The sequence below is a fragment of the Streptomyces sp. NPDC050439 genome, assembly GCF_040655335.1.
Taxonomy (GTDB): Bacteria; Actinomycetota; Actinomycetes; order Streptomycetales; family Streptomycetaceae; genus Streptomyces.
In genome coordinates this window covers 222,857-399,506 of record NZ_JBFAJT010000010.1, presented here as the reverse complement: position 1 = coordinate 399,506, position 176,650 = coordinate 222,857, and the positions used below count along the sequence as shown (strand labels likewise).

At 69.4% G+C, this 176,650-nt stretch carries 180 protein-coding genes and 3 pseudogenes (1 of these 183 only partly in view); 106 read left to right on the top strand and 77 right to left on the bottom strand.

Features of this window, described 5'->3' with window-relative positions:
* The 4 genes and pseudogenes from AB0I66_RS36585 to AB0I66_RS36570 form a co-directional block, all read right to left on the bottom strand.
* Positions 1 to 120, bottom strand: a pseudogene (locus tag AB0I66_RS36585) (DNA-directed RNA polymerase subunit alpha); the annotation flags it as partial.
* Between the two features lie 526 nt (positions 121 to 646).
* Positions 647 to 1,150: a metallophosphoesterase gene (locus AB0I66_RS36580; RefSeq protein WP_363212382.1), complete on the bottom strand. Its 504-nt coding sequence runs from the start codon at positions 1,148 to 1,150 to the stop codon at positions 647 to 649.
* 23 nt (positions 1,151 to 1,173) lie between these two features.
* Positions 1,174 to 1,998 (bottom strand): alpha/beta hydrolase, encoded by an 825-nt coding sequence (locus AB0I66_RS36575; RefSeq protein ID WP_363212356.1) that lies wholly within the window; start codon positions 1,996 to 1,998, stop codon positions 1,174 to 1,176.
* A gap of 36 nt (positions 1,999 to 2,034) precedes the next feature.
* On the bottom strand, positions 2,035 to 2,670 hold the full coding sequence (locus AB0I66_RS36570; RefSeq protein WP_363212355.1) for a DUF1360 domain-containing protein: 636 nt from the start codon (positions 2,668 to 2,670) through the stop codon (positions 2,035 to 2,037).
* A gap of 734 nt (positions 2,671 to 3,404) precedes the next feature.
* On the opposite strand from AB0I66_RS36570, the gene AB0I66_RS36565 reads away from it, so the two are divergent.
* The 4 genes from AB0I66_RS36565 to AB0I66_RS36550 all read left to right on the top strand — a co-directional run bounded on the left by AB0I66_RS36565 (position 3,405) and on the right by AB0I66_RS36550 (position 7,905).
* Positions 3,405 to 4,151: a VCBS repeat-containing protein gene (locus AB0I66_RS36565; protein WP_363212354.1), complete on the top strand. Its 747-nt coding sequence runs from the start codon at positions 3,405 to 3,407 to the stop codon at positions 4,149 to 4,151.
* A 158-nt stretch (positions 4,152 to 4,309) separates the two neighbouring features.
* Complete coding sequence (locus tag AB0I66_RS36560; RefSeq protein ID WP_363212353.1) at positions 4,310 to 4,915, top strand: response regulator transcription factor; 606 nt, start codon at positions 4,310 to 4,312, stop codon at positions 4,913 to 4,915.
* 234 nt (positions 4,916 to 5,149) lie between these two features.
* Positions 5,150 to 5,827, top strand: coding sequence for a DUF4255 domain-containing protein (locus tag AB0I66_RS36555; RefSeq protein WP_363212352.1), 678 nt, complete (start codon positions 5,150 to 5,152; stop codon positions 5,825 to 5,827).
* Positions 5,824 to 7,905: an AAA family ATPase gene (locus AB0I66_RS36550; RefSeq protein ID WP_363212351.1), complete on the top strand. Its 2,082-nt coding sequence runs from the start codon at positions 5,824 to 5,826 to the stop codon at positions 7,903 to 7,905. Before AB0I66_RS36555 ends, AB0I66_RS36550 begins: the two co-directional genes overlap by 4 nt.
* Positions 7,906 to 7,908: 3 nt before the next feature.
* Here the strand turns inward: AB0I66_RS36550 and AB0I66_RS36545 are convergent, their stop codons facing one another.
* Positions 7,909 to 9,306 (bottom strand): hydrolase, encoded by a 1,398-nt coding sequence (locus AB0I66_RS36545; RefSeq protein ID WP_363212350.1) that lies wholly within the window; start codon positions 9,304 to 9,306, stop codon positions 7,909 to 7,911.
* A 386-nt stretch (positions 9,307 to 9,692) separates the two neighbouring features.
* Here AB0I66_RS36545 and AB0I66_RS36540 point away from each other — a divergent pair, with 386 nt between their 5' ends.
* On the top strand, positions 9,693 to 12,062 hold the full coding sequence (locus tag AB0I66_RS36540) for a hypothetical protein (RefSeq protein ID WP_363212349.1): 2,370 nt from the start codon (positions 9,693 to 9,695) through the stop codon (positions 12,060 to 12,062).
* Between the two features lie 70 nt (positions 12,063 to 12,132).
* On the opposite strand, the gene AB0I66_RS36535 is transcribed toward AB0I66_RS36540, so the two are convergent.
* Positions 12,133 to 12,762, bottom strand: coding sequence for a DUF4157 domain-containing protein (locus tag AB0I66_RS36535; RefSeq protein ID WP_363212348.1), 630 nt, complete (start codon positions 12,760 to 12,762; stop codon positions 12,133 to 12,135).
* A 217-nt stretch (positions 12,763 to 12,979) separates the two neighbouring features.
* Here AB0I66_RS36535 and AB0I66_RS36530 point away from each other — a divergent pair, with 217 nt between their 5' ends.
* The 4 genes from AB0I66_RS36530 to AB0I66_RS36515 all read left to right on the top strand — a co-directional run bounded on the left by AB0I66_RS36530 (position 12,980) and on the right by AB0I66_RS36515 (position 15,782).
* Entirely contained in the window at positions 12,980 to 14,575 is a 1,596-nt protein-coding gene (locus AB0I66_RS36530; RefSeq protein ID WP_363212347.1) for a phage tail sheath subtilisin-like domain-containing protein, read from the top strand.
* A 102-nt stretch (positions 14,576 to 14,677) separates the two neighbouring features.
* Entirely contained in the window at positions 14,678 to 15,121 is a 444-nt protein-coding gene (locus AB0I66_RS36525) for a phage tail protein (RefSeq protein ID WP_361195981.1), read from the top strand.
* Entirely contained in the window at positions 15,121 to 15,627 is a 507-nt protein-coding gene (locus tag AB0I66_RS36520; protein ID WP_363212346.1) for a hypothetical protein, read from the top strand. Before AB0I66_RS36525 ends, AB0I66_RS36520 begins: the two co-directional genes overlap by 1 nt.
* Complete coding sequence (locus tag AB0I66_RS36515; protein WP_361195977.1) at positions 15,624 to 15,782, top strand: DUF6760 family protein; 159 nt, start codon at positions 15,624 to 15,626, stop codon at positions 15,780 to 15,782. The genes AB0I66_RS36520 and AB0I66_RS36515 overlap by 4 nt, the downstream gene beginning before the upstream one ends.
* Positions 15,783 to 17,089: 1,307 nt before the next feature.
* Here AB0I66_RS36515 and AB0I66_RS36510 read toward each other — a convergent pair.
* Positions 17,090 to 17,464, bottom strand: coding sequence for a hypothetical protein (locus AB0I66_RS36510; RefSeq protein ID WP_363212345.1), 375 nt, complete (start codon positions 17,462 to 17,464; stop codon positions 17,090 to 17,092).
* 1,861 nt (positions 17,465 to 19,325) lie between these two features.
* Between AB0I66_RS36510 and AB0I66_RS36505 the strand changes: the two genes are divergently transcribed.
* From AB0I66_RS36505 to AB0I66_RS36470, 8 genes are all read left to right on the top strand, one after another.
* Positions 19,326 to 19,523: a hypothetical protein gene (locus tag AB0I66_RS36505; RefSeq protein ID WP_363212344.1), complete on the top strand. Its 198-nt coding sequence runs from the start codon at positions 19,326 to 19,328 to the stop codon at positions 19,521 to 19,523.
* A 69-nt stretch (positions 19,524 to 19,592) separates the two neighbouring features.
* On the top strand, positions 19,593 to 20,015 hold the full coding sequence (locus AB0I66_RS36500; RefSeq protein WP_363212343.1) for a phage tail protein: 423 nt from the start codon (positions 19,593 to 19,595) through the stop codon (positions 20,013 to 20,015).
* Between the two features lie 73 nt (positions 20,016 to 20,088).
* On the top strand, positions 20,089 to 20,808 hold the full coding sequence (locus tag AB0I66_RS36495; RefSeq protein ID WP_363212342.1) for a LysM peptidoglycan-binding domain-containing protein: 720 nt from the start codon (positions 20,089 to 20,091) through the stop codon (positions 20,806 to 20,808).
* Complete coding sequence (locus AB0I66_RS36490; protein ID WP_363212341.1) at positions 20,808 to 22,724, top strand: VgrG-related protein; 1,917 nt, start codon at positions 20,808 to 20,810, stop codon at positions 22,722 to 22,724. The genes AB0I66_RS36495 and AB0I66_RS36490 overlap by 1 nt, the downstream gene beginning before the upstream one ends.
* Positions 22,725 to 22,794: 70 nt before the next feature.
* On the top strand, positions 22,795 to 23,247 hold the full coding sequence (locus AB0I66_RS36485; protein ID WP_363212340.1) for a GPW/gp25 family protein: 453 nt from the start codon (positions 22,795 to 22,797) through the stop codon (positions 23,245 to 23,247).
* The gene (locus AB0I66_RS36480; protein WP_363212339.1) at positions 23,247 to 25,205 is read left to right on the top strand and encodes a putative baseplate assembly protein; all 1,959 of its coding nucleotides are present in this window, start codon (positions 23,247 to 23,249) and stop codon (positions 25,203 to 25,205) included. The genes AB0I66_RS36485 and AB0I66_RS36480 overlap by 1 nt, the downstream gene beginning before the upstream one ends.
* 43 nt (positions 25,206 to 25,248) lie before the next feature.
* On the top strand, positions 25,249 to 25,830 hold the full coding sequence (locus AB0I66_RS36475) for a phage tail protein (protein ID WP_363212338.1): 582 nt from the start codon (positions 25,249 to 25,251) through the stop codon (positions 25,828 to 25,830).
* Positions 25,827 to 27,092: a zinc ribbon domain-containing protein gene (locus tag AB0I66_RS36470; protein WP_363212337.1), complete on the top strand. Its 1,266-nt coding sequence runs from the start codon at positions 25,827 to 25,829 to the stop codon at positions 27,090 to 27,092. Before AB0I66_RS36475 ends, AB0I66_RS36470 begins: the two co-directional genes overlap by 4 nt.
* 127 nt (positions 27,093 to 27,219) lie before the next feature.
* Here the strand turns inward: AB0I66_RS36470 and AB0I66_RS36465 are convergent, their stop codons facing one another.
* Positions 27,220 to 27,513 carry a DUF1330 domain-containing protein gene (locus AB0I66_RS36465; RefSeq protein WP_363212336.1) on the bottom strand — a complete coding sequence of 98 codons (294 nt, stop codon included), beginning with the start codon at positions 27,511 to 27,513 and terminating at the stop codon, positions 27,220 to 27,222.
* Positions 27,514 to 27,801: 288 nt separating this feature from the next.
* Between AB0I66_RS36465 and AB0I66_RS36460 the strand changes: the two genes are divergently transcribed.
* Positions 27,802 to 28,410 carry an NAD(P)-binding oxidoreductase gene (locus AB0I66_RS36460; RefSeq protein ID WP_363212335.1) on the top strand — a complete coding sequence of 203 codons (609 nt, stop codon included), beginning with the start codon at positions 27,802 to 27,804 and terminating at the stop codon, positions 28,408 to 28,410.
* A gap of 42 nt (positions 28,411 to 28,452) precedes the next feature.
* Here the strand turns inward: AB0I66_RS36460 and AB0I66_RS36455 are convergent, their stop codons facing one another.
* Positions 28,453 to 29,343: a LysR substrate-binding domain-containing protein gene (locus AB0I66_RS36455; protein WP_363212334.1), complete on the bottom strand. Its 891-nt coding sequence runs from the start codon at positions 29,341 to 29,343 to the stop codon at positions 28,453 to 28,455.
* Between the two features lie 53 nt (positions 29,344 to 29,396).
* On the opposite strand from AB0I66_RS36455, the gene AB0I66_RS36450 reads away from it, so the two are divergent.
* The gene (locus AB0I66_RS36450; RefSeq protein WP_363212333.1) at positions 29,397 to 30,176 is read left to right on the top strand and encodes an inositol monophosphatase; all 780 of its coding nucleotides are present in this window, start codon (positions 29,397 to 29,399) and stop codon (positions 30,174 to 30,176) included.
* Between the two features lie 27 nt (positions 30,177 to 30,203).
* Here AB0I66_RS36450 and AB0I66_RS36445 read toward each other — a convergent pair whose 3' ends face one another.
* Positions 30,204 to 30,746, bottom strand: a complete 543-nt coding sequence (locus tag AB0I66_RS36445) for a hypothetical protein (RefSeq protein ID WP_363212332.1) — start codon at positions 30,744 to 30,746, stop codon at positions 30,204 to 30,206.
* Positions 30,747 to 30,882: 136 nt separating this feature from the next.
* Here AB0I66_RS36445 and AB0I66_RS36440 point away from each other — a divergent pair, with 136 nt between their 5' ends.
* Positions 30,883 to 31,128 (top strand): hypothetical protein, encoded by a 246-nt coding sequence (locus AB0I66_RS36440; RefSeq protein WP_363212331.1) that lies wholly within the window; start codon positions 30,883 to 30,885, stop codon positions 31,126 to 31,128.
* Between the two features lie 63 nt (positions 31,129 to 31,191).
* Here AB0I66_RS36440 and AB0I66_RS36435 read toward each other — a convergent pair whose 3' ends face one another.
* Together AB0I66_RS36435 and AB0I66_RS36430 are read right to left on the bottom strand one after the other, a co-directional pair.
* On the bottom strand, positions 31,192 to 31,911 hold the full coding sequence (locus AB0I66_RS36435) for an alpha/beta hydrolase (protein ID WP_363212330.1): 720 nt from the start codon (positions 31,909 to 31,911) through the stop codon (positions 31,192 to 31,194).
* Between the two features lie 169 nt (positions 31,912 to 32,080).
* Complete coding sequence (locus AB0I66_RS36430; RefSeq protein WP_363212329.1) at positions 32,081 to 32,551, bottom strand: NUDIX domain-containing protein; 471 nt, start codon at positions 32,549 to 32,551, stop codon at positions 32,081 to 32,083.
* A gap of 238 nt (positions 32,552 to 32,789) precedes the next feature.
* Between AB0I66_RS36430 and AB0I66_RS36425 the strand changes: the two genes are divergently transcribed.
* Positions 32,790 to 32,945, top strand: coding sequence for a hypothetical protein (locus tag AB0I66_RS36425; RefSeq protein ID WP_363212328.1), 156 nt, complete (start codon positions 32,790 to 32,792; stop codon positions 32,943 to 32,945).
* 17 nt (positions 32,946 to 32,962) lie between these two features.
* Here the strand turns inward: AB0I66_RS36425 and AB0I66_RS36420 are convergent, their stop codons facing one another.
* Positions 32,963 to 33,667, bottom strand: coding sequence for a TetR/AcrR family transcriptional regulator (locus tag AB0I66_RS36420; RefSeq protein WP_363212327.1), 705 nt, complete (start codon positions 33,665 to 33,667; stop codon positions 32,963 to 32,965).
* 145 nt (positions 33,668 to 33,812) lie between these two features.
* Between AB0I66_RS36420 and AB0I66_RS36415 the strand changes: the two genes are divergently transcribed.
* From AB0I66_RS36415 to AB0I66_RS36390, 6 genes are all read left to right on the top strand, one after another.
* A complete protein-coding gene (locus tag AB0I66_RS36415; protein ID WP_363212326.1) occupies positions 33,813 to 35,048 on the top strand; it encodes an oxygenase MpaB family protein in 1,236 nt (411 codons plus the stop codon).
* Positions 35,049 to 35,065: 17 nt separating this feature from the next.
* Positions 35,066 to 36,292, top strand: a complete 1,227-nt coding sequence (locus AB0I66_RS36410) for an oxygenase MpaB family protein (RefSeq protein WP_363212325.1) — start codon at positions 35,066 to 35,068, stop codon at positions 36,290 to 36,292.
* Positions 36,293 to 36,528: 236 nt separating this feature from the next.
* Positions 36,529 to 38,853: a molybdopterin cofactor-binding domain-containing protein gene (locus AB0I66_RS36405; protein ID WP_363212324.1), complete on the top strand. Its 2,325-nt coding sequence runs from the start codon at positions 36,529 to 36,531 to the stop codon at positions 38,851 to 38,853.
* A gap of 45 nt (positions 38,854 to 38,898) precedes the next feature.
* Complete coding sequence (locus AB0I66_RS36400) at positions 38,899 to 39,375, top strand: (2Fe-2S)-binding protein (RefSeq protein WP_363212323.1); 477 nt, start codon at positions 38,899 to 38,901, stop codon at positions 39,373 to 39,375.
* A gap of 175 nt (positions 39,376 to 39,550) precedes the next feature.
* Positions 39,551 to 40,618, top strand: a complete 1,068-nt coding sequence (locus AB0I66_RS36395; protein WP_363212322.1) for a class I SAM-dependent methyltransferase — start codon at positions 39,551 to 39,553, stop codon at positions 40,616 to 40,618.
* A 202-nt stretch (positions 40,619 to 40,820) separates the two neighbouring features.
* Positions 40,821 to 41,513, top strand: coding sequence for a hypothetical protein (locus AB0I66_RS36390; RefSeq protein WP_363212321.1), 693 nt, complete (start codon positions 40,821 to 40,823; stop codon positions 41,511 to 41,513).
* A 36-nt stretch (positions 41,514 to 41,549) separates the two neighbouring features.
* Here AB0I66_RS36390 and AB0I66_RS36385 read toward each other — a convergent pair whose 3' ends face one another.
* The 5 genes from AB0I66_RS36385 to AB0I66_RS36365 all read right to left on the bottom strand — a co-directional run bounded on the left by AB0I66_RS36385 (position 41,550) and on the right by AB0I66_RS36365 (position 46,279).
* Entirely contained in the window at positions 41,550 to 42,146 is a 597-nt protein-coding gene (locus AB0I66_RS36385) for an ATP/GTP-binding protein (RefSeq protein WP_363212320.1), read from the bottom strand.
* Positions 42,127 to 42,579, bottom strand: coding sequence for a DUF742 domain-containing protein (locus tag AB0I66_RS36380; RefSeq protein WP_363212319.1), 453 nt, complete (start codon positions 42,577 to 42,579; stop codon positions 42,127 to 42,129). The genes AB0I66_RS36385 and AB0I66_RS36380 overlap by 20 nt, the downstream gene beginning before the upstream one ends.
* Positions 42,576 to 43,040 (bottom strand): roadblock/LC7 domain-containing protein, encoded by a 465-nt coding sequence (locus AB0I66_RS36375; RefSeq protein ID WP_363212318.1) that lies wholly within the window; start codon positions 43,038 to 43,040, stop codon positions 42,576 to 42,578. Before AB0I66_RS36375 ends, AB0I66_RS36380 begins: the two co-directional genes overlap by 4 nt.
* Entirely contained in the window at positions 43,037 to 45,271 is a 2,235-nt protein-coding gene (locus AB0I66_RS36370) for a nitrate- and nitrite sensing domain-containing protein (RefSeq protein ID WP_363212317.1), read from the bottom strand. Before AB0I66_RS36370 ends, AB0I66_RS36375 begins: the two co-directional genes overlap by 4 nt.
* A gap of 225 nt (positions 45,272 to 45,496) precedes the next feature.
* The gene (locus AB0I66_RS36365; RefSeq protein WP_363212316.1) at positions 45,497 to 46,279 is read right to left on the bottom strand and encodes an MHYT domain-containing protein; all 783 of its coding nucleotides are present in this window, start codon (positions 46,277 to 46,279) and stop codon (positions 45,497 to 45,499) included.
* Positions 46,280 to 46,665: 386 nt separating this feature from the next.
* Here AB0I66_RS36365 and AB0I66_RS36360 point away from each other — a divergent pair, with 386 nt between their 5' ends.
* The 3 genes from AB0I66_RS36360 to AB0I66_RS36350 all read left to right on the top strand — a co-directional run bounded on the left by AB0I66_RS36360 (position 46,666) and on the right by AB0I66_RS36350 (position 47,942).
* A complete protein-coding gene (locus AB0I66_RS36360) occupies positions 46,666 to 46,974 on the top strand; it encodes a hypothetical protein (RefSeq protein WP_363212315.1) in 309 nt (102 codons plus the stop codon).
* Between the two features lie 79 nt (positions 46,975 to 47,053).
* Positions 47,054 to 47,344 carry a peptidoglycan-binding domain-containing protein gene (locus tag AB0I66_RS36355; protein WP_363212314.1) on the top strand — a complete coding sequence of 97 codons (291 nt, stop codon included), beginning with the start codon at positions 47,054 to 47,056 and terminating at the stop codon, positions 47,342 to 47,344.
* A 139-nt stretch (positions 47,345 to 47,483) separates the two neighbouring features.
* Positions 47,484 to 47,942 carry a GNAT family N-acetyltransferase gene (locus AB0I66_RS36350; RefSeq protein ID WP_363212381.1) on the top strand — a complete coding sequence of 153 codons (459 nt, stop codon included), beginning with the start codon at positions 47,484 to 47,486 and terminating at the stop codon, positions 47,940 to 47,942.
* 3 nt (positions 47,943 to 47,945) lie between these two features.
* Here the strand turns inward: AB0I66_RS36350 and AB0I66_RS36345 are convergent, their stop codons facing one another.
* Entirely contained in the window at positions 47,946 to 48,653 is a 708-nt protein-coding gene (locus AB0I66_RS36345) for an SMI1/KNR4 family protein (RefSeq protein ID WP_363212313.1), read from the bottom strand.
* Positions 48,654 to 48,773: 120 nt separating this feature from the next.
* Between AB0I66_RS36345 and AB0I66_RS36340 the strand changes: the two genes are divergently transcribed.
* Positions 48,774 to 49,061 (top strand): cupin domain-containing protein, encoded by a 288-nt coding sequence (locus AB0I66_RS36340; protein WP_363212312.1) that lies wholly within the window; start codon positions 48,774 to 48,776, stop codon positions 49,059 to 49,061.
* 55 nt (positions 49,062 to 49,116) lie between these two features.
* Here the strand turns inward: AB0I66_RS36340 and AB0I66_RS36335 are convergent, their stop codons facing one another.
* The 3 genes from AB0I66_RS36335 to AB0I66_RS36325 form a co-directional block, all read right to left on the bottom strand.
* Positions 49,117 to 49,506: a hypothetical protein gene (locus AB0I66_RS36335; protein WP_363212311.1), complete on the bottom strand. Its 390-nt coding sequence runs from the start codon at positions 49,504 to 49,506 to the stop codon at positions 49,117 to 49,119.
* A gap of 17 nt (positions 49,507 to 49,523) precedes the next feature.
* On the bottom strand, positions 49,524 to 49,952 hold the full coding sequence (locus tag AB0I66_RS36330; RefSeq protein ID WP_363212310.1) for a DUF4267 domain-containing protein: 429 nt from the start codon (positions 49,950 to 49,952) through the stop codon (positions 49,524 to 49,526).
* Positions 49,953 to 50,186: 234 nt separating this feature from the next.
* Positions 50,187 to 51,104 (bottom strand): NADP-dependent oxidoreductase, encoded by a 918-nt coding sequence (locus AB0I66_RS36325; protein ID WP_363212309.1) that lies wholly within the window; start codon positions 51,102 to 51,104, stop codon positions 50,187 to 50,189.
* 120 nt (positions 51,105 to 51,224) lie between these two features.
* Here AB0I66_RS36325 and AB0I66_RS36320 point away from each other — a divergent pair, with 120 nt between their 5' ends.
* Entirely contained in the window at positions 51,225 to 51,695 is a 471-nt protein-coding gene (locus AB0I66_RS36320; protein ID WP_363212308.1) for a helix-turn-helix domain-containing protein, read from the top strand.
* 17 nt (positions 51,696 to 51,712) lie between these two features.
* Here AB0I66_RS36320 and AB0I66_RS36315 read toward each other — a convergent pair whose 3' ends face one another.
* Positions 51,713 to 53,104 (bottom strand): MFS transporter, encoded by a 1,392-nt coding sequence (locus AB0I66_RS36315; RefSeq protein ID WP_363212307.1) that lies wholly within the window; start codon positions 53,102 to 53,104, stop codon positions 51,713 to 51,715.
* 595 nt (positions 53,105 to 53,699) lie between these two features.
* On the bottom strand, positions 53,700 to 54,302 hold the full coding sequence (locus AB0I66_RS36310; RefSeq protein ID WP_363212306.1) for a TetR/AcrR family transcriptional regulator: 603 nt from the start codon (positions 54,300 to 54,302) through the stop codon (positions 53,700 to 53,702).
* 84 nt (positions 54,303 to 54,386) lie between these two features.
* On the opposite strand from AB0I66_RS36310, the gene AB0I66_RS36305 reads away from it, so the two are divergent.
* Positions 54,387 to 55,232: an NAD(P)H-binding protein gene (locus tag AB0I66_RS36305; RefSeq protein ID WP_363212305.1), complete on the top strand. Its 846-nt coding sequence runs from the start codon at positions 54,387 to 54,389 to the stop codon at positions 55,230 to 55,232.
* Between the two features lie 80 nt (positions 55,233 to 55,312).
* Here AB0I66_RS36305 and AB0I66_RS36300 read toward each other — a convergent pair whose 3' ends face one another.
* From AB0I66_RS36300 to AB0I66_RS36285, 4 genes are all read right to left on the bottom strand, one after another.
* Positions 55,313 to 56,266, bottom strand: a complete 954-nt coding sequence (locus tag AB0I66_RS36300) for a peptidoglycan DD-metalloendopeptidase family protein (RefSeq protein ID WP_363212304.1) — start codon at positions 56,264 to 56,266, stop codon at positions 55,313 to 55,315.
* 109 nt (positions 56,267 to 56,375) lie between these two features.
* On the bottom strand, positions 56,376 to 57,821 hold the full coding sequence (locus AB0I66_RS36295) for a protein kinase (protein ID WP_363212303.1): 1,446 nt from the start codon (positions 57,819 to 57,821) through the stop codon (positions 56,376 to 56,378).
* A complete protein-coding gene (locus AB0I66_RS36290) occupies positions 57,818 to 58,555 on the bottom strand; it encodes an FHA domain-containing protein (RefSeq protein WP_363212302.1) in 738 nt (245 codons plus the stop codon). Before AB0I66_RS36290 ends, AB0I66_RS36295 begins: the two co-directional genes overlap by 4 nt.
* A 115-nt stretch (positions 58,556 to 58,670) precedes the next feature.
* Positions 58,671 to 59,045, bottom strand: a complete 375-nt coding sequence (locus AB0I66_RS36285) for an STAS domain-containing protein (protein ID WP_363212301.1) — start codon at positions 59,043 to 59,045, stop codon at positions 58,671 to 58,673.
* 214 nt (positions 59,046 to 59,259) lie between these two features.
* Between AB0I66_RS36285 and AB0I66_RS36280 the strand changes: the two genes are divergently transcribed.
* Both AB0I66_RS36280 and AB0I66_RS36275 read left to right on the top strand, forming a co-directional pair.
* Positions 59,260 to 59,676 (top strand): ATP-binding protein, encoded by a 417-nt coding sequence (locus AB0I66_RS36280; protein WP_363212300.1) that lies wholly within the window; start codon positions 59,260 to 59,262, stop codon positions 59,674 to 59,676.
* 95 nt (positions 59,677 to 59,771) lie between these two features.
* Positions 59,772 to 60,500 carry a hypothetical protein gene (locus AB0I66_RS36275; protein WP_363212299.1) on the top strand — a complete coding sequence of 243 codons (729 nt, stop codon included), beginning with the start codon at positions 59,772 to 59,774 and terminating at the stop codon, positions 60,498 to 60,500.
* Positions 60,501 to 60,637: 137 nt separating this feature from the next.
* Here the strand turns inward: AB0I66_RS36275 and AB0I66_RS36270 are convergent, their stop codons facing one another.
* Together AB0I66_RS36270 and thrS are read right to left on the bottom strand one after the other, a co-directional pair.
* On the bottom strand, positions 60,638 to 60,913 hold the full coding sequence (locus AB0I66_RS36270) for a hypothetical protein (RefSeq protein ID WP_363212298.1): 276 nt from the start codon (positions 60,911 to 60,913) through the stop codon (positions 60,638 to 60,640).
* A 10-nt stretch (positions 60,914 to 60,923) separates the two neighbouring features.
* Positions 60,924 to 62,180: pseudogene (gene thrS / locus AB0I66_RS36265) on the bottom strand (threonine--tRNA ligase); the annotation flags it as partial.
* Between the two features lie 222 nt (positions 62,181 to 62,402).
* Here thrS and AB0I66_RS36260 point away from each other — a divergent pair.
* Entirely contained in the window at positions 62,403 to 63,023 is a 621-nt protein-coding gene (locus tag AB0I66_RS36260) for a hypothetical protein (protein WP_363212380.1), read from the top strand.
* 89 nt (positions 63,024 to 63,112) lie between these two features.
* Here the strand turns inward: AB0I66_RS36260 and AB0I66_RS36255 are convergent, their stop codons facing one another.
* Positions 63,113 to 63,757, bottom strand: a complete 645-nt coding sequence (locus AB0I66_RS36255) for a hypothetical protein (RefSeq protein WP_363212297.1) — start codon at positions 63,755 to 63,757, stop codon at positions 63,113 to 63,115.
* Positions 63,758 to 63,841: 84 nt separating this feature from the next.
* Here AB0I66_RS36255 and AB0I66_RS36250 point away from each other — a divergent pair, with 84 nt between their 5' ends.
* Positions 63,842 to 64,672: a hypothetical protein gene (locus AB0I66_RS36250; protein ID WP_363212379.1), complete on the top strand. Its 831-nt coding sequence runs from the start codon at positions 63,842 to 63,844 to the stop codon at positions 64,670 to 64,672.
* Positions 64,673 to 64,708: 36 nt separating this feature from the next.
* Here AB0I66_RS36250 and AB0I66_RS36245 read toward each other — a convergent pair whose 3' ends face one another.
* The 4 genes from AB0I66_RS36245 to AB0I66_RS36230 form a co-directional block, all read right to left on the bottom strand.
* Positions 64,709 to 65,311 carry a sugar O-acetyltransferase gene (locus tag AB0I66_RS36245; RefSeq protein ID WP_363212296.1) on the bottom strand — a complete coding sequence of 201 codons (603 nt, stop codon included), beginning with the start codon at positions 65,309 to 65,311 and terminating at the stop codon, positions 64,709 to 64,711.
* Positions 65,311 to 66,546 carry a sigma-70 family RNA polymerase sigma factor gene (locus AB0I66_RS36240; RefSeq protein WP_363212295.1) on the bottom strand — a complete coding sequence of 412 codons (1,236 nt, stop codon included), beginning with the start codon at positions 66,544 to 66,546 and terminating at the stop codon, positions 65,311 to 65,313. Before AB0I66_RS36240 ends, AB0I66_RS36245 begins: the two co-directional genes overlap by 1 nt.
* Positions 66,543 to 67,244 (bottom strand): YciI family protein, encoded by a 702-nt coding sequence (locus AB0I66_RS36235; RefSeq protein ID WP_363212294.1) that lies wholly within the window; start codon positions 67,242 to 67,244, stop codon positions 66,543 to 66,545. The genes AB0I66_RS36240 and AB0I66_RS36235 overlap by 4 nt, the downstream gene beginning before the upstream one ends.
* Before the next feature lie 192 nt (positions 67,245 to 67,436).
* A complete protein-coding gene (locus AB0I66_RS36230; RefSeq protein ID WP_363212293.1) occupies positions 67,437 to 68,381 on the bottom strand; it encodes a threonine/serine dehydratase in 945 nt (314 codons plus the stop codon).
* Between the two features lie 170 nt (positions 68,382 to 68,551).
* Between AB0I66_RS36230 and AB0I66_RS36225 the strand changes: the two genes are divergently transcribed.
* The 4 genes from AB0I66_RS36225 (at position 68,552) to AB0I66_RS36210 (ending at position 71,470) form a co-directional block, all read left to right on the top strand.
* Positions 68,552 to 68,746 (top strand): hypothetical protein, encoded by a 195-nt coding sequence (locus AB0I66_RS36225; RefSeq protein WP_363212292.1) that lies wholly within the window; start codon positions 68,552 to 68,554, stop codon positions 68,744 to 68,746.
* A gap of 183 nt (positions 68,747 to 68,929) precedes the next feature.
* Positions 68,930 to 69,208 (top strand): polyprenyl synthetase, encoded by a 279-nt coding sequence (locus tag AB0I66_RS36220; RefSeq protein ID WP_363212291.1) that lies wholly within the window; start codon positions 68,930 to 68,932, stop codon positions 69,206 to 69,208.
* Complete coding sequence (locus AB0I66_RS36215; protein ID WP_363212290.1) at positions 69,198 to 70,253, top strand: polyprenyl synthetase family protein; 1,056 nt, start codon at positions 69,198 to 69,200, stop codon at positions 70,251 to 70,253. Before AB0I66_RS36220 ends, AB0I66_RS36215 begins: the two co-directional genes overlap by 11 nt.
* A 56-nt stretch (positions 70,254 to 70,309) precedes the next feature.
* Entirely contained in the window at positions 70,310 to 71,470 is a 1,161-nt protein-coding gene (locus AB0I66_RS36210; protein ID WP_363212289.1) for an oxygenase MpaB family protein, read from the top strand.
* A gap of 59 nt (positions 71,471 to 71,529) precedes the next feature.
* Here the strand turns inward: AB0I66_RS36210 and AB0I66_RS36205 are convergent, their stop codons facing one another.
* A complete protein-coding gene (locus AB0I66_RS36205) occupies positions 71,530 to 72,438 on the bottom strand; it encodes an SDR family NAD(P)-dependent oxidoreductase (protein ID WP_363212288.1) in 909 nt (302 codons plus the stop codon).
* A 73-nt stretch (positions 72,439 to 72,511) separates the two neighbouring features.
* On the opposite strand from AB0I66_RS36205, the gene AB0I66_RS36200 reads away from it, so the two are divergent.
* A complete protein-coding gene (locus AB0I66_RS36200; RefSeq protein WP_363212287.1) occupies positions 72,512 to 73,174 on the top strand; it encodes a TetR family transcriptional regulator in 663 nt (220 codons plus the stop codon).
* A gap of 124 nt (positions 73,175 to 73,298) precedes the next feature.
* Positions 73,299 to 74,216: an LLM class F420-dependent oxidoreductase gene (locus AB0I66_RS36195; protein WP_363212286.1), complete on the top strand. Its 918-nt coding sequence runs from the start codon at positions 73,299 to 73,301 to the stop codon at positions 74,214 to 74,216.
* A gap of 111 nt (positions 74,217 to 74,327) precedes the next feature.
* Here the strand turns inward: AB0I66_RS36195 and AB0I66_RS36190 are convergent, their stop codons facing one another.
* Genes AB0I66_RS36190 through AB0I66_RS36165 form a run of 6 tightly spaced genes read right to left on the bottom strand, consistent with a single transcriptional unit; the run spans position 74,328 to position 81,158 of the window.
* A complete protein-coding gene (locus AB0I66_RS36190) occupies positions 74,328 to 77,057 on the bottom strand; it encodes a fumarate reductase/succinate dehydrogenase flavoprotein subunit (RefSeq protein ID WP_363212378.1) in 2,730 nt (909 codons plus the stop codon).
* 40 nt (positions 77,058 to 77,097) lie between these two features.
* Positions 77,098 to 77,886 (bottom strand): ABC transporter ATP-binding protein, encoded by a 789-nt coding sequence (locus AB0I66_RS36185; RefSeq protein WP_363212285.1) that lies wholly within the window; start codon positions 77,884 to 77,886, stop codon positions 77,098 to 77,100.
* Positions 77,870 to 78,745, bottom strand: coding sequence for an ABC transporter permease (locus tag AB0I66_RS36180; RefSeq protein WP_363212284.1), 876 nt, complete (start codon positions 78,743 to 78,745; stop codon positions 77,870 to 77,872). The genes AB0I66_RS36185 and AB0I66_RS36180 overlap by 17 nt, the downstream gene beginning before the upstream one ends.
* Entirely contained in the window at positions 78,742 to 80,085 is a 1,344-nt protein-coding gene (locus AB0I66_RS36175) for an ABC transporter substrate-binding protein (protein WP_363212283.1), read from the bottom strand. Before AB0I66_RS36175 ends, AB0I66_RS36180 begins: the two co-directional genes overlap by 4 nt.
* Positions 80,086 to 80,100: 15 nt before the next feature.
* The gene (locus AB0I66_RS36170) at positions 80,101 to 80,328 is read right to left on the bottom strand and encodes a ferredoxin family protein (protein WP_351904079.1); all 228 of its coding nucleotides are present in this window, start codon (positions 80,326 to 80,328) and stop codon (positions 80,101 to 80,103) included.
* Positions 80,329 to 80,369: 41 nt separating this feature from the next.
* A complete protein-coding gene (locus AB0I66_RS36165; protein ID WP_363212282.1) occupies positions 80,370 to 81,158 on the bottom strand; it encodes a GntR family transcriptional regulator in 789 nt (262 codons plus the stop codon).
* Positions 81,159 to 81,582: 424 nt separating this feature from the next.
* Here AB0I66_RS36165 and AB0I66_RS36160 point away from each other — a divergent pair, with 424 nt between their 5' ends.
* Positions 81,583 to 81,738, top strand: a complete 156-nt coding sequence (locus AB0I66_RS36160) for a hypothetical protein (protein ID WP_363212281.1) — start codon at positions 81,583 to 81,585, stop codon at positions 81,736 to 81,738.
* A gap of 146 nt (positions 81,739 to 81,884) precedes the next feature.
* On the opposite strand, the gene AB0I66_RS36155 is transcribed toward AB0I66_RS36160, so the two are convergent.
* Together AB0I66_RS36155 and AB0I66_RS36150 are read right to left on the bottom strand one after the other, a co-directional pair.
* Positions 81,885 to 82,697, bottom strand: a complete 813-nt coding sequence (locus tag AB0I66_RS36155) for an SAM-dependent methyltransferase (RefSeq protein ID WP_363212280.1) — start codon at positions 82,695 to 82,697, stop codon at positions 81,885 to 81,887.
* A 125-nt stretch (positions 82,698 to 82,822) separates the two neighbouring features.
* Positions 82,823 to 84,148, bottom strand: coding sequence for an MFS transporter (locus AB0I66_RS36150; RefSeq protein WP_363212279.1), 1,326 nt, complete (start codon positions 84,146 to 84,148; stop codon positions 82,823 to 82,825).
* Positions 84,149 to 84,302: 154 nt separating this feature from the next.
* On the opposite strand from AB0I66_RS36150, the gene AB0I66_RS36145 reads away from it, so the two are divergent.
* From AB0I66_RS36145 to AB0I66_RS36135, 3 genes are all read left to right on the top strand, one after another.
* The gene (locus tag AB0I66_RS36145) at positions 84,303 to 84,914 is read left to right on the top strand and encodes a TetR/AcrR family transcriptional regulator (protein WP_363212278.1); all 612 of its coding nucleotides are present in this window, start codon (positions 84,303 to 84,305) and stop codon (positions 84,912 to 84,914) included.
* Positions 84,911 to 85,360: a DUF6069 family protein gene (locus AB0I66_RS36140; RefSeq protein WP_363212277.1), complete on the top strand. Its 450-nt coding sequence runs from the start codon at positions 84,911 to 84,913 to the stop codon at positions 85,358 to 85,360. The genes AB0I66_RS36145 and AB0I66_RS36140 overlap by 4 nt, the downstream gene beginning before the upstream one ends.
* A 242-nt stretch (positions 85,361 to 85,602) precedes the next feature.
* Positions 85,603 to 86,184: an SUKH-4 family immunity protein gene (locus tag AB0I66_RS36135; RefSeq protein WP_363212276.1), complete on the top strand. Its 582-nt coding sequence runs from the start codon at positions 85,603 to 85,605 to the stop codon at positions 86,182 to 86,184.
* A gap of 194 nt (positions 86,185 to 86,378) precedes the next feature.
* Here AB0I66_RS36135 and AB0I66_RS36130 read toward each other — a convergent pair whose 3' ends face one another.
* Positions 86,379 to 86,789 (bottom strand): helix-turn-helix domain-containing protein, encoded by a 411-nt coding sequence (locus tag AB0I66_RS36130; RefSeq protein WP_363212275.1) that lies wholly within the window; start codon positions 86,787 to 86,789, stop codon positions 86,379 to 86,381.
* A gap of 112 nt (positions 86,790 to 86,901) precedes the next feature.
* Here AB0I66_RS36130 and AB0I66_RS36125 point away from each other — a divergent pair, with 112 nt between their 5' ends.
* Complete coding sequence (locus AB0I66_RS36125; RefSeq protein WP_363212274.1) at positions 86,902 to 87,753, top strand: alpha/beta fold hydrolase; 852 nt, start codon at positions 86,902 to 86,904, stop codon at positions 87,751 to 87,753.
* Positions 87,754 to 87,808: 55 nt separating this feature from the next.
* Here AB0I66_RS36125 and AB0I66_RS36120 read toward each other — a convergent pair whose 3' ends face one another.
* Together AB0I66_RS36120 and AB0I66_RS36115 are read right to left on the bottom strand one after the other, a co-directional pair.
* Positions 87,809 to 88,807 carry an RNA polymerase subunit sigma-70 gene (locus AB0I66_RS36120; protein WP_363212273.1) on the bottom strand — a complete coding sequence of 333 codons (999 nt, stop codon included), beginning with the start codon at positions 88,805 to 88,807 and terminating at the stop codon, positions 87,809 to 87,811.
* Between the two features lie 87 nt (positions 88,808 to 88,894).
* On the bottom strand, positions 88,895 to 89,359 hold the full coding sequence (locus AB0I66_RS36115; RefSeq protein ID WP_363212272.1) for a helix-turn-helix domain-containing protein: 465 nt from the start codon (positions 89,357 to 89,359) through the stop codon (positions 88,895 to 88,897).
* 98 nt (positions 89,360 to 89,457) lie between these two features.
* Between AB0I66_RS36115 and AB0I66_RS36110 the strand changes: the two genes are divergently transcribed.
* A complete protein-coding gene (locus AB0I66_RS36110; RefSeq protein WP_363212271.1) occupies positions 89,458 to 89,958 on the top strand; it encodes a PaaI family thioesterase in 501 nt (166 codons plus the stop codon).
* Positions 89,959 to 90,130: 172 nt separating this feature from the next.
* Here AB0I66_RS36110 and AB0I66_RS36105 read toward each other — a convergent pair whose 3' ends face one another.
* A complete protein-coding gene (locus AB0I66_RS36105) occupies positions 90,131 to 90,706 on the bottom strand; it encodes a TetR family transcriptional regulator (protein ID WP_363212270.1) in 576 nt (191 codons plus the stop codon).
* A gap of 166 nt (positions 90,707 to 90,872) precedes the next feature.
* Here AB0I66_RS36105 and AB0I66_RS36100 point away from each other — a divergent pair, with 166 nt between their 5' ends.
* A complete protein-coding gene (locus AB0I66_RS36100; protein ID WP_363212269.1) occupies positions 90,873 to 91,550 on the top strand; it encodes an SDR family oxidoreductase in 678 nt (225 codons plus the stop codon).
* A gap of 190 nt (positions 91,551 to 91,740) precedes the next feature.
* Here the strand turns inward: AB0I66_RS36100 and AB0I66_RS36095 are convergent, their stop codons facing one another.
* Positions 91,741 to 92,130, bottom strand: coding sequence for a DUF393 domain-containing protein (locus AB0I66_RS36095; RefSeq protein ID WP_363212268.1), 390 nt, complete (start codon positions 92,128 to 92,130; stop codon positions 91,741 to 91,743).
* Positions 92,131 to 92,227: 97 nt separating this feature from the next.
* Positions 92,228 to 93,406 carry a bifunctional class I SAM-dependent methyltransferase/NUDIX hydrolase gene (locus AB0I66_RS36090; protein ID WP_363212267.1) on the bottom strand — a complete coding sequence of 393 codons (1,179 nt, stop codon included), beginning with the start codon at positions 93,404 to 93,406 and terminating at the stop codon, positions 92,228 to 92,230.
* A gap of 355 nt (positions 93,407 to 93,761) precedes the next feature.
* On the opposite strand from AB0I66_RS36090, the gene AB0I66_RS36085 reads away from it, so the two are divergent.
* Together AB0I66_RS36085 and AB0I66_RS36080 are read left to right on the top strand one after the other, a co-directional pair.
* Positions 93,762 to 94,910: a hypothetical protein gene (locus tag AB0I66_RS36085; RefSeq protein ID WP_363212266.1), complete on the top strand. Its 1,149-nt coding sequence runs from the start codon at positions 93,762 to 93,764 to the stop codon at positions 94,908 to 94,910.
* Positions 94,911 to 94,987: 77 nt separating this feature from the next.
* Positions 94,988 to 97,126 carry a hypothetical protein gene (locus tag AB0I66_RS36080; RefSeq protein ID WP_363212265.1) on the top strand — a complete coding sequence of 713 codons (2,139 nt, stop codon included), beginning with the start codon at positions 94,988 to 94,990 and terminating at the stop codon, positions 97,124 to 97,126.
* Between the two features lie 81 nt (positions 97,127 to 97,207).
* Here AB0I66_RS36080 and AB0I66_RS36075 read toward each other — a convergent pair whose 3' ends face one another.
* Both AB0I66_RS36075 and AB0I66_RS36070 read right to left on the bottom strand, forming a co-directional pair.
* A complete protein-coding gene (locus tag AB0I66_RS36075; RefSeq protein ID WP_363212264.1) occupies positions 97,208 to 98,050 on the bottom strand; it encodes an alpha/beta hydrolase in 843 nt (280 codons plus the stop codon).
* A 4-nt stretch (positions 98,051 to 98,054) separates the two neighbouring features.
* Positions 98,055 to 98,672: a dihydrofolate reductase family protein gene (locus tag AB0I66_RS36070; RefSeq protein WP_363212263.1), complete on the bottom strand. Its 618-nt coding sequence runs from the start codon at positions 98,670 to 98,672 to the stop codon at positions 98,055 to 98,057.
* 230 nt (positions 98,673 to 98,902) lie between these two features.
* Here AB0I66_RS36070 and AB0I66_RS36065 point away from each other — a divergent pair, with 230 nt between their 5' ends.
* Together AB0I66_RS36065 and AB0I66_RS36060 are read left to right on the top strand one after the other, a co-directional pair.
* The gene (locus AB0I66_RS36065; protein WP_363212262.1) at positions 98,903 to 99,337 is read left to right on the top strand and encodes a hypothetical protein; all 435 of its coding nucleotides are present in this window, start codon (positions 98,903 to 98,905) and stop codon (positions 99,335 to 99,337) included.
* Positions 99,338 to 99,622: 285 nt separating this feature from the next.
* Positions 99,623 to 100,171, top strand: a complete 549-nt coding sequence (locus AB0I66_RS36060) for a YciI family protein (protein ID WP_363212377.1) — start codon at positions 99,623 to 99,625, stop codon at positions 100,169 to 100,171.
* Between the two features lie 427 nt (positions 100,172 to 100,598).
* Here AB0I66_RS36060 and AB0I66_RS36055 read toward each other — a convergent pair whose 3' ends face one another.
* The gene (locus AB0I66_RS36055) at positions 100,599 to 101,813 is read right to left on the bottom strand and encodes an amidohydrolase family protein (RefSeq protein WP_363212261.1); all 1,215 of its coding nucleotides are present in this window, start codon (positions 101,811 to 101,813) and stop codon (positions 100,599 to 100,601) included.
* A gap of 103 nt (positions 101,814 to 101,916) precedes the next feature.
* Here AB0I66_RS36055 and AB0I66_RS36050 point away from each other — a divergent pair, with 103 nt between their 5' ends.
* Positions 101,917 to 102,384 (top strand): MarR family winged helix-turn-helix transcriptional regulator, encoded by a 468-nt coding sequence (locus tag AB0I66_RS36050; protein WP_363212260.1) that lies wholly within the window; start codon positions 101,917 to 101,919, stop codon positions 102,382 to 102,384.
* Between the two features lie 349 nt (positions 102,385 to 102,733).
* Here the strand turns inward: AB0I66_RS36050 and AB0I66_RS36045 are convergent, their stop codons facing one another.
* Together AB0I66_RS36045 and dnaE are read right to left on the bottom strand one after the other, a co-directional pair.
* The gene (locus AB0I66_RS36045; protein ID WP_363212259.1) at positions 102,734 to 103,084 is read right to left on the bottom strand and encodes an ANTAR domain-containing protein; all 351 of its coding nucleotides are present in this window, start codon (positions 103,082 to 103,084) and stop codon (positions 102,734 to 102,736) included.
* Between the two features lie 211 nt (positions 103,085 to 103,295).
* Positions 103,296 to 106,763 (bottom strand): DNA polymerase III subunit alpha, encoded by a 3,468-nt coding sequence (dnaE, locus tag AB0I66_RS36040; protein WP_363212258.1) that lies wholly within the window; start codon positions 106,761 to 106,763, stop codon positions 103,296 to 103,298.
* A gap of 405 nt (positions 106,764 to 107,168) precedes the next feature.
* On the opposite strand from dnaE, the gene AB0I66_RS36035 reads away from it, so the two are divergent.
* Entirely contained in the window at positions 107,169 to 107,864 is a 696-nt protein-coding gene (locus AB0I66_RS36035) for an amino acid racemase (protein WP_363212376.1), read from the top strand.
* Between the two features lie 85 nt (positions 107,865 to 107,949).
* Positions 107,950 to 109,620: a helix-turn-helix domain-containing protein gene (locus tag AB0I66_RS36030; RefSeq protein WP_363212257.1), complete on the top strand. Its 1,671-nt coding sequence runs from the start codon at positions 107,950 to 107,952 to the stop codon at positions 109,618 to 109,620.
* Between the two features lie 14 nt (positions 109,621 to 109,634).
* Here the strand turns inward: AB0I66_RS36030 and AB0I66_RS36025 are convergent, their stop codons facing one another.
* Complete coding sequence (locus AB0I66_RS36025; RefSeq protein WP_363212256.1) at positions 109,635 to 110,222, bottom strand: isochorismatase family protein; 588 nt, start codon at positions 110,220 to 110,222, stop codon at positions 109,635 to 109,637.
* Positions 110,223 to 110,398: 176 nt separating this feature from the next.
* Here AB0I66_RS36025 and AB0I66_RS36020 point away from each other — a divergent pair, with 176 nt between their 5' ends.
* The 9 genes from AB0I66_RS36020 to AB0I66_RS35980 all read left to right on the top strand — a co-directional run bounded on the left by AB0I66_RS36020 (position 110,399) and on the right by AB0I66_RS35980 (position 120,950).
* Positions 110,399 to 111,712 (top strand): serine hydrolase, encoded by a 1,314-nt coding sequence (locus tag AB0I66_RS36020; RefSeq protein WP_363212255.1) that lies wholly within the window; start codon positions 110,399 to 110,401, stop codon positions 111,710 to 111,712.
* Positions 111,713 to 111,739: 27 nt separating this feature from the next.
* Positions 111,740 to 112,666: a serine hydrolase gene (locus AB0I66_RS36015; RefSeq protein ID WP_363212254.1), complete on the top strand. Its 927-nt coding sequence runs from the start codon at positions 111,740 to 111,742 to the stop codon at positions 112,664 to 112,666.
* Positions 112,657 to 113,550 (top strand): serine hydrolase, encoded by an 894-nt coding sequence (locus AB0I66_RS36010; RefSeq protein ID WP_363212253.1) that lies wholly within the window; start codon positions 112,657 to 112,659, stop codon positions 113,548 to 113,550. The genes AB0I66_RS36015 and AB0I66_RS36010 overlap by 10 nt, the downstream gene beginning before the upstream one ends.
* 178 nt (positions 113,551 to 113,728) lie before the next feature.
* A complete protein-coding gene (locus AB0I66_RS36005; protein ID WP_363212252.1) occupies positions 113,729 to 115,312 on the top strand; it encodes an ABC transporter substrate-binding protein in 1,584 nt (527 codons plus the stop codon).
* On the top strand, positions 115,309 to 116,304 hold the full coding sequence (locus tag AB0I66_RS36000; protein ID WP_363212250.1) for an ABC transporter permease: 996 nt from the start codon (positions 115,309 to 115,311) through the stop codon (positions 116,302 to 116,304). The genes AB0I66_RS36005 and AB0I66_RS36000 overlap by 4 nt, the downstream gene beginning before the upstream one ends.
* Positions 116,304 to 118,124 (top strand): dipeptide/oligopeptide/nickel ABC transporter permease/ATP-binding protein, encoded by a 1,821-nt coding sequence (locus AB0I66_RS35995; protein WP_363212249.1) that lies wholly within the window; start codon positions 116,304 to 116,306, stop codon positions 118,122 to 118,124. Before AB0I66_RS36000 ends, AB0I66_RS35995 begins: the two co-directional genes overlap by 1 nt.
* The gene (locus tag AB0I66_RS35990) at positions 118,121 to 118,813 is read left to right on the top strand and encodes an ATP-binding cassette domain-containing protein (RefSeq protein ID WP_363212247.1); all 693 of its coding nucleotides are present in this window, start codon (positions 118,121 to 118,123) and stop codon (positions 118,811 to 118,813) included. The genes AB0I66_RS35995 and AB0I66_RS35990 overlap by 4 nt, the downstream gene beginning before the upstream one ends.
* A 42-nt stretch (positions 118,814 to 118,855) precedes the next feature.
* Entirely contained in the window at positions 118,856 to 119,878 is a 1,023-nt protein-coding gene (locus AB0I66_RS35985; RefSeq protein WP_363212246.1) for a membrane dipeptidase, read from the top strand.
* Positions 119,879 to 120,284: 406 nt separating this feature from the next.
* The gene (locus AB0I66_RS35980) at positions 120,285 to 120,950 is read left to right on the top strand and encodes a hypothetical protein (RefSeq protein WP_363212244.1); all 666 of its coding nucleotides are present in this window, start codon (positions 120,285 to 120,287) and stop codon (positions 120,948 to 120,950) included.
* 490 nt (positions 120,951 to 121,440) lie between these two features.
* Here AB0I66_RS35980 and AB0I66_RS35975 read toward each other — a convergent pair whose 3' ends face one another.
* The gene (locus AB0I66_RS35975; protein WP_363212243.1) at positions 121,441 to 122,088 is read right to left on the bottom strand and encodes a TetR/AcrR family transcriptional regulator; all 648 of its coding nucleotides are present in this window, start codon (positions 122,086 to 122,088) and stop codon (positions 121,441 to 121,443) included.
* A gap of 201 nt (positions 122,089 to 122,289) precedes the next feature.
* Between AB0I66_RS35975 and AB0I66_RS35970 the strand changes: the two genes are divergently transcribed.
* From AB0I66_RS35970 to AB0I66_RS35950, 5 genes are all read left to right on the top strand, one after another.
* The gene (locus AB0I66_RS35970) at positions 122,290 to 122,796 is read left to right on the top strand and encodes a flavin reductase family protein (protein WP_363212242.1); all 507 of its coding nucleotides are present in this window, start codon (positions 122,290 to 122,292) and stop codon (positions 122,794 to 122,796) included.
* 34 nt (positions 122,797 to 122,830) lie between these two features.
* A complete protein-coding gene (locus AB0I66_RS35965) occupies positions 122,831 to 124,042 on the top strand; it encodes an acyl-CoA dehydrogenase family protein (protein ID WP_363212241.1) in 1,212 nt (403 codons plus the stop codon).
* A 29-nt stretch (positions 124,043 to 124,071) separates the two neighbouring features.
* The gene (locus AB0I66_RS35960) at positions 124,072 to 125,280 is read left to right on the top strand and encodes a VOC family protein (RefSeq protein ID WP_363212240.1); all 1,209 of its coding nucleotides are present in this window, start codon (positions 124,072 to 124,074) and stop codon (positions 125,278 to 125,280) included.
* Positions 125,277 to 126,215, top strand: a complete 939-nt coding sequence (locus AB0I66_RS35955; protein WP_363212239.1) for a fumarylacetoacetate hydrolase family protein — start codon at positions 125,277 to 125,279, stop codon at positions 126,213 to 126,215. The genes AB0I66_RS35960 and AB0I66_RS35955 overlap by 4 nt, the downstream gene beginning before the upstream one ends.
* 397 nt (positions 126,216 to 126,612) lie before the next feature.
* Positions 126,613 to 128,616, top strand: coding sequence for an acetoacetate--CoA ligase (locus tag AB0I66_RS35950; protein WP_363212238.1), 2,004 nt, complete (start codon positions 126,613 to 126,615; stop codon positions 128,614 to 128,616).
* Between the two features lie 30 nt (positions 128,617 to 128,646).
* On the opposite strand, the gene AB0I66_RS35945 is transcribed toward AB0I66_RS35950, so the two are convergent.
* Complete coding sequence (locus tag AB0I66_RS35945; protein WP_363212237.1) at positions 128,647 to 128,790, bottom strand: hypothetical protein; 144 nt, start codon at positions 128,788 to 128,790, stop codon at positions 128,647 to 128,649.
* Between the two features lie 81 nt (positions 128,791 to 128,871).
* On the opposite strand from AB0I66_RS35945, the gene AB0I66_RS35940 reads away from it, so the two are divergent.
* Positions 128,872 to 129,228 carry a hypothetical protein gene (locus tag AB0I66_RS35940; protein ID WP_363212236.1) on the top strand — a complete coding sequence of 119 codons (357 nt, stop codon included), beginning with the start codon at positions 128,872 to 128,874 and terminating at the stop codon, positions 129,226 to 129,228.
* A gap of 86 nt (positions 129,229 to 129,314) precedes the next feature.
* Here AB0I66_RS35940 and AB0I66_RS35935 read toward each other — a convergent pair whose 3' ends face one another.
* Positions 129,315 to 130,145 (bottom strand): TIGR03619 family F420-dependent LLM class oxidoreductase, encoded by an 831-nt coding sequence (locus AB0I66_RS35935; protein WP_363212235.1) that lies wholly within the window; start codon positions 130,143 to 130,145, stop codon positions 129,315 to 129,317.
* Between the two features lie 143 nt (positions 130,146 to 130,288).
* Positions 130,289 to 130,708, bottom strand: coding sequence for an arsenate reductase ArsC (locus tag AB0I66_RS35930; RefSeq protein WP_363212234.1), 420 nt, complete (start codon positions 130,706 to 130,708; stop codon positions 130,289 to 130,291).
* 114 nt (positions 130,709 to 130,822) lie between these two features.
* Between AB0I66_RS35930 and AB0I66_RS35925 the strand changes: the two genes are divergently transcribed.
* The 3 genes from AB0I66_RS35925 to AB0I66_RS35915 are packed head-to-tail and all read left to right on the top strand — an operon-like array spanning position 130,823 to position 133,292.
* Entirely contained in the window at positions 130,823 to 131,128 is a 306-nt protein-coding gene (locus AB0I66_RS35925) for a metalloregulator ArsR/SmtB family transcription factor (protein ID WP_363212233.1), read from the top strand.
* The gene (gene arsB / locus AB0I66_RS35920; RefSeq protein WP_363212232.1) at positions 131,128 to 132,240 is read left to right on the top strand and encodes an ACR3 family arsenite efflux transporter; all 1,113 of its coding nucleotides are present in this window, start codon (positions 131,128 to 131,130) and stop codon (positions 132,238 to 132,240) included. The genes AB0I66_RS35925 and arsB overlap by 1 nt, the downstream gene beginning before the upstream one ends.
* On the top strand, positions 132,237 to 133,292 hold the full coding sequence (locus AB0I66_RS35915; RefSeq protein WP_363212231.1) for an ArsO family NAD(P)H-dependent flavin-containing monooxygenase: 1,056 nt from the start codon (positions 132,237 to 132,239) through the stop codon (positions 133,290 to 133,292). Before arsB ends, AB0I66_RS35915 begins: the two co-directional genes overlap by 4 nt.
* A gap of 57 nt (positions 133,293 to 133,349) precedes the next feature.
* On the opposite strand, the gene AB0I66_RS35910 is transcribed toward AB0I66_RS35915, so the two are convergent.
* Positions 133,350 to 134,135: a hypothetical protein gene (locus AB0I66_RS35910; RefSeq protein ID WP_363212230.1), complete on the bottom strand. Its 786-nt coding sequence runs from the start codon at positions 134,133 to 134,135 to the stop codon at positions 133,350 to 133,352.
* Between the two features lie 150 nt (positions 134,136 to 134,285).
* Positions 134,286 to 134,654, bottom strand: a complete 369-nt coding sequence (locus tag AB0I66_RS35905) for a metalloregulator ArsR/SmtB family transcription factor (RefSeq protein ID WP_363212229.1) — start codon at positions 134,652 to 134,654, stop codon at positions 134,286 to 134,288.
* A gap of 381 nt (positions 134,655 to 135,035) precedes the next feature.
* On the opposite strand from AB0I66_RS35905, the gene AB0I66_RS35900 reads away from it, so the two are divergent.
* The 3 genes from AB0I66_RS35900 to AB0I66_RS35890 all read left to right on the top strand — a co-directional run bounded on the left by AB0I66_RS35900 (position 135,036) and on the right by AB0I66_RS35890 (position 138,532).
* The gene (locus AB0I66_RS35900; RefSeq protein WP_363212228.1) at positions 135,036 to 136,466 is read left to right on the top strand and encodes an NAD(P)-binding domain-containing protein; all 1,431 of its coding nucleotides are present in this window, start codon (positions 135,036 to 135,038) and stop codon (positions 136,464 to 136,466) included.
* Between the two features lie 157 nt (positions 136,467 to 136,623).
* Positions 136,624 to 137,514, top strand: coding sequence for an aminoglycoside phosphotransferase family protein (locus AB0I66_RS35895; protein ID WP_363212227.1), 891 nt, complete (start codon positions 136,624 to 136,626; stop codon positions 137,512 to 137,514).
* A 256-nt stretch (positions 137,515 to 137,770) separates the two neighbouring features.
* Positions 137,771 to 138,532 carry a GNAT family N-acetyltransferase gene (locus AB0I66_RS35890; protein WP_363212226.1) on the top strand — a complete coding sequence of 254 codons (762 nt, stop codon included), beginning with the start codon at positions 137,771 to 137,773 and terminating at the stop codon, positions 138,530 to 138,532.
* A gap of 294 nt (positions 138,533 to 138,826) precedes the next feature.
* On the opposite strand, the gene AB0I66_RS35885 is transcribed toward AB0I66_RS35890, so the two are convergent.
* Positions 138,827 to 140,248 carry an MFS transporter gene (locus AB0I66_RS35885; RefSeq protein ID WP_363212225.1) on the bottom strand — a complete coding sequence of 474 codons (1,422 nt, stop codon included), beginning with the start codon at positions 140,246 to 140,248 and terminating at the stop codon, positions 138,827 to 138,829.
* Positions 140,249 to 140,357: 109 nt separating this feature from the next.
* Between AB0I66_RS35885 and AB0I66_RS35880 the strand changes: the two genes are divergently transcribed.
* The 4 genes from AB0I66_RS35880 (at position 140,358) to AB0I66_RS35865 (ending at position 143,797) form a co-directional block, all read left to right on the top strand.
* Positions 140,358 to 141,047 carry a TetR/AcrR family transcriptional regulator gene (locus AB0I66_RS35880; RefSeq protein ID WP_363212224.1) on the top strand — a complete coding sequence of 230 codons (690 nt, stop codon included), beginning with the start codon at positions 140,358 to 140,360 and terminating at the stop codon, positions 141,045 to 141,047.
* A 144-nt stretch (positions 141,048 to 141,191) separates the two neighbouring features.
* Positions 141,192 to 141,593: a hypothetical protein gene (locus tag AB0I66_RS35875; protein ID WP_363212223.1), complete on the top strand. Its 402-nt coding sequence runs from the start codon at positions 141,192 to 141,194 to the stop codon at positions 141,591 to 141,593.
* 216 nt (positions 141,594 to 141,809) lie between these two features.
* Positions 141,810 to 142,940, top strand: coding sequence for a DUF475 domain-containing protein (locus tag AB0I66_RS35870; protein WP_363212222.1), 1,131 nt, complete (start codon positions 141,810 to 141,812; stop codon positions 142,938 to 142,940).
* Between the two features lie 104 nt (positions 142,941 to 143,044).
* Positions 143,045 to 143,797, top strand: a complete 753-nt coding sequence (locus AB0I66_RS35865) for a GNAT family protein (RefSeq protein WP_363212221.1) — start codon at positions 143,045 to 143,047, stop codon at positions 143,795 to 143,797.
* 104 nt (positions 143,798 to 143,901) lie between these two features.
* On the opposite strand, the gene AB0I66_RS35860 is transcribed toward AB0I66_RS35865, so the two are convergent.
* Positions 143,902 to 144,309, bottom strand: coding sequence for a VOC family protein (locus AB0I66_RS35860; RefSeq protein ID WP_363212220.1), 408 nt, complete (start codon positions 144,307 to 144,309; stop codon positions 143,902 to 143,904).
* Positions 144,310 to 144,530: 221 nt separating this feature from the next.
* On the opposite strand from AB0I66_RS35860, the gene AB0I66_RS35855 reads away from it, so the two are divergent.
* From AB0I66_RS35855 to AB0I66_RS35800, 12 genes and pseudogenes are all read left to right on the top strand, one after another.
* Entirely contained in the window at positions 144,531 to 145,541 is a 1,011-nt protein-coding gene (locus AB0I66_RS35855) for a helix-turn-helix domain-containing protein (RefSeq protein WP_363212219.1), read from the top strand.
* A 287-nt stretch (positions 145,542 to 145,828) separates the two neighbouring features.
* Positions 145,829 to 146,407, top strand: coding sequence for a DUF6328 family protein (locus tag AB0I66_RS35850; protein WP_363212218.1), 579 nt, complete (start codon positions 145,829 to 145,831; stop codon positions 146,405 to 146,407).
* A gap of 126 nt (positions 146,408 to 146,533) precedes the next feature.
* Entirely contained in the window at positions 146,534 to 147,241 is a 708-nt protein-coding gene (locus AB0I66_RS35845; RefSeq protein ID WP_363212217.1) for a TetR family transcriptional regulator, read from the top strand.
* A 112-nt stretch (positions 147,242 to 147,353) separates the two neighbouring features.
* On the top strand, positions 147,354 to 148,913 hold the full coding sequence (locus AB0I66_RS35840) for an MDR family MFS transporter (protein ID WP_363212215.1): 1,560 nt from the start codon (positions 147,354 to 147,356) through the stop codon (positions 148,911 to 148,913).
* Between the two features lie 329 nt (positions 148,914 to 149,242).
* Positions 149,243 to 150,667, top strand: coding sequence for an FG-GAP-like repeat-containing protein (locus tag AB0I66_RS35835; RefSeq protein ID WP_363212214.1), 1,425 nt, complete (start codon positions 149,243 to 149,245; stop codon positions 150,665 to 150,667).
* A gap of 67 nt (positions 150,668 to 150,734) precedes the next feature.
* The gene (locus AB0I66_RS35830; protein ID WP_363212213.1) at positions 150,735 to 151,256 is read left to right on the top strand and encodes a hypothetical protein; all 522 of its coding nucleotides are present in this window, start codon (positions 150,735 to 150,737) and stop codon (positions 151,254 to 151,256) included.
* A 1,297-nt stretch (positions 151,257 to 152,553) separates the two neighbouring features.
* A pseudogene (locus tag AB0I66_RS35825) lies at positions 152,554 to 152,781 on the top strand (hypothetical protein); the annotation flags it as partial.
* Between the two features lie 978 nt (positions 152,782 to 153,759).
* Positions 153,760 to 154,077: a hypothetical protein gene (locus tag AB0I66_RS35820; RefSeq protein WP_363212212.1), complete on the top strand. Its 318-nt coding sequence runs from the start codon at positions 153,760 to 153,762 to the stop codon at positions 154,075 to 154,077.
* Positions 154,068 to 154,394, top strand: a complete 327-nt coding sequence (locus AB0I66_RS35815; protein WP_363212211.1) for a hypothetical protein — start codon at positions 154,068 to 154,070, stop codon at positions 154,392 to 154,394. Before AB0I66_RS35820 ends, AB0I66_RS35815 begins: the two co-directional genes overlap by 10 nt.
* Positions 154,395 to 154,492: 98 nt before the next feature.
* Positions 154,493 to 155,395, top strand: a complete 903-nt coding sequence (locus tag AB0I66_RS35810) for an amidohydrolase family protein (RefSeq protein WP_363212210.1) — start codon at positions 154,493 to 154,495, stop codon at positions 155,393 to 155,395.
* Between the two features lie 212 nt (positions 155,396 to 155,607).
* Positions 155,608 to 157,344, top strand: coding sequence for a glycoside hydrolase family 18 protein (locus tag AB0I66_RS35805; protein WP_363212209.1), 1,737 nt, complete (start codon positions 155,608 to 155,610; stop codon positions 157,342 to 157,344).
* 128 nt (positions 157,345 to 157,472) lie between these two features.
* On the top strand, positions 157,473 to 158,033 hold the full coding sequence (locus tag AB0I66_RS35800; RefSeq protein ID WP_363212208.1) for a cytochrome b/b6 domain-containing protein: 561 nt from the start codon (positions 157,473 to 157,475) through the stop codon (positions 158,031 to 158,033).
* Positions 158,034 to 158,058: 25 nt separating this feature from the next.
* On the opposite strand, the gene AB0I66_RS35795 is transcribed toward AB0I66_RS35800, so the two are convergent.
* The 3 genes from AB0I66_RS35795 to AB0I66_RS35785 form a co-directional block, all read right to left on the bottom strand.
* Positions 158,059 to 158,778 carry a DUF899 family protein gene (locus tag AB0I66_RS35795; protein WP_363212375.1) on the bottom strand — a complete coding sequence of 240 codons (720 nt, stop codon included), beginning with the start codon at positions 158,776 to 158,778 and terminating at the stop codon, positions 158,059 to 158,061.
* Between the two features lie 124 nt (positions 158,779 to 158,902).
* Positions 158,903 to 159,253: a metalloregulator ArsR/SmtB family transcription factor gene (locus AB0I66_RS35790; RefSeq protein ID WP_363212207.1), complete on the bottom strand. Its 351-nt coding sequence runs from the start codon at positions 159,251 to 159,253 to the stop codon at positions 158,903 to 158,905.
* On the bottom strand, positions 159,250 to 159,747 hold the full coding sequence (locus tag AB0I66_RS35785; RefSeq protein ID WP_363212205.1) for an SRPBCC domain-containing protein: 498 nt from the start codon (positions 159,745 to 159,747) through the stop codon (positions 159,250 to 159,252). Before AB0I66_RS35785 ends, AB0I66_RS35790 begins: the two co-directional genes overlap by 4 nt.
* A 295-nt stretch (positions 159,748 to 160,042) precedes the next feature.
* Between AB0I66_RS35785 and AB0I66_RS35780 the strand changes: the two genes are divergently transcribed.
* Positions 160,043 to 161,383 carry a bifunctional GNAT family N-acetyltransferase/ATP-binding protein gene (locus AB0I66_RS35780; protein ID WP_363212204.1) on the top strand — a complete coding sequence of 447 codons (1,341 nt, stop codon included), beginning with the start codon at positions 160,043 to 160,045 and terminating at the stop codon, positions 161,381 to 161,383.
* Positions 161,384 to 162,029: 646 nt separating this feature from the next.
* A complete protein-coding gene (locus tag AB0I66_RS35775; RefSeq protein WP_363212203.1) occupies positions 162,030 to 162,731 on the top strand; it encodes a hypothetical protein in 702 nt (233 codons plus the stop codon).
* 58 nt (positions 162,732 to 162,789) lie between these two features.
* On the opposite strand, the gene AB0I66_RS35770 is transcribed toward AB0I66_RS35775, so the two are convergent.
* Positions 162,790 to 163,137: an STAS domain-containing protein gene (locus tag AB0I66_RS35770; protein ID WP_363212202.1), complete on the bottom strand. Its 348-nt coding sequence runs from the start codon at positions 163,135 to 163,137 to the stop codon at positions 162,790 to 162,792.
* A 317-nt stretch (positions 163,138 to 163,454) separates the two neighbouring features.
* Here AB0I66_RS35770 and AB0I66_RS35765 point away from each other — a divergent pair, with 317 nt between their 5' ends.
* The gene (locus AB0I66_RS35765) at positions 163,455 to 163,943 is read left to right on the top strand and encodes a hypothetical protein (protein ID WP_363212201.1); all 489 of its coding nucleotides are present in this window, start codon (positions 163,455 to 163,457) and stop codon (positions 163,941 to 163,943) included.
* Between the two features lie 65 nt (positions 163,944 to 164,008).
* On the opposite strand, the gene AB0I66_RS35760 is transcribed toward AB0I66_RS35765, so the two are convergent.
* On the bottom strand, positions 164,009 to 164,839 hold the full coding sequence (locus AB0I66_RS35760) for a serine protease (protein ID WP_363212200.1): 831 nt from the start codon (positions 164,837 to 164,839) through the stop codon (positions 164,009 to 164,011).
* A gap of 441 nt (positions 164,840 to 165,280) precedes the next feature.
* Here AB0I66_RS35760 and AB0I66_RS35755 point away from each other — a divergent pair, with 441 nt between their 5' ends.
* Entirely contained in the window at positions 165,281 to 165,979 is a 699-nt protein-coding gene (locus AB0I66_RS35755; RefSeq protein ID WP_363212199.1) for a VOC family protein, read from the top strand.
* 71 nt (positions 165,980 to 166,050) lie between these two features.
* Here the strand turns inward: AB0I66_RS35755 and AB0I66_RS35750 are convergent, their stop codons facing one another.
* From AB0I66_RS35750 to AB0I66_RS35730, 5 genes are all read right to left on the bottom strand, one after another.
* Positions 166,051 to 166,827: a class I SAM-dependent methyltransferase gene (locus AB0I66_RS35750; RefSeq protein WP_363212374.1), complete on the bottom strand. Its 777-nt coding sequence runs from the start codon at positions 166,825 to 166,827 to the stop codon at positions 166,051 to 166,053.
* Positions 166,828 to 166,923: 96 nt separating this feature from the next.
* Positions 166,924 to 167,409, bottom strand: a complete 486-nt coding sequence (locus AB0I66_RS35745; RefSeq protein ID WP_363212198.1) for a nuclear transport factor 2 family protein — start codon at positions 167,407 to 167,409, stop codon at positions 166,924 to 166,926.
* Positions 167,410 to 167,501: 92 nt separating this feature from the next.
* A complete protein-coding gene (locus AB0I66_RS35740) occupies positions 167,502 to 168,281 on the bottom strand; it encodes a DUF899 family protein (RefSeq protein ID WP_363212197.1) in 780 nt (259 codons plus the stop codon).
* Positions 168,282 to 168,356: 75 nt separating this feature from the next.
* Positions 168,357 to 168,893, bottom strand: coding sequence for a DinB family protein (locus AB0I66_RS35735; RefSeq protein ID WP_363212196.1), 537 nt, complete (start codon positions 168,891 to 168,893; stop codon positions 168,357 to 168,359).
* Positions 168,894 to 169,158: 265 nt separating this feature from the next.
* A complete protein-coding gene (locus AB0I66_RS35730) occupies positions 169,159 to 169,347 on the bottom strand; it encodes a hypothetical protein (RefSeq protein ID WP_363212195.1) in 189 nt (62 codons plus the stop codon).
* Between the two features lie 415 nt (positions 169,348 to 169,762).
* On the opposite strand from AB0I66_RS35730, the gene AB0I66_RS35725 reads away from it, so the two are divergent.
* Genes AB0I66_RS35725 through AB0I66_RS35710 form a run of 4 tightly spaced genes read left to right on the top strand, consistent with a single transcriptional unit; the run spans position 169,763 to position 170,988 of the window.
* On the top strand, positions 169,763 to 169,963 hold the full coding sequence (locus AB0I66_RS35725; RefSeq protein WP_363212194.1) for a hypothetical protein: 201 nt from the start codon (positions 169,763 to 169,765) through the stop codon (positions 169,961 to 169,963).
* 9 nt (positions 169,964 to 169,972) lie between these two features.
* Positions 169,973 to 170,242, top strand: a complete 270-nt coding sequence (locus AB0I66_RS35720; RefSeq protein ID WP_363212193.1) for a hypothetical protein — start codon at positions 169,973 to 169,975, stop codon at positions 170,240 to 170,242.
* A 7-nt stretch (positions 170,243 to 170,249) separates the two neighbouring features.
* Positions 170,250 to 170,498 (top strand): hypothetical protein, encoded by a 249-nt coding sequence (locus tag AB0I66_RS35715; RefSeq protein WP_363212192.1) that lies wholly within the window; start codon positions 170,250 to 170,252, stop codon positions 170,496 to 170,498.
* Positions 170,499 to 170,538: 40 nt separating this feature from the next.
* Positions 170,539 to 170,988, top strand: coding sequence for an NUDIX domain-containing protein (locus AB0I66_RS35710; protein ID WP_363212191.1), 450 nt, complete (start codon positions 170,539 to 170,541; stop codon positions 170,986 to 170,988).
* A gap of 10 nt (positions 170,989 to 170,998) precedes the next feature.
* Here the strand turns inward: AB0I66_RS35710 and AB0I66_RS35705 are convergent, their stop codons facing one another.
* Complete coding sequence (locus tag AB0I66_RS35705) at positions 170,999 to 171,517, bottom strand: 2'-5' RNA ligase family protein (RefSeq protein ID WP_363212190.1); 519 nt, start codon at positions 171,515 to 171,517, stop codon at positions 170,999 to 171,001.
* Between the two features lie 523 nt (positions 171,518 to 172,040).
* Between AB0I66_RS35705 and snpA the strand changes: the two genes are divergently transcribed.
* On the top strand, positions 172,041 to 172,730 hold the full coding sequence (snpA, locus tag AB0I66_RS35700) for a snapalysin (RefSeq protein WP_363212189.1): 690 nt from the start codon (positions 172,041 to 172,043) through the stop codon (positions 172,728 to 172,730).
* A 547-nt stretch (positions 172,731 to 173,277) separates the two neighbouring features.
* On the opposite strand, the gene AB0I66_RS35695 is transcribed toward snpA, so the two are convergent.
* Positions 173,278 to 174,147: an AraC family transcriptional regulator gene (locus tag AB0I66_RS35695; RefSeq protein ID WP_363212188.1), complete on the bottom strand. Its 870-nt coding sequence runs from the start codon at positions 174,145 to 174,147 to the stop codon at positions 173,278 to 173,280.
* 104 nt (positions 174,148 to 174,251) lie between these two features.
* Here AB0I66_RS35695 and AB0I66_RS35690 point away from each other — a divergent pair, with 104 nt between their 5' ends.
* From AB0I66_RS35690 to AB0I66_RS35680, 3 genes are all read left to right on the top strand, one after another.
* Positions 174,252 to 174,629, top strand: a complete 378-nt coding sequence (locus tag AB0I66_RS35690) for a cupin domain-containing protein (protein ID WP_363212187.1) — start codon at positions 174,252 to 174,254, stop codon at positions 174,627 to 174,629.
* A gap of 107 nt (positions 174,630 to 174,736) precedes the next feature.
* Positions 174,737 to 175,264, top strand: a complete 528-nt coding sequence (locus AB0I66_RS35685; RefSeq protein WP_363212186.1) for a DinB family protein — start codon at positions 174,737 to 174,739, stop codon at positions 175,262 to 175,264.
* A 39-nt stretch (positions 175,265 to 175,303) separates the two neighbouring features.
* On the top strand, positions 175,304 to 175,840 hold the full coding sequence (locus AB0I66_RS35680) for a hypothetical protein (RefSeq protein ID WP_363212185.1): 537 nt from the start codon (positions 175,304 to 175,306) through the stop codon (positions 175,838 to 175,840).
* Positions 175,841 to 175,918: 78 nt separating this feature from the next.
* On the opposite strand, the gene AB0I66_RS35675 is transcribed toward AB0I66_RS35680, so the two are convergent.
* On the bottom strand, positions 175,919 to 176,650 hold the 3' end of the coding sequence (locus AB0I66_RS35675; protein ID WP_363212184.1) for an alkaline phosphatase D family protein. 834 nt of this gene lie beyond the right edge of the window; only the last 732 of its 1,566 coding nucleotides appear in the window; its start codon lies beyond the right edge, outside the window; it ends in the stop codon at positions 175,919 to 175,921.

Here is a 176,650-nt window from a genome sequence, read left to right as displayed (position 1 = left end):
CCGACGCAGCGAGTTGCCGAGGGTGTAACCGAAGCCCGGCTCCAGCGGCTCGATCACGAACCGGGAGCGGAATTCGTCGACGACCTCTTCGGTCAGCGAGGGGCGTTGTGCGATGAGCATGAAGTGTTTCCTCCAGAGTGCGGCGCCCGCTATTTGACGCCGTGGGCAATGCAAAGGGTAATGGGTCGCACACCCTCACCTGGTGGCCTGGGTCCAGGAGTCGCCGGGCGGGAGTACGGAAAACGTGAGTGAAGCCTGCCACGAGGGCTGGAGAGCCCCGCCAGAAGGGCTGGGGAGCCCCGCCCGGGGCCCGTCCGAAAACCCTCTGGGGCCGTCCCCCGTCCGGCGCAGGTCTCTCACCCCCAGGTCAGACCGGTGACCGGAGCCGGGCCGAAATGTCGGGCAGCGACCGTTTCGACGGCCGGGCAGGAAGCGTCATCGCCGGACCTGGAGGTGTTGACGTTGCACGTCTGCACCGGGTGTGTCGCACCACCCGATCGGCCTCCGGTGTTCGCCTCCAGCGGCCGGGGCTGCGGTGTGGCCAAGGAGAAGCACGCGAAGCGGGCCCGGCGAAGGTGTCCGTCCAGAAGCCCATACGTGTGTTCTAACAGTGGCCCGCAGTCGGCGTCTTTTATTTGAGTTCCGCTCAACGTCTCGGTGGCAGCCGATGCAGCGTCACGTCGTGCAAGGCGCCGTCGGAGACGGTCAGGGTGAGGAACGTGCAGTGCGGCTGACGTCTGCGGTCGGTGGGTGAACCCGGGTTGAGCAGGCGCAGGCCGCCGGGGGCCGTGGAGTCCCAGGGGATGTGGCTGTGGCCGAAGACGAGTACGTCCAGGTCCGGGAAGCGTTCGGCGCACCGGCGCTCACGTCCGGTGGCCGCACCGGTCTCGTGCACGACACCGAACCGCACGCCGCCCAGCTCCGCACGGGCCACCTCGGGGATGCGCCGACGGAGCGGGGGACCGTCGTTGTTGCCGAACACGCCGATCAGCCGACGCGATCTGGATTCGAACAGATCGAGTGTGGCCTCATCGATCCAGTCCCCGGCGTGGATCACGACGTCCGCCTCGTCGATGCCTGCCAAGAGAGCGTCGGGCAGCACTTTCGCCCGCTTCGGCACATGCGTGTCAGAGGTCAGCAGCAGCCGCATGTGGTGGCCCGCCCCTTCCCCGCTCACCTGTTCGAGGTGAAGTCGGCGGTGAGGTGGGCCATGAGCTGTCCCGGGGCGTCCTCCTGGAGAAGGTGGCCCGCCCCGTCGATCCAATGCAGCTCGGCGTGGGGAATGCGCTCGTGCAGCCAGGTGGCGTACTCCGGCGGGAGGATGCGGTCCTCACGGCCCCAGATGAGGCGTACCGGCAGCGACACCTCGCCCAATAGCTTCTCGTAGGCGGCGGTGTCCGCCTGTCTGATCTGGCGGTACTGGCGGTAGAACGCGGCCTGTCCTTCGGCTCCTCGCCATGGCGCGAGAAACGCGTCGAGGACTTCCGGCCGCAGGCCGAGGTGTGTCGCGTGCCGCATGTGGCTGGCGACCAGTGCTTCGTGGGCGTAGTCCGGAAGCTGCCCGAGCACGTCCGCGTGCTCCAGGATGAGTTGGAACAGCCCGCGTTCCCACTCTCCGCCGCTCACCGCGTCGAAGAGCGTCAGGTCCCGGTAGCTTCTCTCCTCCAGCAGCAGGGTCCGCAAAGCCACGGCTCCGCCGATGTCGTGGGCGACGACGCTGGGGCAGGACAGCTCCCAGTGGTCGAGGAGCCGGGCGAAGGTCCTCGCGTGCGCCGCAAGGCTGAGGTCCTGCCCCTCGCGCTGGTCCGACTGCCCGAAGCCGAGGTGGTCGAAGACGAAGACCGTGCGGGTGCGGGCGAGCGCCGGAGCGATGTCCCGCCACAGGAAGGAGGAGTACGGGGTGCCGTGCACCAGCACGAGCGGGTCTCCGCTGCCGAGGGCCCTCCAACGCACCACCCCCTCGGGCGTCTCGAACTCCTCGTCAAGTGTCCAGTTCACCCTCGGCTCCCCTTTCCGCTCTGCGGTGTTCTCGCGCTACTGCCCGGACTCGGGGTGGCCGCCCTCGATCTGGTCCTGCACGCCCTGATCCTCGTCCTTCGCCCCGTCTCCGGCGGTGTGCGCGGTGTCCTCATGCGCCTCTTCGTTCGAGGTGTCACCGTCGGCCCTGTCCTCCTGCAGCCAGCCGTCGTACGCCAGCTGCATGCAGTCGGCGATGGCCAGGGACGTGAGACCGCCCGTCACGGTCCGCGTGGCCTGCGGCCACACCGAGCGGGCCCCGGTGAAGGTGGCCGTCAGCCAGACGCTCAGGCAGAACGGACACGTGATCAGCTCGCCCACGGTCGACTTGACGGCCCCTCCGCGGGGGCTCTCGCTGAGTTCGGCGGGGCCCGTCGCCGACTCGAAACGGGTGAAGGGTGCTCGGAGCGGGCTGGTGACGGTTCCCTTGCTCAGCAGTCGGCTCAGCCGGAACACGGCGGTTGCCGTCAGCAGGACATCCCAGGGTTCCCGGCCGTCCGGAGCCTTCGTCCTGCGCCGGGCGGCCACCGTGCCCCAGGCGGCGGTGTACGCGCCGAACGCCACGACGGCCGCGAGGTGCCCCCCGAGCCGGTGCTCCTTCGGCGGGGCATAGGCTGCGCCGACCCGCCGGGCGACCCCTCTGACCCGGTCCATGCGGCTCTCGTTCTTGGGTAGACCGTGGTTCACAAAAAACCTCCGCCGGATGCTCCTGATGGTCTGCTCCCTCATGTACGACATTGCCACGTCTCGTCGGGACATCGCGCGACCCGCGCCCCTTAAGGAAACGCCGCCACACCGTGCACACAGGCGACAAACCGTCTTCCCTGCCGAAAGCAGGCCATGTCATTTGGCCGAGTGGCCAGGGGCCAGAAGCTCACCTGTCTTTGTGCATGGCCTTGCGGACCGCGTCCTTGGCGGTCCATCAGTGCCGCGTCCGTGCTGCGGCGGCTGCAGTCGTCCAGCGCGGTCAGCATCTCCTTGGCTGCCCGCAGGCCCGTACGCCTCGATCGCCGTGCGTTAGGCGGAAGTTAGTGGGCCGGGAGTCCTGCGTTAGCGGGCCCGACCAGAGTGGGTGTTGTTCCTAGGAGAGATCCACATCCACCACCTGCCGGGGGCCGCCCAGTGTCGAGGAGTCAGGCGCGTCCCACCCCAGCGTTCCAGGTAGCATGCGTTCTGGCTGGTCAGGGGGTCATTTTTTGTTCCAGCGTCCCTAACGGCCCGGATTTCGTGGCGGTTTGGATGGATCATCCAGCAAGCTCGAGACGCGCTCACCCGGGAGATTTCCTCGCGCCCCACATCGCGGTCTTCTCGCGATCACCCGCATGAGGTGCGGGCGCCGAGCACGGTCCTCGAGCACTTCCAGCAGCAACCACATGAGGAGTTCGCAGATGCGTAGCAAGCGCTTACACCTGATAGCCGTTCCGGCCGCGGCGGTGGCCCTGACCCTGACCGCCGCCGGATACCAGGCGAGCGCGGCCGGTTCGCCGCAAGGGGGCAGCGCGGCACGGTCCGGGCAGGCCGCCCAGGCTTCCCTCCCGTGCCTGTCCGGCACCACGACGCTCCTCGGGGACCTCGACGGCGACGGCCGCCCCGACAAGATCGTCAATCCCGGGCACACCGGCACCAAGATGACGGTCCAGTGGGGAGCCGCGGACGGCACCTTCGGCAGCAAGCAGAACGTAAACAAGCTTCTCGGCGCGAAGACGGGCGAGGTCGCCACCGCCGCGGTCGCCGACTTCCAGAACGACGGCACCCTGGACATGGTCGTCAACCTCGTCACGCCCGCCGGTGGGGACGACCCCAACACGGCACGCGTCGCCGAATTCCGCCCCGGCCCGCTCAAGCGGTCGAACCTGGGCTCCGCCGCCCCCAAGCGCTCCGACATCGGCACGCAGGGCGAGGCCAAGCAGCTCCGCATCGCCGACTACGGCGGCGACGCGTACCCGGACCTCGCGGTCCTCAACAACGCGGGCGACGGCGTGTGGGAGCGCTCCATCCGCCTGACGAAGCCGGGCGGCGGCCCCGGTGCCTACGACTACGAACTGCAGCAGCAGTACGGCGAGACCGGGACGCCGGCCGAGCCCCCGGCCATGCCCACCGACGGTTGGAAGCACTTCTACAAGTCCTGCTCCTGACCCCCACCGGGCGCCGCCGACCCACCCCTCGGGTACCGGCGGCGCCCGGGCCTCAGCCCCGCCGCCGTAGTCCCACAAGTAAGGAAGTCCGCGTGTCCAGCTCGTCGCCGCCCTCCCCGGCCTCTTCCTCTCCCTCCGCCTTACCGACGAACAACCGAGTGCGCGTCACCGTCAGCACCCCCGACCCGATCAGCCGAGAGGGGGTCCTCAGCCAGCTGCGCCGCCACCCAGAGGTCGAACTGGAAGCCGACTCCGGCTCCGCCGCAGTGGCGTTACTCATAGAAGACACCCTCGACGAGGCCGCATTGACCCGGCTGAGGCGGGCCGTGCGCGCCGAGGGGGCACGTGCCGTGCTCGTCGCGGGCACGGTCCGGGAGCAGGAGCTACTGGAAGTCATCGAGTGCGGTGTGGGCGCCATCGTCTGGCGCCACGAAGCAACCGCCGAACGCCTGGTCCAAGCGGTGCTGACCACCGCCAGGGGCGGCGGCGACCTGCCCGCGGACCTGTTGGGCCAACTCATGGGCCGGGTCGGGCGCCTGCGCCGGGGCGGGACCGATCTGCCGGGGTCCTTCCTGAGCTTCACCAAGCGCGAGGTGGACGTGGTGGCGCTGGTGGCGGAGGGGTTCGACACCTCGGAGATCGCCTTGAAGCTGTCGTACTCCGAACGGACCGTCAAGAACGTCATGCACGGCCTGACCACACGCCTGAACCTGCGCAACCGGGCACACGTGGTGGCCTACGCCCTGCGGGAGGGCTACATCTGATCCACGGGACCCGACTGAGTCCTTCGAATCATCTGAGTCGTCTGAGCCGTCTGAGCCGTCTGAGTCTTCCGACTCGGCTGACCGCACGGGCTGTCCTTGCGGCCCTTTGAGGCAGCAAGCCCTGCCCCGCCGTCATCCCTGATGTACCTGCCGCCAGGGCGGGCCCGGGGAGCACGATCGGTGGCAGGGCTGTCAGCGGCCGGTGGGGAGCGAACGGCAGGTGGGAGCGCAAGGGTGATCCATGAGGTGGACGAGGTGCTCAAGGGCCTCATCGGCGGCGGGGCACTGTCCGGGTCCGACATCGACGTGTCCTTCGAGGTGCCCACGCGCGACTGGGCGGCCCGGCGCAACGCCCCGGTGGTCAACGCCTACCTGTACGACATCCGGGAGGACGTGTCCCTGCGCCAGCGTGGCCACGCAGGGCTGCGCGACGAACGTGACGTCGTCGTCCGGCGCCGCCGTCCCCCGCGCTGGTTCCGGCTCTCCTATCTGGTGACGGCCTGGACGAAGACGCCCCAGGACGAACACCGGCTGCTGTCGGCCGTGTTGGCGACCCTGCTGCCGCACGAACTACTGGCCGCCGAGGCGCTGCCGGAGGCGCTCGGGCGCCTTGGCCTGTCGATTCCGGTGACGGTCTCCGGCAGTCAGTCCGAGGCCAGGTCCCTCGCCGACATCTGGTCCGCCCTGGGCGGCGAACTCAAGCCCTCCCTGGATCTCACGGTGACCGTGCCGTTCCCGGCGTACCCCGACTACGACGCGGGGCCGCCGGTCACCGAGGGCGCGACGGTCCGGCTGCGTGCCGCCGACGGTGGCCCGCCCCGGTCGGCGGAACGTTCCCACCGGCCCCGCCAGGTGGCGGCCGCCCGCGCCACCCACGAGGAGGCGGCGGCCCGCCGCAGGGAGCAGTCATGAGCACCGCCTCGTCGCTGGAAGAAGAGAGCTTTCCCGCTGCCGCCCGTGCGTGGGAAGCCGACACCACGGGGCCTGCCCCCTTCCTGCTCGAACGGCTCGCCGGTCTGCGGCAGATGGTGAGCGCCCTCGTCGAGGCCCGCTCCGACGGCGACCCCACCGCGAGCGACCCCCTGCGCGGCCTGTACCTCCCCGAGGGGGCCGTACGTCATCTGCTGCACGACTGGCCGCGCGCGGTGCCGGAGACAGACCTCCGGGCGCCGGGTTCGCCCGCCCCCTGGCCGCAAGGAGCCGACGACCCCGGAGAGCTCGCCGACCCCGACGACCGGCTGGCACGGACCGCCGCCCGGCTGCGCCTGACCGAACTGGACGCGGCCGTCCTGCTCATCGCCCTGGCCCCCGACCTCGACCGCACGTTCGAGCCGCTGTACGGGTACCTGAACGACGACGTGAGCCGCCGCCGCGCCACCGTGGGACTCGCCCTGGAGCTCTGCGGGATACCCGCGCACCTGCCGGACGCCCGCTCCCGCTTCCACCTCTCGGCGCCGCTGCGGGCCCTGGGCCTGCTGACGGTCGAGGACGCCGAACGGCCGCTGCTCACCCGCTCCTTGCGCGTGCCCGACCGGCTCACCGCCCACCTGCTGGGTGACGCCACCCCCGATGCCACGCTGTCGAGCCTGCTGCGTCCGATGCCTGCCCCGCAGCCCGGCGTCACGCATGACGAGGACTTCGTGCGGCAGCTCGCCGCCCGGCTCGGGGCGGGGCCCTGCACCGCCTATCTGCAGGAACGCCGCGAGGGCGACGCCCTGCCCGCCCTCGCCTTCGCCCTGCACGCGGCAGGCCTCGACGCACTGCGCTTCAGTGGCCCCGCGGACCACCTGCCCGAACTGCTGCGCGAGGCACGCCTCAGCGGCCGCGCCGTCGTCGTGAGCGGCCTGCCCGACCAACCGGGCCCGATGGTGGCCGCGTTGGCCTCCGCCACGGACGTGACCGTACTCCTGGCCGGCCCCCGCCCGTACGACCCGCAGTGGTCCGCGCACGATCCGCTGGTGCTCCACGCACCCCGGCTTCCGGCAGGGGGCGCGACGGCATGGCGGACCGCGCTGGGCCCGGCCGCCGACACCTTCGACCTGGCGGCCACCGTGGCCCCGTACCGCCTCGGTGGTGAGCGCATCGAGCGGGCCGCGCTGGCCGCCGCCGCGCTCGCCGACTTCGACGGGACCCCGCTCACCGCCGCCCATGTCCGGCTCGCCGCGCGGCAGCAGTCGGCCTCCGGCCTCGAACAGCACGCCCGCCGGATCCGGCCCGACGTGACGTGGCAGGACCTGGTCCTGCCACGCGCGCCCCTCACCCAGCTCCAGGAACTGGCCCTGCGCGCCCGCCACCGCGACCGTGTGCTGGGCGACTGGCGGCTCAGCGCGGGCGGCGGCCGAGGACGAGGGGTCCTCGGACTGTTCGCGGGGGAGTCCGGCACCGGCAAGACACTGTCCGCCGAAGTCGTCGCCGCCGATCTGGGGGTGGACCTCTACGTGGTCCAGCTCTCCTCGATCGTCGACAAGTACGTCGGTGAGACCGAGAAGAACCTGGAGCGGATCTTCACGGAGGCCGACCGCACGGACGCCGTGCTCCTCTTCGACGAGGCCGACGCCGTCTTCGGCAAGCGCTCCGAGGTCAAGGACTCCCACGACCGGTACGCCAACATGGAGAGCGCCTACCTGCTGCAGCGCCTGGAGTCCTTCGACGGCATCGCGCTGCTTACCACCAACCTGCGCGCCAACATCGACGACGCGTTCACCCGCCGCCTCGACCTGGTCGTCGACTTTCCCTTCCCGGACGCGGGGCAGCGCCTGGCGCTGTGGCGCCACGGCCTGAAGCACGTCCCCCACGCCGAGGGCATCGAACTCGACGCACTGGCACGGGACTTCGAGCTGGCCGGCGGCTCCATCCGCAGTGCGGTGGTCACCGCCGCCTACCTCGCGGCCGGCCGGGACGAACCGGTCGGTGCGGGCGACCTCCTGGAGGGCGCCCGCCGCGAGTACCGCAAGGCGGGCCGGCTCGTCCCGGGCGAAGCGAACTGGTGACCGTCACACGGTGAAGCGCACCGCCTCGAGCTGCTTGTACTGCTCGATCGGGCTCCCGTGGTACTTCCAGCCGCCGGGGTCGGTGCACACCTCGCCCATCCACTGCTCGTCCTTCACCCGGGCGTCACTGCACACGGAGCCGTCGACGACCATGAAGGTGTAGCCCTCCAGTGCGGGGTCGGCGCTCTTCGAACTGCCGAAGTACAGGTTCTTCCCGTCATCTTCCTCCGACCACGGGATTTCCTTGCGCCATCCTTCGCCCACCCAGGCGCCGGTGCCGCGGACGCCGTTGGTGTTGACCACCGCGATGTTCAGGGCCTTGATGGGCGTGCCCTTGCCGACCGTGCCGGCCTCGGCCCCGTCGCACACAGGGTCCTGCCAGCCCTCGCCCGCGACGAAGGCGCGGTAGCAGATGTGGCGGCCTTCGCTGCGCTCGGAGAGCTTGCGCACCGCGTCGGCCGCGGTCGCCTTCTTGGGCTTCGGGGGCTTCTCGCCCCCGCCTCCGCCGCCCCCTCCGCCGCCGTCCGAGCCACCGCCGCCGGGCTTTTCCTCCGGTTCCTTCGGCTTGTCCTCGGGCTCGGGCGGTGCGCTGCTGATGGGAGGGGGCGGGCTGGTCGGCGCGATCTTGCCGGCCTCCACCGGCTTCTCCCGCGCGACGCTCTTGACCTGGGGCTTGTACGTCAGCCAGATCACCACGAAGGCGATCGCCACCGCGAGGAGCAGGCCGAAGGTGGTGGCGAGCCAGCCCGGCAGGATCCCGCGCTGCACGAAGGTGCCGTCCACGTCCATCGGCTCGGTCCCGGAGCGCCGTACGGCCAGCGTGTAGGGCTGCTCCTGCTTGGACCCGAACCACGTGATCTGCCGGGGCCGCAGCGTCGTCTTCACGAACGAGGCCCGGCCCGGCTCGATCTGGATGTTGCTTGGCTGCAGGTCGTAGGAGAGCCGGTCGCCGGTGTCGCTGCCGCTGAGCGAGGCGGTGACCTTGGTGTTGCCGAGGTTGTCCACCGCCAGGCGCGGCCGTCCCCGGAACCGCCCCTTCACCGTCGGCGGCACCAGTTCGGCGCGTACCTCGGTGAAGGGCGTGATGGTGAGGTTGCCCTCGGGGACGGTGACGGCGTCCGGGTGTTCGGTCGGCGTGATCCGTACCGCGTACGGATTGGGTCCTGCGGTCGCGTCCGGTGTGCGCGGTGGCGCGAACGTCAGCTCCACCGTCCCGGTCGTGCCCGGATAGAGGCGCAGCGACGGCGGCTCCACCGTGGTCCAGGGCGCGAGGGCACCGACGGGTTCGAAGCGGTACTCGTCGACTATGTCACCGGTGTTGCGCACCTTCAGGCGCACCGTGGTGCTGCTGCCGGGATCGACGGTCGCGGAGGCGGGTTCCAGGGAAGTCCATAGGCTCACGCCACGACGCTAGGAGAGCGCGCGAGGAACGTCAGGAGGCCGCCGGGCAGACCTGGTTGCCTGGAAGGGCAGCGTCAAGGTCGCCCCCATGACACCGACCGGCCGCCCGGCTCCCGGCGTCCCCCGCCGCACCGAACGGGCGTGGCCTTTGGGGCACTTGGGTCTGCCCGCGAAGCAGCCCATCCGGCCATGCGCCGTGTGCGGCGGCCAGGGGATCATGGCGGCGACTCCGGCCGACGTAGGAGGCGTTCATGCGGCAGCGGCAGGTCGGCTCACGTGGGCACGACGGAAACGACTCAGGGGCAGCCCACGGGGAGCGACAGCATCGGCCGGGCCGGTCTCCGTCGCCTGTGCCCGGGGGATTCACTCCCGCCTCGCTGCAGGCCATGCCGGCAACCGTGCAGTCCATGCAGGACTCGGTGGGCAACGCGGCCGTCAGCCTGGCGCTCGGCGCGAACCCCGCCCCCGCCGCGTACTCCGTACAGCGCATGGAGGCGGGCGGCCAGGGCGGCGGAGGCGCGGATGCGCTGCCTTCCCTTACGCCGCAACAGACCAAGGACGGCATCGCGGAGCTGGTGGACGCGCCGCCGATGGTGAACTACGGCGCCCGGCGCCAGGGCCGCGCGCACGATGAGTTCTGGATGCGTTTTCCCCGCTTCAAGCCGGGTGAGGAAGCCGAGGAAACCCTGTCGGAGACCAGCGCCCTGCTCTTCGACAGCATGAAGGGCGCCCAGGAGCTGTCGAAGGCCGAGGAACCGGAGGCCGCCGCCGAGGACGCCAACAACCGCGAGGTCCAAGGCATGCTGATCAACGATCGGCTGGTGTTCGCCTCGAACTTCAACTCGTCGATCGACACGCTCGTACGCCGGGGGAAGCGGGACTTCAAACAGGACCCCACGCTGCAGCAACTGCTGACGTACAAACAGAGCGACGAAGGACGCAGACGGGGCTTGCACGGCTACGAGGCCGAGAACCTCCAGGAGAAACTGGCGAGCTTCCAGCGCAAGAACGACGCGGTCTTCAGCGGGCAGCGCGGCGCGGGGGAGCAGGGGCGAGGACCGGATGCCACCGCCCTGGCGCTCCAGGCGAAGGTCAACGCGCCGGTCATCGTCGTGAACATCGAGGACCCCGGCCTGCACGCCATGCTCACCAGCAGCAAGTACGAGGGCCGGGTGTTCCTGGTGCGCTTCGCGGAACTGGACCCGAGGGCCAAGAAGTCCGGCAAGCACAAGGGGGAGATGAAGAAGGAGGGGTCCGTCCACGCGGAACAGAAGCTGCTCCTCGCGCTGAGCCACGCGCGTGTCAAACCTCGCCAGGTCGAGGAGAAACCTCTCGCCATCATGGGCAAGTACCGCCCTTGCATGGGCTGTGCCGCGGCGCTGAAGTACTACCGGGAGCGGATGGGCTTCCAGAACCTGAGCTTCGACGAGAACTACGGGCACTACTTCCAGGGCTCCGTGGATTCCCTCGTCGACCACCAGCGGCACATCATGGACGAGCACTACCTGGAGAACATCAGGCAGATGGTCCAGGACGATGTCACGAGCACCCCGGCGCTGATCCACGAGGCCGCTCCCGATGGGGCCGTGCACCGCCGCGGTGGCCGCGCCCTCAAGGTTCCCGGCAGGTACGCGTCGCGCCAGGCCGACGTGACACCGGTTGCCAGTGACGCCGAAATGGATGACGAGGGCACCTACACGCGCGTCGCCCGCCCCCTGGAGGAGACGTGGGCCGCGGAATCCGCGCACGTGGGACTCGGCAAGGGCAAGGAGAAGCACACGGCTCCGCGCCGCAAGAACGAGGTGCTCACCGAGGAGCAGGCGCAGGAGCTCCACGGTCTCTGGAACGGCGTGGGAGGTGCGCCCGCCACCAACGAGAGCCGACAGCGGGCGATTGAGATCGCCTACGGTCATTACCGGCGCGGAACGATGACCCTCGACCACATCGCGGGCGCCGTCGACATGTCCGGGAACAGGTTCGGCAGCTACCTGACTCAATACGAGAAGAGCGGCCACTGGACCCACACTCCGGGGAAGTCCAACAAGCACGAAGGGCAAGGACGGACGAAGAAGGCCGCGCCCGAGAAGCAGTTCACCAAGGGAGCACCGCTCGACAGGGCGGGCAAGGACGCCCTCAAGGCGGCTGTCCGCGGCCTCGGAGGCAAGGACCGGGACTGGGCCAAGAAGTGGGAGAAGATCCACGACGGCAGAGATTCCGGCGAGATGCCCACCAAGGGGTTGCCCGGCGCTCTGCTGAAGACGCTCATGAAGCTCCGCGTGGACAAGAACTACAGCGTGCCCGAGATGTCACAATATCTGCACACCGGTGCCAACGGCGACAAACTCCGGAAGATCATCAACAACAACATCAAGAAACAGGGCAAGCAGCCGGAGGCGCCCACCAAGTCCGAGCCGCCGCAGGACGTGGAGATGGACGAGGTGCCGGCCTATCCCGATGCTGCGGAGTCATCGGCCATGACGTGGGCGACCACACCCCACACCGCGCCTGCCGTGTCGGACTACTCGGGGGGCGCTTCCGCCCACTACGGGGGCGAGAGCAGTTCCGCTGCCACGGAAATGCCGGTGACGGCGCAGGGCATCCCGGGCTTCACGACCTACTTCGATGAGTTCTCACAGCCGTACTACATCGAGGACGAGACGGGCCATCACTACATCTTCGCCGGAGGCCGCATGGTCCGGATGCAGATGAGCGGCGATGACGACGTCGAGATGAGCGGCGCCGGCGGACCGTACTGACCGATCCGGGCGTCAGATGTTGGCCGTGCCGGACGGCGCCCCGGGTTACCACCGGGACGCGCCGGGCCGCTCAGGCGTCGTCCCGCTCCACCGGAGCAGGCCGTCCCGGCAACGACAGGTCGGGTGCGCCGCCCTGGGCGACCTTCTTGCCGTTCGAGGCGGCCTTGAGCTCGTACGGGTCGCCGGGGCTCGAGACTTTCGTGCCCGCGCGGTCGGCGGTCCCGGCCACGTCCCCCATCGCGTTCTGGTAGGTGTGGTCGACCTCGTGGAGCTTGATCTCGTCGCTGAGGTTCGGCTCCGCGGCCAGGATGTGCGGTCCGACGGTGAGGGCGTGGGCGCCGAACTCCCGTGCCGCCCGCTGGGCCACCGGCCCGTCGTGCCACTGCACGTGGCCGAACTTCATCGGGTACACGCGCTCGGCCTTGTCCCGGATCCGCGACTCCAGCGGGCGGCTCGGCTCGGCGAGCGCGTCCGCCAGGGTCGCCTGCCGCTGCACGGCCGCATCCGTGGCCGGTGTCCCGGCGTGGCCGCAGCCCGGGCCGTGGGCGTGCTCCTCCTCCGCCAAGGCGCGCGAGACGGCCAGGTTCCCGGCAAGGCCCTGGAGTCGCAGCATCTGCTCGGCCGGTGTTCTCGGCTTGTTGACCTGGGCGGACGGGCGCTGATCGGCGGCCTGTTGGGGCTGTTTTCCGTGGGCGTGCACGACGTTCCCTTCGGCGCGAGGCAGAGCTGACCCACCAGCCTTGCCCGGCCCGCGCCCTCCCGGGAAGGGCCGTGGGGGCAGCCTCGCGGGCACAGTCCGTGAACTGCCCTTCAGGGCAATGACGTTGCCCGGCAACCGGCACCCGAGGACGTTCCCGCGGCGACTCACACCGACCAGGCTGAAGACGTCCCGTCTCGTACCCCGAGGAGAGCAGAGCATGCCGTCCTACTTGTCGCCCGGCGTCTACGTCGAGGAGGTGGCCGGCGGTTCGCGCCCGATCGAGGGGGTGGGCACCTCCGTGGCGGCCTTCGTCGGACTCGCGCCGTCCGGACCGCTGAACGAGCCCACGCTGGTGACCAACTGGACCCAGTACGTCGCCTCCTTCGGTGACTTCACCGGCGACTACTACCTGGCGCACTCCGTCTACGGCTTCTTCAACAACGGCGGATCCGCCGCGTACGTGGTCCGGGTGGGCGGCAGCGCCGAGGGCTCGGCCGTGAACGGCAACGCTCCGGCCGCGGTGACCGGCGCGGCACCTGCCGCCGCACTGCCCGCGGCCGAGCCGCAGCAGCTCGGCGCCTTCTCCGTGGCGGCCACCGCTCAGAGCCCGAACGGCCCGCTGAGCGTCGAGGTCGCCGATCCCGAGGGCGAAGGCCCCGCGGAGCGCTTCAAGCTGATCGTCAAGAGCGGCGACAAGCCGGTCGAGACCTTCGACGTGAGCGCCAAGAAGGGCAACCGGACTTACGTCGTCACGCAGGTCAAGGAGCGCTCCAAGCTCATCACCGTGACGGAGAACGCCTCCGGGGCGCAGCTCACCCGCCCGGAGAACCAGACCGTCGCTCTGCCCGCGCCCGCCGCCCCGGCCCCCGTGCCCGCGCCCGTGGAACAGGGCACGCCCGCCCACCCCGGCCCGGCCCAGTACCTCGGCGACTCCGCCGACCGCACCGGTTTCGGTGGCCTGGAGGCCATCGACGAGATCTCCATGGTGGCCGTCCCCGACCTCATGGCCGCCTACCAGCAGGGCTCGATCGACCTGGAGTCCGTCAAGGCCGTGCAGCTCGGGCTGATCGCCCACTGCGAGTTGATGGGCGACCGCGTCGCGGTCATCGACCCCCCGCCGAGCCTGAACGCCCGTCAGATCCGGGTGTGGCGCCAGGAGACGGCCGGATACGACTCCAAGTACGCGGCCCTGTACTACCCCTGGCTCAAGACGTTCGACCCGTCATCGGGCAAGGCCCGCATGATGCCGCCGAGCGGCCACATCGCCGGCATCTGGGCCCGCAACGACTCCGAGCGCGGCGTGCACAAGGCTCCCGCCAACGAGGTCGTACGCGGCGCCGTCGACCTGGAGCTGCAGATCACCCGGGGCGAGCAGGACCTCCTCAACCCCATCGGCGTCAACTGCATCCGCGCCTTCCCCGGCCGCGGCATCCGCGTCTGGGGCGCGCGCACCCTGGCCTCGGACCCCGAGTGGCGCTACCTGAACATCCGCCGGTACTTCAACTACCTGGAGGAGTCGATCCTGATCGGCACCCAGTGGGTGGTGTTCGAGCCGAACGACCACGCGCTGTGGGCCCGGATCCGGCGCAACATCTCGGCGTTCCTGGTCACCGAGTGGCGCAACGGCGCGCTCTTCGGCCAGCGGCCCGAGGAGGCGTACTACGTCAAGTGCGACGAGGAGACCAACCCGCCGGAGTCGGTCGACCTGGGACGGGTCGTGTGCGAGATCGGTGTCGCCCCGGTCAAGCCCGCCGAGTTCGTGATCTTCCGGCTTTCCCAGTTCTCCAGCGGCAACGGGGAGTTGGACGAGTAGACCACGGTCCCCCTCGTCCTCACCCCCGCCTCCGCCCCGCCCTCGTCCGCCGTTCGTCGGCGTATGGCCACGACCACGAAGCCTTAGAAGGACAGCAATTCCATGAGTCTCATGCAGGGTGACTCCCTCACCTCACACAACTTCGGTCTGCAGATCGACGGCGTGATGGTCGAGTACCTCCAGGAGGTAAGCGGCCTGACCCTCGAGCAGGACATCATCGTCAGCCAGCAGAACACCGCTCAGGGCAAGATCGAGACCGCCATCCTGCCGGGCGTGCAGAAGAACGGGCAGTGCACCGTGGTGCGCGGCATGACCCAGTCGTCCGCGTTCACCCAGTGGATCAACGACTCGATCACCGGCCGCATGAGCACGGCCCGCAAGAACGCCTCGATCATCATGATGGACTACGAGGACAACCCGGTGAAGCGCTACAACCTGCGCAACGCCTGGTGCAGCAAGATCGACGCCAGCAGCCTGAAGGCCGGCGAGGCCGCCGTGCTGACCGAGACCGTGACCATCGTCTTCGAAGAACTGGTCATCGAGTAATGCGCCGCAAGGCTGCCGGTACGCCGGACGGGGGCACGGCCGTCGCGGCGCCCCCGGCCACCCAGACCGCGGCGGTGGGAGCGGAGACCCCCGCTTCGCCTCCCGCCGCCGCTCAGAACGACATCGCGCCGCGGGCGCTGCGCACGGAGTTCCCCTTCCAACTGCCCCGCGGGTACGTGGACGAGGCGGGCACCGTGCACCGCGACGGCGTGATGCGCCTGTCGACGGCACGGGACGAACTGATCCCGCTGCGTGATGTCCGCGTCCAGGAGAACCCCGCGTACCTGTCGGTGGTGCTCCTGGGCCGGGTCATCACGCGCCTGGGCTCGCTGCCGTCGGTGCACGACGGGACGGTGGAGAACCTGTTCGCCTCCGACCTCGCCTTCCTCCAGGACTTCTACCGACAGATCAACGCCGAGGGGCACACCCGCGCCGCGGTGCAGTGCCCGCACTGCTCCGAGCCGTTCGAGGTGGAACTCGGCGGGAGCCGCCTGGGGGAATCGTGACGTACGCGACCGACCGACTGCACGAGGAGATCGCGTACGTCGCCTACCACTTCCACTGGAACCTGGAAACGATCCTGGACCTGGAGCACCACGACCGCCGCCGGTACGCGGACCAGATCGCGTCCTTCGTGACGCTCGCCGGTGCGGAGGGCTGAGCGGTGGGATTCTTCGACCGGCTGCGGGGCGCGGGTGCTGCCGACGTCGTAGGCGACGTCAGCGGCGGGAGTGGTGAGGGGGGCGGTGATGTCGGCGAGGCTGCGTCGACCTCGGCGTCCCCGTCCGGTGGTGTCGGAGTGGTCCCGGGCGCGTGGTCCGGGCTGCCGCCGATCCAGCGGGCCGTGCGCGACGGCGGATCCGGCGTCGCGGACTCCGCGTTCGGCATGCGGCTTGGCACGTGGCAGAACCCCTCGTTCACTGCGACGCATGCCCGCACCGGTGTCCTGGACGAGACGTTGTCGAGCAACCTGCCCTCCCTGGCGCACAGCTCGTCGTCCGCGGCGCTGAGCGACACGGCGCGGCCGGTCACGGGGCTCGAAAGAGCCGCGAGCCCGGCGCCCTGGACGCCCGCCTCGCCGACCCCGTCGGCCCGTCCTCTGCCGGTGGCGCCACTGCGGCAGGTGCAGCCGACTGGCGGGCAAGGCTCTGCCCGGAGCGCCGGTGGACGGCCAGGGGCTGGGCTTAGGCCTGGGCAGGCGTCGGCGCGGAGGCCGGGGTCGGTGCCGGCGTCCGTAAGCGCGCCCGTGCAGCGTGCTGCGGCGCCTGGGGTCCGGAGCACGGGGGCACCTGGCGGTGCCCAGAGTTCTGGAGCACAGCGGCTGCGGAGCCCTGAGGCGCGGGGGTCCGAGGCGCGGGGGTCCGACCGACAGAGCCCTGCGCCCCAGACCGTGCAGCGCTCGCGTGCGGTCCAGGAGGGGAACGGGGCGTCGGCAGTCACGCCGTCCCGTGCGCCGGGCGCTGCCACGCCGTCACCCGCCGCTTCCCGCGGTGTACGCGTGACGCCGACCTCGGTCGCATCACCCCTGGCGGCGCCTCGGCCGCCCGCGCTCACCAAGGCGCCGGTGCTCCCGGCGGCCGTGCAGCGCCGGGCTCTGCCCGTGTCTCGCCGGGAACCTGGGCCGGCGCGCAGTGGCGCGAGTGACGGGCCGCGGATGGGGGCGGACTCGTCGTCGGGCGGAGATGCTGGGGAGCGGGGGAGAGGTGAAGTGGCCTCCCTCGCACCGCCGTTGACCGGCGCTTCGGCGACGGGCGAACCGAGGGCTTCGGACGCTGTGTCTGGGCCGGGTTCGACAGGGCCGGGGTCGAGTTCGCCTGCCTCGAGGCCGACTGTGTCGCTGGCGCGTCTGCCGGGGCCGGCTGGGTCCGACGCGGTGCCTGGTGCTTCGGCCGTAGGTGGGTCGACCGCATCGCCCGCGTCTCTGTCGGGTACGTCGCCTGCGCGTCCGGCGGGGGGTTCGCCCGTTTCTCAGGCGGGCGCTTCGGCCGGGCGTGGGGCTAGCGCGTCCCCTGCGCAGAGCTCGTCTCCCGCGCCGGGCGCATCCCCCGCGTCGAGTCCGTCGCCTGCGTCTGCGTCTGCGCCCGTGCAGCGTGCGTCGGCCATGTCTGCGTCCCATGCGCGGGCCGTGCGCGAGACGAACGGTCCGACCGCTCCTGAGCCGATTGCGTCTCCCGCGCCTGCGCCGGGTCCGTCGGTCGCCCCCGCGCCGGGTGCGTCGGCCATGTCTGCGTCCCATGCGCGGGCCGTACGTGAGACGAACGGTCCGACCGCTCCTGAGCCGACGGCGTCTCCCGCGCCCGCGTCGAGTCCGTCGGTCGCCCCCGCGCCGGGGGCGTCGGCCATGTCTGCGTCCCATGCTCGGGCCGTGCACGAGACGAGCGCGCCACCCGCCCCTAAGTCGACCGAGCCCTCTGCGCACGAGTCGAGTTCGTCGCTCGCGCGCCCGCCTGTGCCTGTGCAGCGTGCGTCGGCTGCGACTGCGTCCCATGCTCGCGCCGTACGCGAGACGAGCGGTCCGACCGCCCTTGGGACGACCGCGTCCCCCGCGCCCGCGCCGGGTGTGTTCCCCGCGTCGAGTCCATCGCCTGCGCCTGCGCCCGTGCAGCGTGCGTCGGCCGCGTCCGCACCCCGTACCAGGGCCGTGCGCGAGACGAGCGGTTCGCCCACCCCTGGGCCGACAACTTCGTCCGCGCCTCTGCCGGATACCACCTCGGCCGCCGCGCCGTCGCCCGCCGCAACGTCTAGTACCTCCGCATCGGCTGCCACGAAGTCGATGGGTCCGAACCACACATCCGATCCGGGGTCGACGGTGCAGCGAGCGACTTCCCCCGCGCACAGCCCCTCTCCGCCCGCCCCACTTGCGGCGGCATCGGCACCTGACACGCGTACCTCGGCCGATAACTCACTCTCGCGTCCCGTTGCTTCAGGGGCCAGCGCAAGTAACTCGTCCGCCACGGCTTCGACATCTCATCGAGAGGTGTCCGCCCCCGGCCCACAGACGTCCAGCGCAGCCGCCTCCTCAGCAGTCCAACGCAGCGCCCACCGCAACACCCCCCGTGTGGGCCTCGGCGCTCCGGTGACGCCCGACGCGTTGCCCAAGAAGACACGAACCGCCCTGCCTTCGCCCACACCGTCCGCGACACACCCGAGCCCGACAGAGGCCACCCCCGAGGCGTCCACCACCCCAGCCCAACCGTCTGCGAGCCCGGCCTCCATGTCGCCCGAGCGCACGGTCCAGCGCTCCACGGCTCCCGTCACCAAGCCCGCCCCGCGAGGGCGTACCCCGCTCGGTGCACCGATGACCGCACCGCCTCCGGGAGCCGTCCCGCTCACGAACGCCGCACGGCAGGGTCCCGGCGCCGCATCGCACGGCGGTGACCGCCCCGCTCCGCCACCGGTTCAGCGGGCCGTCCCCTCCCGCACTCACGTGCCTACGTCGGCACAAGGGGCCCCTGCACCCGGCCCGTTCCACCCGCCCGCCATGTCCGCTCCGTCGTCGCACCCCGCGCCGTCCACGGACGACACGACCCGGCTTCCCAACCTGCCGGGCTCCTCGGCCCCGACGATGCCGCCTGTCCAGCGAGCCGTTTCCCCCAACTTGCCGACCCCACCTGCCCTTTCGCGGGAGTCCGCGACGCTCACCCTGCCGCCTGTGCAGCGCACCGCTGTGGCCACCCCGCTCGCCATGACTGCCACAGCGATCCCGGAGACCTCACTGCCCATCAGCGCGAGGCCGACGCGTGCTGTCCCCAACACCCCCGCAGCGCACCCCAACTCGTCCCCCTTCAACGCGACCGCGCTCCCCCCAGTGCAACGCGCCACCCCGTCCACCACACCAGCCTCGCCCCGCGAAAACGCACCGCTCACACACACCCCGGCGCAGACCCAAGCAACCCCCCGGCCCCTCCCCGTAACCCGCCTCACCGCGCCCCCGGCACCATCCCCAGGAACTGCAGCTCAACCCCTGCCCATCGCCCGCACAGCCACCCCCGCAGGCACAGCACCCGTCGTACAGCGAGGGTTCCGCTCGGCGACCCGTTCGGCCACCGAGACGCTGGCCGCCTCCGCCGCGGCCACCGTCGCGAACACGCTGGGGCGGCTTCGGCAGGGCGGTCAGGAGCAGCAGGGGCGGTCGAGCAGGCAGGAGCAGGGGACGGTCGAGGACGATCCGTTGCCCTTCCCGCCCGACAGGAGCACCGCGGCGGTGACCTCCGCCGGTACCGCCGCCGCCCCACCCGCGTACACCCGTGTGCCCAAGGGGACGTTCGACCCGAAGGACCTCACGGACTTCCAGCTCGACGAACTCGTGCACCTCATGATCGGCCGCATCACGCGCCTGGTCCGCACCGAACTCCGCATGGACCGCGAACGCATCGGCAGGCTCCGCGACGACCGCCGCTGACCTGCCCCCGTTCACCGTCCCGGCGCGACCAGCGCGCCACAGCAGCAACGACAGAAAGGCCCACCCGCGATGCCCCGCCAGGACCCGGGTTCCACGATCTGGTTCAGCCTCTCCATCGACGGCCAGAGCCTCGGCTTCTTCAACGGATGTGAGGGCCTTTCGTCCCAGGTGGAGATCGAGCACCGCCAGGAGGGCGGGAACAACGGGTTCGTCTGGCAACTGCCGTCCCGTGTCACCTTCTCCACCATCCGGCTCACCCGCCCCCTCACCCCGGACACCACGAAGGTCGCCAAGTGGATCTCGTCCGTGCAGACGGGCATCAAACGACCCACCGCGGAGATCGCGGCGCTGCGCGCGGACGGGTCCGAGGTCGCGCGCTGGGGGCTGATCGACGTGCTCCCCGTCAGCTGGCAGGGACCCCGGCTCGATCCCAGCAGCCCGGCCGTCGCCACGGAGGTCCTGGAGATCGCCCACCACGGGTTCACGGACTGAGGGTCCGCACAGAGCAAGGGGCCCGGGGTCCGTGTGACCCGGGAGTCCGGAGAGAGGAGCGGGAGACACCCACATGCCCAAGAGCAAAGGCGCCGGCAAGAGCCTCGTGCGCGCCAGCCTCGCCATTCACGAGCCCCCCGTCGGCACCAGCACCACGCCGGGCGGGCTCATCAGGACCTTCAACTTCGACTTCAATCCGGCGCAGCTGACCATCGGGCGCCGCGCCAACTGGACGGTGACACCGACGGCCGACAACCGGGACGGCGCGATGCCGGAGTTCATGGGTTCGGAGCAGCGCCAGATGAGCGTGGAGATCTTCCTCGACTCCTCCGGCAAGCCGACGAGCAACCAGGTCCTGAAGAAGGTGCAGACGCTCCTCGACTGCTGTGGGGTGACTCCCAAGAGCAAGAAGGCCGACCAGCCGTCGCCGCCGTGGGTGATCTTCCAGTGGGGGTCGTTCAAGACGGCCCGTTTCACCGCCTACGTCGCCTCCGTCGACGCCTCGTACACCCTCTTCGGCACCTCCGGCGTGCCCATCCGGGCCACCTGCCAGTTGCAGCTGCACGAGATCCCGAGTGACGCGCTGGGGCAGAACCCGACCTCCGGCGCGCTCACCGCGCAGAGCGTGCACCGGGTCGTGGCAGGCGATTCGTTGCAGTCGCTGGCCTGGCGTGAGTACGGCGACGCCACGGTGTGGCGGGCCATCGCCGAGGCCAACGGGATCGATGACCCCTCCGCCCTCACGGCCGGCACCGAACTGGTGCTGCCCGCGGCGCAGGAGGTGGGTCGCTGATGGCCGGTGTCGCCTTCTCCAGCGTCATGAAGGTGAAGCTCGGCGGGGCCAAGCTCCCCGACGAGTACGCCCGGATGTTCGTCGACGGCTGGGTCGACCAGGGCGCCGGGGTGCCCGCCGCGTTCCGGCTCACCTTCCGCGACCCGCACCGCCTGCTCCTGAAGGATCTCAACGTCAAGTTCGGCACCGAGGTCGTGCTGACGCCGGTGGCCGACGGGCAGGGCTCCGGCGAGCCGCTCCTGACCGGCGAGGTCACCGCCCTGGAGGCCGACTACGACGGCACCGGGTCCTTCACCGTCATCCGCGGCTACGACCTCGGGCACCGTTTCCTGCGCCGGCGCCGCGTGGTCGCGTACGCGAACGAGACCGCGTCCTCGATCGTCAAGAAGCTGGCCGGGCTCGCGGGCGTGCCCATCGGGAAGATCGAATCCTCCAAGGGAAACTACGAGTTCATCAGCCAGGCCAACGTCACCGACTGGGACTTCATCGCCCGCCTCGCGGACGAGAACAAGATGGTGATGTCCCTGGACGCGAAGGGCAAGTTCAACTTCGTCTCGCCCAAGCCCTCCTCGGGCGCGCCCTCACCGACCAGCGCGCGCAGCGAGAAGAACCCCCTCGTCCTGAAGTCCGGGACCGACATCTTGCGCCTGCGCACCTCCGTGACCGCCGCCGACCAGGTGGCCGAGGTGGAGGTGCGCGGCTATGACGTGGCCACCGCGCGGGAGATCGTGGAGACGTCGCGCCGCGCCAACAACCCCGTTTACTCGATTGGTTCCTCGCCGAAGAAGGCCGCGGCCGCCTTCAAGAAGACCAAGCTCGTGCAGACCTCGATGCCCTACGACAAGAGGCCCGAGGTCAAGCACGCCGCCGACGCCCTCTTCGACGACGTGTCCTCCTCGTTCTCCGAACTGGAGGTGATCGTCCACGGCAACCCCAAGCTGCGTCCCGGCGTGCCCGTGGCGCTCGCCGACGTCGGCTGGCCCTTCCAGGGCAAGTACACGACGACCTCCGTGCGGCATGTGTTCGGCAACGGCCAGCGCTACGAGTCCTGGGTGACTGTCAGCGGCCGGCAGTGGCGCTCTTTGTACGGGCTCACCTCGGGCGGCACGGAGAGCGAGCCGCGGCTTCCCGGCGTGGCCAACGCCGTCGTCACGGACGTCGACACCAAGGACGAACAGGCGCGTGTGAAGCTGAAGTTCCCGTGGCTGGACGACACTTACGTCAGCGACTGGACGCGCGTGGTGCAGCTCGGCGGGAAGCGCGGCGGCGGCATCTTCCCGCTGGACGTGGGCGACGAGGTCCTCGTCGGCTTCGACCGGGGCGCGCTCGACCATCCCTTCGTGATCGGCGGCCTCTACAACGGCAAGGACAAGCCGACCCGGAACAAGGCGCCGCTTTACTCCGGTGCGCGCAACCAGGCCAGCCGGCACACCATCTCCGACCGCACCGGCAACCGCGTCGACCTGCTCAGCCAGCGGGTGGGTGCCCATCGGGGCGTGCGGGTCTCGACTGGCGACGACAAGCTGACCGTCAATCTGGATCGCGCCAAGACCGAGATCACCGTGGACAGCAAGGGGGCGGTCACCATCAAGGGCGGTCGCTCGGTGACGGTCCGGGCGGGGACGGACCTCACGCTGAGCGCCAAACGCAATGTGTCCATCCAGAGCGGCGGGATCCTCAGCATCCGGGCCACGAGCGCCGTCAACATGAACGCCGGCGGCGGCGGATTCAGCGTCAACACCTCCTTCTTCAACGTGCGGGCGGCCGGCATGGCGTCCCTCGTCGCGACGGGCGGGGTCGCGTTGAACACCGTCGGGGCGATGGCGCTCACCTCCGGCGCCACGATGGCCCTGACCTCGTCCAACATCGGGCTGAACGGCGCGGTCCTGGTCAACCGCAAACCCCTGCCCTTCTGATGACGCACACGCCCGCACGCCCGCCCACACGCTCACCCGCTCGTACCAAGCAAGGACCGGTGGTTCTCTGATGGCCGAACAGTTCGTCGGCTCCGGCTGGGCGTTCCCGCTGCGCATCGGCCCCACCGGAGGCATCGCCCTGGTCAGCGGAGAGCGTGAGGTGGAGGAGGCCATCCGGCTGGTCCTCGCGACCGCTCCCGGTGAGCGGCCGATGCGCCCGGAGTTCGGCTGCGCCATCCACGACCTGGTGTTCGCGCCGGTCAACGAACAGACCGCGGGCCGCATCCAGCACGAGGTGTACCTGAGCCTGGACCGCTGGGAGCCGCGCATCGAGGTGCATGAGGTCGAGGTCACCGCGGGCGAGGACCAGAGCGTGCTGTTCATCGACGTGCGCTACGCGATCCGCGGCACGAACAACCCGCGTAGCCTCGTCTTCCCCTTCTACGTCATCCCCTCCCACGAGGAGCCGGGGGCCGCGGAGACGTCCGACGGCCCCGGCGCCTTCCCCGAAAGCGACCGCTGATGTCCCTGCAGAGCCCCAACCTCGACGACCGCCGCTTCCAGCAGTTCGTCGACGACGCCAAGCGCTACATACAGCAGCGCGCCCCGGAGTGGACCGACCACAACGTCTCCGACCCAGGCGTCACCCTCGTCGAGACGGTCGCGCACATGGCGGACCAGATCGTCTACCGCCTCAACCGCGTCCCGGAGAAGAACCACCTGGCGTTCCTCGACCTGGTCGGCATCACGCTGTTCCCGCCGTCGGCCGCCCGCACCGACGTCACCTTCTGGCTGTCCGCGCCCCGCGACGAGCCGGTGGCCGTGCCGGTCGGCACCGAGGTGACCACGCTGCGCACCGAGACCGAGGACGCCGTCGTCTTCGCCACCGAGCACGACCTGCGCATCGTCCCGTGCATGCTGCGCCACCTGATGGTGCAGCGCCGCGGCGAGCCCGTCACCGACCGCACCGCCGACCTCGCCGAGGGCAGCGACGTACTGTGCTTCAGCGAGGCCCCGAGCTCCGGTGACTGCCTGCTGTTCGGCCTGACTGCCGCTGTCCCGCACTGCGCGGTCGCGCTCGAACTCGACAGCCGCGTCGACGGCGTGGGCGTCGACCCCCGCCAGCCGCCGCTGGTCTGGGAGGCCTGGACGGCGGACGGCTGGCAGCCGTGCGAGGTGCACAGCGACGGCACCGGCGGCCTCAACCGGCCCGGCGACGTGGTCCTGCACGTGCCCGGCGGTCACGTCCTGTCCCGAAACGGCGGCCACGAGGCGGGCTGGCTGCGCTGCCGCGTCACCGAACCGCTGCCGGACCAGCCCTTCTACACCACCTCGCCGACCGTGCGCTCCAGCGATGCCTGCACGATCGGCGGCACCACCCCGGTCGTGCACGCGGACACGGTGTACGACGAGGCGCTCGGCGAGGCCACCGGGCTGCCCGGCCAGCGGCTGCGGCTCGCCCACGCGCCCGTCGTCGGCGACGAACCACCGGTGCTCCTGCAGACCGCCGAGCACAACGGCTGGGAGGACTGGCAGGTGGTCACGCACTTCGCCGAATCCCGCCCGGACGACCGGCACATCACCCTGGACGCGACCACCGGCGCCATCGCCTTCGGCCCCGCCGTACGCGAGGCCGACGGCTCCCTGCGCCAGTACGGCGGGGTCGCCCCCAAGGGCGCCGTCATCCGCGCCCGCCGCTACCGCATCGGCGGCGGCCGCTCCGGCAACGTGGCCCGTGGCGCGATACGCGTGCTGCGCACCTCCATCCCGTACGTCACCGAGGTCGTCAACCGAGAGGCAGCCCGGGGCGGTGTCGACGGAGAGACGGTCGAGGAGGCCAAGGTCCGCGCGCCCATCACGCTGCGCGCCCAGGAGCGTGCCGTGACATTGCGCGACTACGAGGAGCTCGCCCGCCGGGCCGCCCCGGAGACGGCCCGCATCACCTGCCTGGAGGGCAAGCCCGACGAGCACGGGGCGCACGCGGTACGCGTCCTGGTCGTCCCGCAGGCCGTCGCCGACCCCGGCGGACGGTTGCGCTTCGAACAACTCGTCCCCGGCGACGCCCTGTTGGAGCGCATCACCCGCCACCTCGACGAGCGCCGCCTGATCGGCACCCGGCTCGCCGTCGGCCCGCCGTTCTACCAGGGCATCACCGTGGTGGCCACGGTGCACGCCTTCCGCGGCGTGGAGACCGACCGCGTCCGCCGTGCCACCCACGACGCCATCTACCGCCACCTCGACCCGCTGACCGGCGGTGCGGACGGCAGAGGCTGGCCCTTCGGCCGCCCCGTCCAGGCGGGCGAGATCTTCGCGGTACTGCAACGAGTGCCCGGGGTGGAGCTGGTGGACGAGGTAGTCCTGCACCCGGCGGACCCGCTCACCGGCAAGCGCGGCGACCGCACCGACCGCATCGACCTGGAGCCGTCCGCCCTGGTGTTCTCCTTCGACCACCGCGTACGGGTGATCGGGGACGCCTCGTGACGACCACCGTGCGCCATCCGGGACGACAGCGGGGCGGCCGCTGATGAGAGGCTCCATCGACGGCCTGGGCTCCTCCGCGCCCATCGGGATGATGCTCCCGGCCGTCTTCGCCGACGACGACCTGGCCCAGCATTTCGTCGCGGGCCTCGACGAGGTCCTGGCGCCGATCCTGAACGTCCTCGACTGCCTGGACACCTACTTCGACCCCGCGCTCACCCCGATCGACTTCGCCCAGTGGCTCGGCGTCTGGGTGGGCGCCGAGACGGACGGCATCGATTCCGAGGATCGGCTGCGCACCGCTGTGGCCGCCGCTGCCGCGCTGCACCGGGTCCGCGGCACGCGCCAGGGGCTGTCGGAGGCGGTGCGCCTGGCGTTCGGCACCACACCGGAGATCACCGAGAGCGGTGGCGCGGCATGGAGCGCGCGCCCCCGCGGCCCCATCCCCGGCAGCCCTCGCCCCCACTTGCACGTGGCGCTGCGGCTGCCCGACCCGACACCGGCGGACACCCACCGCCTTGACGCGCTCGTCGCCGCCGCCCGCCCCGCACACATGCCCTACTCCGTCACCGTCACCGCCACCCCCAACGTCACCACCACCGCCACCGAAAGGACCCTGGAGTCATGACCAGGCAGAACTGCACCGAGTGCGACGCCCGCGTGGAACCCGGTCAGTCGTTCTGCGACGCCTGCGGCGCCGTCCTCAGCTGGGATACGGCCGGGGCGCGCTCGGGGGCGGCGCCGGCCGCGGACGCCCGCGGCTCCAGTGCCGGCTCGGGCCATGCCGGGCCCTCCGTGGCGGGGCCGGCCCCGGCGGGGGGCGGCCCGGTGCCGAGCCCGGCCGCCGATCGGCGCGCCACCGACTCCGGCCTGCCCCGTCGGGCGGCGTCCGCCGAGCCCACGGCCACGCCCGCCACCCAATCGGCCCCGAGCAACCCGGACTTGACGGACACGACACCCAACGACCCGGTGGTGCCCGCGCACACCCCGGGTCCTGAAACGGTCCGTTCCCTCCTCGTGCCCGTCTCGGACCCGGAGGCGGCCACCCCGCCACCCTCGGCCGTCAGCCCGGTCCTGCCCGGACGGCCCGACGCCGAGCGCCCGCACGTACGTGTGCCCGGACAGCAACCGCAGGCCGGCAACGGCCCGCCCTGCCCGTGGTGCGCCACCCCGAACCGCCCCGACCGGCACTTCTGCGCCCGCTGCGCGATGCCGCTCGCCCAGACGCCGGACCAGCCGTCCGCGCCGCTGCCGTGGTGGCGCCGCCTCATGGGCCCCGGCCGCAACCAGACCCCGTGGGCGGGCGAACGCCCCCGGCTGCGCCGCGTGTTCGACCACATCGGCACCTGGATCACCTGGGCCATCGTCCTGACGCTGCTCATCTTCGCCGCGGTGAACCTCTCCGACGGCATCCAGGCCACGCGCGACCACTTCGCCAAGCGCGCCCCCGTCGAACCGGACGAGATCCGCTCCTCGAACGCGTACGCCGGCCATGGAGCGAAGCTGGCCTTCGACAAGCTCAACAACACCTGGTGGGGCCCGGGAGTCGCGGAATCGGGCCAGGGCGAGTGGCTCGAGGTGCGCTTCTCCCAGCCGACCCGCCTGCTGGACGTCATCATCACGCCGGGCGTCTCCATCCGTGCCGACGAACTCGGCAAGTCCGCCCTGCCGCACCGCATCAAGGCCACGGTCACCAAGAAGGACGGCTCCACCGCGACCCGCGACATCACCCTGGACCCGGGCCCGGGCGGCCAGCGCCGCTCCTTCCGCGTCGGGGAGGTCACCCGGGTCCGCTTCACCGTCGAGTCGGCCCACGCGGCGTCGGCCAAGAAGCAGGTGGCCATCGCCGAGGTCGAACTCTTCGGCCGCTCCAACGGCAGCCGCACCTGAGCGATCGAGACCGCCGGGTAGCTTGACCGCGACCCCAGCCGACTGCAGATGGCTTCCGTCGAATCCGCGACGTCGCCGGAAACCGTCTGCGTCGCTTCTGCTGCCCGGCGATGGCTGAGTCCGCCGGTCAGTCGGTGCCTTCGACGATGCGGAAGTCGCGCTTGAAACCGTCGGGGAGGGCCATCAGCGCCTTCTGATATGCCTCGCTCTCGTATGCCGCGACCGCCTGTTCAAAGTCGTCGAACTCGATCAGCACGACGCGTTCGGTGATTCCGGCCTCGTGGGCGACGACTCGACCGAAGTTGGACAGGACGCGCCCGCCCCCGGCCCGGACAGCCAGACCCGCCAGCTCGTTGTAGTCGCTCAGCGCCTCAGGGTCGGCAATGGCGGGGTAGACGCTGACCCAGTAGCCCTTGGCCATGTAAACCTCCTGTGCTCGGCCGGACACGTCCGACTTCGAAGGGACACGCAGACCTCGATCTTTGCCGTTCGAGCCGGCCTCGGCCATGGCGGATAGGTCAGCCTCCGATGCTTTCTCGCCAGTTGGTGACCGCGGGCGTGGACGGAAAGCCCGTGCGCACTATCTCGGACCTGACCGCCACCCCCGGACACGGCCCGGCACTCGTCTGGTGTCGATTGCGTCTGGGTAATGTACTGCGTCAGATACTTGCACTTGATGTTAAGTACTGGCCTCCCTAACGTTCTTGGCATGAACCTCACCGTCCTCGCGGCCTCAGGCCGGACCGGAATGGCCCTCACCCGGCAGGCGTTGCGTCGCGGCCACACTGTGACCGCCGTCGCCCGAACCCCCGAGCGGATCGCCCTGCCCGACACCCCGAACCTGCGCAAAATGGCGGGTGACGTGAACGACGCGGCAAGCATCGCCGCCGCCGTGGACGGGAGCTCCGTGGTGCTCTCCGCACTCGGCACGGACACGGCCGGGATTCTTCTGACCGGCGCCCGCGCCGTCATCGCCGCCGGCCCTCAGCGCGTCATCTGGCTCGGCGCCTACGGCACGGGTAAATCGGCCGAAGCGGCGGGCGAGGGCGCGAGTGTCCTCGCCAAGGTGCTGGGCGATCGGCTCGCGGACAAGGTCGCAGCCGACAACGCCGTACTTGCGGCAGGAGGCACCGTCTTCCACGCCGGGATGCTCGCTGACGGGCCGGAGAGCCCCCGTCGGCGCACGGTCGGCCTCGAAGCCGGGCCGCCCTTTGACCTGGGCGCGAAGGTCAGCCGCGAAACTGTCGCCGCGGCAATGCTCGACGAGGCCGAAGCCCCCGGCTTCGACGGCGCCGTGGCCCTGCCCTTGGCGGAGTAGGCGACCAACAGGGCGGACCGGATCAGCCGGTGGTGATCTCCTTCAGATCTCCTTCAGCGACGCCCGGACCTGCTCGCGGAGCCACGCGTGGGCGGGGTCGGAATCGAAGCGCTGGTGCCAGTTGCAGTGGATCGTCGCCGCCGACGACTCGACCGGCAGGGGCCGGGAGAGCAGACCGAACGCCTTGATGAGCGGGTGGCCGAGCGTCGCCGTGCAGGTGACCAGCGCGTCACCACGGGCAGCGATCTGCAGAGCCGTGGCCACCGTCGCCACCGCCGCGACCACTCGGCGTCGCAGGCCTTCGGCGGCCAGCACATCATCGATCGGCGCGGTCAGCCGGCCACGCCGGGACACCACCACATGCGGCTGCGACGCATAAGCGGCCAGATCGAATCCATCGGCACACGGATGGCCCGCACGCATCGCCACGACGAGACGATCGTCGCCGAGGGGCTCGGAACGGAACTCCGGCAGGCTGGGCCTGTCGCCACCGAGTTCCAGATCGACCCGGCCATGGCGCAGGTCATCGGTGTCGACGGCGTTCTCGGCCAACACCCGCAACTGCACCCCACAAGCCTGCTGCTGAATCCTCCCGACCAGTACCGGGACCAGCGAGGCGGCCACCGCGTCGTGGCACTGGATCGTGAAGGTGCGATCCAGCTCGGCCAGGTTCAACTCGCGTACTGGTGAGAGCACTTCGTGCGCCTGCTGCACCAATCGGTGAACCTCCTCGCGCACCGACACCGCGTACGGGGTGGGAGTCATCGAGTGGCCGGTGCGCACCAAGATGTCGTCCCCGGTGACGGCGCGAAGCCGGCCGAGGGTGCGGCTGACCGCGGGCGAGGACAGGTGCAGCCGCTCGGCCGCGCCCATGACGCTGCCCTCTTCGAGCAGGGCGTCCAGCACGGTCAGCAGATTCAAGTCCAAGTGCATGGAAGTTAATCCTAGCCAGCAGCACATCCATTTCGATCAACCCGGAGCATCCCATGAGCCAGGAACTGCTTGCCGCCACCGTAGCCGCCGTCCGCCGGGCCGGCGCCAGGATGATGACGCGCTACTCCACCGAGTCCCGTCAGCCGGGGCTCCCCGAACTCCTCGCGAGCCTCCAGGCCAATGACGCGGCCGTGGTCGACACCTTGCGCCCGGCACTGGCCCAGGCCCTGCCGAGCGCGGGATGGCTCAACGACGAACACGGATCGGGGCCGATGGCCGCGGGCGAGTGGTGGCTCATCGACCCGGTCGGCGGCAATGTCAACGCCGTGCACGGCATGCCCGACTGGAACATCGGCGTGAGCCTGGTCCGTGACGGCCGCCCGGTGCTGGCCGTGCTCTACTTCCCGGTCCGTGACGAGATGTTCACGGCGATCGAGGGCGGCGGGGCGTTCCTCAACGGTGTGCCGCTGCGGGTCTCGGCCAAGGCGTCGCTGGACGCCGCCCTGGCCGGGACCGGCCAGGCCCAGCCGGGACGCCACCCCGAACTCGCCCACCAGATGGGCACCGCCTTGGCCGCGATGATGAACTCCGCCCTGTACGTGCAGGTCTCCGTACCGGTCACCGGCCAGCTCGCCCACGTCGCGGCGGGGCGCATGGACTTGCACTGGCAGTTCGACCAGGTCAGGTCCCACGCGGCAGGTGTGCTGCTGGTCCAAGAGGCCGGAGGCGTCGTGACCGACCTGGAGGGCAAGGCGTGGGACCTGGCCAGCAAGAGCTACCTCGCTGCCGCGCCGGGCGTGCACGCAGCCGCGCTCGAAGTCCTCACTGCCTGAGGGGAGTCGAGGGGCCCGGCGGGAAAATCAGGTTCCGATGCCTGCGCGTGCGCGGCCGTTGTGGCGCAGGCGGATCCGGCGCCGGGGGTGGGAGCGCAGCAGTGGGTGCAGGCTCCAGTTGTGTTCCGAGGCCACGCCCACGACGTAACTGGCGCCCGCACCACGGAAGTAGTGGGCCCCGAGGTCGAGGTCGCGGTCGTACCCGGCAAGAACGGTGGCGTTCTCGACGCGCCGGGTCTGCTTCTCGATGCGCCGGTCCACGCGCGCTCGGTAGTACGCCGCGTTGCCCTCGCGAACCAGAGACACCGGCGTCACGCACCACAGCGGGACGAACGGAACCTGACCCAGGGTGGCATCCAACACACGAACGGCACCGTTCTCGGCGCGCGGCACCATGTAGACGAACAACTGCGCCACGGACGCCGCGCAGTAGCAGAGAGCCGCCAGGAGAAGCCACATCACCCACCACAGCGGCAGCAGCAGGAGAGTGAGGGGCAGCAGCAACAGCCAACGCAGTGGGGCCGGACGAACAGGGATCGGGCCCCACGCCGGGTCGTCGAAGTCAGGCACGGGTGTTGTGTCCCCCTCGGTTCGCCATGGCGTGCGCCACATCGTGCGGAGTATATGTCGAGGGGTTTTACCGGCAGGCCGGCCATCGGGACTGATCCGCCGTCACCCGAAGTCGCGCGGCGGATACGGTGACTCGATGACCGAGAGCATGCCTGCCTACTTCGAGCTCGACACCAGCTTGGTGGAGTCAGCGTCCACCCGCCCCGGCACCGTCGTGGCGGCCGCAGCGCAGTTGGTCACCGAGACCGGGGAGTGCCCTGGTGAGGTCTTGGTCTTCGCGCAAGGCGGCTATCTGTCGTGGCTGGAAGTCTGCTCGTGGAGCGACGACATTGAGGTGACACTTGCCGCTGCACGTCAGTGGCTGCGGGCAACGGCAACCTGAAGCCGGCTGCCGCCCACCATGGCCGACGGCGTGCACCGTCTGCCGTCGGCCCGGTGGTCCGCCCTACTTCAGGTGCCGGTCGAAGAAGCGGCCCCCGTCCTCCACCTCGAACCACGGGGTGCCGGTGTGCCCGCCCAGGTTGGCGTGCAGTGTCTTCTCTTTGGTGCCGAAGGCGTCGAACAGGTCCAGGGCCCGTTGCCGCGGGTTCCCTTCGTCGTCCCACTGCAGCAGAAGGAGCAGCGGGATGGTGACCTGCCGGGCCTCCTTGCGCTGGGCGTGGGGCACGTAACCGCCGGCGAAGAAGCCGGCGGCCGCGATGCGCGGCTCGACCGCCGCGAGCCGGATGCCCAGGGCGGTCCACCCCGAGTACCCGACCGGCCCGTCGATCTCGGGCAGCGAAAGGAGGGCATCCAAAGTGGTCTGCCATTCCGGGGCCGCCTTCGCGACCAGCGGGCCGATGAGCGACTCGAAGATGTCGTCGACCGGCTCTCCGGCCTGCATCGCCCGGCGAAGGTCGGTGCGGACCTGTTCGTCGGCGGCGGAACGGGGTCGGTCGCCGCACCCGGCGGCGTCGATGGTGGCCACCGCGTAGCCGTGCGCCGCGGTGTGCCGGGCTCGGGCCACGAGCCGGGCGTCACGCTTGGGCAGGCCGTTGTTGTGGGCCATCAGGACCAGCGGGGCGGGAGCGGAAGCCGGAGTCCACAGGGTGCCGGGGATCTCGCCGAGTGTGAATTCGCGTTCGAGTACGCCGTCGTCGAGGCGCTGCTCGGAAATGAAGTGCATGGTCGTGCCTTTCGGGAGCTCGCGAACGGCGCTCCCGGACGACCTATCGCCCGACCGTGACCCCGGAGGGGAGCACCCATGTCGATTCTGCGTTCACGGGTACCACCTCCTCGTTCTCTCGCACGGCCGCCGAAAAGGTAGCAGGGGGTGGCCCTGGTCCGCCAACGGATTATTGGCGCTCACGCCACGGGCCATCCGGCGCCAAGGCCGCGAGTACGGTCAGCAGCTGCGGCGGCTCGACGGGGTCAGGCAGCGAGCCCAGATCCGTCCACGCGATCCAGATGTGGGTGTCCAGGCTGGCCTGCTCGTCCGGGAGCAGACCGGTGCGCACCAGCGGTGGCCGGTTCTCGGCGAACTGAGCGACGAAGAAGAGTTCCGTGCCGGTGTACCGCTTGCCGTTCCACCGCACATCGCGGTCCACGGGCACGGAACGGTCCAGGACGGCCGCCGGGTCAAGGCCGGTCTCCTCTGCCAGCTCACGCCGTGCCGCCGCCTGCGGTGTCTCGTCAGCCTCGATGCCGCCACCGGGAGGCTCCCAGAGCCAGGTTCCGTCGAACGGATCGCGCCAGCGCAGAAGAAGCAGGCGATGGGCTGCGTCCAGGCAGATGACCCGTGCGGCGGGCCGTTGAGTTGTCTCCACCACCCTGACGCTACGCGCCACGTCAACGGAAGCGGAGTGTCGAGACACGAAAGCGTGTGCGTTGTTTCGCCTACTGACGCGGCCATCTCACGGTGCGCCGTGCGTCGTTGAGCTGATCATGGACAAAAACGACTCGGAGCAAGAAGCGAGGGCGAAGGTGGCGCCAGCCAACGGGCTCGATTCTCCGCCGCGCGGTACTGCTGCGTGCGTGTGGTGTGTGGAGATGCGGAGAATCGCCTTGAATGCCGAGCGACGACAGCCTCAGGGCGCGGGAAGCGCGATGGGCGGCATCTGGGTGTGGCTACGTCGGCTGCGGCGGACCGTGGTGCCGACGCTGTGGGCGGCGACGGTGATCGTCGCGTTGGTGGCGGGGGTCTGGCGAGAGATCCCGTAGGGCCTCGCAGGCGAACCCTACGAGTGAGCGGACCGTGGTGGTCCGAGCATGGGGACGAGGAACTGCCGGGCCACCGCTCGCATCCGCTCGTCGTCATCGACGTCGATGACCTGGCTGGGGATGACGAGGAACGAAGCCGAGACGCGGACCATCACCTCGGCCACGACATCGACATCCACTTCGCCCGAGACCTGACCGGCCCGCTGCTCCTGGCGGAGCCGTTCCGCGACGAACTGCTGCACCACGGAGAGGGTGCGGCCGCCGTCGCCGGCCGTCGACAGCGTGACGGCGTCGGGTTCGACGGCCATGAGCCCGCCGATGAGACGGTTGTGGCGGATGGCGCGCAGGGAACTGACGAAGCCCAGGACGACTCGGTCGGAGACGGTCTCGGCGTTCTGGATCTCGCGGGTGAACTGGTCGAAGTAGCGCCGGAATTCACGGCGTACGACGTGCTCGACCAGCGTTTCCTTGGTGGCGAAACGACGGTAGACGGTGATGCGGGAGACCCCCGCAAGGCGTGCCACGTCCGCCATGGTGGAGCGCTTGATCCCCATGCGGCAGAACTGCTCGTACGCGGCGTCGAGCAGCCGCACGGACACGTCGTCGTCCGGATCGGACCCATCGGCGCCGTAGGCCCCGTCGGTGGCGTCGCTGAAGGCGAGTTCCAGCACCGACGGGGAGCCGAGCGCGGGCCCGGTGAGGTCCGGCAGGACAGGTTCCACTACTGCCTCCCTGATTGCGTGCGGCCTCTGGCGTTCAAGTCTCGTCTGTGCTCCCCTGTTGATACAGAGATGCTGAATGCGTTTCATCGTACCAAGCGAACTGCGGAACCACAGAGCTGCCGGACTCACGGAGGAGTTCAGAGCAATGGACGGACTCAGTAGACGCAAGATGTTGACGGCGGGTGGTGCCCTGGGGGCCGTCGGGGCGCTGGGAGCGGCCTCACCGGCCAGCGCGAGGTCGTTGTGGACATGGGCCCCGAGCAATTCGATCGCGGGCGCGGGCGCGGGAGTTGACCCCGAGTGGGTGTGGGACGAGGAGGCCGACCAGCTGCTCGCCTCCGTGATCGACCGCGGCGACGTGCCCAAGGTCAATGAACTGCTGCGCACCTGGACCCGCAACGACCAGGCGCCACCGGCCGGACTCCCGGCAGACGTACGGGAGTTCATGGAGAAGGCGCGGCAACTGCCCTCGTGGGCGGACCGGGACAAGCTGGAGCGGGCGGCCGCGTTCAACAAGTCCCGCGGCTTCTACCTCAATCTGCTCAACGGAGTGGGCGGCGGCATGCTGAGCACCGCCATCCCCAGGGAGGCGCGCTCGGTCTACTACTCCAAGGGCGGCGCCGACATGGAGGACCGCGTCGCCAAGACGAGCCTGCTCGGCTTCGCCATCGGGGACCTGAACGCCTACCGGCCCGACGGCGACGTCATCGTGCACGCCGTCAAGACCCGCATGGTGCATGCGGCCGTGCGCCATCTGCTGCCGCAGTCCCCGGCCTGGGTGCGAAACAGCGGCGGCCAGAAGATCCCCATCAGCCAGGCCGACATTCTGGTCACCTGGCACAGCCTGGCCACCTACGCCATGCAGAAGCTCCTCGAGTGGAAGGTCCCGGTCAGCTCCGCCGACGCCGGTGCCTATCTGCATGTGTGGCAGGTGACCGTGCACATGCTCGGCGTCCGGGACGAGTACATCCCGGCCAGCTGGGAGGCGGCCAACTCGCAGTCCAAACAGGTCCTCGACCCGATCCTGACCTCCACCAGGGAAGGAGTCGAACTGACCGACATCCTGCTGGGCCAGCTCGCCGAGCAGACCAGCCCCGGCGGCATCGACCGGCCTTTGTGCAACGCGCTCGGCCGGTACCTGGTCGGTGACCGGGTCGCCGACATGGACGGCATCCCCAAGGAGCCGTTCTGGGACGGCGTCCTGGAAAGCATCTGGCCGAAGCTGGTGGCCTTCCGCGAAAAACTCATCCCCTTGCCGCTGGTGCCGCCGCTCGCCTGGACGCTCGACGAAGCGGCCCGCCAGTACATCCTCTTCTACCTAACCAAGGGCAAGGGCACCCACATCGAGATCCCCGACACCAACCGGCCGGGCACCAGCTGAAGGAGGAGTGCACAACGATGGATGAACTCAGCAGACGCAAGGTGTTGATGACGGGCGGAACCCTGGGCGCCGTCGGGGCCCTGAGCATGGCCTCCCCGGCCGGCGCGCGGTCCCTGTGGTCGTGGTCTCCCGCATCGTCGATCGCGGGCAAGGGCGCGGGCGTCGACCCGCAATGGCTGTGGGACGAGGAGGCCGACCCGGTCCTGGCCGCCGTACTCGACCGCGGTGAGGTGGCCAAGGTCAACGAGGCGTTACGGCAGTGGACCCGCAACGATCAAACGCTTCCCGACGGACTGCCGCGTGATCTGCGGGAGTTCATGGAGCACGCCCGCCGGCTGCCGTCCTGGGCCGACCGGGCCGAACTCGACCGCGGCGCCCAGTTCAGCAAGACCAAGGGAATCTACGTGGGGGCGCTGTACGGCCTCGGCAGCGGTCTGATGAGCACCGCCATTCCCCGGGAGGCGCGGGCCGTCTACTACTCCAAGGGCGGTGCGGACATGAAGGACCGCATCGCCAAGACGGCGCGACTCGGTTACGACATCGGGGACTTGGACGCCTACCAGCCGCAGGGCTCGATGATCGTGACCGCGGTGAAGACGCGCATGGTCCACGCGGCGGTACGGCATCTGCTGCCGCAGTCCCCGGCCTGGGTGCAGAACAGCGGCGGCCAGAAGATCCCCATCAGCCAGGCGGACATTCTGGTCACCTGGCACAGTCTGGCCACACTTGTCATGCGCAAGCTGAAAGAATGGCGTGTCCGGGTCTCCGACGGTGACGCCGACGCCTATCTGCACGTATGGCAGGTGACCGCGAACATGCTCGGCGTCCGAGAGGAGTACATCCCGGCCACCTGGCAGGCGGCCGAAGCCCAGTCCCAGCAAGTCCTCGACCCGATCCTGGCCGCCACGACGGAAGGGAAGGCGCTGACCAAGGTCCTGCTCGACATCGTGGCCGAACTCGACGCCGGCCTGACGCGTCCGCTGATCAGCGCGTTCTCCCGCTACACGCTCGGCGACCGGGTCGGCGACATGATCGGCCTGTCCAAGGAGCCCGTCCTGACGCCCCTGATCGCCGGTGCCTGGCCGCTCCTCGTGGCCTTCCGCGAAAAGCTGATCCCCCTTCCCGGCATCCCCGGGATCATGTGGACCCTGGAGGAAGCCATCCGCAAGTTCGTCCTGCTGTTCCTCGCCGAAGCCCGCCTGCCCATCTCCATCGACATCCCGGACATGAACCGCCCCTCCTGAAGGCCTGCCCGTCCCGAAGGCCTGCGACAGCCGGCGCGGCCACGACGCCCGGTTGCCGGCCAAGCCCGGGGCGGTGGCACCCCCTCCCGCCACCGCCCCGGGCACCCCCCCCGCCACGACCACCGGAGCCGAGCCGCACCCATGGACACCACGATGAGATCGCTCAGCAGCGGGACCACCACCCGCCTCCGCCGGCCAACTGCCGGACGCGCCACGCCGGGCGGGGGCGACCATCGATGAACGGTGCCGACCGCGGGCCCGGCCGACCGACCGCGCAAGACGCCGGCCTGGGCAGACGCCGTTTCCTGGGTTTCGTCCTTGCGGCGCCGACGCTGGTGACCGCCGCCGAACTCATACCGGCTGACCGGGCCACGGCGCAGGTCCCCGCAGACGGGATCCCCTCGCCCGAGGTCACCGAACTGGTGGACCTCAACGACGTCATGACGGCGGCGGCCCTGCCGACCTCCGGCCTGATCACGGTCCAGGTCAACAGCGACGGCACGGTGTCCTTCGCCCTGCCCCGGGCCGAGGTGGGCCAGGGCATCACCACATCGACGGCCATGCTGATCGCCGAAGAGATGGACGTACCCCTCGCACAAGTGCGGGTCACCCTGGCCGACGCGCGACCGGAGCTCGTCTTCAACCAGCTCACCGGCGCGTCCAACACCACCATCTCGACCTACACGCCGGTCCGGGTGGCCGCCGCCATCGCACGCGGCCGGCTGCTGCAGGCCGCGGCGGTCGAACTCGGTGCCCCTGTCGGCGACCTCACCCTCGCAGCGGGAGTCGTCACCGGCCCCGCGGGCCGGAACATCGCCATCGGCGCACTCGCCGAGAAAGCCGCGGGCGTACGGACACAGCAGGTCACCGCCGAGCTCAAGCCCACCGAGCAGTTCAGCGTCATCGGCACACCCCAGCGCCGTATCGACGCCCTGGACGCGGTCACCGGGCGCAAGAAGTTCGCGATGGACCTGCGCGTCCCGGACGCCGCCCCGACCATGGTGTGCCGCCCCCCGACCATCAACGGCAAGGTCGGGTCAGTGGCCAACACCGGTGAGGTCCGCGCCATGCCGGGCGTCACCGACGTCGCGGTGATCTCGACCGGCGTGGCGGTGCGCGCCCGGACCTTCGGACAGTGCATCGACGCCGTGCGCGCGCTGAAGGTGACGTGGAAGGCGGGAACGGCGGAGGGCAAGTCCGACACCACCGTGCTCAAAAAGCTGAAAGCCGCCGAAGTGCCGCTCGGACTCCCGCCGTTGACGCCGTACGTGGAGGGCAGCTTCACCTTCCACTTCCGCAGCAACAGCGCGCTGGAGACCAACTGCGCCATCGCCGACGTACGTTCCGACCGCGCCGAGGTCTGGTCGAGCCTGAAATCGCCGATCGTGGCCAAGGAGACGATCGCCGCCAGACTCGGGCTGCCGCTCCATGCCGTCACGGTGCACGTCACGGAGGGCGGCGGCTCCTTCGGGCGCAAGCTCTTCTTCGACGCCGCCCTGGAAGCGGTCGAGATCTCCCGGAAGATCGGCAAGCCGGTCAAACTCATGTGGCACCGCGCCGACGACTCCCGGCAGGGCCGCACCCACCCCATGGCCACCTCCCGCGTACGCATCGCCTACCTCGGCGACACCGTCCTCAGCTACCGGCAACGCCACACCAGCGTGGCCACCGACCTCAGCCACGGCTTCGGGGAGATCCTCACCGCCATGGCGGCGAAACTGCCCGTGGCCGACCTCGGATTCTCCGAGACCTTCTTCCAGCTCTCCCAGTCCATGCCCTACAACTTCGGGGTCCACAGCCGCCTCCTGAACGAGACCGACAAGAGTTTCAACACGGGCAGCATGCGCAACGTCTACTCACCCGACGCCACCTGCGCCCGCGAACTCCTCGTCGACGAACTGGCCGCGAAGATGGACAAGGACCCCTACCGCTTCCGGCGCGACTTCCTCAAGGACAAGCGAGCCAAGGCAGTACTGGAGAAGGTCGCCGAAGCCGGGCAGTGGGGCCGGTCGATGCCGGACGGCATGGCGCAGGGCATCGCGTTCCACTCCGAGTACCACGCCACCAGCGCCGTCCTGGTGGAGATCGACTGCCGGCCCGAGACCGTCAACCGCCCCATCCGCAACGGTGTCACCGGACCACGTGTCACCAAGGTCGTACTCGCCGTGGACGCCGGACTCACGGTCAACCCCCGCGGCCTCGAGGCGCAGATGATGGGCTGTGCCATGGACGGCATCGCCCTGGCCCTGACCTCCAGCCTGCACCTGCGGGACGGCTACTTCCTGGAGGCCAGCTGGGACAACTACTTCTACACACGGCAGTGGAACACGCCACCCGAGTTGAAGATCATCATCATGCCGGACACCAGCGAAAAGCCGGGCGGCGCAGGCGAGTTGGGCGTCTCGGCGGCCATGGCCGCAGTCGCCTGCGCCTACGGCCGTGCCATCGGCACCATGCCCACCACCTTCCCCATCAACCACGCCACCCTCTCCTTCGAGCCCAAGCCGACGACCCCGCCCATCCCTGCTTCACCGACCGACGGCCTGGACCACGCCTTCTGACGTGCCCCCTTCCCCCGCCCCCCGCCCCTGATGTAAGGAGCTCTTGTGCCCCAGCACACCTTCCGCCTCAACGGCGAGCAGGTCACCGTCGACATCGCCGACGACGAACGGCTGTTGTGGGTGCTGCGCGATGTCCTTGGTGTCACCGGCCCCAAGTACGGCTGCGGCATCAACGTCTGCAAGGCGTGCACCAGTCACCTCAACGGCAAGGCGGTCAATCCCTGCGTGATCCCGGTGGGCAACCTGCGGCCCACCGATGAGGTCACCACGATCGAAGGCCTTCCGGCCACGGTGGGCAAGGACCTGCACCCCATGCAGGAAGCATGGCTCGACCACGACGTGGCCCAATGCGGCTACTGCCAGCCGGGCCAGATCATGGCCGCCGTCGCACTGGTCCGCCGAGCCGCGGAGGAAGGCCGCGAGATCAGCGAGGCCGACCTCGACGGCATCCGCAACATCTGCCGCTGCGGCACCTATGCACGGATCCGCGAGGCCATCAGGTCGGGCGCCGCGCAGATGTGAGGGCAGCCGGGAAGCTGGGTCGCCGGGCCGCAGGGCCGCCGGGTCTCGGGAAAGTAGCTGGTGGTCGCCGTCTGATGACCGTGTGCAGGCGGCGCCGTTTCGGTCCGGCTCGGTCACCGAAAGGGGCGTAAATTTGTGCGTGGGGGCGAGTGTGGTGTTGCTCTGAGGAGGGACCATGACACTGGATCCCGTACGGCAGGAGGAATTCGCCGGCCTCGTGGTCGACGTACTCAACAAAGGCGTGCTGGCCCTCCTCGTCAGCGCCGGCCATCAGACCGGTTTGTTCGACACGATGAGTACGCTGCCGCCGTCGACGAGCGATGACATCGCCAAGGCCGCGCAACTGGACGAGCGGTACGTCCGCGAATGGCTGGGCGGCATGGTCGTCGGCGGGTTCGTCGAGTACGACCCGGAGGGGGCGCTGTATGTGCTGCCGCCGGAACACGCCGCATCCCTGACCGACGCCGCGGGCCCCGACAACCTCGCCGGCATGACGCCCTACATCGCGCTGATGGGTGAGGTGGAACAGCAGGTCATCGAGGCCTTCCGCCACGGCGGGGGAGTCCCGTACTCGGCGTACCCCCGTTTCCAGGCGCTGCAGGCGCTGGAGACGGGCCGGGTGTACGACGCGGCCCTCGTCGAGAGAATCATCCCGCTGGTGCCCGGCCTCACCGAGCGGCTGCGCGACGGCATCGATGCCCTAGATGTGGGCACCGGGCAGGGGCACGCGCCGCTGGTCTTGGCCCAGGCGTTCCCGCGCAGCCTCCTGCACGGCCTCGACCAGTCCGAGGAAGGCATCGAGGCGGCCCGCGAGGAGAGCGCGCGCCGCTCCCTGGACAACGTCCACTTCACGGTCGGCGACTCGACGCAGATCACGGGCCGCTACGACCTGGTGACCGCCTTCGACGTCATCCACGACCTGGCCCGGCCGCAGGAGACCCTGAACGCCGTCGCCGCGTCCCTGCGTGAGGGAGGCACCTTCCTGATGGGTGACATCGCCGCCTCCAGCAAGCTGGAGGAGAACCTCGACCACCCCTTCGCGCCCGCCCTCTTCGGCTTCTCAGTCTTCTACTGCATGACCACATCGCTGGGCGCCGGGGGAGCGGGCCTGGGCACGATGTGGGGCGAGCAGACCGCCCGCCGCATGCTCGGTGAGGCCGGCTTCACCGACGTACAGACACGGTCGGTGGAGGGAGACCCGGTGAACCTCTACTACGTGGCGACGGTGAGGTCGTCCTCGTGAGGCGGGGGTAGTTGCGATGATCCGCACGGCCATCAGTAAATGCCGGTGCATGGCCCCGCTTTGCCGGGTAACGTGGCGATCTTCGGTCGGCTGACGCCGTCCGGAGTCCTCGAAGGCCGAGTACATGTTGCATCTCGACGACCGTCCCGTTTCCCGACGCCTTCGCGCCGCCCTGGAAAACCTCTCGGTGACCTTCCGCGGCATGACCGCGCGTCCGGATGAGCACAACTGCGAATGCCACTGGGGCAGTCCGGAGGAGCTCGCCCTGTTGAAGACACCGGATGTCGAACTGGATCCGGACCTTCTGCGCAGGGCCTGGCAGGCCACCGACTGGACCGATCACGCGGCCGTGCTGCGCCGCATCCTGCCGCAGTTCGCCCGGGTCCTGGTAACTGGTCAAGCGGACCCCCTATCTGGCTTGGAGGAGGCGGGATTCTCCTTCGCCCGCGGACGGTGGCAGCAGTGGCCCGACGATCACGCCGGTCCGGTACGTGAGTTCCTGCATGCCTGGTGGGTCGCCAGTCTCACCGATCCGGATGCGGTCGTCCCCGCGCATGAGGTCTTCGCGATGTGTGTGGAGGCGTCCGGAACGGTTGCGCCGTGGCTGGCCGACTGGGAAGAGCAGACCGGGGAACTCAGCGATCGACGACTCGTCGAGGCGGCCGCGGAGTGGGAGTACGAGCTGCTGGGGGAGAGCCTGCCGTGGTACGTCGGTTGGTACGAGCATGACGAGGAGAAGATCCGCGCCGACCTGGTCGCCTGGCTCCTCGGCCACGCTGCGACGCGGCTGCGGGAGTCGGGCGCGTCGGAGGATCTGCGGCACCGGATACGGCTGCTCGGCCTCGCCGACGAGGCACGCTGGACGGATCCGCACTGGCCCGGCCACCGCTACTAGCGGAATTGGGCCCCTCGGGCGGGCCGGTCGCCGGCGTCAGCGGGCGACCAGTTCCCGGCTCAGGACGTGCTCGACCAGGGAGATCAGGACCTCCTTGCCGGACTCCCTCTCGCGTACGTCGCAGAGCAGGACGGGGGTGTCCGGGTTGAGGTCCAGCGCGCGGGCCACCGCCTGGGGGGTGTGGCTGCGGATCCCGTCGAAGCAGTTGACCCCGACGATGAACGGGATGCCGCGGCTCTCGAAATAGTCCACGGCGGGAAAGGAGTCCGCGAGCCGGCGTGTGTCGGCGAGGACGACCGCACCGAGGCAGCCCGTGGCCAACTCGTCCCACACGAACCAGAACCGGTCCTGGCCGGGCGTGCCGAACAGGTACAGGGCGAGGTTGTCGCGCAGGGTGATGCGGCCGAAGTCCATGGCGACCGTGGTCGTGGACTTGGTGGCCACCCCCTTGAGGCTGTCCACCGGGCGTGAGGCCTCGGTGAGGGGTTCCTCGGTGCGCAGGGGGCGGATCTCGCTGACCGACTCCACCAGGGTGGTCTTGCCGACGCCGAAGCCGCCGGCGATCAGGAGCTTGAGCGCGGTGAAGTCGGCGGGCGCCGATTGCCGCGTGCGGTCAGAGTGCGCGGAGGCCATTGATCACTTCTCGCAGGAGGTGGGCGGGAGGGTGTTCTGCCCCTGAGGCGGAGGCGGAGGCGGAGGCGGTGGACTGGGGCGGCGTGATGTGGAGCAAGCCCTGTGCCGTGAGGTCGCCGAGCAGGACCCGTACGACACCAAGGGGCAGCCCCGAGTCCGATGCGAGGTCCGCGACGGGGCTCGGGCCTTGGGCACACAGGGCCAACAGCGCGCGCTGTTCGGGCGGGAGCGGGCCGCGTGGGGTGCCTTCGGTGGGCCGGACGATCGCCATCAGGTCTACGCGTTCGGCGCCGTTGTCCGTGCGGGCGCGCCCGGCGGTCATGGCGTAGAGGCGGACCAGGGGGCCGGCCTCGGCGTCGTAGCGGTCGGTCCAGGCCTCGGCGGAGCGCTCGCCCGGGCCGCCCGGGCGATGGTTGGAAGGCGGGCCCGTCACGAGGTTTCGCCGTCGGGTGCCGGGGTGTCGTCCGACCGTGCGGGCACGGTGAGGTGTTCGCGCACCCGGTCGACCAGCAGGGCCATCTCGTAGGCGACCAGGCCGATGTCGGCGTGTCCGTCGGTGAACACGGCGATGCAGGAGCCGTCTCCGGCGGCGACCACGAAGAGGAAGCCGCCCTGCAGCTCGACCATGGTCTGGACGACGCCGCCCGCGTCGAAGTGCCGGCCCGCCCCCTTGGCCAGGGAGTGGAAGCCGGAGGCGATGGCGGCGAAGCGCTCGGACTCGTCGCGGCCCATCGCCTGCGAGGCGCCGACGCACAGGCCGTCGGTGGAGAGCATCACCGCGTGCCGCACTTCCGCGACGCGGTCGACGAGGTCGTCCAAGAGCCAGTCGATGCCGCCCGTGGCGTGGTCGTCGCTGTGCTGGCCCACGGTGGTGACGGAGTAGGTCGGCGTCATCGGTCTTGGGACCCTTCGTCGTTCGCTGTGTGGTGGGGGGACTCGGGGCCGGGAGGGGTGCCGCGGGTGGCTGAGGCGCGGCGCCGGCCGGAGCGCAGTGACGCCATCGTGGCGCGGGCGGCTTCCGGGGAGCGCAGGCGCGGGCCAGGGGCGGCTTCTTGGTCGGCTTCCTGGTCCTGGCGCAGTTCGGGCGCGAGGCTGGCCTGGCGTACCCGGCGTGGCAGTTGGTCCTCGTCGGCCGGGGCTTGAGTGGGGCGCGCGGTGGGGGTGGGCGGGGTTTCGGGCTGCTGGGGTGCGGCGTGCCGGGCGCGGGCGGGAAGTTGGTCGCGTTCGCGCTGGGCGGGGATGTGCGGCAGGGACGGAGCGGGGCCGGACTCCTGCGGCAGCGGCCGCAGGCCCGGGTGCGGGGCCTCCAGGAGCTGCTGGGGGAGGAAGATGAGGGCGGTGATGCCACCGTAGACCGAGCGGCGCAGCGTCACCTCGATGTGCTGGCGTTGGGCGAGGCGGTTGACCACGAACAGGCCCAGCTGGCGCGAGTCGAGCAGGTCGACGTCGGCGGCCTGGATCTTCTCGTTGGCCGCGGCGAGTGCCTCGTCGCCCATGCCGAGGCCGCGGTCCTCGATCTCCAGGACGCAGCCCGCGCCGACCTCTTGGGCGCGCACCACCACGGGGGTGTGCGGCGGCGAGTACACGGCGGCGTTCTCGGTGAGTTCGGCGACGAGGTGGACGAGGTCGGCGACCGCCGTGCCGGCCAGTCGCAGGTCGGGGATGTCGTCCAGGTGGATCCGCTCGATGTCCTCGGTCTCCGCGATGCCCGCGCGTACGGCGTCGATCAACGGGACCGGGGTGCGCCAGGCGCGGCCGGGCGCGGAGCCGGAGAGGATCAGCAGGGACTCGGCGTGGCGGCGCATCCGCGTGGTCAGGTGGTCCAGGCGGAAGAGATCCTCCAGATCCGTGGGGTTCTCGGTGCGGCGCTCCATGGTGTCCAGGAGCTCCAGCTGCCGGTGCAGCAGCAGTTGGCTGCGGCGGGCGAGGCTGACGTACACGCCGGAGATGCCCGTCAGTACGGCGGCGCGGCCCGCGACGGCACGCAGGGCGGCGCGCTGCACCGTGGTGAGGGCCGCACCGACCTGGCCGACCTCGTCCCGGACCGGGTCGCGGGAGAGCGGTGCTTCCTTCTCCAGGTCGAGGGCCTCGCCGTCGTGGATGCGGCGGATGGCGGCCGGGAGCCGGTGGGCGGCGAGTTCCAGCGCGGAGTTGCGCAGTCCGGTCAGATCCGCGACCAGGCCGCGTCCGATGCGCACGGAGAGCAGGAGCGCGAGGATCACACCGAGCAGGCCGAGGAGCACGGCGAGGCCGGAACTGCCCAGGTTTGACAGGGAGTACGGCTTGGCGTCGATGCCCGTGTCGATCGCGCCCTGTTCGGCGGTGGCGAGCCCGGCCATGGTGGGGCCGAAGGCCGCGTGCCAGTCCGCCGCGGTCACCGCGGTGGCGGCGCCGGAAGGGCCGGCAGCAGAGATGTCGTCCTGGGCGTCGGCCAGCTCGGAGGCGGCGGAGGAGTCGAGCACCTTGCGGTAGGCGGTGGCGTCCTCGGATCGCAGATCGGGCACCGCCGCGTCGACGAACCCGCGCTGCTGCGCGACGTCGCCGACGAACGTACGGTATTGGGTGGCCGACATGCTCCCGCTCGCCCGCGCGGCGCCGAGCATAGCGTCCTGGCGGCTCAACGCCTCGCGGGCGCGGGCCAGTTCGAGGACCGTGCGGGTAGTGGAGGCGCGGTCGGGCTGGTCGGCGCCCGCGAGTTTGGAGCGGACGGCGAAGGCCCGGTCGACGGCCGTGCCGTAATCGGAGAGCACGGCGGAGGCGCCGCGGCTGCTCTCGCGCCGCTCACCGAGTGAGCCCGCGCTCGTGAGCAGAGAGCGCACTCGGCCGGGCAGCGCGGTGTCGAGGGCCGCGAGGCCGGTGCTGCTGGTGCGGACGCCCGCGCGCAGCGCCCTGACGGTCTTGTCCGTACGGGCCTGCGCCGCGTCGAACTCGTCGCGGGCGGCGTTGCCGGGCGTGGCCTGGTACTTCAGGGCGGCGGACCGCTCGTCCTGCACCGCGGAGGTGAAGTGGGCGACGGGCCGCACCAGGGTCGCGTTGATCTGGCGCAGCTGTTCGGTGGCCGAGACCTGGGATGCGGTGGTGACGGCCGCGTGTCCCCACAGCGCCATCAGCGAGAGGATCGGCACGGTCAGCAGGGTGACGACCTTGGCGCGGATCGATTAGGGGCGCCAGCGTTCGGGCACCAGAGGGCGTGCGGGCATGACGAAGGGGCTCCTTGGCGGTGCAGGAGTGTGGGGGCGCGCGCAGTGCGTCGGGCCCGGGGAACGCGCGGCGCCGACGTGTGTGACGTGATGGCGTGCCGCGGTGGGGGGGGAAGAGGGCGGGCGCGGGCCGGGGCGGCCCGGCTGCGGTCAGGCGACGGGGAGTTCGACCTCGTGCAGCGGGCGGGCCGCGGCCTCGCTCTCGGCGCGCTCACGCGCCGTGGGGGACAGCGCGACGAACGCGCACGTCAAGAAGAGGAAGGAGCCGAGCACCACGGCGAGCGGCAGGATGAAGGCGGTGGCGCTCGCGCCTTGGAGCGGTGCGGTGCCGGCGTGTACGTCCACGGTGACGGCGGCCATGCCGGTGTAATGCATGCTGCTCACCGCCAGGCCCATCACGAGCGAGGCGACAGCCGCGACGGCGGGCCCCCGCACGGACAGTGCGGCCCACAGCGCGGCGGAGGCGGCGGCGATCGCGATGAGTACGGAGGCCGCGACGAGCGCGGGATCGTACGAGAGAGAGCCGTTGAGCTGAGCGGCCGCCATGCCGATGTAGTGCATGGCGGCGACGCCAAGTCCGGTGCCGATGCCGCCCAGTGCGATCGAACGCGGCCGGGACTTTCCGTAGCCGGCGGTGAAGACGCCCGCACCTACGACGGCGATGGCGACGACCAGGCTGAGCAGCGTCAGCGGGATGTCGTAGCGGATCGCCGTGCCTTGGACGGTGTAGCCGAGCATCGCGATGAAGTGCATGGTCCAGATGCCGGCACCGATGGCGACAGAGGCACTGATCAGCCAGTTCCGCTTGGACCGCCCCCCGGCTGCCAGAGCGCGCACGGTGCAGCGCAGACCCAGCGCGGCGCCGACGACGGCCATGGCATACGACAGGACCGGAGTGGCCCAGCCTCCTGCCATGTGGTGCATGTGACCCACGGGATTCCTCTCACTTTGCTGTGTCGGCCCCCCGGCGATCCGGGACGCTAGCACGCAGTGGATCTCCGACCCGGAGGAACGAAATCCGCTTGATGTGAGGGATACCGATCAGTAAAGCCCGAGTTCACGGGCCACATGCCCATGGAACCGTCACCAGTCGCACACACAGGTGCGACTCTTGTCACGCCACGTATCGAACCGCTCGCGACACCGGGGGCGAGGCACCTGGTTCCGGACATGCGGGACATGGCGGTGCAGGATCCGCGCCGATTGAGGGTGGGTTAGTCAACCGAGCGGAAGGGAAAAAGGTGGGGCACACGAGCAGGTGGCCGTCACCAGCCACATATCCGGCCCTCGCCGGCCGCCCAACAACTTATGGAGCCGTCATGACCACCTTCGTGATCACTGTCCCCGGCACCTTCCTCACCGACATCGATGAGGCGGCGCGCTCGGCGCTGGAGCGAGGCCTGGCTTCTCGCCACACGGAGGTGAGTGAAGAGGAGGGCCTGGATCTGCTCACCCTGGACGAGGGCGGCCGTTTCTCGATCCGTCTCGAAGTGAAGGCCGCGGACCGCTACGAGGCGGAACTTGAGGCGTCGAAGCTGGTCACGACGGCTTTGGAGAAGGCGGGCATCAACGTGGCGGATGCTCCGCTCGGCCCGCCGGCTGTCACCGGCATCGACAGCGACCTCTGACTCAGCACGTGTCGACGTCGTAGGCTCCCTGTTTGAAAACAGGTAGTGCCGCGGTAGCTCTGGGGCCGTCGCAGCGCTGGTGAGCGCCTCGAACAGCGGGCCCGCGGCAGACGAGGTGGAACTGGGCCGGGTGCTGCCGGTGGCGGGAACGTGCCCGTACAGCGGGAGCCACCCCGAACTGACCCGCGGCCGGAAGCTGACCAACCAGGACGGGTACTTCGGTTCGGACACCTATTCGGCCATGCGCCGTATCCAGAGTGCGTGCGGAATCACGGTGGACGGGATCGTGGGCCCGAAGACCTGGAAGTGCCTGCACCCGGACCAGTCCCCGAACCCGAAGTACAAGGAAGGCGTCTGGCCCGTCGACTAGAGCGTGGAACATAAGTGGCTGGTGGTGGGTCTATGGCCTGTGCTTCGATGCCGAAGTGAACAAGGAGAGCTTCGAAACCGCCGAGGAGAAGTCAGGCCGCAGGATCCGGCGGAGGACCGACGGGGACATCGAGACGTGCGTGGAGGTCCTCGAAAGAGTCCATCACGCTGACGGCTATCCGGTGAACTGGCCCGAGCGGCCCGGCGATTGGCTGTCGAACGCTTCCCTGCTGGGGGCTTGGGTCGCCGACCTCGACGGCCGTCTGGTCGGTCATGTCAGCTTGTCCCGCAGCGGCGAAGGCGATCTGGCCCCCGGATTGTGGAGCGAGCGCAAGGGGACGCGAACGGATCTGACCGCGGTGGTCAGCCGGCTGTTCGTGTCCCCGCAGGCGCGGGGACACGGGATCGGCGCACTGCTGCTCGGCCAAGCCGAGGAGGCCGCGCGACAAGGCGGACTCCATCCGGTGCTCGACGTCGTGGCTTCCGACATCGCCGCAGCAGCCTTGTACGAGCGGCTGGGCTGGCAACGCCTGGCCACGATGGAACAGCGCTGGAGCCAGCACCAGACCGTGACGGTCCACTGTTACGCGGCATCGTAGAGCTCAGACGCCGCCCTCGGGCACCCACGTCCAGACGTCGCCGCCGAGTCCGTCCGGATCGCCGTCGCTGTCCGGCCAACCGAGTGCGCCGCCGGCGTGCAGGGCGGGTCGGTGGCCGAAGGCGGTGCCGCCGCTGTCGAGCGCGGCGGCGATCTGTTCGAGGTAGTCGAGGAGAGTGCCGAACTCGAACTCCACCTGCCCCTCATCGGCCCATGAACCTACTTGCCCATTCCGCGGATCGACGAAGAAGCCGGACATGGAGGAATCAAGGGTGTCGGCGGCGAAGGGGACGAGCCGGTGGTACTCGTCTTCGACGCCCTGATGCACCGGATGTTGCATCATCACCTCGTCGAGGGGGAGCCAGGCGAAGCCGGTGTGAATGCCGGGGCCGGGCAGGAAGAGAGCGGCAGCCCACTGCGCCTCCCAGGCACGGGAAGCATCGTCGGCCGGCGCGGGCAGAGGCCCCTTGCTGTGCGGGTGGAGCCCGAACTGGTCCTGGTCGTAACCCCGACTGCCGTCGTGCAACAGATAGAGCGCCCTGAGAGCCGGGGGAAGGGGGAAGCCCATCGTGGCCTCCCACTTCGCGATCCGGTCCGGAGCGGCGGGCGGATTGAGCATGGCGCGCGAGGCGGGCGCGTGGCACCCCATCCACATCTCGATCTGCTTCCAGGCCCGCTGCACACGCATGAAATCGTCATCGCTGCTCGTCATGCCGGTGAGCGTATCGACGGCCCTGTCCCGCCCCACGCAGGCCGTAACAGCTAGCCTGCCTTGGGATCTTGCACGCCAGTCGCCGTACAGGTGTGGCAACCGACAATGAGGAGCTGAGCCATGACGACCACCGCGCGTGCCACCCTGCAGCACGAGGACGAGCAGGTACGGGTCACCCGCTGGGATTTCGAGCCCCGGGAGAGCACGGGCCGTCACGTGCACGAACATGACTACGTCGTGGTGCCCGTCACCGACGGACGCACCGACGTGATCACCCCCGATGGCACGGTCAGCTCCTCGCAACTGCGGGCAGGCGTGTCCTACGCCCGGCCGGCCGGTGGTGAACATGAGGTCGTCAACGCCGGCGATGCGCCTTTGGCCTTCGTCGAGATCGAACTGCTGAAGTAGCTGTCCGACTACGGTGTAGGGCTTCGCCGTGAATTCGGCCGCTCAGGCATCCGTGCTACGCCGTAAGGCGGTTGAAGCCGGTCAGTCGGGGCGAGTGAGTGAACTTGATCGGATCGCCGTCCGGCGTGGAGACCGCGGTGACGATGTCCGGCTCGGGGTCGCCGAAAATCTCGAAGTACTCCACCGTGCAGTGCTCCATGACGCTACGGATGTAGGGATCGGAGATCTTCCAATGGGTGCGGATGGCCTCCGTGTCCGCGTACAGCTGGAAACTGTGCGCGAGCATGCGTTCCTCGTCGATGAAGACGTCGACCATGAGCTGGGGGCCGTGTTCGCCGGTGAAGGCGATGGCTTGCGCGATGGCCTTCTTGAACGCGGTGAGGTGGCCCTCAGTAATGCGCATGGTGTTGCGGAACAGGATGGTGTGGGACTCGGTGTTCGCCATATGCCGAGCGTCGTGCCTCAACCACGCTTGAGGTCAATGGGGGCTGGGGCGCCTGCAGCTGCCGCCGGCCGCTCGCGCAGCAACAGCCCCGCGGTCACGGCGACCGCGGCCGCGGTCAGCCCGTGGACGCCGTACGCCGTCGCCGCCGAACCCCCTTCGGTCAGCACCATGACCATGTCGCTGACCGGGACGACGGCCATGGCTGCCATCGCCAGGCCAAGCGCCTTGCGCTGCCCGGCCAGCAGCAGCGCGAGTATCACCAGTCCGAAGCCGATGTCTCTCATGCCCTTGACCGCGAGGAACCCCTCGCCTTGGCCCTGTGGCCAGGTCGGCAGCCCGAACCCTTCGGCCGATGCCTGCGGGTCGAAGAGGAAGAGGGCCCCGATGTAGAGGAGGAACAGTCCGCCGAGGAGGGCGAGGACGGTGGCGAGGCGCTTCATGGTCATGACGAATCTCCTGAAGATGTCGTACGGCGGGTAGATCGGAATGGGAGCGACGGCGGCTGTTGCGGTGCCTCGCGAGGCGCCGCAACAGCGTGACCGGCCGCAGGGAGCGCGCTGTGGGGGCCCTTGCCCCAGGCTTCTCGTCTTGCTGGGTGCTGCCGACGAGGTGGTACGCAGCAGGGGACTGCCACCGCCCCGGCGTTCGACCTTGCGGTGGCGCTCGACGTGCTGGGCCGGTCAGGGGCAGATGACGTAGCGGCCGCGGAGGCCGCCCTCGGCGGTTGCCCGGTGGGCGTCGGCGGCCTGGTCCAGGGGGACGACCGCGTGCACGCGGGTTGGCAGTTCGCCTGCGGCGGCACGGGTGAGGAGGCCGGCGATGCGGCCGTGGTCGGAGGTCGTAAGCAGGGAGGTGACGGTGATGTCGCGCTCGGTGTCAGGGCCGAGGCCGGGCCGAAGGCCGACGTAGGCGCCGCCGTCGCGGACCAGCCTGAGGGCCTGGTCGTTGAGTTCCGCTGCGTCGACGACCGCGTCCCATCCCGGCTCGGAGTGCTTGGTGAAGTCGGCGCCGAGGCCGCGCACGAACTCCTCGTCGCCGGGGCGCGCGAGCCCAGTGACCTGCCAGCCACGGTCCCGGGCGAGGACGGTGACGTTCGCTCCGACCGCCCCCGCGGCGCCGGTCACCAGCAGTCGCGCGGCCCCGGCGGGTGCGTCGCCGAGCAAGTCGACGATCTGCGCGGCGGCCAGCCCGTTGAGGGGGACCGTGGTCGCGGCCAGCAGGTCGAGATCGTCGGGGACCCGGGCGACCTCGGCTGCTGCGACCACGATCTGCTCGGCATAGGTGCCGTAGTCGCGGTCGAAGCCGGCCACCAGGCCGGCCACCCGCGTGCCGGGGGCCAGATCGACGCCCGGCCCGGCGGCGTCCACGACACCGGCGAACTCCCAGCCCAGCCCGGTGTGTTCGGGCTGATTCACCAGTCCGATGGTGTGGAAGAAGCCCGCTGCGACGCCGAGGTCGGTGGGGTTGACCGTCGCCGCGGCGATGGCGACGCGGACCTGGCCGGGGCCGGGCTCGACGACGGGTACGTCGATGATTTCGATGGAGTCGGGGCCGTTCGGGACGCGGACGACGGCGGTACGGAAAGTGGCAGCACTCATGGCCTTGTTCCTTTGCGGTGGGGTGATTGCTTCCGGGTTCCATGCTGGTTTCGTTAACCTCTGTGCGGAAGCAGGCACTTGAGAGTGCGTAACCCCCCTCGGGTGGCGAAGGAGCGATCGATGTCGACGCGGACGGCGGCTCAGCGGCGGGCCGAGGAGAAGGCGAGCTACAACGCGTTCATAAAGGGCTGTCCCAGCCACCAACTGCTCGAGCGGATCTCCGACAAGTGGGTCGCGTTGATCCTCGCTGCGCTCGGCAGCGACGGACCGCACCGCCCCGGGGTCGACCACGGAGACGACCCCCGGTCGATGCGCTACTCCGAACTGTCCCGCCGACTCGCGGGCGCCAGCCAGAAGATGCTCACCCAGACCCTGCGCTCCCTGGAAGTGGACGGCATGGTCACCCGGACCGTCACGCCCACCGTGCCCGTCACCGTCACGTACGAGATCACCGACCTCGGTCTCTCCCTGAACCGCGTCATGATCGGCCTCAAGGACTGGGCCGAGACCAACATGACCGAAGTACTCGCCCACCGCGAGGAACACCACCGAGCCGCAGACCAACGCGGACAAAGCGAGCTCGGTGAGTGAACCTCCGCGCGTGAGGCTCAGAGCCGGCAGGTACGTGGAGTGGCCCGGGGGAGGAAGAACATCAGGGCCCACACGATCAGCAGGCCGCCGATCACGTACGGAAGTGTGGCGGTGAAGGCATCGACGACCTCATTGCCGCGGGCGGTCGCGCTCTGATCGTGGGCGAAGAAGACCACCCCGGTGAGGACGACTCCCAGGGCGATGCCCAGGTGCATGGCTGTGTTGAACAGGCCCGAGGCCGACCCGGCGTGTGCGTCGTCGACGCGGCCGATGGTGAGGTCGGTGAGTGGGGCGCCGATCATGCCGAGGCCGAGGCCCAGCGCCAGGACCGGCACGGCCATCGCGGTCATCGAGAGGCCGGTGCCGTATGTGGTGGCCAGCAGGTGGAAGGCGGCCAGGGCCAGTGCCGCGAGCAGCGCACCGGCTTGGGGTGCGCGGCGTCGGTGGCGGGCGACGGCGGCCGTGGCGAGCCAGGCGCCCGCGATCTCGGTGAGGGTGAGGAGGAGGAAGCCGAGCGCCGCACGTGACGGGCTCAGGCCCAGGCCCTGCTGCATGAAGAGCGTCCAGCACATGAAGAACAGGCCCGACAGCAGCCCCAGGACCAGCTGGGCGGCCATGCCTCCGGAGAAGGGGCGGCCGGAGAACAGGGCCAGCACTATCAGAGGCAAGCCGCCCTTACGGGTGGCGGCCCGCTGTTGGAGGATCAGGCCCGCCAGTACGGCCGCGCCCGCGGACATGGCCGTGAACGTCCACCACGGCCAGCCGAGAGCACCGCCCGCGCTCAGGGGGTAGGCGATGAGTAGCAGCCCGAGCGCGCAGAGGACCATCCCCGTCGGGTCCGGGCGCAGAGCCTGGCGGTCGCGGGATTCGCTGAGGTACCGGTTGCCGAGCACGACGGTGGCAACGCCGAGCGGAACGTTGATCAGAAAGATGGACCGCCAAGACAGGCCGAACAGGTCGGCCTGCACGAGCAGACCGCCCAGAACCGGGCCGGCGACGCTGCCGACGGACATGACGGTCCCGTACAGGCCGAACGCCTTGGCGCGGGCGCTGCCGGAGAAGGTGACATGCAGGGTGGCCAGGACCTGCGGGATCATGACTGCCGCGCCGGCGCCCTGCAGCGCGCGGGCGGCGATCAGGGTGGCCGGACCGGTGGCCAGGGTGCACAGCAGGGAGGCAGCGGTGAAGGCGCCGGTGCCGTAGAGGAAGGTGCGCTTGCGGCCGTAGAGGTCACCGAGGCGGCCCCCGGTGATCAGCCCGATGCCGAGGGTGAGGGCGTAGGCGGCGTGGGTCCACTGGAGGCCGGTCGCCGTGGCGCCGGTGTCCTGCTGGATGGTGGGCAGGGCGGTGTCGACGACTGACGCGTCCAGGACGGCCATCAGCTCACCCAGGAGCACCACGGCCAGCATGATCTGACTGCCGGGGCGCGAAGGTCCGTCAGAGGCTGTATCTGGGCGGGACGGGGCGTTGCGGGTGTCACGAGACACGGTGCAGGGGTTCCTGTTCTGAGAAGTAGGAGAAACGGGCAGGCCAAGGCCCGCGTACGCCTACTGCGCACAGGGAAATGCCACGGAGCCCAGGCCATCGGGAAACACCGTCTTCACAGCGGACAGCACAAACCGCCTGATCGCTCAGGCGGGGGTCCGCGGGCAGAGCCCGGGAGAGACGGCTACTTGGCCTGGGATATAAGTCATCACCTCGAAGGACACGCACACGTCATGCGGGGCGGCAAAGGAACCGGACCAGCATAAACGTCCGCCCGCTCCGGCGAAAAGTGTTTTTTTTCCAGGCACCCCACGGCGCTCTTCGCCCTGTTTGTCCCTCGCCTGTCGCCTCAGGGGCTGAATCTTGCTGTTACCCCCGGGGGATCAGCGGTTACAAGGACAACCCGCACCGATGTCTGTGCGGGCGGGCGGACCCTGTGCCCAGACCCCGCACGGGGGCCGCTCGGTGCACGGCACAAAGCAGTGGCACCCGGGCGGAGGTCCGATCGCTGATCACCTTCTAGGTGGCCGGGTCCGCGCTCTTGAGGGAGTCGAGCCAGCGGAGAAGCTGAGCTCCCTGGCGGGTCATGATGTCCGGGTCGCGCAGGGCGTTGGTCAGCAGTGACATCCCCTGGTAGGCCGAGATGAGGGTGAGGGCGAGGTCCTCGGGGTGGGGCAGGCCCAGGGCGCGGAACTGCTGCTCGGCCCACTGCAGGAGGCGCCGGATCGTCGTGCCGGCCTCGGTGTCGAGGATTCCGTCGGCGCGTTTGTCGAGTTCGACGGCCAGGGTGCCGGTGGGGCAGCCGTAGCGGGCGGCCATGTCGCGCTGGTCGATCCAGGCCTCGATCAGGGCCTTGAGGCGGTCGTGCGGATCGGGCAACTGGTCCAGGCGGCCGGTGAGTTCGTCCAGGTGGGCGCCGTGCTCGGAGAGTGCGGCCAAGACCAGTTCGTCCTTGGTCTTGAAGTAGTAGTAGACGTTGCCCACGGGTACGTCCGCTGCGCGCGCGATGTCGGCGAGCGTGGTGCGCTCGACTCCCTGTTCGTGCAGGACGCGGGCCGCCTCGGTGGCCAGCCGTCGGCGCTTGTCCGCCCCGCGCGTCTTGGGCTTCGCTGAGTTAGTCACCCAACTGACTATAGACAACCCCTGGTGGCGCCGTGCTAGCTTCCTCCTAAGTAAGTCAGCTAACTAACTTCTTGGGGGAACGAAATGATCGTGGTGACCGGAGCGACGGGCAACATCGGACGGACCCTGGTGCCCCTCCTGGCCGAGGTGGGCAAGGATGTCGTGGCCGTCTCGCGACGCCCTCGACCCGATGCGCTCCCGGCCGGGACCGGGCACGCCGTGGCCGATATCGGCGACAGCGCGAGCATGCAGCCGGTCCTGGAGGGCGCCGACGCCTTATTCGTCCTGCTGGGCGGCGAGCTCAACGCTCACGGCGAAAGCCCGGACGCTCTGGTCAACGTGGCGCTGGAGGCAGGCGTCAAGCGGATCGTCCTGCTCTCCTCCCAGCTCAACTCCACCCGCCCCACAGCCCCGTCGCATGCTCGCCTGCGCGCTTTCGAGGCCGCCGTACGCGCGTCCGGAGCCGACTTCACGATCCTGCGCCCGGGCGGCTTCGCCTCCAACGCCTACGCGTGGACCGAGCCGATCCGCACTAAACGCACGGTTTACGCCCCGTTCGGCGATGTCGCCCTGCCCGTCATCGACCCGGCCGACATCGCCGCGGTCGCCGCGGCCGCCCTGCACGAAGACGGGCACGAGGGTCGCACGTACGAACTGACCGGGCCCGAGGTCATCAGCCCGCGCGGGCAGGCCACGGCCATCTCCCGGGCCCTGGGCGAGGACGTCACCTTCGTGGAGCTGTCCCGCGAGGAAGCCCACGCGCAGATGGCGCAGTTCATGCCCGCAGAGGTCATCGACGGCACCTTGGATGCCCTCGGCGTGCCCCTGCCGACCGAGCAGCTGATCAGCCCCGATGTGGAGAACGTGCTGGGCCGCCCGGCACGGCCTTTCGGGGAATGGGCCACGGCCAACTTGGCGGCCTTCCGATAGAACCCACCGGCCCCGGTCGTCGCCGACCGGGGCCGCCTCACACGCGGGACAACGAGCTCACGGACGCACCGCTGGGGTCATCAGCTGCACTCTCCGCGCCAGCGCCAGGACGTGATGGTCTTGCCGTCGCCCGGGAAGTTGCCGCGTCCCTCCTCCCAGCCGCGGTGCAGGCACATGCCACCGCCCTCGGCGAACGAGACCTGCACGTGGTCGTAACCGGGCTCCTCGGAGCCGTTGTTGAAGTACGACCTGCGCAGGCCGCATCCGGTCGCACCGGAGTTCCCGGCCGACCGGCACACGGTGCCGGTGCCGTTCGGGCCCGAGTAGAAGCACACGTACGTTTCCGGGCAGTTGGCCCAGGCGGAGCAGTTCTGGCTGGTCACGCTGGACCACTCGCGACCGACCCCGGTGTACTGGGTGCCGTTCAGGACCACCGGCACGCGGTCGCCCTCGTCGGTCGGGCCGCTGCCCGAGGAGCGGTAGCGCTGTTCGTAGTGGAGGTGGGACCAATTGCCGCTGTTCGAGCCGGTGGCGCCGATGCGGCCGATCTGAGTGGCTGCCTCGACCTGGTCGCCGACCCGTACGTAGGCGGTGGCGGCGTCCTTGAGGTGGTAGTACGCGGAGAACCAGCCGCCGCCGTGGTCGACTTGGATGATGTTCCCGGCCCCGGTGTCCTTCCCGGTGTACGACACGGTGCCTGCTGCCCCGGCCAGCACTGGCTTGGCGTCCGAGCCGGTGTTGCCCTTGACCACGATGTCCAGAGCCGGGTTGTGACCGGAGTCGTAGGTGTTGAGCTGCCATGCGGTGCCACACGACAGCGGCATCTGGAAGTCGGGTCTCGCGGCGCGCTCCGAGGTGCCAGCCGCTGTCGTACCGCTCGCGCCGGGTGAGACTGCGGGCGCGCTCGCCCCGGCGCTCAGCACCAGTGTCAGCGCACCTGCGGCGCCGACCAGCAGCCATAGGAGGTGGCGCGCGCCGAGCCGACTGTTCCGCAGGGGCTGGGGTGGTGAACTGTGCTGCGTGTGCCGTGTCATCGGTCCTGCTCCTGTCGCCCGGTGGGATGTGACGGCAGCACCGAGTCTGTGCACCGAATCGCTGGGCCGGTACCTGGAAGAAGATAGGGTCGCCGCCGATGACGGTGGATCAGCAGGCCGGCACCCACTCGTGGGAGCTGACGGGAAGGCTGTCGCGGGGGAAGCTGCCCTTGGCGCCGGCCTGGAGGCAGGCGGCCCGGTCCTTGCGGCCGATCTGGTGGTAGAGCTGGACGTCGTCGAGCGGGTCGCCGGCGTAACCATTGTTGAAGTAGGACTGCGGGGAGGTGTCCTTGACCCAGTCGCAGGTGACGATCCCGCCGAACCAGTCGTCGTCGTAGTCGTAGTAGGCGCACATGTCGCCTTCGCCGTCGGCCTGGGAGAAGAAGCAGACGTCGCCGACGTCGCAGCGCGCGTACCCCTGGGGAGCGGACTCGCGCAGGGACAGTGCCACGGATGTGGCCAGACCGGCGACGGCGGCCAGCGTCAGGGCAGCGACCAGGGCGCGGCGCGGGCCGCGTCTCGGCTTGAGTCTCGGCAGGCGTGGGGAGCGGGCGGCGCCGGCTGCGGTCTCCACGCGGCGCAGCAGGGCTTGCGCGGTGTGCGGGGCGCGCGCGGCGTGGTCCGGTGCCAGGCAGTCGGTGACGATCGGGCGCCAGGCGTCCGGGAGCTGAGGGGAGAGGCGCAGTTCTTCCTGCCCGCTCGCGTAGGCCAGCATCGCGTTGCGGCGCGCGGCCGCGGTCGCGCCGGGGAAGGGTGGACTGCCGGTCAGGACGAGGTGGGCGAGTACGCCGAAGGCCCAGATGTCGGCGGTCAGGCGTGTGCGGTGGCCGCGCTCGTCGACCTCGGCCCACAGGAGCTCGGGCGGCATGCAGTCGAGCGTGGCGAACGCGGGGGAGTAGGCGTGGGTCCCCTCCAGCTCGGCGGCCAGGCTGAAGTCGGCAAGGCGGATCGAGCCGTCGGCCATCAACAACACGTTGGCCGGTTTGAGGTCGCCGTGCACGAAGCCCGCATGATGCAGGTGAGCGATCCCCTCGCTGATCTGGGAGAGCAAGGCGGGGCCGCCCGGGACGGCGATGGCGCGCCCGTCCTTAATGCCCGGGCGCCGGCTGCGTGAGCGCTTCAGGAGCTGGTCCAGGGAGCCCTCGGCGCGCTCAAGCACCAGGGCGGTGGCACCGTCGAGTTGAGGCTGAGACGGATCGTCCACGGTCAGGGCCTCGTACATCCGGATGAGCCGTGGACGTCGCAGCCGACGCAGCAAGTCGGTCTCGCGCTCAGCGAGTTCCTGCAGATGGCGCAGCTGGCGTGGGGTGTTGGTGCCGGTGGGCAGGAACTTCATGGCCACTTCCTCCGGCCACTCCTCGGCGTGAGCGCCGCGTGTGCCGCCTTCGGCCGCGGCAGCCTGCCGGGTCGTTGACGACGGCCGTGCCGAGGCGGCCCGCCGAGCGCTGTACACACTGGCGAAGGAACCGGAAGCGATGAGCTCTCCGACCTCCCAGCACCCGACGCGGTACCCCTTGGGCACCGGCACGGGGTGGGACGGTGTCTGGGTGCTCATCGGGTGGCCCCTTGCTTCAGCAGCGCCAGGTCGTCCTCGCGTACGAGGTCGAAGCGCAGGGCCAGCGAGATGAGGCGCTCCTTTCGCCCGTTGAGGCGCGGGCCACCGCCCTCCGGCGCGTCCGAGCCGGGCTTCAGGCGCAGCTTGACCGACAGATAGTCGACGTTCCACAGCACCGCGGTGCGCGACACCGACGGCCAGACGGGCCGCAGGAGTTCGACCGTCTCGTCGGCGGTGGGCAGCGGTGCGTGCGGACCGCCCCGCAGCCGCGGGGCGCACAAGGCGACCAGGACCTGGAAGTACCGCTTGTCCCGGTCGAGGGGAAACGCGCACGCGGTGGGGGCGCCGTCCTGGGTGCCCGTTCTCTCGAGGTAGTCATGACGCGGAGCCCAGACGTCGAAGCTGAGCAGGTCGCTGCCGGAGGGCAGGACCACCCGCGAGAACTCGAAGGGGATGGGGGCGCCCAGCCGGCCGGGCGCGACCTTGACGTGCTCGCCCGCACCCTCCGGGTTCTCCACCACGTAGGTCTGGCCGCGGCTCAGATTGGAGAGGGTCCAATGGGCGTCCACGGCCGTGATCTCCCCGGCGGTCCGCGACACGCCTTCGTGCGCGAGGGTGAGGTGCGGGCCGGGGCGGACGGGCGTGCGGCCGAACGGCAGCGACTCACCGCCCGCGAGTCGGATCTGCTGGTCGGCGCGGGTCGTGTTCATCGGTACGACGATGATGCTGTGCATGCCTGCGTCCCCTCCCCCGAATGCGAACTCAGGTCAACATAACGGGAGTTGAGGGACCGACCTAGACGTTGCCCGGCCGTCGGCGCGGTGTGTCGGCCACCGCCGGGCGGCGGGGCTAGGCGAGCGCCTCGCGGAGGGTGTCGTGGCAGTCGATGATGGTCTCGACGCCGACGATGCCCAGGGTGCGCTTCACGGCGCTGCCGGGTGCGGCCAGGCGCAGCCATCCTCCGGCCGCGGTGTAGGTGTGGTGCGCGCCGAGGAAAATGTTGATGCCGCTGGAGTCCATGAAGGTGACCCGGCGCAGATCGAGGACGACACGGGGGAGGGGCGCGTCGACCTCGTCGAGGGCCTGCTGCAGTATCACGCCACTGTGGTGGTCGATCTCCCCGGACAGGGACAGTACGCGGACGCCGTCGGTGGCGGTGGCCACGACCGACAGCCCGCCCGGTGGTCGCGGGTCTTCCGTGCCGGGCGTCTCGATCTCAGTCATGCTGGCGATACTGGCACATGATCGCCGCCCCTGGAGCACTGGTCGGATCAGGTCTGGCCTGGGGGAAAACCAGTCTCTGAACCGAGGTGTCAGATGTATGGCGCGGGGTAGGCGCCGGAAAGGTCTATGCATGGGGGAGTGAAGCGGCGTAATGGGATCAGGTCCCGAAGATGGAGACGACGGTTCGCACTCGACCAAGCGCGCACTGGAGACCATGGTGGCTCTGGAGGGGGACGGGTCGTGCATTGCCCAGGCCCGTGACCTCGCCGCCCAGTTCTTGACCGCGGCGCGGTGCGAGCACGGGGTGCCGGTGGCGGAGCGCGGCATGGAGATCGCGCGGCTGGTGGTCAGCGAGCTGGTCACCAACGCGCTCAAGTACGCCCCGGGTCCGGTGCTGGTGCGTCTGCGCATCACCGGAGGATCGGTGTCGGTCACGGTGTGGGATTCCGAACCGGTCCTTCCCGTGGTCCGCGGCGTCGATGCCGGACGCATCGGTCAACACGGCCTGGAAATCGTGCAGGCCGTCGCCCAAGACCTCACGGTACGAAGCGAGACGGTCGGCAAACGCATCAGCGCGCGCATCGCCCTGACCGACGAACCGGTCGGTGCTGCTGTCAGTGCGGGCGCATGAGGTTAATTTCACGGGCGAGCCCGATGTTCCGCCACGAGCGGGGCCCTGAGCCCGCCGGGCTGGGTGCTTGAGCGATCACAGGGGAGAATCCCGCCATGGTGATGGCACAGCACTGGTACGCGTCCGCTCCCGTCGTGGACGGGCTGCCCCTCTTGGGTGAGCCCGGCTTCTGGGCGGCCCACCTCGCCGACCTCAGTGACGGCACCCCGGCGGAGGCGTTCGGTGTCGACGCGGCGGATGCCGGTGAGGCCCTGGAGCAGCTGCATGACCGGGCGGCCTGGCCGATGTTCACCGTGCCGTTGGCCGGCGGCTTCACGATTCTCGTGCACTACAACAGTGGCGAGGAGCACACGACCACGGACTACTTCCTCACGCACCCGGACTGGCCGGCCTCCCGCGCGGCCCTCGTCCTCACCAGTGACGATCAGGACCGCATCGGGCCCGGTCTCTGCTGGCCGGAGTTGGCGGCTCTCCTCTCCACACCCGCCGAAGCCGACGGGGTCAACGACCCGCACGCCCGGCTGCTCCTCCTGCTCCCCGTACTGGGCGACGCGGACACCCCACCCGAAGCCCTGTCCCTGGTCATCGAAGCGCTCGTCGCGCACGGCGCTCCGCCCGACTGCGAGCCGCTGGCCCGACGCCTGCTGGCGGGGCATCCCATGTGGGGCGCGGCAAAATGGACGTACGACGCCGACGAGCGAAGCTGGCTCTGCAACGGCGAACACAGCCCGCGCCAGACGCCGCTCGGAGAACATCTGCCCGCGTCGCAGCGAACCGCGCTGGAGGCGGTGCTCGAGGGGCGCACGCCGGAGGTACGGGCGTGAGGGTGAAGCGGATGCAGGAGCAACGGGGGCCGGCGGTGAACTGTCCAGCACGAGCTGGACGAAGCATCGGCTGCTCGGCTGGGAGGCCGGTGCACGGGGCGCACCCCAAACAGGGGCCAGCGGCGGCCTCCCCGCCTTCAGTAGGGGACGGCCACCCCAGCCTCTCGCAGCGCGATCAGCGCCCTGCCCATGCATTCGGCAGGTGACGCTCCGTCGGCTCTCATTGCGCTGCTCAGGGGCCCGCCGGAGGCCGAGAAGGTCCATGCCGGCTGCCCGGCATGCAGGCGCTGCGCGTCGATGCGGATCATGGCGCCTACGCCCTGCTCGCCGAGCCACTCCAGGATGAGCAGCGTCGCGTCCTCGACGCCGCTGTCCAGGTCCACCTTGGGCCGCCGCCCCGATCTCTTGGCCATGGCCGGAACCCTACTTGGGGGCGGAGCTGGCCCTGGGGGAGGTGGCGTCGGCCCACAGTTTGGTGCTGTGGGCCTCGATGAGGGCGTTGATGCGGGGCAGTGCGTCACTGATGGGCTGGGGGTCGAGGCGGCGTCCGTCACGCAGGCGCAGCGCGACGTGATCGTCAGCGGCCTCCTTGGCGCCGATGACGGCTTGGTAGGGAACCAGGCGGGCCTCTCGGATACGGGCCCCCAGAGTGCCGCGGTCCGGTCCCGCGATCTCGGCGCGCAGTCCCAGACGGGTGCAGCGCTGGGCGAGGGCCACGGCGTTCGGCAGTTCGGCGTCGGAGATCGGCAGGATCACCAGCTGAGTGGGGGCGAGCCAGGCGGGGAAGGCACCGCCGTGCTGCTCGATGAGATGGGCGACGGCCCGCTCCACACTGCCGATGATGCTGCGGTGGACCATGACGGGGCGGTGCCTGGAGCCGTCCGCACCGATGTAACGCAGGTCGAACTGCTCGGGCTGGTGGAAGTCGACCTGGACGGTGGACAGGGTGGATTCCCGGCCGGCGCCGTCGGTGACCTGAACATCGATCTTGGGGCCGTAGAACGCGGCTTCGCCCTCTGCTGCCTCGTAGGGCAGGCCGGAGCGGTCGAGGACGTCGGTGAGCAGGGCAGTGGACCGCTGCCATTTCTCGGGTGCGGCAACGTACTTGCCACCCGGGCCCGGGAGGGAGAGCCGATAGCGGGCCGCGGTGATGCCGAGCGCCTCGTACGCCCGGCGGATCATCTCCAGCGCCGCCTGCGCCTCATCGGCGACCTGGTCCAGGGTGCAGAAGATGTGCGCGTCGTTGAGCTGAATGGCCCGCACCCGGGTCAGCCCGCCGAGCACGCCCGAGAGCTCGGATCGGTACATGCCTCCCAACTCGGCCATGCGCAGGGGAAGTTCGCGATAGCTGTGGGAGCGGGAGCGGTAGATCACCGCGTGATGGGGGCACAGGCTCGGCCGCAGGACGACCTGCTCGCTGCCGAGGTCCATCGGGGGAAACATGTCCTCGCTGTAGTGCGCCCAGTGCCCGGAGATCTCGTACAGCTCCCGCTTGCCGAGGACCGGTGAGTACACGTGCCGGTAACCCGCTCGCCGTTCGGCGGCGCGAATGTACTCCTCCAGGGTGTGCCGCACGGCCGCGCCGTCGGGCAGCCAGTACGGCAGGCCCGCGCCGATGAGCGGGTCGGTGTCAAACAGGCCCAGTTCACGACCGAGCTTGCGGTGGTCTTGCATGGTGGTCTCCTCGCGGACATCGGGCGAGTGACCGCAAGGCGAAGCCCCGGGGCACTCGCCCCGGGGCTTCGGACTGAGACATCTGTCAGCGCGCCGGGACACTCTCCGGCGTCGTCGTCATGGCGACAGCAGCGCGCTTCATGCCGGAGAAGCTAGCAAGACGAAGCGATGCGCACACCCCTATTTCTTCTCCGGCGCCTGTGGCAGCAGGGCTGGGAGCAGGCGAGAATCCAGCACATGGATGATGCGTTCACACTTCTCTGGCAGGCAGTCGACCTGCTGCCCGAGGACGCCGTGGCTGAGAACGGCGTGACCGTCGGGGATGTCCGCGAGGGCATCGCGCACCAGGAGTGGGAGATGGTGCTCGACCTTCTCATCGAGATCGCGGATGTCCATATCGCGGATGTCCATCCCGTGTCCCCATCCTTCTGGGAGATCCTCGCCGAGGCTGCTCGGCAGATGATGCTCGACCGCAGCCGCCGCTGGTGTGAGTGGCGGGGCTGGGAAGCCGAGCACGGAACCGTCCGGGCGACGCTGACCCTGCTGGGAACAGATGAGGGCGGTCGCCGGAGTGCCTTCTCAGGAGACGGCCGACTTCGACCTCTGTGGGACATCGGTCACCGTACTTCCGATGGAGAGCGTGATCTGCGCATCGCCTCGCTGTGGGTGGAGTTCGCGCAGAAACTCGGTCCCGGGGAGAGCGCCGATGTGCGGCTGGCTCCTCTGAGCCCCGAGCCGTGGAGAAATCTGCAGCCCGGCCACGTGATCACCATGCACGAGGGGCGACCTGTCGTCGGCACGGCCACGGTCATCGAGGTCCTGCCACCGAGCGCCAGGTCAAAGCCCTGATCAAAGCCCTGATCGAGGCCCTGATCGAGGCCCTTATCGAGGCCGGATGGGCTTGGCGTCGCTTGTCGCTTCAGAGTTCCAAGCGTCGGCTACTGCAGGTCCGCAATCCAGAGGTGTCCCGGGTGCACACGGGCGAGCAACTCGGCCAGGGTCTCGCGCTGAGCGGAGGTCAGGTGCGGGACGGTCGCCTCGAAGTCTGCTTGATCCTTCTCACGGGCGTGCTTGGCCTTGAACAGCAGGACCAGTTCGGGTGTCAGATACGGGATGCCGTCCTGGGTGCGGTGGATGATGCCGCTGTAGGGGAGCCGAATTTTCCCGTCCCGTCGGCAGATCCAGGTGTCGCCGTCATGCGGTTCGCGGAACACGTCGAGCAGGTAGTTTCCGGTGGCCGGATCGCGGAGCCATGTCTGGTGTACGGCGGCCAGCGCCTCTGGTGTGGCGTTCTCCCAGATCCGGCCGCTGCCTGCCGCGTCGAAGGCGTAACCGGGGAAGCGGTCGCGGACCTCTGGAAAACTCGCGGCCGGAATCGCGATCTCGATGTCCCCATGCGCGCGCGTCTGCTTGCCGTGGAACAGGTCCAGCGCCCAGCCCCCGGCCACGTACCAAGGCGCGCTGATCCCGGTCAGCTGCCGCGCGACCTCACCCGGGGTCCAGCAGGATGACCACCTGGCGTCCAGGGCTGCGATCTCGTCGGGTGACAGTTCGATGCCACCGCTGGGAAGCTGCTCGCTCACTGCAGGAATCTATCGCGGAGCCGGGGGGCCGAGGGCCCCCACGAGAGCCCACCAGTGTCGACCCCCTTATAAGGTCGATGTGTGATGTTCCAAGTGGGCGAGCCGTGCAGGCTCGGTGTGCCGGAATCCCAGGCGCGGTTGCGCTTTGGGGCCGAACAGGGGGAGGCGGGCGCAGGGCCGGGTCGGAGGGTGCTCGTCGTCGACGAGGAGCCTGCCTTCGAGCTCAGCTTCTGGTGCGGGACGTGCCAGTTCCTCTTCCGGCGGTTGGAGGGCGCCCGGCAGACGCTGTCGCTGGGAGGCGTGCAGGAGCAGCTCACCGGCACACTGGCCGATCCGGGAGACCGTGGTGTCATCGACGCGTTCGGTGGCCTGTTGGCGCAGGGCGAGTACCTGCCGATGCTGCTGCGCGTGGATCCTCGACTGGTGGTGCCGGGTCAGGAGGGCGACTACTTCAGCGGCGAGCAGGTGGCGACGTGGGGGATCGACCAGTTCTGGGGGCTTCCGGAGTACCCGCACACGCCGTACTACCGGACCTACGAGACCGCGGTCGATGCCTCCGCGCACCTCTATGAATTCATCGTGCCGATGGTTCCCCCGACGTGGAACACGCGGGAGCGGGTCGCAGAGTACGTCGAACTCCTCGACCGCGGCACGGTCCCTACGGCCGTGGCCGTCTCGACACTGGACGTATGCGAACCGGCGGTCGGTCGGTCGGCCGACCACTACCGGCACTGGGGCTTGACGCACTTTCTCCTGGACGGCCACCACAAGCTGGAGGCCGCAGCCATGACCGGCCGCCCGGTGCAACTGCTGTCCCTCCTGGCCCTGGACGCGAGCCTGGCCGAATCCGAGGAGTGCGCACGGCTGCCCGAGGTGCGCGCTCAACCCCGCTCGGCCCGGGCGGCCGACGCCTGAACCAGCGCGGCCGGCCCCCACGCCATGAGGTGACGCCTATGGTCCGGCCGTGCGTTCGGTGAGGTCTGCGTCCGTGATGGGGCGCACGACACGGCACGGTGTCCCGAGCGCCACGCTCATCGGCGGAATGCTGCGGCTGACGACGCTGCCGGCGCCGATGACCGGGCCGTAGCCGATCCGGACGCCGGGCGGCACCACCACATTGCTGCCGATCCATACCTTGTCCTCGATCACGATCGGCTCGGAGAACCGACCGAAGTCAGCCCGGCGCGTGGGATGCACCGGATGTCCCGTCGTCGTCAGCGTCACGCTGGGAGCGATCATGACGCCGTCGCCGATGCGGATGTCCACGTCATCGACGAACGTCAGGTTCACGTTGCCGAAGAAGTCGTCGCCGATGTGTACGTGGGAGCCGAACCCGGCAGGGAACGGCGGCAACAGCACCGTGCGCGCGCCGACGGAGCCGAGGATCGCGACGAGCAGCGACCGGCGCCGCTCGCTGTCGCTCGGGGGCGTTTGGTTGTACTCGAAGATCTGGTCCGTGCGGCGGTGGGGTGCCTGGAAGACCGCCTCTGACTCCGTATAGACGAGTCCTTTGGCGATCCGGCCGAGAACTTCGTCGTGGTTCGGTTCGGTCACTACGGGGCGGCTTCCGGTCCCAACTCGGCTGCACGCTGCGCGTATTCGCGGGCGATCGCCCCGTTCGGGGCGAGTGCCTTCGCCATCCGGTATGTCTCCGCTGCCTCCCGGGAGCGACCGAGGCGGCGCAGCGCGTCCGCGCGGACGGCGGGCAGAGCGTGGTTCCCGGCCAGCTGCTTGGGTGCGTCGAGCGCGTCGACGGCGTCCAACTGCGCCTGCGGGCCGTCCCGCATCCCCAGGGCGACCGCGCGGTTGAGCGCCACCACGGGGTTCGTACGCAGGGCGAGGAGACGGTCGTACAGTGCCACGATCGTCCCCCAGTCGGTCGCCTCGGCGCAGGGGGCGAGCGCGTGCTGTGCGGCGATGGCCGCCTGGAGCGTGTAGGGGCCGCCCGCCACCAGAGCTTCGTGGGCGAGAGTCACGCCCTCGGTGATGAGCGCCTGGTCCCACCGCGTCCGGTCCTGATGTTCCAGGGTGACCAGCCCGCCGTCCGCATCGAGCCGGGCGCTGCGCCTGGAATGCTGAAGCAACAGCAGTGCGAGCAGCCCTCGCGCCTCCGGTTCGTCCGGTGCCTCGGTGGCGACGAGCCGGGCGAGCCGGATGGCCTCCTCGGCGAGGGGGTCGCGGACGGTGCTGCCGTCGCTGGGTGCGTATCCCTCGGTGAACACGAGGTAGATGACGGCCAGGACCCCGTCCAGCCGTTCGGCGCGGGCCCCGGCCGGCGGCACCCGGTAGGGGATTCCTGCCGCCGCGATCTTGCGTTTCGCCCGCAGGATCCGCTGTGAAACGGTGTCCTCGGCGATCAGGAAGGCGCGGGCGATCTCGCGCGTGGTCAGTCCGCCGACGGCGCGAAGGGTGAGCGCGACCCGGGATTCGAGGGGGAGCGCCGGGTGGCAGCAGGTGAACACGAGCCGCAGCCTCTCGTCGCCCGGCGGCTGCGGTTCGCGAACGGCTTCGAGCGCGGCGATCTCGGCGAGTTTGTCGCGCTCGGTCGTCCGGCGGCGCAGCACGTCGAGGGCGCGGTGCCGCGCGGCGGTCACCAGCCATGCCCCCGCCCTGCGCGGTATGCCGTCACGCTCCCAGGCCGGCAGGGCGCGGGTGAACGCCTCTTGCGCACTGTCCTCGGCCAGCTCCCAGTCGCCGGTCAGGCGGACGATCGCGCCGAAGACGACACCCCACTCGGCGCGGTACGCCTCGGCCAGCGCCGCCCGCACCTCTGCCGGCCCGGCTGTCACGCGAAGTCCGTCCAGAACTCGCGCAGTTCGGCGATACCGGAGCGCGCCATCGGACAGCGGGAGAGGTAGTCGATCGCTTCCTCCCATTCACCGTCGATGAACACGATGCCGGACACCCACTCCGGTACGTCCGTGTACGCGCCGTCGCTGATCAGCAGCTTTCCTCCGCGGCGGCGTACGAGGGTGGCGTCCTGGACGGGACGCAGGTGCTCGCCCCCGAGGTAGCGGCCGGAGGCGAGACCCTCGCGCACCCAGTCGGCCACCGCGGCGGGATGCGGGGTGAAGGGCGGAGCGCTCGGGTCGCTTCGCAGCAGCCCGAGGAAGCGCGAGGCGGGCGCGTCGCCCTCGTGCGGGACGTTCCTGGTGCCCGGCCCGAGGTCGAGCGGTTCGACCGGCCGGATCTCGATGCGCCCGCTGATGGCCATCGGGTGCGAGGCGGCGACCTCGATGGCCTCGTCGAGGTCGGCGGCCTCGATGAGGTCGTACCCGGCGATCCACTCGGTCGTCTCGGCGAACGGGCCGTCAGTGACCAGGACTTGGTCACCTCGGACGCGGACCGTCCTGGTCTCGGCGACCGCTTGGAGGGGCATCCCCTCGACACGGACGCCGCGGCCGTTCCACTTCTCGACCCACGCCTCTGGGTTCTCGTCGGTCGGCTCTCCGGCGGGGTCGGCGGCGACGAACAACACGTACTTCATGGCGTTCTCCTTTCGAACGTTTCATGAGAACGACGAAGCACCTCAGCCGAATCCGACAGTGCGGCGAAGATTCGTCGACGATAACTTCCTCGCAGCCCCGGCGGAGGGGGGCAGCCATAGTTCTCCTCGCGCACGTGTAGTCCGGCCGCCGCCCCACGACCTGCACTGTCCGCAACCTCCCCGGACGAACAGCTAGCCCGCGTACGCGACCACGTCGTCCACCGACGCGTTGCCGCCGCAGATCACCAGGCCCAGCCGCGTCTCGTCACCGGTCTTGGCGAGGATGCGGCGGGCGGCCGGGAGCAGGCAGCCGGCCGCGGGCTCCGCCCACACCTTGGCGTGCTCGGCCAGCTCCCGCACACCGGCAAAGGCCTCGGCCTCGGGTACGACCAGGACCTCGTCGACCAAGTCGCGCACCATGGTGTAGGTCAGCGGTGACACCGTGGGCGCACCGAGCGTGGTGATGCGTGTGTCCACGTCCACCTGTACCGGTCCGCCGTGGGCCAGCGCCTGCGACATCGCGTCGGCACCGGTGGTCTCCACACCCCAAACCCGTACTCCGGGGCGCCGCGCCCGCAGTGCCGCCGCCACACCGGCGATCAGTCCGCCACCGCCGATGGAGACCAGCACATCGGTCAACTCACCGGCGTCCGCCGCGAATTCGAGCCCCACGGTGCCTTGCCCCGCGATCACGACAGCGTCGGCGAACGGATGCAGGAGCGTGAGCCCCTCGGTCTCCAGGCGTTCCATGAGCGCGAAGGCCTCGGCCATGGTGGGGGTCAATCGGACGTCGGCGCCCGCAGCACGGGCGCTCGCCACGGAGCGGGCGGGTGCGGCCTGCGGCATGACCACCGTGGCGCGCACGCCCAGGGCGGCCGACATCTCCGCCACGGCGACACCGTGATTGCCGCCGGACACGGCCACCACGCCGGCCGCGCGCTGTTCGTCGGTCAGCGTGAGCAGCTTCGAGACGGCACCCCGTGCCTTGAACGAGCCACTGCGCTGCAGCAGTTCGAGCTTGACCGTGACCGGCACGCCGAGCAGTGCGGCCAGCCCAGGACTGGGCAGTGTGGGCGTACGCACCACGTGACCAGTGATTCTGGCCGCTGCGGCCTCCAGCTCCTCGACACCGATCATGGCGCTCCCTCTGACTGTGTTGTGTCGTACGCCGTCTTCGTCTGCACGATACGTGGGCACGTGGGCATTCCCCGGAACTGTTGTGCAGATCGATCTCCTGGTCAACCAGGAGATCCGCAGGCAGGCGCCCGGCGAACAGACATGATGCCGGTGCCCGGAGCCGGCTCCCCATGCTGAGCCGCGTGGACCCGTACAACAGTCAGATCCTCACCGCGCAGGACATGCCGCAGTTCATCGCGGAGATCGAGGCGACAGCCGCACAGAACGAGGACAGAGGGGTCGGCGCGCTGTTGGACGACCTTCTGGTTCTCGGCCGCCGTTGCGCGGCGGAGCCGGGAATGGAGCTCCATCTCGACGGCGATTAGCGGGCTGGGTCCTACGCGCGATCCCCGACGCGCGATCCGTGTCCCAACGCGTTCCGTACTGTCGAGCGATGTGATCACTCGATCGTGAGTTCCTCCGCGCTCCGGCCGGGCATCGCGCGATGCTCGCATGGGCGGTGCGTGACCGGCGCCGTCCGGATGTCCACTGGGGTGGGGGGGCTTGGTATGACGCAGTCAGCGGAGCGGCGCGGAGGCCTGGACGGCCAGGCAGTACTGCTGGTGGCCGGACTGGCCGATCTGGCGGTGAGCACACTGGGTTCGGCGTTGGGGACGGTGCGGGGGATGCTGCGGCGCTCCGACGCCGCCGAGCTGGCGACGGAGGCCGAGCGGGAACTTCTGGCGCGCGGCCGCCTGGTGCTCGACCGGTACGCGACCGTGCCCCCGGCTCACCTGGAGCTGCTGGCCCGGCAGGCGTTGGCGCGACGGGCCGCTGATGACGTCTGAGGCGTGGGAGCCGGACGCGTTCAAGGCCCGCGTCGACGAGACGCTGCGCCGGTTCGTCGCCGAGGAGGCGGAGCAACTCGTGGCCATCGATCCGCTCCTGGGCCCAGTGGCCGGGCAACTGGAGGCGGCGGTCGCGGACGGCAAACGGCTGCGGGCGGCGTTCTGCTATTGGGGCTGGCGCGCGGTGGGGCAGCCGGACAACGACGCCTTGGTGCGGGCAGCAGCCTCCATGGAGCTGGTGCACGCCGCGGCCGTCGTGCACGACGACCTCATCGACGACAGCCCGCTGCGGCACGGGCGGCCCACCGCGCACCTCGCCCTGCGCGGCGCCGTACGCCGTCGCCCGCGTGCCGTCGCCGCGGCGAGGTCGTTGGCGATGCTGGTGGGAGACCTGCTGATGTCGTTGGCCGGGCACCTCTTCACCACCAGTGGGCTGCCCGCCGCGTATCTGGCCCGGGCCCGCCCGGTGTGGTCGGTGATGGCCCGCGAGCTGATCGCGGGGGAGTGTCTGGAGATCCTGCGCACCGGATCCGGTCCGGACCTCACGGCGTCGCTGAAAGTGATCCGCTACAAGACCGCCAAGTACACCGTCGAGCAGCCCCTGCTCATCGGCGGGGCCCTGGGCGGCGCCGGCCCCCGCCTGCGCGAGGGCTACGGAGCGTATGGGCTGCCGTTGGGCGAGGCGTTCCAGCTCCGGGACGACCTGCTCGGCCTCTTCGGGGACCCGGACCTGACCGGTAAGGCCAACGCCGACGACGTGCGCGGCCAGCGGCCGACAGCCCTGCTGGCGGAGACCTGGCGCCTGGCCGGTGACGGGGAGCGGGAGCGGCTGCGTGCCCTCCTCGGCAAGCGCGACCTGGGCGCGGAAGGCCTGCACGAGGTGCGCGAAGTGATGGACAGGCTCGGGGCGCCCGCCCGCATCGAAGCCATGATCAGCGCGCGGGTCGAGGAAGCGCTCGACGCCCTGCACGGCCTGGATGTGCCGCCGCACGCCGGAACCGCCCTGAGCGGGTTGGCGCGTTCGGCGGCCCTCCGCCTGTTCTGACCGAGCCACATAGAGACGCAGCGGACGTAGCAGACGCAGCAGACAAGGACCCCGCCATGATCTACACCGAGGCATCGATGGATTCCCTGCGCCAGGCGGGAGACGAACTCGCCGACGCCACTGTCGCCGAACTCTTCGAACGCGGGCAGGTCGGCGCGTTCAACACCCTGATGCGTTACGTCTCCACCGCCGGCTCACCCCTGCCGGACGGGCTTCCGGAGGTCGCTCGCGAGTACCTCGAAGCCACCCGGACCCCGCCGGCCTGGGTGGACTGGGGAGAGATGGAGAAGGCGCGGCTGTTCTTCATCGACAACAACGTGCACATCTCCACCGCGCTGTCCTTTGCCTCCATGCCCGCCTGCTACGTCGTGCCGCACGTGGCGAAGCTGCTGTCGACCACCCACGGACTGAAGTACCCGTCCAAACGGATGGCGGAGACCGGGCAGTTCACCGTCTATCTGATGCAGCCCGACGCCTTCGAGGCCGGCAGCCGCTTCATCCCCGCCGCCCAGAAGGTGCGCCTGCTGCACGCCTCCATCCGCCACCACCTCAAACGCGAGAACCGGTGGGAAACCGCCGAGCTCGGGACGCCGATCTGTCAGGAGGACATGATCGGCGGGCAGATGTTCTTCTCGATGCTCGTGCTGGACAGCCTGCACCGTCTGGGCATCCACATGTCGACGGAGGGCGCGGAGGCGTACTACTACGCCTGGCGCGTGGTCGGTGCCATGCTCGGCGTCGACCAGGAAGCCGTCCCCAAGACCCTCGACGACGCCCGCCGCTTCCTCGACCTGTACATGGTGCGGCACATGGGGCCCTCCGAGGAGGGCGCGCATCTGACCCGGCAACTCATCGACCTCTACGAGGAAGTGGTGCCCGGGACCGTGCTCGACCCGATCGTCTCCGCTCTCATCCGTTTTCTCGTCGGAGACACCTGCGCCGACTGGCTGGCGGTTCCCCGCACCCCGTGGGACACCGTCGTCAAGAGCGTGCCGCATCTCCTGGGCGTACTGGAGACGATCGAGGACCGCTCGCCGCTCGGCGCCTGGGCGTTGGACCGCCTCGGCCATCTGACCAGCGTTCTCGAACTGTCCTCCCTCACCCGCGGACGCGTCATGCACTATGCCATCCCCGAGCAGCTCAAGAAGGATTTCGGCGTCTCCCACTCGGTCCCGCGCACCCACCGGTGGACCCCGCCGGCCGCCACCGTTGGCTGACCGCCCGCGGGTACGGCGGGTCGTTCGCCGACCCGGACGGCTACCTGGGGAGCGGGACTTCACGGCAGGTCCACCGGGTAGGGCTCGCCGAAGTCGGCCGAGCGGCTGACCTTCTCCCAGGCGGTGGCCTCGGTCGTCCGGCGGCGGGAGTGGTCGAGGGCCATGGTTGCCGCGTTCACTCCCAGCGGGAGGTGGCCGGGGACCTCGGCGCGGTGGACCGTGCGGACGATGATCTCGGCGGCGCGCTGCGGGTCCCCGGCGGCGCCGACCGTGTCCTGCCGTACGCGCCGGTTCATCTCGCCGACGGTTGCGTCGTACGCCTCGGGAATGTCGTGCACCGTCATCGACGAGCCCGCCCAGTCGGTGGCGAAGCCGCTGGGTTCGACGACCATCACCCGCACACCGAACGGCGCCGTCTCGGTCGCCAGGACGCGGCTGAAGCCGTCGACGGCGAACTTGGCCGCCTGGTACGAGGCGATGCCGGGCGAACCGCCGACGCGGCCGCCGATCGAGGAGAACTGCACGACGGTGCCGAATCCCTGGCGGCGCAGGGTGGGCAGGGCGGCCTTCGTGACGTTGTAGACGCCCCAGAAGTTCGTCTCGAACTGGGCGCGGAAGTCGGTGTCGTCCGCTGTCTCGATGGGCGACACGTTCGCGTATCCGGCGTTGTTCACGAGGACGTCGACCCGCCCGAAGTGGGCCACGGCCGCCTCGAGTGCGTCGCGTGCCGCCTGGGGATCGGTGACGTCCAGGGCGAGGGGGAGCATGCGGTCGCCGTAGGCGGCGAACGTTTCGGCGAGGACCTCGGGGCGGCGCGCGGTGGCCACCACGAGATCGCCCGCCTCCAGGGCGGCGGTGGTCAGGGCGTGGCCGAGGCCGCGGGATGAACCGGTGATGAACCAGACCTGCTGCTGCTTGGTGCCGCGTCGCGCGGCGGGGCTCACGTCAGTGCTCGCGATGTCGTTCATGTAGTTAGTGAAACACCGTTGCCTTAATAACGCAACGCCGTATTGTTAAGTCGAACCCTCTTATGATGGCGGCATGACTGATCAGGCCGCCTTCCAGCGGGCCCGCAGCGCCCAGGCCAAGCAGGCGCGTGAGACCGCGATCCTCGACGCGGCACGTGCCCTCGCGGGCCGGCGCGGCATCCGCGAGGTCACGCTCACCGACATCGCCGCGGAAGTAGGCATGCACAAGTCGGCACTGCTGCGTTACTTCGAGACGCGGGAGCAGATCTTCCTCGACCTCACCGCGGAGGGCTGGCGGGAGTGGTCCGCCGCCCTGTGCGCAGACCTCGCCCGGCACGAACAGGCCACGCCGGCGGTGGTCGCCGACGCCTTCGCCGCCACCCTGTCCGCGCGCCCCATGTTCTGCGACCTGCTGGCTCAGGCGCCCCTGAACCTGGAGCGCAACGTGTCGACCGAGGCGGTGCGCGCCTTCAAGCTCGTCACGCTGGAGGAGGTCGCGCGCATCGGCGGCGAGCTGCACCGGCTCCTGGACCTGACCGAGGAACAGGCCGTGGACACGCTGGCGACCGCGACCAGCATGGCCGGGGCCCTGTGGCAGATGGCCACCCCCGGCCCGCTCCTGCGACAGCTCTACACAAGCGACCCCCGGCTCGGCCATGCCATCGTCGAGGTGGAACCCCGCTTGCGCCGCGTTCTCACGGCCCTGCTCATCGGCTTGCGCGCTGGAACGCCCTGACAGTGAGAGGTAGTCGGGTCGACCGAGCGGCGGTCCGGGCGCGGTAGCGGGCGTTACATGCCTGCCACGAGGTTGTCATGCGCGGACAGGAATCCCTTTAGCGCGCCTGTCAGTTGCCCCGAGTATGACTATTGGAATATCGCTCGCTCTCCAGGGCCGGATCGACCCGACGGTGCAGCTCGCGCGCGAGGCGCATGAGGCCGGCCTGCGCTCCGCGTGGTTCGGGCAGACCTTCGCGTACGACTCTCCCTCGCTGGCCGCGATCGTGGGCCGCGAGGTGCCCGGGCTGCATGTCGGGACCTCCGCCATCCCCGTCTTCGGCCGCCATCCGCTGCTGGTGTCCAGCCAGGCGCAGACGGCCCAGGCCGCCACCGGAGGTCGCTACCACCTCGGACTCGCGCTCGGCACCAAGCACTTGACCGAGACGGGCTTCGGCATCCCCTACGAGCGCCCCGTCCGCCTGCTGCGGGAGTTCCTCACCGCCCTGCGCCAGCTGGTGGAGACGGGCACCGCCGACTTCCACGGTGAGCTGCTGACCGCCGCCCCGCCGCTGCCGGCGGCGGTGCCGGGCGCCGAGCCGCCGGTGCCGATCCTCGTCGCGGCCATGGGGCCGCAGGCGCTGCGGGTCTCCGGCGAACTCGCGGACGGGATCCTGCCCCTGCTCGCCGGACCGCGCGCCCTGGCCGAGCACATCGTCCCGGCCGTCACCGCCGCCGCGGAGGCCGCGGGCCGTCCGGCACCACGCATCGTGGCGTTCGTCCCCGGCGTGGTCACCGCCGACACCGAAGCCGTGCGGCAGACCGCGACCGAGACGCTCGCGTTCTATGAGCAGTTCCCCTCCTACCAGCGTGTCATCAGGCTCTCCGGCGCCACCCGGGCCGCCGACCTGGCCGTGATCGGCGACGAGGAGACCGTCGCCGCCGAGGTACGGCGCTACCGCGAGGCCGGGGCGACGGAGGTGGTGTTCACCGCGACCGACCTGGGCGGTGACGCGGACCGGCGCCGCACCTGGAAGCTGCTCGGGGAGCTGGCGAACAGCTGAAACACAGGTCCCCCTCACGAAGCGGCTCCGTACGTACGGGCGTTGTGCACGAACAGCTCCGCGCAGGCCGGGCTCGCCCGCAGCGAGTCCCGCGACAGGGCGCGGTCGTGGTCACAGCGCCCGCGCCGCATAGGCCCTGACGTCAGCGTCCGCGTCCGTCGTCGCGGCGGTCAGGGCCGCTCGGGTGTCCTGGGTGGCGCGGTGGCGGGTCAGGGCCAGTACGGCGGCCTTGCGGACGTCGGCGTTGGGGTCGGCGGCGGCCTTGGCGAGTGCGGGTACGGCCAGGTCGGGATCTGAGGCGGACAGGGCGGTGGCGGCGCCCGCGCGCACCTGCCAGGCCGGGTCGGACAGGGCCGCCTCGGCGCGGGTGGCCAGGGCGGCGGGGCAGCCTGCCGTGCCCAGTGCCTCGTAGGCGGCCCCACGGACCAGGGCGTCGGGATCGTCCACGAGCTGTGCGAGGGCCGAGTGGACCGCGTGGGCCGTGGTCGGGTCCGGGCCGGCGGCGGCCAGGGCCTTGGCGATGGTGACGCGGACCTCGCGCGAGGGATCGACGGCCGCCGCGCGGGCCATCTCTGCCACCGCGTCGACCGACACCAGCGCCCGCACGGCCGCGATGCGCACGGTGATGTCCGAGTCCGACAGGGAGTCCGCGAACAGCTCCACGTCCCCCAGGCGCAGGGCGCGCAGGACATCCAGCGCGGCGGCGCGGGCCACGGGGTCCGCCTCGGACAGGGCAGCAGCAAGGCCGTCGCGCAGGGCCGGTTCGGGAGGCAGTGTCTCGACCAGTTCCCGCAGTGAGGCGGCCGCGGCGGCGCGGACGCCGATGTCGGGGTCGGTGAGCGCCGCGGCCAGCGCCGGTCCCGTCCCCGGTGGCACGGTCTCCGTCAGGACCGTGACAGCCGTACGGCGCACGGTGGGTTCGGGGTCGCTCAAGTAGGGGGCGAGGGTGGCCAGTTCAGGGTTTTTCTCCGTGAGGGAGAGAAGGTCGAGCAGGCGGGGCGTGGCAGGCACGTCCGCTTCGGCGGCGGCGTCGAGGGTGGGGCCGGTCGTGGTGGGCTCCTGCCGCAGCCCCGGTGCCGCCTCCCGGGCGCCTGCTGTCGCCACCTGTTCCGCGTGGACCTCGCCGAGGTGACGGGAGGGGCCCCCGATGGGGGTGAAACCGTCGACCGGCACCAGATAGGGGGTCACGGGACGGGCCGTGAACTCCATCGTCCCCGAGGAGGACTTGCGCAGATCGAGGTGGTGGAACCAGGACGCGTCGTCGCGCTGCGGGTGGTCGAGGCGATCGTGGTAGAGGCCCCAGCGGGACTCCGTGCGGGCCAGGGAGGCGCGCGCGGCCATCTCCGCGCAGTCGCGGATGAAGGTGACCTCCGCGCAGCGCATCAGCTCGTGCGGGGTGCGGGCGCCCATCGCGGCGATGTCGGCGCGCATCCGCTCGAACGCCTCCAGGGCCAGGGAGAGTCGGGCGCCGGTCTTCGGCGGGGCCACGTAGTCGTTCACGAAGCGGCGCAGCTTGTATTCGATCTGGGGCTGCGGCGGGCCGTCGGGGTTGCGCAGGGGGCGGTAGATCAGTTCGTGCGCCATGCGGAGCTGCTCTTGGGGCAACTCCCCTTCGTAGGCCTTGTACTGGGCCGCGTTCGCGCCCGCGAGGTCCCCGAAGACGAACGCGCCGATCATGTAGTTGTGGGGGACGCAGGCCAGGTCCCCGGCGGCGTACAGCCGGGGAACGGTCGTCCGAGCGTGGTCGTCGACCCGTACCCCCGACGCCGAATGGCCGCCGCACAGGCCGATCTCGGAGATGTGCATCTCCACGTCGTGGGTGCGGTAGTCGTGGCCGCGGCCCGCGTGGAACGTGCCGCGCGTCGGGCGCTCCGTGGAGTGCAGGATCGACTCCAGCGCCGAGACCGACTCCTCCGGGAGGTGACTCAGCTTCAGGTACACCGGGCCCCGGTCGCTGGCCACCTCCGCGGCGAACTCGGCCATCATCTGCCCCGACCAGTAGTCGGAGTCGACGAAGCGCTCGCCGTGCCGGTTGACCTGATAGCCGCCGAAGGGGTTGGCTACGTAGGCGCAGGCGGGGCCGTTGTAGTCCTTGATCAGCGGGTTGATCTGGAAGCACTCGATGCCGGTGAGCTCCGCGCCCGCGTGGTACGCCATCGCGTAGCCGTCGCCCGCGTTGGTCGGGTTCTCGTACGTGCCGTACAGGTAGCCGGAGGCGGGCAGGCCGAGGCGGCCGCAGGCGCCGGTCGCGAGGATCACCGCGCCCGCGCGGACGGTGACGAACGCGCCCGTGCGGGTGTTGAAGCCGACCGCGCCCACGGCGCGCCCCTCGGCGGTCAGCACGCGCACCGGCATCACCCGGTTCTCGATCCGAATCCGCTCCCGCATCTCGCGTCGCCGCAGTTGCCGGTAGAGGACCTTCTTGACGTCCTTGCCCTCCGGCATCGGCAGCACGTAGGAGCCCGAGCGGTGGACCTGGCGGACCGCGTACTCGCCGTGCTCGTCCTTCTCGAACTTCACGCCGTAGGACTCCAGGCGCTGCACCATGGCGAAGCCGCGGGTGGCGGTCTGGCGGACGGTGGACTGGTCGACGATGCCGTCGTTGGCGCGGGTGATCTCGGCGACGTAGTCGTCGGGTTCGGCGCGGCCGGGGATGACGGCGTTGTTGACGCCGTCCATGCCCATGGCGAGCGCACCGGAGTGGCGGACGTGCGCCTTCTCGAGCAGCAGGACGTCCGCGCCGTGCTCGGCGGCGGTCAGGGCGGCCATGGTGCCGGCGGTGCCGCCGCCGATGACGAGGACGTCGCAGGTCAGTTCCTCGGCGTCGCTGAGGGCGGGGATCTCCGCAGGGGTGTTCACGAGGGTGGTCACCGGGGGCCTTTCAGGTACCGAGCGAGGTGAGGATGTCGCGACGCAGGGCGACGCGCGCCGAGTCGTCGTGGGCGGCGCGTTCGCGCGGGCGCGGCACGTCGCGTACGGCGATGAGGCGGCCCGCGCCGAGCAGGGCCACGCGGTCGCCGAGGAACAGGGCCTCGTCGACGTCGTGGGTGACGAAGACGACGGTCGCGCCCGTGCCGTGCAGCACCTCCACCAGCAGGTCCTGCATGCCGGCGCGGGTCTGGGCGTCGAGCGCGCCGAATGGTTCGTCCATGAGGACGGCGCGCGGGCGTCCGGCGAGGGCCCGGGCCAGCTGGGCGCGCTGGCGCTGCCCGCCGGACACGCGGTGCGGCAACCGCCTTTCCTGGTCGGCGAGTCCGACCCGCTTCAACCAGGCCTCGGCCTGTTCCCTGCGTGGCGTGCGCGCAAGTCCCTGGATGGCCAGCGGGAGTTCGACGTTGGCGCGCAGGGTGCGCCAGGGCAGCAGGGCGTCCTCCTGGAAGACCAGTGACCGCTCCGCGCCCGGGCCGGTCAGCGGCCGGCCGTCCTGTTCCACTGCCCCCTGCAGCGCGGGCAGCAGCCCGGCGAAGGTGCGCAGCAGGGTCGACTTGCCGCAGCCGGAGGGACCGACGACGGTGAGGATCTCGCCGGGGGAGACGTCCAGGTCGACGTCGGTCACGGCCGGGACGCCCGGTCGGCCGAGCGCGGCGCCGCGGAGGGTCAGGCGGGTGCCTCGTGGTGCCGCCGACGCGGTCCTGGTGGCGGTCGGCCTGGTCTCAGACGAGGTGCCCATCGCGTGCCTCCTCGGCCTTGCTGGGTTCGACGGGGAATGTCGGGGTGCGTGCGGGCCGGGGCCGGGCGCCGGGGTCGTACGACGTGCGCGGCAGCCAGTGGGTCAGTCGGCGCCCGATCAGCTCGACGGCGGTGGAGGTCAGCCAGCCGAGCAGGCCGATGGTGACCATGCCGACGAAGACCCCCGGGTAGTTGACGATCGTGTAGTCCTGCCAGGTGCGGTAGCCGACGCCGTACTGACCGGAGATCATCTCGGCGGAGATCACACAGATCCAGGACACGCCGATGCCCACGGACAGACCGCCGAAGATGCCGGGCAGCGCGCCCGGCAGGACGACCGAGCCGAGGATGCGCCACCGGCCGCCGCCCATGGTGCGCACAGCCTCCTCCCACACCGGGGTCAGCGCGCGCACCGCGTGCCGGGTGGAGACCAGCACCGGGAAGAAGGCGGCCGTGAAGGTGATGAAGACGATGCCCTGTTCGTTGGAGGGGAACAGGAGGATCGCGACGGGGACCATGGCGATGGCCGGGACGGGCCGCACGACTTCGAGGACCGGGCCCAGCAGGTCCTCGGCGAGCCGCGAGCGGGTCACGAGCACGCCGGTGGCCACGCCCAGGACGGCCGCGAGCAGGAAGCCGGCCACGATCCGGGTGAGGCTGTCGGTGAGGTCGGTCCAGTAGTCGGGTCCCGAGAGCCGGTCGGTGAAGGCGCGGGCCACGTCGGTGACCGTCGGGAACTGCGAGAAGCGCACCCATAGGTTCACGTCGAAGGTGGTCAGCAATTGCCACAGGCCAAGGGCGGCGGCCAGCGAGCCGGCGCGCAGCGCGAGCCGTCCGGTCCGTCGGGGGTAGCGGCTCACGAGGCCCGTCCCAGGGCGTCCGCGTACGTGATCAGCTGGGCGCCGCGGTGACCGGCCACGTAGGCCCGCGCGGTGTCCGCGGCGACGAAGGGCAGCAGCTGCTTGCCGTCCGCCACCCAGACGGCCTTGTCGGCGAACCAGAGCGTGCCGGTGGTGGCGTCGGGGACGTAGGCGGCGCGGACGCTTTCCTTGTGCCGGTCGACATACGCCAGGAGCCGGGCGGGGGAGGTGAAGCTCCGGGTCTTCGCGCTTCCCTTGGGCCAGACCTCGCTCGCGGCGGCGGGCGGGGTGGCGGCGAGTTGCTTGGCGTAGCCGGCGCCGAGGGCCTTTTTGACGTACCGGTCGTCGACGAAGGAGTCCACGTCGATGTCGCCGGTCAGCTTGGCCGCCTTCAGGACCGCCACGTCCTGCTTGAGCGCGGAGACGAGCCGCGGTTTGACGGCCGGGTCGAAGGTGGAGATGCCGTGGGCGCCGTTGTAGAGGTAGACGACCTCGGCCGGGAGGCCGGTGGCCTTCGCGACCTTCTCGGCAGCCTGCACCGGGTGGGCGTCGAGGTAGTCGGTCGCCTCCGCCTGGGCCTTCAAGAACGCCTCAAGGACGGCCGGGCGCTGCTCCGCGAAGTCTGCGCGGGCGGTGACGCCGTGGAAGGTGGGCAGGTTCAGTCGGGCGCCGTCATACAGGGCCTTCGCCTTGCCCTGGTGGGCGAGCAGGCCCGGCCAGGCGACGAACTGCGACAGTGCGTCCGCGCTGCCCGCCGACAGGGCCGAGGCGCCCACCGCCGGCTGCTGGTTCAGCTTCTCGATGCCCTTTTCCGGATCGATGCCGGCCCGCTGCAGGGCCCGTACGAGCGTGCCGTCAGCGGCTGAGCCGACGCTCGTGGAGACCTTCTTGCCTTTGAGGTCCTCGAGGGAGGTGAGCTTGGACCCCGGGGGGACGACGACGGTGTTCAGGCCGCCCTTGAGGTTGTAGCCGGTGACCGAGACCAGGTGGGTGGGCTTGCCCAGCTGCTTGCCGCGGGCCGCATTGATGAGCAGCGGGAAGTCACCCATCGAGCCGATGTCGATCTTCCCCGCGGTCATCTGCGCGGTGATGGGGGCGCCGGTGGCGTAGTCCTGCCACTCGACCTTGTACGTCTTCCCGTCCCGCAGGGAGTTCAACTGCTTCTCGAAGTAGCCGAGGGAGCGCAGGAGGGTGCCGGCCGTGACCGTGTTGATGGTCTTGGACTGGTATCCGACGGTGACGGTGACCGTGGAGCCGCTGCCCGCCTCGGCGCTGCCGCCGCAGGCGGACAGGGGGAGCAGCAGAGCGGATGTGGCGAGTGCGACTGCCGTGCGTTTCATGGGAGTTGGGGCCTCTCAGCGGAGGAGATAGGGCATGTTGACCGTGACGGCTCCGGTGGGGCAGCGGGCCGCGCACGGGCCGCAGTACCAGCACTCGTCGACGTGCATGTACGCCTTGCCGTTGGTCTCGTCGATGGCGAGGGAGTCCAGCGGACACATGTCCACGCAGAGCGTGCAGCCGTCGATGCACTTCGACTCGTCGATGGTCACGGGCACGTCGGCCCGCTGGGGCGCCAAGGTCATGGCTGTCTCCAGGAAGGTGAGCTGTGAGGCGGGAGTGGTGTCTACAGGGAGCGGTGCAGCAGGCCGCTCATGGTGATGCGGTCACCGCGGAAGCGGATGAACTCCAGGTCGACCGGGCGGCCGTCCGAGAGGTGGGTGAGCCGTTCCAGCATCAGGACGGCCGCGCCGCGCGGGGCTTCGAGGACGGTGGCGGAGTGGGCGTCCGCGTTCACCGCCTCCAGGGTGATCTCGGCGTGACCGAGCCGCCGGCCGGTGATGGCTTCCAACAGGCGGAAGACATCGGTGTTCTCCAGGTCGGCGTCGAGCAGGGCGGTGCCGATGTCGAGGGGGATGTAGGTGAGGTCGAGGGACAGGGGAAGGCCGTTGAGGCGGCGCAGACGTTCGATGTAGAGGACGTCGGCGCCGGGTGGGACGCGGAGGCGTTCGGCTACGGGGGTGGGAGCCGGGGCGGGGCCCATGGTGCGGACCTCGTTGGTGACCTGACCGTGTTCGCGCAGGGTTTCCGCAAGGCCCATCAAGCGGTCGAGCCCATGCGGATACTTCTGGGCGACCACCACCGTGCCGACGCCGGGGAGACGGTCCACGAGGCCCTCGGCGCGCAGAAGGTCAAGTGCCTGGCGGACGGTGTTGCGCGAGGCACGGTAGTCGGCGGCCAGAGTCAACTCGTGCGGGAGGGTGCCGGCCGAAAAGCCCCCGGTCAGGAGCTGGTGGCGCAGCAGGTCGGCAAGCTGGCGTGCCCGGTCCGCGCGCAACCGACGCCGTGTGCGCTGGGCGGCGACGGTGGGCGCGCCCTGGCCTGCGTGGTCTCGGATGCGGTCGGTGGGCGGCATGGCCGGAACCATACCTATCCGGTAGGGATAGTGGTGTTGCGGAAGTGTTGCGCCACCTGACGCATCGCCGGATGCCTGGCTGACCTGGTCTTTCGGCAGACGGAAAAGAAGATCTGCCAGGGCCGTCCCCTGTCCGACCGGGCGCATGCTGTGCGAGGTCGGCCGACGTGTCACACACAGCCGACGGGTCACACACAGGGGTGCAGACGCACCCCAGTCAGGGCAAAGGCACCGTGTTGATTCGCCCATGCATTAGCCGCGAAGAGTTGGGCACTCGGAGCTAGCACGAAAGAGGGCTCAGCAACCGCACAGTCCGCGGGCGGCAGGTTCACCCGCTCCAGGCTGTGCGGAGGGCGGGAAACAGGTGCCGCAGGCCGGACTGAGGGCCCGCGCATACCGACGACACTTGACGATAGGAATGACCATGATTGTCCTTGGCGTTATTTTGCTCCTCATCGGCGTGCTCGCCGGTATCTCCTTGCTGACGACGGTCGGCGGAATCCTGGTCGTCGTCGGCGCTGCCCTGTGGATCCTGGGCGCGACCGGACGCGCGGTGGGCGGACGCAAGCATTATTTCTAGAGACCTCATTTCCAGAGACCTCTAGAGGCCGAGCGTAAGAGCCAGGTGCCCGCCCCTGTGTCCCGGGGGCGGGCACCTGCTGTGTGATGGGTCGATCAGGGCCGCCGGCGGTCCGGAAGACCTGGGGCCCGAGAGTCCGGCGTGGTTCAGGGTTTGCGTGCGACGGCACCGAACTGCGGGAGTACGGGAGCGGAGTCGGGCTCAGTACGCCATTGCGCGCATGACACCAGACCCGGGGCGACGAGGTGCAGCCCGTCGAAGAAGGAGCTGACCTCCGCCCGGCTGCGGGCGGTGATCGGCGGTGTGGCGTTCTCGTTCCAGAACTTCATGGCTTCGGCATTGCCCTCGCCACCCAGGTCGGTGTCGGTGGTGGGGTGAGTCAGGGCGAGATAGCTGCCGGAGGGGACCGAGGCCATGATCCGGCGCACGATCTCTTGTGCCTCGCGGGTGTCGAGGACGAAGTTGAGGATGCCCAGCATCATGACCGCGACGGGTCGGCCGAGGTCGAGGGTTGCCGACGCACCCTCCGTGACGGCGTCCGGGTCACGGACATCGGTGTCGATGTAGTCGGTGGCTCCCAGGGCGGTGCCGGTCAGCAGGCTGCGGGCGTGGACCAGCACGATGGGGTCGTTGTCGACGTAGACGGTCCGGGATTCGGGTGCGATCCGTTGGGCGATCTCGTGGGTGTTGTCGAGGGTCGGCAGGCCGGTTCCGATGTCCAGGAACTGCCGTACTTCACAGTCGGCGGCCAGGAATTGGACCGTGCGGCCGAGGAACTGGCGGTCGGCGCGAGCCACGTCTCGGATCACCGGGAACATCGAGGCGACCTGGCCGCCTACTTGCCGGTCGACCTCGTAGTTGTCCCTCCCGCCGATCCAGTAGTTCCACACGCGTGCGTTGTGCGCGACAGCGGTGTTCAGCCTGCCCGACACATCTGACGGGTGTTGGCTCTCACTCACGTCTTCCCCTTCTCTTGTTCACCCACGGGGTGTTCCAGGCACGAGGAGTTCCCAGTGTGGTGTACGTGGATCACGGCGTCCGGGGATTGGGAGTTCTCAAGTGCAGCCTGATGTGTGCCGTATGGCTACCGCTGCTGGCTGTGGGTGGAGTCCGGTCTGCCTGCGGTGTCCTCGCCGGACGCTGTCGGCAGGGCGTGGTGGACATCCGAGGGGCGGCCGCCCGCAGTGGCGGGGCGCCGGGGCCGGGAGGCAGTGGCGGGTGAGAGCGCGGCGGCAACCAGCATGAGCAGCAGGACCGGAACCATCGCGGCGCGCAGCCCGTGGTGTTCGCCGAGGAAGCCAAGAGCCGGCGGCCCAGCCAGCAGCGCCACGTAGCCGATCCGGGAGGTCAGTGCGACACGGCCGGCGGTGTCCGGACCGGACTCGCCGGCGGCGGAAAGAGCCAGCGGGAAGCCCAGGGACGTACCGAGGCCCCACAGGAGCACGGCACAGCCGGCCGCCACCGGGGAATCCACGAAGGACACCAGGGAAATCCCGACGGCCGTCAGCAGCGCACCGCAGCCCAGCACCACCGGGCGGCCGAACCGGGCCACCACAAGACCGCCGGCGAACCGGCCGACCGCCATGGCGGCGGCGAAGCCCGCGTACACCAACGACCCGAGTCCCGCGGGCATGTCGTGACCGTCGACCATCAACAGGGGCAGCCAGTCGGTGGCGGCTCCCTCGGCCAGCGTCATGCCGAGCACCACGCCGCCGATGAGCAGCAGCCGCGGATCGAGGTACAGCCGGTGTTCGCGGATCCCTCCGTCGGCGTCGGTCGCACCGGCATCGGCGGTGACCGATGTCCCGACAGCGTTCTGGTCGGCGGTCCGGGTGCGGCGGCCGATGCCGGGACGCAGCCGGGGCAAGGCGAAGGCGAACAGCGCGACGGTCAGCAGCAGTACGCCCGCCAGATGCCAGGGCACCGGGAAGCCGACCGAGGCGCCGGCCACCCCGAGGCCCGCCCCGACCACGGTGCCGAGGCTGTAGCAGCCATGCATGGCCGGCAATACGGGGCGGCCGAGTTCTTGCTCGACGTGGGAACCGTCGACGTTGCTTGCCACCTCCGAAAGCCCCATGCCGGCGCCGAAGAGCAGCAGCCCGAAAGTCACCACCAGGGCCGAGGCCATGGCGGCGCCCAGAGCCATCACCCCCACGCTGGCCAGGACCAGGGTCATGCAGGTGACGATGACGGGGCGGGTCGAGAACCGCGCCACCAGGGCGCCGGCCGCCAGGATGCCGAGCATCGAGCCGATCGACATGCCGAAGAGCACCAGGCCCATCTCGGCGGTCGAGGCGCCGAGCCGGTCCCGGACGTCAGGGGTTCGGGTCACCCATGTGGCGAGCGCGAGGCCGGGTATCGCGAAACACAGCTGCAGGGCGGTGAGGTGACGGCGGATCAGCGGATCCATGGAGCGCGAGCCTCCGGAAGCGGGACAGTGGGTGTGGCCGCCCACCCTAGCCAGAGCCCCACCAGCCATGGCCAGGGGCCACGTACAGACAAGATACCCGGAGTGAGTGCTCACTCATTGACGGAGTGAGTACTCACTCCGTAAGCTTGCGGACATGACACCACCCAAGGAGAACCAGACCGCCCGGCGCCGCGCCCCCGGCATGTCACCGGAGCAGCGCCGCGAAATGATCATCCGGACCGCGATCCCGCTGATCGCCGAGTACGGCGCCGCGGTGACGACCGCGAAGATCGCCCGCGCCGCGGGCATCGGGGAGGGCACTATCTTCCGGGTCTTCGCCGACAAGGACGAGCTGCTGCAGGCCTGCATCGCCGAGGCACTCTCACCCGAGCACGCGGTCCGCGAGCTCGACGCGATCGACGTGTCCCAGCCGCTGCCCGACCGGCTCGCGGAGGCGGCCGAGGCGCTGCAGGCGCACATGTCCAGGATGGGCGCGATCATGGGTTCGCTGGGGCATGGCGGCGGCAAGCACCCCGGCACGGTGCGCGGCGCGGGCCGGGAGGAGTCGACGACACGTATCCGCGCGGCTCTCGTGGAGCTGCTGGAGCCCGACAAGGCCACATTGCGCCGGCCGCCGGAGCAGATCGCCGCCCTGTTCTTCGGGCTGCTGTTCATCCAGCCGCGTACCGAGGACGAGCCCGACCTGACCCCGCAGGAACTGGTGGAGGTCTTCCTGCACGGGGCTCTCACGGGGAGCACCAAGTGAGCGCGTTACGAGGGCGTCTGGCGGTGATGGCTGCGGCAGCCCTGGCCCCCGCCGTGGTGTGGCTGGTCGTGGACCCGCTGCTGGGGCACCGGGTGCGGATCGCCGACGGCGAGGAGACGCTCGACATCGGCGCCGGGGCCGTGGTGGTCGTCGCGCTGCTCGCGTCGCTTGCGGGCTGGGGGCTGCTGGCAGCCCTTGAGCGGTTCGGGGTGCGGCGTGCCCGCGCCACCTGGACCGCGGTGGCCGGCCTCGTACTGGCCGTGTCTTTCCTGCCGTTGACCGGTGACGGCATGGATGGCAGCACCCGAGCCGCTCTGGCGTTGATGCACCTGGCGGTGGCGGCGGTACTGATCCCGGGGCTGGGCGGCAGGGCCCCAGGGCGGGAGTCGGTGGCGCGAAGAGGCGACCGGCAACAACAAGTAGGCGGCGAACAGCGCCAGGGGTAGGCAGCCTCACTGGAGTGTCACGCCGCCGGGAGGCCCCTCGGGCGCCCGTGCCGGTGGACATGCTGGATATGAGGAGCGATGGCTGGCGGGCGGGGCCTGAGCCTGCCCGCCAACCACTGCTGCACTTGAGGAGGGCCTTCCGCAATGCGGGAGGCCCTCCCCGCATCGCCTATGTTGTGACCGCTTACACCCGTCAAGGACGCCGCGGCGTCTGCGCCGCCGCCGAGTCCGGAGTTTCACCCATGCTTTTCGAAGTGACCCGCAGCGAGCTCGTCGACATCTTCGGCGAGGAGCGGATCGCGACCGTGCCCGCCACCGCCTTCCCGCCCGCCGCCGCGAACAGCGAGGGTGTCCGCCTCCTGCAGGCCGTGGGCGCCCCCACGGGGACGCTCCTGCTGCGTCAACCCGATGTGCACGACGGTCTGTTGCCCCTCGTCCGGGAAGTCGTTCACATCGAGGATTTCGCCGACGCGACCGAGGGCGCGGGGGAGTGGCCCGTCATCGGCTGGCTCCTCAACGCGCACCTCGCCCTCGACCCCGCGTCCGGGAGGGTGCACGCCTTTGACCTCGACGAGGAGACCGACGTCGAACTTCACACGGATGTCTCCTCCCTCCTCCAGGTCGCCCTCCGGCTCCAGTGCCTGCTCGAGCGGTTCACCTTCAGCGACGACGAGGACGAGGAGGAAGCCGACTACGAGCGCCTGGACGCCGAGGTCGATCGCATCCGCGAGGAGACGAGCAGCATCGACCCGCTGCCCTTCCGGGACGGCGAAACCGTCTGGGCGGCAGTAAGCGACGAGATCGCCATGGGGCAGCGCTTTTAGGACGTCAGCAGCAACAGCAGCAACAGCGGCAACCAGCGGCAACCAGCGGCGTCAGCCCGGGAGTTCGCTCGCTCCACGGGTGATCACCGGCCCAATTGCCCTGATCCGTGAGGCTGTTTGGGTGGGATCTGCATACGCCTCCCACAAGATCCGTAGGCGGGATCGCGGTGGCTGTGACCCGCGCTCTCTTCCTGTCAGGTTTCTCGGGCCTCGGCGAGCCGGTTACTGCGGTCGATCTCCGGCATGTGTGTCTCGGCCCAGGCCCGCAGAGCGGAGAGCGGCCCTTCGAGGGACAGGCCGAGCTCGGTGAGTCGGTAGTGGACGGCGGGCGGAACTGTGGGTTCCACGCGGCGCGCAACCAGGCCGTCGCGGACCAGGCTTTGCAGCGTGACAGACAGCATCTTCTGTGAGACGCCCGGAATGCCACGCCGAAGTTCCGCGAACCGGATCTCACCGGGATCTGCCTCGGCCAACACCTTGACCACCATCGACGTCCATTTGGTGCCGAGGCGGTCGAGCAACTTGCGAGTCGGACAGAGCGGGTCCAGCAGATCACCGCGCTCACCGGACCGCCGACTGGGTTCGCCGGGCTTGGACGTGGTCACCCGCGTCTCACCACCTGAGGGATAAGTGCCGTCTTGGAAGGGCCAGGCTAGTTCCCTAGCGTGACCCTGTCACCATTCTTCACCACCCCCCAACCCCTCCTGGAGTCCCTCCATGCCCGAACTGCGACGCGTCCCCGTCAACGGAGTCGAACTCAACGTTGCCCTGGCCGGATCTGGTCCGGCCGTCCTGCTGCTGCATGGCTTCCCGCACACCTGGGAGCTGTGGACGGACATCATGGCCGGCCTGTCCGACCGCTACCGCGTCATCGCACCGGACCTGCGCGGATTCGGCGCGAGCAGCCCGGCCGCCTCCGGACATGACTCCGACACCTTGGCCGAGGACGCCGCAGCGCTCCTCGCCAAGCTCGGAGTGTCTTCCGCCGCAGTCGTGGGTATCGACGCGGGTGCCCCGCCGGCCTTCCTCCTCGCCCTGCGCCGCCCCGGTCTCGTCCGGCGCCTGGTCGTCATGGAGTCCGTGCTGGGCGGGCTGCCCGGCGCCGAGGACTTCCTCGCCGACGGCCCCCCGTGGTGGTTCGGCTTCCATACCGCCGCGCCCGGCCTCGCCGAGACCGTCCTGGAAGGCCACGAGGCCGCCTACATCGACTGGTTCCTGCACAACGGCACGCTCGGCGACGGAGTGCCCCCTGCCATCCGGGACGCCTTCGTCCACGCATACACGGGCAGCCGGGCGTTGAGCCGCGCGTTCTCGTATTACCGGGCCCTACCGGAAAGCGCGCTGCAGATCTCGCGGGCCGTCGCCACCGCCCGCCTGTCGGTGCCCACGATGGCGCTGGGCGCCCAACCCGTAGGCGCTGCCCTGGAACGCCAACTCCGCCCCGTCGCCGACGATCTCACCGGACACGTCATCGAAGACTGCGGCCACATCATCCCCCTGCATCGACCGAAAGCCCTGCTCACGCTGTTGCAGCTGTTTCTGGCCGGTGAGGACGCGCTTGCAGCATGACCGGGGCGGCGGCGACCAGCGCCACGCGCACCACCAGAAGGGGCCTAGGCCCGGTTCACGCGGTGTCGTCCATCGGCAGGCGCTCCGGCAGCCCGATCCGCGGGAACTGATCGTCGTGGAACGTGATGATCTCGCTGATCGCCCCGTCGGTGACCCGCAGGACGTCGATCGTCAGCGGCAGGTACGCGCCCTCCGACTTCTGCCAGAGGTAGAAAGCGACGGCGGGCTGCCGGTTCACCGAGGTGAGGACGGCGCGCAGGCCCTTCATGCCCTCGAAGCCGCCCGTGACCCAGTCCTCCACGACCGCGTCGCGGCCGACCTGGATGCCCGGCGTGGGCGGCATCGAGCAGCGGACGTCGTCCGCCAGCATGGCGGCGAGCCGGCCGACGTCCGTGGCCACGCTCGCGTCCGTATAGCGGCGCACCAGCTCGCGCGTCCCGGCGTCCTGTTCGCCGACGGTCCAGTCCTGCCGCTCGGCGGGCAGGTGTTCCCGCATGCCGGCGCGGGCCCGCTGCAGCGCGCTGTTCACGGAGTTGACGGAGTCCCCAAGGGCCTCCGCGACATCCTTCGCCGGCCAGCCGAGCACATCCCGCAAGATCAGCACGGCCCGCGGGCGCGGCGCGAGGTGCTGGACTGCGACCAGGTACGCCAGCTCGATCGTCTCCCGCGCGACCGCGACGGTCTCCGGCTCGTCCGCGTTGCCCGCGGGCAGCTCGTCGAGCAGCCGGTCCGGGTAAGGCTGCAGCCACAGCACCTCGCCGCCGGTCGCGGGCTCGGGGCGGCGCTTGGCGAGCAGATCCAGGCATGCGTTGGTGGCGATCCGGTACAGCCAGGCCCTGAACGTCGACCGCCCCTCGAAGGTCTCCCTGCGCCGCCAGGCACGGAGGAACGTCTCCTGTACGGCATCCTCGGCGTCCTCGAACGATCCGAGGATGCGGTAGCAGTGCACGTGCAGCTCTCGCCGGTGCCGCTCCACCAGCCCCGAGAACGCCGGCTCGTCGACCTCGCCCAGACCACTCACGCCCAGCTCCTTCAACCACGTGTCCGCACTCATCACGTCATCCTTCCGCCGCGTCATGTCCTGTCGTACGTGTGACGCGTGTGGGCGCGAAAACTCATCACTGGGGGCGGCCGCCCGCGGTCAGCGGCTTCGGGCGCCAGGTCCCAGCCGGGCGGTGACATCCCTGGGGGTGAGCGCGGAGCGTTCCGCGGAGCACTCGACGACGACGCGGACCGGGGCGTCGCAGTCGGTGTGGCGGACATCCAGTACCGGGCCCTCGGAGCCGAGGGCGTGCGTCTCACCCCACTGGCTCAGGGCCATTAGGACGGGCCAGAGGTCCCAGCCCTTGGGTGTCAGGCGGTACTCGTTGCGTGCGCGGCTGCCCGGCTCCCGGTATGGGACGGCCGTCAGGATGCCGGCGGAGACCAGCTTGCGGAGACGGTCGCTGAGGACGGCCTCCGACAGACCGATGTGGCGGTGGAAGTCGTCGAACCGGCGGACTCCGTTCACCGCGTCCCGCAGGATCAGCAACGTCCACTTCTCACCGACCACGTCGAGCGTGCGCTGGACGGGGCAGTTCTCCGTGCTCGCCTCAAGCCACTTCATCCCGCCATCGTAGGGGCCTGGCTTCGCCGTTGACAGTCAGCAGTACGCACAGCTAGCTTCACTTGTAAAAGTCAGATGGAAGGCGAAGGTGCTCGACTGTGGGACGCACGCGTACGTATCAGTGGGATGACCCCGCAACCCTCGCGGAGGCCACCACCCGCATGGCCGGCATCGACTTCCTGCGCGAACTGCAGGCGGGGCGGCTGCCGGGCGCCCCCATCAGTCAGACCGTCGACTTCAGCCTGGACGAAGTCGAGCCCGGCAGGGCGGTCTTCTCGCTGACGCCGGGCGAGGAGCACTACAACCCGATCGGCAGTGTGCATGGCGGCGTCTATGCCACCCTGCTCGACTCGGCGGCGGGTTGCGCCGTCCAGTCCACGCTCCCGCTCGGCACGGCGTACACCTCACTCGACCTGACGGTGAAGTTCCTGCGTCGGATCACCGCAGACACGGGACCGGTGCGCGCCGTCGGCACGGTGGTCAGCAGGGGGCGTCAAACCGCCCTCGCCCAGGCGCAGTTGCTCGACGGCGCGGACCGTCTGCTCGCGCACGCCACCAGCAGCTGCATGCTCTTCCCGGTGACGCCCGCACGCGGGTGAAGCGGGTGCGGCGGGTGAAGCGGGTGAGCCGGGTGCGGCGGGTGAGGCGGGTGCGGTGAGCACTCCGCCTCCCGACCGGGAGTCATGGTCGGGGAGTCACCGCCGCCGACAGCGGAAAATACTGCGGGGCGCGGAGCCTTATTTGCAACGCGCCGGGACGGCCCACCACCGATCAGTGGCCCTCCGTCAGTGCCGCATGCGCGGCGGCGAGGATCTCCTCGGACTGGGGTGAGCCCTTGGTGGCCCGGGCCAGGACGAGCGCGCCGAGCATGGTGCACAGCCGGGTGATTCCGTCCTGGTCGTCGGTGGCGAGCCAGTCGGCGAGGTCGGCCACGCCCTGCGCGTAGACGCGGCGTGCCTCACCATCCGCGTGCTCGGGGTCCGTGCCGGCCCGCGCCATGTCGGTGACGAGTGCGGCTGCGGGGCACCCGTCCGCCGCACTGTCGCGATGCTCGACGGAGAGGTAGGTGTCGAGCAGGGCCCGCTGGGCCACGTCGCGCTGCCCGGCGTGTTCGGCGAGGTCGTCCTGGTGGCGCCGGGTGAGTTCGGCAAAGGCGTGAGCAGTGGCCTCATCGACGAGGGCGTCCTTGGACGCGAACTGCTTGTAGAAGCCGCCGTGGGTCAGGCCGGCCTCCTTCATCAGGTCGGCGACGCTGACCTGCGTGCCCCGCTCCCGGAACAGGCGGGACGCAGTCTGCACGACCCGCTGGCGGTTCTCCTCCGCCTGGGCTTGCGATACGCGGCCCATCGGCCACCTTCCTTTCTGCGCCCGACCTCCGGATCGGACGCCGACCCCCCATTTGGATGTCGAGTGGAATCTATTCTAGACTCCCATCATTAGATGTCGAGTGACATCTAAAAGCGCTCGGGCGGCCAAGCCGGAGTGCACCCCATCGAGATCAGACGGAGTGGTCATGGAACTGAAGGACGCGGTCGCGGTTGTCACCGGCGCCAACCGGGGGCTCGGCCGGGAGCTGGCCGCCCAACTCGTGGCGCGTGGCGCGAAGGTGTACGCGGCGGCCCGGCACCCCGAGACGGTGGACCTGCCGGGTGTCACCCCGCTGCGCCTTGACGTGACGGACGAGGCATCAATCCGGGAGGCGGCCCATACCGCCCCCGACACGACGCTGTTGATCAACAACGCCGGCATCTCCACCGGCGCACAGCTGATCGCGGGCGACCTGGACATGGTGCGCCGTGAGATGGAGACAAACTTCTACGGCCCGCTCACCACGACCCGCACCTTCGCCCCGATCATCGAGGCCAACGGCGGCGGCGCCGTCCTGAACATCCTGTCCGTTCTGTCCTGGTGGCACCCGGCCGGCCTCGGCTCCTACGCCGCCTCCAAGGCCGCCGCCTGGGCACTGAGCGACGCCTCCCGCGAGGAGCTGGCACCCCGCGGCATCGCCGTCTCCGCACTGCACGTCGGCTACATGGACACCGACATGGCCGCACACGTCCCCGCCGACGGGAAGACCGCGCCCGCCGAAGTCGCCGCCCAGGCCCTGCACGCCCTCGAAACAGGCCTGCCGGAGATCCTCGCCGACGACACCAGCCGATACGTCAAGCAGAACCTGTCCACCGCGCCTTAGGCGGCGTGAGACGGGTGCCGCAGTCCGAGGCGCGGTGCACCTCCCCTTCGATCCCTGAGTGCGAACTCCCATGCACCACACGGCCTTTGGCCACCGCACCGGACTGCCGGAGCCATGGGGCCAACAATCGGTGTGCACGCCCAACGGTGCGGATGCATGGCTTCCGAAGTACCGAAGAGGCTGCCGAGAGTTACGTCCCCGGCGGCCGAGATCCGCGCAGCGCGCAGGCCGCTGTCCCACCCGGCAAGCGATGACGATTGTTCGCGATCAAGCGGTAAACCACGTGGGCAGCCCAGCGCAGAGGAGGCAGCGTCAGCAAAGCCCCCAGCACTGACCACCCCGGGCCCGCACTCAATAGCGCCTTCGCCACGGCCTGGGAACCTCCGTACACCGTCCCCGTCGGAGTCACCCACAGCACCTCGTACTCGGCTCGTTCCTGGGGAACACCGAGCGCTTCCAAGTCCGCGAACTGCCAAGGGATGATCTCGCAACGGGGCCGGACACGACGCTCGACGAACCTCACCGAGGTGGTGCAGAAACCGCAGTCTCCGTCGAAAACAAGAACAGGCTGGATCCTCATGCCTCCAGCATGATGCGCTCCCATGACAACGCGGCGGATCTTTCGCCGGGCAGTCCCTGCTGTGGCGATCGTGGGAGGCCGCAGCCGTCCATCGTGGTCACGGCCGGTTAGCCTGGACGAAAGGCGTGAAGTGGGCGGGAGTGTGGTCGATCGCCAGGTCGCCACGCCAGGCGCGGAGGATCTGGGCGCTGCATACGAACAGGCCATCGGGGAGTTGGTCGAGAGGGTGCCACGCCCAGTCGCCGACGCTCTCGTCGGGTTGCGTGGCCGGCTGTCCCCGCCAAGCGTGGACGAGTGCACCGACGGTGACCCGCAGGACGTCCCCAACGTGGTCGACGAGGGTTCCCAGTAGCTCGACGTCCCTGGTATGCGCGATCAGACCGGTCTCCTCACCGAGTTCACGGATCACCGCGGCTTCGAAAGACTCTCCGGCTTCGACGGTTCCGCCCGGTAGTTCGAGGGTGCCGCGACGATGACGGCCCAACAGGATGCCCTGCTCACTGAGGACGATGGCCCCGACGCCGACGGCCGCGTGTGCCACCGGCGGTTTGGAGCCGCGGGGGCGGCTGGACACGCGTACCGGTCGGTCGGGCAGGCGCCGGGCGCGAATGAGCTGCTGAATGACCGGTGCGTCTTTGTCGGGGTGCCGCAGAAGGTCGAGGGTCTCGACGCGAAAGCCGTACTCCGTGAGCAGGTCGTTCCACAGCTGCGGTGCCAGGACCCACATCTGGGTCGGCAGGGGCGGGTCGTCGCGCAACAGAATCATCTGCTCGCGCGGTGCCAATTCCGTGGACGGTCCACGGCCGTGAAGATCGGTGTGCAGGAGCGAGAGGATCAGCGGCGCGCCGACACGCAGCCCGTCGCGTAGGGCGGGCAGCGCGTGGTGCGGGTTGATGAAGGCCAGGGAGCCGATGGCGTACGCGGCGTCGAACGGTTCGGCGTCGTTGAGGTACTCGGCAATATCCCCTTGGGCGAACTGCACACCGGAAACCTCTGCGTGGGTGGACGCTGCGCGTTCGTGCTGCGTGGGGGACAGCTCGATTCCGGTGACGCGAGCGCCGTGCGTCTGGGCGAGGTGGACTGCGTGCTGGTCGGCCCCGGAGCCGATGTCCAGGACACGGCGGCCGGTGATGTCGCCAAGGGCTTCAGCCCCGGGTCCGACTCCTTCCCAAGGCGTCCAGAACATCTGGTCGGGAATGGGCGGCGTGTAGGCACGAGCGAGTTGGCGTTGGCCGTAGATCTTCCAGGCTTGGGAATTGATGTCCTCGACGGGCACGAAGTCTCCTCGACGGGCGTGACGTGTGGATCAGGCGTGCGTGATGGGGCGGACGGGGTCCTTGCCGCTTCGGGTTCGGTCGATGGCGTGGAGGTGGATCCGGTTTAGCTGGTCAGCGGTCAGCGGTCAGCGGTGAGTAGTCGGTGGGCCGAGGTCAGTCGGCCGCCGACGAAGCTGAGACCTACCCTCTTCAGGGCGCGCTGGACCCGGCACACGGAAAGTCGCGAAGGCCGCACTCCTCAGGTGTGGGGTTGTGAGGGCTTGGGGGATGGTCGGCAGGACCTTTCGGACGTGACTGTCGGCCGGTGATCGTCGTTGGTTCACCGACCACCCGCGCGAGGTCCGGAGGACACAAATGACGCTGGGGCAGGGCATCTTCGTGGCGGTGGTCACGGCTGTGGTGGGCGTGCCCCTCGTGGGCCTGATCGCCCACTGGGGGTTCGGGGACTTGGGGCCGGAAGCGAGACCGCCCCGGGGCAGCGGTTCCGCCACGGACGTCGAGCGCGTAACTCTGGCCAAGGACCAGGCTAAGGACCAGGCCAAGGACCAGGACAGGGACCCGGCGAACAAGCGCGACGGCTGGGACAGTGAGGCGACCCTGGGCTGCTGCGTGTTCCTCGTCGTCGCCGTGGCGATCGTGCTGGTGGAACTGGCGGTGGCCGACCCGGGGCCGAACGACGGCCATGTCCGGGCGATCGCCACCATTCCGGTGCTGATGGCGGCGGCGGTACCGGTCCTGCGGGCCCGCAAGGGCGCACGCGGTCTGCTGCTGGCGGTGCACGCGTCGGGCGCGCTGACGTTGGCAGCCGCGTGTCTGAGCGTCGCCGCCTTCGTCACCGGGCCGCCGCCGTACGCGTCGGGATGGATCCTGCTCGCCGTCGTCACGGCAGGTGTCGCCACCACGTCCGTCGTGGCCCTGGTCCGGGCACAGGTCACCCTCACCGTGGTGCCGGTCGCCGTCGCCGTGCTGGTCGCCGTATTCGGTGCGATCGCGCACTCCCAGTACGACTCGCCGGGCTACGCCATGCGCTATGGGGACTCCGTGCGCATGCCGTTGCCCTCCCGGTGCGTGACGGGTGAGGGGATGGGGTGCGTCATCACGTGGAACGAGGCGCAGCATGGGTCGTCCCCCGCCTTCGCCGAGAACCAGATGGTCACCGTCCACTTCAGTCCGCAGGGCAGTGACCGTTACGGGCGTTACTACCGGCTCGGGGGCCTTTACGAGCCCGGAGACGACAACGACCCGACTTTGGTCTCCTTGGACACCCGGGCCGTCGATGACAACGCGTATGTGACCCTCGGCTACCGAGCCGACTCCTTCACGCCGTTGGGGCGGTTGCGTCTGCCGGGGCTGATGTGGGCGGCGCTGCCTCTCCTGCTGTGCCCGTTGGCGCTGCATCTGTTCCTCGTGAGGGACAGGGCGACGCAACCGCTGCGGCGGAGTGGGGCGTTGGTGCCGGATGGCTGGCGGCGGTTCGGCAGGGCGCGCGGGTGTGAGCAGTGAGCACGGAGCAGGCAGCGACCATGAGGACACGTCGCTCCGGCGGCCCCAGCCCCCGGGCCCTCCGGTCCGGTGTCGCCGTGCTGACAGCGAGCGTTCTGGCCGCCGGGTTGCTGACGCCCTCGGCGAAGGCGTCGAGTACGGCAGCTGCGAGGCCGCCCACGGCCGCGTCGTCGACCGACCCGGGACGCGAACACGCGGAGATCGCCCGGGAGGTCATGACAGACCCCATCGGCCAGGCGGGCATGGAGGCCCACGAGGCGCTCCACATGGAGGACGGCAGCCGCAACCTCGCGATCATCTGGTTCGACGTGACCGACTTCCCCCGCCACGTCTACCGGAGGATCACCAAGAAGTTCGACAACCTCGACTTCAGCATCGGATTGCCTGGCAGCAGGAAGAAGGCCGACCGGCGCCGCTACGAAGGGCGCGGAAGAATGCTGCGTCACGCGGGAAAGGAGGCGCTGTTCGAGCGCCTGGGGATGTCACCGGACCGAACCCTCCTGGAACTCACCGCGGTCAACGTTCCGATGAGCCGTGCGGAGGGGGCGTACGACGCGGCCGGAGTGCATGCGGAGGCCTTGATCTACGAAAAGATCCTGCGGCCGTTCCTGCGGGAACTCGGTCTGTCCGCCCAAGAGGTCGACGCGCTCCTGGGCAAGGCCGTCGGGGGATTCTCCGACCGGGCGCGCTGCCCCGTGTGCCGCAGGATCACGATCAGGATTCCCGCGGACAAGTTCACGTCTCTCGTGTCCTTCCTCCGCAAGGAGAAGCCGGAGCGGGCGAACCGGGTCGGTGCCATCGTCGCCAGCGGCGTGAAGTTCGTCAGGGAGTACAAGGGCAAGCAGAAGGCCAGGGCCGAGCAGGCCATGCCGGTGAGCGACGGCTCCGCCACCGACTGCGTCTCGAAGAAAACGGACAGCGGCCCCCGGCCCGTCATGGCGATGGCCCTGCCGCTCGCCGCCCCCGCGGGCGACTGCGGTGAGGGCGGGAGCAGGGTCAGTTCGGGGGCTCTCGGGCGGGCTCTCGAATCCCCGGCCGGGGCCGACGCCTACGGCGGTGTGGACTTCTCCACCTTGGAGATGCGGTACATCTCCGACGGGCGGGACGGCCTCAGCTATGCCTACTCCGGTTCGACGCTCCCCGACGAGTACCAGCAGGACCCCGGCTTCGGTGCACAGGTCGTCCAGGATTTCGGCGCGGACCTGCGGACCTGGCTGGCACTGGCCCCGCAGAAGTTCTGGGTCAATCTCAATCCCGCCGAACCGGACCGGATCGTCGACGCCGCCCTCGGCCGGACCAACGCCGGCCAGGTCATGCTCGAGGCCGACCTCCAGATGAAACGGACGAAGGCGAAGCTCCTGCACCCCGACACAGAAACCGGAAAACGCTTCTGGCGGGAGATCCGGCCGTCCGCAAACGGTTCCCTCTGCCTCTCCTCCCGCATGTGGATCGTGCCGGGAAAGATCGAGGTCCATGAGGAGGGCGAATCGCTGCACATCCTCAAGGCGCTGCTCGACGTGAAGACGGAGTCCCTGAACGTCGACGCCCCCGAGACGGGGGCGTGCGACAACGACCCCGCGGCCGACGCCCACAACGAGAACCTGGATAGGACTCTCGTCCTGCCCGAGATGAGGAAGGCGGTCAACACCGCAGCCGAGTACGCGCCCCTGCGGCGGGCGTTCCTGGCAAGGATCGTCGCCCAGTGGGTCAAGAAGCGTCATCAGCAAGGCCACCAAACGTCCTTCGACGGTGCGATCGCCGGCGAGCAACCAGTTTCGTCCTCACACGGAGGCCGGAGCCCCAGGGATGTCTTTGACGACTACGTCCACTCCTACCAACACAAGGAGTTCGACATCACCCGCAGGACGACCAAGGGACGGCTCACGCGCGTCACCCGGTACGTATACGGTGGCGCGGACTTCACCCGGGTCAAACTCGCCAAGGTCGGGGAGGCGGAGATGCGCGAGCGGTACCCGCGGTTCGTCGAATCCGCGCAGGCTTCCGTCGAACGGCAAGTGACCGCGGCCAACGGGACCGTCTGGTTGGGTGGTTCGACCATCCCCGCAGAGGAGGGTTTCTGGAGCGGCCTCAAGGACGACGCCGTCCGGGCGACGGGCGGGAACGGTTTCGTCATGTCGATGACGGCTCTCTTCGCGGTCGGGCTCCTCCTCAAACTGCGCAGCCGCCTGCGTCGGCGGGGGCAGTCCTCCGCCTGACCAATCCCACCGGCGTTGTTCGGCCGGGGCCCGGACTGCCCCGCCCGAGTCATGCAGGGAGCGCTCCGCGAGCGCGAAGCTCTACACGAGCCCGAGCATCGCCTCGGCAACCTCGCCGAACGACGCATCGGGGATCGCAGTGGAAGCCTTCTCGAGGACGAGCAGCCGTGTCCCGGGGATCTCGCGCGCGAGAACCTCGCCGTTGCCGACGGGGAAGAAAGGGTCGAGGCGGCCGTGGACGACAAGGGTGGGGGCCTCGATCTCGGGCAGGCGCTCGCGCCAGCGAGGCTTGCAGTCGAGCCGGGAAAACACCATGCCCATCTGGTTGGCCATCTGGACAGGGGGTGTGGTGCCGGGCGTGCGGTCCCAGATGCGCGCAGCGATCTCGCGCGCGGCGACGGGATCATTGCCGAGGATCTCCGCGCCGACGGCCGCGAACTCCGCGACCGCCTCCCGGTCGCTCCAATCGGGCATCGGGCGCGCGAACAGCTTGCTCATCGTCGCCGAGTCGTGGTCGGGGAGGTCATCGTCGGGTGGGCCCGGCGCAACCGCACGGGTGCCGACCAGGGTGAGCGCCGAGAACACACCCGGATGATCGAGCGCGGCCACCTGGGCGACCATCCCACCGACGCCGATGCCCGCAAGGTGCGCAGATTCCCCGCCGAGCGCGCTTGCGAGGGCCGCCGCATCGGCGGCGAGGCTGCGCAGGGTGTAGGTGGGCGCTTCTGGGTCCGCAGTCGTCGACTCTCCGCTGTCGCGCAGGTCGTAGCGCACCACACGACGCCCACCCGCGGCGAGGCGCCTGCACAGCGCGTCGGGCCAGGAAAGCATGGTCGTGCCGCCGACGAGCAGGACGAGTGGCGCGTCGTCGTCACCGAACGACTCGATGCCCAGGGCGATCTCGTTTGCTTTGACAGTGGTCATCGGATCACCGGGAAATGTCGTAGGTCAGGTGTGTCGCGGTCGATGTCGCGGTCACGCTCCGCTGCACCAGCGTGTGTGCCGATCCGCCGCTGAACAGCGGTGTCCCGGCGCCCAGCACGACGGGCGCGAGGTGCAGATTCAGTACGTCGACCAGCCCTGCGTCGAGCGCCGAGCAGATCGTGGCGCCGCCGCCCATGAGGACGACGTCGAGGTCCCTGCCGCTGTCCGACGATGCCGCCTCGGCTCGCTTGCGCGCGGCGGCGACGGCGTCGGGCAGACCGGTGGTGACGAACGTCCAGTCGAGGTTGGCCGTCCGCACCGACTTCGGTGGCGAGCTCGTCACGACGACGAACGCGGGCTTGCCGACCTCACCCGCGCCGTAGCCGGTGGTGTCGTCCCAGCCCTGCGGCCCGTCGACGATGTCGAAGAGGTGACGGCCGAGGACGACGGCGCCCGAGCGGGCGGTCCCCTCGCGCAGGAACCGGAGGTCGTCGGGGTCATCGGAGAACGCCCACGTGTGCAGGGCTTCGCCACCGGTTCCCAGGCCGTTTTCCGGGCCGGGGTCGGGCCCGGTGACGAAGCCGTCGAGAGAGACAGAGATGTCAGCAACGATGCGAGTCATATCAGGGCAGACTCGATCCCTTGCTCAAACTCATCGCTCGCGTAGGGAGTGAGCAGTGACCAGGGCAACTACCAGGGCAACGGCGGAGCGGACCGCCAGGACCGGCGACAGCACGCCCCGGATCATCAAGGGCAGGGGCAGCGAGTCGGACCGCCAAGGGGGTCGAGCCGGCCTGCAGCCATGACTTGTCCGGCCGATCGTGGTTGCGGGCAGTCGGGCATGATGCCTGGGTGAGCATCATCGTGAAGTTCTTCGTGGCGCCGGATGACACGTCAGCGGGTCTGGCCCTAGAGACCGGGCCGGGGCAGACATGCGAGTCGCTCTCCTTCGGCAACTTCGATCCCGAGGAGGCGGTGATCGAGTGGGAATGCCTTCTGGCCGGTGGCAGCTTCGAGGATCTTGCCGACGCCGGTGAGCCTCGCATCGTCGCCGACCAAAGCAACGAGGGATGCGTCGTCTTCGCGATTTCGCCTCGCCTGTCCACTGCACTCGCGGACGAGGAGCCGTCCAAGTTGCGTGACCTCGCCGCCTCGTGGGCTCAACTGCGTGCGGAAGACGGCGAGGTCATCGACACCGACATCGCCGAAGCGATCGTGGGTGATCTGGCTGGTCTCGTCAGAAAGGCCCGGCGCCAGGACCAGGGCGTCTACTGCTGGGTCGCGTAGGAGTTCATGCTCGGAGCCAGATGGCGATGGCCGCTGCGGTGGCGGTGCCGAGGAAACGCAACCGCGTTTGTCGTAGCGCGTGGCGATCGCCCGGGATTGCCTGGGCGGGTTATCCCCGCTCACGGTGTGCCGTGTGCAGGCGTAGAGCAAGGGCTCCCTCACGCCCGAGGCGGCGCATTCCAGGGGCACACCCAAGCCATGGATGTTGCCTCACCCGGGGCGCGCCGGCATCGTCGTAAAAAGCCACTTGCAACTGTTGGCTTGGGTCGGGAAGGCTCCGTGGTCATGGAGTTCTTCTGTTACCACCGTGATCGGCCCAATTCCCTCGCGTTGCGTGAGGAGTTGACGGAGGAGCACTGGTCCTACATGGACCGGTTTGCGAAGGAGCTGATCGCTCGCGGTCCGACCTTCGCCGATGATGGTGAGACGCCCACCGGCAGTGTGCACATCGTCGACCTGCCGGATCCCGCCGCTGCCCGCGCGTTCGCCTTCGACGAGCCCAGCTACCAGGCCGGCGCGTATCGAGATGTGCTGGTGCGCCGGTGGCGCAACTTGCTGGGGCGCACCATGTGGGATTTCGACGGTGACCGGACCGGCGGCAATCGGTATCTGGTGCTCGGTCTCGGCGAGGGCCCGGCCGCCGATCTCGACGTGCCTCTCGCCCAGGACGAGCTGATCGCGTACGGGCCCTTGCTGTCCGACGACGGCGACACTTGGGTGGGCACAGCGGTGCTGCTCAGGGCCCCGAACCCGGACGCGGCACGAGCCGTTCTGACGTCGGACCGGTATGCGGACATCGAGGTGCACAACTGGGAGTTCGGCGGGCGGCGATGAGCCACGTCGGCACCGGTTGATCTCATCTCACAGGATGAAGGACCGGGCGCGGTTCGCCGAGCATGCGGTCCCAGGTCTCCGTGTGCAGGAGCGGCAGCCACGCCCGGTTCCTCTCGATGCACTCCGCGGCTTTTGCCGAGCAGACGTGCCGCGAGCGAGGGCCGGAGGCTGGCCAGGGAGGTGCGCCTTCATAGGCGGGTGACCACCGGGCTGACCACACGGGGGCACGTCCTCCCAGTGTGACCTTGCGGTCGCCGCTTTCGTACAGGTACACCAGTGTCGTCGGCACGACGAACTCCCACGGCTTGGCCAGGTAGGTGGACGGGTTGCGATGCTGATCCCGCATCGCGCGCCGGACGTAGAAGCGCGCATGCGGGGGGCGAGCAGAGACCGGACAACCGTGTGTTGCCCCCGGAGGGGCCGGCGGTCACGCTGCCAAGCGGGTCCCGCGGCGCCATACGGCTCGGGTGTTGAGAGTGTCGCTGATCTTGTGGGTCGGGTCGCCGTCGACCAGCAGGAGGTCGGCGCGGAGTCCCTCGGCGACGCGGCCCCGGTCGCTGAGGCGGAAACGGCGGGCCGTGGTCGCGGTGGCCGCCCGCAGGGCCCGTTCGGGAGTGAGGCCGGCCGTCACCAGATACTGCAGCTCGTGGTGCAGGCTTGCTCCGTGTGCCAGACCCCCGAAGAACGTCTCGGGCATGGAGACATCGGTACCGGCCAGCACGTCGACGCCGGCGGCGTCCAGGGCGTGCACGGTGTCGTACACGTCGTCGAGCTTGCCCTGCGGGTAGCGGTTGTAGCTGGAGCGCAGCGTCCGGTCCCACGCGCTGTCGAGGCGTGCGGCGACTCGGGGGTCGTCGGCGAGTTCGCTGCCGGTGATGCCCATCATCGAGGCGTTGAGAGTGACGCAGGGAATGACGAACATGCCCGCGTCCTTGATGATGCTGATGATCTCGGCGGTGTGCGGCTGGTCCATGAACACGTGGGTGAGTCCGTCGATGCCGGCTTCGGCGGCCATCTCGGTGGCGTCCACGGTCAGTGCGTGGGCCACGGTGAGGGCGCCGTACTTTTTGGCTTCGGCGACACCGGCGTTCACGGTGGCCTGGTCGAGCGTGGGCAGCCCAGGGTGTCCCTCCACGCTGCCGTCGTCGATCATGAACTTGATGAAGTCGGAGCCGCGGGCGAGGAGCTGCGGCACGAAGGCGGCCGCCTCCTCGGGAGTGGTGGAGAACGGCATCAGAGGCATCACCGGGGGGAGATCCCACTTCGGCCGGAAGCCTTCGGGCATCAGCTCGCTCGGGTGGCCGCCGGGGGGTGTGATGGCGAAGCCCGAGGAGCGCACGTCGGCCAGAGTGTCGTCCTCGGCGATGGCGCCTCGGTTCTCCCGGGTGTTCATCCCCTGCATCTCCAGTTCGGTCGTCACCCCGAACCTCAGGGCGAGCGCCAGCGAACCCGGAGCGGAGTGCACATGGGCGTCGATGAGCCCCGGCAGCAGGGTGGCGCCGCTGCCGTCGACGATCTCGCTGCCGTGAGGGGCGTCGCCGCCGACTCGGACGATTCGCCCGTCGTCGATGACCACGGTCCGTACGCCGATCGCCTTCTCCCCGTCGAAGATCTGCGCGCCTGTGATTGCAGTGAGTGCCATAGCGGTCCGCCTCGTTTCCTCGCCCGTCCAAGATTTACATACCCAACGCTATGCAATTGTCAGGTGGTATGCAAATGTGTCGGCCGGGCCTAGAATCGGTCACATGAGCAGCGCGTTCTTCTCCGAGCAGTCTTCCGACGACCTGGCGCTGGACCAGATCGGGCCGGCGCTGTCACGTTTGCGCCGCCGTGCGCCGGCATCGAGCAAGGACCTGTCCCGCAACCTCGTGCTCAACGTGATCGCCGATGCGCCGGGCGAGACGACCGTCGGTGGCCTTGCTGCCGAGATGGGCGTCGCCCAGCCGGTGGCCAGCCGGACCGTCGCCGCCTGCATCGCGGATGGACTGCTGCGTCGGGCGGCGTCCCAGTCCGACGGACGCCGTACCGTGCTCGAACTCACCGAACACGGCGAGGCCGAACGCAACCGCTTCGCCGCCGAACAGCGCAGAGCGTTCGAGGAGATCACCGCCGCTTGGTCACCGGAGGAACGGATCCAGTTCGCACGCCTCTTGGCTCGATACGGAGCCGACGCCACCGCGTGGTCCAGGAAGCAAGTGGCCGACCGCGACTGAACGAGCGGTGTCCGGGCACTGCATCATGGCGTGGAACGCGCTGTGGTGAGGCCCGGTCATTCCGCGGTGGCGGTGCGCAGTCAGCTGCCGGACGGCTCGCGAAGCGATCACGTCGGTGCGGGAAATCAATGACGCCGAGGGCCGACAGGCTGCTGCCACGATTCCGTCCACGGCGGGGCGGTCGCCTCAACTGGCCTGCCGGGCCATGGTCGTGACCCCTGCAGGCGACTCACGCCGGGCGCGCCTTCTGGCCCGGCGCAGGCCTCCTTCCCGCTCTGCGCTAGTCACGTTTCACGTGGTGGGCTCACCTTGACGCACTGTGCCCGGCTGTGCCCGGCACGGCTGAGGGTCACTCGTCGTCCGTTGGCATGCTGTGGGACCGCTGGTGGTCGAGTTGGCGCTCCAGCTCGCTGCGGAGCTGGTCGGCGAGCTGACCTGTGCGTCCCCACGTGACGATCTGTTGGGAGACGTCACGCAGTTTGATGTTGGTGCGCATCGAGACTTCGCGCAGGACGGTCCACGCATCGTCTGGGGTCAGCTGTCCCAGCGCGATGACCACGCCGATCGCTTGGTCGACCGTCGCGTGGGACCACACGGCCTGTTTCAACTGCTCGACCTCGTCCTGCAGATCGATGACCGTCTCGGCCTCGTCGGCTGCGGATGGGGGAGTGCGCTCAACGCGGTTTGCGTCAATCGACAAGGCAGCCCTCCGGGGTCTGGGGATGTTGCCCTGTCCACAGAGTTCCCGTTGATCACGATGAGCGCAACTCTGGTCCGCTTGCTTCGCCTTGTGCGCGACCCCCTCGGTGTGGTCGATGAGGCGCAGGGCGGTGGTGGGGTCCAGAGCAAAGCTGAAGGAGGCCGCGGGTGCCGGTTGTTGCGGGGCTGGGGACTGGGGAGAGTCGTGGCGGTCACCCGGCCGAGCCGGGCGAGCGGTGGCCCAGGCGGCGCAGGTCCGCCGCGCGGCTTCCCGCAGGCTGGAGATCGGACCATGCGGACAATTTCGCGCCCGCGGTGCCGTCGCTGAGTGTGCGGGCCGCAGACCTCTGGCCGCCGTTGCGGGCGGGGGTCGGTGCGGGTGTGGTGTGCCCCAGGAGGTCAAGGGCGGCTTGCGGGCCGTGGTCCCGGCGGGCGGCTGCGACGGTTTCCAGATCCCATGCGAGCCGTCCGACCACGGTCCGGCGTCCACCGCGCGCCTCCACCGTTCCCTGCACCAGCAACAGGCCCGAGTGGAAGATGGTGTGGGCGCATGCCGCGTGGGAGTCCTCGAAGAAGGCCAGGTCCACCAGCCCCGACCCGTCTTCCAATGTCACGAAGATGACGCGCTTGCCGGAGGGGATGGGCGGGGTCTGGGTGGACGCGCGCACCCCGGCCACCAGAACCTTCTGTCCGGGGCGCAGGTGTTTGAGGTGGGCGGCGTCGGTGGCGCCGAGTTCGCGCAGCAGCCGGTGATGGTGCTCCATCAGGTGCTGTGAGACGTCGATGGCGAGGACGTCGAGTTCGGCGCTCATCCGTTCGCGGCTGCTCATCTCGCGCAGCCCGCTGGGTTCCGCGCTCACCAGCTCGCCGCCCAGAGCGAGCTGTCCGTCGGTGGTGGCGCGGTTGCGGGTGTGCCGGTGCAGCTCGCGGGCCTGCAGCAGCAGGTCGCGGCGGGTCAGCGTGCCCTTGGTCGCATCGAGGGCGCCGATCTGGATGAGCCGCTCGGCGATCGGCAGTGAGGGCCGGGCCCGCTGCCAGAAGTCCTGCAGGGAGACGTAGGGCTGGTGGGCGGCGATCCGGGCCGCCTCGGCCTCGCTGATTCCTTTCACCGTGGACAGCGCCAGGCGCACACCCGGTCCGCCCGCGGTGTCTTCCACCCGGTGTTCGGTGTGGGAGCGGCTGATGTCCACGGGCAGTACGGGCACCTGGTGGCGGCGGGCGTCGGCGACGATGACCCGCATCGGCCACATGCCCGGATCGTGCTCCAGCAGCCCCGCGTACAGGGCAGCCGGGTGGTGGGCCTTGAGCCAGGCCGACTGCACCGCCGGGACCGCGAAGGCCACGGCGTGTGCCCGGCAGAAACCGTACGCGCCGAACTCCCGGATCGTGGACCAGACTTCGTCGACCACCAGAGGGTGGTAGCCGCGGTGAATGGCCGCCGCCTTGAACCACGCCTCCACACCAGGCAGCCGTTCGGCATTGGCCAGGGCGCGGCGGGCGACGTCTCCGGCGGCGCGGTCGCAGCCGGTCATCTTCGCGAGGATCGCGATGATCTGCTCATGCCAGATCACGACGCCCATCGTGTCGTCCAGGATCGGCTCCAGATCGGGGTGCGGATAGTGCGGGGCCGCGCCGTGGCGAGCGGCGATGAACCGGGCGGGCATGCCGCCCTTGACCGGTCCGGGGCGAAAGAGGCTGATGTCGGCGATGACGTCCTGCATGTGCCGGGGCTGCAGCCGGCCCACCAGGTCCATCTGGCCGGGCGACTCGATCTGAAAGCAGCCGATCGTGTCCGAGCGGCGGATCATCTCGAATGTCGGTTCGTCGTCGAGGGGGACGTGGTCGGGGTTGTCGAGGTCCAGGAGCTTGCCGGTGGTGCGGTGGATCTCGGTGACCGCGTGCGCCATCGAGGACTGCATCCGCACCCCCAGCACGTCCAGCTTGAGCAGGCCCAGGTCTTCTACGTCCTCCTTGTCGGCCTGCAGCATCGGGTAGTTGCCGCCCGGGGTGGGCTGCACCGGCAGCCGGTCCAGCAAGGCGGCGTTGGACAGGATCACGCCGCACGGATGCATGGCGTAGCCGCGCACCAGCGCGTCCAGGCCCTCGGCGACTTCGAAGAGCTGCCCGAACTCTTCTTTCCGGGCGCTGAGTCGGCGTAGCTCGGGCAGTTCGGCGAGTGCGGAGCGGATGTCGCAGGCCCGGATGTGCGGAAACGATTTTGCGATCTCGTCCACGGTCTGCGGGGCGATGCCCAGCGCGAGGCCGGTGTCGCGCAGGGCGTGGCGGGCGCGGTAGGTCTCGGGCATGCCGGTCACCGCGACCCGCTCCCGCCCGAATCTTTCGAAGATCTTGTCGTAGACCTCCAGGCGCCGCGCGGACTCCACGTCCAGGTCGATGTCGGGCAGCGAGGTGCGCCGCTGCGACAAGAAACGTTCGAACAGCAGCCGGTGTTCGAGCGGGTTGGCGGTGGCGACGAACAACGCGTGATTGACCATGGACCCGGCGCCGGAGCCCCGGGCGGCGACCCGCACGCCCATGGCCCGCACATCCGCGACGACTTGGGCGACGGCCAGGAAGTAGCCCTCGAAGCCGAGCCGGCCGATGACATCGAGCTCGTGGTCCAGCTGGCGCAGCGCGATCGCGTCCTCGTCCAGGCCGCGGGCGAGCATGCCGGCCTCGCAGCGTCGGCGCAGCAGCCGCATCGGCCCGCCGCGCGAGCGGTCGGCTCCCACCACGTGGGGTTCAGGGAAGTGCGCGCGGCCCATTCCCAGGCCGGTTGCGGTCAGGGTGCAGGAGGCGGCGGCCGCCTCGGTCTCGGCGAGCAGCGCGGCCGCCCGCTCGCTGCCGTGCCCGGCCGCCGCAGTGATCCGCGCGGCTGCCTCGCTCATCTCGCCGGGCCCTTTGAGCCACCGCCCCCCGCCGTCCAAGCGGCGCCTGTCGATCGGCCGCAGCAACCGGGCCGCATCCAGTACGTCCGCGAGCCGGTGCTGGGCCGGGTCGGCGTAGCGGACCGCACCGGAGACCACGACCGGCACGCCCAGCTCGTCGCCCAGCTGCACGGTGCGCGCCGCCAGCCGCAGCGAGCCCGCGCCGGTGCCGCTGCGGCCCAGGTCGACCGCCTCCAGCCGCAGCCCCGGCCCCGCGATCACGCGCCACGGAGCAAGGAGCTGCTCGGCCCGGTCCGGCCGTCCGGCCATCAACGCCGCGGCGGGCTGTGAGGAAGGGCCAAGCAGCACCACCAGACCATCACCCAGGTACTCCTCCAGTACCGGCCACGGCGCGAGAGGCACCCCGCCCACGGCTGAGGCGTGCGCGGCCGACACGATCCGGCACAGCCGCGCCCAGCCACCCACATCCTGCGCCAGCAACGTCACCCGCCAGCGTGCCTCCACCACATGCGCGCCCCCACGCACCGGTACGCGCCGCCGCCCGGCCCCGGGCTCCGCCACGGAGACAGGCGCGACGCCAAGATCGACGCCGAACAGGGGACGGACCCCGAAGGCGTCCGCGGCTTTGGCGAAGCGGACCGTCCCGGCCACGGTGTCGCGGTCGGTCAGCGCCAGCGCCCCGATACCGCGCTCGGCCGCCCGACGCACCAGAGCGTGGGGGAGCGAGGCACCGTAACGGGGGGAGTAGCCCGAGGCGACGTGAAGGTGGGAGAACGGCGGCGAGGCGTGCACGCTCCCACCTCCGATCCACGAGACATCGTTCAAGCCAGATGGCTCGATCTGTCATCAATGTATCGAACAAAAATCGAACACGGCGAGTTGCTCCTCCCTGTCCTCGCCGTCGCCGACGGGTGTGACTGCGCGTTCCATCTGGCAGATCGGCAAGCTATCCGTCACCTCTGAGCGGCTATGCCGGGCCGGTCACCAGCGGCACACTTCCCAAGCCCAACGTTGGTTGCGCACTCCGGACAGGCGCCCCAATTCGGACCGGCGGTTTTGGCCTGTGGGACGAGTTCTTGCGCGTGGGCGCGGGCCAGGATCTCCTCATCCGACGCCGAGTCTGAAAGGCCGCCTACCTTGCGACTTGCCTTGTTCCAGCCACCGCTCGCACCCACAGAACCTCGCCCTGCGCTGGGCGTGCTCGGAGGGATGGGTCCGCTGGCAACGGCCGAGTTCTACCGCAGGCTCGTCGCGCGGACCCCGGCCGATTCCGATCAGGGGCATCTGCCCGTATTGATGTGGTCCGATCCGGCGGTCCCGGACCGGACCGCCGCGCTGCTGGGACAAGGCCCCTCGCCCGTGCCGGCCCTCGTCACGGGAGCGCGTTGGCTGAAGCAAGCGGGAGCACGGTGCATCGCCATCCCGTGCAACACGGCGCACGCCTATGCCGAGCAGGTGTCGAAGGCCGCAGGCATCGAGGTCCTCGACATGATTCACGCGGCGCTGCGGACCGCGGCGGACGCGGTACCCGGCACACAGCGGGTGGGCATCCTGGCAACGCAGGGGACACGCCGGGCCGGTCTCTACGAGCGCGCGGGGGCCCGTCTCGGGATCGACGTGCTGCAGGTTTCCGACCGTCTCCAGGCCGCGTACGTCGATCCAGCGATCCGCGCGGTCAAGGCGGGTACCGGCCTCACCGAGGCCCAGCGGCGCATCGCCACGGCGGCCGAGGCACTCACGGAGCAGGGTGCCCAGGTCGTCATCGCCGCCTGTACGGAGATCCCGCTGATCAGTGGGTTGGCCGCGCGCGTCGTGCCGGTGGTGGACTCCACCGACGCACTGGTCGATTGCGCGGTGTCGAGGCTGTGGAGCCCCACCCGGCCTTCGTCCTGAAGCACCGATCAACTGACCTATTCTCGTCTGCAGCTACCAATGCTCAGGGCTTTTCCTGTCTTACTCTGCGGAGATGATCAGGCACATGTCGACGCATCCCGCCAGGAGCCTGAGCCGGGTGCTCGAGGATCTCGGCTCCACGCTCCTGGACCTGCTCCACGGCGACATCGAGCGGGCCGTCGAGATCGGCGGCGTCGGCATCCATGATCCGTACGACGAGCAGCACTATCCGCCGCACGCGATCGTGCTCGGCGCCGGTGTCCGTGAGGCGGAGGACATCGCCGAGCTCCTGTATGGCCTGCGGAACCATGAGGCCGCTGCCCTCGTGGTCAGGGGCCCGGTTCAGGACCGGACCGGTCTCGAGGAGGCGGTGGCCGAGTCAGGTGTGGCACTTCTTGCCCTGACGCCCGGGGCTTCTTGGGCCCAGCTGGCGGCCATGCTGCGTACCTTGCTGTTCGAGGGGGACGTCGGTGAGGCCGAGGAGAACACCCTGGGCGGGGTACCGTCCGGTGATCTGTTCGCCCTTGCCAACGCGATTGCCACGCTGCTGGACGCCCCCGTCACGATCGAGGACGGGCGCTCCAGGATCCTCGCGTTCTCCGGCGGGCAGGACGCGGCCGATGCTCCCCGGGTGGAGAGCATCCTGGCCCGACAGGTACCCGAACGCTATCTGCGCCTGCACGAGGAGCACGGCGTGTTCAAGGAGCTGTACCGCAGCAAGGGGCTGGTGCACGTGCCGGCGCCGACCTTGGGGGATGAGGTGGCGCTGCCGCGGGTCGCGGTGGCGGTGCGGGCCGGAGACGAATTTCTCGGCTCGGTGTGGGCGGCGCTGCGCACGCCGCTGACTCCCGCGCGGGAGGCGGCCCTGGTGGAGGCGGCCCAGCTCGTCGCCCTGCACATGTTGCGGTTTCGGGCCGGCACCGACGCCGAGTACCGGCTGCGTGCCGATCTGGTGGCGACCGCGCTGGAGGGCGGCGCCGGGGCGATCGCCGCGCTCGGCCGTCTGGGCCTGGTCGACGAACCCACCCTCGTCATGACGCTGGGCCTGCCGCCCGGCCGCGGCACGGACCACGCCTTGGTCACCGCCGAGCACCAGCGCCTGGCCGCGGCCCTGGCCATGCACCTCAGTGCCGTGCAGCCGCGCTCCGCCGTGGCCCTGCTGGGAGACGTGGCGTATGCACTGTTCCCGGTGCCGGCCGATACGGCCAGGGCCCGCGAGCGCGCCCTGCAGGTCGCCTCGAACTTCCTGCAGCGCACCGGCGAGAAGGCGGGCGCCGTCATCGGCATCGGGTCGGTGGCCTCGGAGCCGGCCGCGCTCGCCCGTTCCCGGGTCGATGCCGACCGGGCGCTGCGGGTGTTGTCCAGCGGCCGAAGCTGCGAGCGGGCCGCGGCGATCTCCGACGTGTATGTCGACGCCCTGCTGCTGGAGATGCGGGATCTGGCGATCAGCAACCGCGACGAGCTGTCCGGACCGCTCGCCCGGCTCGCCGCCTACGACGCCAAGCACAACGCCCACCTGCTGGAGACCCTGCGCGCCTGGCTGGATGCCTTTGGCGACGTCATCGGCGCCTCCGCCAGCGTCTTCGTGCACCCCAACACCTTCCGCTACCGCATCCGCCGGGTGGCCGAGGTGGGGCAGATCGATCTGCAGGACTCCTCAGCGCGGTTCGCCGCGATGCTCCAGCTGCGACTGATGGACGACGACAGCGGCGGGGCCCGGCCCGAGGGCGTGAGCCCCGCCGCGCCGGGCGCCTGAACGGTGTCGCTGGTTCAGAGACGGACGCCCGGGGGGACGGTCAGTTCGTCGTGGCTGTCGTGGAAGGCGTCGGCGTCTTTGATGGTGCGTACCCAGTCGTAGAACACCTCCTTGGTGGAGAGCGTCTCGATGCCCCGTCCGGCCAGGCGCCGCAGCCCCCGCTCGTGCGCCGGGCCGGGCGAGTAGGCGGCGTCGTCCACGACCGCCACGCGCTTGCCCGCGTCGTGCAGTTGGATCGCGGAGTGGGCGACACAGATGTCGGTCTCGATCCCGGCCAGGACCATCGTGGTGCGGCCGGTGGCTTCGATGGCGGCGGCGATGTCGGGGTTGTCCCACACGGCGAAGGCGTTCTTGGGCAGGGTGACCGCCTTGGTCGGCAGCACGTCGCGGATCCCCTGCACGGTGCGCCCGCTGGCGGTGGGATCCTCCTCGGTCACCACGACCGGGATGTCCAGGCGGTCGGCGACCTGTGTGAGCCAGGCGATGCGCCGCACCATGTCGTGGAACTTCTGCCGGTCCACGTCGAGCCGGGTGGCCGGGTAGAAGTCGCTCTGCACATCGATGATCACCAGTGCGCAGTCGTCGCGGTCGAGCAGGGGCATCTTGTCTCCTCATCAGCTCCAGGGTCAGGCCAGCCTAGGAGCAGCACCCGCCCCGGAAGTCGTCCCTACGTACGAGCTGTGACCTGCTGGTTCGTGTCTCGCGACCAACCGCGCCCGGCCCTGCCCTGGTTACGCTGCGGACCCAGTTCCCGCACATACTGCTGAGGTGAAGGCTGATGGAGCACTGGGCGAGCCGTCTTACGGCGCTGGCCGCCGAGTCCCGAGTCCCGGGCGCGAGCCTGGCGTTCTGGTCCGGCGGTGAGCTGCACGCGTACGCCACCGGTGTGCTCAACACCGCCACCGGCGCCGCCGTGCGAACCGATTCACTGTTCCAGATCGGTTCGATCACCAAGGTGTGGACCGCGACCCAGCTGATGCTGCTGGCCGAGCAAGGCCGCATCACGTTGGACACCCGGGTCGTCGACGTACTGCCCGCCTTCCGGGTCGGCCGGCGGCAGGCGACCGACGCGATCACCCTGCGGCATCTGCTCACCCACACCTCCGGCATCGACGGCGACCTTTTCATGGATACCGGCCGCGGGGACGACTGCCTGGAGCGCTACGTCCGGGCCTGCGCCGATCTGGAGCAGACCTTCCCGGTCGGGGACGCGCACTCGTACTGCAACTCCGGCTTCGTGATAGCCGGCCGGATGGTCGAACAGCTCACCGGCCGGGTCTGGGACCAGGCACTGCGCGAGCAGATCTGTGAGCCCCTGAAGCTGGCACACACCTGGACACTGCCGGAGGACGTGCTGCGATTCGGCGCCGCCATGGGCCACGGCGACGACGGCGCTCTCGCGCCCGCCTGGGGACTACCGCGGGCAATCGGCCCCGCCGGACTCATCTGTGCCACGGCCGCGGACGTGGTCGCCTTCGGCCGCGCCCACCTCACCCCCGGCGCCCTGCTCGCCGAACCAGCCGCGATGCGCGAACCCCAGGTCGACCTGCCCAACCCTCATGACGGCGGGCGGCAGTGGGGCATCGGCTGGTGCCTGGACGAGTGGGACGGACAGCCGGTCGCCTCCCACACCGGGGACACCATCGGCCAGCACGCCGCGCTGTGGGTCCTGCCCGGTCTGGAGACCGTCGTCGCGGTCCTGATCAACGGCGGCCACAGCGCCGAGTTTCAGCACCGTCTCATCAGTGAACTCCTGGCCGAACTGCACGCGATGCGCGTACCCGCCCCGCCGACGCCGCCCGAGGTCCCCGTGCACGTGGACGTGGAGGCGTTCACCGGCACCTATGAACGGGCGGGCAGCACCATCGAGATCACCTCCCACCAGGGCGGGCTGCGGATGCGCACCAAGCCGACCGGAATCCTGGCGGGCCTCGCCCAGCCGCGGACGCTGGAACTCACCGCGGTCGACGCCACCACCTTCGTCAGTCTCGGCGAGGGGGGCGCGTCGGGGGAGACAGTGGTTTTCGAGGTCCGCTCCGATGGCCCGTCGTATGTGCACTACAGCGGCCGTGCCACCCCCAAGACCCGCTGACGCCGCGCCATCGATCGGAGCTCTGCCATGTCTTCACCTCCCGTCACCGACGCCTTGGAGCAGGTCTTCGCCGAGGCCGGCGTGACCGGTTTCGTCCACGCCCGCGACATCGACCACGGCCACGAGGTCACCCTGCGGGCCGACGAACCGGTCATCGTCGCCTCGCTCCGCAAGATTCCGGTCGCTCTCGCCTACGCCCGCCGCGCAGCGGCCGGACAGCTGGACCGGGCGGCGCGGCACACCATCACCGCCGACAACCGTGAAGGCGGCGGCATCGGCACCGACAGCTGTCTGCACGACGTCACGATGAGCATCCGCGACCTGGCATTCTTCATGCTCTCGATGAGCGACAACGCGGCCACCGACAAACTCATGGAGATCCTCGGCACCGAGTACGTGCGTACCGTGGCCGTCGAGACGGGCTGTCCTCGGATTCCTGTCGGCCGCTACCGGGACCTGTGGGACCCGGTCTGGGAAGAACTGGGCCTGGACGCGGACGGTGACATCGACGCCCAGCTCGACGCGGTCGACGAGGAGCGGATCAGGGGCCTGGCGATGCTCGACCCGCGCCGCTCCGCCTCCAGCACCCCCCGCGAGTTGACCTCCCTGCTCACCGCGATCTGGCGCGACGAGGCTGGCACGCCCGAAGCCTGCGCCGAAGTACGGGAGTTGATGAGCCACCAACTCTCCACGCACCGGCTGATCGCCGGTTTCGAGGACGGCATCCAGGTCGCGGCGAAGAACGGCTCCCTATGGGGAATCCTCAACGAAGCCGGCGTCGTCGAGTACCCCAACGGCGGCCGCTATGCCGTCGCCGTCCTGCTGCGCACCTCTCAGCTCGGCGGCCGCCACCCCGCCGCCGACACGGCCATCGCCCGCGCGGCCCGGATCGCCGTGGACGCACTACGCCGCGCCCAGCCCGCCGCACCTTCCCGGGAGACGACATGCCCCTAGCCGCCCAGCGCGTCGACGCCGTGCTCGAGGACATCTTCGACGACGCGGACGTGGAGGGGTTCGTCCACGTCCGCGACATCGACACCGGCGTCGAGTTCGGCCGGCGCGCAGACGACCGGGTCGTGCTCGCCTCCGTCTTCAAGATCCCCATCGCCCTGGAGTACGCCCGCCAGGCGGCCGCGGGACTGTTGGACCCAGCAGCGCGGCACACCGTTGCGGCCGTCTATCGGACCGGTGGCAGCGCCACCGGCGGCTGCGCGTACGACGTCGACATGAGCATCCGTGACCTGGCCTTCATGATGATGACGATCAGTGACAACGCCGCGACCGACCTGCTGTTGGACATCGTCGGGACGGACCGGGTGCGCGCGCTCCTTGACGGGCTCGGGTGCCCGGAGTTCGGGGTGTCTTCCTGCCGTGCCCTGGACGATGACATCCGACGTGAACTCGGCCTCGCCCCCGGCTCGTCCATCGACGCCCAGCTGGCCGGTGTCTCCGCCGAGCGTCTGATGGCGCTCGGTGTGAACGACCCGGCGCGCAGCCCGTCCAGCACTCCACGCGAGGTGACCGCGCTGCTGGCCGGGATCTGGCGGGACGAGGCAGGGCCGGACCCGGCGTGCGCAGAGGTCCGCGACCTCATGAGCCGGCAGGTGTGGCAGCACCGGCTCGTGTCCGGTTTCCCCGAGAACGGAGTACGCATCGCCGGGAAGACGGGCACGGACTTCGCGATCCGTAACGAGGCCGGTGTCGTCCAGTACCCGGACGGCAAGCGCTATGCCGTCGGCGTGTTCCTGCGTTCCAAGCGCCCGACCGACCGGCAGCCACGCGCCGACCGCGCGATCGGCCGCACCGCCCGGGCCGTGATCGACCATCTACGCAGCTAACCGCTGACGCCATCGGAACGCCTGCCGCCCCGGACCGGGAACACGGTCCGGGGCGTTCGTGTCCCGCCCCTTGGGGCCGTGATCCGAAAGCGTCTCGTCGCTTTCGTCGTCCCGTCTGAATCAATTCCGGCCAGCAGCCGCGAATGTGGGGCCACCTTTCCGCCCCAAGGGAGTTCGAATGAACAAAGCCCGAGCGATGGCCGCGTGTCTCGCGGCGTCGCTGCTGGTGGCCGGCTGCGGCAGCGGCAGCGATCAGGCCGGATCGGCCGGGGGTGACGCCTTCAGTTTCGCGATCAAGAGCGATCCCGGTCTGCTCGATCCGGCCCAGGTGCAGAACACCGCTACCTACACCGCGCTGTCACTGGCCTACGACACCCTGGTGAACATCGGCTCCGACGGCCGCGTCGTCTCGGGCCTGGCCAAGAAATGGGACGTCAGGCCCTCCTCGGTCACCTTCACCCTGCGGCGCGGTGTCACCTGCGCAGACGGCAGCCCGGTGACGGCGAGCACGATCGCGGCGAACGTGGAGCACATCACCGATCCGGCCACCAAGTCGCCGGCCTACGGTGTCGTGGTTCCCGAGGGCCTGACCGCGAAGGCCGACGACAGCGCGAGCACGGTGACGCTGTCCACCCCCAAGCCGTTCGCGTTCATCCTGCAAAGCACCCGCTATCTGTTCATGGTCTGCGGCAAGGGTCTCAAGGACCGCTCCCTGGTCAAGAACGGAACCTCCGGATCGGGGCCCTTCCAGCTCACATCCGCTCGCCCGAACCAGAGCTACACCTACACCCGGCGCACCGGCTACGTGTGGGGTCCCGGCGGCGCCACGGCATCCGACCCGGCCATGCCCGACTCGGTTGTCCTCAAGGTCGTCGGCAGCGAGTCGACCGCGGCCAACCTGCTCCTCTCCCACCAGCTGAACGCCGCACAGTTCGCCGGCCCCGACCGCGCCCGGGTGACCGACGTCCCCGGCATCACCACCACGAACCGGCCCAACGGCACCCAGGAGTTCTTCTTCCATCAAGGCACGGGGCACCCCGGCCACGACCCGGCCGTCCGCAAGGCGCTGCTCCAAGCGGTCGACCTCGACGATCTGGGAGCGATCGCCACCGGTGGCACCGGCAAGAAGCCCACCGGCCTGGTGACACAGCCACGTCCCTGCCGCGGCGACACCGTCACCGGCCACCTGCCCGCCCACGGCCCGCGCGCCGCCGCACAGGCCCTGGAGGCGGCGGGCTGGCACCGCTCCGGCGACGGGGTGCGCCGCAAGGACGGCAAGAAGCTCACCCTGCGCATGATCTACGCGACGTCGGGCGGCGAGACGATGGCGGCCGCGGCCGAATACCTGGCCGACGCCTGGACGAAGGCCGGCGCCGACGTACGCCTGCGGGCTCTGTCGGACGCCTCCTACGGCGAAGTCGAGACGGTCACCCAGGACTGGGACGTGGACTGGGTTGCGCTCGGCGTCACACTGCCCACGCAGCTGCTGGGGGCACTGACCGGCCCCTTCACCCCCGACGGCGGCAACTTCGCCCACCTGACCAACCGAACCTACGAGGACCTCACCGCGCAGGCGAGCAAACTCCCCGGCACAGCGGGCTGCGCGAAGTGGGCCCGCGCCGAGAACGCCCTGTTCGACAGCGGTGACCTCGTCCCCGTCGTCGACAAGACCCTGACGACCGCCGCACACAACGCCACGTTCCGCATCGACGCGGGACTGTTCGACCCCACCTCGATCCGGATGACGGGAGCCGACAAGTGAGCTCAACGTCCGCCGCGGCACGGCGCACACGGCGCCTGAACCTGCGCTTCCTCGTCCGCCATCTGCTGCGCCTCACCCTCTCGTTGGCCGTCCTCGTCATGGCGTCGTTCGCGATGATCCACCTGATACCCGGCGATCCGCTGCGGCAGATGCTCGGTCCCACCGCCCCCAAACAGCTCGTGGATGCCCGAAGGGCGGAGCTCGGCCTGGACGACGCGCTGCCCACGCAGTTCTCGCACTACGTCCAGCACGTGGGCAGCGGCGACCTGGGCACCTCGTTCTTCTCCTCGCAGCCCGTCAGCGACATCATCGCCCAAGGCTTGCCCAACACCCTGGCCCTGGCCGTGCTCGCCACCCTCGTCGCCCTGCTGGTGGCGATCCCACTGGGCATGTGGGCCGGGGTGTGCACCCACAAAGGGCGACGGCCCGGCACCGACACCGCGTTCACCACGCTCACCGGCGCCGCCGTGGCCATCCCCGAATACCTCTACGGGCTCGCCCTGTTGCTCGTCTTCGCGCTCGGCCTGGGGCTGCTGCCGCCCGCCGGGCTGACCGGGCCGGCCTCATACCTGCTGCCTGTCACCGCTTTGTCCATCGCCCCCGCGGCGATGATCGCGCGCATGGCGCGAGTGGAGACGCAGCGTGAACTGGACTCCGACTACATGCGCCTGGCCCAGGCCAAGCGGCTGCCCACCGGGCGGATGTACGCGGTGCATCTGCTGCCCAACACCCTCACCGCGACCCTGACCATGGGCGGACTGCTCCTCGGCGGGCTGATCACCGGCAGCGTGCTCGTCGAGAACGTCTTCGCCTGGCCGGGGCTCGGGCAGCGCACCGTCGAGGCGATCACGCAGAAGGACTATCCCGTCGCCCAGGCCATGATCCTCGTCTACGGCGCGCTCGTCCTGGCCGTCAACTTCCTCGTCGACATCGCGCTCGGCCTCCTCGACCCGAAGTCCGCCCTGTCCGCCACCGCCCGCCGGGAGGGCTGATGCGCCGCCTGCTGAGAAACCCCGCAAGCCTGCTCGGCGCCGTCCTGGTCGCCGTCATGGTGCTGCTCGCCCTCATCGGCCCCCCGATCTGGGAATCGGCCGCGACCCGCATCGACCCCGGGCAAATCAATCAAGGAGCCTCGGGGGCACACCTGTTGGGCACCGACGCGCTCGGCCGCGACCTGCTCGCCCGCACCCTGGTCGCCACCCGGCTCACCCTGGGCCTCGCCCTCCTCGCCACCCTCATCGGCACCGTGAGCGGCATCATTCTGGGTACGCTGCCCGCCCTCCTGCCTCGCTGGGCGGGACGCGTGGTCACCGCAGGGGTGGACATCCTGGTCGCCTTCCCCGCCCTACTGCTCGCGATGTTCACCGCCGTCGTCACCGGCCTGGGGGCCCGCGGCGCGGTCCTGGGCATCGGCGTCGCACTCGCACCCACCTTCGCCCGGCTCACCCACACCCTGACCGCCTCCCTCACGGGCGCCGACTACATCGCCGCCGCCCGCATGCTCCAGGTGCCACGCCGCCGCATCCTGACCCGGCACATCCTGCCCAACATCGCCGAACCCCTGATCCTCAACACCGCCCAGGCGATGGGCTCCGCCCTGCTGGGCCTGTCCGCGATGTCCTTCCTCGGCATGGGCGTCCAGGCACCCTCGTACGACTGGGGGCGCCTGCTCAACGAAGCCTTCGGGCACGTCTACATCACCCCCTCCGTCGTCGTCGCACCTGCCACCGCCGTCGCCCTCGCGGGCCTCGGTTTCATGCTCCTTGGCGATTCCTTCGCCAAGGCCGCCGCCGGTGCCGCAGACCCGGTGAGGACACACCTCGCTCCCGTCGTCAGCCCCGCCGAGGACGCCCCCGCAAGCGATGCGGTCCTGGAGGTACGCGATCTGACCGTCGCCTTCCCCGGCGACGTCACCCCCGTGCGTCAGGTGTCGCTGACCGTGCGCGAGAAGGAGATCGTCGGCCTGGTCGGCGAGTCGGGCAGCGGCAAGAGCATGACCGCCGCGGCGATCGGACACATCGTGCCCTACCCGGGCCTGACCGGCAGCGCCCGCACACGGCTGTGCGGCACAGACCTCGACGCACTGGCGGCCGCCGAACGCCGCAAGCTGCTCGGCACCTCGCTGGCCATGGTCTTCCAAGACCCCACATCCTCCCTCAACCCCGCCCTGCGGGTGGGCGGCCAGCTCGCCGAGGTCGCCACCCTGCACGACGGCGCTACCCGCACCGAGGCTCGCACCCGCGCCACCGAGCGGCTCGCCCGCGTGCACATCAAGGAGCCCGCGCAGGTCCTGCGTCAGTACTCGCACGAGCTGTCCGGCGGCATGCGCCAACGCGCGGTCATCGCCATGGGGTTGATGGGCACCCCGCGCCTGATCATCGCCGACGAACCCACCACCGCCCTCGACGTGACCGTCCAACGCGAGGTCATCAAGGTGCTGCGTGAAGTCGTCGACGACACCCGCGCCGGCGCGCTGTTCATCTCCCACGACATCGCCGTCGTCAGCGAACTGTGCGACCGGATCGCCGTCATGTACGCCGGGCGCATCGTGGAGGAACTCCCGGCCGACACCCTGCACCAGGCCCGCCACCCCTACACCCGGGCACTGATCGGCTCGCTCCCCGACATGGACACCGACCGCTCCCGGCCACTGGCCACCATCCCCGGCCGCCAGCCCGCCCCCGGCGACGTCACCGACGGCTGCGCCTTCGCCGACCGCTGCGCCCTCGCCAACGACCGGTGTACGACGACCCGACCCGAACTCCGCACCACCGCCGACGGACACGCGGTGGCCTGCTGGGAGGCACCGTGAACATCAGCAACGTGAGCGTACGGTTCGGCTCCTTCACCGCCGTGCACGACGTCAGCCTGAACCTGGCCAAGGGCGAAGTCACCGGCCTGGTCGGCGAGTCGGGCTCGGGCAAGTCGACCCTCGCCCGCGCCGCCGCCGGCCTCACCCCGTACGAAGGCACGATCTCCGGCATCGCCCGCGGCCGCGTCCAGATGGTCTTCCAGGACCCCTACTCCTCCCTCAACCCGCGCATGAGCATCGGCGACGCCATCTCCGAGGGCGTCCGCGCGACGCGCGGTCAGCGGCCGGCCGAGATCGCACGGCTCCTCGAACTCGTCTCCCTGCCCGCCTCGTACGCCGCCAAGCACCCGCGCGAACTCTCCGGCGGACAGCGTCAACGCGTCGCCATCGCGCGGGCGTTGGCGGCCCGGCCCGAGGTCCTCATCGCTGACGAGATCACCTCCGCCCTCGACGTCTCGGTGCAGGGCGCGGTGCTCAACCTGATGCGCGACCTGCGCACCGAACTCGGCCTGACGATGCTGTTCATCTCCCACAACCTCGCCGTCGTGCGCTACGTGTGCGACTCCGTCGCTGTCATGCGCCACGGCCGGCTGCTCGAATCCGGCCCGGTCGACGAGGTGATCGGCACGCCACAGCACCCCTACACCCGGGCCCTGCTCGACGCGGTTCCGCGCCTCACCCACGCCTGACTCCGGCCGACCGCCCGCCCTCTCGCGAAGGAAACTCTCGCCATGTCCGTGGACCTGCACCGTCGCGCCGTCGTCGCCGACGCCCACAACGACCTCCTGATGGCCGTCACCGCCCGCCCGCCCAAGCGCTGGGGCGGCTTCTTCCGTGAACGCTGGCTTCCCCAACTGCGTGCGGGCGGCATCGACATCCAGGTCCTGCCGGTGTTCATCGACGACCCCTACCGGCCCGAAGGCGCGCTGCGCCAAACGCTCCGCATGATCGAATGCGCGCACACCCTGGCCGAGGCCAACGCCGACGCCGTGGCCCTGTGCCGCAACGGCACCGACATCGACGCAGCCCTCGCCCAGGACAGGATCGCCCTCGTTCTCGCGCTGGAGAGCGCACCCGGCATCGACGCCTCCGTCGAACTCTTCGCCACCCTGCACCGGCTCGGCGTGCGCATCGCCTCCATCGCCCACTGGGGGCGCACACCCCTGGCCGACGGCAGCCGCGAGGACGCCACCGGCAGCCGGCTGACGGCCCCCGGCATCGAAGCCCTGCGGGAGATGGAACGTCTGGGCATCCTCTTCGACATCTCCCACCTGAGTGCGAGCGGTGTCGCCCACGTCCTGGAGACGGCCACCCGGCCGCTGATCGCCACCCACTCCAACGCGCGCGCCCTGCGCGACCACCACCGCAACCTCACAGACGACCAGATCCGCGGTGTGGCCGCCACGGGCGGCGTGGTGTGCGTGAACTTCATCCCGGACTTCCTCACCGACACCCAGGACAAGGTGAGCGCCGACCGGATCGTCGATCACATCGAGCACGTCATCCAGGTGGCCGGCATCGACCATGTCGGTCTCGGCTCGGACTTCGTCCGCGAGGTCGCGGCCGATGTCACCCCGCCTTGCTGCGAGAGCCTGGACGAGGAGGACCCGATGTTCGACTTCCCCGGCCTGGAGGGCCCCTCCGGCATGCCGCTGGTCACCGACGCCCTCGTGCGACGGGGCTTCACCGACGACGACACCGCCAAGATCCTCGGCGCAAACACCCGCCGCCTCCTGAGCACGCACCTGGGCTGACCTCAAGCGCCGGGCTTGCGAGCCGCCTGATATTCGGTCCTCGGGACGAATCGGCCCGGCAACCTTCATGATCTGTCACCAACTGATTCACCGACCACTCCGCGATACTTCAACCACCCCACCGCGTAGAGGTACTTCGCTTAAGTCTGCGGCACCGGCCCCGTCGACCACAACGGTCCCGGCGAGCGCACGACATGCGGCCAAGCCCGCGCCCACAGGGCGTCGGCCGGCCTCACACCACCTGCCCGCTGCTTACGCCCCGGCGGTCAACCATCGTCCAAAGCGGCGGGCAGGAACTCGTATCCGCGATGGCGACGAACTGGTGCCTTGAGCGCATTCCTGGTCCGCAAGATCTTGGCAAGATGGCTGTCGGCGCTGCCGGACCTCGCGACTAGACTCCGGCACCATGACGGCCGCCACTCCCGTACCGCCGATCCCGGTCGCGCCTGCCGGTTTGACCCGCAGGGCCAGGAGTTTCGTGGAGGTGGAGGGCATCCGCGTCCCCCGGCCGGGCATCGGGCACCACCGCGATGCGTGGATCAAGCGCGGTATCCCGGCCGCGGAGATCGACCGTGCCGAGGCCTTCCAGGACCGCTGGGGTGGTCTCGCGCTGCCTCCGGCCCCGTTCTACGAAAGTGGCCCGCGCATCCTGGATGCGGACGTTCCAGAGGGCTCGGCCGCGGAGGGCTGGTGGATTCCGGCCGGGGACTGCCGGGTGTCCATGGCCTACGGATTCATGATCGGCCCCGGCGGCGAGTTCGGGATCCACGGCTCCCGGTGGGCACCGCTGCATGCCAGTACGGACGGCTGGGTGGAATCGCTGGCGCTGGCCGCACACGCGAGACGCTGGGCCAGCACCATCACGAGGACCACCGGCAAGGCCGTCGACTCCCTGGACCTCGACGGGTACGAGCAGGTGCCTGAAGTGCAGGGCCTGACCGACACCTGGTGGCGGGGCAAGGACTCACTCATAGCCCTCTACCGCGGCGAGGCCGTCGGCCTTGACGCACCTCGATGCCTGGAGGCCCACGTCTACGGTGGCCTCGACGAGTGGGGCCTCTACGGTGGGTAATTGGTTGCCGGTGCCTGCGGATCTGAGCACGCGAGATGAGGAGGCGCCACTACGCCGCTCAGCCACATGTGAATTTTCGAAGTGGATGGCTCTTGGTCGCGGTTCGGCTGAGGTGACGCGACCTCATGAATCAGCACGGAGTGGGAACATGCTGCTCAAGCGCGGCAGCCTACGAGTCGATTCCCTTTCGTCCCGGACATTCCAGCGTTCCCCCGCCAAGCCCCGGCTGACCACGTGCTCGCCTCGCTGAGCCCGCACCGCGGCATAGAACTCTTCGCTGCACGGATCGGGCTCCCCGGATACCAACTCGTAGGCCTCCGAGGCCACATAGTCCAGCGACTCCCACCCAGGCCAGACCTCGCCCCAGTCCCTCCAGCCCCTCCCCGTCAACATCAGCACCTCAGGGGGATTCGACGGCGTCTGGGGTCACTCGGCCAACAGCCCGAGTGGGATGCCCAGTCGGTGGGCCGGGGAGCGTTCGGCGGGCCGCTTAGCTGCTCCGGGCGTCTATCGGAGGAAGGGGGCGGCGGGCGACCTCCCGGGCCTGTTCCGGGGAGAGTCCGAGCGCGCGCAAGACTAGTTCGCTGGTCGTCGCTGCTGTTTCGGCGGAATCCAGGTCCGGGCGGGAGGCAGTGAGTTCCAGGAGGGCCAGGACGCTTCCTCCCAGGACGGACAGTGCGATGGCAGGGTCGATGGCGGTGAAGCGTCCCGTGGACACGCCCAGCTCCAGATCCCGCAGCGCGCGCAGGGCCAGCCCTCGGTCGGAGTGAATGTGGGCGATGCCCCTGCGGCGCAGGATGTTTGCGATCTCGGGGTGGGACCGAACCATCTGGGCGCTGAGCCGTACCCCCGAGGCGACGAGTTCGGCGGGATCGTCGACGCCCTCGAGGAGTTCGTCGATGAGCTGTCCGTACTCATCCAGCGCGTCCGCCACTGCGGCGTCGAAGAGCGCGGTCTTGGAGTCGAAGTGGTTGTAGAAGGAACCGAAGCCGACATCTGCCCGGTTCGCGATGATCTGGATGCTCGCGGCGGCGTCGCCGTTCTCGGCCAGGATCTGGCGGGCCGCGCGGACCAGGGCTTGTCGTGTTTCGGCGCGGCGGCGTTCGAAGCGATTGGCGAGTGGTGCGGAGGCGGACATGGCCCAAGAGTAGCAACGACGCCAGATCTGATGTTCTTATCAATTACGCCTGCGCCTGCCCTTGACCTCGGTCTGCATCAGAGATGATGATTTCATCAGTCATCTCGTTGCTGATTGGGGGCCTCCGTCATGTCGGGAGCCGACAGAACCAGATCGTTGCCTGCCGCCAGTGGGGTGGGCGAGAGGCATTTCAGGGATTTCATGGCAGGGGTGTGCTCGCCCGTCACCGTCATCACCACCCTTGACGGCGAGCGGCCGCGCGGAGCGACGGTGAGCGCCTTCGCCTCGCTGTCCCTGGACCCTCCGTTGATCAGCGTGGCGCTGGCCGAGGACTCGGCCCTGCTGACCTCGGTTCGGCGTACGGGCCGTTTCGCCGTGAACGTCCTGGCACGGTCACAGGAAGAGGAGGCCCTGCGCTTCGCCCGCCGCGGCGTGAACCGGTTCGCCGGCACGGGCTGGTCCCTGGACGAGGGGTTGCCGCGCCTGGTGGGCTCGGCGGGCTGGCTTGCCTGCGAGGTGGCCCAAACCGTCCGCGGCGGCGACCACGTGCTGCTGTTCGGTCTGGTCACCCACGCCGCTCGTGCGGATGAGCTCCCGCTCGTCTACGCCCAGCGCCGGTTCGGTACACACTCCGCTCTCCTGCCGCGGCCGACGCCTGGAGCCTCCCGGTGGACGCCTGCTGAGTCCATCACCGCCTGTTCCCGCTGAACGTCCACTCAACGCACACCTCAAGGAGCCACGCATGTCCACCCTCACCTCCCCCGGCGCACCCGGTGCCGGCGCCCCTCCGCAGGCCGAACTCCTCGACCGGGCAACCGCGTTGAAGCCCCTGATAGCCGCTCGCGCCCGGCACGGGGAGACGGAACGCCGACTCGCCGACGAGGTCGTCGCGGAACTCGGCGACGCAGGCCTGTTCACCCTTGGCGTGCCCAAGCGGTTCGGTGGCCACGAAGCACCCATGCGCACCTGGCTGGAGGTGTGCGGGACGATCGCGGAGGCAGACGGCGGCGCCGCATGGGTTACCACCCTTTTCAACGCCGGCGCGTTCAGCGCGGGTCTCTTTCCCGAGCAGGCGCAGGAGGAGGTTTTCGGCGCCGACCCGGCCGCGCGCGTCTCGGGGATCCTGTCCCCGACGGCGCGCACCCGCAAGGTCGAGGGGGGCTGGCAGGTCACCGGCCGCTGGTACTACGCCTCGGGTGCCTGGCACGCCACCTGGGCCGCGGTGGGCATCCCGATCACCGACGAGGCCGGAGAGAGCGTGGACCAAGGGATGGCCCTCGTCCCGCGCGGTGACTTCACCGTCGAGGACACCTGGTTCACCACCGGAATGCGCGGCAGCGGCAGCGCGTGCATCGTCGTCGAGGACATCTTCGTGCCCGAACACCGGGTGGTGTCCGTCGTGGACGGCCTTGCCGGGCGCAATGTCGACGAATACCCCGACGCCGGCCTCTTCAAGTCCAACCTGGCCTCGGTGCTGTCTCTCGTGCTGATCGGCGCGCAGTTGGGTATGGCACGCGCAGCCCTGGAACTCGTACGCAGCAAAGCCGACACCAAATCCGTCCCGTACACGTTCTACGCCCGCCAGGCGGACTCAGCGGGCTTCCAACTCCAACTGGCCGAGGCGGCCATGCGGATCGACACCGCGCACCTGCATGCCTACCGGGCCGCGGACGACGTCGACACGGCCGCGGCAGCCGGCCAACACCTCGACATGCTGGTCCGAGCCCGGGTACGGGCCGATGTCGGCTATGTCGCGGAGCAGGTGGGTCGGGCCCTGGACATCCTGATCTCCGCGCATGGCGCGGCGAGCTTCGCCGAGAGCAGTGTCCTGCAGCGCATCTGGCGGGACGCGAACACCGCCGCACGTCACGGCGTGGTGGCGTCCGCCGTCGGCTACGCCGCTTACGGGCAGCTCCTGTCCGGCGTGGAACAGCAGATCACGCCTCTCATCTGACGATCTGACGACTGATCGGGAGCAGTGCCATGTCGAAGAATCAAGGTGGCGAATCCGCACCCGCCGGCGCCCGCCAGCACCTCCACGGCGCTCGCCAGCACCTCCACGGCGCCCACCAACACCCCCACAGCGCCCACCAGGACCTCCACAGCGAGCACGGAGGCCTGCGCAGCGAGCATCCGGGCCGGGCCCGCAATCCGGTCATCAAGGTCGCCGACCTGGCGTGGCTGGAGTTCCAGAAGCCGGACCTGGAGCGGGCCGCTGTCTTCGCCCAGGACTTCGGCTTCAGCGTCGCCGCCCGCACCCCGGACAGTCTGTGGCTGCGCGGCACCTTTGAGGGGGGTGCCTGCGTGGTCATCCGCCGCGGCGACACCTCCCGTTTCGTCGGGCCCGTCTTCCGGGCCGCCGAACGCGCCGACCTGGACCGCCTCGCCCACGCCACAGGCCGCGATGTCCAGCTGTCCGACGCGCCTGAAGGCGGCGCCGTGGTGTGCTTGCCGGACCCTTCCGGCTTCGCGGTAAAGGTCGCCGCACCGGCCGGGAGCCTGCCGGCCCTGCCGGGGCAGCAGGCCCTGCCCCTCAATTTCGGCACCGCCCGCCCCCGCGTCAACGCCACCCAGAGGCCGGTCCGCGAACCCTCCCGTATCCAGAGGCTGGGCCACGTGGTCCTGGAGACCACGGACTTCACCAGGGCCCTGGACTGGTACCTGGAAACCCTCGGCATGATCGTCAGTGACTTCCTGTTCCTGGACGGTCAGCGCGAGCGCGGGCCCACCATGGCGTTCCTCCGATGCGACCAGGGCAGCGAAGCGGTGGACCATCACACGCTGGCGATGCACCTGGGCCCCGGCACGGGCTATGTGCACTCCGCCTACCAGGTCGCCGACCTCGATGCGATCGCCGCCGGCGGCGCCTACCTGGCCGAACGCGGCTACCGGCGCAGCTGGGGCATCGGCCGCCATATCCAGGGCAGCCAGCTGTTCGACTACTGGCGCGACCCGGACCGGCTGATGCTGGAGCACTTCGCCGACGGCGACCTGTTCTCCAGCGACGTGGAGCCCGGCTGGGCCCCCATGTCGGCCAGTGGCCTGGCCCAGTGGGGGCCACCGGTCACCCGGGACTTTCTGGGCGCCAACCCCTCGCCGGCGAAACTCCGCACGGTTCTCGGAGCACTGCGGGGCGACAACGAACTCGATGCCTCCCGGCTGCTGAGCCTGATGAAAGCGATGAACTCATGAGCATCAACATTGTGCGTACTGCCGAAGGCTGGTGGGTTCTCCGCGGGGAGCGCGCCCTGCCCGTCGCCACCCAGGCCGTCACCACCCGCGAACTGCTTGCCGACACCCCGGCGGTCCGCACGGCGGCCGACTCCGGTGACCTCGGCACCGCGATGGCAGACCTGAACCCCCTCTCGCCCGTCACCACGCCCTGCCGGGTGGTCGCCCAAATGGTCAACTACCGCAGCCACGCCCGCGACTCAGGATTTCGCGGTGACATCCCGGCCACCTTCTTCCGCAAGGCGTCCGGCTCGGTGAGCGGCCCCACCGACCCCATCCTGCGGCCCGGCCACGTTCAGTTCCTCGACTACGAGATCGAACTCGGGCTCGTGCTGCGAAAAACCCTGCCGATCGGCGCACAGGTCACCGACAAGGACCTGCCGGCCTACGTCGGCGCGCTGGTTGTCACCAACGACGTCAGCGCCCGCGACGTGCAGCTCACCAAGGGGCAGTTCTACGAAAGCAAGTCGTATCCGACCTTCACTCCCGTCGGCCCCCATCTGACCCTGCTCGAAGAGGACGACTTCCCGCGCCTCACCGACCTGCGCCTGCAATTGTCCGTGAACGGCGAGCTGCGCCAGGACCGGACCCTGACAGACATGATCGTCCGCCCGGCACAGACCCTGACGCTGCTCGCCCGGTTCCAGACACTCGAGGCCGGCGACCTGCTTCTCACCGGTACTCCCGGCGGAACCGCGCTCAAGGCCCCGCCCAAGGCCGTGGAGAAGATCGGGGCGCTGCTGCCCCCGACGCTGAAGTGGAAGGCGTTCTTCAGGCGCCAGAGCAAGAACCCCCACTACCTCCGGGCCGGGGACACGATCACCGCCGGCATAGCCACACCTGACCGGCTGCTCGACCTCGGCACCCAGCACACCGTCGTGCGGGACAGCCAGTGACCGTGACTCCACACGCGCCCGTCGTCGTCATCGGCGCGGGGCCCGTGGGGGTCACCGCAGCTCTCTTTCTTTCTGTCGTGAGTTGGCCGGCAGTCACTGCCCCCAACCCCTGATCCAGGCCGCCGGGGAGCGCCTACGCCTGGACGACGTCCCGGGACACGGCTTGGCAGCCCTGACCGTCGTACCCCTGCCGTCGTCCGCACGCGCCGTCCCCAAAGCGACTCGGCGCCAACATCGTGAGCGTCAACGCAGCCGACAACCATCGATGGCTGTGCTGCCGAGGGGTGCGGACACCATCCATGACACCGCCTCGTGGGCGCCGCTGCTGAGCCCGCCCCCCCGAGCGCACACCACCTTCGTACCCGATGACACACCCTTTGACGAGGAGCATCTCGGCATGAACAGTTCACCCGGAGATATCGCCCCCCAACCCTTCTGGACCCCCGATCCCACGGCAGCCGCCAAGAGCCGCCTGACGGACTTCGCACGTTGGGCCGTCCCCCGTCACGGGGCGCCCGACACGGGCGACTTCACCGACTACGCCGCCCTCCACCACTGGTCGGTCACCGATCTCGAAGGCTTCTGGCGTGCGGTCTGGGAATACTTCGATGTCGAGTCCCACACAACACCCGAACGCGCACTGGCCCTTGAGGCCATGCCAGGAGCACGCTGGTTTCCCGGTGCCACCCTCAACTACACCCACCACGCGCTGCGCCACCTGCGTACGAACGAGCCTGCCGTCATCGCCCTCGACGAGAGCGGTGCCTCCTACGAAGTCACCGGAGGCCAGCTGCGCGCCCAGGTCGCCTCGGTAGCTGCGACCCTGCGTGAACTCGGTGTGGTCAGCGGTGACCGGGTCGTCGGATACCTGCCCAACACCCCCCACGCCATCGTCGCGTTCCTCGCCGCCGCGAGCTTGGGCGCCCTCTGGTCGGTGTGCGGGCAGGACTACGCACCCCGAGCGGCAGCCGACCGGTTCGCCCAGCTGGAACCCACCGTCCTCGTTGCCGCGGACGGCTACCACTTCAACGGCGTCACCCATGAACGCAGCGAGGCCGCGCACGCCTTGGCCTGCGCCCTGCCCACCCTCAAAGCAGTTGTCCTGGTGGACCACATCCAGCGCCCATGGTCCGCCCTTGCCTTCCCCTCCCCGGTGATCACCTGGGAAGTGGCAGCATCACGCAGCGAGGAACTGCGGTGCGAGCCGGTTCCCTTCGACCACCCGCTGTGGATCGTGTTCTCCTCCGGCACCACCGGCCTGCCCAAGGGCATCGTCCACGGCCACGGCGGCGTGCTGATCGAACACCTCAAACTGCTGGGCCTCCAGTCGGACCTCGGGTCGAACGACCGCCTGCTCTGGTACACCACCACGCACTGGATGATGTGGAACTTGGTGGCCTCCACTCTCCTCACCGGCGCCACCACCTGCACCTACGACGGCAGTCCGGCCCCGGCGACACGCCCGGACATCCTGTGGGAACTGGCAGCCCGACACCGGGTGACCGTGTTCGGCACCAGCCCTCAGTACCTGCTCGGCATGGCCAAATTCGGCATCGAACCCACGACACACGATCTGTCCTCGGTGCGCAGCATTGGCTGCACCGGATCCGCCCTACCGGCCTCCGCCTACCCGTGGACCCGTGACCACGTCGGCGACCGCGTTCAGCTCGCCTCATCCAGCGGCGGCACCGATGTCGTCTCGGCTTTCGCCGGCGGCGCTCCCACCACTCCGGTCTGGGCAGGCGAACTGTCCGCCCCCAACCTCGGCGTCGCCCTGGCCGCCTACGACACCACCGGCCGGCCCGTACTGGACGAAGTCGGCGAACTCGTCATCACCCGCCCCATGCCATCATTGCCCCTGTACTTCTGGAACGACACGGACGGCAGCCGCCACCGTGATGCCTACTTCGCCACCTACCCGGGCGTCTGGCGGCACGGCGACTGGATCACCCACACCTCCTACGGCTCGGTCATCGTCCACGGCCGCTCCGACGCCACCTTGAACCGCAACGGCGTCCGTATGGGCAGCGCCGACATCCACGACGCAGTCGAAGCCCTTCCCCAGATCACCGAGGCACTCGTCATAGGCGTGGAAGAAGCGGAAGGCGGCTACTGGATGCCGCTGTTCGTCACCCTGGCGACCGGCATCCCCCTGGACGACTCCCTGCGCGACACCATCCGGCAGGCCATCCGCACCCAAGCCTCGCCCCGGCACGTTCCCGACGACATCTTCCACGTCCCGGGGATCCCGCACACCCGCACGGGCAAGAAACTGGAGATACCCGTCAAGCGCCTCCTTCAGGGCCACGCACCCGACCTCGTCGCCAACCCCGACGCCATCGACAACCCAGAGTTCCTCACCTTCTACGCCGACCTAGGCGCCGCCCGACGCGGGAGGTGACGATTCATCGACGTTCACCACCTAGCCGGCTCAGCCGCGCGACCAGAACGCCGACCGGGCCGCCTGCGAGCCCTGGCTGCGGGCTACGGGGCCGCGGCCCGCGGCGAGAAGCCGCAGCGGTGTTGTGACCTCGATCAGCACGGTGGCGGTCACGGCTTCGGAGGGGAGCAGCAAGGGCACAGTCTGCCCGCAGGGGCGGCAGTCGGCTCAGGCGCGGGTCGGCCGTGCGGCCGAGGGCCCTGCGAAGATCGAAGGGTGAGCACAAGTGAACCCTCCGACGTCGAGTACGCCTTCATACTCAATGCGAGTGAGATCGACATCCTTCCAGGAGTACGGGGAGACCTGGAGGAGCCGCTGGCATCCGGACCCGCGGCGGATCTGGCGCCGGTCCTCCTCGCGCTCGTCGACCGCGGGGTGGTCGAGGTCTGCCGCTACATCCCGTGGACGGCGCCCGACGGCACCAACGGCTTTCAGCCGGGGCCGACGATCTCGCGCGAAGACCTGCCGGGAGTACTTGCCTGCCCCGAGGAGTGGGACTATCCGGATGACTTCGAGTGGCTCGGCAGGCTCACGCTGGTGCTTACCGATCACTATCAGCGGCAGAGTGGTTGAGCACGTATCGGGGTGTGGTCGGCAATGACGCTGACAGTCCGTGCTGAGGCGACGGATGCGCTGCGACGTTCCGCGGTGGGGCGGACCTATCCGATGTACTGCGCGTACTCATCCAGCACCGGCAAGACCTCGTCGGCAGGGCCGGACGGCAGCTGGCACAGCACCTCGGTGACGCCCAGTCGGCGAAGGTGCTCCAGTTTTCCTTGGCTCGGCAACGTACCGGAGGGCACGATCCGGAGCAGGGTCTCGTCCCGGCCCGCATCCGCGAACAGCCCCCGCAGAACCGGCAGTTGCTCGCTGAGACCACGAGCACCGATGGGCATCCAGCCGTCGGCATGTTCGGCGATCTGCGCAAACAACCGAGGGTCGGCAGGTGCGCCGATCAGAACTGGGACGGATCCGTTGGTCGGCTTCGGCCATGCCTCTGACGGGCCGAAGGATATGAATTCGCCCTCGAAAGCGGCGGGTTCTGGCTGCCAGAGGTTCCGCATGGCAGCGAGATACTCCCAGACGACGTTCCTGCGACGGGCGTAGTCAATTCGGTGGTGCTTGATCTCGTCACGGTTCCAGCCGAAGCCGACGCCAAGGGTGAAGCGGCCCTTCGACAGATGGTCGAGGGTCGCCACAGCTTTCGCCAGCGCGATGGGATCATGCTGGGCCACCAGGCAGATGCCCGTCCCGACCCGCAGTTCGCTGGTCACCGCGACAGCAGTGGCCAGCGCGGCAAAAGGGTCGAGCAGGTGCTTGCAGTACTCGGGAATCTTCTCGCCGGTCACGCCGGAAACGCGGCTTGAGGTCGGAATGTGGGTGTGCTCGGAAACGTACAGCGAATAGAAGCCACGCTCTTCCAAGGCTTTGGCCAACTCGGCTGGACCGATCGAGCGATCTGTCAGTCCTATGGTGACGCCAATGCGCATGCAGTACTCACCTCACTGCCCACGCGCCGGCTCAGGCCGGCGCCGAGCCGCTCGATCGTCCGCTCACCGCGTTCACCCCATGCATAGCGGCGGCAGTGCTGATTCCGCAACGTGCAGCGCGTCCTCGGCGGCCGACTCGACGCTCACGCATCCTGCTTGGCGTCGATCTCGGCGATCAAGGACTCGATGCGCGTCTTGATCTCGTCGCGGATCGGGCGCACGGCTTCCACACCCTGGCCCGCGGGGTCTTCCAGAGCCCAGTCGAGGTACTTCTTGCCCGGGAATATCGGGCAGGCATCGCCGCAGCCCATGGTGATGACGTAGTCCGATGCCTGCACGGCCTCGGTGGTCAGGATCTTCGGCTTCTGGTCGGCGATGTCGACGCCGACTTCCTTCATGGCCTGGACCGCGGCCGGATTGACTCGGTCGCCGGGGACCGAGCCCGCCGAGCGGACCTCGATCCGGTCGCCCGCGAGGTGGTCGAGGAATCCGGCGGCCATCTGCGAACGCCCCGCGTTGTGGACGCAGACGAAGAGCACGGAGGTGAGGGGAGAAGTGGCCATGGGGGCTTCCTTCGTGGTGATGAGCGGTCAGCAGGGGGGGGAGTTGGCAAGGTCGGTGATGTTCAGTTCAGCCTGGGCTGGTATCAGTGCAGAGTGATGTGACAGTATCAGTCCATGCTGACTTCAGTCGATGCTGATGTGATCCGGGTCCTGGGCGACCCGCTCCGTCTGCACATCGTGACCCTGCTCGCCCAGGAGACGCTCTGTACGACGCACCTGGTGGAGGAGACCGGCGCCAAGCAGACCAACCTCTCCAATCACATGAAGGTGCTGCGCGAGGCCGGCCTGGTGGAGACCGAGCCGTGCGGTCGCTTCACCTACTACAAGCTGCGCCCCGAGGTCCTGGCCTCGGTCTCCCGGCAGTTCGCCGAGCTGGCCGCCTCCGCCCGTACCGCCGGCGACAACAAGAGGGCCTGCTGATGAGCCGCACCGAGACCACCCCGCAGACGGACCAGGGCGAGCCGTCCGGCGAGGGCATCGTCGCCAAGCTCTCCACCCTTGACCGGTATCTGGCCGTATGGATCCTGCTGGCCATGGCCGTCGGCCTCGGTCTCGGGCGGCTCATCCCGGGCATGAACGACGCGCTGGCGGAGATCGAGGTCGGCGGCATCTCCCTGCCGATCGCGCTCGGCCTGCTCGTGATGATGTACCCGGTGCTTGCGAAGGTGCGTTACGACAGGCTCGACACGGTCACCGGCGACAAGAAGCTGATGGCATCGTCGCTGGTCATCAACTGGATCGTCGGCCCCGCCGTCATGTTCGCGCTGGCCTGGCTCTTCCTTCCCGACCTGCCCGAATACCGCACCGGACTGATCATCGTCGGGCTCGCCCGCTGCATCGCCATGGTCATCATCTGGAACGACCTGGCCTGCGGCGACCGTGAAGCCGCCGCGGTGCTGGTGGCGCTCAACTCCGTCTTCCAGGTCATCGCCTTCGGCCTGCTGGGCTGGCTCTACCTCGACCTGCTGCCGGGCTGGCTGGGCCTGGGCGACGGGGAGCACCTCGACATCTCCATGTGGAAGATCGCGCTGAACGTCGTCATCTTCCTCGGCGTCCCGCTCCTGGCCGGATTCCTCACCCGCCGCGTGGGCGAGAGGAAGCTGGGCCGCGAGAGGTACGAGTCCGACTTCCTTCCCCGGATCGGCCCGTGGGCCCTGTACGGGCTGCTCTTCACCATCGTCATCCTCTTCGCCCTGCAGGGGAAGACGATCACCTCGCAGCCGCTGGACGTCGTACGGATCGCGTTGCCGCTGTTGGTGTACTTCGCGGTCATGTTCTTCGGAACTTTCTTGCTGGGCAAGGGACTTGGCCTGGCCTACGACCGCACCGCGACCCTCGCGTTCACCGCGGCGGGCAACAACTTCGAGCTTGCCATCGCGGTTGCCATCGCCACCTTCGGCGTCACCAGCGGCCAGGCCCTGTCCGGCGTCGTGGGCCCGCTCATCGAAGTGCCGGTGCTGATCGGCCTGGTGTACGTGGCTCTGGCCTGGCGCAGGAAGTTCAGCGCCCAGACGCTGACGACCGCCCCGTGACGCACACCGCGGACGTGGTGGTGATCGGCGGCGGGCAGGCAGGGCTCGCCGCCGGCTACCACCTGCGCCGCCTCGGCCTGGACTTCGTCATCCTCGACGCCCAGACCGAGGCGGGCGGCGCCTGGCGGCACGCCTGGGACTCCCTGCACCTGTTCTCCCCGGCCGCCTACTCCTCACTGCCCGGCCGCCCGATGCCCGGCCGGCCCGGAGAGGAGTATCCGGATGCCGCGCACGTCGTCGACTACCTCAGCGAGTACGAACGCCGCTACGACCTGCCCCTACACCGCCCGGTGCGCGTCAATGCCGTGCACCGCGAGGGCGATGCCCTGCGAGTCGAGAGCGATGCCGGGACCTGGCAGGCCCGGGCGGTCATCAGCGCGACCGGCACCTGGTGGCGCCCGTTCGGCCCGGCCGTTCCCGGCAGGGTGCGGTTCCGCGGCCGGCAGCTGCACACGGTCGAATACCGCAGCCCGCGCGACTTCGCCGGTAGGCGCGTCATCGTGGTGGGCGGCGGCAACTCCGGTGCGCAGATCGCCGCCGACCTCGCCCACGACAGCGACCTGACCTGGGTCACCCAGCGTCCCGCACGCTTCCTCGCCGACGACATCGACGGCCGCGCTCTGTTCGACGTGGCCACCGCCAGGCGCCGCGCCCTGGACAGCGGCCAGTCCGACACGGGAGGGGTGGCCTCACTGGGCGACATCGTCGCCGTGCCCCCTGTCCGTGCCGCCCGCGACGCCGGACTCCTCAAGGCTCAGCCGATGTTCACCCGTCTCACCTCGGACGGCGTCGAGTGGGCCGACGGCACCCGGGCGCAGGCGGACGCCGTCATTTGGTGCACCGGTTTCCGCCCCGCGCTCTCCCACCTCGCTCCGCTCGGCCTTCGCGGACCTCGCGGGCACATCCCCACACACGGCACCCAGGCCGTCGAAGAACCGCGCCTGCACCTGCTGGGCTACGGCGACTGGACGGGACCGGCGTCGGCCACCCTCATCGGGGTGGGCCGCCCCGCCCGTGACGCGGCCAGGCAGATCGCCGGCCTGCTGCACTGAACACCGTACGCTCGCACGTCCCGCTTGACGGGCGCTGTTCTCTTGGATCTCCAGCCGTCAATCGGCGGATGAGCCGGGTATGTGCTTCGCGACATGCTCGACCGGTCCGATGAGCAACCAGAGCGCAGCCGCACCGGCGAGCGCGCCGCTCCAGCCCGTGTGCAGGCCGGTGAGCCACGGCGCGGCCAGCAGGAAGGGGACCGCGTACACCAGCAGCCGTCGTGCGGCTCCGCGCGGGGTCCAGCAGTCGTTGCTGGAGTTGACCATGCCGGAGGCCAGGCCGCCGATGGTTCCGCCCATGAGGCCGGTCACCAGCAGGATGAAACCGGTGATCCACCACCGTGTCGCGTCCCAGCCCACCACCTTCTGCTCGGTCGTGGCCATGGCGCCTGCCAGGGTGAGCACAAGGCCGGCCACGGGCACGCACAGCAGCACGAGATGTGCAATTCGCATCATGTTCCACAGCCCCTCCGGATCCCCGGCGGTGTTGGGCTCCAGCCCGGCGGCCACCGTCTCCGGCTTGCTGCCGCTGTCCGTCGGCATCCCGTCGTTCAGCCAGCGCGCCGCGCGCCACAGCACCACCACCCATAGCGTCCCCAGCCCCAGCGCCACGCCGCCGACGATCAGCGCCTGCTGCTGGCCTGCCAGGCTGGGTCGGCACCACAGCAACACGCCGGCCATCAGCCCGAGCAGGACTGCGGCGCCCGCGGCGGAACGGGCGGCCACGATGAACCTCTGGCCGGTCCGCTGTGCGCGCTCCCGTTCGCGGTGCAGCCCTTCCACCCGGTAGAGGCTGATCAATTCGCGCTGCCCCGGCCGACGTTGCTTCCCTGCGGTCCCCACGACCCCGCCCCCTCCCCGGCGCAGACCATTGTTGGATCATGCCAAGTCAGATGGAGGGTATGCCGGATCGCATGGCGCGTCTGGCGCTCCAGAAAGTCCGAGCTGCCGCGCCCGGCCTCGATGGCTCGCCCAGGAGACGTTCCGACGGGGTCAACTCGCGGCGGCTGCAGGGGTCAGTAGCTGTCCCATCGCGGCCAGCACGGACGGTTCGACGCGGTAGTACACCCAGGTGCCGCGCCGCTCGGAGGTGAGCAGCCCGGCCTCCTTCAGCTTCTTCAGGTGGTGGGAGACGGTCGGCTGGGAGACGCCGACGTCGGAGATGTCGCACACGCACGCCTCCCCGCCCTCGTGCGAGGCGACGGCGGAGAACAGGCGCAGGCGCACCGGATCGCCGAGCGCCTTGAACATCCGCGCGGCTGTTTCCGCCTCGTCGGCGTTCATCGGCCGTTCGGTGAGGGGCGGGCAGCACGGCTCGACGCCCTGCGTGTCCAGCAGCGGCAGCGCCTTCGTATTCGACATACGTCTATGTTGACACATGTCGAAGCAATGCCCCAGGTGCAGCCGTGCCCGGAGGGGGCCGCCGCGCTGGTCCGCGTACCGGAGCAGGTATTCGATGGCTTCGTCCCGGCGTAGGTAGCGCTCCTGGGCCCCGCCGAGGGCAGTCCAAGCAGGGAGCTGTACCGGGCGGGGGAGGGCGGGGGCAGGTTGCCGTAAGAGCGCGCGCCACCAGTGCCTTCAGTGCCGGACTAGCCGCCGCCGATGGCCGACACATCGAGCTGCTCCATGGCCGCCTCCCAATGCTTCCTGATTCGATAAACGCCTATGTTGACGCTCATCGAAACAGATGGCATCCTGGCCGCGCAAGCCATCGACAGATGTCGAAACAACGAGGGAGTCGCCATGAGCGAGCCGTCCGAGCGGTCCGAGCCGACCGAGCGGTCCGAGCCGACCGCCCACGCGTTCACCACCGCCCTGCCCACCGTGGTGATCGGAGCCGGTCCCATCGGGCTGGCCGCCGCCGCGCACCTGGTCGAGCGCGATATCGAGCCGCTGGTCCTGGAAGCCGGTGCATCCGCCGGCAGCGCGGTGCGCGAGTGGAGTCACGTACGCCTCTTCTCCACCTGGGCCGAGGTCGTCGACCCTGCCGCCGAGAAGCTCCTGGCGCCCACCGGCTGGTCCGCGCCCGATGGTGCGACGTACCCGACCGGCGGCGACTGGGTCTCCCGCTACCTGCAGCCGCTGGCCGGCGTCCTGGGGGAGCGGGTCCGCTTCGGCGCGAAGGTCACCGGTGTCTCCCGCCTGGGCCGCGACCGTGTCGTCGACGCCGACCGCGATCAGCAGCCCTTCACCGTGCACATCGCCTACGCCGACGGGCGCGAGGAGCGGATCACTGCCCGCGCCGTCATCGATGCCTCCGGCACCTGGTCCACGCCCAGTCCGATCGGCGGCGACGGACTGCCCGCGCTCGGCGAGAAGTCCGCCGCCGACCGCATCTCCTACCGCGTGCCCGACCTCAAGGACCCTGCCGTACGCGTCCGTTACGCGGGCAAGCGCACCGCCGTCATCGGCTCCGGAGCCTCCGCCTTCACCGCGCTCGCCTACCTGGCGGATCTCGCCAAGAACACCCCCGGCACCCACGCCGCGTGGGTCCTGCGCCGCGGCATCGGCGGCGCCACCTTCGGCGGCGGCGAGGCCGACCAGCTCCCGGCCCGCGGCGCGCTCGGCCTCGCCGCGAAGGCAGCCGTCGACGACGGCCACGCGGATGCCGTCACCGGCTTTCGCACCACCGCCGTAGAGAAGACGGGCGATCAGCTGATCTTGGTCTCCGAGGACGGCCGTCGCCTCGACCCGGTCGATGAGGTCATCGTCCTGACCGGCTTCCGCCCCGACCTCTCCTTCGTCTCCGAACTGCGCCTGGGCCTCGACGAGCGCCTCCAGGCCCCGATCGCGCTCGCCCCGCTGATCGACCCCAACGTCCACTCCTGCGGCACCGTCTACCCCCACGGCGTGGGCGAGCTCTCCCACCCGGAGAAGGACGTCTACCTCGTCGGCATGAAGTCCTACGGCCGCGCCCCGACCTTCCTGGCCATGACCGGCTACGAGCAGGTCCGCTCCATCGCCGCCGCCCTCGCCGGAGACCAAGAAGCCGCCGAACGCGTCGAACTGACCCTCCCGGAGACCGGAGTCTGCGGAGGCGCGGGCCTGTTCGACGAGCCCGAAGCCGAGCAGGGGCAGCGGCAGGAGCAGGGGCAGGAGCAGGGCGGCGGTTGCTGCTCGGCGCCGTCCACCCTGCAGATTGAGGCCGGCGCGCACCCGCAGCCGCAGCTGTGACTTGGGGCGACCAGAACGGTAGTGACGCCTGGGGGCCGCAAATTTCAGTTGATCTGGACCCTGACGTCTGAATACTGGCTCTCGGCAGAGTTGATAGTTGATCTGGTCTGTTTCCGGTGCTTCGAACCGGACTGGCGGAGGGCCTCGGAGATTGTCCATGCACGATGACCAAGTGGACGTGACGGCCGAGATCGTTGCGACCTTGATCCAGCAACAGTTTCCTCAGTGGATCGGCAAGACGATCCGCCCCCTGTCCTCGACCGGGACGGTTCACGCCATCTTCCGTATCGGGCCCGACCTCTCCGCGCGTTTCCCGCTGCGGTCGGCCGATGCCGCCGAGACGTTGGCGGGCTTGGAACGGGAAGCTGAGGCGAGCGCGGAGTTGGCAGAGGTGTCCCAGTTCCCCGCCCCGAAACCCGTCGCCTTGGGGAAGCCTGGAGCGGGTTACCCCATGCCGTGGTTGGTGCAGACATGGGTGCCGGGAACTGTCGCCCTGGATGCCGACCCGAGTGGGTCGCACGCTTTCGCCGAGGACCTCGCGGCCTTCATCGCAGCCCTGCGGGGCGTCGAGACGCGGGGGCGGCGTTTCAGCGGCGAAGGACGTGGCGGCGTTCTCGCTCACCATGACGACTGGATGGCGAAGTGTTTCGAGGAGAGCGAGGGGATGCTCGACGTGCCCCGGTTGCGCCAACTGTGGAGTCACTTCCGGGAGTTGCCGCGCACGGGTGCCGATGTGATGAGCCATACGGACTTGATTCCCGGCAATGTGCTGGTCGCGGGTGACCGGCTCGGCGGCATACTCGACACCGGCGACTTCGGCCCGGCCGACCCGGCGCTGGATCTGGTCAGCGCCTGGCACCTGTTGCAGCCGGGCCCGCGGGAAGTGCTCCGACGGACCCTGGGCTGCGACGATCTGCAGTGGGAGCGCGGCAAGGCATGGGCGTTCGAGCAGGCGATGGGGGTCGTCTGGTACTACGTCGAGAGCAATCCGCCGATGAGCAAGATGGGGCACCAGACTCTCGCCCGCATCCTGGAATCGACGGAGTGATGCCGCCCCGACCGTAGACCCTCGTAGCGAGGATCGCTTGCCGAGCCCGCCGGCGGCAGCATCAACAAGAACAGCTCAGCTGAGACGGCGTATCCCACCCGGGCCGAGAGGCGTCTGGTCGGATTCGGGCATGGTCGACGGCAGCCACGTGCAAGCAGATGGCCGGGGGCCTTGCATGTTCTCCCCGCAAGGTTGCATGTTCTCTCCGCAAGGCAAATCAAGGGCGGTCGTGGTCAGGGCTGCATAGGGTCACTCCATGCCAAGCTCAGAACTACACAGGATCAACGCCTTCTTATCCGCCTTCGCCCGTCGGCAGGCCACGCGCGTCGTCGATCTCCCTGGCGGCTTCGCTGTTTACGATGACGCCTTCTTCCATTCCCGCGCGAACAACCAGGTGCTCATCGATACGGCCGTCGACGCCGAGGCGCTGCCCACTATCGCGGAGGAAGCACTCGGCCATCTGCCACACCGGCTGATCTCCGTCCTGGACAACGAAGTTGGGATGGCGTGTGCAGAGCCGCTGGCCCGGGCTGGATATACCCACTCCATCTACGCGGTCATGCTGCACGAAGGCCCGGTGCCAGCTGGCATACCCGCGGTGGAGGCAGACCTCGACGCGCTACGTGATCCACTCACCCGGCGATGGCGGGACCTCCTTCCGGACGTCGACGACGAGGTCATACGCCACCTTGTCGACCGACGCGAAGCTCGTCGGCGTGGGGCAGACATCGTTCGCTTCATCGGTGCCCGTACCGAGGAAGGCGACATCGCCTCATGGGCCGACCTCTATGTGGACCCGGCAACTGGCACAGCCCAGATCGAGGACCTGATCACCTCGGAGGCCTATCTCAGGGGCGGTTACGCCGACGCCGTCCTGACCGCCGCCCTGCGTATGGCTGCCGATGAACATTGCAGTCTCCGTTTCCTGACCGCCGATGCGTCAGACTGGCCGCGCCATTGGTACGAGCGTCGCGGCTTCTCCGTCATCGGCCACTCGCACTGCTTCGAACGCGGTTGAGGGGACAGCAGCGGTGTCATGCCGGTGATCCCCTCGGCCAAGACTGACAACGACCGCGCGAGGATTGTCGACCGCGGTAGTTCTCACCGGCGATGCTTCCTCGAACTGGGCGCGTTCCTCTTCCTGCAGGTCGTCCAAGTCCGTTCGGCTTTGTCCCCTGGGGGTTGGGGATCGGGCTCGGCAGCAGCTTGAGCTGACGCGACGCCTGTGCTCGCAGGCGCTACGTCCGTCGTGTCGGGCGGCCATCGACACCGTCAGCCCCCTTCCCTCCGCCGCTGCCGCCGGCGAGGTCGGTCAGGAAACGGGCTCTTGCCTGCGGTCCGGGCGAGGCACCCGGCCCGGGGAAATGAGGGTCACGGTCGTGAGCAAGGCGAGGACCGCGAGCAGCGCGGCGGCGGCGAGCACGGCCCGGGTGCCGTCGGTGACCGCCTGGCTGCCCTGGCCGCCTTGGAGGGTGAAGACCGCGCCCAGAGCCGCGGTGCCGACGCCTGCGCCGAGGGAAGCGAGGGTGGATACGGTTCCGGCGACCATGCCGACCCGTTCGGCAGGGGCGACCTGTACCGCGACGGCCATGACGGGCGCGCCGGCGATTCCGCCACCGGCCCCCCACGCCAGGAGCGGCACCAGCAGGGCCCACCACGGGGTGCCGGGCGTGATCAGCAGCGCAAGGGCCAGGAGGCCGGCGCTCTTGAGTGCGTACCCGAAGCCGATCACGTGGCCGGGCGCCCAGTGGCTGAGCAGTTTGGAACCGACCATGCCCATGACGATCTGGGCGAGGAAGATCGGGGTCATCAACAGGCCCGCCCCGGTCGGGCTCAGCCGCAGCCCGTCGGAGAAGTACTGGATCAGATAGACCGAGCCGCCAATGGTCAGGACCCGGGAGAGGAGGACGGCCAGCATCGCGCCGGAGAACGCGGGCAGGGCGAACATCCGTAAGTCCACCATGGGCTGGCGTACATGCAGCTGGACGGTCACGAACGCCGCCAGCGCCAGGCAGGCGGTGACCAGCACGGCGGTGTTCTGCCAGGACCACGAGGCCTCGCCCGGGCGGAGCATGAGGAAGGTCGCGGTGCCGAGGCCGAGCGTGAGCAGCAGGCTGCCGGCCCAGTCCGGACGCCCGGACCCGGGCGCCGCGGGGACGGGGCGCGGCAGGACACGCGCGGCCAGCACCCAGGCCGCCACGCCGAGGGGGAGGTTGATCGCGAAGACGGCCCGCCACCCGAAGGCGTCGATCAGCAGCCCGCCGAGCGTCGGGGCGAGAAGACCGGCCGCGGTCGCAAAGGACCCCCAGGCGCCGATGGCGAGATTGCGCTCCTCGCCGCTGTAGCGGTCCGAGAGCAGCGGGATGCCGTTCACCATGATCGCTGCGGCTCCCGCGCCCTGGACCACGCGTGCGACGTTCAGCCACGCCAGGTCCGGCGCCACGGCCGCCGCCAGGGAGGCAAGGGTGAACACGGCGATCCCGGCGAGAAACAACGACCGTCGGCCCCACCGGTCCGAGAGGCTCCCGACGACCTGGGTGAGCGCCCCCATGGCGACCATGTACGTCACCACCACCGACTCCGCGGAAGCACCGCCGGCGAGGTCCGCACTGAGCAGGGGCAGTCCGACCGTCACGATCGTGAGGTCGACGACCACCAGCCCCGTGGAGACCATCACGAGCACCAGGACCCCGCTGAACGGCGGAAGGCGGCGGGACGTGTTCTGCGCTGTCATGCGGTGCTCGACCTCCGGGCGCGGACGGGACGGATGGTCAGCGTGCAGCCCACCACCTCTAAAAGTCAACGGGTGTGAAGTTTAAGGAGGAGGGTCGTAGGCTGACGCCATGCCAGCCGCTTCCCGCCGCCGCCCCGTCACCCGCAAGGGCCGCCCGGTCCTCACCCGCGAAAGCATCGCCGCCAAGGCCCTGGAGATGGCCGGCTCACAAGGATTTCGCTCCGTCACCATGCGCGCCCTGGCCGCTGAACTGGGCGTCACCGTGCGGGCGTTGTACAACTACGTCGAGGACCGTCAGGACATCGTCGCGCTCGCCGTGGACCTCATGCTCGACGCCTGGGACCCGCCTGCCCTGCGGCCCGAGACCTGGGAGACCTCCGTCGCCGACTACGCCCGGTCGCTGCGCGAGCTCTACCGGCGCTGGCCCCGCGCCCTGCTCGTCTCCCTCGACGAGGACGCGCCCCCGGCCTCCGTGCACCCCAACCGTCTGATCAACCTCGACCGCTTCCTCCGGCTTCTGCAGAGCGTCGGCCTGGACCTTCCGGCAGCGCTCGGGGCGCACCGCCACCTGTCCCTGCTCGTCCTGTCGTTCACCCTTCTCGTCGACCACCCCATCGACCGGGCCGGCGCCGAAAGCAGCTCACTCGTCCCCGACGCATGGCTCACATCGCACGCCGACCTCGACATCCCCACCCTCCGGCAGGCGGCCGCGCTGCCCCTGCCTCCCGCGGACGCACAGTTCGACCAGCTCATTTCCGCCGTCCTGACAGACATCCGCAGCCATCTCGACACGGCGTGACCGCCCACCGTCACAGTCGTCGCCGGTCGGGGGTACAGGTGGGGCTTTTCCGCGCCATGGCCGCCGGGCCGTGCGCTGGCTCGCACCACTGCGGGCCCCGGCCACGGGCAGGCGGTGGAGAGCACTTGGAAGCATGCTGGCTGCATGATGACCGTGCTGCTTGTAGCCGACGACGACATGATCAGGTCCTTGCGCCCGCTGGTCCATCACGGCCCGCACTACCGAGTGATCTCCCACGCCGCCAGCCCATCGGTGGCGCTGGCTCAGGCAAGAGCCCTGCTCCCGGACATCGTCGTCATCGACACCGCTGCCCCCGGGACCCCGGCAGAGCTTGCCGCGGCGTTTCGCGAGCTGCGCAACCTGGATCCTCCCAGCGGCGTCATCTGGCACGTCTCGGCGGAACCTCCCCTCCCCTCGCGCTTACTCGAAGAAGCCGAGGGCAAGGTCCACACCGTCCGGCACGGAGACGAAGCCGCCCTGCGCGCCGCGCTGCGCACCATCGGCCTGCGCCGCGCCAGCTGCGACCCCGATCAGCCCGCCATCTGACATGTGGGCCGCCGGCCGACGACCTGCCACGAGACGGGCCTGGGAGCGGCTGGAACGGGCAGCGGCACCTGGCGGCAGGACCAAGGGCGGGAGTGTGAAGCGCCGCGAAAGGGCACCAGGTGAGGGAAGCGTTGGTGATCAGAGTCCGAGAGCGTTCGATGAACCGCTTCCCGGCGCTGTGACACCCCGGCCCGACGTCCCATGAGAGAGAAGCCAGTGGTTTTGAAAACGTTCGGCTGGTCGTTCGCGGTCACCGCGCTCGGCCTGGTCGCGGCGGTGTTCTACGGCGGATGGACGGCCATCGGGATCGTGGCGATCCTGGCGGTCCTGGAGATCTCGCTGTCGTTCGACAACGCGGTGATCAACGCCGGAATCCTGAAGAAGATGAGCGCCTTCTGGCAGAAGATCTTCCTCACCATCGGTGTGCTGATCGCCGTCTTCGGCATGCGACTGGTCTTCCCCGTCCTGATCGTCGCGGTCAGCGCCAAGATCGGCCCGATCGAGGCGGTGCGCCTCGCGGTCAACGACAAGGACCAGTACCAGCAGCTGGTGACCGACGCTCACCCGTCGATCGCCGCGTTCGGTGGCATGTTCCTGCTGATGATCTTCCTCGATTTCATTTTCGCCGACCGTGACATCAAGTGGCTCGGCTGGCTCGAGCGCCCGCTCGCCAAGCTCGGGAAGATCGACATGCTGTCGGTGTGCATCGCGCTCATCGTCCTCATGGTCGCCGCGATGACTGTCGCCACGCACGCCCACCAACACGGCGGCACCCACGTGGACAAGGCCGAGACGGTGCTCCTGTCCGGCATCGCGGGCCTCATCACCTACCTCGTCGTGGGCGGTCTCTCCGGCTTCTTCGAGCGTCGCCTGGAGGACGAGGAGGAGCGTGAACGGGAGGCCGAGAACGAGGCCAAGAAGAGCGGCAGCGGTGCGCCCGCGGTAGTACTGGCCGGCAAGGCCGCCTTCTTCATGTTCCTCTACCTGGAGGTCCTGGACGCCTCGTTCTCCTTCGACGGCGTCATCGGCGCCTTCGCCATCACCAACGACATCGTCCTCATGGCGCTGGGTCTCGGCACGGGCGCGATGTACGTCCGTTCACTCACCGTCTACCTGGTCCGCCAGGGCACCCTCGACGACTACGTCTACCTGGAGCACGGCGCGCACTACGCGATCGGCGCCCTCGCCGCCATCCTCCTGGTGACGATCCAATACGAGATCAATGAGGTCATCACCGGTCTCGTCGGCGTCATCCTGATCGCCTCGTCGTTCTGGTCGTCGGTACGCCGCAACAAGAGGCTCGCGGCAGCAGAGAACGGCACCGGAGTCACCCGAAGTCAGGGCTGACAGCCACGCCGTAGCAGCAGGTCCGCGGTCTACAGGCCTGCAGGCTCAGCCGACGGCGCTGCCGGGACGTACTCTCGCCCCAGAGCAGATATCAAGGAGACCCTGTGACCTCACGCCTCAACGCCTACGACCAGCCCGTCGGAGATCCACTTCCAGGCTGGACCGCCCGAGCGGCCCCGGCCCGGGTCGACTTGGACGGCGCGTACTGCCGCCTCGAGCCGCTCGATGCCGAGCGGCACGCTGCCGACCTGTACGCGGCGTACGCGACCGAGACCGACGGGCGGAACTGGACCTATCTGCCCGATGAGCCCTTCGACAGCGAGGAGGGATACCGCCGTTGGGCGCAGGCCGCGGCCCGCAGCGCAGACCCGTTGCACTACGCGGTGATCGACCGTACGGCGGGCAGGGCGGTCGGCACCCTGTCGCTGATGCGCCATGACCCGGCCAACGGGGTCATCGAGGTCGGCTACGTGGTGTTCTCACCCTTGATGCAGCGCACCGCCCTCTCCACGGAGGCGCAGTACTTGCTGATGGCCTACGCCTTCGACAAGCTCGGCTATCGGCGTTACGAGTGGAAGTGCGACGCGCTCAACACACCGTCGCGCAAGGCGGCCGAGCGGCTCGGCTTCACTTTCGAGGGCGTGTTTCGTCAGGCGGTCGTGTACAAGGGGCGCAACCGGGACACGGCCTGGTACTCGGTGGTGGACAGTGAATGGCCCTTGCTGCGCGAGGCGTTCCGCGCCTGGCTGGCGCCGGAGAACTTCGGGGAGGACGGCGGGCAGCGCCACCCGCTGAGCGCGCTCATGGACACGGCCTCCCACTCCGCCCGCTCGGCAGCGGCCGACCTCGGCTCGTAACTGGGACCCCTTGAGTGCCCGTGCGGCGGCCCCCGCCAAAGGCCAAGGACCGCCGCACGTACGCCCATCGAGTCAGCGCCCCCAGTGCGCCGGCTCGGCCATGGTCACTCCTGCCCCGCCGTCGGGTCCATCCACATGACCTCCCAGGTGTGCCCGTCGAGGTCGTCGAAGGCACGGCCGTACATGTAGCCGTGGTCCTGAGTCTCACCGCTGGGCGAGCCGCCTGCCGCGATCGCTCTGTCGACGAGCTCGTCGACCTTCTCTCGGCTGGTGGCGCTCAGCGCGAGAAGCACCTCGCTCGACGTGGTGGAATCGATGATCCGCTTCTTCGTAAACTCGGCGTACTTCTCGTGAGCGTGCAGCATTACGTGGATGGCGTCGCTGAGCGGAATCGCGGCCGTCGTGTCGTCGCTGAACTGGTCGTCGGCGGAGAAGCCCAGCTCGGTGAAGAACTTCTTGGATGCGTCGAGGTCGCGGGTGGCGAGGTTCACAAAGATCATCTGCTGGCTCACGAACTCGTGCCTTTCCTTTGGTGTGTGACGGTGCAACAGGTGGGGGAGGCGGGTCCGTGCAGCTGTCGATGAGTACGCATCGCCGGTCGCCGCCTCTCCTGCTGAGGCCTTTGGATCGTAGGAACCAGGGGCGTGCCTGACGCGTTGATTCGATCAGGTTCGAAAGCTGGCTTGAGACGAACCGCGTAAATGGGTCGTCGATGAACAGGGAGAGCGAATCCGTGATTCGCGTGCACATGCCGGCTGAACGGTTGGCCGGTCTGCGCTGGGCGGTTTCACCGGTGGGGGAGTTGGCCGCGGCGCTGGTCGCCGTCGCCGAAGCGCCGAAGACGCCGCCCAGGCTGCACCACGTCAGGGCGTTGCTGTCCTCGGGCCGACTGCCGACGCTCGCGGCCGTCGCGCGCGGCTATACCGCCTACCTTCCGGAACTGCTCACTCCGGCGCCACGATCTTTCTTGCCGGTGATCGAGGACCAGTTACATGCCCTTGCGACGACGCCGACGAGCACGGTGAGCACGCAATTCACCGCCTTCCTCGCCGGGGGACAGGCACGCAGCAGCCGCTGTCCCTGGCTTGGAGACGGGCAGTTGGAGCGCGCCGAGGAGCAGGTGCGCGCTCGGATCGAGGTCGGCGAGAGCGACTTGCGCGAACGGCTTGCGCGCGAACTGCACTGGCTGTGGACGAAAGCGATGGCGCCGCAGTGGTCCCAGACCACTGCGAGCTTCGAGGGCTTCGTCGAACGGCATGCCTCCGTCGCGGCCCGTGAAGGACTCGGCAGCGCCCTGGCGGCCCTGCATCCGTCGTTGCGCTGGGAGGAAGGCGCCCTGACCGTCACCTCGGACCACGACGGGGAGGTCCCCGGAGTACACCCCGTCGCACTCATCCCCAGTCTCTACCTGGACCGCATCGGCCTGCACGCACCCCTGCGCCCCGGGCAAGCCCAACTTGCCATCCCCATGGGCACCTCGGATAACACCAACCCCCGTATAGCCCCGGTCCTTGGCGCGACCCGGTTGGCGATCCTGCACAGTCTGGCCCAACCGCGCACCACCACGGCACTGGCCACGCTGCACCACCTGGCACCCGCGACGGTCTCCTTCCACCTCTCCCGTCTCCTCGCCGCCGACCTGGTCCAACGCCGACGCCACGGACGACACGTCCACTACCGCCACACCCCGCGGGCCCGGGCCATCCTGAGCCCCGCCCCTTCGACCGACCCGCCCGCGCCGTAGGCGGCTCCCGAGCATTGCCTCAAAGCTCGGCAAGAGGGCCCGTTGACAGAAGCATTTTCGGCGTCGAACGGGTACACGCGCGATACGTCTACTCACAGCACCGCTCGCCCGGCCAGCGGTGAAACCCAGCGCGGCATCACCTGGCAGACCCCCGCCGACGACCCTGAGCAGGGCCACCCCCGTCCCTGACCAGGGCACTTGGCTGTGCACACGCTCCGGTTCGGAATGCCCCGAGGCATGAAAAAACAGCCCCGGGGCATTCGTGGTTTCTGGATCAGGAGGAAACCATGACCATGGCGGAGCCGTCGGTTGAGCGCGCACAACAAATCCCAACCTGTCTTGGGCGCCGGGAATCTGACGGCGGCACAAGCGGCGGCGAACCGCCGGAGAATGCACGCCAAAGAGTCAACAGACGCTGGAACGAAATTCTCCAGGAGACCCGGGTCGCTCAGACTGGCGTGCAAATCCTTTTCGGATTTCTGCTCAGTGTGGCCTTCACGCCCCTCTTTCGGGAGCTGGGTACGTTCGATCGAGTCATCTACGTCGTCACTGTCGTTCTAGGTGCGTCAGCGACTGGTTCATTGATAGCGCCGGTATCCATCCACCGCTTCCTGTCCGGCCAACGCATGAAGGATGAGGTGGTCGAAGCCGCAGGCCGTCTGATGATCTGCGGCATGGTGCTCCTTGCCCTGACCATCGGCTGCACGCTCCTGCTGATCCTGCGCCTTGTGGTCCCTGGTGTGTTGGCCGAGGTGCTGGTCGGCGCGGTCATGCTCTGGTTCGGGTTCTGCTGGTACGTGCTGCCGATGCGCCTGCGCCGCCGCGCCGCCGCACGCCGCAATGGCGAGGTCGTCGTGCAGCCCTAGAAGTGAGTGCCGATGCGGCACCAACCACCGCTCCCGGATGACAGCCCCTGCGCTCCAGCGCAGGGGCTGTCCGCGAGCAGGCACCTGCTCCCTACACATTTTGCAGACTCTGCATTTTTGCGTAGCATGCAACATGTGGATGAGGAGAGGGCTGTCACGGGCAGTTGGCGAGAGCGCAAGAAGCGGGCGACGCGGGCTGCTCTGGTAGAGGCGGCGGTACGGATCGCCGCGGAGCGCGGGGTGGAGCACACCACCGTCGACGCGATCAGCGAGGCCGCGGGCGTTTCGCCACGCACCTTCTTCAACTACTTCGATTCCCGGGACGAGGTCTTCGTCCTGGTCGGAGCGGAGGCGAGTGCCCGGGTCCGTGATGCGGTGCTCGAGGCGCCACGCGAGCTCTCACCGCTCGTCGCGCTCCGCGACGCGATGGCGTTCGAACTGCAGGAGATCGAGCAGCAGCAGGAGCTGTGGCGTCTGCACGCCGAAGTGCTGCGGCGGTCTCCCGAACTCCTCGCGCGCAGTATCGGGGCCCACATGGCAGACGAGCTCGGCCTGGCCGAAGCCGTCGCCGAGCGGATCGGCGCCGGCTCGCCCTCGTTCTCCGAGAATCGTGCGGAGAACACGGAGGCCGAGGCCCAGCAGCGACGACGAGCGCTGGGGCTGTACCCACGACTGGTGGCTGCCGTCGGGACCTCGGCCGTTCGGATCGCGGTGGAGCACTGGTGTGTGCACCAGGACGAGGCGGCCTTCGAGGACGTCTTCCTGGAGGTGTTCGACCACCTGGCGGCCGGCCTGCCCCAGCCGCCACCGACGGCCAGGTCCAGGCGACGTTGACCGGATCGGCATTTTTTTCTGGAGCCTCCTGCGCGTGAGGGGCCCAGCGTTGAACTCTGAAAGAGACGATGTGACTGCAACAGCGGTGCCTCAAGAGGCGCCTTCGACTTCCATGTCCAATCGGCAGATACTCCAGGCCATGTCCGGGCTGATGGCGGGCATGTTCGTCGCCATCCTCGCCGGGACCGTGGTCTCCAACGCACTGCCGCGGATCATTGCCGACCTCGGAGCCAGCCAGGCCTCCTACACCTGGGTGGTCACCGCCGAACTCCTGGCGATGACGGCCACCGTGCCGCTGTGGGGCAAGCTCTCCGACCTGTACAACCAGAAACTGCTGCTCCAGCTCTCCCTGGGCATGTTCGTGGTCGGCTCGCTCCTTGCCGGCTTCTCCCACGACGTCGGGCTGCTGATCTTCAGCCGCGTCGCCCAGGGCATCGGGGCCGGCGGCCTCACGGCCCTCGCGCAGGTCGTGATGGCGGCCATCATCCCGCCGCGCAGGCTCGGTAAGTACGCGGGCATCTTCGGTGCCGTCTTCGCCGTCGGCACGGTGGCCGGGCCGCTCATCGGCGGCGTCCTGGTGGACACGTCGTGGCTGGGCTGGCGCTGGTGCTTCTTCATCGGCGTACCCTTCGCGCTGCTCGCCATCGTGCTGCTGCAGCGCACCCTGAAGCTGCCCACAGTCCGCCGCGAGGCGAAGATCGACTTCCTGGGCGCGTTCCTGATCGTGGCGGGCGTCTGCGCGCTGCTCATCTGGGTCTCGCTCGCGGGCAACCAGTTCGACTGGGCGTCCTGGCAGACGGCCGCCCTGGTCTGCGGGGGAGTGGCGCTGCTTGTGGCCGCCGTCTACGTGGAATCGCGGGTCGCCGAGCCGATCATCCCGCTGGGCATCTTCCGCAACCGCACCGTCTCGCTGACCACGCTGGCGAGCTTGCTGGTCGGCCTGGCGATGTTCGGCGGCACCGTCTTCCTCTCCCAGTACTTCCAGGTGTCCCTCGGAAAGTCGCCGACGGTCGCGGGCTTGATGAGCCTGCCGATGATTCTCGGCCTGCTCGTCTCCTCCACGGTCGCGGGGCAGCTCATCAGCGCCACCGGCCGCTGGAAGATCTACCTGGTCATCGGCGGCGTCGCCATGACCGTGGGCCTGGGCCTGCTCTCCACCATCGACGCGAACACGCACTTCGGTCTGCTCAGCGTCTTCATGGTGGTCATGGGCATCGGCGTCGGCATGCTGATGCAGAACCTCGTCCTGGCCGCACAGAACGACGTACCCGCCTCTGAACTGGGCGCCGCCACCTCGGTGTTGTCCTTCTTCCGCAGCCTGGGCGGCACCATCGGCACCAGCGTTCTCGGCGCGATCCTCGCCAACCGCGTCGCCACCGAGATGACCAAGGGCCTGGATCAGGCGGGCGTCCCGGCCGGCACCGGCCAGGCCGCGGGTCACGGCGTGCCCGACATGACCACGCTGCCGGCCCCGATGCGGGAGATCGTGGAGCACGCGTACGGCGTCGCCACAGGCGATCTGTTCCTGGTGGCCACACCGTTCGCGCTGCTCGCGCTGATCGCGGTCCTGTTCATCAAGGAAAAGCCGCTGAAGAACACGAGCGGCATGGAGCGCCTCGCGCAGGAGTCCGACGCGGCTTCCGACGCGCCGGCAGCGTCGCCGGTTGATTAACTGCGGGATGGCTGTCTGAACAACGCGAGCGGGCCGGCACGGAGCTGGTCCCAGGCCCACCTGTGCACCGCCGTCGGAGTGTCCGACGGCGGTGCACAGCTGGTCCCGGCTCGCTCAGTACGGTGCCATGACGTGGTCGCCGATCACACTCGGTCCGAGGTCAACTTCGGGAATACGGGGCCAGCGCTGGCCACATGGGCAAGTAGCCGGGCGGTACGACTCTCCGGGGAGTCACGTGCGGCCCCGTCCGTATCGCATGTCTCGTACAACCCTTCGACCCCTTGAACCGTCTACGGCATCGTTCAGCACGGCTCCAAGGAGAGAACTTCATGCCCCTGCCCTTCCGCACCGTTGTTGCCGCCGCGGCCGTCACCACGCTGACCGGTGGTCTGCTCGCCGTTGGCCCCGTGGCACCCGCGGCCGCTGCTCCTGCCAAGCTCGCCGATGACTTCAACGGTGACGGGCACCGGGACATCGCCATCGGTGCGCCGTACAAGACCGTCAACGGAGCGGAGGCCGCCGGGGAGGTGGTCGTGGCTTTGGGGGCGGCCGACGGTCTGACGACCCAGAAGGTCGCTCTCACCCAGAGTTCCGCCGGGGTGCCGGGCACGCCGGAAGACAGTGACCATTTCGGGATCTCGCTGGCCAGCGGCGACCTGGACGGTGACGGATACGCGGACCTCGTCGTGGGCGCCGACGGCGAAGACGTGGAGACCTACGAAGGCCAGGGCAGCGTCACCATCCTGTGGGGCGGCGTGAAGCCGTTCACCAGCAGCACCACGACCACCGTGGAGAACGCACAACAGCACCAGGCCCACGGCTACGACGTCGCGGTGGGTGACTTCACCGGCGACAGCGGCGCGGACCTTGCGGTGATCGAGCCGGGCGCGATCGCCGTGTACAAGGGCGGCCTCGCCCGGGACAGCAAGCCCACGCCGTCGTACCACCTGTCGGGCTCTGGTTCGGGCCTGCGGTACACGGAGGCTGCCGTGGGCGACGTCAACGGGGACGGCAGGGACGACCTCGCGGTGACCGGCGACGCAGGAACCGGACGCCCGGGCACCGACATCTTCACGGGCCAGGAGGGTAGTCCGAACCGGATTCAGCGCGTGTCCGACGGCGACACCGCCGTCGCTCTCGGCGACATCAACGGTGACGGCTTCGACGACATGGCCACCTCCCTCACCTGGCCTCAGTTCTTCTCCGTCGACGACCCCAGCGACGGCTCCGGCTATGTCACCGTCCGCTACGGCAGCCGAACGGGCTTCGGCGACCCGGTGACCCTGCACCAGAACAGCACTGGCGTGCCCGGTGCCAACGAGGACGGCGACAACTGGGGCGCCTCGGTGGAAATCGGTGACATCACCGGTGACGGAAAGGCCGAACTGGTGGTGGGCGCCAACGGCGAACAGCTCGGCGACCTGGACAACGCCGGCGACGTGACCGTGTTCCGCGGCTCGGCTTCGGGTGTGTCGCAGTCCGCAGTGGTGCGCATTTCCCAGGACACCACGGGTGTTCCGGGTGCCGCCGAGGCCGGGGACCTCTTCGGTGCACAGGTTCGGATCGCCGACTACGACAACAACGGCAAGGGCGACCTGGCGGTGACCGCCTCCTTCGAGAATGACCGCAGCGGTGGCCTGTGGACCTTGCCCGGCACGTCGTCCGGCCTCACCGGCTCTGGCTCCAAGTCCCTCAGCTCAGCCGACTTCGGCCTCGCCAAGGGCTCGCGGTTCGGGGAGAGCCTGCACGACTGAGTTGAGTGGCCCACCGGGCGCCATCTCTAAGGGTGCCAACCCGAGTAGATATCGAGAGGCGGTTGGCATGCTCACGGTGTACGACGGCGCGCTGCGCGTCAGCTATCGGCAGTTCTACGTGGAGAGCCGGCCTGAGGTTTTCGACGGACCGATGTCCGATAGCCGCGCCGGACAGAACAATGGCCTGTGCGGTGCTGCCGTGCCGGGCCACCTCTTCTTGACCACCGGCCTGCACACCGGCCGCGTGGGCCTGACCGTCGAAGTACACGAGAGCATGCCGATGCTCGACGAGGCGTGGGAAGACGTCGTGGAAGCGCCGTTTCATCCCGCCTCTGCCTCGGCGGTCCTCACGCCGTGGGGCGAGGGGCCTCTCTGCACAGTGAAATTGGCCGTGGTCCCACATCGCGTGCGCTACAGCGCAAGCGCCATGGACCTGACCGTCGACCAGGAGCTCGCTGTCCTCGAGGGCGGGAGCATCATCGACCGCTATCTGCTGCAATTCTGGCCCGCCCCGCCGACCCCTGACGAGGTGATCAAGCAGACCTCGAAGAGTGCGGCGTACTGGCATAAGAGCACTGGCAGCGTATGAATACACACTCCCGGAAAGAGGGGCAGAGCGACGGTCCGATACCCGACTTCCGCACGAACGAGCCTGTGATCGTCACCGTCGGCCGGCTCACTGTGGTCAGCTGCGTGCAGGACCACGACGCCTGGGTAAGCCTCATCGATCTCCGGAGGGTGAATGAGCCTGTCCGGTCCCACCACGGGCCCAGCCGCACCAGCTGCGGGCTGGCTTACCGGCGGCCAGGGCCACGCCCATGCTTTGTAGCTCGACCCGGCCACGATTTACGACGCCCGCGTTTTATGCAGAAGCGGAGGAGGCCCGCCGTCGTATCCCTGTACGGGAGTTGCGAGGGTGTGCCCGCGCCCCGTTACGTATGCCGATCCGCGTTGCGGGACGGGCAGTTGAGCCTAACCGGGGGTCGTGAGGCCCTTCCCTGAGGCTGGCAGGCGACTCTACTCTCGTCTGGTGGCCTTGAGATCGCGTCCAGGCGTCCGCGCCGTTTCCCGGGGGAGACCGTGACCGTCCCGACGTTGATCCTTTTAGGGGCGGCGGGAGGACTGTTGCGGGGTGCCCTGGATGTGTATACCCGCTTCGTGTCCTGGCAGGCTGACCGCCGCGCCTATCGACAGTTGAACGCAGCGGGGGTTGCGTCAGGGCAAGCGCCTCAGTTCCAGGGGTACTTCGACCCCTCGGTCGACATCGTCGCGGCCGTCGTGCACGGCGCGATGGGTGCCGGGGCCGCGGTGCTGTTCGGGACCACCGGTCAGATCAGCGGTTCGTACGCCGCCCTCGTCGTCGGTTTGTCAGCGCCCATGCTGCTCACCCAGCTCGGCCGCATCCAGTCGGTGAACGAGGCGGTGACGGGCGATCCCCAAACGGCTGGGGCCACGGAGGAGCCCGGGGCGACCGGGGCGCCTGCAACCGTCGACGCCGTCGGCGGGGGCAGTGCGGGCGACGCCGGGGCAAGGAGGGAATCCGACGCGGCAGCCGCGGTGTCGCCATACGCTTCTCCTCCCGCCAGAACGAATCCTGCCCCCGAACCCGCTGAAGGAGCACTCCCCGCCTCGGCACAAGACTCTCCCGCCCGTGCACGGCCGATGCCGACGGCGCGAGCACCAGCGCCGGCGCCGGTCGCAGACGCGCGGATGCCCGAGGGTGCATCCAGCGACGTGGACGCAGATCGGACACAGCTACCGAATCCGACGGGCCCCGGGGACACCCCCGCCGTACCTGCTGACCCCGCCGATGGCACTCGACCTGGATTTGATGCTCCAAGCGCGCGACGATGGCAGCAGGGGCCGACGATCGGTGAGGAGGGGGTATGAGGCCTGCTCCGCACCTCCTGAACGAAGATCGCCCGGAGTTTGAGCGGATCCTCGACGACGCATTGATCGACGCGCCCCACCGACCGGAACTGGCCGCTGCGGGCCAGCCGCTTCTTGCCGAGCAACTGCGCACCATGGCCCTGTCCTCCAGCGCCATCATCACGGCGGCTGCGGCAGCCGAGTACGAGCACTATGTGCGACTGCGCGAAGAACTGCGCTCCCCTGGACGCGCGTACGAGTCTGCGAGCGAGAGGCGTTCGCCCACTGATACGGGTTCGGCACCTGGCCCTGCCCAGACCGCGCACTTTCCGCCCGACACACACCCGCTCACCGGCCGCCCGGTGGCCCGGGGGCACCGATACGCGGCAGCGGTCTTGGGTGTAAGCCGTCAGGGCGGCGGTCCGGCCCACGTTGCAGTTGCCCCGCAGCGCTGGTCCGAGATGTCCTACGGCAGCCGTCTGCTGGCAGCGCTGCTTGGCCTGCGTGTACGACCAGAGGCCTCGGCACGACCCGAGGCATCAAGGAGGGCGCAAACGACCCGAGCCTTCGTGAAGTCGGGGGCCGGTCGCCCACTTTGGGCCCAGCGCGCAGCACCAGCATCGGTGCGTGAGGAAGCCGGTGCCGGGATGTTCGCTGTTGCCGCCGTGCTCATCCCCATCCTTTCCGGTTGTGCTGCCGTGCTTTTCTTCCTTGTCGGCCTCGTCCTCAAGATGGTGCACGCCGGGTCGGGTGCCGCCCGCACCCTGATCTCTGTCGGGTGGCTTCTGTCAGCCGTGGCTGCTGCCGCGCTTGTCGCCGCTGTGTTGCTGCTCCTGCTGTCATCCGCTGTGCGCAGCCGTGGCCAGCCTGCCTGGGCGGCCGCGGGCACCCAGGAGAGCCAGGCGAACGAGGAACTGAACCGCGCCAGAGAGGCCTGGCAAGAAGCCCTGCGTGAACGCGGCATCATGCCCTTCTTGCAACAGGCCCTCTCCGATCCCACTCCGGCTCACTCGCGCCGGGACACCAACACCAGCCGCATCCCGAGTCTCGGCTATCACCGTCCGGGTCCTGCCACTCCCGGCGAGGGCCCCGGCTCCGCTGCGTCACCTCGCCCGAGCTACACCAGCCCTGACTTCACCAGCCCGGACTTCGGAGGCTCGGACGATCCTCCGGAGTGAGGTTGGCTCGCCGGGCCGAAAGTGCGGGCGGTCTAAGGTGTGCCGATGCAGACCTCCCCGCGTCCGCGAATAGCGACGAGTGACTTGAGGCCCGGCCGTCACTGGTATCTCACCGCGGTCGGCGTCGCCGTCGTACTGATCGTGCTGGGCGTGACCATCGGATTGCGCCAATTCGCCGAGGCGATCGACGCGGTGGACACCGACGACCCGTTCGCCAACGGGGAAACCATCACCCTGCAGCTCACGCCGGAGAGTCAGAGGACGATCTGGGTGAAGTATCCGGGCCCATCGCCTGGTCCGGAGTGCGACATCACCGGCCCGGTGCCCCGCGTCTCACAGAACCGGGAGCCGATGTGTTCCTGACCCGGGATGCGACCTGGACGCCGCTCTCCACCATCGAGGTGTCGCAGGCAGGCGACTACGCGATCACATGCTCGTCCCACGCGCTGTCCCGGAATGCCGTGGGGGAGGCCGAAGGGCTCGTCGCGTTGGCGGGCTGGTTGGTCCTGGCCATGGCTCTGCCTGCCCTGGGGATCAGCCTGGGCGCTGTCATCGTCCTGGTCACTGCGGTGCGCCGCAGGCGTCATCGCAAGCGGTTGACCGTCGAGCGCTACGGCTGCGACGGTGATCAAGCTCCGCACCTTGATCTGTTCGCTGGTGCCGGCCCGGACGCGCGTTGAACGCCCGTGCGGCGCCCGGCCGTTGGGTGTGGCCTTGCGCCGCATCCGCCAGGCAGCCAGCGTCCCGGCATCGCCATCCGCGAAGGAGGCAGCACCAGATGAGTACCACCCCCCGCACGGCCGTAAGCAGCGAGGCCGATGACATCCGCAGTTTCTGGACCGGGCTCGGTCTGCCCGGGCTGATCGACGTGCACACCCACTTCATGCCCGAACGGGTTCTGCGCAAGGTCTGGGACTATTTCGACACCGGTGGTGCCCTGATCGGCGGCCGTCCCTGGCCCATCACCTATCGGCGGGAAGAAGCGGAGCGCGCGGCCCTGCTGCGCGATTTCGGCGTGCGGGCTTTCACCTCCATGCTCTACCCCCACAAACCCGGCATGGCCCGGTGGCTGAACAGCTGGGCGGCCGAATTCGCCCACCGCACTCCCCGCTGCCTGCACACCGCCACCCTTTACCCCGAAGCCGACACCGGCACTTACGTCCGTGAGGCCCTCGAAGCCGGTGCGCGGATCTTCAAGGCGCACATTCAGGTGGGCGCGTACGATCCGGCCGACGAACGGCTGCAGACGGCATGGGGGCTGCTGGCCGAGGCCGGGATTCCTGTGGTCATGCACTGCGGATCGGGACCCGCTCCCGGCAAGCACACCGGCCCTGAGTCCGTCGCCCGGGTTCTGGCCCGTCACCCCAGACTGCGCCTGATCGTCGCGCACATGGGCATGCCCGAGTACGAGGAGTTCCTCGATCTCGCCGACCGATACGAGCAGGTACGTCTCGACACCACGATGACGTTCACCGACTTCACCGACAGCTTCATGCCCTTCCCCCGCGAGGCCCTTCCGCGTCTCGCCGACCTCGGGGACCGCATCCTGCTCGGCACCGACTTCCCCAACATCCCCTACCCCTACCTTCATCAACTCCAGGCTCTGGAACGTCTGGAACTGGGGCGCGACTGGCTGCGGGCCGTGTGCCATGACAATGCGGCAGATCTGTTCAGTCTCTGACGTCGTCAGTCAGCCCAGGCGATCCACGCCACGCCATGCCGCACTGCCTGACCTCTCCCACGGAAGGCGCCAGGGGGCGGCTTTCTTGCTCCGCGGGCGGTTGGCTTTGCCAGAGGTCTTGACAACTCGATTGGTCTGGACCAGCTTTGCGCACAGTAGCGGTGGCCACCGGCTCTCACCTTCGTCCTTCGCTTCTCCCCTGGAGGCATTCCGTGGACCGTGTACGTAAGGGCAGAGCTGGCGTTCGCCAGAGATGCGGCGCGGCCATCGCCGTCGGCGCCGCTGCCGTGCTCGCCGTCACCGCGCTCGCCGCGCCCGCGCAGTCGGCGGACACCACGGCGGCGGACGCCAAGGCGGCCGACGTCAACGTGGCCAAGAACGCCGGGTTCGAGTCGGACCTGAGTAACTGGACGTGCTCCGCGAACAGCGGTGCCGCTGTCACCTCGCCCGTGCACGGCGGCGCCAAGGCGCTCAAGGCCACCCCCGCCGGTCAGAGCAACGCCGAGTGTTCCCAGATCGTGACCGTCAAGCCCAACTCCGCGTACAAGCTGAGCAGTTGGGTGCAGGGCAGCTACGCCTACCTGGGTGCCCGCGGCACAGGCACCACCGACGTATCGACCTGGACGCCGGGCAACACCTCCTGGCAGCAGCTCTCCACCAGCTTCACCACCGGCGCGAACACCACGTCGGTGACCGTGTACACACACGGCTGGTACGGGCAGAGCGCGTACTACGTGGACGATGTGAGCGTCCTTGGTCCCGACGGGGGCGGCGGCACCGACCCGGTGGAGATACCGGCGGTGCCGGCGGGCCTCAAGGCGGGCACGACGACATCCACGTCGGTGGACTTGTCCTGGACCCCGGTGTCCACGGCCACCGGATACACCGTCTACCGAGACGGCACCAAGGTCGCCTCACCCGGCGGCGCCTCCACGACCGTCACCGGACTCACGCCGGAGACCACCTACACCTTCCAGGTGAGCGCCACGAACGCGGCGGGGGAGTCCGCGAAGTCGACGTCGGTGTCCGTACGGACCCCCAAGGGCGGCGGCGGGGACGGCGGCACCGTGCCCAAGCACGCGCTGACCGGCTACTGGCAGAACTTCGACAACGGCGCGACCGTGCAGAAGCTGCGGGACGTCTCCTCGCAGTACGACATCATCGCCGTGTCCTTCGCCGACGCCACCACCACGCAGGGCCAGATCACCTTCAACCTCGACCCGGCCGTCGGTTATGCCTCCACCGCCGACTTCAAGGCGGACATCGCCGCGAAGAAGGCCGCGGGCAAGTCAGTGATCCTCTCGGTCGGCGGCGAGAAGGGCACCATCTCCGTCAACAGCGACGCCTCCGCGACCGCGTTCGCCAACAGCGCCTACGCGCTGATGCAGGAGTACGGGTTCAACGGCGTCGACATCGACCTGGAGAACGGCCTCAACCCCACCTATATGACCAAGGCGCTGCGCCAGCTCTCCGCGAAGGCGGGCCCGAACATGGTGCTCACGATGGCGCCCCAGACCATCGACATGCAGTCGACGTCCGGCGGCTACTTCCAGACGGCGCTGAACGTGAAGGACATCCTCACGGTCGTCAACATGCAGTACTACAACAGCGGTTCGATGCTGGGCTGTGACGGCAAGGTCTACAGCCAGGGCTCGGTCGACTTCCTCACCGCGCTCGCCTGCATCCAGCTGGAGGGCGGCCTCGATCCCTCGCAGGTCGGGATCGGCGTCCCGGCGTCGACGCGCGGCGCGGGCAGCGGATACGTGGCCCCCTCGGTCGTGAACAACGCCCTGGACTGCCTCACCCGCGGCACCGGCTGCGGCACCTTCAAGCCCTCGAAGACCTACCCCGCCCTGCGCGGCGCCATGACGTGGTCCACGAACTGGGACGCGACAGCGGGCAACGCATGGGCGAACTCCGTCGGCCCGAAGGTGCACAGCCTCCCCTAACGCACGATTTGGCGGGTCGGAGGAACCACCCCCCGACCCGCCCTCGACCACCTCACCCCTCCGCCGTGCGATCCCGACGGAGAGCAGCCGCATGCCTGGAGGGGTGACGGGCGGGGCACCTTGGAGGCATGGGAATCCACCTGCGCAATGGTGCGCACGGCTACGGGCTGGTCACGAAGGTGCTGCACTGGGCGATATTCGTGGCGATGGCCGCGCAGTTCGCCGTGGGATATCTGCTGGACGTCGACGACAGCGGCCATGGCCGGGGCCGCGGACGCGGGCGGGGCGGGGATTCGGGGAAGGGACGAGGCCGTGGCCGGGGAGGGGAGGACGGGTACGACCCCTTCGGCGATGACGCGCTGCTCACCGTCCACGTCGTGCTGGGGGCCACGGTGCTCGTCCTCGGCCTGGCCCGGCTCGTATGGCGGTTGGCCACGCCCCTCCCTCCGTGGGCGCCTGCCTTGACCCCACTGGAGCGACGTCTGGCACATGGCACCGAGACCGTCTTGTACGCGGCCACGTTCGCCATCCCGCTCACCGGTCTCGCGTTGCTGCTCTCCGGTGACGACCTGCTCGTCGCCCACATCGTCTCGCACGCCGTCTTTTTCGCCGCGTTGGCGCTGCACGTCGGGTTGGTGCTCAAACACCAACTGATCGATCGTGACCACTTGCTGCGCCGCATGACATGAAGCCCACACGCACTCGTCCGTGTGGTCACGGCCGACCCGTGAAGTCGTCGGAGCGTCCGGCCCTGATCCGGGGCCACTGGGCGATGGGGCGTCCCTCGCGGCGCAAGGGGTGTTCCGGGGGTGCGTCCTGGTCGCGTGGGTAGCCGGGAGGCGAGTCCTCCCACTGTTCCTGGCGGCCGTACGCGGTGAGGTCCATCAGTGCGTAGTTGTTGTCCATGACCTCCACGCCGCGCAGCGTCGTCCAGTAGGTCTCGTAGACGCGGTCCCCGTCGCGCAGGTAGCAGACCAGGTGCATCATGCCGGCCTGGCGGCCGACCAGGAGCTCGTCCCGTGAGGGGAGCGCCGAGTACCAGGGCACCTGCCAGCCCATGAAGTCCCGGTAGCGGCGGCTTTCCGCATAGGGGCCCTGGCTGAAGACCGCGTAGGTGATGTCACGGGAGTGGAGGTAGGACAGCTCCTGCACCTGGGTGGTGACCCAGGTGCAGCCCTCGCACTGCCCGGTGGCGTCGTGGCCGTCGTGCCACATGAAGTAGTAGGCGATGAGCTGCCTGCGTCCTTCGAACGCGTCGAGCAGGGTGACCGGCCCGTTCGGCCCGGTCAGTTCGAGGTCGGCGGCCACCTCGACCATGGGCAGCCGACGCCTGGCTGCGGCGATCGCGTCGCCTTCGCGGGTGTGCGCCTTCTCGCGCAGCCGCAGCTTGTCCAGTTCGGCCTGGAAGGCGGCCCGCTCGGCGACCGGTGGCAGCGCTGACGTGCGGCGGACGTCCCTCGCCGTGTTCGCCTGCTTCTCGGGTTGCCCGTGTGCTTCGTTCTCGGTCACGGTCGTCTCCCATCGTCGTACGCCAACTGCCGGCACCGGTCGTTGCGTGTCAGCCAGAGGCTTTCGGGGTTTTCGGGGTGTCGGGGCCGGGCTGTTCCGCCAGCTCCTTGATCTGCAGCAGGCGCGCATCCCAGGAGTGACCGATCCGGTCCAGTTCCCGTGCCAGAGCGCCGAGCCGGGCGCCGATGGCGAGGTGAACCACCTCGCGCCCTCGCTGCTCGGACTCCACCAGACCTACCTCGCGCAGCACCTCCAGGTGCTTGCCGATCGCCTGGCGGCTCACCGGCAGGACCTTGGCCAGCGCGGACGCCGACATCGGGCCCTCGCCGAGCCGGGTGAGTATCGCCCAGCGCATCGGGTCCCCAAGGGCGGCACACACGACGGGGAGGGAGGCGTTCACGAAGTCGCCGTCGGGGCCGAGGCGGACTTCTCGGCGAACACCTTCGCGGCGCCCAGCTCGATGGTCCAGCCCTCGTCGTTGCCCTCACGTTCCTTCAGCCACGCGGCCGCGTCGTCGGCGAGGCTGGAGAATCCGCTTTCGACGACGCGCAGCGTCACCCCTCCACCGGAGCGCTCGTCGATCCAGAACTCGACCAGTGTCGAGGGCGTCGACTCATCCCGGGACGGGGTGCCGATCCAGCGGAACGCGGCATAGCGCGGTTTGTCCAGGCTCACGGTACGGAACCGGAACTCGCCCAGTGTCGGATGGCGCAGCACGGCGACGTCGCCCTCGTGCCGCAGGTCGGGGTCGGCGTCGACCGTGCCGTCGTTGATGTACCAACCGGGACGGGCAATCAACTCCCATACGCGCTCCGCGGGGGCGTCGATGTCGATATGCCGGCTGATCCGGTCGAGCTCGGCGAGTTCGGCGTCGGTATGGGCTGTGTCGCTCATGGCTTGCTCCTCAGGGTTGCCGGGTGCGGACCTGCAACTCAAAGATTGCACATGTGGCGCCAACCTGCAACTGGTTGGTTGCAGGTGAATGTGTCGTGGCGAGTCGGCCTGGAACCTCATCGACCGGGGCATCGCCCGTTGAGGGCCCTACGCAGGCTCGGCGCTCCGTGCCCAGCGACGGTTCGTAGCATTCTCTCCTCGCGCCTTGTGCACAGTGGCACACGCCCCGTGGCGTTCCGCGCCCCTAGCCTCGCCGCAGCGGCGCGACAACGAGAACGATCGAGGGGCGAGGCCTGTGAACTGGCTGATCCACGACTACCGCGAGAGCGATCTCGCCGCGGTGGTCCACCTGATGGACACCACGGCCGATCTCGGCCAGGAATCCGTCTTCACCGTGGCGGAGTGCATCAGCGCCCTGACGTCCCGCCAGCCGGGCGTCGTCGCCGTGCACCAGGGCGTGCCCATCGGGATGGCCCTTGCCTGTGTGGCCGGAGAGCGGGCCTGGGTGATGCGCATCGCGATCGCCCCCGCCTGGCGCGGGCGTGGCCTGGCCAGCGCGCTCCTGGTCGAGCTTGAGCGCCGCCTGGTCGCCGCGAGGGTCGGCCGGATCGCCTACGTTCTGCCCGAAGAGGACCTGTTCGGCGAAGGACTTCTCAACGCGGGCTACACCCGCCGCCCGGCCGTCGCCTACTTCGAGAAGGTCGAGCCGGTGCACGGGCCCGCCGCCAGCCTTCTCGACGACCTCGGCGGCCGACTGCTGCCCGGTGACCTGTGGGCCAAGGTCGTCGGCATGGAACGCGAGAAGGACCTGATCGAACGGCGGCTCGTGCTGCCGCTCGCCGAACCGGAGCGCGCGGCGCGACACGGTGTGCGCCCGCCGCGGGCGGTGGGCCTCTTCGGTCCGCCGGGTACCGGCAAGACGACCTTCGCGCGCGCCATCGCCTCGCGGCTCGGCTGGCCGTTCGTGGAGATCCTTCCCTCGCGGCTGGCCGACGGGGGCAATCTGGCGGCGGCGCTGCGCTCGGCCTTCGCGGCGATCGCCGAGCTGGAACGCGTCCTGGTCTTCATCGACGAGGTCGAGGAGATCGCCCCGGTCCGCCAGGAACCGGCGCAGCCCGGCGGGATGCACGGGGTGACCAACGAACTCCTCAAGCTCATCCCGGGTTTCCGCGAGCGCGACGAGAGGCTCCTGATCTGTGCCACAAACTCGATCCGCTCCCTGGATCCTGCCTTCCTCCGGCCCGGCCGTTTCGACTACCTGATCCCGATCGGTACGCCGGACAAGGCAGCCCGCGCGGCGATCTGGTCGCGCTACACCGACGGCAGGCCAGAGGTGGACGTCGACGCGCTGGTGGCAGCGAGCGACCAGTTCACGCCCGCTGACATCGAGCACGCCGCCCGGATCGCCGCCCAGAACTCCTTCGAGCGCGATCTGGTCTCGGTCGGCGTCGTGGGTGGTGCCTCGGCTGGCGTCTCGGTCGGCGTCTCGGTCGGCGGGCAGGCGGCCGCCGCGGGGCCCCTGCCCGGCGCGAGCACGGCGGGCTACCTGGAGGCGATCGCCCAGTGCCGCCCTACGGTGACGCCCCAGATGATCGACCAATTCGAGTCCGACATCACCACGCACGCACGGTTCTGACCCGGCGCCCCGCTCCGGAGAGTGGCTATCGTCGTGCCATTTGTTGTCGTGCGTCGTCCACCCGCGGCGGGACTGCTTTTCGCTGCCGGACCCGGGCACCAGGTTCTCCACCTCGACACTTCAGCGGGCGGCCGCGCAGTACAGCTGCATGAAGGCACTCCCGCAGGGTGGGATGCGCGCGGTCATGGGGGATGCCCTCTATCGATCAGTTCATGACCGGAGCTACTTTGGTGGGAGAGGCGAGGAGGTCGGCGCTGCGACGGTGGTGGTGTGACCGCCTTGACTCTGTTCGGTCTCCGGGTCCGACACTGACGCCTGTTCGCGTTGCGGGCCCGGTGGGGCCGCATCGTCGACCCATGCGGCCCCAATCGCCCCTGTCCTCCGGCGTTGTAGCGGCGGCGACTTCCGCGAACCGCCGCTCGGAGGGCACCCGCGCGAGGAGATCAGGGGGAGCCTGGCTCCTTGCGCCTCGACGGCCGCCGTCGCTCGAATCGACGGCGGCCGTCCCCAGGTATCTGAGGTGCGAGTTCCCCGCGAAACGGCATTCATTCTGCCGTGCACTGACGCTGGCGCTCAAACCTGGTGCCCTGTGCCGGAGGCGTGACGATGCGTTACAACGCCCTGTTGAGCCCTGCATACTGTCGGCATGGCGACAGCGCGGCCCGATGCTGAGTCCGGTCCCTCCGGCGAGGAAGGCGACAATGCCGAGGACGCGCGTCGGCGTAGTGCGGCCGCCGACAGGCGGTCACGCGGGGCTGATGAGCGGGAAGGTGTCGCTGACGAGCGGGAACGCGGGGCTGACGAGCGGGAGGCCGCCGCCGACAGGCGGGAACGCAGTGCCGATGAGCGGGAGGCCGCCGCCGACAGACGCGAGAACGAGGCCGATGCGCGGGAGAAACGGGTGGACGTGTGGGCCCGTGGGATCGGGGAGGCGGTTGCCAGCCATCGAGAGCGCTCCTACGAGGCGATCGCCAGGGCGCGCGGGCTGTTGGACGCCAGCAGAGAACGACTCGATCGTCATGAGGCTTCGCTGGGTCGGGCCGATGCGCGCGATGCGCGGGAACAGGGAGCAGTCGAGCGAGAGACGGCAAGTTCTCAGGAGCGGCAGGCCAACGATGAGCGCGCGCCGCGGGAGATCCTGGAGAGGAGAGTGCGCCGTCTGCAGAAGCAGCTTGCAGAGCTGACGTCCGAGCTCGGCGCAGCTCAGAACGCGCTGGCCGTGGAATATGAACGCCTTGCCCCTGAGCATCCGCAGCAGGCCGCCGTGCTCTTGCGTCGCGCAGAGGAGGCCCGCGAGGGGGTTCCTCTGGACGCCGATCAGTCGGACACCGGCGAGAACACCACCTGACCGGTCGACGGACGAGGACACCAGCACCGGTCCTGCAACTCTTGGGAACGCGGCAGCGTCATCTGGTGGTGGCTGCGCAGGCCTGCTCAGTGGACGGATAAAGGTTCAGAACCTGGTCGGTGCCTGTGACCTCCAGCATGCGCAACATTTGTGCCGGCGCGGCGGCGATGCGCAGTGTGGTCGTCTGATGGATGCGCAGCAGCAGATTCAGGGCGGTGGAATCCGCGAAGCTCACCTCGCTGACGTCCAGGATGAGCACCGGGAGTGCGCTGGCCGCTCTCTCCATGGCCTCGCGCAGTGCAGGAACGGTATCCATGTCGAGGTCACCTCGCACGACGACAACCCAACTGCCTTCGCTCGTGTACTGCTCAACGATGCAGGTGGGGCGGCTGACGCTGTCAGGCATGGGGCAACTCCAGACGTGCGGGGACCAGGCACGCGCACATTATGGCTACCGCCGCCGCCCAATGTCTAATCTCGCGAACACAGATTTTTGAGACTCCTCCAGTGAGCTAATGATGGCCTGCGGGAAGAAGGAGGGTGTGGTCCCGATGGCGTGTTCCAGAGTGGCCAGGTGTCGCCTCCCGACTCCGGCACCGAACCGACCAGCTCCGGTCCGGCGGGCGGCGGTCCGCTTCGGTCCGTGCGATGGACGGTCCGCGCACCGTGCAGTAGACCCCTTGGGAAGGCACGTACCGACGACCGATACCCAAGGGAGGCCACATGCCTTCGATCACGGTTACGGAGTTCCGGGAGTTCGTCTTCGGCTGGATCAAGGAGAATGGCGCGCGGGCCGAGCGCGTGCAGCTCCTCGACTGGGGGTGGGAGTGGTGGCTGCAGGCCGAACTCGCGGGCAACCTGCGGGCGCGCAACTCGCTGTGGGACGTACGGCGCGAACAGTACGTCTTTGATGGCCAGCAGCGCAGTGACCTGCTGCTCAACGGCTCCAGTGCCGTTCCGGGCGAGCGGATCATCGTTGAACTGAAGACCCTGCGTGCCACCGAGTACAACAAGCCCGCCTTCGTCAAGGAGATCGAGGCGGACGTGGACAAGCTCCAGAACCACCTGAAGAAGACGCACATGGGTGCCCAATTGTTCGTCATGGCTTTCTACTTCGACGCCTACGCTCCCGTCCCCAACGGCTTCCAGCGCAAGGAAAACCTCCACACGGGCTTGGGGATCTGCTGGCGCGAGATGGTGACCCTCGACTGAGGAGTGACCCGGGACGCGGACGGGGTGGTCCGCGTCACCGCGTGCGTGCTGTCATTGAAACCGGGTTACGGAGCAGTGTTGGTCTTCATGGTCTTCATGGTCTTGTGGATCCAGCCGGTGTAGGCGGACGCATTGGTGTAGAGGCCGGGGCCCTGTGAGCAGGGCACATTGGGGGCTCCAGGCCCGGAGGTGACGCCGATCAGCTCCCAGCGTCCACCCCGGCCCTTCTGGATCTGTGGTCCGCCGGAGTCCCCGAAGCACGCCATGGCCCTGGGCACGGTACTGATCGTGCACAGCCGCGTCCGGTCGGCGTACCCGGGCGCGCACTCGGATATGGCGCCCCTGCGCGTGTTCAGCTCCTGCAGACGGTCGGGAAACGCGAACTCGGTGTCGACGGTCGTGCCAAAGCCCAGGATCCGGGTCGGCGTGCCGGGCTTCGAAGGCCGCTCGGCAATCTTGATGGGTTGGCCGGCGACCGGGCGGTCAAGGCGGATCAGCGCGATGTCGTTGGTGTTGGCGGCCTTGTTGTCGCCGTTCACGTAACCGGGGTGGACGAAGGCGCGGTCGATCTTGCGGACGGTGCCGCCGGATGTGCGGTGCTCGCTGCCCAGCCGCACGATGCCCTCCAACTGGAGGCCCTCACCCTCGACGCAGTGGGCCGCAGTCAGCACCCACTGCTTGTCGATCAGTGATGCCCCGCAGTTCCCGTCGAACAGACCGGCGTCGGGAGCCGACATCGGAACGGTCGCCATGAAGGGGTAGCTCTGACTGGAGTCCGATCCGTTGACGATGGCTGTGGCACTGCCGGTCATGAGGGCGGCGCAGGCCGCGGTGGCGAGAGCGCCGACGGCGGTGGCGCGGGCGGTACGACGGTGCGGCGGCTTGAAGCTGAACACAGAGGTTTCCCTTTTTCCTGGGTGGATCTGTACGTACTCAGCCTCGTCACGCGGGGCGCGTCGGACCATCCGGGCACCGGGCCGCTCGATGCTGGGGCCAGCCCCCCCTCTGTACTGGGGAAAGTCGCGGAACCGAGTGAGGTTGCCCGGTGTGGACGTCGTCAGCACCACGGATGGCGCCAGCGCGGGGGTGGCGGAACCGGCGGCCGGGTCGCTGTCGGCGGCGGCACATGGGAGGAGGCGGGTGAGGCAGGTTCCGGCGTCATGCCCAGAACTTCTCGCACCGCCCGGCCAGGAACGTCGTCCCGCGTGATGATCCTCCTCCGCTGCGCGGGGGAGCAAGGCGCCTGACGCCACCACTGGCCAAGCCCCCCCGCCAACTGCCCGACGTCTCAGCAAGTGCACAGGGATCGGCAAGGCGCAAATGCCCGGGAAAAATCAGTGGGCCACAGCTTTCCACGTTACGACGTGACCGGCCGGTCGGGCGTCGCGTCCGGCATCGTGCAGCTGGTCCTGGTCCTGGTCCTGGTCCTGGTCGGCTTCGGGCTCGGCGCCAACCTGGAGCGTCCACCGAATGCTGGCGGGCTCCCCTGGCCAGCGGCAAGCTCCTTCCCTTGGGGGCCGGTTGCGGTGTCGGAGCGTTTGGCGTGCTGCCAGGGCGCGGACGACTGTCAGTGTCCGTTGTTACGTTCAAGCCGTTCGCAAGCACTCGTGCAGAGGAGCATCACATTGGGATCTCAACTCAACCCGTGTCTCGCCTTCGACGGGGACGCGCGGCAGGCGATCGTGTTCTATCAGGATGTCCTCGGCGGCCAGCTGGACATGGGCACTTACGCCGAGTACGGGTCCGTGGACGTGCCGCACCCTGACAAGATCATGCATGCCACGCTCCGCACCCCAGACGGTTTCACGCTGATGGCGTGGGACGTTCGGGAAGACATGCCTCACACTCCCGGCAACAACGTTGCGGTCTTCCTCAACGGCGACGACGTCAGACTCCGCGGCTACTTCGAGAAGCTGTGCGCAGGCGGCACCGTGACGCTGCCCCTGGAGAAGCAATCCTGGGGTGATGAGGCCGGCTCGCTCATCGATCAGTTCGGGATCACCTGGATGGTCAACATCACTCAGCAGCCCAGTTAGATCAGGGGCAGCATCCATCCACGTCCGAGTCGGGGATCACGACAGGTCGCGGTCCTCGCATCGATAATCCCTCACTTGTCGTGGGAGTCGGCCGCACTGCGGAAGACGTACGCCTTCATCAGAGCTGCAACCGGGCCCGAGCCCAGACGGGCCGTCAACTCCTCGATCACGGTGGCCCGGACGGCCGGTCCGCCGCCACGCTCCTCGACGACCGCGCGCAGCGGCGTCCCGGCGAGGAAACCGGTGGCGACGTCGGCGGCCGACGCTGCCCGGCCCTCCAACGTCAGCTCCCGCTCTTCCTCGACGGCGAATCCGGCGAACGCCAGGTCATCGGTCACGACAGCGGGGTCGGCGTAGCCGTGGGGGACCGTCGGGAGGAACTGCGGCGGGTCATCCGGGAAGGCGCGCTCCAGCCCGGCCTGTAGCGCGGATCCGAAGGCGTGCGTGCCGAGTGGTCCCCAGGTGTTGAACAGGAACCGGCCGCCCGGAGCCAGCACTCGCCGGACTTCGGTAAAAGCCGCTACCCGGTCGGGGAGGAACATCACGCCGAACTGGCAGACCACCAGGTCGAAGGCGTCGTCCGGAAACGGCAACCGCTGCGCGTCGGCCTGGCGCCACACCGCGCCAGGGGAGCGGACCGACCCCAAGGTGACCATGGCCTCGTTGAGGTCGGTGGCCGTCACTTCGGCCGAGGGCGCAACCGCGAGCAGCGTGGACGTCAACGCGCCCGTACCCGCGGCCAGTTCGAGGACGCGCCGGGGGTGGAGTGCCGCGGCTCGGGCGGCGAGGTCCTCGGCGAAGGGCCGAAAGATCAGCGGCACGAGATAGTGGTCGTAGACCGCCGGCATGGACTCGGACCACCGCCGGTCGGCGTCGCTTCCTGTCACCTTCACAACGTAGCGCCGCCCGCCTCGAAATGCCCCCCAACGGTGCGGCAGTCGCGCTCAGTCTGTCGGTGTCGGTGTCGGTGTCGGTGTCGGTGTCGGTGTCGGTCTCGGCGTGGTGCAGGCGTCGGCGATGGCCCGCGTGTCCCAGTAGAACGGGCGGACCTCGGTGATCTGCCCATTCCTGACCGTGATCGCCTGCAGGATCGGAAAGCTGAGTTCACGGCCGGTCGCACGGGCGCGCGCACGGACCTGTGTGAGCACCACTGCGGTCTCGCCGGTGGCAAGAAACGTCTGCTCCACCATGTCGAAGGACTCCCAGACCTGCCCCATCGTGAGGAAGAACTGCGTCATGCCGTCGTGCCCTCGCCATGTGCCGCCATAGGGCAGAGCATCTGCCTGGTGCAGCTCGACGTCCGGTGCGAAGAAGGGGGCGAGCAGGTCGAACGAGGCCTCGCCAGGGCCTCCGGCAGCGAGGTACTTCGCCTCGGCCGCGTACATGCCGGTGAGGACTGCCAGTGAGGCCGTAGTGATTGACTGCGTCATGCCGCCAGCATGACCAGCCAAGACGGTGCTCGCTGGCGGCAATCAGACATCGTTGTGCGCTTCCTGCTCACCCGGCCCCCTCATTGGTCCGGTCAGCGCCCGGTGGTGCCCAGGTCGTCGCTGCGGCCGGCAGCCAGCCGGGACCATTGGGCGGAGGGGCGCCCGTCGGTGCGCCAGACGCCGCGGTTGCCGGCATCCCATGGCTGGGGCCAGCCGTCGGGTGAGTTCTCCCAGGTCTCCTGTCGTCCGTAGACGGTCCGGTCCATCAGTCCGTGGCTGGGTGACATGGCTTCGTAGCCACGGATGGTGGTCCAGTAGGTCTCAAACACCCGGTCGCCGTCGCGCAGGTAGCAGGAGAGCAGGAAGAACGGTCGGCCGGCCAGGAGCTCGTCGGCGCATTCGCGCACCGAGTACCAGGGCACCTCCCAGCCCATGAAGTCGCGGTAGTGCACGCTCTCGGCGTACGGGCCCTGACAGAAGGTGGCGTAGGTGATGTCGCGGGAGTGCAGGTAGGACAGTTCGCGGACTTGGCCGTTGAAGAACGTGCAGCCCTCGCACTGTTCGGCGGCGCTCTGTCCGTCGTGCCACATGTGGAAGTAGGCGATGAGCTGTCGGCGGCCCTCGAAGACCTCGAGCAGCGGCACCGGTCCCTCCGGACCGGTGAGCGAGATCGAGGGGTCGACCTCGACCATCGGCAGCCGCCTGCGGGCCGCCGCGATCGCGTCCCCTTCGCGGGTGTGTGCCTTCTCGCGGATACGCAGCTTGTCGATCTCTGCCTGCCAGGCGGTCCGTTCAACCTGCGCGGGCCGCGGCGGGGCTGTTTCGTCGCCGAGCGCACTGTTGGTCGCACTGGTGGTGGCGTCAAGCGTCATCGTCGTCTCCAGGTGTCCGTCGGGACGTGGGTGGATCAGCTCGTGCGGGGGACCTCGTGATCTGGGCGGTTACGGTCAGGTTGTGGTTGTGGCTGTGGGCGCAGTGCCCGCGGCGGCGACGGCGACGGCGGCGGCGTTGGGCAGCAGGGCCAGGAGCTGGTTGCTGTGGCCGGGCAGCTCGTTTTCTGCCAGCCCGGTGATCAGATTGCGCAGAGGCACCATCTGGTCGACCATGACCGTGTCGTTGGACAGGAGCAACGTGGGGACCAGGGTGTCGAGTTCGGCGTCGCTCAGCATCTCGCCCAAGGCGCAGAGGAGTTCTGCTTGTGTGCGGATGCGCTCCCGGAGGCCCGTATTGCCGCCGGCGTAGGTGATGGCGCGCTCGATGGTCCAGGTGTCTTGCGCGATGCGGTTCTCGAAAGTCGTGTGTGCGCCCGCGGAGATGGTGGCGGCGGTGGCGCTGGTGAGGGCGTTGACGATGGTGACATGCGCGAGGATCTGGTCGGCGTTCCATGCGCCGGGCGGCGGAGTCTGCCGGGTGGGGGAGTCGGCCACTGTGGCGGCGGCCTCCAACAGCGCTTCGTAGGCCCTGCGCAGGGGGTTGGTGTCCATGACCTTGCCCTTCTCGTACGGTAGTTGCTGCTGGGCGGGAGTAGGTGAGGTGGGATCTCGGGGGCTCTCCTCGCTGCCGCTGCCGCTGCCGTTGCCGGGACTGTGGCCAGGGGTTGGTGAGCGCGTCGGTGGCTGCAGCTGTTCCTGAGGGCCATGAAGGCTCGTACGCAGTGCTGCCAACCCTCACGAAGTGAAGCGACCGGCGATACGCGAGCAGAGACGGCGGTCCACTCGTCGTGCGAACAAGGCATGGCTGCTGAGAGGATCAGCCCGGAGCGAGTTCGGCCGCCCGTTCGGCGGCCTCCACGGCCTGGCGTGAGATCGGGAGCCCTTCGGTAAGGGTGGTCGCGGTGGCCTGCCCGCGCTCCGACATCACGTCCAGCAGCTGACGGCGGGCCGGGTCGGCCAGCGGGGCCAGGCACTGCTCCCACCCGGCCGTATGGTCGTTGATCACGTTGTGGCGGTTGTCGTCCGAGGTCGGCAGTGCGGATCGACCCTTTCCATGCGTATGGGGAACTCGCCGTGCTCGGAGTGCCGGGCCACCAGTGACTGGCCTTCCGCGGCCTTCGTGCCGCGGATGCTTTCGTCTGCCTCCACCTCCCTTGTGCAACTCAAAGGTTGCACAAGGGGCTGGCTTTGTGCAACCCCAGGGTTGCACCTCTGTTGCGCAGTACTCGGCGATCAAGACACATACGGCCGGTGCTCACGGCTCGGGCTGCGGGAGGCCAGGTGGAGGCCCGGGGGTAACCGCTGCGGCCGCCCTGGGCAATTCCAAATCCGGCCGCATGACCGCCCCGTCCGGCCGAGCGAGCGCTACGCTCGACGTCAAGCGGAATCACGATCCGTGAATCCACAGCCAGGAGGACGGCATGAGCGACCAGCCGTGGACCACCGAGGAAATCGCCGACCTCGACGAGACGATCACCGTTGCCCGAGAGTCCGGCAACGAGGAACTCGCCTCCTACTGGCAGGGCGTCCGCGACGGAAAGACACCCACGACCGACTGGGAGACACTGCGCGTCGACCTGTACGCCAAACACGGGATCGACGTCAGCGGCTCAGCGGTATAAGCAGGCGTCATGGCGCCCCAGCATCGCAGGGCCAGAGCCCGGATCGTCCTCGGCCCCACCGCGGTCCAGCAGGCAGCAGGCTTCAATCCAGCCGAAGAGATCGCCGTCGACCGGGCTCTTGCCGTGATCGCCGCCGATCCGACCGCCGGCACCATCCGCCCCAACATCGAACACGGTGGGCCGATGTGGGAGTTCCGAGCACCCGGCACCGCAGTGCGCATCGTCTACACCTTGACCATTGGGCGGACGATCATCACCGTCGCCTACTTTGAAGCATGAGGCAGCCGTGACCGACTGGACCCCACCACCGCCGGGCGACACCCGCGAGCAACTTCCCGACAGTATCCTCGCGTTGATCGACGTGTGCCCGTACACATCCACCGCATGCGAGACCGCGAAGGCTCTCACCGAGGCGACCTCGCTCCACCCCGAACACGCCGCGGAGCTCGCCGGCTGGTCAGACCGTATGCACGCCCGCTGCCGCCGCAATCACAAGTACACCGGCCGGCTCTGCGACTGCATCTGCCACTCGTGACGCCTGTGGCCGTGCGGGTGTAGTGACGGAGAATGCCGGCATGGCCCACCCCAGAATCCGCGTCGCCGCCTACGTGATCCGCGAGGGTGACGCTCCTGAGCTGTTGGTCTTCGACCACGTCAACGAGTCACAAGCCGGCACCCAGATTCCCGCCGGCGGTGTGCAACCGGGCGAGAACCTGGAAGAAGCCGTCCTCCGAGAGACGTTTGAGGAAACCGGCCTGCAGACCGTTAGTGTCGTCGGGCAGCTGACGGTCGAGGACAAGCCGCACCCAGAAACTGGGGACCCGCGCCGCACCACCTACTTTCACCTCGAGGCCCCCGCGGACACCCCCGACGCATGGGTCCACCGCGTACACGGCGCCGACAGCGACGCCGGCATGACCTTCGCCTGTCGCTTCCTGCCGCTCCCGCTGCAGCGCCCCTTGGCAGATGGTCAAGACGCGTGGCTGGACCGCATCAACAGTGACTGGCGTCGCGAGCCCTCGTAGACATCCCCGGTCAAGGGGCGAGCGGCAGTTCGGCGAGAACTTGCCAGCCGTCGGGCGAGAGCGCGACCACGTGCACGGTGGACACCTCAGTAGTAATCGGCAGACGGCCGGTGACGCGATGCGCGATGTCGGCGGCGGTATGGTCCGTCGCGTCCAAGGACACGGTGACATGGACCGGCGGGTCCTGCCCGAACTGGCCCCCGTAGGGAACCTGGTCGGGGTACGCCTCTCGAACGGCGGTGGCCAGCGAGCGTAGTTCGGGCACCGGGACACCGACGAATGCGCCGGCTCGCTCGGCCTCGGTCAGCCGCAGGGGAATCCGGCCACCGTCAGGCGCTGCCCGCACCAGTACGGCCCGCAACCGCTCCAGGTCACTGGGGCCGATCTCCTCGGCGGACAGCCACGGGTAGAGCAGCGTCGCGTGTGCGGGCACGCCTGGCCGCACCACCCGCGTTTCCACCCGGGCGGCCAGCGCCAAGAGCGGGTCGGCGTCCGGCAGCAGTACCAGTACCGCTGTCGTTCCCGGCATGGGCATCGCCGCCCTCACCCACCATCTGTATCGTGACCTGGCCGCAACGACGTGAGCCAGAGCGGTCCGCCTGCCGCCTGGTGGACAGCATGGTTGACCGGCCGCTGAGGAGCAGTGTCTCCGACGTGGCGGATGCCTGTCACCTGCGCAGAGGTCGGCCGGATAGTCCAAGGCCGGAGACCTCGGTCGAGAGGAGTCGTCCGACCTTGCGGGAGAGCGTGATGGCCAGGTAGCGGCCGGTGCGCGGAGTGGGGACGGCCATCGGCGGGTCGAGTGGCCGAAAGTGTCGCCAAGTACGGGCGCGTAACAGCTCAACTCCCGCCCTACGTCTATCAGTTGATGCTCCGCAGCTATCGCCGAATGGTATCGGTGCGGATGAGCCCCGTCGTCCCGATACTCGTTGCGACCGCAGGCCCGCACCCAACGGACCCCGGTCCCGGGACCTCAGGCGCCTCGCGCTCCGAAGGCTCCCGGACGCCCCGGCCCTCGAGGCCACCGGACATCCGAAAAGGGACTCACCCCCATGAACAGATCCCGTAACAGATCCCGCACCAGCCTGCTGGCCGTCCTCGGCGCCGCTGCCCTGGTCGGCTCGCTGGCCGCGCCCACGGCGTTCGCAGCGCCCGCCCCCGACGCGCTCAAGTCTGCCTCAACGAACACCACATCGTCGTACGCGGGTTCCGCGGAGGAGGCGTCCGCCAATCAGGAGTTCTTCGATGCCGTCATGAAGTCGGCGCTGAAGAAGCAGGCGGCGCAGCCGGGCATCCAGGTCGTCACCGTGCGCTACCGCACGACCCGCGCGCCGAGCTTCCGCAGCCAGATAGCGCAGAGCACGCAGATCTGGAACTCCTCGGTCAGCAACGTCAAGCTGCAGGAGTCCAGTTCGGGCGCCGACTTCGAGTACCGCGAGGGCAACGACTCGCGCGGCTCGTATGCCTCGACCGATGGGCGCGGGCACGGCTACATCTTCCTGGACTACCGGCAGAACCAGCAGTACAACTCCACGCGGGTGACCTCCCACGAGACGGGGCACGTGCTGGGTCTGCCCGACCACTACTCGGGCCCGTGCAGCGAGCTGATGTCGGGCGGTGGCCCCGGCACGTCCTGCACCAACGCCTACCCCAACGCGACAGAGCGCCAGCGGGTCAACAACCTGTGGGCCAGGGGGATCGCCACTCTCAAGTACAAGGGTGAGCTGACCAAGGTCCGCTGACCGGCACTACGCCACCGCAGGGCGCCCGGCCATCTACCGCAACTGGCCCCGTGCGCCCGCCCGGCCGCGTGCGGCGCACTCTCCTGCGAGGGTCAGCCCGACCTCGGGGAAGACGTCGCGTTGCCGCGGCCGGGTCGGGTGCGTGAGCTCGTTCGGACGGGCTCGCCGAATCCGTTGTTGGTCTCGTCGATGAGGATGTCGCGATGCGGCGAGAACCTGTCGGGGCGCTCGTAGGATGCCTGGGTGTCCAAGCCGATACGGATGAACCGCGGCGCCTTGCTTGCCGCGATGGCAGCGCTGACCCTCGTCGGTACCGCAATGATCATTACAGAACGCGCCTCTTCGGAACCGGGACCGGGACCGGAGCCGGGGCCCGCGCCCCCACGGGTGTATTCCTCCTGTCTTGCGGCCGACACCAAGCCGGTACCTGCGGACGACGACCCGTGCGACGGCCGCTGAAGGATGTTCAGCAGCAGGCTGGGGTCTGGTGTCTGGGGTGTGGAGTGCCGCTGACAGGTCCTGGCGGCGCAGATCGGGGCCACGCATCTCAGGCCGTGCGCGCAGCCGCTGACACCGTTGACACCGTTGACACCGCTGACACCGCTGAACCGGGGTGCGTGTGCTTGTACCGCACTGGTGTGGTCCCCACGTGGCGTGTGAAGTGTCGGTTCAAGTGGGCTTGGTCGTGAAATCCCACGGTTGTGGCCACGTCGGCGGCCCGGTGACCGTCGAGCAGGAGGCGTCGTGCCTGATCGATGCGTTTGCCGGTGAGGTAGCTGTGGGGCGGCAGGCCGTACGCCTGCTTGAAGCAGCGGATCAGGTGCGTGGGGTGGGCGTGCAGCATGGCGGCGGCCTCGCGCAGGGATATGCCGGTGGATATCCGTGAATCCAGCAGCGCCCGCAGCTCGGCGGCAAGCCGGTTGGCCTCACGCCCCGGTGTGCGGCGCTGGAGCGCGGCGAGGTGGAAGTGGAGCCGTTCGCGGATGAACGCGAGCCGGGATTCGGCTTCGAACCGGTCTCCGGGATGGGTGAGAGCAGCGTGCAGTTGGTCGATCCGATCTCGCAGCATCCCGTCGTTGACGACGGGAGCGTCCACCGCGCGGCCGGCCCATCGCTGTGGGAGTACGGAGTCGTCGAGGTAGAGGTTGCGTTTGCGGAAGCCCGTCGCGGTGACGGTCCGACCGTCGTGTGGGACGCCCGGTGGCAGCAGGAGGACGCTCGCGCTGCCGGTCGCTCCATGGCGGCGGCGGTCGAGTGCGAAGTCGACCGAGCCGTCGTCGAGGATCATCAGGTCCCACGTGTCGTGGGTGTGGGACGGATACGCGTGGTCGGTGAAGTGTGCGTGGAAGACCTCGGCGATTCCTGGGACTGACGGTTTCCAGGCGCTGATGCACGTGCGGGGGCGGTCACCGGTCATGCCAGGAACGTACAAGACCGAGGGAGTATGAGCACGGCAGGGTTGTGATGCCCCCGGGAGAGCTGACGCCTTCCCGATTGCCCAGCCCTGAGGAGAGATGCTCCATGTCGAGGTCTGCTGTTCCTGCTGCTGTCAACATCGCCGCCAAGCTGTCGCAGTTCAGCGAGCTGTGGTCGCAGAAGAAAGTGGCTGTCCTCAACGACTACGAGGTCAAGCTGGCCAAACTGAAAGGGGAGTTTGTCTGGCACACCCACGAGGACACCGACGAACTCTTCCTGGTCATCAGCGGACGCCTGACCATCCAGCTCAGGGATGGCGATGTGGTGCTGGAACCCGGTGAGTTGTTCGTGGTTCCCCGCGGCGTCGAGCACTGCCCGGTGGCGGACGAGGAGACCGCGATCCTGCTGCTCGAGCCGGCAGGGACGATCAACACCGGCGATGCAGGAGGGTCGATGACCAAGGCGGCCGAGAACCTCAACTGACACGGAGGTGTTGGTGTCGCTGACTCGGCGGGATGGGGTGATCGCGGGTTTTTTCGTCGTCGGCGAAGGGCCGTGTAGCCCAGGCTGGTTCGTGCCACATTGCAGCCATGACTACGACACCGGATGGACGCCCTGTCCCGCCCCCGCACGCTGGTGAGCGCGCCATGCTGGAAGCGTGGCTCGACTTTCACCGTGCCACTCTCGTCCTGAAGTGCTCAGGCCTCAAAGATGATCAATTACGGCTGGCTTCGGCTGCGCCGTCGTCGATGACGCTGCTGGGCCTCGTCCAGCACCTGGCTGTGGTGGAGCGAAACTGGTTCCAGCACGTGTTCGCAGGTCAGGACCTGCCCGCGGTCCTTGAGGAGAGCAACGTCGACGGTTTTGCACTCGTGGAAGACCGAGGACTCGAGGAAGCCATGGCGATCTGGCAGAAGGAGGTTGATCGGGGGCGTGAACTCATCGCTGCCGCCTCACTGGACGACGTCGGTCACCTGTCGGAGCAGGATGCCGGACATGTAGGTGATGCAGGGGTCTCGTTGCGCTGGATCATGATTCACATGATCGAGGAGTACGCACGCCACAATGGCCATGCCGACCTGATCCGAGAGCGCATCGACGGGTTCGCCGGGGCGTGAGGTACGGATGGGCGCCGGAGAAGGATGTGAGGGCAGCGGGTGCAAGCAGGCATTGCGGCGATACTCGGTGCAGCAATCGGCGCTGTAGGAGGCCTCGGGGGAGGCCTGCTCACCCTCAGCACCCAGCTGCGGACCGTCGATGCTCAGCACCGGGCGGAGGAGAAGCGTTGGGTCGCGGACTTGCGGCGCGAGACGTACACGAGCTTCGTCACGTGCGCAAAGCAACTGTCCAATGCCTGCTGGAAGGCGTCCGACCTGCTGCAGGGTGAAGGCGCTGTCGAGGACTGGGAAGGTGCCCGCAGCAGCGTGCACGACGCCTGGACACAGTTCAGCGCTGCGGCGGCTGCCGTGACGATAGCCGGCCCGCACTCCGTGGCTGTGGCCGCCGAAGACCTGCGCGAGGCGTTGAGACAGTGGGAGTTTTTCACCGGAGCCTGGATTCGCGCAGCCATCGCAGGCGGAACCGGGCGGCTCGAGGAGCATGACGCACGCTTCGTGGCGGCCTTCGAGGCGAAGAAGCCCTTGGAGGCGGCGTTCCAGATCGTCGCACGGAGGGCCTTGGACACCGAAACGTAAAGCGGGGCCCTGCCCGTGCCCCGGGCTGTTTCGGCCAGGGCACGAGCAGGACAATGACAGGGCACGGGCAGCTACGTGTCAGTCCCTGCGGTACTGCGCAGGTGACTTCTTCGTGTCCTTGTCTTCGTAGGACCCGCTCGTGCCGCGGTCCACGTGGAAGGTGGTCAGGGTGCTGACGGGGGAGTTCGGGTCACGCCGGTCGTCGATGACGCGCATGTGCGCGCTGAAGCGTCGAGGTGTCACCTCGTACACGTCGTAGCCGTACCGGTTGCCCTCGAAGTACTTCAGGTGCGGGTTGGCCTTGCCCATCAGTGGCCCGTTGGTGGCGTTCCAGTCGGGGGAGTAGGCGCCGGAGGTTATCGAGTGAGCGGTGAACTCGGTGCCGACGAGGGGGGATTGCGGTTCGTCGAAGTCGGTGCGGACGTCGTCGACGAAGGCGGAGTGCCAGTCGCCGGTGATGACGACCAGGTCCTCCAGACCGCTGTGGTGCACGTGCTCCAGGACTTCCTTGCGTTCGGCGAGGAAGCCGTCCCACTGGTCGGTGAACATGTACGAGCCGCCGGGACGGCCCCGAAGCTGGCTCAACATGATCGAATTGGCCCATATGTGCCAGGCGTCGGGGGCCCGGTCGATGGTCTTCTTCAGCCACGTCTTCTGCTCGGCACCCAGGATGGTGCCATCGGGCAGGTTCTGCGCCGAGCGGTAGGAGCGCAGGTCGAGGATGGCCAGTTCCAGCAGGTCGCCCCAGCGCCGTACCCGGTGGATCTCGGGGTCGGGCAGCGCTGAGCCGCCGAAGGAGTCGCGGTGGGG

Coding starts and splice junctions, on each gene's coding strand:
- AB0I66_RS35935 (WP_363212235.1), bottom strand. CDS start 130,145: ATGCGCATTGGCGTCACCATAGGACTGACAGATCGCTCGATCGGTCCA.
- AB0I66_RS35875 (WP_363212223.1), top strand. CDS start 141,192: ATGATGACCGTGCTGCTTGTAGCCGACGACGACATGATCAGGTCCTTG.
- AB0I66_RS35965 (WP_363212241.1), top strand. CDS start 122,831: ATGTCCACCCTCACCTCCCCCGGCGCACCCGGTGCCGGCGCCCCTCCG.
- AB0I66_RS36175 (WP_363212283.1), bottom strand. CDS start 80,085: ATGAAACGCACGGCAGTCGCACTCGCCACATCCGCTCTGCTGCTCCCC.
- AB0I66_RS35885 (WP_363212225.1), bottom strand. CDS start 140,248: ATGACAGCGCAGAACACGTCCCGCCGCCTTCCGCCGTTCAGCGGGGTC.
- AB0I66_RS35955 (WP_363212239.1), top strand. CDS start 125,277: ATGAGCATCAACATTGTGCGTACTGCCGAAGGCTGGTGGGTTCTCCGC.
- AB0I66_RS35765 (WP_363212201.1), top strand. CDS start 163,455: ATGCCTTCGATCACGGTTACGGAGTTCCGGGAGTTCGTCTTCGGCTGG.
- AB0I66_RS35890 (WP_363212226.1), top strand. CDS start 137,771: ATGCCAAGCTCAGAACTACACAGGATCAACGCCTTCTTATCCGCCTTC.
- AB0I66_RS36435 (WP_363212330.1), bottom strand. CDS start 31,911: ATGCACTTCATTTCCGAGCAGCGCCTCGACGACGGCGTACTCGAACGC.
- AB0I66_RS36220 (WP_363212291.1), top strand. CDS start 68,930: ATGACGCAGTCAGCGGAGCGGCGCGGAGGCCTGGACGGCCAGGCAGTA.
- AB0I66_RS36300 (WP_363212304.1), bottom strand. CDS start 56,266: ATGACACGGCACACGCAGCACAGTTCACCACCCCAGCCCCTGCGGAAC.
- AB0I66_RS36235 (WP_363212294.1), bottom strand. CDS start 67,244: ATGAAGTACGTGTTGTTCGTCGCCGCCGACCCCGCCGGAGAGCCGACC.
- AB0I66_RS36335 (WP_363212311.1), bottom strand. CDS start 49,506: ATGGCGAACACCGAGTCCCACACCATCCTGTTCCGCAACACCATGCGC.
- AB0I66_RS36405 (WP_363212324.1), top strand. CDS start 36,529: ATGAACGGTGCCGACCGCGGGCCCGGCCGACCGACCGCGCAAGACGCC.
- AB0I66_RS36060 (WP_363212377.1), top strand. CDS start 99,623: ATGGAGTTCTTCTGTTACCACCGTGATCGGCCCAATTCCCTCGCGTTG.
- AB0I66_RS35880 (WP_363212224.1), top strand. CDS start 140,358: ATGCCAGCCGCTTCCCGCCGCCGCCCCGTCACCCGCAAGGGCCGCCCG.
- AB0I66_RS36315 (WP_363212307.1), bottom strand. CDS start 53,104: ATGCTGGCCGTGGTGCTCCTGGGTGAGCTGATGGCCGTCCTGGACGCG.
- AB0I66_RS36475 (WP_363212338.1), top strand. CDS start 25,249: ATGAGAGGCTCCATCGACGGCCTGGGCTCCTCCGCGCCCATCGGGATG.
- AB0I66_RS36095 (WP_363212268.1), bottom strand. CDS start 92,130: ATGAGGATCCAGCCTGTTCTTGTTTTCGACGGAGACTGCGGTTTCTGC.
- AB0I66_RS36495 (WP_363212342.1), top strand. CDS start 20,089: ATGCCCAAGAGCAAAGGCGCCGGCAAGAGCCTCGTGCGCGCCAGCCTC.
- AB0I66_RS35970 (WP_363212242.1), top strand. CDS start 122,290: ATGGCAGGGGTGTGCTCGCCCGTCACCGTCATCACCACCCTTGACGGC.
- AB0I66_RS36275 (WP_363212299.1), top strand. CDS start 59,772: ATGGTGATGGCACAGCACTGGTACGCGTCCGCTCCCGTCGTGGACGGG.
- AB0I66_RS36455 (WP_363212334.1), bottom strand. CDS start 29,343: ATGCACTTGGACTTGAATCTGCTGACCGTGCTGGACGCCCTGCTCGAA.
- AB0I66_RS35810 (WP_363212210.1), top strand. CDS start 154,493: ATGAGTACCACCCCCCGCACGGCCGTAAGCAGCGAGGCCGATGACATC.
- AB0I66_RS36215 (WP_363212290.1), top strand. CDS start 69,198: ATGACGTCTGAGGCGTGGGAGCCGGACGCGTTCAAGGCCCGCGTCGAC.
- AB0I66_RS36490 (WP_363212341.1), top strand. CDS start 20,808: ATGGCCGGTGTCGCCTTCTCCAGCGTCATGAAGGTGAAGCTCGGCGGG.
- AB0I66_RS36440 (WP_363212331.1), top strand. CDS start 30,883: ATGACCGAGAGCATGCCTGCCTACTTCGAGCTCGACACCAGCTTGGTG.
- AB0I66_RS35750 (WP_363212374.1), bottom strand. CDS start 166,827: ATGCCGGCGGTCTACGACCACTATCTCGTGCCGCTGATCTTTCGGCCC.
- AB0I66_RS35685 (WP_363212186.1), top strand. CDS start 174,737: ATGACTACGACACCGGATGGACGCCCTGTCCCGCCCCCGCACGCTGGT.
- AB0I66_RS36200 (WP_363212287.1), top strand. CDS start 72,512: ATGACTGATCAGGCCGCCTTCCAGCGGGCCCGCAGCGCCCAGGCCAAG.
- AB0I66_RS36055 (WP_363212261.1), bottom strand. CDS start 101,813: ATGGCACTCACTGCAATCACAGGCGCGCAGATCTTCGACGGGGAGAAG.
- AB0I66_RS35950 (WP_363212238.1), top strand. CDS start 126,613: ATGAACAGTTCACCCGGAGATATCGCCCCCCAACCCTTCTGGACCCCC.
- AB0I66_RS36530 (WP_363212347.1), top strand. CDS start 12,980: ATGCCGTCCTACTTGTCGCCCGGCGTCTACGTCGAGGAGGTGGCCGGC.
- AB0I66_RS36210 (WP_363212289.1), top strand. CDS start 70,310: ATGATCTACACCGAGGCATCGATGGATTCCCTGCGCCAGGCGGGAGAC.
- AB0I66_RS35840 (WP_363212215.1), top strand. CDS start 147,354: ATGTCCAATCGGCAGATACTCCAGGCCATGTCCGGGCTGATGGCGGGC.
- AB0I66_RS36410 (WP_363212325.1), top strand. CDS start 35,066: ATGGATGAACTCAGCAGACGCAAGGTGTTGATGACGGGCGGAACCCTG.
- AB0I66_RS36360 (WP_363212315.1), top strand. CDS start 46,666: ATGACCACCTTCGTGATCACTGTCCCCGGCACCTTCCTCACCGACATC.
- AB0I66_RS35745 (WP_363212198.1), bottom strand. CDS start 167,409: ATGACGCAGTCAATCACTACGGCCTCACTGGCAGTCCTCACCGGCATG.
- AB0I66_RS36025 (WP_363212256.1), bottom strand. CDS start 110,222: ATGCCCCTGCTCGACCGCGACGACTGCGCACTGGTGATCATCGATGTG.
- AB0I66_RS35925 (WP_363212233.1), top strand. CDS start 130,823: ATGCTGACTTCAGTCGATGCTGATGTGATCCGGGTCCTGGGCGACCCG.
- AB0I66_RS35980 (WP_363212244.1), top strand. CDS start 120,285: ATGACGGCCGCCACTCCCGTACCGCCGATCCCGGTCGCGCCTGCCGGT.
- AB0I66_RS35690 (WP_363212187.1), top strand. CDS start 174,252: ATGTCGAGGTCTGCTGTTCCTGCTGCTGTCAACATCGCCGCCAAGCTG.
- AB0I66_RS35835 (WP_363212214.1), top strand. CDS start 149,243: ATGCCCCTGCCCTTCCGCACCGTTGTTGCCGCCGCGGCCGTCACCACG.
- AB0I66_RS35850 (WP_363212218.1), top strand. CDS start 145,829: ATGACCATGGCGGAGCCGTCGGTTGAGCGCGCACAACAAATCCCAACC.
- AB0I66_RS36160 (WP_363212281.1), top strand. CDS start 81,583: ATGATTGTCCTTGGCGTTATTTTGCTCCTCATCGGCGTGCTCGCCGGT.
- AB0I66_RS36145 (WP_363212278.1), top strand. CDS start 84,303: ATGACACCACCCAAGGAGAACCAGACCGCCCGGCGCCGCGCCCCCGGC.
- AB0I66_RS35995 (WP_363212249.1), top strand. CDS start 116,304: ATGCGCCGCCTGCTGAGAAACCCCGCAAGCCTGCTCGGCGCCGTCCTG.
- AB0I66_RS36570 (WP_363212355.1), bottom strand. CDS start 2,670: ATGGACCGGGTCAGAGGGGTCGCCCGGCGGGTCGGCGCAGCCTATGCC.
- AB0I66_RS36070 (WP_363212263.1), bottom strand. CDS start 98,672: ATGACTCGCATCGTTGCTGACATCTCTGTCTCTCTCGACGGCTTCGTC.
- AB0I66_RS35770 (WP_363212202.1), bottom strand. CDS start 163,137: ATGCCTGACAGCGTCAGCCGCCCCACCTGCATCGTTGAGCAGTACACG.
- AB0I66_RS36030 (WP_363212257.1), top strand. CDS start 107,950: ATGTCGACGCATCCCGCCAGGAGCCTGAGCCGGGTGCTCGAGGATCTC.
- AB0I66_RS36465 (WP_363212336.1), bottom strand. CDS start 27,513: ATGGCCAAGGGCTACTGGGTCAGCGTCTACCCCGCCATTGCCGACCCT.
- AB0I66_RS36525 (WP_361195981.1), top strand. CDS start 14,678: ATGAGTCTCATGCAGGGTGACTCCCTCACCTCACACAACTTCGGTCTG.
- AB0I66_RS36230 (WP_363212293.1), bottom strand. CDS start 68,381: ATGATCGGTGTCGAGGAGCTGGAGGCCGCAGCGGCCAGAATCACTGGT.
- AB0I66_RS36115 (WP_363212272.1), bottom strand. CDS start 89,359: ATGAAGTGGCTTGAGGCGAGCACGGAGAACTGCCCCGTCCAGCGCACG.
- AB0I66_RS36345 (WP_363212313.1), bottom strand. CDS start 48,653: ATGACGAGCAGCGATGACGATTTCATGCGTGTGCAGCGGGCCTGGAAG.
- AB0I66_RS36320 (WP_363212308.1), top strand. CDS start 51,225: ATGTCGACGCGGACGGCGGCTCAGCGGCGGGCCGAGGAGAAGGCGAGC.
- AB0I66_RS36285 (WP_363212301.1), bottom strand. CDS start 59,045: ATGACTGAGATCGAGACGCCCGGCACGGAAGACCCGCGACCACCGGGC.
- arsB (WP_363212232.1), top strand. CDS start 131,128: ATGAGCCGCACCGAGACCACCCCGCAGACGGACCAGGGCGAGCCGTCC.
- AB0I66_RS35895 (WP_363212227.1), top strand. CDS start 136,624: ATGCACGATGACCAAGTGGACGTGACGGCCGAGATCGTTGCGACCTTG.
- AB0I66_RS36120 (WP_363212273.1), bottom strand. CDS start 88,807: ATGAGTGCGGACACGTGGTTGAAGGAGCTGGGCGTGAGTGGTCTGGGC.
- AB0I66_RS36085 (WP_363212266.1), top strand. CDS start 93,762: ATGACGCTGGGGCAGGGCATCTTCGTGGCGGTGGTCACGGCTGTGGTG.
- AB0I66_RS35735 (WP_363212196.1), bottom strand. CDS start 168,893: ATGGACACCAACCCCCTGCGCAGGGCCTACGAAGCGCTGTTGGAGGCC.
- AB0I66_RS35930 (WP_363212234.1), bottom strand. CDS start 130,708: ATGGCCACTTCTCCCCTCACCTCCGTGCTCTTCGTCTGCGTCCACAAC.
- AB0I66_RS36415 (WP_363212326.1), top strand. CDS start 33,813: ATGGACGGACTCAGTAGACGCAAGATGTTGACGGCGGGTGGTGCCCTG.
- AB0I66_RS36385 (WP_363212320.1), bottom strand. CDS start 42,146: ATGGCCTCCGCGCACTCTGACCGCACGCGGCAATCGGCGCCCGCCGAC.
- AB0I66_RS36225 (WP_363212292.1), top strand. CDS start 68,552: ATGCTGAGCCGCGTGGACCCGTACAACAGTCAGATCCTCACCGCGCAG.
- AB0I66_RS35975 (WP_363212243.1), bottom strand. CDS start 122,088: ATGTCCGCCTCCGCACCACTCGCCAATCGCTTCGAACGCCGCCGCGCC.
- AB0I66_RS36450 (WP_363212333.1), top strand. CDS start 29,397: ATGAGCCAGGAACTGCTTGCCGCCACCGTAGCCGCCGTCCGCCGGGCC.
- AB0I66_RS36375 (WP_363212318.1), bottom strand. CDS start 43,040: ATGACGCCGACCTACTCCGTCACCACCGTGGGCCAGCACAGCGACGAC.
- AB0I66_RS36470 (WP_363212337.1), top strand. CDS start 25,827: ATGACCAGGCAGAACTGCACCGAGTGCGACGCCCGCGTGGAACCCGGT.
- AB0I66_RS36270 (WP_363212298.1), bottom strand. CDS start 60,913: ATGGCCAAGAGATCGGGGCGGCGGCCCAAGGTGGACCTGGACAGCGGC.
- AB0I66_RS36500 (WP_363212343.1), top strand. CDS start 19,593: ATGCCCCGCCAGGACCCGGGTTCCACGATCTGGTTCAGCCTCTCCATC.
- AB0I66_RS36540 (WP_363212349.1), top strand. CDS start 9,693: ATGCCGGCAACCGTGCAGTCCATGCAGGACTCGGTGGGCAACGCGGCC.
- AB0I66_RS36390 (WP_363212321.1), top strand. CDS start 40,821: ATGACCGCGCGTCCGGATGAGCACAACTGCGAATGCCACTGGGGCAGT.
- AB0I66_RS36280 (WP_363212300.1), top strand. CDS start 59,260: ATGGTGGCTCTGGAGGGGGACGGGTCGTGCATTGCCCAGGCCCGTGAC.
- AB0I66_RS35820 (WP_363212212.1), top strand. CDS start 153,760: ATGCAGACCTCCCCGCGTCCGCGAATAGCGACGAGTGACTTGAGGCCC.
- AB0I66_RS35900 (WP_363212228.1), top strand. CDS start 135,036: ATGAGCGAGCCGTCCGAGCGGTCCGAGCCGACCGAGCGGTCCGAGCCG.
- AB0I66_RS36550 (WP_363212351.1), top strand. CDS start 5,824: ATGAGCACCGCCTCGTCGCTGGAAGAAGAGAGCTTTCCCGCTGCCGCC.
- AB0I66_RS36325 (WP_363212309.1), bottom strand. CDS start 51,104: ATGAGTGCTGCCACTTTCCGTACCGCCGTCGTCCGCGTCCCGAACGGC.
- AB0I66_RS36135 (WP_363212276.1), top strand. CDS start 85,603: ATGCTTTTCGAAGTGACCCGCAGCGAGCTCGTCGACATCTTCGGCGAG.
- AB0I66_RS36330 (WP_363212310.1), bottom strand. CDS start 49,952: ATGACCATGAAGCGCCTCGCCACCGTCCTCGCCCTCCTCGGCGGACTG.
- AB0I66_RS36170 (WP_351904079.1), bottom strand. CDS start 80,328: ATGACCTTGGCGCCCCAGCGGGCCGACGTGCCCGTGACCATCGACGAG.
- AB0I66_RS35785 (WP_363212205.1), bottom strand. CDS start 159,747: ATGAGCGACACAGCCCATACCGACGCCGAACTCGCCGAGCTCGACCGG.
- AB0I66_RS36050 (WP_363212260.1), top strand. CDS start 101,917: ATGAGCAGCGCGTTCTTCTCCGAGCAGTCTTCCGACGACCTGGCGCTG.
- AB0I66_RS36020 (WP_363212255.1), top strand. CDS start 110,399: ATGGAGCACTGGGCGAGCCGTCTTACGGCGCTGGCCGCCGAGTCCCGA.
- AB0I66_RS36580 (WP_363212382.1), bottom strand. CDS start 1,150: ATGCGGCTGCTGCTGACCTCTGACACGCATGTGCCGAAGCGGGCGAAA.
- AB0I66_RS35845 (WP_363212217.1), top strand. CDS start 146,534: ATGCAACATGTGGATGAGGAGAGGGCTGTCACGGGCAGTTGGCGAGAG.
- AB0I66_RS36100 (WP_363212269.1), top strand. CDS start 90,873: ATGGAACTGAAGGACGCGGTCGCGGTTGTCACCGGCGCCAACCGGGGG.
- AB0I66_RS36250 (WP_363212379.1), top strand. CDS start 63,842: ATGTTCCAAGTGGGCGAGCCGTGCAGGCTCGGTGTGCCGGAATCCCAG.
- AB0I66_RS36205 (WP_363212288.1), bottom strand. CDS start 72,438: ATGAACGACATCGCGAGCACTGACGTGAGCCCCGCCGCGCGACGCGGC.
- AB0I66_RS35740 (WP_363212197.1), bottom strand. CDS start 168,281: ATGACGCTTGACGCCACCACCAGTGCGACCAACAGTGCGCTCGGCGAC.
- AB0I66_RS35720 (WP_363212193.1), top strand. CDS start 169,973: ATGGCGCCCCAGCATCGCAGGGCCAGAGCCCGGATCGTCCTCGGCCCC.
- AB0I66_RS36520 (WP_363212346.1), top strand. CDS start 15,121: ATGCGCCGCAAGGCTGCCGGTACGCCGGACGGGGGCACGGCCGTCGCG.
- AB0I66_RS36125 (WP_363212274.1), top strand. CDS start 86,902: ATGCCCGAACTGCGACGCGTCCCCGTCAACGGAGTCGAACTCAACGTT.
- AB0I66_RS35695 (WP_363212188.1), bottom strand. CDS start 174,147: ATGACCGGTGACCGCCCCCGCACGTGCATCAGCGCCTGGAAACCGTCA.
- AB0I66_RS36290 (WP_363212302.1), bottom strand. CDS start 58,555: ATGCACAGCATCATCGTCGTACCGATGAACACGACCCGCGCCGACCAG.
- AB0I66_RS35725 (WP_363212194.1), top strand. CDS start 169,763: ATGAGCGACCAGCCGTGGACCACCGAGGAAATCGCCGACCTCGACGAG.
- AB0I66_RS35830 (WP_363212213.1), top strand. CDS start 150,735: ATGCTCACGGTGTACGACGGCGCGCTGCGCGTCAGCTATCGGCAGTTC.
- AB0I66_RS36165 (WP_363212282.1), bottom strand. CDS start 81,158: ATGCCGCCCACCGACCGCATCCGAGACCACGCAGGCCAGGGCGCGCCC.
- AB0I66_RS36105 (WP_363212270.1), bottom strand. CDS start 90,706: ATGGGCCGCGTATCGCAAGCCCAGGCGGAGGAGAACCGCCAGCGGGTC.
- AB0I66_RS36480 (WP_363212339.1), top strand. CDS start 23,247: ATGTCCCTGCAGAGCCCCAACCTCGACGACCGCCGCTTCCAGCAGTTC.
- AB0I66_RS36485 (WP_363212340.1), top strand. CDS start 22,795: ATGGCCGAACAGTTCGTCGGCTCCGGCTGGGCGTTCCCGCTGCGCATC.
- AB0I66_RS35960 (WP_363212240.1), top strand. CDS start 124,072: ATGTCGAAGAATCAAGGTGGCGAATCCGCACCCGCCGGCGCCCGCCAG.
- AB0I66_RS36015 (WP_363212254.1), top strand. CDS start 111,740: ATGTCTTCACCTCCCGTCACCGACGCCTTGGAGCAGGTCTTCGCCGAG.
- AB0I66_RS36565 (WP_363212354.1), top strand. CDS start 3,405: ATGCGTAGCAAGCGCTTACACCTGATAGCCGTTCCGGCCGCGGCGGTG.
- AB0I66_RS35705 (WP_363212190.1), bottom strand. CDS start 171,517: ATGCCGGGAACGACAGCGGTACTGGTACTGCTGCCGGACGCCGACCCG.
- AB0I66_RS36150 (WP_363212279.1), bottom strand. CDS start 84,148: ATGGATCCGCTGATCCGCCGTCACCTCACCGCCCTGCAGCTGTGTTTC.
- AB0I66_RS36295 (WP_363212303.1), bottom strand. CDS start 57,821: ATGAGCACCCAGACACCGTCCCACCCCGTGCCGGTGCCCAAGGGGTAC.
- AB0I66_RS36005 (WP_363212252.1), top strand. CDS start 113,729: ATGAACAAAGCCCGAGCGATGGCCGCGTGTCTCGCGGCGTCGCTGCTG.
- AB0I66_RS36460 (WP_363212335.1), top strand. CDS start 27,802: ATGAACCTCACCGTCCTCGCGGCCTCAGGCCGGACCGGAATGGCCCTC.
- AB0I66_RS36340 (WP_363212312.1), top strand. CDS start 48,774: ATGACGACCACCGCGCGTGCCACCCTGCAGCACGAGGACGAGCAGGTA.
- AB0I66_RS35905 (WP_363212229.1), bottom strand. CDS start 134,654: ATGTCGAATACGAAGGCGCTGCCGCTGCTGGACACGCAGGGCGTCGAG.
- AB0I66_RS36185 (WP_363212285.1), bottom strand. CDS start 77,886: ATGGGCACCTCGTCTGAGACCAGGCCGACCGCCACCAGGACCGCGTCG.
- AB0I66_RS36395 (WP_363212322.1), top strand. CDS start 39,551: ATGACACTGGATCCCGTACGGCAGGAGGAATTCGCCGGCCTCGTGGTC.
- AB0I66_RS36305 (WP_363212305.1), top strand. CDS start 54,387: ATGATCGTGGTGACCGGAGCGACGGGCAACATCGGACGGACCCTGGTG.
- AB0I66_RS36010 (WP_363212253.1), top strand. CDS start 112,657: ATGCCCCTAGCCGCCCAGCGCGTCGACGCCGTGCTCGAGGACATCTTC.
- AB0I66_RS35775 (WP_363212203.1), top strand. CDS start 162,030: ATGGCGACAGCGCGGCCCGATGCTGAGTCCGGTCCCTCCGGCGAGGAA.
- AB0I66_RS35985 (WP_363212246.1), top strand. CDS start 118,856: ATGTCCGTGGACCTGCACCGTCGCGCCGTCGTCGCCGACGCCCACAAC.
- AB0I66_RS36510 (WP_363212345.1), bottom strand. CDS start 17,464: ATGGCCGACGCCCCCGGCGCGGGGGCGACCGACGGACTCGACGCGGGC.
- AB0I66_RS36075 (WP_363212264.1), bottom strand. CDS start 98,050: ATGACCACTGTCAAAGCAAACGAGATCGCCCTGGGCATCGAGTCGTTC.
- AB0I66_RS36195 (WP_363212286.1), top strand. CDS start 73,299: ATGACTATTGGAATATCGCTCGCTCTCCAGGGCCGGATCGACCCGACG.
- snpA (WP_363212189.1), top strand. CDS start 172,041: ATGAACAGATCCCGTAACAGATCCCGCACCAGCCTGCTGGCCGTCCTC.
- AB0I66_RS35710 (WP_363212191.1), top strand. CDS start 170,539: ATGGCCCACCCCAGAATCCGCGTCGCCGCCTACGTGATCCGCGAGGGT.
- AB0I66_RS35800 (WP_363212208.1), top strand. CDS start 157,473: ATGGGAATCCACCTGCGCAATGGTGCGCACGGCTACGGGCTGGTCACG.